General features: G+C 44.9%; 193 protein-coding genes and 2 tRNA genes (1 of these 195 cut by a window edge). 72 read left to right on the top strand and 123 right to left on the bottom strand.

Annotated elements, in window-relative coordinates; genetic code table 11:
* Both OCV20_RS03630 and OCV20_RS03625 read left to right on the top strand, forming a co-directional pair.
* On the top strand, positions 1–298 hold the 3' portion of the coding sequence (locus OCV20_RS03630) for a helix-turn-helix domain-containing protein (RefSeq protein ID WP_086774936.1). 212 nt of this gene lie to the left of the window's left edge; the window shows 298 of its 510 coding nt (coding positions 213–510); its start codon lies beyond the left edge, outside the window; the stop codon is at positions 296–298.
* On the top strand, positions 295–1137 hold the full coding sequence (locus OCV20_RS03625) for an IS3 family transposase (RefSeq protein WP_108721729.1): 843 nt from the start codon (positions 295–297) through the stop codon (positions 1135–1137). The genes OCV20_RS03630 and OCV20_RS03625 overlap by 4 nt, the downstream gene beginning before the upstream one ends.
* Positions 1138–1222: 85 nt before the next feature.
* On the opposite strand, the gene OCV20_RS03620 is transcribed toward OCV20_RS03625, so the two are convergent.
* The 8 genes from OCV20_RS03620 to pomA form a co-directional block, all read right to left on the bottom strand.
* Positions 1223–3253 (bottom strand): TonB-dependent receptor plug domain-containing protein, encoded by a 2031-nt coding sequence (locus OCV20_RS03620; RefSeq protein ID WP_086775121.1) that lies wholly within the window; start codon positions 3251–3253, stop codon positions 1223–1225.
* Between the two features lie 441 nt (positions 3254–3694).
* The gene (gene rlmM / locus OCV20_RS03615) at positions 3695–4786 is read right to left on the bottom strand and encodes a 23S rRNA (cytidine(2498)-2'-O)-methyltransferase RlmM (protein WP_050633959.1); all 1092 of its coding nucleotides are present in this window, start codon (positions 4784–4786) and stop codon (positions 3695–3697) included.
* Positions 4783–5181: a DUF423 domain-containing protein gene (locus OCV20_RS03610; RefSeq protein WP_017069500.1), complete on the bottom strand. Its 399-nt coding sequence runs from the start codon at positions 5179–5181 to the stop codon at positions 4783–4785. Before OCV20_RS03610 ends, rlmM begins: the two co-directional genes overlap by 4 nt.
* Entirely contained in the window at positions 5171–5794 is a 624-nt protein-coding gene (locus tag OCV20_RS03605) for an alpha/beta fold hydrolase (RefSeq protein ID WP_017060775.1), read from the bottom strand. The genes OCV20_RS03610 and OCV20_RS03605 overlap by 11 nt, the downstream gene beginning before the upstream one ends.
* A complete protein-coding gene (locus OCV20_RS03600) occupies positions 5787–6695 on the bottom strand; it encodes a transcriptional regulator GcvA (RefSeq protein ID WP_012604639.1) in 909 nt (302 codons plus the stop codon). The genes OCV20_RS03605 and OCV20_RS03600 overlap by 8 nt, the downstream gene beginning before the upstream one ends.
* A 671-nt stretch (positions 6696–7366) precedes the next feature.
* Positions 7367–8815: a tRNA uracil 4-sulfurtransferase ThiI gene (thiI, locus tag OCV20_RS03595; RefSeq protein WP_017060776.1), complete on the bottom strand. Its 1449-nt coding sequence runs from the start codon at positions 8813–8815 to the stop codon at positions 7367–7369.
* A 318-nt stretch (positions 8816–9133) separates the two neighbouring features.
* Positions 9134–10081, bottom strand: a complete 948-nt coding sequence (locus OCV20_RS03590) for a flagellar motor protein MotB (RefSeq protein WP_017060777.1) — start codon at positions 10079–10081, stop codon at positions 9134–9136.
* 12 nt (positions 10082–10093) lie between these two features.
* Positions 10094–10858, bottom strand: a complete 765-nt coding sequence (pomA, locus tag OCV20_RS03585; protein WP_048612245.1) for a flagellar motor protein PomA — start codon at positions 10856–10858, stop codon at positions 10094–10096.
* A gap of 298 nt (positions 10859–11156) precedes the next feature.
* On the opposite strand from pomA, the gene xseB reads away from it, so the two are divergent.
* Genes xseB through dxs form a run of 3 tightly spaced genes read left to right on the top strand, consistent with a single transcriptional unit; the run spans position 11157 to position 14209 of the window.
* Positions 11157–11399: an exodeoxyribonuclease VII small subunit gene (gene xseB, locus OCV20_RS03580; RefSeq protein WP_059020022.1), complete on the top strand. Its 243-nt coding sequence runs from the start codon at positions 11157–11159 to the stop codon at positions 11397–11399.
* Between the two features lie 20 nt (positions 11400–11419).
* Positions 11420–12304 (top strand): (2E,6E)-farnesyl diphosphate synthase, encoded by an 885-nt coding sequence (gene ispA / locus OCV20_RS03575; RefSeq protein WP_086775122.1) that lies wholly within the window; start codon positions 11420–11422, stop codon positions 12302–12304.
* 21 nt (positions 12305–12325) lie between these two features.
* On the top strand, positions 12326–14209 hold the full coding sequence (dxs, locus tag OCV20_RS03570) for a 1-deoxy-D-xylulose-5-phosphate synthase (RefSeq protein ID WP_050645778.1): 1884 nt from the start codon (positions 12326–12328) through the stop codon (positions 14207–14209).
* A 158-nt stretch (positions 14210–14367) separates the two neighbouring features.
* On the opposite strand, the gene pgpA is transcribed toward dxs, so the two are convergent.
* From pgpA to OCV20_RS03500, 14 genes are all read right to left on the bottom strand, one after another.
* The gene (gene pgpA / locus OCV20_RS03565) at positions 14368–14874 is read right to left on the bottom strand and encodes a phosphatidylglycerophosphatase A (RefSeq protein WP_017060782.1); all 507 of its coding nucleotides are present in this window, start codon (positions 14872–14874) and stop codon (positions 14368–14370) included.
* A complete protein-coding gene (thiL, locus tag OCV20_RS03560) occupies positions 14874–15848 on the bottom strand; it encodes a thiamine-phosphate kinase (protein WP_017066823.1) in 975 nt (324 codons plus the stop codon). Before thiL ends, pgpA begins: the two co-directional genes overlap by 1 nt.
* A 277-nt stretch (positions 15849–16125) precedes the next feature.
* A complete protein-coding gene (nusB, locus tag OCV20_RS03555) occupies positions 16126–16593 on the bottom strand; it encodes a transcription antitermination factor NusB (protein WP_004734399.1) in 468 nt (155 codons plus the stop codon).
* Positions 16593–17063 carry a 6,7-dimethyl-8-ribityllumazine synthase gene (gene ribH, locus OCV20_RS03550; RefSeq protein ID WP_004741508.1) on the bottom strand — a complete coding sequence of 157 codons (471 nt, stop codon included), beginning with the start codon at positions 17061–17063 and terminating at the stop codon, positions 16593–16595. Before ribH ends, nusB begins: the two co-directional genes overlap by 1 nt.
* 295 nt (positions 17064–17358) lie before the next feature.
* Positions 17359–18468: a bifunctional 3,4-dihydroxy-2-butanone-4-phosphate synthase/GTP cyclohydrolase II gene (ribBA, locus tag OCV20_RS03545; RefSeq protein ID WP_048615539.1), complete on the bottom strand. Its 1110-nt coding sequence runs from the start codon at positions 18466–18468 to the stop codon at positions 17359–17361.
* A gap of 108 nt (positions 18469–18576) precedes the next feature.
* Positions 18577–19233 (bottom strand): riboflavin synthase, encoded by a 657-nt coding sequence (locus OCV20_RS03540; RefSeq protein WP_048612249.1) that lies wholly within the window; start codon positions 19231–19233, stop codon positions 18577–18579.
* A gap of 52 nt (positions 19234–19285) precedes the next feature.
* The gene (gene ribD / locus OCV20_RS03535; RefSeq protein WP_086775123.1) at positions 19286–20383 is read right to left on the bottom strand and encodes a bifunctional diaminohydroxyphosphoribosylaminopyrimidine deaminase/5-amino-6-(5-phosphoribosylamino)uracil reductase RibD; all 1098 of its coding nucleotides are present in this window, start codon (positions 20381–20383) and stop codon (positions 19286–19288) included.
* A gap of 40 nt (positions 20384–20423) precedes the next feature.
* On the bottom strand, positions 20424–20873 hold the full coding sequence (gene nrdR / locus OCV20_RS03530) for a transcriptional regulator NrdR (protein WP_004734394.1): 450 nt from the start codon (positions 20871–20873) through the stop codon (positions 20424–20426).
* A gap of 156 nt (positions 20874–21029) precedes the next feature.
* Entirely contained in the window at positions 21030–22280 is a 1251-nt protein-coding gene (locus OCV20_RS03525; RefSeq protein ID WP_050711734.1) for a glutamate-5-semialdehyde dehydrogenase, read from the bottom strand.
* A gap of 66 nt (positions 22281–22346) precedes the next feature.
* Positions 22347–23531, bottom strand: coding sequence for a glutamate 5-kinase (gene proB, locus OCV20_RS03520; protein WP_202910146.1), 1185 nt, complete (start codon positions 23529–23531; stop codon positions 22347–22349).
* A gap of 76 nt (positions 23532–23607) precedes the next feature.
* A complete protein-coding gene (crl, locus tag OCV20_RS03515; protein WP_017060787.1) occupies positions 23608–23997 on the bottom strand; it encodes a sigma factor-binding protein Crl in 390 nt (129 codons plus the stop codon).
* Positions 23998–24141: 144 nt separating this feature from the next.
* On the bottom strand, positions 24142–25395 hold the full coding sequence (gene frsA, locus OCV20_RS03510; protein ID WP_086775125.1) for an esterase FrsA: 1254 nt from the start codon (positions 25393–25395) through the stop codon (positions 24142–24144).
* An 89-nt stretch (positions 25396–25484) separates the two neighbouring features.
* The gene (gpt, locus tag OCV20_RS03505; protein ID WP_009847475.1) at positions 25485–25949 is read right to left on the bottom strand and encodes a xanthine phosphoribosyltransferase; all 465 of its coding nucleotides are present in this window, start codon (positions 25947–25949) and stop codon (positions 25485–25487) included.
* Between the two features lie 84 nt (positions 25950–26033).
* Positions 26034–27323, bottom strand: a complete 1290-nt coding sequence (locus OCV20_RS03500; RefSeq protein WP_048605536.1) for an NCS2 family permease — start codon at positions 27321–27323, stop codon at positions 26034–26036.
* Positions 27324–28388: 1065 nt separating this feature from the next.
* On the opposite strand from OCV20_RS03500, the gene OCV20_RS03495 reads away from it, so the two are divergent.
* On the top strand, positions 28389–29861 hold the full coding sequence (locus OCV20_RS03495) for an aminoacyl-histidine dipeptidase (protein WP_086775126.1): 1473 nt from the start codon (positions 28389–28391) through the stop codon (positions 29859–29861).
* A 137-nt stretch (positions 29862–29998) separates the two neighbouring features.
* Here the strand turns inward: OCV20_RS03495 and OCV20_RS03490 are convergent, their stop codons facing one another.
* Positions 29999–30538: a DUF3332 family protein gene (locus tag OCV20_RS03490; RefSeq protein ID WP_048605541.1), complete on the bottom strand. Its 540-nt coding sequence runs from the start codon at positions 30536–30538 to the stop codon at positions 29999–30001.
* A 271-nt stretch (positions 30539–30809) separates the two neighbouring features.
* On the opposite strand from OCV20_RS03490, the gene OCV20_RS03485 reads away from it, so the two are divergent.
* Positions 30810–31856 carry a succinylglutamate desuccinylase/aspartoacylase family protein gene (locus OCV20_RS03485; protein ID WP_017060792.1) on the top strand — a complete coding sequence of 349 codons (1047 nt, stop codon included), beginning with the start codon at positions 30810–30812 and terminating at the stop codon, positions 31854–31856.
* 204 nt (positions 31857–32060) lie between these two features.
* Here the strand turns inward: OCV20_RS03485 and OCV20_RS03480 are convergent, their stop codons facing one another.
* Positions 32061–32378, bottom strand: coding sequence for a DUF3622 domain-containing protein (locus OCV20_RS03480; RefSeq protein ID WP_017056240.1), 318 nt, complete (start codon positions 32376–32378; stop codon positions 32061–32063).
* A 354-nt stretch (positions 32379–32732) separates the two neighbouring features.
* Between OCV20_RS03480 and OCV20_RS03475 the strand changes: the two genes are divergently transcribed.
* On the top strand, positions 32733–33740 hold the full coding sequence (locus tag OCV20_RS03475) for an adenosine deaminase (protein WP_086775127.1): 1008 nt from the start codon (positions 32733–32735) through the stop codon (positions 33738–33740).
* Positions 33741–33807: 67 nt separating this feature from the next.
* Here OCV20_RS03475 and OCV20_RS03470 read toward each other — a convergent pair whose 3' ends face one another.
* Positions 33808–34992 carry an NnrS family protein gene (locus OCV20_RS03470; RefSeq protein ID WP_017063328.1) on the bottom strand — a complete coding sequence of 395 codons (1185 nt, stop codon included), beginning with the start codon at positions 34990–34992 and terminating at the stop codon, positions 33808–33810.
* Positions 34993–35280: 288 nt separating this feature from the next.
* Between OCV20_RS03470 and OCV20_RS03465 the strand changes: the two genes are divergently transcribed.
* On the top strand, positions 35281–35835 hold the full coding sequence (locus tag OCV20_RS03465; protein ID WP_086775128.1) for a gamma-glutamylcyclotransferase family protein: 555 nt from the start codon (positions 35281–35283) through the stop codon (positions 35833–35835).
* A gap of 46 nt (positions 35836–35881) precedes the next feature.
* On the opposite strand, the gene OCV20_RS03460 is transcribed toward OCV20_RS03465, so the two are convergent.
* Positions 35882–36214, bottom strand: a complete 333-nt coding sequence (locus OCV20_RS03460; protein ID WP_017060796.1) for a tRNA-binding protein — start codon at positions 36212–36214, stop codon at positions 35882–35884.
* Positions 36215–36411: 197 nt separating this feature from the next.
* Between OCV20_RS03460 and OCV20_RS03455 the strand changes: the two genes are divergently transcribed.
* Positions 36412–37410: a substrate-binding domain-containing protein gene (locus tag OCV20_RS03455; RefSeq protein WP_048605550.1), complete on the top strand. Its 999-nt coding sequence runs from the start codon at positions 36412–36414 to the stop codon at positions 37408–37410.
* Between the two features lie 219 nt (positions 37411–37629).
* Here the strand turns inward: OCV20_RS03455 and galM are convergent, their stop codons facing one another.
* The 4 genes from galM to galE all read right to left on the bottom strand — a co-directional run bounded on the left by galM (position 37630) and on the right by galE (position 42507).
* Positions 37630–38709 (bottom strand): galactose-1-epimerase, encoded by a 1080-nt coding sequence (gene galM / locus OCV20_RS03450; RefSeq protein WP_086775129.1) that lies wholly within the window; start codon positions 38707–38709, stop codon positions 37630–37632.
* 111 nt (positions 38710–38820) lie between these two features.
* Positions 38821–39981 carry a galactokinase gene (galK, locus tag OCV20_RS03445; RefSeq protein ID WP_086775130.1) on the bottom strand — a complete coding sequence of 387 codons (1161 nt, stop codon included), beginning with the start codon at positions 39979–39981 and terminating at the stop codon, positions 38821–38823.
* A 231-nt stretch (positions 39982–40212) separates the two neighbouring features.
* Positions 40213–41268, bottom strand: a complete 1056-nt coding sequence (locus OCV20_RS03440) for a UDP-glucose--hexose-1-phosphate uridylyltransferase (protein ID WP_086775131.1) — start codon at positions 41266–41268, stop codon at positions 40213–40215.
* A gap of 228 nt (positions 41269–41496) precedes the next feature.
* The gene (galE, locus tag OCV20_RS03435) at positions 41497–42507 is read right to left on the bottom strand and encodes a UDP-glucose 4-epimerase GalE (RefSeq protein WP_086775132.1); all 1011 of its coding nucleotides are present in this window, start codon (positions 42505–42507) and stop codon (positions 41497–41499) included.
* A gap of 393 nt (positions 42508–42900) precedes the next feature.
* Between galE and ebgR the strand changes: the two genes are divergently transcribed.
* The 11 genes from ebgR to OCV20_RS03380 all read left to right on the top strand — a co-directional run bounded on the left by ebgR (position 42901) and on the right by OCV20_RS03380 (position 59200).
* Complete coding sequence (gene ebgR, locus OCV20_RS03430) at positions 42901–43884, top strand: transcriptional regulator EbgR (RefSeq protein ID WP_017069515.1); 984 nt, start codon at positions 42901–42903, stop codon at positions 43882–43884.
* A gap of 324 nt (positions 43885–44208) precedes the next feature.
* Entirely contained in the window at positions 44209–47331 is a 3123-nt protein-coding gene (ebgA, locus tag OCV20_RS03425; RefSeq protein ID WP_086775133.1) for a beta-galactosidase subunit alpha, read from the top strand.
* Between the two features lie 3 nt (positions 47332–47334).
* The gene (locus OCV20_RS03420; RefSeq protein ID WP_048605561.1) at positions 47335–47787 is read left to right on the top strand and encodes a beta-galactosidase subunit beta; all 453 of its coding nucleotides are present in this window, start codon (positions 47335–47337) and stop codon (positions 47785–47787) included.
* A 198-nt stretch (positions 47788–47985) separates the two neighbouring features.
* Entirely contained in the window at positions 47986–49410 is a 1425-nt protein-coding gene (locus tag OCV20_RS03415; RefSeq protein WP_048605567.1) for an amino acid permease, read from the top strand.
* A gap of 572 nt (positions 49411–49982) precedes the next feature.
* Positions 49983–51416, top strand: coding sequence for an amino acid permease (locus OCV20_RS03410; RefSeq protein WP_048615552.1), 1434 nt, complete (start codon positions 49983–49985; stop codon positions 51414–51416).
* Between the two features lie 427 nt (positions 51417–51843).
* Complete coding sequence (ygjJ, locus tag OCV20_RS03405) at positions 51844–52908, top strand: protein YgjJ (protein WP_050619976.1); 1065 nt, start codon at positions 51844–51846, stop codon at positions 52906–52908.
* Between the two features lie 15 nt (positions 52909–52923).
* Positions 52924–55317, top strand: coding sequence for an alpha-glucosidase (gene ygjK, locus OCV20_RS03400; protein ID WP_086775134.1), 2394 nt, complete (start codon positions 52924–52926; stop codon positions 55315–55317).
* A gap of 391 nt (positions 55318–55708) precedes the next feature.
* The gene (locus OCV20_RS03395; RefSeq protein ID WP_017070359.1) at positions 55709–57049 is read left to right on the top strand and encodes an MATE family efflux transporter; all 1341 of its coding nucleotides are present in this window, start codon (positions 55709–55711) and stop codon (positions 57047–57049) included.
* A 380-nt stretch (positions 57050–57429) separates the two neighbouring features.
* Positions 57430–57732 (top strand): DUF1330 domain-containing protein, encoded by a 303-nt coding sequence (locus OCV20_RS03390; RefSeq protein WP_017632557.1) that lies wholly within the window; start codon positions 57430–57432, stop codon positions 57730–57732.
* A gap of 119 nt (positions 57733–57851) precedes the next feature.
* A complete protein-coding gene (locus OCV20_RS03385) occupies positions 57852–58361 on the top strand; it encodes a helix-turn-helix domain-containing protein (protein ID WP_086774936.1) in 510 nt (169 codons plus the stop codon).
* Complete coding sequence (locus OCV20_RS03380) at positions 58358–59200, top strand: IS3 family transposase (protein WP_108721729.1); 843 nt, start codon at positions 58358–58360, stop codon at positions 59198–59200. The genes OCV20_RS03385 and OCV20_RS03380 overlap by 4 nt, the downstream gene beginning before the upstream one ends.
* Positions 59201–59348: 148 nt before the next feature.
* Here the strand turns inward: OCV20_RS03380 and OCV20_RS03375 are convergent, their stop codons facing one another.
* A complete protein-coding gene (locus OCV20_RS03375; RefSeq protein WP_086775607.1) occupies positions 59349–61046 on the bottom strand; it encodes a solute:sodium symporter family transporter in 1698 nt (565 codons plus the stop codon).
* 102 nt (positions 61047–61148) lie between these two features.
* Positions 61149–63251: an alpha-galactosidase gene (locus OCV20_RS03370; protein WP_086775608.1), complete on the bottom strand. Its 2103-nt coding sequence runs from the start codon at positions 63249–63251 to the stop codon at positions 61149–61151.
* A 250-nt stretch (positions 63252–63501) separates the two neighbouring features.
* Here OCV20_RS03370 and OCV20_RS03365 point away from each other — a divergent pair, with 250 nt between their 5' ends.
* Positions 63502–64575 (top strand): LacI family DNA-binding transcriptional regulator, encoded by a 1074-nt coding sequence (locus OCV20_RS03365; protein ID WP_086775618.1) that lies wholly within the window; start codon positions 63502–63504, stop codon positions 64573–64575.
* A 235-nt stretch (positions 64576–64810) separates the two neighbouring features.
* On the opposite strand, the gene OCV20_RS03360 is transcribed toward OCV20_RS03365, so the two are convergent.
* Positions 64811–65737 (bottom strand): LysR family transcriptional regulator, encoded by a 927-nt coding sequence (locus tag OCV20_RS03360; RefSeq protein ID WP_086775609.1) that lies wholly within the window; start codon positions 65735–65737, stop codon positions 64811–64813.
* Positions 65738–65838: 101 nt separating this feature from the next.
* Between OCV20_RS03360 and chrA the strand changes: the two genes are divergently transcribed.
* Positions 65839–66987 (top strand): chromate efflux transporter, encoded by a 1149-nt coding sequence (gene chrA / locus OCV20_RS03355; protein WP_086775610.1) that lies wholly within the window; start codon positions 65839–65841, stop codon positions 66985–66987.
* A gap of 37 nt (positions 66988–67024) precedes the next feature.
* On the opposite strand, the gene OCV20_RS03350 is transcribed toward chrA, so the two are convergent.
* The 18 genes from OCV20_RS03350 to OCV20_RS03265 are packed head-to-tail and all read right to left on the bottom strand — an operon-like array spanning position 67025 to position 83109.
* A complete protein-coding gene (locus OCV20_RS03350) occupies positions 67025–67753 on the bottom strand; it encodes a class I SAM-dependent methyltransferase (RefSeq protein WP_052878868.1) in 729 nt (242 codons plus the stop codon).
* Between the two features lie 9 nt (positions 67754–67762).
* Positions 67763–68692, bottom strand: coding sequence for a glycosyltransferase family 2 protein (locus OCV20_RS03345; protein ID WP_050652455.1), 930 nt, complete (start codon positions 68690–68692; stop codon positions 67763–67765).
* Positions 68689–70452: a hypothetical protein gene (locus OCV20_RS03340; RefSeq protein WP_086775619.1), complete on the bottom strand. Its 1764-nt coding sequence runs from the start codon at positions 70450–70452 to the stop codon at positions 68689–68691. The genes OCV20_RS03345 and OCV20_RS03340 overlap by 4 nt, the downstream gene beginning before the upstream one ends.
* 34 nt (positions 70453–70486) lie before the next feature.
* On the bottom strand, positions 70487–71491 hold the full coding sequence (locus OCV20_RS03335) for a tetratricopeptide repeat protein (RefSeq protein WP_050652456.1): 1005 nt from the start codon (positions 71489–71491) through the stop codon (positions 70487–70489).
* Positions 71488–72459 (bottom strand): type II secretion system F family protein, encoded by a 972-nt coding sequence (locus OCV20_RS03330; RefSeq protein WP_048612277.1) that lies wholly within the window; start codon positions 72457–72459, stop codon positions 71488–71490. The genes OCV20_RS03335 and OCV20_RS03330 overlap by 4 nt, the downstream gene beginning before the upstream one ends.
* Positions 72460–72462: 3 nt before the next feature.
* A complete protein-coding gene (locus tag OCV20_RS03325; protein ID WP_086775611.1) occupies positions 72463–73428 on the bottom strand; it encodes a type II secretion system F family protein in 966 nt (321 codons plus the stop codon).
* Positions 73429–73437: 9 nt separating this feature from the next.
* Positions 73438–74889, bottom strand: a complete 1452-nt coding sequence (locus OCV20_RS03320) for a TadA family conjugal transfer-associated ATPase (RefSeq protein ID WP_086775612.1) — start codon at positions 74887–74889, stop codon at positions 73438–73440.
* 33 nt (positions 74890–74922) lie between these two features.
* Entirely contained in the window at positions 74923–76143 is a 1221-nt protein-coding gene (locus OCV20_RS03315) for an AAA family ATPase (protein ID WP_048612280.1), read from the bottom strand.
* A 25-nt stretch (positions 76144–76168) separates the two neighbouring features.
* Positions 76169–76666, bottom strand: a complete 498-nt coding sequence (locus OCV20_RS03310; RefSeq protein ID WP_414503116.1) for a TadE/TadG family type IV pilus assembly protein — start codon at positions 76664–76666, stop codon at positions 76169–76171.
* A complete protein-coding gene (locus OCV20_RS03305; protein ID WP_048615566.1) occupies positions 76666–77094 on the bottom strand; it encodes a TadE/TadG family type IV pilus assembly protein in 429 nt (142 codons plus the stop codon). Before OCV20_RS03305 ends, OCV20_RS03310 begins: the two co-directional genes overlap by 1 nt.
* 2 nt (positions 77095–77096) lie before the next feature.
* A complete protein-coding gene (locus OCV20_RS03300; RefSeq protein WP_086775614.1) occupies positions 77097–78365 on the bottom strand; it encodes a TadE/TadG family type IV pilus assembly protein in 1269 nt (422 codons plus the stop codon).
* Between the two features lie 16 nt (positions 78366–78381).
* Entirely contained in the window at positions 78382–78678 is a 297-nt protein-coding gene (locus OCV20_RS03295) for a hypothetical protein (RefSeq protein ID WP_170930205.1), read from the bottom strand.
* Entirely contained in the window at positions 78641–80095 is a 1455-nt protein-coding gene (locus OCV20_RS03290; protein ID WP_048605622.1) for a type II and III secretion system protein family protein, read from the bottom strand. Before OCV20_RS03290 ends, OCV20_RS03295 begins: the two co-directional genes overlap by 38 nt.
* Positions 80096–80103: 8 nt before the next feature.
* On the bottom strand, positions 80104–80853 hold the full coding sequence (gene cpaB / locus OCV20_RS03285) for a Flp pilus assembly protein CpaB (RefSeq protein ID WP_048605624.1): 750 nt from the start codon (positions 80851–80853) through the stop codon (positions 80104–80106).
* Positions 80846–82195 carry a P-loop NTPase family protein gene (locus tag OCV20_RS03280; RefSeq protein WP_086775615.1) on the bottom strand — a complete coding sequence of 450 codons (1350 nt, stop codon included), beginning with the start codon at positions 82193–82195 and terminating at the stop codon, positions 80846–80848. Before OCV20_RS03280 ends, cpaB begins: the two co-directional genes overlap by 8 nt.
* Positions 82196–82232: 37 nt before the next feature.
* On the bottom strand, positions 82233–82763 hold the full coding sequence (locus OCV20_RS03275; RefSeq protein WP_048612288.1) for a prepilin peptidase: 531 nt from the start codon (positions 82761–82763) through the stop codon (positions 82233–82235).
* A 9-nt stretch (positions 82764–82772) separates the two neighbouring features.
* Positions 82773–82925: a hypothetical protein gene (locus OCV20_RS03270; protein WP_167542291.1), complete on the bottom strand. Its 153-nt coding sequence runs from the start codon at positions 82923–82925 to the stop codon at positions 82773–82775.
* A gap of 10 nt (positions 82926–82935) precedes the next feature.
* On the bottom strand, positions 82936–83109 hold the full coding sequence (locus OCV20_RS03265; protein ID WP_048612289.1) for a Flp family type IVb pilin: 174 nt from the start codon (positions 83107–83109) through the stop codon (positions 82936–82938).
* Positions 83110–83303: 194 nt separating this feature from the next.
* Here OCV20_RS03265 and OCV20_RS03260 point away from each other — a divergent pair, with 194 nt between their 5' ends.
* Positions 83304–84047, top strand: a complete 744-nt coding sequence (locus OCV20_RS03260; protein ID WP_086775616.1) for a helix-turn-helix domain-containing protein — start codon at positions 83304–83306, stop codon at positions 84045–84047.
* Positions 84048–84140: 93 nt separating this feature from the next.
* A complete protein-coding gene (locus OCV20_RS03255; protein ID WP_086775617.1) occupies positions 84141–85829 on the top strand; it encodes an AMP-binding protein in 1689 nt (562 codons plus the stop codon).
* 265 nt (positions 85830–86094) lie between these two features.
* Here OCV20_RS03255 and OCV20_RS03250 read toward each other — a convergent pair whose 3' ends face one another.
* A complete protein-coding gene (locus tag OCV20_RS03250; RefSeq protein ID WP_086773621.1) occupies positions 86095–87015 on the bottom strand; it encodes an IS5 family transposase in 921 nt (306 codons plus the stop codon).
* A gap of 215 nt (positions 87016–87230) precedes the next feature.
* Here OCV20_RS03250 and OCV20_RS03245 point away from each other — a divergent pair, with 215 nt between their 5' ends.
* Positions 87231–88136: a LysR substrate-binding domain-containing protein gene (locus OCV20_RS03245; RefSeq protein ID WP_086774897.1), complete on the top strand. Its 906-nt coding sequence runs from the start codon at positions 87231–87233 to the stop codon at positions 88134–88136.
* A gap of 130 nt (positions 88137–88266) precedes the next feature.
* Here OCV20_RS03245 and OCV20_RS03240 read toward each other — a convergent pair whose 3' ends face one another.
* Positions 88267–88473 carry a DUF1127 domain-containing protein gene (locus OCV20_RS03240; protein WP_086774896.1) on the bottom strand — a complete coding sequence of 69 codons (207 nt, stop codon included), beginning with the start codon at positions 88471–88473 and terminating at the stop codon, positions 88267–88269.
* A gap of 103 nt (positions 88474–88576) precedes the next feature.
* On the opposite strand from OCV20_RS03240, the gene OCV20_RS03235 reads away from it, so the two are divergent.
* The 3 genes from OCV20_RS03235 to OCV20_RS03225 all read left to right on the top strand — a co-directional run bounded on the left by OCV20_RS03235 (position 88577) and on the right by OCV20_RS03225 (position 91126).
* Positions 88577–89527, top strand: coding sequence for a LysR substrate-binding domain-containing protein (locus tag OCV20_RS03235; RefSeq protein WP_086774895.1), 951 nt, complete (start codon positions 88577–88579; stop codon positions 89525–89527).
* A gap of 45 nt (positions 89528–89572) precedes the next feature.
* The gene (locus tag OCV20_RS03230; RefSeq protein ID WP_012604684.1) at positions 89573–89785 is read left to right on the top strand and encodes a VF530 family protein; all 213 of its coding nucleotides are present in this window, start codon (positions 89573–89575) and stop codon (positions 89783–89785) included.
* Between the two features lie 169 nt (positions 89786–89954).
* Positions 89955–91126 (top strand): IS3 family transposase gene (locus OCV20_RS03225; RefSeq protein WP_108721736.1). Its coding sequence is split into 2 segments (ribosomal slippage): positions 89955–90237 and positions 90237–91126, totalling 1173 coding nucleotides; the frame shifts between segments, so codons are not numbered across the junction.
* A gap of 172 nt (positions 91127–91298) precedes the next feature.
* On the opposite strand, the gene fusA is transcribed toward OCV20_RS03225, so the two are convergent.
* Positions 91299–93386 carry an elongation factor G gene (fusA, locus tag OCV20_RS03220; protein ID WP_048612295.1) on the bottom strand — a complete coding sequence of 696 codons (2088 nt, stop codon included), beginning with the start codon at positions 93384–93386 and terminating at the stop codon, positions 91299–91301.
* A gap of 234 nt (positions 93387–93620) precedes the next feature.
* Entirely contained in the window at positions 93621–95000 is a 1380-nt protein-coding gene (gene radA / locus OCV20_RS03215) for a DNA repair protein RadA (RefSeq protein ID WP_017058826.1), read from the bottom strand.
* A gap of 161 nt (positions 95001–95161) precedes the next feature.
* On the opposite strand from radA, the gene OCV20_RS03210 reads away from it, so the two are divergent.
* Positions 95162–97507 (top strand): PilZ domain-containing protein, encoded by a 2346-nt coding sequence (locus OCV20_RS03210; protein WP_059020103.1) that lies wholly within the window; start codon positions 95162–95164, stop codon positions 97505–97507.
* Positions 97508–97629: 122 nt separating this feature from the next.
* Here OCV20_RS03210 and serB read toward each other — a convergent pair whose 3' ends face one another.
* Positions 97630–98610 carry a phosphoserine phosphatase gene (gene serB, locus OCV20_RS03205; protein ID WP_017058828.1) on the bottom strand — a complete coding sequence of 327 codons (981 nt, stop codon included), beginning with the start codon at positions 98608–98610 and terminating at the stop codon, positions 97630–97632.
* Between the two features lie 109 nt (positions 98611–98719).
* Here serB and OCV20_RS03200 point away from each other — a divergent pair, with 109 nt between their 5' ends.
* Entirely contained in the window at positions 98720–99331 is a 612-nt protein-coding gene (locus tag OCV20_RS03200) for a YtjB family periplasmic protein (protein WP_082243025.1), read from the top strand.
* A 109-nt stretch (positions 99332–99440) separates the two neighbouring features.
* Here OCV20_RS03200 and deoD read toward each other — a convergent pair whose 3' ends face one another.
* The 12 genes from deoD to ubiT form a co-directional block, all read right to left on the bottom strand.
* Positions 99441–100160 (bottom strand): purine-nucleoside phosphorylase, encoded by a 720-nt coding sequence (gene deoD, locus OCV20_RS03195; RefSeq protein ID WP_017063285.1) that lies wholly within the window; start codon positions 100158–100160, stop codon positions 99441–99443.
* A gap of 64 nt (positions 100161–100224) precedes the next feature.
* A complete protein-coding gene (locus tag OCV20_RS03190) occupies positions 100225–101445 on the bottom strand; it encodes a phosphopentomutase (protein ID WP_086775324.1) in 1221 nt (406 codons plus the stop codon).
* A 76-nt stretch (positions 101446–101521) separates the two neighbouring features.
* Positions 101522–102850 carry a thymidine phosphorylase gene (gene deoA, locus OCV20_RS03185; protein ID WP_048615578.1) on the bottom strand — a complete coding sequence of 443 codons (1329 nt, stop codon included), beginning with the start codon at positions 102848–102850 and terminating at the stop codon, positions 101522–101524.
* 110 nt (positions 102851–102960) lie between these two features.
* Positions 102961–103737, bottom strand: a complete 777-nt coding sequence (gene deoC / locus OCV20_RS03180; protein ID WP_010436196.1) for a deoxyribose-phosphate aldolase — start codon at positions 103735–103737, stop codon at positions 102961–102963.
* A 517-nt stretch (positions 103738–104254) separates the two neighbouring features.
* Entirely contained in the window at positions 104255–105517 is a 1263-nt protein-coding gene (locus tag OCV20_RS03175; RefSeq protein ID WP_017058833.1) for a NupC/NupG family nucleoside CNT transporter, read from the bottom strand.
* A gap of 204 nt (positions 105518–105721) precedes the next feature.
* A complete protein-coding gene (locus tag OCV20_RS03170) occupies positions 105722–106534 on the bottom strand; it encodes a TatD family hydrolase (RefSeq protein ID WP_086775325.1) in 813 nt (270 codons plus the stop codon).
* Positions 106515–106670: a DUF5363 family protein gene (locus tag OCV20_RS03165; RefSeq protein WP_157896357.1), complete on the bottom strand. Its 156-nt coding sequence runs from the start codon at positions 106668–106670 to the stop codon at positions 106515–106517. Before OCV20_RS03165 ends, OCV20_RS03170 begins: the two co-directional genes overlap by 20 nt.
* Before the next feature lie 105 nt (positions 106671–106775).
* A complete protein-coding gene (gene prfC, locus OCV20_RS03160; RefSeq protein ID WP_048615580.1) occupies positions 106776–108356 on the bottom strand; it encodes a peptide chain release factor 3 in 1581 nt (526 codons plus the stop codon).
* Between the two features lie 137 nt (positions 108357–108493).
* Complete coding sequence (gene rimI, locus OCV20_RS03155) at positions 108494–108949, bottom strand: ribosomal protein S18-alanine N-acetyltransferase (RefSeq protein WP_086775326.1); 456 nt, start codon at positions 108947–108949, stop codon at positions 108494–108496.
* The gene (locus OCV20_RS03150; RefSeq protein ID WP_050633587.1) at positions 108942–109340 is read right to left on the bottom strand and encodes a DNA polymerase III subunit psi; all 399 of its coding nucleotides are present in this window, start codon (positions 109338–109340) and stop codon (positions 108942–108944) included. Before OCV20_RS03150 ends, rimI begins: the two co-directional genes overlap by 8 nt.
* A gap of 136 nt (positions 109341–109476) precedes the next feature.
* Positions 109477–109980, bottom strand: a complete 504-nt coding sequence (locus tag OCV20_RS03145) for a GNAT family N-acetyltransferase (protein ID WP_050633588.1) — start codon at positions 109978–109980, stop codon at positions 109477–109479.
* On the bottom strand, positions 109964–110491 hold the full coding sequence (ubiT, locus tag OCV20_RS03140) for a ubiquinone anaerobic biosynthesis accessory factor UbiT (protein WP_032545250.1): 528 nt from the start codon (positions 110489–110491) through the stop codon (positions 109964–109966). Before ubiT ends, OCV20_RS03145 begins: the two co-directional genes overlap by 17 nt.
* A gap of 258 nt (positions 110492–110749) precedes the next feature.
* Between ubiT and OCV20_RS03135 the strand changes: the two genes are divergently transcribed.
* The 3 genes from OCV20_RS03135 (at position 110750) to OCV20_RS03125 (ending at position 114868) form a co-directional block, all read left to right on the top strand.
* Positions 110750–112789 carry a bifunctional diguanylate cyclase/phosphodiesterase gene (locus OCV20_RS03135; protein ID WP_017068226.1) on the top strand — a complete coding sequence of 680 codons (2040 nt, stop codon included), beginning with the start codon at positions 110750–110752 and terminating at the stop codon, positions 112787–112789.
* 168 nt (positions 112790–112957) lie between these two features.
* Positions 112958–113971 (top strand): ubiquinone anaerobic biosynthesis protein UbiU, encoded by a 1014-nt coding sequence (ubiU, locus tag OCV20_RS03130; protein ID WP_017059238.1) that lies wholly within the window; start codon positions 112958–112960, stop codon positions 113969–113971.
* 18 nt (positions 113972–113989) lie between these two features.
* Positions 113990–114868: a U32 family peptidase gene (locus OCV20_RS03125; RefSeq protein WP_017059237.1), complete on the top strand. Its 879-nt coding sequence runs from the start codon at positions 113990–113992 to the stop codon at positions 114866–114868.
* A gap of 85 nt (positions 114869–114953) precedes the next feature.
* Here the strand turns inward: OCV20_RS03125 and OCV20_RS03120 are convergent, their stop codons facing one another.
* The 17 genes from OCV20_RS03120 to rlmE form a co-directional block, all read right to left on the bottom strand.
* Positions 114954–116291, bottom strand: coding sequence for an MATE family efflux transporter (locus OCV20_RS03120; protein ID WP_050633591.1), 1338 nt, complete (start codon positions 116289–116291; stop codon positions 114954–114956).
* Positions 116292–116380: 89 nt separating this feature from the next.
* Positions 116381–116788, bottom strand: a complete 408-nt coding sequence (locus OCV20_RS03115; RefSeq protein WP_017056675.1) for a MarR family winged helix-turn-helix transcriptional regulator — start codon at positions 116786–116788, stop codon at positions 116381–116383.
* 153 nt (positions 116789–116941) lie between these two features.
* Positions 116942–117865, bottom strand: coding sequence for a lipoprotein NlpI (nlpI, locus tag OCV20_RS03110; protein WP_048605659.1), 924 nt, complete (start codon positions 117863–117865; stop codon positions 116942–116944).
* Positions 117866–117989: 124 nt separating this feature from the next.
* Positions 117990–120110, bottom strand: coding sequence for a polyribonucleotide nucleotidyltransferase (gene pnp / locus OCV20_RS03105; protein ID WP_019819855.1), 2121 nt, complete (start codon positions 120108–120110; stop codon positions 117990–117992).
* Positions 120111–120488: 378 nt separating this feature from the next.
* Positions 120489–120758 carry a 30S ribosomal protein S15 gene (rpsO, locus tag OCV20_RS03100; RefSeq protein ID WP_010436144.1) on the bottom strand — a complete coding sequence of 90 codons (270 nt, stop codon included), beginning with the start codon at positions 120756–120758 and terminating at the stop codon, positions 120489–120491.
* A 218-nt stretch (positions 120759–120976) separates the two neighbouring features.
* A complete protein-coding gene (truB, locus tag OCV20_RS03095; protein ID WP_017059233.1) occupies positions 120977–121930 on the bottom strand; it encodes a tRNA pseudouridine(55) synthase TruB in 954 nt (317 codons plus the stop codon).
* Positions 121930–122343, bottom strand: coding sequence for a 30S ribosome-binding factor RbfA (gene rbfA, locus OCV20_RS03090; protein ID WP_017065964.1), 414 nt, complete (start codon positions 122341–122343; stop codon positions 121930–121932). The genes truB and rbfA overlap by 1 nt, the downstream gene beginning before the upstream one ends.
* A 134-nt stretch (positions 122344–122477) precedes the next feature.
* On the bottom strand, positions 122478–125168 hold the full coding sequence (infB, locus tag OCV20_RS03085) for a translation initiation factor IF-2 (protein ID WP_048605664.1): 2691 nt from the start codon (positions 125166–125168) through the stop codon (positions 122478–122480).
* Between the two features lie 22 nt (positions 125169–125190).
* Positions 125191–126678, bottom strand: a complete 1488-nt coding sequence (nusA, locus tag OCV20_RS03080; protein ID WP_017059230.1) for a transcription termination factor NusA — start codon at positions 126676–126678, stop codon at positions 125191–125193.
* 35 nt (positions 126679–126713) lie between these two features.
* The gene (gene rimP / locus OCV20_RS03075; RefSeq protein ID WP_004738265.1) at positions 126714–127169 is read right to left on the bottom strand and encodes a ribosome maturation factor RimP; all 456 of its coding nucleotides are present in this window, start codon (positions 127167–127169) and stop codon (positions 126714–126716) included.
* Positions 127170–127403: 234 nt separating this feature from the next.
* Positions 127404–127480: transfer RNA gene (locus OCV20_RS03070), tRNA-Met, on the bottom strand.
* Positions 127481–127533: 53 nt separating this feature from the next.
* A tRNA-Leu gene (locus OCV20_RS03065) sits at positions 127534–127618 on the bottom strand.
* A gap of 16 nt (positions 127619–127634) precedes the next feature.
* A complete protein-coding gene (gene secG / locus OCV20_RS03060; protein ID WP_086775328.1) occupies positions 127635–127967 on the bottom strand; it encodes a preprotein translocase subunit SecG in 333 nt (110 codons plus the stop codon).
* A 278-nt stretch (positions 127968–128245) separates the two neighbouring features.
* Entirely contained in the window at positions 128246–129586 is a 1341-nt protein-coding gene (gene glmM, locus OCV20_RS03055; RefSeq protein ID WP_048612306.1) for a phosphoglucosamine mutase, read from the bottom strand.
* A 21-nt stretch (positions 129587–129607) separates the two neighbouring features.
* A complete protein-coding gene (gene folP, locus OCV20_RS03050; RefSeq protein WP_086775329.1) occupies positions 129608–130438 on the bottom strand; it encodes a dihydropteroate synthase in 831 nt (276 codons plus the stop codon).
* An 88-nt stretch (positions 130439–130526) separates the two neighbouring features.
* Entirely contained in the window at positions 130527–132494 is a 1968-nt protein-coding gene (gene ftsH, locus OCV20_RS03045) for an ATP-dependent zinc metalloprotease FtsH (protein WP_086775330.1), read from the bottom strand.
* A 107-nt stretch (positions 132495–132601) separates the two neighbouring features.
* A complete protein-coding gene (rlmE, locus tag OCV20_RS03040) occupies positions 132602–133231 on the bottom strand; it encodes a 23S rRNA (uridine(2552)-2'-O)-methyltransferase RlmE (protein ID WP_017059396.1) in 630 nt (209 codons plus the stop codon).
* Between the two features lie 114 nt (positions 133232–133345).
* On the opposite strand from rlmE, the gene yhbY reads away from it, so the two are divergent.
* Entirely contained in the window at positions 133346–133642 is a 297-nt protein-coding gene (yhbY, locus tag OCV20_RS03035; protein WP_004738252.1) for a ribosome assembly RNA-binding protein YhbY, read from the top strand.
* A 125-nt stretch (positions 133643–133767) separates the two neighbouring features.
* Here yhbY and greA read toward each other — a convergent pair whose 3' ends face one another.
* Positions 133768–134241, bottom strand: coding sequence for a transcription elongation factor GreA (gene greA, locus OCV20_RS03030; RefSeq protein ID WP_017059397.1), 474 nt, complete (start codon positions 134239–134241; stop codon positions 133768–133770).
* Positions 134242–134754: 513 nt separating this feature from the next.
* Here greA and OCV20_RS03025 point away from each other — a divergent pair.
* Positions 134755–135804: a porin gene (locus OCV20_RS03025; RefSeq protein ID WP_086775331.1), complete on the top strand. Its 1050-nt coding sequence runs from the start codon at positions 134755–134757 to the stop codon at positions 135802–135804.
* Between the two features lie 111 nt (positions 135805–135915).
* Complete coding sequence (dacB, locus tag OCV20_RS03020) at positions 135916–137349, top strand: serine-type D-Ala-D-Ala carboxypeptidase (protein WP_086775332.1); 1434 nt, start codon at positions 135916–135918, stop codon at positions 137347–137349.
* Positions 137350–137459: 110 nt separating this feature from the next.
* Here the strand turns inward: dacB and OCV20_RS03015 are convergent, their stop codons facing one another.
* Both OCV20_RS03015 and tyrS read right to left on the bottom strand, forming a co-directional pair.
* Positions 137460–138305, bottom strand: coding sequence for a magnesium transporter (locus OCV20_RS03015; RefSeq protein ID WP_086775333.1), 846 nt, complete (start codon positions 138303–138305; stop codon positions 137460–137462).
* Positions 138306–138686: 381 nt separating this feature from the next.
* Positions 138687–139874, bottom strand: a complete 1188-nt coding sequence (gene tyrS / locus OCV20_RS03010) for a tyrosine--tRNA ligase (RefSeq protein ID WP_050647979.1) — start codon at positions 139872–139874, stop codon at positions 138687–138689.
* A 129-nt stretch (positions 139875–140003) separates the two neighbouring features.
* Here tyrS and OCV20_RS03005 point away from each other — a divergent pair, with 129 nt between their 5' ends.
* Positions 140004–141293 (top strand): peptidoglycan DD-metalloendopeptidase family protein, encoded by a 1290-nt coding sequence (locus OCV20_RS03005; RefSeq protein ID WP_050633594.1) that lies wholly within the window; start codon positions 140004–140006, stop codon positions 141291–141293.
* 150 nt (positions 141294–141443) lie between these two features.
* Positions 141444–142757, top strand: coding sequence for an IS4 family transposase (locus tag OCV20_RS03000; RefSeq protein ID WP_086775497.1), 1314 nt, complete (start codon positions 141444–141446; stop codon positions 142755–142757).
* A 71-nt stretch (positions 142758–142828) separates the two neighbouring features.
* On the opposite strand, the gene OCV20_RS02995 is transcribed toward OCV20_RS03000, so the two are convergent.
* The 3 genes from OCV20_RS02995 to erpA all read right to left on the bottom strand — a co-directional run bounded on the left by OCV20_RS02995 (position 142829) and on the right by erpA (position 147666).
* The gene (locus OCV20_RS02995) at positions 142829–145918 is read right to left on the bottom strand and encodes an efflux RND transporter permease subunit (protein ID WP_086774153.1); all 3090 of its coding nucleotides are present in this window, start codon (positions 145916–145918) and stop codon (positions 142829–142831) included.
* A gap of 10 nt (positions 145919–145928) precedes the next feature.
* Positions 145929–147053, bottom strand: coding sequence for an efflux RND transporter periplasmic adaptor subunit (locus OCV20_RS02990; protein WP_086774154.1), 1125 nt, complete (start codon positions 147051–147053; stop codon positions 145929–145931).
* 271 nt (positions 147054–147324) lie between these two features.
* Positions 147325–147666 carry an iron-sulfur cluster insertion protein ErpA gene (erpA, locus tag OCV20_RS02985; RefSeq protein ID WP_004734539.1) on the bottom strand — a complete coding sequence of 114 codons (342 nt, stop codon included), beginning with the start codon at positions 147664–147666 and terminating at the stop codon, positions 147325–147327.
* 296 nt (positions 147667–147962) lie between these two features.
* Here erpA and hemL point away from each other — a divergent pair, with 296 nt between their 5' ends.
* Positions 147963–149258 carry a glutamate-1-semialdehyde 2,1-aminomutase gene (gene hemL / locus OCV20_RS02980; RefSeq protein WP_086774155.1) on the top strand — a complete coding sequence of 432 codons (1296 nt, stop codon included), beginning with the start codon at positions 147963–147965 and terminating at the stop codon, positions 149256–149258.
* Positions 149259–149399: 141 nt separating this feature from the next.
* Here hemL and OCV20_RS02975 read toward each other — a convergent pair whose 3' ends face one another.
* Positions 149400–149525 carry a hypothetical protein gene (locus tag OCV20_RS02975; RefSeq protein WP_004734537.1) on the bottom strand — a complete coding sequence of 42 codons (126 nt, stop codon included), beginning with the start codon at positions 149523–149525 and terminating at the stop codon, positions 149400–149402.
* A 76-nt stretch (positions 149526–149601) separates the two neighbouring features.
* Between OCV20_RS02975 and OCV20_RS02970 the strand changes: the two genes are divergently transcribed.
* The 13 genes from OCV20_RS02970 (at position 149602) to OCV20_RS02910 (ending at position 171014) form a co-directional block, all read left to right on the top strand.
* Positions 149602–150687 (top strand): AI-2E family transporter, encoded by a 1086-nt coding sequence (locus OCV20_RS02970; protein WP_048612315.1) that lies wholly within the window; start codon positions 149602–149604, stop codon positions 150685–150687.
* A 376-nt stretch (positions 150688–151063) separates the two neighbouring features.
* Entirely contained in the window at positions 151064–152086 is a 1023-nt protein-coding gene (gene rsmC / locus OCV20_RS02965; protein ID WP_048612316.1) for a 16S rRNA (guanine(1207)-N(2))-methyltransferase RsmC, read from the top strand.
* A 216-nt stretch (positions 152087–152302) separates the two neighbouring features.
* Entirely contained in the window at positions 152303–155692 is a 3390-nt protein-coding gene (locus OCV20_RS02960; RefSeq protein WP_086774156.1) for a response regulator, read from the top strand.
* Between the two features lie 700 nt (positions 155693–156392).
* Positions 156393–158075, top strand: coding sequence for an ABC transporter substrate-binding protein (locus tag OCV20_RS02955; protein WP_017056650.1), 1683 nt, complete (start codon positions 156393–156395; stop codon positions 158073–158075).
* Between the two features lie 169 nt (positions 158076–158244).
* A complete protein-coding gene (locus OCV20_RS02950; RefSeq protein ID WP_017633262.1) occupies positions 158245–159231 on the top strand; it encodes an ABC transporter permease in 987 nt (328 codons plus the stop codon).
* A 2-nt stretch (positions 159232–159233) separates the two neighbouring features.
* A complete protein-coding gene (locus tag OCV20_RS02945; protein ID WP_017056648.1) occupies positions 159234–160259 on the top strand; it encodes an ABC transporter permease in 1026 nt (341 codons plus the stop codon).
* A gap of 2 nt (positions 160260–160261) precedes the next feature.
* Positions 160262–161245 carry an ABC transporter ATP-binding protein gene (locus OCV20_RS02940; RefSeq protein WP_048605693.1) on the top strand — a complete coding sequence of 328 codons (984 nt, stop codon included), beginning with the start codon at positions 160262–160264 and terminating at the stop codon, positions 161243–161245.
* 87 nt (positions 161246–161332) lie between these two features.
* Complete coding sequence (locus OCV20_RS02935; RefSeq protein WP_048605696.1) at positions 161333–162328, top strand: ABC transporter ATP-binding protein; 996 nt, start codon at positions 161333–161335, stop codon at positions 162326–162328.
* Positions 162329–162426: 98 nt separating this feature from the next.
* The gene (locus OCV20_RS02930) at positions 162427–164148 is read left to right on the top strand and encodes a glycoside hydrolase family 9 protein (RefSeq protein WP_086774158.1); all 1722 of its coding nucleotides are present in this window, start codon (positions 162427–162429) and stop codon (positions 164146–164148) included.
* Positions 164149–164150: 2 nt separating this feature from the next.
* Complete coding sequence (locus OCV20_RS02925; protein ID WP_086774159.1) at positions 164151–165035, top strand: glucosamine kinase nucleotide-binding domain-containing protein; 885 nt, start codon at positions 164151–164153, stop codon at positions 165033–165035.
* A 12-nt stretch (positions 165036–165047) separates the two neighbouring features.
* The gene (locus OCV20_RS02920; RefSeq protein ID WP_086774160.1) at positions 165048–166994 is read left to right on the top strand and encodes a beta-N-acetylhexosaminidase; all 1947 of its coding nucleotides are present in this window, start codon (positions 165048–165050) and stop codon (positions 166992–166994) included.
* A gap of 127 nt (positions 166995–167121) precedes the next feature.
* Entirely contained in the window at positions 167122–169527 is a 2406-nt protein-coding gene (locus tag OCV20_RS02915; protein WP_050633604.1) for a glycoside hydrolase family 94 protein, read from the top strand.
* A 74-nt stretch (positions 169528–169601) separates the two neighbouring features.
* Positions 169602–171014 (top strand): phosphoglucomutase/phosphomannomutase family protein, encoded by a 1413-nt coding sequence (locus tag OCV20_RS02910; RefSeq protein ID WP_050620018.1) that lies wholly within the window; start codon positions 169602–169604, stop codon positions 171012–171014.
* 150 nt (positions 171015–171164) lie between these two features.
* Here OCV20_RS02910 and OCV20_RS02905 read toward each other — a convergent pair whose 3' ends face one another.
* From OCV20_RS02905 to hrpB, 10 genes are all read right to left on the bottom strand, one after another.
* A complete protein-coding gene (locus OCV20_RS02905; protein ID WP_017059417.1) occupies positions 171165–172193 on the bottom strand; it encodes an ABC transporter ATP-binding protein in 1029 nt (342 codons plus the stop codon).
* A complete protein-coding gene (locus OCV20_RS02900; protein ID WP_050620019.1) occupies positions 172193–173818 on the bottom strand; it encodes an ABC transporter permease in 1626 nt (541 codons plus the stop codon). Before OCV20_RS02900 ends, OCV20_RS02905 begins: the two co-directional genes overlap by 1 nt.
* Positions 173819–174062: 244 nt before the next feature.
* Positions 174063–175076: a Fe(3+) ABC transporter substrate-binding protein gene (locus OCV20_RS02895; RefSeq protein ID WP_016790767.1), complete on the bottom strand. Its 1014-nt coding sequence runs from the start codon at positions 175074–175076 to the stop codon at positions 174063–174065.
* Between the two features lie 295 nt (positions 175077–175371).
* Positions 175372–176601 (bottom strand): ammonium transporter, encoded by a 1230-nt coding sequence (locus OCV20_RS02890; protein WP_048605711.1) that lies wholly within the window; start codon positions 176599–176601, stop codon positions 175372–175374.
* Between the two features lie 27 nt (positions 176602–176628).
* Positions 176629–176967 (bottom strand): P-II family nitrogen regulator, encoded by a 339-nt coding sequence (gene glnK, locus OCV20_RS02885; RefSeq protein ID WP_004738200.1) that lies wholly within the window; start codon positions 176965–176967, stop codon positions 176629–176631.
* Positions 176968–177206: 239 nt separating this feature from the next.
* Complete coding sequence (locus OCV20_RS02880) at positions 177207–177575, bottom strand: YacL family protein (RefSeq protein WP_019824378.1); 369 nt, start codon at positions 177573–177575, stop codon at positions 177207–177209.
* Between the two features lie 298 nt (positions 177576–177873).
* The gene (gene acnB, locus OCV20_RS02875) at positions 177874–180462 is read right to left on the bottom strand and encodes a bifunctional aconitate hydratase 2/2-methylisocitrate dehydratase (protein WP_086774161.1); all 2589 of its coding nucleotides are present in this window, start codon (positions 180460–180462) and stop codon (positions 177874–177876) included.
* A 272-nt stretch (positions 180463–180734) separates the two neighbouring features.
* A complete protein-coding gene (locus OCV20_RS02870) occupies positions 180735–183068 on the bottom strand; it encodes a patatin-like phospholipase family protein (RefSeq protein WP_086774162.1) in 2334 nt (777 codons plus the stop codon).
* 38 nt (positions 183069–183106) lie between these two features.
* A complete protein-coding gene (gene mrcB, locus OCV20_RS02865; protein ID WP_086774163.1) occupies positions 183107–185506 on the bottom strand; it encodes a penicillin-binding protein 1B in 2400 nt (799 codons plus the stop codon).
* On the bottom strand, positions 185503–187941 hold the full coding sequence (hrpB, locus tag OCV20_RS02860; RefSeq protein ID WP_238382730.1) for an ATP-dependent helicase HrpB: 2439 nt from the start codon (positions 187939–187941) through the stop codon (positions 185503–185505). Before hrpB ends, mrcB begins: the two co-directional genes overlap by 4 nt.
* Before the next feature lie 94 nt (positions 187942–188035).
* On the opposite strand from hrpB, the gene sfsA reads away from it, so the two are divergent.
* The 7 genes from sfsA (at position 188036) to panC (ending at position 194174) form a co-directional block, all read left to right on the top strand.
* Positions 188036–188761 carry a DNA/RNA nuclease SfsA gene (sfsA, locus tag OCV20_RS02855; RefSeq protein ID WP_048612328.1) on the top strand — a complete coding sequence of 242 codons (726 nt, stop codon included), beginning with the start codon at positions 188036–188038 and terminating at the stop codon, positions 188759–188761.
* A 135-nt stretch (positions 188762–188896) separates the two neighbouring features.
* The gene (gene dksA / locus OCV20_RS02850) at positions 188897–189343 is read left to right on the top strand and encodes an RNA polymerase-binding protein DksA (protein ID WP_004738189.1); all 447 of its coding nucleotides are present in this window, start codon (positions 188897–188899) and stop codon (positions 189341–189343) included.
* Positions 189344–189561: 218 nt separating this feature from the next.
* Positions 189562–190437: a tRNA glutamyl-Q(34) synthetase GluQRS gene (gene gluQRS, locus OCV20_RS02845; RefSeq protein ID WP_086774165.1), complete on the top strand. Its 876-nt coding sequence runs from the start codon at positions 189562–189564 to the stop codon at positions 190435–190437.
* A gap of 183 nt (positions 190438–190620) precedes the next feature.
* Entirely contained in the window at positions 190621–191976 is a 1356-nt protein-coding gene (gene pcnB, locus OCV20_RS02840) for a polynucleotide adenylyltransferase PcnB (RefSeq protein WP_017059432.1), read from the top strand.
* Positions 191973–192458, top strand: coding sequence for a 2-amino-4-hydroxy-6-hydroxymethyldihydropteridine diphosphokinase (folK, locus tag OCV20_RS02835; RefSeq protein WP_004735459.1), 486 nt, complete (start codon positions 191973–191975; stop codon positions 192456–192458). The genes pcnB and folK overlap by 4 nt, the downstream gene beginning before the upstream one ends.
* A gap of 22 nt (positions 192459–192480) precedes the next feature.
* Complete coding sequence (gene panB / locus OCV20_RS02830) at positions 192481–193275, top strand: 3-methyl-2-oxobutanoate hydroxymethyltransferase (RefSeq protein WP_048605732.1); 795 nt, start codon at positions 192481–192483, stop codon at positions 193273–193275.
* 8 nt (positions 193276–193283) lie between these two features.
* Entirely contained in the window at positions 193284–194174 is an 891-nt protein-coding gene (gene panC, locus OCV20_RS02825) for a pantoate--beta-alanine ligase (protein ID WP_086774166.1), read from the top strand.
* Between the two features lie 105 nt (positions 194175–194279).
* On the opposite strand, the gene OCV20_RS02820 is transcribed toward panC, so the two are convergent.
* The 3 genes from OCV20_RS02820 to OCV20_RS02810 all read right to left on the bottom strand — a co-directional run bounded on the left by OCV20_RS02820 (position 194280) and on the right by OCV20_RS02810 (position 197950).
* Positions 194280–195050, bottom strand: coding sequence for an ABC transporter permease (locus OCV20_RS02820; protein ID WP_010435987.1), 771 nt, complete (start codon positions 195048–195050; stop codon positions 194280–194282).
* 1 nt (position 195051) lies between these two features.
* Positions 195052–195969, bottom strand: coding sequence for an ABC transporter ATP-binding protein (locus tag OCV20_RS02815; RefSeq protein WP_017059435.1), 918 nt, complete (start codon positions 195967–195969; stop codon positions 195052–195054).
* Positions 195970–196318: 349 nt separating this feature from the next.
* Positions 196319–197950 (bottom strand): SulP family inorganic anion transporter, encoded by a 1632-nt coding sequence (locus OCV20_RS02810; protein ID WP_202910125.1) that lies wholly within the window; start codon positions 197948–197950, stop codon positions 196319–196321.
* A 286-nt stretch (positions 197951–198236) separates the two neighbouring features.
* Here OCV20_RS02810 and can point away from each other — a divergent pair, with 286 nt between their 5' ends.
* On the top strand, positions 198237–198905 hold the full coding sequence (can, locus tag OCV20_RS02805) for a carbonate dehydratase (RefSeq protein WP_017059437.1): 669 nt from the start codon (positions 198237–198239) through the stop codon (positions 198903–198905).
* Positions 198906–198978: 73 nt separating this feature from the next.
* Here the strand turns inward: can and hpt are convergent, their stop codons facing one another.
* Positions 198979–199509, bottom strand: a complete 531-nt coding sequence (hpt, locus tag OCV20_RS02800) for a hypoxanthine phosphoribosyltransferase (RefSeq protein ID WP_017059438.1) — start codon at positions 199507–199509, stop codon at positions 198979–198981.
* A gap of 336 nt (positions 199510–199845) precedes the next feature.
* On the opposite strand from hpt, the gene OCV20_RS02795 reads away from it, so the two are divergent.
* A complete protein-coding gene (locus OCV20_RS02795) occupies positions 199846–200451 on the top strand; it encodes a LuxR/HapR/OpaR family quorum-sensing transcriptional regulator (RefSeq protein WP_019824386.1) in 606 nt (201 codons plus the stop codon).
* Between the two features lie 105 nt (positions 200452–200556).
* Here OCV20_RS02795 and OCV20_RS02790 read toward each other — a convergent pair.
* The 6 genes from OCV20_RS02790 to ampD form a co-directional block, all read right to left on the bottom strand.
* Positions 200557–201728, bottom strand: a protein-coding gene (locus OCV20_RS02790) for an IS3 family transposase (protein WP_108721736.1) whose coding sequence is annotated in 2 segments (ribosomal slippage) — positions 200557–201446 and positions 201446–201728 — 1173 coding nt in all. Because the reading frame shifts where the segments join, the coding sequence is not laid out codon by codon here.
* A 215-nt stretch (positions 201729–201943) separates the two neighbouring features.
* Positions 201944–203374: a dihydrolipoyl dehydrogenase gene (gene lpdA, locus OCV20_RS02785; protein ID WP_017059440.1), complete on the bottom strand. Its 1431-nt coding sequence runs from the start codon at positions 203372–203374 to the stop codon at positions 201944–201946.
* Positions 203375–203616: 242 nt separating this feature from the next.
* Entirely contained in the window at positions 203617–205512 is a 1896-nt protein-coding gene (gene aceF / locus OCV20_RS02780; RefSeq protein WP_086774273.1) for a pyruvate dehydrogenase complex dihydrolipoyllysine-residue acetyltransferase, read from the bottom strand.
* Between the two features lie 26 nt (positions 205513–205538).
* Positions 205539–208202 (bottom strand): pyruvate dehydrogenase (acetyl-transferring), homodimeric type, encoded by a 2664-nt coding sequence (aceE, locus tag OCV20_RS02775; RefSeq protein ID WP_017059442.1) that lies wholly within the window; start codon positions 208200–208202, stop codon positions 205539–205541.
* Between the two features lie 62 nt (positions 208203–208264).
* Positions 208265–209026 (bottom strand): pyruvate dehydrogenase complex transcriptional repressor PdhR, encoded by a 762-nt coding sequence (gene pdhR / locus OCV20_RS02770; protein ID WP_009847596.1) that lies wholly within the window; start codon positions 209024–209026, stop codon positions 208265–208267.
* Between the two features lie 483 nt (positions 209027–209509).
* On the bottom strand, positions 209510–210109 hold the full coding sequence (gene ampD / locus OCV20_RS02765) for a 1,6-anhydro-N-acetylmuramyl-L-alanine amidase AmpD (protein WP_086774274.1): 600 nt from the start codon (positions 210107–210109) through the stop codon (positions 209510–209512).
* Positions 210110–210192: 83 nt separating this feature from the next.
* Here ampD and nadC point away from each other — a divergent pair, with 83 nt between their 5' ends.
* From nadC to yacG, 8 genes are all read left to right on the top strand, one after another.
* Positions 210193–211083, top strand: a complete 891-nt coding sequence (gene nadC, locus OCV20_RS02760; RefSeq protein WP_017065901.1) for a carboxylating nicotinate-nucleotide diphosphorylase — start codon at positions 210193–210195, stop codon at positions 211081–211083.
* A gap of 252 nt (positions 211084–211335) precedes the next feature.
* A complete protein-coding gene (locus OCV20_RS02755) occupies positions 211336–211749 on the top strand; it encodes a pilin (RefSeq protein ID WP_086774275.1) in 414 nt (137 codons plus the stop codon).
* A complete protein-coding gene (gene pilB / locus OCV20_RS02750; protein ID WP_086774276.1) occupies positions 211750–213435 on the top strand; it encodes a type IV-A pilus assembly ATPase PilB in 1686 nt (561 codons plus the stop codon).
* A gap of 15 nt (positions 213436–213450) precedes the next feature.
* Complete coding sequence (locus tag OCV20_RS02745) at positions 213451–214680, top strand: type II secretion system F family protein (protein WP_086774277.1); 1230 nt, start codon at positions 213451–213453, stop codon at positions 214678–214680.
* Between the two features lie 66 nt (positions 214681–214746).
* Positions 214747–215616 (top strand): prepilin peptidase, encoded by an 870-nt coding sequence (locus OCV20_RS02740; protein WP_086774278.1) that lies wholly within the window; start codon positions 214747–214749, stop codon positions 215614–215616.
* A gap of 2 nt (positions 215617–215618) precedes the next feature.
* Positions 215619–216233: a dephospho-CoA kinase gene (gene coaE, locus OCV20_RS02735; protein ID WP_048615622.1), complete on the top strand. Its 615-nt coding sequence runs from the start codon at positions 215619–215621 to the stop codon at positions 216231–216233.
* A 26-nt stretch (positions 216234–216259) separates the two neighbouring features.
* Positions 216260–217000 carry a cell division protein ZapD gene (gene zapD, locus OCV20_RS02730; RefSeq protein WP_017063237.1) on the top strand — a complete coding sequence of 247 codons (741 nt, stop codon included), beginning with the start codon at positions 216260–216262 and terminating at the stop codon, positions 216998–217000.
* A gap of 81 nt (positions 217001–217081) precedes the next feature.
* A complete protein-coding gene (yacG, locus tag OCV20_RS02725; protein WP_010435916.1) occupies positions 217082–217279 on the top strand; it encodes a DNA gyrase inhibitor YacG in 198 nt (65 codons plus the stop codon).
* A 110-nt stretch (positions 217280–217389) separates the two neighbouring features.
* Here the strand turns inward: yacG and rplS are convergent, their stop codons facing one another.
* From rplS to ffh, 5 genes are all read right to left on the bottom strand, one after another.
* The gene (gene rplS / locus OCV20_RS02720; RefSeq protein WP_004735514.1) at positions 217390–217743 is read right to left on the bottom strand and encodes a 50S ribosomal protein L19; all 354 of its coding nucleotides are present in this window, start codon (positions 217741–217743) and stop codon (positions 217390–217392) included.
* Positions 217744–217802: 59 nt separating this feature from the next.
* A complete protein-coding gene (trmD, locus tag OCV20_RS02715; RefSeq protein ID WP_019826347.1) occupies positions 217803–218543 on the bottom strand; it encodes a tRNA (guanosine(37)-N1)-methyltransferase TrmD in 741 nt (246 codons plus the stop codon).
* A gap of 26 nt (positions 218544–218569) precedes the next feature.
* Positions 218570–219124 (bottom strand): ribosome maturation factor RimM, encoded by a 555-nt coding sequence (gene rimM, locus OCV20_RS02710; protein WP_048612338.1) that lies wholly within the window; start codon positions 219122–219124, stop codon positions 218570–218572.
* A 24-nt stretch (positions 219125–219148) separates the two neighbouring features.
* A complete protein-coding gene (rpsP, locus tag OCV20_RS02705; RefSeq protein WP_004410028.1) occupies positions 219149–219397 on the bottom strand; it encodes a 30S ribosomal protein S16 in 249 nt (82 codons plus the stop codon).
* A 212-nt stretch (positions 219398–219609) separates the two neighbouring features.
* Positions 219610–221004, bottom strand: coding sequence for a signal recognition particle protein (ffh, locus tag OCV20_RS02700; protein ID WP_010435884.1), 1395 nt, complete (start codon positions 221002–221004; stop codon positions 219610–219612).
* 200 nt (positions 221005–221204) lie between these two features.
* On the opposite strand from ffh, the gene OCV20_RS02695 reads away from it, so the two are divergent.
* Both OCV20_RS02695 and OCV20_RS02690 read left to right on the top strand, forming a co-directional pair.
* Entirely contained in the window at positions 221205–221999 is a 795-nt protein-coding gene (locus OCV20_RS02695) for a cytochrome C assembly family protein (RefSeq protein ID WP_019825854.1), read from the top strand.
* Between the two features lie 127 nt (positions 222000–222126).
* A complete protein-coding gene (locus tag OCV20_RS02690) occupies positions 222127–223398 on the top strand; it encodes an HlyC/CorC family transporter (protein WP_050620024.1) in 1272 nt (423 codons plus the stop codon).
* A gap of 97 nt (positions 223399–223495) precedes the next feature.
* On the opposite strand, the gene luxS is transcribed toward OCV20_RS02690, so the two are convergent.
* The 6 genes from luxS to OCV20_RS02660 form a co-directional block, all read right to left on the bottom strand.
* A complete protein-coding gene (gene luxS, locus OCV20_RS02685; RefSeq protein WP_017056597.1) occupies positions 223496–224014 on the bottom strand; it encodes an S-ribosylhomocysteine lyase in 519 nt (172 codons plus the stop codon).
* A gap of 24 nt (positions 224015–224038) precedes the next feature.
* Complete coding sequence (locus OCV20_RS02680) at positions 224039–224689, bottom strand: transglycosylase SLT domain-containing protein (RefSeq protein WP_017629422.1); 651 nt, start codon at positions 224687–224689, stop codon at positions 224039–224041.
* Positions 224690–224699: 10 nt separating this feature from the next.
* The gene (gshA, locus tag OCV20_RS02675) at positions 224700–226268 is read right to left on the bottom strand and encodes a glutamate--cysteine ligase (RefSeq protein ID WP_050620026.1); all 1569 of its coding nucleotides are present in this window, start codon (positions 226266–226268) and stop codon (positions 224700–224702) included.
* Positions 226269–226367: 99 nt separating this feature from the next.
* Complete coding sequence (locus tag OCV20_RS02670) at positions 226368–229226, bottom strand: M16 family metallopeptidase (RefSeq protein ID WP_086774279.1); 2859 nt, start codon at positions 229224–229226, stop codon at positions 226368–226370.
* 9 nt (positions 229227–229235) lie between these two features.
* On the bottom strand, positions 229236–229697 hold the full coding sequence (locus tag OCV20_RS02665) for a YqaA family protein (protein ID WP_017059555.1): 462 nt from the start codon (positions 229695–229697) through the stop codon (positions 229236–229238).
* Between the two features lie 6 nt (positions 229698–229703).
* Positions 229704–230657, bottom strand: a complete 954-nt coding sequence (locus OCV20_RS02660) for an NADP-dependent oxidoreductase (protein WP_086774280.1) — start codon at positions 230655–230657, stop codon at positions 229704–229706.
* Between the last annotated feature and the right edge of the window lie 29 nt (positions 230658–230686).

The raw sequence follows: 230686 nt of genomic DNA, 5'->3' as shown, positions 1-230686 counted from the left end.
GACGAATGAATGGTCTCTCACGCACACTAGCGCTGTATTAAACCTCTCATCCCCTGGAATACTCTCTGTCTGGCTTAAACGATTTAATGAGCTCGGTATCAAGGGGCTCGAAATGCGCCAGAAAGGAAGACCCTCAATGAAACAGCAACCTCAACGTACCACTAAGCCTGATAATGAAATGACACTTGAGGAGCTAAAAGAGGAGTTGGTCTACTTACGAACCGAGAATGCCGTTCTAAAAAAGTTGGAAGAGTTGGAGCAGAAAAAAAACCGTCGAACAAAGAAAAAGCGGTCATAGCTCTAACTCTTAAAGGCAAGTACCCATTAAAGCACTTACTGCACACTCTACAGTTGGCAAAAAGTGTCTTTTATTATCAGGCTCAAACGAGCAAGCGCCAAAATAGCTACGAACGTGAGCTGCGGTTGATAAAGTCAATTTATCATGAACATAAGGGGCGATACGGCTACCGCCGTATTCACTTGGAACTAAAGAATCAGGGGTTCGTGCTTAATCACAAAACGGTTCAAAGGCTTATGGCTCAGCTCAACCTTAAATCGACGGTCAGGATTAAAAAGTATCGTTCATACCGAGGAGAGTCAGGAAAAGCTGCTCCCAACGTTCTTGAAAGAGATTTTAGTGCGACTCAACCCGATGAAAAGTGGGTAACTGATGTCACGGAGTTCAAAGTCAAAGAGCAGAAAGTATACTTATCTCCCGTTGTCGACTTGTTTACTCAGGAGGTGGTTGCTTATAGAGTGGCCAAAAATGCCTGCTTGCCGCTTGTCACAGATATGCTGACGGAAGCTATATCAACGCTTAAACCCAACTCAAAGCCAATTATACATAGCGATCAAGGTTGGCAATATCGCCATCGACAGTATCAGAAAAAGGTAGCGGAGAGTGGGTTAACGCAAAGCATGTCGAGAAAAGGTAACTGCTTGGATAATGCTGTTGCTGAAAACTTTTTTGCTTTACTCAAAACCGAGATGTATCACAACCAAAGCTTTGAAGATGCAGATGCTCTGATAGAGCAGATTAAAGAATACATCGAGTACTACAATACCAAACGTATAAAAGTGAAACTAAAAGGCCTGACTCCGATAGAATATCGAACTCAGGCCTTGAAAGCCGCTTAACAGAAATGTCCAACTTTACGGGGTCACTTCACACTAAGGCTTTTTGTTATTTACGGCTGCCGCCTAAGCGGATTCAGTCGGATGATTAGAAGTTATAAGCGATAGACGCTTTGAAGTTACGACCCGCTTCGTAGCTAGTGTACTTATCTGAGCCCCAAGAGATACCAAAGCCAGTATGCTCTGCGTACTTCTTATCAAGCAGATTGTCGACGCCAAGGTTTACTTCTAGATCTTTAGCAAACGTTGGAGTGTAAGCCGCCCAAATGTTATGCGTTGCGAAACCAGCACGTTTAACCTGTTCACCATCTTCGTCCATGTAGTCATTACCCGGTACAAAGCGTGAATCCCAACCAAACACAAACTCGCTGTTTAGGCTGTAGTTAAAGCCCGCTTTGAAGTTGTGAATACCTGTTTTGCTCATGTGGCTCGTCTTGCCATTCTCTAGGTCTTTCTGGTCACCATCAGAGTATGAGTGGTTAGCGTAAACACTTAACGCATCTAGCTCATAGCTCAATACGGTTTCAACACCCCACACTTCAACATCATATTGGTTTGCTAATGTTGAGTTGTTCTTAGTTGGATGCATCTGATTATCAAGATTGTAGGTGTAAGCCGTAAAACCTAGGATAGCGTAATCAGCAGCAAGCAGACGTGTCAGCTCGTAATCAAAACCCGCTTCGTAGTTGTTACCCGTCATCGCTTTAGTATCAGACTGGTTAACATCAGGTGCAGCTTTCATCGTTAACGCTTCAGGTAATGATGCACCCTTAAACAAACGCCCATAGCCCACACGAAGTTTTAGGTTATCCGTGGTTTGGTATTCACCCTTGAACTTTGGAGACAGCTGATCAAAATCACCATCGTAAACACCACCAAGTTTATGAACGTCGTAACGCAAACCGCTCGTTAAGCGGAAATCGCTGAACTCGTACATGTCTTGTATGTAAAGACCGTAAGCTGTCACAGTGCCGCCGTCCATGCCGTACTTCTTAGTTTGACCTTGTTGCGAACCACTTTGGTACACACCATCGCCAGCGTCAATCCATTGTTCAGCCTTGTAACCATCCAGACCGTAGGTCAATTCATGCTGACCAACCCAAGAGATATTACGAATATCACCACCGATGGTCGTCACGTTGTATTCACGGTCTGGGATAGCAATCGTGCCATCTTTGATCCAGTTGCCGTTCGCGTCTTTGTCCCACGCCGTATCAACAAGCGCATCGCGCTCCATGTACTGGCGGTTGTAGTAAACATTGGTTTTCAGATGCACCAAGTCACTGCCCGCATCGTACTCATGTTGCAAAGTTACTGTATCGCGGTTTAGCGAGTGGTAGTTGTGTTCATCATCAGCATACAGTGCACCCGCCTTCTCACCAGACAGCTGACGCTTACCACCATCGTTGTAACGGTTGAAGGTCAATTTAAATTCGTTGGCATCATTCGGAATGAAAACAACCTTAGCCAAACCAGACTTAAGCTCGCCTTGCTTAGACGTTACCGCTTCTTGATCAGGAATATGCAGGTCACCATCTTCTGAGTAATTTGCAATACCCATGAACTGCAGCTTGTCGTTCACTTTTGCGTACACAGCAACGTTGGTTGCGAAACGCTCGTAAGCCGTTTGGTAGCTTGTTTTTACTCGAGCACCAACACTTTCACCCGGTTTAAGCAGATCGCTTGGGTCTTTGGTTTCGTAGCTAAATGAGCCGTTGATCGCACCAGAGCCCGATAGCGCTGAGTTACCACCCAGCTCAATTTCAGCACGCTTAAGCATCGCAGGGTCAATCGCTTGATCGCCCGAGTGGTGGAATAGCTGCCCTTCTTGACGAGCGCCATCGATCGTCACAACGGCAAATTTATCTTCCATACCACGTACATAAACTTTACGTGAGTAACGTGCGTTTCCGTCTACCGTCACACTCGGCATGGTGTTCAGAACATCTTTGATGTCTGATGCTTGTTTCTTCTCAAGGGTGTCTGAGTTGATTTCAGTCTGAACAAGTTGATCAAGAGCGGAACCGATAACCACTACGGTTTCTTGTTCGTCGGCAGCAAGTGCTGTAAATGAAGTTAAGGCAACCGTTACGGCCACTGATAGTGATTTAAGTTTCATATTCTATTTTTATATTTTATAAGTTCGAGCAAAGAAACGTGAATATTACACAATTTAAATGATAATTCTTATCATTTACATTCTTTGCTTACATACACTTACTTTTAATAAAATAGAATTTGATTAACATATTCTGGCTGTAAAACTTACTTCGTTTTGCTGCTGAATTATTGAATAAAGCCTTGTTCGTATCACCCCTGAATTAGGTAGCCGTAAGTCTCGTTCACTTACGGCTTTTTTCATCTCAGATCACGGCTAATGTAGAAAATTTAGCGATGTTCATGTCAGTTGTATTGATTATAACAACACCAATATCTGACTAATAAATGCGACTTCTGGCGACATATAGCCATAGATTCAACCCAGCGTTTACCTAACTTCAGATACAAAAAATGCCCCTTAAAGGAGCATTTTTTTATCACTGACACACTAACGTAAATATTAGTGCGGTGAGATATTTGAAAGGGTCTGAATGTGGACCGTGATCTCTTCGCGATCGTGGTAAAGGTGCTTAGCCTGCATCTTGAACTTCACTTTGTTCTCAATCAGGAACACTTTTAGGTTCTCGATATCTTGCAGTACTTCATCGTAACGGCCTTTCATAGGCAGTTTAAGGTTGAACAGTGCTTCTTTCGCCCAGCCTTTGATGATCCACTCACCCATAAGGTGTGCAACACGAGCTGGCTTCTCAACCATGTCACAGATAATCCAAGTTACGTTCTTACGGTCTGGTTCAAACTTAAAGCCATCCACCATGTGGTGCTTAATTTGACCCGTTTCCATTAGGCTGTCTGCCATCATGCCGTTATCAACACAGTGAACGAACATCGAGCGCTTAACCAATTGGTAAGTCCAACCACCTGGACACGCACCTAAATCAACACCCCACATACCTGGAGCCAGGCGCTCGTCCCACTCATCACGAGGGATGAATACGTGGAATGCTTCTTCTAGCTTCAATGTAGAGCGGCTTGGCGCATCTGATGGGAATTTCAAACGAGGGATACCCATAAAGAACTGTGAGTTGTTCGTTGGGTAAGAGTAACCAACAAAACAGTGACCCGGAGCGATGAAGCATAAATGAAGCACAGGCTTCTTAGCGTTATCTTTCGCTGTCATCAGGCCTTTACCACGCATTGCTTGACGCATCGGCACAGTAAACTTACGGCAGAACTTCAAAAGCTCTTTTGCTTCGTTAGTATCTGGTGTTTCGATACGAATATCACCACAACGAGGGAAACCTTCTTTCTCAGAAAGCGCCTCAAGAATTGGAGAAATACGGTCATCGGTTGGCAGGTCTTTAATTTCAACAGCCACTGCTAGCATTTGACGAGCAAAGATCAGTGATTGGAAATCGATCTCTTTGATCAACTTGTCTGCTTCACCTGCTTGGTAACATTCAAACAATACAAAGCCTGTATTGTTCTTTAGGCGAGGAAAACCAAACACTTCCAGTTGTGTTGCCTTGTCTTGAATTTCGCCAGCACATTCTTTTTCAAAACCAGAGCGACAATAAAGTAGTACGTGTTTCACTGAGTTACCTCTTTTATATTCAAAGCAGCGAAGGAGAAGACTCCCCAACCAATGATAAATAGTAGACCACCAAACGGAGTGATAGGGCCAAACCATTTTATTCCTGTCAGTGCCAAGCCATAAAGGCTTCCACTAAAACAAAGGATGCCGATGATAAAGCAAATTGCCGCAATGAAAAAATATTTTTGTGATTTAGCGCCAAGTTTCATCTGCAGCAGAGCACCACACGCCAATATCGCCAGAGTATGGATAAACTGGTACTGAACACCAGTCTCAAACACACCTAACAGATACTCAGGTAAAACAGCTTTCAAACCGTGAGCTGCAAAGGCGCCAAGCATCACAGCAATCGCACCAGAGATGCCAGCAAACGTGAGTAAATACTTACTTCTCATTGAGCACCTCTTTGATAAACGCTGATAGTTTCTCAACGGTTAACGCAATATTCTGCTGTTCGGTGTAACCAGAACTCTTACGCGGCTTAAAGCTGTGGTCGCCATCAGGAATAAATTCAACACGAATAGAATCAGACAGATCAAAGTCAGCAAACTCTTCACGCTTGCCAAAAGTATCGCGCTCACCTTGTAAAATGAGGCACGGCTTTGCTAACTCAGCCAGATGCTCACCTTTGTACTTCTCAGGCTTACCTGGAGGATGGAAAGGAAAGCCTAAACACGCCATGGCTGCCACCTTATCAACTTCAGACAAATGGCTCGCCATACGCCCTCCCATCGACTTACCACCAATTACAAGCTTATCGGCATCAACCTGCTCAATAATCTCTTGGTAGGCTTCAAGTAGCTTAGGTGCTCGGTCAGGTGGACGACGCTTACCATCTTCAGCACGCTTGATCATGTAAGGGAAGTTGAAACGAATCACTCGTATCCCTTTAAAGGCCAACCCTTTGGCTACCGACTGCATGAACTCATGATCCATGCCTGCGCCAGCACCATGGGCAAAGATAAAGGTGATCGGATTGTCTTCACCATCAATGATGACGTTATTCATCGAGTAAGTCCTCTTGTTCACTTTGCGCTTTCGCTAGCATCCAGTCGCGGAAGGTGGCGATACGGCCCATGTCGGCTTGTTTCTCATGACAAACAACATAGAAGGCGTTCTTACTCACCAACACTTCATCAAAAGGCGCAATCAAACGACCTGCTTCGATTTCAGGCTGCGCCAACACGTTGTTACCTAGAGCAATGCCCTGGCCGTGAGCCGCTGCCTGCAGCACCATGGTTGAGTGACTGAAGATAGGACCGTGATTAACGTTTACCCCATCGATGCCATTTTGTTTAGCAAACTGTTTCCAATCCTTTCGAGAAGTATCATGCAATAGCGTATGACATGCTAAATCACTGAGAGATTCTAATGGTTTTACTCCTAGCAGCACGGAAGGTGAGCAAAGAGGGATCAAGTACTCTTGGTAAAGCTTATCGGCTCTGAGCCCCGACCAATTACCTCGGCCATAGTAAATAGCCACGTCTACATCATCGGTCAGCGAGCCTTCATCCATATCAACGGCTTTGATTCTTACATCAATATCAGGTTCTTGCTGATTAAAGTCAGCGAGCCTTGGTACCAACCATTGAATTGCAAAGCTCGGCGGTAAACTGATGGTCAATGCGCCCTTCTCACTTCGCTCAAGCACTTTGTCTGTCGCTTCTGCCAGTGATGTGAAAATATCTTTGATATCTAAGAAGTAGCTTTGACCTTCTTCAGTCAGCAGCAAAGAGCGGTTTCTTCGGCGAAACAGCTTCAAAGATAAGAATTCTTCAAGCGCTTTGATCTGATGACTGACCGCCGCTTGAGTAACAAACAACTCTTCTGCAGCACGCGTAAAACTCAAGTGTCGAGCTGCTGCTTCAAACACTCTTAGCGAGTTTAATGGGGGTAATCGACGAGACATAGTTACTCTCTAAATAAGCATTAGTTTTTTTTATCTGAAACATTATAATTTGTCCATTGCCTAGCGGCCAGAGAAATTCTATATTTCATCCCGCAGCAGCTAGCCTGAACGGCTTGATTCTCTCTAGAATCAATTGGCTTAGCTCCTGCGATGTTGTGTTTGCAAACTCGTTCTTTTCGAGTTGGGTAGAGTTCTACCAAATGTTTTGTTGCAGTTTATACTGAAACGAGGCATGTACTTCCTGTATTTATTTTGACCTGTCTGTCAAATTTGTTTACACCGCCTTATGGGCGGTGTTTTTTTATGTGCAAAGAAATGTAACAACAAGTTTATCAATAGCTGTGCTAATTAATCTTTATTATTTTTCATCGCCAATCACAGAATCAGACACCCACTCAAATAATCAACTGAACACATACAAATAGCACCATTGAGTTGCACTAAAAAGTAACAGAATACTTCAAGATACTCACACTTCTTCGGTACTTATAAGCCCGTTTAGAGCTTACTCTTTCTATCAATCAAAAATTTCAAAGCTGAGCACGACGATAGCACGCCCAAACTCACGCCTCTGTCTGACTACTGTAAATCATTCACAATAGAAAATAAAAAAGCCGCTTACTTTTCAGTAAGCGGCTTTGCAAAATGATTAACGGTTGGTCAATACACCACTATGGGCGGTAAACCTTAACGTTATGGAAGCCTTGCTCTTGTAGGTAAAGCGCCTGTAGACGGCTCATTACACCACGGTCACAGTACAACAAGTACTCTTTCGCTTGGTCTAGGTCGCCAAACTGAGTCGAAAGCTTGAAGAATGGGATGTGTTTAATTTCAACACCCTCGATCTCTAATGGGCTTTCGTCTTCTTCTTCTGGGCTACGGATATCAAGAACGATAGCGTGCTCAGCAACAGCTTGAACTTGTTCAACTTCAGGCGCTTGCTCTTGGCTCTCTTTCTCGATGTCACGGATATCCATAACACGAGCGTTCTCGATCACTTGATCCAGCACTTCAAAGTTAAACTTAGCTTCTTCTGCTTCCAGTTTGCCTTTCTTCGCTTTCACTGTTGGTTTCTTAGAGATAACACCACAGTACTCAGGCATTACCTTAGCGAAGTCTTCAGTACCGATGATACGAGAAAGGTCAATGATGTCTTCTTTGTCCCAGTTGATAAGCGGACGAAGAATCAAAGTATCTGTCACGTTGTCGATGTGGCGAAGGTTAGTTAGCGTTTGGCTAGAAACCTGACCAAGTGCTTCACCCGTTACTAGAGCTTCAATACCGAAGCGCTCTGCAACCATACCACCAGCACGCATGAACATACGCTTAAGAACAACGCCCATTTGGCCGTCTTCTACGTTCTCAAGGATTTCAGCAACCACAGGTTCGAAGTCTACAGAAATGAACTTCACCTTTGCAGATGAGCCGTATTTATTCCATAGGTAGTGAGCTACTTGCTTAACGCCAATCTCGTGTGCTGGGCCACCAAGGTTGAAGAAACAGTAGTGAACCTTAGAGCCACGTTTGATGTGCAAGTAGCTTGAAACACCAGAATCAAAGCCGCCAGAGATCAAGCTCAGTAGATCTTCTTGAGTACCAAGAGGGAAACCACCCAGGCCTTTGTGACGAGCTAGAACTTGGTTTAGCTTATCGTTAGCCACTTCAACCTTAACGGTTACATCAGGGTTCTTAAGTCGAACTTTAGCTGACTCAACGGCTTGGTTTAGACCGCCGCCTACGTAGCGTTCAAGTTCAATAGAGGTAAAGTCATGCTTACCACGACGCTTAGCACGAACAGAGAAAGTCTTGCCTTCAATGTCAGCACGGCTGCGTTCTAGTACTTGCTCGTAAATATCGTGCAAGTCTTTGAATTCAGACTGTTGTACTTCAAGAGAGTGGTGAATACCTGGAGTGTGAGTCAGAGCCTCTAACACTTCTGCGTAGTACTGGTCACTCTCAGACGTCACTTCGATATGATCGCGACGGTTGAATACCGCAACACTTTCACAGCGACGTTGAATAACGTTACGAATGTTGCACTCTAGAATCCTTGTGAAGCGCTTACGCACCGATTCACTTTTTACAAAAATTTCCGGATGGGGCTTAACAATAAATTTCATAGTACTTTCACAACATTAATGTTCAAAATTTTGAAAACGCTCATCGCCAAGTAAATTAGAGAATTTACACAGCACTTGAAGCAAGAATAGATCATATCTAAATCTAAGGGCGCGAATTATACATGAGAAAGTGAAGCAAGGAAAAGAGTGCTTGCTGTAACACCCTCATTAAACCGCTTGTTATTAACAGTAGCAGGTTTCGAAACAACATAAATTCAGCAGAGAGCATGGTGAAAGACCAACAAACAAAAAGCCCAACCTCATTATAAGGTTGGGCTTTCGATGTTATCTGGATGCTATCGCGTGTGCACGTATCGGCTATTCATTAATAACAGGCACTTCATCACTGTAAAGCGGCTCGCCCTGCATGATGCTGATTTCAACGCGGCGGTTGAGGCTACGTTGCCATTCAGTATCGTTCGGCTCGACTGGCTCTGTATCCGCCATGCCGCGTACTCTCAAGCGTTGATGAGAGAAACCACGCACCTTTTCCATCTCTTGAGCAACAGACACTGCTCGCTGTGATGACAAGTCCCAATTAGAGCGATAAAGCTCTGAATCAAGACGTTGATTATCGGTGTGCCCTGAGATTCGAACGATACCCGGAACATCTTTCACCAACTCAGCGACCTGTCTCACCAAAGGTCGGAACTTAGGTTGTAAGAAAGCAGAACCCGATGGGAATGCACCCTTCTCACGAATTCGAATCACAATCTGTTGGCCAAGATTTTCAACTTCAATCGCGCCTTGGTCGATCTCTCGCTCCAACGCCTTCTTGATGCTTTCCATCAAGGTTTCCATCTCTTGCGATTGAGCCTCGGCTTGTTGTTGCTGTTGGTCTGACTCAGAGTTTTGATTGTCGTGAGTCGAGACCTCTGGCGACTTGCCTCCGGTCATCTTGCCTTGGTCACGCATGGTACCGCCAGCACGCTCAGATTCACCTTCATGAAACTCAAGCGTTTGCTGCGTAATATCAATCGTCTGCTGCATGATCACATCAATCGGTGTCGGCTCTGGGCGACCAGGACGGAACTCTTGTGCAATGATGCTGGTGCCTTTAGGAATGTCTTTCACTTCCAAGCGGTTTTGTACACCAAACGCGAATTTCATCGAGCCAGCGATCTGTTTGAACTTCAGTACGTCCATCTCAGAGAATGAGAGCAGCAGTACGAAGAAACACATCAGCAGTGACATCAAGTCAGCAAATGTCCCCATCCATTGAGGCAACCCCGGAGGAGGACATTTACATGGATTCTCTTCATCCATCTTCAACTCCTCTTACGCAGGTTCACCATCAATCATACGCTTACCTTCATTTAGGTAGCTCTTCAGGTAACCATCAATAACTCGTGGGTTCTGACCATCTTGAATCGCGAGTACACCATCCATAACCAGACGACGGTTAAGTGTCTCTTGGTCACGACGTAGCGCAAGCTTGTCAGCAATAGGGAAGAACACCATGTTAGAAAGAATCGCACCGTACAGGGTAGTCAAAAGAGCGACCGCCATCGCAGGACCGATCGCTTTTGGATCATCCATGTTCGAAAGCATGGCAACGAGACCAACCAAGGTACCAATCATGCCCATCGCAGGAGAAACATCACCAAATGCAGAGAACACTTTCGCGCCCTGCTCGTGACGCTCTGTGGTTAACGCGATGTCTTTTTGCAATGCCGCACGTACTACATCTCCATCATGGCCATCCACCAACAGATCGATACCCTTTTGCATGAAGCTGTTACTGATTTCCATCTCTTCCAGAGCTAAGAAACCACCTTTACGAGCCGCATCAGCCATTTCTACAATCTTAGCGATAAGATCTTCAGGCTCGTCCGCTTTAAACATAAAAGCTTTGCCTGCGATTTTAGTCGCACCAAAGAACTGTCCCATGGTGAACTTCATTAGAACAACAAAGGTTGAGCCACCAACTACGATCAAAATGGATGTCGTGTCATAGAACATCCCGAGGCTTCCACCTAGGATCATTGCCATAATTACAAAGGCAAATCCACCAATCAAACCTATTAGGGTTGCTAAATCCACTGAGCACTCCTCATGCTTTTTTGTAGCTCTATGTCGACGATAATCTTTGTATCGGCAAGACTATAAGATCTTTTAGTAAATTCTTGGCCTAAGTATCACACTTTTCGTTTTTGAATCCCAACTATTGGCTTACTTTGCTCTTATACGTAGCGCATAAACTCGATAAAGCTAAGGTTATTCAAGCAAAGTGCGTTCAAGCCCCTTAAAAACGAACTTTCTAGCAAAATTTCTTGGTTACATTTGACCATCTCAACGGCCTAGGGTAACGTTCGTTCATCTTTCCAAACGCAGATTTATTATGGCTACTAAGAAACCTGAAAATATGAGCTTTGAAGCAGCAATCGAAGAGCTTGATGGCTTGGTTGATCAACTAGAAAATGGTGATCTAGCTTTAGATGATGCGCTGAAAAAGTTCGAACGAGGCATCTCCCTCGCTCGTGCCGGTCAAAGCAAACTAAACGATGCTGAACAGCGTGTTAGCATCCTACTGCAAAATGATGAAAACGTAGAACTTAGTGACTTTAACCCACAACCAGAATAACGAATTGTATGAGATCCCCTATGATCGAGACTTTATTGTCTTATCAAGCACGTAATAACGAGCAACTGAACCTTTGGCTTGATCGCCTGCCACACCAAAATCAGAACCTGATCAACGCGATGCGTTATGGGTTACTTTTAGGCGGTAAACGCGCACGTCCATTTCTTGTCTACATTACAGGGGAAATGCTCGGCTGCACCGCTGAAGAGCTCGACACTCCAGCATCTGCAATCGAATGTATTCATGCCTATTCTCTGATTCACGACGACCTTCCAGCAATGGACGACGATGAACTGCGTCGTGGCCATCAGACTTGTCACATCAAATACGATGAAGCAACGGCAATTTTAACTGGCGATGCACTACAAACTCTCGCGTTTACTATACTTGCGGAAGGTACATTAAGTGCTGACGGTGAAAGCAATCGCGTTCAAATGATTCAACGCCTAGCTGAAGCCTCTGGTGCACAAGGTATGTGCATTGGACAAGCACTTGATATTGAAGCTGAAAACCGCTCTGTCACGCTAGAAGAGTTAGAAGAAGTTCACCGCAATAAAACGGGCGCGCTAATGAAATGTGCGATTCGTTTAGGTGCTCTCGCTGCTGGTGAAAAAGCGTTTGAAGTGATGCCTCAATTAGACAAGTACGCCGATGCCATTGGATTAGCATTCCAGGTTCAAGATGATATTTTAGATATCACTGGCGATACTGAAACTTTGGGTAAGCCACAGGGTTCTGACCAAGAATTGAACAAAAGCACCTACCCTTCTTTGCTAGGTTTAGAGGGCGCTCAAGAAAAAGCGCAAACTCTGCTACAGGAAGCGCTTCAAGCTTTGGCTGCAATCCCATACAATACCCAGTTACTCGAAGAGTTCGCCCGATACGTCATCGAGCGCAAGAACTAAGACAATAAGCGCGCATTACCTATGACTCTTGATATATCAAAGTACCCAACTCTTGCTTTGGCTGATAAGCCAGAGGATTTGCGTCTACTTCCAAAAGAGACGCTGACACAGCTTTGTGATGAATTACGTACCTATCTTCTTAACTCAGTGAGCCAGTCAAGTGGTCACTTAGCGTCAGGCTTAGGTACAGTAGAGCTGACAGTTGCTCTGCACTATGTGTACAACACGCCTTTTGACCAGTTGGTTTGGGATGTTGGCCACCAAGCATACCCGCATAAAATTCTTACTGGTCGTCGCGACCGCTTGTCGACTATCCGTCAAAAAGATGGACTGCACCCATTCCCATGGCGTCAAGAGAGCGAATACGACACTCTTTCTGTTGGTCACTCTTCAACTTCGATCAGTGCTGCACTTGGTATGGCTATCAGTGCGAAGAAAGAAGGCAAGAACCGTAAAGTCGTGAGTGTGATTGGTGATGGCGCGATTACTGCGGGTATGGCATTTGAAGCCATGAACCACGCGGGCGATATTCACAATGACATGCTGGTTATCCTGAACGATAACGAGATGTCGATCTCTGAAAACGTAGGTGCGCTAAACAACCACCTAGCTCAAGTTCTTTCTGGCAGTCTTTACACGTCAATTCGTGAGGGCGGCAAGAAAGTGCTATCAGGCGTTCCGCCGATTAAAGAGCTGGTTCGTCGTACAGAAGAACATCTAAAAGGCATGGTTGTCCCTGGCACCATGTTCGAAGAGTTAGGCTTTAACTACATTGGCCCAATTGATGGTCACGATGTCAATGAGCTGATTAAAACGCTTAAGAACATGAGAGACCTTAAAGGCCCTCAGTTCCTGCATATCATGACTAAGAAAGGCAAAGGCTACGAGCCAGCTGAGAAAGATCCAATCGGTTACCACGGCGTACCGAAATTCGATCCAGCACACTCCAGTCTGCCTAAGAGCACCAGCTCTAAACCAACTTTCTCTAAGATTTTTGGCGATTTCCTGTGTGATATGGCCGCGCAAGATCCTAAGCTGATGGCGATCACGCCTGCAATGCGTGAAGGCTCTGGCATGGTGCGTTTCTCGAAAGAGTACCCAGAACAATACTTCGACGTAGCGATTGCTGAGCAGCATGCTGTGACGCTAGCAACGGGTATGGCGATTGCGGGTGATAAGCCGATAGTCGCTATCTACTCGACGTTCCTACAACGTGGTTACGATCAACTGATCCACGATGTGGCTATCATGGACTTACCGGTCATGTTTGCTATCGACCGTGCAGGCCTTGTCGGCGCCGATGGTCAAACACACCAAGGTGCGTTCGACTTAAGCTTCATGCGTTGTATTCCAAACATGGTGATCATGGCGCCAAGCGACGAAAACGAATGTCGCCAAATGCTTTACACCGGCCACCAGCACACAGGTCCAAGTGCCGTTCGTTACCCTCGCGGTAATGGTATGGGCACTGAGATACAAAGTGAATTTACCGCGCTTGAGATTGGTAAAGGTCGTATCGTTCGCGAAAGCGAAAAAGCAAAAGATGGCTCGAAAGTCGCTATCCTAAGTTTCGGTACTTTCCTTGAGAGTGCACTTCAAGCCGCTGACGCCATCGATGCGACAGTTGCAGATATGCGCTTTGTGAAACCACTCGATGAAGCTCTGATCAAACAGCTTGCTGCTGACCACGATGTTCTGGTGACTATCGAAGAGAATGCGATTGCAGGTGGTGCCGGCGCAGGTGTAATTGAGTTCTTGATGCAAGAGAAACTACTGATGCCAGTATTGAACCTTGGCCTACCAGACAAGTTCATTGCTCAAGGTACTCAAGGCGAACTGCACGAAGAGCTTGGCTTAGATGCGAAAGGTATTGAGAAGTCTGTCTCTGACTACCTTGCTAAGTAATCTTAATACGTAAGCTCGTAAGCTCGTAAGCTCGTAAGCTCGTAAGCTCGTAAGCTCGTAAGCAATAAAACAAAAAAGGTTGGCCCTAGGGTCAACCTTTTTAGTATCAATTAGTTAGTTTGGTGTATCGACTGCGAAACCTTAGCCCTTCAGTTAACTCACACTAACCAACCAGCGAAATGTGCCACGGCATACAACGAAATAGCCGCCATAATACCCGCTACAATATCGTCAATCATGATACCCAAGCCGCCGTGAATTCGTGCATCTAGCCAACCAATCGGCCATGGTTTTACCATGTCAAAGAAGCGGAAAAGCACAAAACCAGTCAGCAGCCATTTCCAGTCATCGGCAGGGATATTCAGCATAGGCACTAAGCTCATGGTGATCCAAAAGCCCGCAAACTCATCCCAAACGATAGAACCGTGGTCATGCACGCCCATATCATCAGACGTTACTTGGCAGATCTTAATACCAATAATGCAACTTACCACCACCACGGCAACGTAAGCAGGAAACGGTAACTGAACCAACAACAGGTACAACGGAATAGACGCGAGCGTGCCCATTGTGCCGGGAATAATAGGCGATAAGCCACTGCCAAAACCCGTTGCTAAGAAATGCCAAGGGTTTTTAAGAGAAATAAGAGAAAGTGGGTTTGTCATCAATTAACCTTAAAGTGATCGTAACCAGTTAAGTTCCAGCTTAGTGGTTCACCATTATTGTGTAATTCAAAATATTCTACAGGTCTTATCTGGCCAATGCAGGTGACTTTTGTACCAGTGTGTGACAAAGCACTTTCCAACGACCCTTTATTCTCTTCTGGTACAGTAAAGCACAGTTCGTACTCTTCACCACTGGTCAGCGCATATTGCTGAGCTGAAGTGATATCAGGAGCGAACTGACGTAACTCTGGAGAGATAGGCAGCGTGCTTACATCAATACTCGCACCAACTTGAGAACGCTTAAGGATATGTTTTAAATCAGCAATAACGCCATCAGAGATATCAATCGCCGATGAAGCAAGGTTCACAAGCGCCTGACCCGCTAACACTCGTGGAGCGCTCACATAATGTCTCTCTTCAAGCTCAGCAGCATAAGGCTTCGCTCTATTCTGCTCTGGGTTAAGTAACACCTCTAGGCCAGCTTTGCTGTCACCTAGGTTACCTGTTACGTAAATCCAGTCGCCCACTTTCGCGCCATCTCTGCGCAGCGCTCGTCCTTCAGGAACAAAGCCCTGTACCGTCAGTGTCAGGCTTAGTGGGCCTTTGGTGGTGTCACCACCAATTAACTGAATACCAAAGTAGTCTGCGAGTTTAAAAAAGGAGTCACAGAAGGGAGCAAGCCATGCTTCATCGATTTCAGGCATGGTTAAAGCAAATGACACCCACGCAGGCGTCGCGCCCATTGCAGCAAGGTCACTGATATTGGAAGCCAACGCCTTGTGTGCCACCCAAGCCGGATTCGCTTCCGCTAAGAAATGGGTACCAGCCACTAAGGTGTCCGTGCTGATCGCTATCTCAACATTGCCCGGCGCTTTGACCAAAGCACAATCATCGCCAGCAGCTAGAAGAACGTCTTTACGTTGTGGTTGTCGATTTACAAAATATTTTTCAATCAGGTTAAATTCGCCAGACATCACATGCCCTATCTTTAGTCTCATAAAAATCACCGTAATTATACCAATCACAGTAAGTAAGTGATCAAAATTAGCGTAGGAAAAAGGCTTGAGAACAAGGCAGAATTTTTCGATAAGTAGTTATTCTACAATCAAAAATTCTAACGCAGTTATCGAGCGTTTTAGCAAGCTAGGGTGACCAGTTATTTACTACGATTGGTATTATTAATATTACAGAAATTTAGTTACAAAAAAGGCCAGCATAAAAGCTGACCTTTAGATTCAATATACGAACGTCTTATTTCTTACGAACGTGCGGTGCAGCTTTATCAAGCACACCGTTAACAAACTTATGGCTGTCTTCTGCTGCAAATACTTTTGCAAGCTCGATAGCTTCGTTGATAACCACTTTGTATGGTACATCTTCGCGACGAGTCATCTCGTACATAGCTAAACGTAGAAGCGCTAGTTCCATCAGATCCAGATCTTGCATAGGGCGAGATACGAATGGACGAAGCTTGCTATCAAGTTCCATGTGGCTAAGAGCAACACCAGTTAGTAGGTCGCGGAAGTATGCAACGTCTGTTTCTGGCATAGCAAGAGCAGGCTCTGCAGCATGATGCTCTTCTTCATCATACTTACCACCAGATAAGAACTGTTCTTCAACGGTAGCAATATTTTCTTTAGTAATTTGCCAAGAATAAATTGCTTGTAGAGCAAATTGACGTGCGTTACGACGTGCGGCTGGTTTCACACTGGCCCCCATTAGGAATCGATTTCAGAAAGAACGTTGATCATCTCAAGTGCGCTAAGTGCTGCTTCTGCACCCTTATTACCAGCCTTGGTTCCTGCGCGTTCAATAGCTTGATCGATCGTATCAACAGTAAGAACACCAAACGCTACTGGAAGAGAATATTCCAGAGACACTTGTGCCAAACCTTTATTACATTCACTACAAACATAGTCAAAGTGAGGTGTACCGCCACGAATTACTGTACCAAGAGATACAATCGCATCGAACTTACCTGTTTTTGCAACGCGCTGCGCTACAAGTGGAAGTTCTACTGCACCAGGGCAACGAACAACAGTGATGTTGTCTTCGCTTACTTGTCCATGACGCTTTAAAGTATCGATTGCACCAGAAAGTAAACTTTCGTTAATAAAACTGTTGAAACGAGCAATAACGATAGCAATTTTTGCATTTGGCGCTGGGAAGCCACCCTCGATCACTTTCATAAGCCTTCCTTTAACTATTTTCATCAAGTGAGAATCGCCGGATTCTAGCACAAAACTGTGAGCAATATCTAATGGTAATTTAGAAGAACAGACACCGGCAATGTAAAGATGATAATGCAGCGCTGATCCCAAGCATATAGGAACAGCGAGGAGCCAAGTTTGTGTATTGAACGCGTATTGAGTCGAACTTGGCTACTTTGCTCTTTTGGCTAGATTTATCACCAAAAGAGCCACTGAAATCATCGGTAAATTATGTCGCTACAAACGGAGAAACGTCTGCTCGCTGACACAGGATTTATTCGCAAACGTACTCAACAACGTTAAGACCAAAACCACCCAATGCGTGGTAACGCTTAGTGCTTGAAGAAAGCAGACGCATATCGTGCACGCCTAGGTCTTGAAGAATCTGAGAACCGACACCAACACGACGCGAGGTACCCTGCTTCTTCGCCATAGTTGGCTGCTCGTTCTTGTCTTGCGCTTCGAATGTCTTCACTTTGTGAATCAAAGAATCAGAAGATTCTTCGTTGCCAAGAATAACCAACACACCGCCTTCGTCGCCAATGCGCTTCATCGCTTTATCTAGCGACCAGCTGCGCTCAGTACCACGGTCTGAATGAAGCAGGTCGGTGAACGTGTCATGCAGATGAACACGTACCAAAGGAGCACCTTCAGATAGGTCGCCTTTTTGCATCGCGTAGTGGATCTGGTTATCAATTGTATCGCGGTAAGTCACAAGCTCGAAATCACCAAATTCAGTTGGCAAATGGCATTGTGCTACACGTTCAATCGTTGTTTCTGTGTTGTTGCGGTATTCAATCAAGTCTGCAATGGTGCCTAGCTTGATGTCGTGTTTTTCAGCAAACACTTCAAGATCAGGACGACGAGCCATAGTGCCGTCGTCGTTTAGGATCTCAACGATAACCGATGCTGGCTCACAGCCTGCTAGGCGTGCTAAATCACAACCTGCTTCTGTGTGTCCTGCGCGAGTCAGAACACCGCCATCTTGCGCTGTCAGTGGGAAAATATGACCAGGTTGAACAAGATCAGCCGCTTTCGCATCTTTCGCCACTGCCGCTTGAACCGTCACTGCACGGTCTGATGCAGAGATACCCGTAGTTACACCCTCAGCCGCTTCAATCGAAACCGTAAAGTTGGTGGTGTACTGTGCATTGTTGTCTTGAACCATAGGCGCTAGACCCATACGGCTTGAACGCTCTTTGGTTAGCGTCAGACAGATTAAGCCACGGCCATACATCGCCATGAAGTTAATCGCTTCTGGCGTCACATGTTCTGCTGCCATGATCAGATCGCCTTCATTCTCGCGATCTTCATCATCCATCAGGATAACCATTTTTCCTAGGCGAATGTCTTCAATAATTTCTTGAGGAGTACTAATTGGCATTGTTCTATATCCTTTGAAATGGTTCTGCTTCCTAGAACCGACACTATTTAAACCTGATGATATTGCTTCGTTTTACAAAGTCTCGCTTAACGCACTTTGTATCAACGGTTAGGCAAAACCATTCTGCTGTAAGAATTCCATCGTTAATCGAGATTCAGGCTCAGACTCTTGTTGCTGACCTTGCAGTAAACGCTCCATGTAACGTGCTAATACATCAACTTCTAGATTCACTTTACGACCGACATTGAATTGGTCGATGGTGGTTTCTGAAGAGGTGTGAGGAACGATAGTCAGCTTGAATGCGTTCTTGCGTAAATCGTTCACAGTCAGGCTAATGCCATCGACCGTTACTGAACCTTTTTGAGCCACGTATTTTGAGATTTCTGCTGGCATTTCTACCCAGAACTCAATCGCACGACCAACTTGATTACGTTCAACAATCTCACCCACGCCATCAACGTGACCAGACACGATGTGTCCACCGAAACGCGTGGTTGGTAACATTGCTTTCTCAAGGTTAACTTTATCGCCCGCTTGGTAATCGACAAAACCCGTTTTTTTCAGGGTCTCAAGCGAAAGGTCTGCACTGTAGCTGTGGTCGTTAAATTCAACCACAGTCAAACACACACCATTGGTAGCGATACTGTCGCCTAACTGAACGTCAGCCATATCAAGCTTACCAACGTTAACCGTTACGGTGATGTCTTCTCCGCGGGGAGTGATTGCACTCAATGTACCTACGGCTTCTACAATTCCTGTAAACATTTTAAAACTCTTTTTGTTGTCAACGACACGTATGCAGTTGGAGTAACTATTTCTACTGTGGTTTCGTTACTGTCGGTTGCGTTACTACCGGTTTCGCAACGATGCGAATATCCACACCAACCTGTCGAACATCTTTAATTTCTAGGTCAATAACGTCAGACATTGAAGTGAGCCCTAATGCGCCCATCAAACCTCGTCCGTCACTGCCCATAAGTTTAGGTGCTAAATAGAGGATTAGCTCATCCACCAGCTGTTCTTCAATCAAGCTTTTTGCCAATGTAGCGCCCGCTTCGACCCAAATATGGTCGATATGATTCGTAGGTAATTGACGCATCAGATCGTGCAAATCGAGCTGACCTGCATCTGTGGTTCCGACTTCAATATCAGCAGACGCTTCGGCAACTCTCAACACGGATGTTGGAGTCTGGAATAACTTGAGTTCCGGACGCAGTTGGTTTTGACGGTCAAGAATCACGCGAATCGGCTGACGCAGCTCGTCTTCAGCGTAATGATCTTTGATACTGCTTGGCAACTCTGCCCAACGAACATTCAACGACGCGTTGTCTTCAATCACCGTCTGGCTAGTTGATAGCACAGCGCCTGATTTTGCTCGGTAGTTCTGAACATCACGACGCGCTTCTGGCGATGTGATCCACTGGCTTTGACCATTTTCCAATGCCGTTTGCCCATCAAGGCTAGCGGCCATCTTTAACTGAACGAATGGCATACCCGTTTGCATACGCTTGATAAATGCAGGGTTCAAGTCAAGAGCGTCTTGCTCTAGCAAACCGATTTCAACCTCAATACCCGCATCGCGTAGCATTTTGATACCACGACCTGCGACTTTTGGGTTTGGGTCCTGCATGGCGCAAATTACTTTGGCTACTTGAGCCTTAATCAAACCTTCAGCACAAGGTGGCGTTCGACCGTAATGAGAGCAAGGCTCTAGCGTGACATAAGCCGTCGCACCTTTTGCTTTGTCGCCCGCCATTCGCATGGCATGTACTTCAGCATGAGGCTCACCGGCTTTGGCATGAAAACCTTCACCAACGATCTGACCGTCGGTTTGTACAATGACACACCCCACATTCGGGTTGGGTGCAGTAGTGTAAATGCCGCGTTTTGCTAACTGAATAGCACGCGACATCATTTGAAAATCTAGGGGAGTAAAGTTTGACATGATTGAGGAGTTAATCCTCTAATTTAGCGATTTCTTCGCCAAACTCTCGGATGTCTTCAAAGCTGCGGTAAACAGAGGCAAAACGAATGTACGCCACTTTATCCAATTCTTTCAATTGGCCCATCACAAGATTACCAATCATCTCGCTTGGTACTTCACGCTCACCAGTTGCACGGAGTTGCGACTTAATCGTACTGATCGCAAGTTCAATCGCATCAGCACTCACTGGGCGTTTTTCTAGGGCGCGCTGTACACCACCCACCATTTTATCTTCATTAAATGGTTCGCGGTTTCCATTCGACTTTATGACCTTAGGCATCACAAGTTCTGCCGATTCAAACGTAGTAAAACGTTCACTACATGCAAGGCATTGACGGCGACGACGAACCTGATGGCCATCGGCTACCAGTCTTGAATCGATTACTTTAGTGTCGTTCTCTGAACAAAAAGGACAATGCATATCACCTCCAAATAATTGAATATCAGTGTAACGGAATTGCCAAACGTTAGGAAAGAAAAAGGGCCAATTAAGGCCCTTTTGTGTGGTGATTCATTGATTATTGCTACTCGATCGCCATTTCAAAAATGAGCTGAGGAGTAAAATTAACGACCAGCGTTAACCGCGGACTAAATAGTTCGCTTTACCTACCCATTTGTAGCTTGTCAGCTCTTCTAAGCCCATTGGGCCACGAGCATGCAATTTCTGAGTAGACACGGCTACTTCAGCACCCAGACCAAACTGTGCGCCATCAGTAAAACGTGTTGATGCATTCACATAAACCGCTGCAGAACCAACAGAGTTAATGAAACGCTCTGAGCTCTCTAGGCTGTTAGTCATGATCGCATCTGAGTGACTCGCATTGTGTACACGCATGTGGTCAATCGCTTCTGCCACATCCGCAACAACTTTCACGCCTAACGTGTAGCTTAGCCATTCAGTGTCAAAGTCGCCTTCAACCGCATCACGTTGGTCTTCAAAACCCGCTAGCAGTGATTTTGCACTGGTATCTGCAACCAAGGTTACTTTGCCTGCTAAACGCTGTTTCAGCTTAATTAGGAAAGCTTCAGCAACCGCTTCATGCACTAGCAGTGTATCTAACGAGTTACACGCTGATGGGCGCTGAACTTTAGAGTTTTCGACAACATCTACCGACTTTTCAAGGTCCGCACTTTCATCAACGAAGATATGGCTGATACCAAAGCCGCCGATGATAACTGGGATGGTGCTGTTCTCTTTACACATCTTGTGCAAGCCAGCGCCGCCACGAGGAATGATCATATCCACGTAGTCATCCAGTTTAAGCAATTGAGAAACGAGTTCACGATCAGGCTTCTCGATGTACTGAACAGAAGCCGCTGGTAGCTCCGCTTTCTCTAATGCCGACTGGATAACTTTAACCAGTTCCATGTTCGAGAAGAACGTCTCTTTACCACCACGTAGAATGCTTGCGTTACCTGTCTTCAGACACAGAGCTGCAATATCGATGGTTACGTTTGGACGCGCTTCATAGATAACACCCACCACACCAAGTGGCACGCGACGACGAGACAGTGACATACCGTTTTCCAGTACCTTACTGTCGATTTCGCTGCCTACAGGGTCGTTAAGGCTAATCACGTTACGCACATCGTTAGCGATACCGGTTAAGCGCTCTTCATTAAGAAGTAGACGATCAAGCAGTGCGTCGGTTAGACCAGCTTCGCGACCTAATTCGATATCTTTCGCGTTCGCTTCTAAAATCGTTGCTGCGTTTGCTTCTAGCTCATCAGCGATGATCGCCAATGCTTTATTCTTTTGCGCCGTAGATGCGGTCGCTAGGTGGAAAGCAGCGTCTTTTGCTGCGATACCCATGTTAGTTAAATCCACGTTTAACTCTCCCTAAATTCTGTCTGTCTTTGGATGAAAAAAGGCGATTCGCCTTATCATCACGAGCTACTCTTGAATCACAACTAGGTCATCACGGTGAATGACTTCTGACCCATAATCGTATCCAAGGATGTCGCCAATATCTTTACTGTGCTTGCCTGCAATTTTTGCTAGGTCTTGGCTTGAATAACTGGCGATACCACGCGCAATTACTTTGCCTTTGCTGTCTGTGACTTGGGTAACTTCACCACGAGAGAATTCGCCTTTCACTCGAACAACCCCTTTCGCCAACAAGCTACTGCCTTTGGTGTTAACTGCGTTTACTGCGCCGTCGTCGACCACGATGTCACCTGCTGAAGCAGGGCCCGCTAAAATCCAGCGTTTACGGTTTTCAAGCGCTTCCGCTAAAGGCAAGAAACGTGTGCCTTGTGGGTTGTCACTCAGTGAGTCAAACACCACATTTTCAGCACTGCCCGCAGCAATAATCACTTCGATGCCTGCACGACGAGCAATATCAGCCGCCTGCAGTTTTGTTGCCATGCCGCCGGTACCTAATGTCGTACCACTGCCGCCTGCGATCTTGCGCAGTGTATCATCAATGGTTTTCACTTCTTTGATGAGCTCAGCATTTGGGTCTTTACGAGGGTCAGCCGTAAACAGGCCTTTTTGGTCTGTTAGTAGCAAAAGCTTATCAGCACCGCACAAAATACCCACTAAGGCCGACAAGTTATCATTGTCGCCCACTTTAATTTCGTTGGTTGCTACTGCGTCGTTTTCGTTTACTACCGGAATAATATCGTGATCAACCAGTGCGTTGATCGTGTCACGTGCATTAAGAAAACGCTCGCGATCATCGAGATCAGCACGAGTCAGTAGCATCTGGCCAATCTTAAGGTCATAGATAGCAAACAAAGACTCCCAAACTTGAATCAACTGGCTTTGCCCAACTGCCGCAAGCAACTGTTTGCTCGCCATTGAGTTGGGAAGTGCGGGGTAACCAAGGTGCTCACGTCCTGCTGCAATTGCGCCAGACGAAACCATAACCACAGAGTGGCCTTGTTTTTTTAATTCAGCACATTGACGAACCAGCTCAACCATATGAGCGCGGTCTAATGCCAATGTTCCACCAGTTAAGACACTGGTACCCAGTTTAACAACGACAGTTTTACGCTGTGTTGTTGTCCCGCTTTGATGATTTGTTGTCATGAAGTCTTTTATGGATAAAACAAATAAGAGGTGATGTTTTAGCAATCAAAAGGGGAATTCACAAGCAGAAAAGGTGCGAAATCGCACCTTTTTGCTTTATATAGAAGAGTAACCTTTAAAATTAGACGAATTCGACAGACTCTTCGTCTAATTGGATACTGATTTCAAACTTACTTTGAAGTTCATCAACCAGTTTTTTGTGGAAGGCTTCTTGAGTTCGAGAGACCTCAGCGACCGCCTTTTTAGGTAACGGCAAAGAGTCCCAGTTACCATCGATGTTGTACTTGCCGATATTGTACTTCGCCGAATATCCCTCTTCCGACTTATCCAATTCCAGCCACCAGCCCCAGAACTCGCGTTCTTCTGGTGATTTTTTATCGTTCACACATACAGACAAGCAATCAAAGATATAGTGGCCTTCTTCTGATTGCGGTTCCCTTAAGTAAGGCCCGATCGCCTTTAAAACATTCAACAAGCGGTAATGCGTAGGTTGTTGTGTCACTTCTGACATATTGAATCTCCATTTTCAATGTTAAGAATGACGTTACTCAGACTGTTATACGTAGAAACTACGCATTTAGATTTTATAAATTACCTCTGAGTATCAGGTACTTAGTTTGTACACTTTTCATGCTTAACTAATTTAGGAGAAATGTCATCTAAATAATTCATCCTCAAGCCACTTTATCGCCAATTCGAGGGATTGCTCATAACCTTGTGTAATTGACTTAGCTTTGATTTTCTTCGCTTTTCCGTAATCACTGTAAATAGCAACCAGTTGATTATCCATTGGTGGTGAAACTGGGTCGCCTTCCAGAGCCAATGCCAAGATTGGAACACTGGTTTTACTGTTTGACAGCAAACCTTGTACCTTGAGTGACCACGCCATCAACTGCCCAGAAAGGCTATTGATATCAACAGCACCTTTACCAAGACGCGAAGCCAACACATCTAGATGCATCTTAGGCATCTGTTTCAGTTTGTCGGCATGAACAAAGATGTCGTGAATTGGCGCGCCTAAAGAGATACACGCTTTAATCTTATGTTGCTCAAGGAAAGATAGTCTCACCATCGCATTGCCACCGAAGCGGAAACCAAACAAGCCGACTTTGTGGTGATCGACCCATGGGATGTTAGGCAATTCATTCAGCACCGCTTGGTGAAGACAAGATGAGTCTTCTGTTAACGGCCAATGTGCACTGTGCCCTATTGATGGCATGTCTACCGTTAACATAGCAATGTTCTTAGGTGCTAAATAATCCCTAAACAAGCGCCACATATCCGTTTGCAAGCTATCTAGACCCGCACTGACAATCACAACCGGTTGTGGTTTATCTGTCTTGGTTAGATGCAAGTTCGCTTTGATCTTCTTGTTTTGGTATGGAATATCAATCTGTTTGACGATCAACTTAGTGTGCTTGATCGCTTCAGAATACGCTGCGTTGGCCAACACTTGAGCCTGAGCCGCCAAGTTGTCGCTCTTGAGATGTGGGTAACCCGCAATACTGAAGCACAACGATGCTGAAAACAGCTCTTCAGCCATCTCTTCATCGTTCTTTTCATTAGAGCGATTCTGATGCTGCATACCCAGCTTGGTCCATTCGTATGCCCAGTTACCGCTTCGGTAACCCATGACCGTATCAAGCCACTCATCGGTTGTCCGAGAGTTATCTGATGACGCGATGCGAGCCAATACCGCTTCTTGCTCTATTGGATTAACGCCTTGCCAGACCCACTGAAGACGTCTTAGGTTTCGGTACCATGATGAGTTTTGCTGTTCACGTTTCTCATCCAATAACGCTTCAGAGCTTGGCATGTATTGTGTCAACATTGAGGTCTCTTTCGCCTGCTTGTGCTTTACAAACAAAGTTTCCGAAAGGTTCGAGCTCGTTTCTTCTGGTTCAGACATTGGGATACTTAATAAGAAATGGTTGTCACTAATAATATAAAAAAAAATGACCCTATAAAGGGTCATTTCTCAAAAAACTAAGTTTACGCTTATTTTGACTTGCGATTTACTGGCTCAACGTAGCTTAGGCTAGTATCCCAAGGTTGCTCAATCCATGTGTCTTGAGCGATATCAACAATGTACTCGTCTAGCAAATCAGCACCAGATGGTTTTGCACATACAGCGATCAGTTTCGCTTTAGGGTACATTTCGCGAAGCTTACGTGCAGTGTCACCACTATCAACCAAGTCTTCAACGATTAGGAAGCCTTCGCCGTCACCTTCAGGTGCTTTAACTACTGTCATATCACGTTGGTGATCGTGGTCGTAGCTAGAAATACAAATCGTATCTACGTGACGAATACCTAGCTCACGAGCCAAGATTGCACCAGGAACCAAACCACCACGGCTTACAGCCCAGATGCCTTTCCACTGCTCTGCTGGCATTTGCTTTTCAGCAAGTTGACGGCAGTAAGTCTGCATGTTGTCCCAAGTGATAACGAATTTGTTGCTCATAGTATAAAACCTAATAATTTTGTCATGTTATTAGAGGCTATCTCAAACATAGCCTCTTCAGCGATTAAGCAGAAATCTAGACGATTAAGCGAAAATGTATTTAAGAATAAAGATAACCGACATTACCCACACAGCAGGTGAAACGTCGCGACCTTTACCACTTAGCAGCTTAATTGCAGCGTAAGCGATGAAACCTAGTGAGATACCCTCAGCGATAGAGTACGTCAGCGGCATAAGCAGACATGTTACCACGACTGGTGCTGCTTCCGTAAGATCACGCCAATCAATGCCAACTAGGCCAGACATCATCAGAATTGCTACATAGAAAAGTGCACCTGATGTTGCGTAAGCCGGAATCATACCTGCAAGTGGCGAGAAGAAAAGAGCCAGTAGGAATAAGATACCAACAACAACAGCCGTTAGACCGGTACGACCGCCTTCAGCAACACCCGCAACACTCTCAACATAAGACGTTGTGTTTGAAGTACCTAGCAGTGCACCAATAGATGTTGCTGTAGAGTCAGCAAGCAGTGCTTTGTTCAAGCGCGGTAGTTTGCCGTCTTCTTTGATTAGGTTTGCTTTCGTTGCAACACCAACCAGAGTACCCGCTGTATCGAACAAATCGACGAACAAGAATGCGAATACCACTGAAATCATACCGATTTCAAATACAGCAGAGAAATCAAGCTGCATGAATGTAGGTGCAAGGCTTGGTGGTGTAGACATGATGCCGCCGTATTGAACGTCACCAATAACAATGCCAAGAGCTGTTATAGCTAGAATCGCAATCATTACTGCGCCTTTCACGCCACGGTGAACAAGAGCAATTGTTAGGAAGAAACCAAGTGAGCCTAGGATAGGAGCAATCGCGGTAATATCGCCCAGTGAAACTTTAGTTGCTGGGTTAGAAACAACGATGCCTGCATTGCTAAGAGCAATAAACGCTAGGAAAAGACCGATACCTGCAGAGATACCAACACGCAGAGACATAGGGATCGAGTTGATAATCCATTCACGGATCTTAAAGATACTTAAGAAGATGAAGATTACGCCTGATACGAAAACCGCTGCCAGAGCAACTTGCCACGTATAACCCATACCCATTACAACAGCGTAGGTAAAGAATGCGTTCAAACCCATGCCTGGAGCTTGAGCAATTGGGTAGTTAGCAACAAAGCCCATGATGAAACAGCCAATAGCAGCCGCTAAACAGGTTGCTACAAATACAGCGCCATGGTCCATACCAGCATCAGCTAGAATCATTGGGTTTACAAAAATGATGTAAGCCATTGTTAGGAAGGTTGTTAGACCTGCGATGATTTCAGTGCGCACATTGGTGCCATTTTCACTGAGTTTGAATAGCTTTTCGAACATTATCGAATCCTATAAGGGTAAAAAGTAAACGGTTGCGTAATCGATTGGCTGTGGATTATAAAGTTATCAAATAACAAATTCCAGATAGAATTAAGGCTCTAATCGATATTTATCAGAATGCCGTATGAAACAAAGCGATTAAAAATAAAAACATCAGCGTAAAATATCTTTTAAAAACAACAAATTAATAACAATGCATTCAGTAAAATTAGTTGGTTGTTTTTTCTACCATCGGTTATTTTTATTGAGAATCTAGCCAGTAAATTCTGAATTCAAACCCACAATAGTTATGTATTTTTCAACAGGATCAGTAATAAGGCGCAAATTGATATTTCGGCGTTTAAAAAACAACCGCGCAGAACTGCATGGAAAGTGACAAGCGAAAGCGGTTTGGGAAAAGTAGCAGGCAAAAAAAACGCCACTCAAAACTGAGTGGCGGTAGAATCTGTCAACCAAAAGGGCTGTAAAAGAATTCCAATATATAGGGGTGAACAAAACTGTTCGAGTTACATGCTTACGGTATTAGTAACCAAAGCTTGTAGGGTATGCAAAGTTGCTAGTGTAAACAGAGCTGTTAATCCAGAACATTGCAGATGGTAAACCTTTCATAACTATCACCTTAATAAATCAATAAAAAACGAATTTGATTTCTCGGTTCCTTGGAGGCGATAAAACGGACTCATCCTTTGAGCATTTACTCTTCATCTCAGAAGTTGGTTATTAATATACCCTAAAGAAAAAAGATTACAAGTATTTTTTGCTATACGTCACACTTTTTGCCATTTGCGGTTATTTTGCAAACTTATTTTCGTAATTAAATTACAGAATAGAATTAAACAAACGTTTGCTTGCGCCATTTATAAGCATCAAGGCGCTTAATTGTGATCAGGTGGACAAGATCGCTTTCAAAATTTGAGCTATTTGAGGTTTAGAACCGCTACTCGTCAAAACGCTCAAGTGGTATGCTGTTGCCATCAAAACAGACCCATATTTTAGATTTTTGTTCTAGGTTTTCACCCATACAAAACCTAAATATATGGTTATCAAATAAAAAAGGAGTCATCCGTGTCTGAATTCCATTCTGAGATCAGTAAATTATCCCCTGCCCCTATCTGGCAGTTCTTCGATAAGATTTGCTCAATCCCACACCCTTCTAAGCATGAAGAAGAGCTTGCTCAATACATTATTGCTTGGGCAACAGAGCAAGGCCTAGATGTACGTCGTGACCCAACGGGCAACGTATTCATCAAAAAGCCTGCAACGGCGGGTATGGAAAACAAAAAAGGTGTGGTGCTACAAGCTCACATCGATATGGTTCCACAAAAGAACGAAGACACAGTTCATGACTTCGCTAAAGATCCAATCCAACCATACATTGATGGTGAGTGGGTTACAGCTAAAGGCACAACGCTTGGCGCTGATAACGGCATGGGCATGGCTTCGTGCCTAGCGGTTCTTGCTTCAAACGAAATCCAACACGGCCCTATCGAAGTTCTACTAACAGTAGATGAAGAAGCAGGCATGACAGGTGCTTTCGGTCTTGAAGCGGGTTGGTTAGAAGGCGATATCCTTCTTAACACCGATTCAGAGCAAGAAGGCGAAGTGTACATGGGTTGTGCTGGCGGTATCGACGGCGCAATGACATTTGAAATTGCTCGTAACGCGATTCCAGCTGACTTCGTAACACGTAAGCTAACGCTAAAAGGCCTAAAAGGCGGTCACTCTGGTTGTGACATCCACACAGGTCGTGCAAACGCAAACAAACTGCTTGCTCGCTTCCTAGCGGGTCACGCAAAAGAGCTAGACCTTCGCATCGTCGAATTCAAAGGTGGTAGCCTTCGTAACGCGATCCCTCGTGAGGGTTTCGTAACGGTTGCTGTTCCTGCGGCAAACCAAGAAAAACTGGCTTCACTATACAACTACTACACTGAGCTGCTTTCAACAGAGCTCGGTAAAGTAGAAGACAGCATCGTGACTTTCAATGAAGAAGCTTCTGTTGAAATGGGCGCTCTAGCGGCTGCAGACCAAGCTCGCTTTATCGCGGCACTTAACGCATGTCCAAACGGCGTGATTCGTATGAGTGACGAGATTGAAGGTGTTGTGGAAACGTCTCTAAACGTAGGTGTTATCACAACAGAAGAGAACTCAATCACAGTGCTTTGCCTGATCCGCTCTCTTATCGATTCAGGTCGCTCACAAGTAGAAAGCATGCTTCACTCTGTTGCTGAACTAGCAGGCGCTAACATCGCGTTCTCTGGTGCTTACCCAGGTTGGAAACCAGACGCAGATTCAGAAATCATGCATATATTCCGCGACATGTACGAAGGTATCTACGGTCACAAGCCAAACATCATGGTTATCCATGCTGGTCTTGAGTGTGGTCTATTCAAAGAACCTTACCCGAACATGGATATGGTTTCTTTCGGCCCAACCATCAAGTTCCCGCACTCTCCTGATGAGAAAGTGAAGATCGACACCGTTGAGCTATTCTGGAACCAAATGGTTGCATTGCTTGAAGCGATCCCAGAAAAAGCTTAATTCGATAAGCTATGTTTGTTCAGTAAATGGTGTTTACAGTAAACACCGTTTATCGACACAAAATAAAACAGGTACTCAATGAGTACCTGTTTTTGTATCTAATCTTTGTAATCGACTATTTGTGACTAAAGAAGCAATTAAGCGCGTGAAGCCGCGTAGCTTTCTAGCTCATCAATTGAAGTTTGTGCCACAACTTCGCCATCGATGAAGTACGTCACCATCTCGCCATCACGAACACCGATTAACGTCGCACGCTCACCAGACTGGTAAGTAATGTCCATTTGGATCGTGTTTTCATCAATCTGCTGCATTTGACCTTTTTCGATCACATCTGCACTCGTGATAGGACCAACAGGCGCTTCCGTTAGCGACGGATCAAGTTGGTGGTTGATGTCTAGGTAAGTATCAGTCTTAGTATCAAAGATGTGCGGAGCACCTGTTAGTGGGTTGCTACCTGTCCAGAACTCTAGTGAGTTGAATACTAGGTAATCGGCAGCAACTGTTAGACCGTATGCAGGTGCAAGTAGCATGTTCAAACCACCACGAGCGTAACGGTTATCAACAGCCTTGATGTTGAACTTCATTAGGTAACCCGTTACTGCGTTGCTACCAACACAGCCAGATAAAGCAACAGATACCACTGCTAGTGCTACAACTTTTGAAATTGTTTTTTTCATTTTGATCTCAATATTTGAATTTGGCCGCCAAAAAATGGCGGTGGATAATACCAACGAACTGAATAACAAATATCAGCGCTAAATCAATGTATTGTCAGAAAATTCACAATTTAAAACACCCTTCAATTAGCCAAATAAAAAACTGAAACCAATTCAGAAGCCCCTTCATAAAAAACTTTTGTCGTCACCGTAAAGCGATTGATTCGTACTAAAAATCAACGATTGCTACATTCCGTGTTAACGAATTATCACCATGTTGAGAACAACCTAAATGGCAAGACTAAAACCTAATCAACCATTCGAATTACTTGGTTATACTGTTCAGCCAGGACAGCGAATGGAGATTGAACTGCAAGCGGCTCAGCTTTACACGCATTCTCCACTTTCGATCCCGATTGAAATTATTCACGGTCGCCAAGCAGGCCCAACACTGATGGTAAATGCGGCTATTCACGGCGATGAGCTAAACGGTGTTGAGATTGCACGACAACTGACCAATGCGATTGATCCAAAGAAATTGAAAGGGACATTAATTGTTGTGCCTATCGTTAACGTGTTTGGCTTTATCCATAAATCTCGTTACCTACCAGACCGTCGTGACCTAAACCGTTGCTTCCCTGGCAGCGAGAAAGGATCGTTAACATCACGCATCGCTTACACCTTCTTTGAGAACGTGGCAAAGCACTGTGATTACATTCTGGATCTACACACGGGCGCGATTCACCGTACCAATCTGCCACAGATTCGTGCAAACCTATCGAACCCTGAAACACTGCGCATCGCAAAAGCGTTCGCAACACCCGTGATTATTGATTCTCCACTGCGTGACGGTTCACTGCGTAGCGAAGCGGAAAAGCTGGGTATTCCTGTATTAACTTACGAAGGTGGTGAAGCACTGCGTTTTGATCACCTAGCGATTCGTGCGGGTTACCTTGGCGTGCATCAAGTGATGAAAGAAATCGGCATGCTGCGCCCTAACCGTAAGAAGTTACCAGAGCCAGTATTGAGTAAATCCACCAGCTGGATCCGCGCGGAATCAGACGGTATTTTGCGTAACATGGTAAGACTTGGCGAACAAGTTGAAGCAGGACAAACCCTTGCTTACATCAGCTCTCCATTGGGTCACCAAGAAGGCCAAGTGATCACAACCAAAGGCGGTATCGTGATTGGTCAGCAAACTCTACCTTTGGTCAACGAAGGTGATGCTGTGTTCCACATCGCTTACTTCAAGCAAGACGATGAAGAAGTCGGACAATCAGTAGAAAGCTACATTGAAGAAGTGGCAGAAGACGATTGGCTAACTGCGCTGAATAACTGATCAGACAATGCTTTACAGTTTAAGAGCTCGACGTTAAAAGCGAGAAGCCAACATAGTGCTCTTAAACACAATAAAACAGAACTCCACAAACTAAAAAGCCCCAATACACTTTTAACTAGAAAGAAAAAAGTTGTATCGGGGCTTTTTTTTTCACAAATCCCTTATCTTAAAATTAAGGGATCTATAAATTAGTCATGCACTGAATTACTCAGCGTCTTCTTGCTCTTCTGCACGAGCTTTAGCGCGCGCTTCACGTGCTTGCTCAGCTTTAAGCTCTTTAGTATGACGTAGTTCGTCACGCTCTTTACGCTGCTCTGATTTACGCTCGTTACGTTCAGCTTGGTTAGCGATGAAAGATGCTAGCTCTTTCTCTGCCCACTCTTGTGCTAGAGCTTCAGTTTCGAAACCAGACTCACGCTTAGATACTGTAGTGCTGCGAGACGTTACTTGACGAGTAATCTCTGCACACCAACCGTTGCGTTTTTCTGTAAGGCGGATATCAAATTTTTTGTTCTTAGACATGTTCTATTTTTTCCTAAGGGAGATCATTAAGGGATCGGTCAACTTTGATAACTCCATCTAAGTGAGCATCTTTTAACACCATCCCTTGGTAAGCGCGGTATTAGAGCACAAATCAATGAATATTGCTGCAAATATTTGCAGCGGATCACACTCCAATGCTGCAAATCGTTTGCGCCTGATTTCAATCGGTTCGTAACTCTCGGTTCACCATCAACTTCTGTCCTATTTTATCGACAACAATGAAATGAACTATGCTCAAACAGAGATAAATGAAAGAGATACCTGCTTGCTCAGGTTTATAGACTCTACTGTCTCACCTACTCCGCCCATAATTAAAATAGCTAAGGAGTTGCTATGGATAGCTTCATCAAAAATTTACCGAAAGTTGAGCTGCACTTACATATAGAAGGCACACTAGAGCCAGAGCTGATGTTCCAACTCGCCAAGCGTAACGCCGTGTCGATTCCCTTTGAGACCCCTGACCAAGTCCGAGACGCGTACCAGTTCCACAATCTTCAATCCTTTCTCGATATCTATTATCAAGGTGCAAACGTACTGATTCATGAACAAGATTTCTACGACCTGACGTGGGCTTATCTGTTGAAGTGCCAGCAAGATAATGTAGTTCATACTGAGATATTCTTCGACCCTCAAACTCACACTGAACGCGGCATTGACTTTGAAGTCATCGTCGGCGGGATTACTCTAGCTTTGAATCAAGCGGAGCAAGAACTTGGCATCAGCAGCCAACTGATCATGTGCTTTCTGCGCCACCTTGATGAAGACAGCGCTTTTGAAACGCTCAAACAAGCCCTTCCCTTTAAAGATAAGATCATTGCCGCTGGGTTAGATTCATCAGAACAGGGCAATCCGCCAGAGAAGTTTAAACATGTATTCCAAGAAGCGATCAACCAAGGCTTCCTGACTGTCGCGCACGCCGGAGAAGAAGGCCCAGCACAAAATATTATCGACGCAGTGAGCTTGTTAGGCATTACCCGAATTGATCATGGCGTTCGTTGTGTAGAAGATGAAGAGCTAATGGAACAGCTAATAGCAAAACGTACACCACTGACAGTCTGCCCGCTATCGAATACCAAACTCAAGGTGTTTGAGAGCATGCAAGAGCACAACATCGTCGAGTTGCTGAGAAAAGGGCTGTGCGTCACCATCAATTCCGATGATCCGGCTTACTTCGGCGGCTATATGAATGATAACTTCCTCGCGGTCGCCAATGCTCATCCACTGACGAAAAACGAATTAGCGCAGTTTAGTATTAATGCCATCGAAGCCAGTTTTATCTCGCCTCATGCCAAAGAAGATCTCATCACACAGGTACGTCAATATCTTGCTGCGAATACTTAATGAGTTATCAAGATCAAAAAGGGAAGCTCAGAGCTTCCCTTTTAGTATTAGTTGATAACCCATTGGCTTAGCCCGGATGACCATCCACTCTTGGCGTTAACAGCATCATGCCGAACTTCCAGATAAACAGCCCGAACGCTAATGTCCATAAACCGGCGCTGATGTTAACCATCTCAAATAAATACGCAGGGAAGAATGTCACACCCAAACTACGAACGAGTGCCGCAATAAAAATAGCCGAAAACGCCAAAGCCATACTTGGCCCTTTATAGATAGCACGACCAGTATGTCCCATTGTCACGCGCGTAATCATCGCCAGAATTAATCCACTCAAACCGCCAATCGCAAACAAGTGCAGCATGTTGTGGCTTGCGAACGGGTTGTCTAACAGACCACGTAACAGCAAGCTAAGAGGGATACATAGGTAAGCCGCATGCAGCGACCACACCAAAGGTTCTGATAGCGTTGTCCAAGGCTTCCAGCGGATAAAGCGCACCAACTGTGTCACACCTGCAAATACCATCAACTCATTGCCGACTTGAGCAAAGGTTAATGGGAAGAAGCTCAACACAAATAAACCAACCAAAGGTAGGTTCGCTAGCCATTCCAACCAAACCAATGGTTGTGCTTTTTCAAAATCAAAGCGACGCGCCGTGAAGAATGGGATTACTCGCCCACCCATCACTGATAACAGCAAGGTAAACCACCACAACATGGCCTGCCAAACTGCAGACGATGGAAATGGAGGCATTCCCTTTATGGTCGCGTAACTAGCAAAGTTCGCCACGATAGCCAATATAAACAGCGGCACAAAGAACAGGTTCTTCCAGCCTTTCGACTTCACGACTCGGAAACCAATTTCGTAGGCGGCGAAGATTAAGAACAGCGCCTCAACCGACGAAATCAACCATAACGGTGCGGGGGTCCAAAACAGAATACGAGGTGCGATCCATAAACCAACCAAGGCTGCCAATCGATAGTGCTTGGTGCCGTTGACACCCGTCCACGTTTGTACCGCCGTTAACACAAAACCAACCACTATCGCCATTGAGAAACCAAACAGCATTTCATGTACGTGCCACCAAAGCGCCGGTACTTTTAGCATTTCAGGCTGACCGTTTTGGAACATGATGACCCAAGCTACAATCGCGATCACGGCATAGAGACTGCCTAAAAAGAAGAAAGGTCGAAAGCCTAAACGCAGGTAGGCTGGAATCGCGTCTTCTACACTTTTATCTGTGATATTTAACAAACTCGCTCCTAATTCTCAGATAAGCGGCCAAGGTATTACCTAAACCAAATTTTGTGTGCATCAAATCCGATGCAATATGCAGATCACTTTGCATGAAACGCGCCAATTAGATAAAACCAGTAAAAACAGCGACTCACGAGATTCAATAGCCAATAAACAAGTCAAAAAAACACAACCAAAAGAGTCATAAAGACCTATAGATGTATAAATAGAAACTTACTGACTTTTGGTATCTCGCCACATATAGTAAGACTAGACTTAAATGGAACAACTCAGACAAGGAATGCGATGTATATTTTTGGTTATGGCAGTTTAATCAACTCATCTTCACGCCAGCTTACCGGTCAGACAGGGCAAGCGATCCCTGCGATTGTTCATGGCTTAATTCGCCATTGGAGCAAGATCGATGACAGCTATGTGTTATCACCTTTGATCGTCAATCTCGGCGAGGGACAAGTGAATGGTGTGTTGCTTGAGGTGGATGATATTGCACTGGCTGAGTTTGATCGCCGTGAGCGTGGCTATCACCGCATCAAATTAAAGGCCTCTCAGATAGAAAGCCAAGATGAGTTCAAACAGGATCAATCGATCTGGGTTTACATCAAAGACGAGATTGAAGCACCTTGCGAAAAAAGCCCTATCGTTCAAACCTATGTCGATACGGTATTAGCAGGATGTTTAGAGGTGTCTGAAAGCTTTGCGGCGCACTTTGTTAAACACACACAAGGTTGGCATCACCCATTAGAAAATGATCGCCACCAGCCTAAATACGGCAACCTTGCTGGGGTTTCCGACCACCATCACAGTGTGATTGATGGCTTGATACTGACCGTGCGCAGCTAGTTGATTTAGGTTGGTGAACACATTGACTCACCAACCTAAAGTGAGCTTAAACGACACGAATACCTGCAGGCATCGCACGTTCAGGTGTTAGCAATACACTTTCAGATTCATCTTCCGTTTCGGCACATAACAACATGCACTCAGAAGTGTGGCCTCTCATCTTCGCCTTCGCTAGATTGCACAAAACAACAACCTGCTTACCCATTAACTCTTCTTCTGTGTAATAAGGAACTAGGCTGGTCACCGTTTGCAGTGTCTTGTCACCAACATCCACTTGCACGATGTACAGCTTGTCTGCGTTTTCATGACGCACAACCTCAATGATCTTACCTACACGCATTTCTAACTTAGCAAAGTCACCATAAGAGACAGTATCCATTTCTCACTTCCTATATTGGTTTGTTTTCACTCATTAAATCATTTACTAAAATTAAGTAAAATGTAAATGTTTACACTAGCATTAAGCCTAATAATTACAAGCGGTAAAGATCTCATTACTGGAAGTAAAATGAGAGTTTCGTTGCCTTACTATCATTGTCGGTGTTAAATAGATGCAGCAATGTATAGAGGTTAAAAATGGCAACAATTAAAGATGTAGCAAAGGAAGCTGGTGTTTCTGTTGCAACCGTATCTCGAGTGATCAACAAGTCTCCCAAGGCGAGTGCAAGCTCGGTAGAGTCTGTAACTAAAGCGATGTCTAAACTCGGCTATCGCCCGAATGCCAATGCTCGAGCGCTGGTAAGCCAAAGCACAAACACTGTTGGTGTATTGGTCGGTGACATCTCCGATCCCTTTTTTGGCACGCTGGTTAAGGCTGTCGATAATGTCGCTCGTGAGAACGGAAAACATATCCTTGTCGGTAATGGCTCACACGATCGTGAAGAAGAGAGACAAGCGATTGAGTTGCTGATTAATAGCCGTTGTGACGCCTTAGTGATTCACTCAAAAGGCCTGACAGACGAAGAACTGATTGCCTATGCAAAAGAAGTCAAAGGCTTAGTGCTGATCAACCGTTATATTGCTGAGATTGCCAACCGTTGTATTTTCTTGGACAACAAGAAAGGCGCGTATCTTGCGACGGAATATTTGATCCGCCATGGCCATAAGAACATTGCCTGTATCGCCTCATCGCATAGTATTGAAGATGCCGATGAGCGTATCCAAGGATACTTAGCGGCACTCTCAGATTACAAAATAGCGCTCTCTGACAGCTATATTGAATACTCAGCGCCCACCAGTGACGGTGGCGAATACGCCATGACTAACCTTTTGACTAAATCACTGCCGATCACAGGCATTGTGGCGTACAACGATTATATGGCAGCTGGTGCTTTGTCTGTCCTTGATGAAAACGGTATTCAAGCGCCGGACAAAATGTCGATCATCGGCTTCGATGATGGCTTGATTGCCCGCTATGTTCATCCAAAGCTCACCACTATTCGCTACCCGATTCAGATGATGGCAGAAAAAGCGACACGACTCGCGTTGCACTTAGCCAAAGGTGAAAACACCTCTACTGAGCCAATGATGTTCTCTCCAACTCTGGTACGCCGCAATTCGGTAGAGAAAGTCTAAGTTCTGGTCGACTCATCAAGTAATAAACAAAAAAAAGCCCTAACAGAATCGCTTCTGTTAGGGCTTTCCTACCTTACTCAGATACTCAATAATCGCGCTTAATAAACCGCACTCTTGTTGAGCGCCACTTTTGCTCATCCTCCAAGAACAACGCAATAATTCACATCGTCCTATTCACAAGCAAAAGATATTGGCGTAACCGCTTTGAGCTAGAGCGTACTAGTTTGAAGAATCCCCCGAAAATTCAAACTGGTAACAGGTACTGTAGTTATATTCTTGTTCAGGCTTGAGAATACAACTGTCCTGCTTCCACTCTGGGTGGTTAGGAGAGTCAGGTAAGAACTGGGTTTCTAGCGCCAAACCAGCGTAGTCTTCATAGCTGCCACCACTTCGGTTTGGTGTGCCACCAAGCCAGTTTCCGGTGTATAGCTGCATCGCAGGTTTGGTTGAAAATACTTTTAGTGTGACGAGCGCATCCGGTGAGGTTACGGTCGCGGCGCATTGAGTGCGTTTGCAGCCATCAGCCAATAAGAAAGAGTGGTCGTAACCCTTTGCTGCTTTCTGCTGTTCATCGCCCAACAAACGTTCTGAGATCATCATAGGCTGATTGAAGTCGAAGCTAGTCGATTTCACCGACTTAAGGTTACCTAATGGAATTCCCACCGAGTTGGTCGGTAAGAACTGATTAGCATTGATACTGACAATGTGTGACAAACAGTCGTGTCCAGCTTCTGCGCCAAGTAGATTGAAGTAAGCATGATTCGTTAGGTTAACCACAGTCGGCTTGTCTGTGGTTGCAGAGTAATTAATGGAAACTCGATTGTCTTCGGTGATGTCATAACGCACCGACACATTCAAATTCCCCGGGAATCCTTGGTCGCCATCAGCAGACTCTAGAGTGAACACCACTGACGTTTCGGTTTGCTCGGCAATATTCCAACGGCGTTTATCAAATCCGTTCGGGCCACCATGTAAGGTATTGCCCGCTTGGTTGGTTTCCAGCTTGTAATTCTGACCATCAATTTTAAAGCGACCATTAGCAATGCGGTTAGCATAACGGCCAACGGTTGTGCCCATATAGCTGGCTTGTTTATTGAAGTTCTCCATTGAGTTAACACCCAACAAAACTTCTCTTTTGTTTCCTTTTACTGGCAGGATACAGCTCAACCATGTTGCACCAATATCCATGAATGTCACTTGCATGCCATGCGTATTTGATAGCGTCACTAACTGAGCGGGGTCGCCATCATAGGCTGGAGTCTGCGTCATGGATTGATGCAGGTTTTGCTCTTGTGTCATTCTAAATTCCTTCTAGTGCCAGTAAAAAGCCTCTACCTGAAGTAAAGGCTTTAGCATTTGGCCTACCATGATCTTTTTACTTGGTAAGCTCTATATTAAGTCTCGAAGCCGTTAGATTACTTCAACTAAGCCTGCTCCGTCTTTCGCTTGGCACACATAAATAGATTCTTTTAGCCCCGTCGCCGCTTGATATTTCTGTTCAACGGTTGTTTTGATTTCATCAACCAATGCAGGTGGAACCAATGCCACAATACAACCACCGAAACCACCGCCAGTCATACGCACGCCACCTTGTTCACCGATCACTTCTTTGACCATATCAACCAGCGTATCAATCTCTTTAACCGTGATTTCAAAATCATCACGCATTGATGCATGCGATTCAGCCATTAGCTCCCCCATGCGTTTCATATCATGAGTGCGCAGAGCTTGAGCCGCTTCAACGGTACGGTCATTTTCAGTAATCACGTGGCGAGCACGTTTCGCGACCATTTCATCCAATTCAGACTCTTTCGCTCTAAACTGCTCAATGGTCACATCACGAAGTGCCGGAACACCAAAGATGCGCGCCGCTTCTTCACACTGTTCACGACGTGTGTTGTATTCGCTGTCGACCAAGCCGCGTTTCTTGTTTGAGTTGATGATAACCACAGCCATATCTTCTGGCATTGAAACCGCTTGAGTCTCTAGGCTACGACAATCCAAAAGCATCGCGTGGTTTGCGCGACCTTCTGCAGAGATCATTTGGTCCATGATGCCGCAGTTACAGCCCACAAATTCGTTTTCGGCTTGCTGACCATTTAGCGCCACTTCAGCTTGGCTGATCTCTAGGTTGTAAAGCACCTTGAATGTTTGACCAATCACCACTTCCAGTGCCGCAGAAGAACTTAAACCTGCACCTTGAGGCACGTTGCCCGTTACAGAGATGTCTGCGCCTGTAAATTCAAAGCCGCGACCTTTTAAGCACTTCACCACACCACGAATGTAGTTAGCCCACATCTTGTCTTGTTGGAAGGTGATCTCTTGAGTTAAATCGAACTCATCGACTGCATTACCGTAGTCCACTGATACTACGCGAACAATGTTGTCGTCACGTTTAGCCGCGGCGACTACCGTTTGGTAGTTAATGGCACACGGTAGAACAAAACCATCGTTGTAGTCGGTATGCTCGCCGATCAGGTTCACACGACCTGGTGCTTGGATAATATGAGTAGCTTGGTAACCAAGGACTTGCTCAAAAGATGCTTTCACGTTTTGGATTAGGTCAGACATAAGTAAACTCTCTGGTTAAACTCTTTGTTCAATTGGTTATGGTCCCTTCACGGCACCACTTTAATTCTTTTAGGTTCCCTATCTCGTTCGTCTCTCACGGTAGGGAATGACAACATCAGCGACTGAACTTTTAAGCTTCTAAGCTCTTACACTTGTGGGCTTCTCACCTGTCGTCATTCCAGAATAGAGGGACGAAATATCAGGAATCTCACTCGTTATCTACGAAACAGGCTATTCCTGCTCTTTATAGTGAACGTCACTCAAATCTCGAAGACGCTGCGCGGCTTGTTCTGCGGTTAAATCACGCTGAGATTCAGCCAGCATTTCGTAGCCGACCATGAACTTACGAACCGAAGCACTGCGTAACAGTGGCGGGTAGAACAATGCATGCAACTGCCAGTGTTCGATGTCGGTGCCTTCTTCGAAGAACGGCGCATAGTGCCAGCCCATTGAGTAAGGGAATGAGCATTGGAACAAGTTGTCGTAGCGACTGGTCAGCTTCTTAATCGCAAGCGCTAAATCATCACGTTGTTCGTCAGTCAGTTCGCTCATACGGCGGATGTGTGTTTTTGGTAGCAACATGGTTTCAAATGGCCACGCCGCCCAATAAGGCACCACAGCAATCCAATGTTCAGTTTCAACCACAGTGCGAGAGCCGTCTTTCATTTCAGCTTCAACGTAATCCACTAAAAGATTCGAACCTTGTTGTTCGAAGTACTCTTTTAACAGTTTCTCTTTGCGTTCAATCTCGTTGGGTAAAAAGCTGTTTGCCCAGATCTGACCGTGCGGATGAGGCTGAGAGCAGCCCATGGTCTCGCCTTTGTTTTCAAACGCTTGAACCCATAGGTAGTCTTTACCTAGCTCTTCAATCTGTTCATTCCATGTGTCGATAACACCGCGAATCTTGTTTACTGGTAACTCTGGCAGCGTTTTGCTGTGGTCCGGAGAAAAACAGATCACGCGGCTCAACCCGCGAACACCTTGAGTCTTAAATAGAGGGTTTTCAGACTCTGGAGCGTCAGGCGAATCAGGCATCAACGCCGCGAAATCATTACTGAATACATAAGTGCCCTCGTAATCTGGGTTTTCGTCACCCGAGATACGCGTATTGGTTGGGCACAAGAAACACTCTTTCTCGTACGCAGGAAGCTGCGCGTTCGATGGTTTCTCATCTTGGCCACTCCAAGGACGTTTTGCTCGGTGCGGTGATACTAAGATCCACTGACCCGTTAATGGGTTATAACGACGATGCGGGTGGTCTACTGGGTTAAATTCAACTTTTGACATGTTTAGATTGCTCTCAAATTTTGTGTCTTGGTCAATTCACCAAGATGAATAATTCTTCTACAAGGAGACTCCCTATCACGCTCGCTTCTCGCTGTAGGGAATGGCGTGTAATCTCGTTGTGCTATTTGTGCAAAGGCAACCACTTCATAGCCTTATGCTCATCCGTCATTCCAGAATCGAGGTGCGAGATATCTGGAATCTCTATTTTTTCAATAACTTAAAAGTTATTTAGTAACCTTGTGGGTTATTCGACTGCCAATTCCACGTATCCGCCGTCATCTCCATCACGCTACGCGTCGCCTTCCAGCCAAGCTCTCTCTCGGCTTTCTCAGTGCTTGCCCAACATTCGGCAATGTCACCAGCGCGGCGTGGACAAAGTTCATAAGGAACCGATTTACCCGATGCTTGTGCGAAGGCTTCAACCATCTCGAGTACACTTGAGCCTTTGCCCGTACCTAGGTTGTAAATGTGTAAGCCCGCTTTCTCGCCAACCACTTTTAGTGCTGCGACATGGCCGTCCGCTAAATCCATTACATGAATATAGTCACGAACGCCTGTGCCATCGACTGTTGGGTAATCGTTTCCAAAAACAGCCAGTTTTTCACGGCGACCGACGGCTACTTGAGCAATAAACGGCATTAAATTATTTGGGATACCTTGTGGGTCTTCACCCATAGTGCCCGATGGATGTGCGCCAACTGGATTGAAGTAACGCAGTAAAGTGACGCTCCAATCGTTCTCCGCGTGGAACAAATCACTCAAACATTCTTCGACCATGTACTTACTGCGACCATAAGGGTTGGTTGTCGCGCCAGTTGGTGAAGTTTCAGTAATAGGCACCACTTCTGGATCGCCGTAAACGGTAGCCGAAGAACTAAATACGATGCTTTTCACGCCCGCTTTCTTCATGCTGCGAGCTAACACTAGTGAACCATTGACGTTGTTATCGTAATATTCCAAAGGCTTAGCCACCGATTCCCCTACCGCTTTCAGGCCAGCAAAGTGAATCACCGCTTGGATATCGTTTTCTGAAAACACGCTATCTAGAAAAGATTGGTCACGAATGTCGCCAAGATAAAACGTTGGTCGCTTGCCAGTTAACGACTCGATTCGTTCCAGCACTAGCTCTTTGCTGTTGCAAAGGTTATCAACAATGATCGGCTCCATACCTGCCTGTATCATTTGAATGCATGTATGACTTCCGATGTAACCCATGCCGCCCGTAACCAATACTTTCACAATCAACCTCTCTTTGTCGTCATTCGTGGGCTAACTCGAACTAATATTCAGCTCAGTAGCACCGTATGTCAGAAATAGTAGCAGCCATTTTGACTATAATTCTGTGATCAAAACCACGAAGTGTAAACGTTTACACTAACTTTCATCATTGGTACAGCTCATGACATAGAGAAAATGTATAGCCGCTAACCTCTAATTCATTGAATTTTAATAAGATAATTATAGATAGTTAGATTTGAGACATCACAGATGAGTTGAGCATTTATTTTACTAAAAGTTAATGCAATGACGTCCAGTTTGATTACAATAGGTCTGTAGAATAAAGAGGTGCATTGCTTTTTTACTAAATACCAATTTCAAAGCAGCGCAATGTTCCAATAACAGGAAGTGAGTATGGCAACGTTAAAAGATATCGCGACTGAAGCGAATGTATCATTGGCTACAGTTTCAAGGGTTCTCAATGAAGATCCAACATTAAGCGTCAAGGAAGAGACCAAAAGGCGTATCTTTGAAATTGCAGAGAAGTTGGAATACAAAACCAGCAGCTCACGAAAAACCGTTAGCAGTAAAAAACAAAACCATCACTTTCTAGCACTGTATAACTACAAGCAAGAAGCGGAAGTTAACGACCCTTACTATCTATCTATTCGCCACGGGATTGAAACCCAATGTGAAAAGATGGAAGTTAAGCTAACCAACTGTTATGAAAGTAAAATACAGATCAATTCAGCGCCAATCACCGGGGTTTTGTTGGTGGGTAGAATGACACCAGAGGTTATCGAGCAAGCTAAAAAGCTGAGCGATAATATCTGTTATGTCGATTTTACCGATCACTCAGAACCTTATGACTCTGTCGATATCGACCTGGCTTTGATCAGCAAAGAGATCACCAACTTCTTTATCAACCAAGGCTATGAGCGCATCGGCTTTATTGGTGGCCAAGACGACGTCAATACCCCTGATATTCGTGAAGTCGCTTTTGCTGAATATGGTGGCCTCAAGAACGTTGTCAGTGAGCAAGACATCTACCGTGGTGACTTCTCTAGCTCTTCAGGTTACAAGCTTGCAAAACAGATGCTCGCGACGGGCGACTACCCTAAAGCCATGTTTATTGCGTCAGATTCCATCGCAATTGGCGTTTTACGAGCAGTTCATGAGCACGGATTAAACATTCCTGAAGATATTGCGCTGATCAGTGTAAACGACATCCCAACAGCTAAATTTACCTTCCCATCTTTATCGACTGTTCGTATTCACTCTGAACTAATGGGAATTCAAGGCGTTAACCTGCTGATCGAGAAAGTACGCGACGGCCGAACCATCCCATTACGCGTCTATGTACCAAGCAAACTTAAGCTGCGCGATACAACTAAATAATCAAATATATCAAGTAGATAAATAAAGGCTGCCTTTGTTGAAGGTGGCCTTTTTTGTGTCCGTAAAATACATCAATCGACACATATCCCCCTCTTTAACCTGCTGCATAAAACAGCTAATAGCATTCTTTTAAGTGGATCACACAGCACCGTAAAAAGGCCATAAAAAACGTGATGAAGTTAAAGTAAAACGTTTTCACCAATTTCATTTAGTAAAACTTTTACTAATAATTACCTCAGTCCAAAAATACTCGTATTCACTACGACCCAATTACGCATAAGAACGTCGGTCAGCAAACTGCATTCAGACCGAGAGAGAGGCAACGTGAACAACTGGGAAAACTTCCTGAACTTACATGAGAACCGTATGGCACCGCGTGCATACTTCTTCTCGTACGCATCAGAAAAAAATGCAAAAACGTTTCAGCGTGAACTGAGCAGCCACTTCCAACTATTGAGTGGCCAATGGAATTTCAGCTATTTCACTAACCCACTATTGGTTCCTGAAGAGTTCTATTCTCAGAAAATGAGCGACTGGGGCAACATCACGGTTCCAAACATGTGGCAGATGGAAGGCCACGGCGATCTTCAATACACGGATGAAGGTTTCCCATTCCCAATTGATGTGCCTTTCGTACCATCAGACAACCCAACCGGCGCATACCAACGCTCTTTCTTCCTTGGCGAAAGCTGGGGCGAGAAACAAACCATCATCAAATTTGATGGCGTTGAAACTTACTTCGAAGTTTACGTAAACGGCGAATACGTGGGCTTCAGCAAAGGCAGCCGCCTAACCGCTGAGTTCGATATCTCTAGCCAGGTAAAAGCAGGCAACAACCTACTTTCTATTCGAGTGATGCAGTGGGCCGACTCTACCTACATTGAAGACCAAGACATGTGGTGGACGGGCGGTATCTTCCGTGACGTTTACCTAGTAGGTAAAGAACGACTGCACGTTCAAGACGTTACCGTTCGCACTGACTTCGACGACGCTTACCAAAGCGCTACCCTGTCGTGCAAAGTGGAACTAGAAAACCTAGCAGCAGCGGCAAACGCAACCCTTGAGTACGCATTGCTTGATGGCAGCCAAGTTATCTCGCAAGGCTCAGTAGATAGCTTATCTGTCCCAACTAACGGCAATACGAGTACTCAATTCTCTATTGACGTGGTGAACCCAGTTCAATGGAACGCTGAGAACCCTTACCTGTACCAACTGCTGCTTACGCTGAAAGACGATGACGGCAAGGTGTTGGAAGTGATCCCACAGCGTGTTGGTTTCCGTGACATTAAAGTTCGCGATGGTCTGTTCTACATCAACAACAAATACGTGATGCTGCACGGTGTAAACCGTCACGACAACGACCACCTAAAAGGTCGTGCGGTTGGCATGGATCGCGTAGAGAAAGACTTAGTGTTGATGAAGCAACACAACATCAACTCAGTACGCACGGCGCACTACCCGAACGACCCACGCTTCTACGAACTGTGTGATATCTACGGCCTGTTCGTGATGGGCGAAACCGATGTTGAAACACACGGCTTTGCTAACGTTGGCGACCTAAGCCGCATCACTAACGATGCTGCGTGGGAAGCGGTGTTTGTTGAACGTATCGAACGTCATATCCACGCTCAAAAGAACCACCCTTCTATCATCATGTGGTCATTGGGTAACGAGTCTGGCTACGGCTGCAACATCCGCTCTATGTACGATGCTGCAAAAGCAATTGATGACACGCGTCTGGTTCACTATGAAGAAGACCGTGATGCTGAAGTGGTCGACATCATTTCAACCATGTACTCACGCGCTCAACTGATGAATGCCTTCGGTGAATTCCCACACGAAAAACCACGCATCATCTGCGAATACGCACACGCAATGGGTAACGGCCCGGGCGGTTTAACTGAATACCAAAACGTGTTCTACAAGCATGACGCAATTCAAGGTCACTATGTTTGGGAATGGTGTGACCACGGCATTCTAGCGCGTGATGAAGCAGGCACAGAGTTCTACAAGTACGGCGGTGACTACGGTGATTACCCGAATAACTACAACTTCTGCATGGATGGTTTGATCTACCCAGACCAAACGCCAGGCCCTGGCTTGAAAGAGTACAAGCAAGTGATTGCCCCAGTGAAGCTTCGCGATTTCGATGCAGAAACCGGCACATTCACGGTAGACAACAAGCTTTGGTTCTCAAACATCGATGACTACACCATCACTGCGGAAATTCGCGCTGAGGGTGAAACCATTGCCGTACAGCACATCAAGGTTGAAGAACTGGCTGAAAACTCTAGCCGTGAACTGACGCTTAACTTGCCACAGCTTGATGAGCGTGAAGTGTTTGTGAACTTTACGGTTCGTAAGGATTCTCGCACTTCATACAGCGAAGCGAACCACGACATCGCGGTTTACCAATTCCAACTGAAAGAGAACACAGCACAACTTGAAGCCTTCACCAACAACAATGCGACAGCACTGAATGTTGAAGAATCTCGCTTAACCTACCTAATCAAAGGTCACAACTTTGCTCTGAACTTCTCGAAAGTGAACGGCAAACTGACGTCATGGTTAGTGAATGGCGAGGAACTGATTAAGTCTGAGCCTAAGCTGAACTTCTTCAAGCCAATGATCGATAACCATAAGCAAGAGCACGATGGTTACTGGGAACCTGCGCACCTACAGATCATGCAGGAACACTTCCGTAGCATTGACCTTGAGTGCGTGAATGTCGAGCAGGTAAACGGCAAGGTAGAGATCACCACCACCAGCATCATTGCTCCACCAGTATTTGATTTCGGCATGCGTTGTGAATATCGCTACCAGATCAGTGCCGAAGGTCAGCTAAACGTTGAACTGAGCGGCGAGCGTTACGGTGATTACCCACACGTGATTCCAGTCATTGGTTTCGATATGGGCATCAATGGCGACTTCGACCAAGTTCAATACTACGGCCGCGGCCCTGAAGAGAACTACCAAGACAGCAAGCAAGCCAACATGATTGATGTTTACCAATCAACGGTGGATGACATGTTCGAGAACTACCCGTTCCCACAAAATAACGGCAACCGCCAACACGTTCGCTGGGCTGCGCTTTCAAGCCGCGCGGGTAATGGTATTGCAGTAAAACCACAGCAAGAAATCAACTTCAGCGCATGGTTCTACACCAACCAAAACCTGCATCAAGCACAGCACACGATAGAGCTAAAGAAGAGTGGCTACATCACCCTAAATCTAGACCACCAAGTGATGGGTTTAGGCTCAAACTCTTGGGGCAGCGAAGTGTTGGATTCTTACCGCGTGTACATGGACGAGTTCCGCTACGGCGTAACTCTGATTCCATTCCAAGCAGGCGATTGCGACGCACAACACCTAATCAATCACAACTTTGGTGAGGAGTTCTTCACGGCGAATACGCCAACAACTCAACCACAACAGAACGAGGCATAAGCGATGATCGTTTTAGACAACCTAGAGCAATTTAAAGTCGTTTACCGCGACGGTCGTAAATGGCAACGCTGTGTAGAAGCGATTGAAAACATCGGCAACATCAAAGATGGCGTGATGTATTCCATTGGTGACTCACTGGCCTACATGATTGAAGACGGCGTGGCTCGTAACACAGAAAACTTCACCGGTAACCGCCGTTACTTTGATGTGCACTACTACTTGGAAGGTCGTGAAACGGTTGAGTTTGCAGATAAGTCTCAGCTTGAACAGACCCAAGCTTACAGCGATGAAACCGACCGTGAACACCTCATGGGTAACGGCGAGACTCGTGAGTTAGTTGAAGGCCAAGTGGCGATCTTTGATAACAGCAAAGCTTACCGCTTTCACGGTGATAACCGAGTTCGCAAAGTGGTGCTGAAAGTGACCATTGAAGACGGCTACTTCCTTAATAAGTAAGTAACGGAAGCTAAATAAGTAACCGACATTAAGCTACCGAAGCCAAACAGCCGAAAGTAGCAACCACAAGATCTATTCACAGTGTGACTGAGGCTTGCCGTTCAAGGCTCAGCCACACTGCAAACGCCTTTATGCTTCTTCCCTACAAGGAAGCCTAAAGATATAACGACTATAATTACGTGACCCTTGGAGGACACTATGTCTGAATCTGTACGCGGTAAGTTAGGCAAATTTGCCCTACTCTCCATGACATTTGCAGCGGTATTTAACGTTCGCAATATTGTAAACAACAACATCGAATTGGGATTGAGTTCAGCCCCTATCTTTTTGCTCGCTACCCTTATTTACTTCATTCCATTCGTGTTCATCATTGCTGAATTCGTATCTGCAAATAAAAATTCTGAGTCAGGCATGTATGACTGGCTTAAAAAACCGCTAGGCTCAAAAGCAGCCTACCTAGGTTCGTTCTTATACTGGTTCGTAAACCTTTTCTGGTTTGTATCCCTACTACCAAACGTAATCGCCTATGCGTCTTACGCGATGTTGGGCTATGAATACGCCTTCTCTCCAGTCGTCACATCGGCTATCTCGATTGCTCTGTTTGCAGCAGCGACACACATCTCAACCAAAGGCGCAAGCTGGCTAGGTAAGATTGCCGAGATCGTGGCCTACGGTGTATTCGCTCTATTTGCAATCTACGTTATCGGTGCACTAATGGCACTGGGCGGCAACCATGAACCAGTAGAGCCAATCACGCTTGAAGCAATGACACCGACCATCAACTGGGCAACGCTAGGTATTATGTGTTGGATCTTCCAAGCAGCCGGTGGTGCTGAAACTGCAGCCGCTTACCTAAACGATGTTAAGGGCGGTCACAAGTCTTTCATCAAGGTTATCATTGGTGCAGGTATCGCAATCGGCGCAATGTACGCCGTTGGCTCTCTGCTTGTTAACGTATTCGTTGCTCGTGATGAACTGACCTACGCTGGCGGCATGGTTGAAATCTTCACAGGTATGGCGAACTACTTCGACATCTCACAATCTCTAACGGGTCGCTTCGTCGGTATTATCCTATTCGTTGCTATGTTCGGTTCAATGATGATGTGGACAGCAGCTCCAGTAAAAATTCACTTCTCTGAAATCCCTAAAGGTGTATACGGCGAGAAGACAACAGAGCTTAACGAACACGGCGTGCCAGTACGTGCAGCTTGGTGGCAGTTCGCGTTTGTATTCGTGATGCTTGTGGTGAACGGCTTCGGCTCGGAATCAGTACAAGACATGATGAACACAGCAATCAACCTAACGGCTGGTACAGCAATGCTTCCGCCGATTTTCATCATGGTGGCGTACTTTGTATTCCGCTTGAAGCATGACGACACACCGCGTGATTTCCGCATGGGTACTCGAGTTCAAGGTATGGCTGTTGTATCTGTACTTATCGGCATCTTCGTTGTGAGTATGACGGCATCTGCATTCCCAACAGGTGTTGACCTAGTTCAAGCCTTCTTTATCAACGTATTCATGACAGCGGTATTCTCTGGTCTCGCTTGGTGGTGGATCTCTCGCTTTGAAAAAAAGCAGGCAGGTAAAGACGCAAAGCTAGAAACAGCTAAGCAATCGTAGCACTCTGCATCCCCCCAACTTTAAAAGCGCCTACTAAGGCGCTTTTTTTGTTTTAAATCAGACAATTAAAAGGAAATCCGATAAATAAAAACGGCGTTCCGTCAAGGTTTCAGCTCACGAAAAACACCAATTAATAGGTAATAAAACTCGAATAAAAACCAAGGTAAAACATTAACTAAATTTATTTACTCGAGGTCACATATTTGATCAATTTCGATTAACTTCCCGCCGCTTAATCTTTAATCTTCTTGCTGAAGAGACAAACTGATTCATATGAAAAAAGCGACACAAAGCCCCTACAAGCCTTATAAATCGTCGTTAATGAAACCAGCAATCTCTTCAATGAACTTCTTAATCTTTAACTCTTTGTTTTGGTAATAAGTTTACTGAAATACCAGAGAGAAAAAGCCCAAAGAAGTCCGATCGTAAATCTATAAAAACAACAATGAGCCAACCCTGACAAAACAAAGCGGGTGTTTGCCAAACCAACATAACAATAAAAGTGCGGCCTAGAGCTTCCCTCTCTAGGACCAAGTTATAACGATCATCAACGTGATTCACCGGAGAACATCATGTCCGAAAATAAACGCAGTACGATAGGCAAATTTGCCCTACTGTCTATGACCTTCGCGGCGGTATACAGCTTCAATAACATCATTAATAACAACATCGAGATCGGTCTTTCCTCGGCTCCGATGTTCTTTCTAGCAACCATCTTTTACTTTGTGCCATTTTGTTTGATCGTTGCAGAGTTTGTGTCACTGAATAAAGACTCTGAAGCGGGTGTTTACTCTTGGGTTAAAAGCTCTCTAGGCGGCCGCTGGGCGTTTATTTCAGCTTACACCTACTGGTTTGTTAACCTGTTCTTCTTCACCTCTTTGTTGCCTAGAATCATCGCTTACGCGTCGTATGCGTTCTTAGGTTTTGAGTACATATTCACGCCAATGACCACCGCGATTCTGAGTACCATTTTGTTTGCGGTCGCGACTCATATCTCTAACAACGGCGCGAAATTACTGGGTCCTATCACTTCACTAACATCCTCACTGATGCTGCTGCTAACGATGTCTTACATCTTGCTATCTGGCGGGGCTTTGGTAGGCGGTATCGAGCCAGCTGACCCAATCACCATCGAAGCCATGACACCAAGCTTCAACTGGGCATTCCTTGGCGTAATCACTTGGATCTTCATGGCGGCAGGCGGTGCAGAATCAGTCGCGGTTTACGTTAATGACATCAAAGGCGGTCACAAGTCTTTCGTTAAAGTGATCATCATCGCGGGTATCTTCATCGGTGCGCTTTACTCAGTAGGATCGGTATTAGCGAACGTATTTGTTTCGCGTGAAGAACTTAAATTTACAGGCGGCTCTGTTCAGGTATTTGAAGGGCTAGCAAGACACTTTGGCCTGTCTGAAATCTTGATGAACCGTTTCGTTGGTGTGGTTTCATTCACGGCGATGCTGGGCTCTCTACTAATGTGGACAGCGACGCCCGTTAAGATTTTCTTCTCTGAAATCCCTAAAGGTATCTTCGGCGAGAAAACTGTCGCACTTAACAAACAGGGCGTTCCAGAGCGCGCGGCATGGGTTCAGTTCTTCATCGTAATTCCACTGATGTTCATCCCAACGTTGGCCTCTGACACAGTGCAAGACTTGATGAGCACCATCATCAACATGACTGCAGCAGCTTCTATGCTACCGCCGCTGTTCATCATGATTGCTTACCTTCACCTACGCGTGAAACTGGATCACCTTCCTCGTGACTTCCGCATGGGTTCTCGTACGGTCGGTATTACTGCAGTATCGATTCTTATCGCTATCTTTACGGTTGGCTTCTTCGCTTCTACCTTCCCTACTGGCGCAGACATCATGACCATCATCTTCTACAACGTGGGCGGGATAGTGATCTTCCTTGGCTACGCATGGTGGAAGTACGGTCAATACGAGAAAAGCTTATCTCCAGAAGAGAAAAAACTAGAAGCAAAGCCTGAACCGGCGAACGCTTAGTTTTACCCTGTGCTCTGATTGAAAGCTCAAGGCACTCACATTTAAACTTCAGGCACTCGCATTTGGTGAGTGCCTTTTTATTTGTCGGTACATTCCCACTCAACACCTAAATTTCACCAAAGCCTTCAAGAAAGAAGGCATTCGAGTCAACAATCGAACCGCCTACAAAATGATTCATAGATTGAATAGCTACCTCCCTAGCCATGCCTCTACACATTCAACTTAAAGTCAAAATAAAAACAAAGTAAATATTTACTAAAAATAGATCACACTTTTAAACTGAATTAATTTTAAACATCAAAATTATCATTAATATCGGTTTTGCGATCGTAAGTAACCTGACCAATACGCCTTGAAGAGCACCCCATATTAGAAGTCAGAACTGCTTACGAACCTTCATTTATAACCCGACACAGAAGTGATTAAAATGAAAAGTAGTTTTACTAAAACCACTCTTATTACAAGCTGTATTCTTGCTGCCCTAAGTACCACTGCCCACGCGGAAGAGTCCGCAGCAAACCACAGTGATACTCAGCCTCCTAAAACAGAAACTGAAACCCTATTTAACTTTTATGGTGAGCTTGGCCTTGGTGGTCACGTGGCACTAGAAGGTGATGACAAAGGCCGTTATGCAGACGGTACTTACATCGAAGCAGGCTTGGCTATCGAGCACGGTAATTGGTTCGGTCTTGCTTACATGGAAGGCTGGACAGTGCAAGCCGACGACGAAGGCAACGCTTGGGCAACTGGCCACGGCTGGGGCGGCTTTGAAGGTGGTTTTAACCGCTTTTACGCTGGCTACCGCACAGACAATAAAACAGAATTCATGATTGGTCGTATGGACTCTTCACTGGATGACGTTCAATGGTGGGGGGACCCTACGGTTGAATACGGTTACGCGATCTCAAACACACGAGACGTACACCTTGGTGTGAAGATCCAAAACCTAGAAGGCAAGCTTCGCTACAGCGTTTCTTTCGCGCCAGAGTCTGACTTCTCTGAAGACGATGCTCTGGTTCACTTCGGTAAATACGACAACTTTGCAGACCAATGGAAAGATAAGAACGCCATGGTCAACGGTTACCTCCAATACGATCTGACCGACGACTTAACCCTAATGGGTGGTGGTGAAGTGCGTAACAACGATGGCGGTGAACTACTGCTATTGGGTGCTGAATACAAAAACTTTGCGACTCGTATTTGGCACGACACAGATAAAGGCAACCAAGAATCATTTGGCAGCGAATCCGGTATTCAAACCAGTGCTTGGTACGAAGCGGCTCAGGGCGTTTACCTTTCAGCAGCCTACAACTACGCAAACTTTGATGGTGACAACGGCGACAAAGAAATCACCTCTTACATCAACGCGGGCGTTTGGTACGAATACGGCAACGGCACATTTGCGACCGCTTTCGATAGCCGCTTTGGCGTAGGCAGCGACACTGAAATCGGCGACGCGCAAGTGTTCGCAATGCAATACTTCTACTGGTAATAACAGGAATTGATCATGAAACTGAATAAATCATTCGCAGCTCTCGCTATCGGTGCAGCCCTTGTCGTTACTGGTTGTGCATCAAACTCCATCTCTGGCTCAGCTTCTGACACAGAACAACTGCAAGCCAGCGAATTTAAGAACGTTATCGACCGTACTGGCTCGCCAGAATACATGCGTGACTACGACTTCGATGACCACCAACGCTTTAACCCATTCTTCGACCTAGGCGCATGGCACGGTCACCTATTGCCAGACAGTGCAAAAGGCATGGGCGGATTCCCTGGTACAGCACTGCTTACCGAAGAATACATCAACTTCATGGCTGATAACTTCGACCGCCTAAGCGTGTTCAAAGATGGCAAAAAAGTGGCTTTCACTATGGAAGCTTACAGCCTGCCGGGCGCATTGGTTCAGACACTAAAATCTGACGATGTGACAGTAGAAATGACGATGCGTTTTGCTTCAAACCGTACCTCTCTACTAGAAACTAAAATCACCACTGACTCCCCTGTCGAATTAGTATGGGATGGTGAACTACTAGAAAAGGCCCACGCCAAAGAGGGCGTGGCACAAACCGACAAAACCATTGCTGAAACGTACCCTGAGTATGACCGTCAAATCGTCGCAACTGACGATGGCCTAAAAGTAACCTTTGGTAAGGTACGCTCGACATGGGATCTACTGACTTCTGGTGAGTCTGAGTACCAAGTTCACAAGTCGATTCCAACACAAACCATAGTCGATGGTCTAGCGTTTACTTCAACGGCTAACATTGAAGCATCGACCACCATCTACACGACTTACTCGCATGTTCTAACGGCAGAAGAAGCGAAAGCTGAACAGCCTGAAATCAAAAAGATCATGGCAAACCCAACCGACTTCTTAGCAGCATCTGCAGAACGTTGGGAAGGCTACCTAGAGATGGGTTTAACCAACCCGAACGCGACACCAGAGCAAGAGCGTGTTGCGGTTAAAGCGATGGAAACCCTAAACGGTAACTGGCGTGGCGCTGCAGGTGCGATGGAGTTTGACTCTGTGACACCATCAGTAACGGCGCGTTGGTTCTCGGGCAACCAAACTTGGCCGTGGGACACCTGGAAACAAGCCTACGCAATGGCTCACTTCAACCCAGACGTAGCGAAAGACAACATCCGTGCAATGTTCGCTTACCAAATCCAAGCCGACGATGCCGTTCGCCCTTGGGATGAAGGCTACGTGCCAGACCTACTCGCTTACAACCTAAGCCCAGAACGTGGCGGCGACAGCGGTAACTGGAACGAACGTAATACCAAACCAAGCCTAGCAGCATGGGCAGTAATGGAAGTCTACAAGACCACCAGCGACGAAGCTTGGCTAGAAGAGATGTATCCAAAGCTAGTGGCATACCATGATTGGTGGCTACGCAACCGAGATAACAACGGCAACGGTGTTCCAGAATATGGCGCAGCACGTGACAAAGCACACAACACACCTGAAGGTGAAATGTACTTCACCGTAGTTCGTGGCGATAAGCACGAAACAGTTATAGGCCAAGCAGCATTAGATAAAGTTATTGCAGAAGGCAACTACGATTACATCGAAAGCCCAGCGCAAACAGCCGCGTCTTGGGAGTCAGGTCGTGACGATGCAGCCGCATTTGGCTTCATTGATAAAGATCAGCTAGACGCGTATGTCGCAAACGGCGGTAAGCGCAGCGATTGGGATGTTGAGTTCGCTCAAAACCGCGCTGAAGACGGCACATTGCTAGGCTACTCGCTACTGCAAGAATCTGTTGACCAAGCAAGCTACATGTACAGCGATAACAAATACCTAGCAGAAATGGCTGACATTCTAGGTAAAGACGCAGAAGCGAAAGAGTTCCGTGAAAAAGCAGAGCACCTATCGAACTACATCAACACTTGTATGTTCGACGAAGGCACTAACTTCTTCTACGACATTCGCATTGAAGACAAACCATTAGCCAATGGCTGTGCAGGCAAACCGATTATAGAACGTGGTAAAGGCCCTGAGGGTTGGTCACCACTGTTCAATGGCGCAGCAACGCAAGGTCACGCTGATGCTGTTGTCTCTGTGATGAAAGATACGGAAGAGTTCAATACCTACGTTCCACTAGGCACAGCAGCGCTTTCTAGCCCAGCATTCGGCCCAGATATTTACTGGCGTGGACGCGTTTGGGTAGACCAATTCTACTTCGGTCTAAAAGGCATGGACAGCTACGGCTACCGTGACGATGCGATTGAAATGGCAGGCGCGTTCTTTGACCACGCCGATGGGTTAGTTCAAGACGGTCCTATCCGTGAGAACTACAACCCATTGAACGGTGAACAGCAAGGCGCACCAAACTTCTCATGGAGTGCAGCTCACCTATACATGCTGTACAACGATTTCTTTACTGACGCAGAGTAAATCAAACCTATACCTGTCTTCTGGAATTCAATGAAAACATAACCTCATAAATTTCAGGCTTTGGCACTCAGTATCTTGCTGAGTGCCTTTTTTACACCTGAAGCCAAATAAGCGAACAAACAAGCTCTTAGACTATTTGGCCTACCATGATCCTTTTACTCAATTCGCTGTACTCCGCTAACACGGGCAAGCTGTTACTCACAAAAATATAAAGTGCTCTTGCTATGAAATTCCGCTCAAAAATTTCATCACTCTCACTGAAACATTGGGTTCTGAAGACTTATTCGAATTTTATTTATCCTTATTAGCCTTCCGGACATTAATTTGATAGTCGTTTACTAAATAATCGCTAAACTATAGTGTCGCCTCCCCCTTTTTTGAGAAAACCTAAATGCCTAATGCTGATTCCACCCTAAACAAACGTATGGGAATCGTTGCGCTCACCTGGCCAATTTTTATCGAAGTTCTTTTAAGAACCGCACTCAACACCAGTGATGTATTCATGTTATCGGGATACTCGGACAAAGCCGTGTCTGCCGTAGGTGTTATTTCTCAGATATCCTTTTTCCTGATCATTGTCTCGACCATGGTCAGCAGTGGTACGGGTATTTTAATCGCTCAGTACAACGGTGCCTCCCGCACTCAAGAGAGCGCTCACGTGGGTGTAGCAAGTATCATTCTTGCCATTATTGCCGGTGTGCTACTGAGTGTTATTGCCGTTCTTGTTGCTGAATATTTTATCCCGCTTTATCAACTCGAACCTCAAGTCGAACAGTATGCGCAAGAATACCTGTTCATCAGTGGTGCTCTCACCTTCAATGTAACCATAGGTGTGGTTCTCACCACTATTTTGCGCAGTCATGGCTATTCAAAGTCACCGATGGTGATCAACATGATTGCAGGTGTCATCAACGTATTCGGTAACTACTGTGCCTTATATCAACCTTTTGGTTTGCCTGTATACGGCGTGCAAGGGGTTGCGACCGCGACCGTCATTAGCCAAGTGATCGGGATGTTGATCTTGATTGGTGTGGTCAGAAGTAAAGGGATTGATCTACCAGTGAAGCAGTTTAAATCTGTGCCGAAAGCCATCTATCAAAAAATCATTAAGATCGGCTCGATGAACGCCGGAGAAGTGCTCTCTTATAACATGGCTCAGATCAGCATTACCTTCTTTGTCGTGCAGATGGGCACCTCTTCATTGGCTGCGTTTACTTACGCACAAAACATCGCTCGCCTCTCTTTTGCGTTTGCACTGGCGATAGGTCAAGGCAGCCAAATCCAAACAGGCTATTACATTGGTAAGGGTTGGATCGACGAGATTACCAAGCGCGTGCAACGTTACTTTGTGGTTGGCTTTATCGCCTCAACCGCGATTACCTGCATGGTATATGTGTTCCGTTTCGAAATTCTCGATCTGTTCACTCAAGATCCAGAGATCATTGCGCTAACGGCTGCACTGATTGCAGGTTCCATCATTCTTGAAGCTGGCCGAGTATTTAACCTGATCTTTATCTCTTGTCTAAAGGCTGCTGGCGACATTAAATTCCCGATCAAAATGGGTATTCTCAGCATGTGGGGCATTGGGGTTGCCATGAGCTATTTGCTTGGCGTGCATTGGGGTTATGGCGTATTGGGGGCTTGGATGGCAATCGCGATGGACGAGTGGTTCCGTGGAATCATCATGGCCTATCGCTGGCGAGCTAAGAAATGGACTCGATTCTCTTTTTAGAACTATAAATACAATAGGTTAAACAATACGCTTGGTATCTCAATTGTCATGATTGAGGTACCTTTCATCATATTCTGACTACAATGTTCTATCTAGGTTATTGCTATACAGGCTTCACTAATCACCGATAAAAACAGCCCTTCCTTAATCGTCATCCAACATCACTATTACTTTCAACAGACGTAACAATACTGACTTTCAAATATTATTATCAACGTTTTCTATATAAAGATTCTGCAATCGTAGGGATTACCAAACAGGTTCGCTCGAACTACTATTATTTCACTCGCTAGCCAACACGTTAGCAAGACAGCGACTAAAACAACCAATAACTAAAGTGCACAGACTCATTCAGAGCGCACAACGTGGAGAACATCATTATGTCTTACTATTCAGTACTAGAAGTAACACCAACAACAGATGCATGGGTTGCCGATTACATTGGCCCTGCAAATAAACTGGTTGCTCAATACGGCGGTAAATACCTAGCGCGTACTTCTAGCCACGAACGCCTTGAAGGCGACGCAGAACAGCCTGCACTTCGCATCATCATCGAGTGGCCGTCAAAACAAGCTGCGGTAGATTTCATGAATGACCCAGGTTACGTGCCACACTTAGCTGCACGCACTGCAGGTTCAGTTAGCCACCATGCGCTCATCGAAGGTAAAGACGACCTAGCGTAATCGAGAGTCCAATTTCGGTTTATATTTAGATCTCAACTGGCCTTTTCCAAACATTGAAAGCCGCACCATCATTTGAACTGACCCCCAATAGTTGGACACCAATTATTGGGGGTCTTTTTATGTCCAAATATAGCCGAGAGCTAAAATGTATCATTGCTAAGCAATACTTAGATGGCACGTCATCTCTCTACTTAGCAAAACAATATTCAATTTCTTCAAGGCAGATACGGTATTGGGCTCAAGTCTTTGCCATCCATGGTACTGATTCATTTTTACCAACTAATCATGCCGCGACTGCTCAAACAAAACGAAAAGCATTGAATTTAATGTGGACGAATGAATGGTCTCTCACGCACACTAGCGCTGTATTAAACCTCTCATCCCCTGGAATACTCTCTGTCTGGCTTAAACGATTTAATGAGCTCGGTATCAAGGGGCTCGAAATGCGCCAGAAAGGAAGACCCTCAATGAAACAGCAACCTCAACGTACCACTAAGCCTGATAATGAAATGACACTTGAGGAGCTAAAAGAGGAGTTGGTCTACTTACGAACCGAGAATGCCGTTCTAAAAAAGTTGGAAGAGTTGGAGCAGAAAAAAAACCGTCGAACAAAGAAAAAGCGGTCATAGCTCTAACTCTTAAAGGCAAGTACCCATTAAAGCACTTACTGCACACTCTACAGTTGGCAAAAAGTGTCTTTTATTATCAGGCTCAAACGAGCAAGCGCCAAAATAGCTACGAACGTGAGCTGCGGTTGATAAAGTCAATTTATCATGAACATAAGGGGCGATACGGCTACCGCCGTATTCACTTGGAACTAAAGAATCAGGGGTTCGTGCTTAATCACAAAACGGTTCAAAGGCTTATGGCTCAGCTCAACCTTAAATCGACGGTCAGGATTAAAAAGTATCGTTCATACCGAGGAGAGTCAGGAAAAGCTGCTCCCAACGTTCTTGAAAGAGATTTTAGTGCGACTCAACCCGATGAAAAGTGGGTAACTGATGTCACGGAGTTCAAAGTCAAAGAGCAGAAAGTATACTTATCTCCCGTTGTCGACTTGTTTACTCAGGAGGTGGTTGCTTATAGAGTGGCCAAAAATGCCTGCTTGCCGCTTGTCACAGATATGCTGACGGAAGCTATATCAACGCTTAAACCCAACTCAAAGCCAATTATACATAGCGATCAAGGTTGGCAATATCGCCATCGACAGTATCAGAAAAAGGTAGCGGAGAGTGGGTTAACGCAAAGCATGTCGAGAAAAGGTAACTGCTTGGATAATGCTGTTGCTGAAAACTTTTTTGCTTTACTCAAAACCGAGATGTATCACAACCAAAGCTTTGAAGATGCAGATGCTCTGATAGAGCAGATTAAAGAATACATCGAGTACTACAATACCAAACGTATAAAAGTGAAACTAAAAGGCCTGACTCCGATAGAATATCGAACTCAGGCCTTGAAAGCCGCTTAACAGAAATGTCCAACTTTACGGGGTCACTTCAATTTCATGGCGCGGCTTTTTGTTATTCGCTTTATAGTAATTAGCCTATGATGAACCCTTTACTACAAACTTACCATATTACAATTAAATCAGATGGTTAGGAAATTAAACCAAGTAGCTAAACCGCCGCTTCAACGCCCTTCTTACGCTTTGCTAATCGGCCAAAAATACCGACTAACATCACGATGCCACACACACCGTAAACCTGCATGATGGTTGGATCATCAGAGACAAAGCCCACATCAGAGAACATCACGTAAGCACCTAATACCATGTAGAGAATGATAGCCGAAGCCTCGAAACGGAACGCCCAAGGTGTCACATCAATATTCTCATTGACTGGCATCACGTACTCAGATTCACGCGGCATAAAGTGACCAATAATGAACATTAAAGCAGTACATACCACAAACAGAATCGCTAATTGATGTAGGAAGTGAATCGGTGTTTTGAACACCAACTGCATTGCTGCGTAAGAGCTAACAAACACCACCAACGCCACTTTCGCCGCTACAGCTGGTACACGTTTAGATATATAACCGACAAACACGATAGTGAAAATTGGCACACTGAAGAAGCCCGCCACCATTTGTAGATATTGGAAAAGACCTTCTGGTGCGTACATGATGAATGGTGCGATACATACCGAGATAATCGCAATCACGACACCAAAAATACGCCCTTTACCCACTAGCTCTTCGTCTGTTTTACCTTGTCCAAATAGCGGCTTATACACGTTCAATGCAAACAGAGTCGTTGAGCTGTTCAACACACCATTAAAGGTACTCAAAATCGCACCAAACATCACCGCAACGAAAAAACCCACCAGCGGCTTAGGCAAAACTTCATTAACTAATCGGGTGTACATGGTGTCTGGATTACCGGCATCAGCACCAAACATATGGAAAGCGATGATGCCTGGAATGATCAAGAACAGTGGAGAGATAACCTTAATCGCACCAGCAAGGATGACCCCTTTCTGACCTTCTTTCAGGTTCTTAGCACCTAATGCGCGTTGAATGATGGATTGGTCAGTACCCCAGTAATACAAGTTCACCAATAGTAGACCAGTAAACAATGTCGAGAACGGCAGTGGATCGCTTTCTGTACCCACAGATTGAAGCTTCTCTGGCGCGGCATAAAGCAGAATATCTAAGCCAGCACCAAAGCTACCTTCGCCCAGTACCATCAAACCAAACACAGGGATCATCATACCGCCGACAATCAAGCCTACACCATTAATGGTATCTGCAATCACAACCGCCTTTAGGCCACCATAAATCGCGTAAAAGAAGCCAAGTAGACCAATCGTCGCCGAAATAAGTGCAATTGAGCTAAACTCTGAAATATTCAGCAGAGCCTGAACATCGAAGATTTCACCCAAAACAACGGCGCCCGCGTAAAGTGTGGTTGGCAAAATATTGATCACGTATTGGCACAAGAAAAGTAACGTCACAAACTTCTTCACCGACATGTCGTAGCGGCTCTCTAAGAAGTCGGGAATGGTGGTGATGCCTTGTTTCAAATAACGAGGTACCAACATTAAAGCGATGATCACCAAGGTGACACCAGACGCCACTTCCCACCCCATGACACTCATGTTGTGGGTATAAGATTGTGCGCTCATGCCCACGAAACTGGTTGCGCTCAAGTTCGTTAAGATAAGTGAGCTAGCAATTAAGCCACCGGTTAAGCTTCTTCCGCCAAGAAAGAAGCCATCTTGTGAGGTGTTTTTGTCATTTTTTACTTTGTTGTAGGTAAACGCGACTACAAACCCAGTAAATAACAAAAATGACAGCAGAACGGTAATAGACATTTTGTTTTCCTTAAGTTGAGTTATTGCGGCAGCAATACCTCGCTGCCGATTATAATTTTTATATTTAGATTTTTATTTGTAGGGGTACTCAGAGTCAGAGATTCACATCTTTTTTAGATGCACAATCAAGGCAGACTCTGGGTCGAGAATAGGTAAGGTCAATCCAATCTCTTTGAGGTTATCGCCGCTTAAAGTCAGCGTTTTATCTAACCATTGAGGGCGTTGCTTCATGAGTTGGAAACTGGTTTGTGGCATCTCCACTAACTTCACTTGATACAGCGCACTGTCTTCCACGCAGCTAATACGAAGTGGTGATGGCAGAGCGTATTCAGGCATGGCCAACTGACACACGGTGATCAGCATTTCATCATCATTCTGCACCCCATAGATGTTCTGGTTTTTGTCCGCAGGATCCATGCGGAAGCTGCGGCCTGAGTGCAAAATATGACGGAACTGCTTGTGCAGCGAGATGTAGTGAGAGAAAGCTTGTTTCTCTTGTTGCGACTCTTTAACCGGATCAAGCTCAACGCCCATATGCCCCATCAAAGCGGTGACACCACGCATATTGATACTGTGACGACGATTGGTTGAGTGACACTCAGCAGGGCCAATGTGCGCGCCCATAACTTCTGGTGGGAAGAAGTAACTCATGCCTTTTTGAATGGCTTGGCGCTCCAATGCATCGTTACAATCGGATGCCCAGAATCGATGTGTTCTCTTAAGGATTTCAAAATCAATACGACCACCGCCTGATGAGCAAGATTCAATCTCGACCTTAGGGTGTGCTTGATTCAGTTGATCAACGAGACGATACAAGGCTTGAGTTTGACCATGTACCGCAGCACGACCTTGGTGGCCCGGCTGAACTAATTCACGGTTCATATCCCACTTTAAATAGCCGATATTATACGTAGTCAGAAGCGCATCAAGGCGAGAGAACAGATAGTCAAAGCACGCTTCATTCTGCAAGTCTAAAACATACTGCCAACGACCAGAGGGTTGATGATAACCTTGTAAACCTAGGACCCAATCAGGGTGGTTACGGTATAGGTTTGAGTCTTGGCTGACCATCTCAGGTTCAACCCACAACCCGAACTCCATCCCCTGTTGGTTAACGTGTTCAATCACAGGTTCTAAGCCATTGGGGTATTTCACTTCATCGAGATACCAATCGCCTAAGGCCGTTCGTTCACCATCGCGACCAATAAACCAACCATCATCAATAATGAATCGTTCAACACCCATCGCGCCGGCTTCGGTTGCCATTTGCATGATGTATTCCGGTTTATGGTCAAAGTAGATCCCCTCCCAAGTATTCAAGTGCACTGGGCAAGATTTATCGGTAGGGAATTGAATAATGTTGTCACGAACAAACTGCTGAAAGCGTTGAGCAATACCGTTCAAACCAGAATTGCTGTAACAGCCGTAGATCCAAGGTGTCTGGTAAGCTACCTCTGGTTCTAGAATCGATTCACCCGCTAGCAATAACTCTCCCGCTTGAACAAAACGGCGGCCATCACTGCGGACATCAGCACGCATTTGGTGGTTACCACTCCAACCTAAATGGAAGCCCCACACCAAACCGTTCTGCTCTGAGAAACCTTGCGTTCCTGCAAACATGCCAGGGAAGTTTTCATGTGAAGTACGGCCGCGACGGTTCTCTTGCATGAAGCCACCGTGTTCAAAACGCTGACGTTGCGTTTGGAACTCATGACACCAACGACCATGGAACGTCATCAATTCATTGGCATGGTTTGGCAGCGGCAACGTTGATGACAGCTTATTCAAATAGTATTTACTGTCCCCTTTGTTGGTTACTGTGACGCGCTTTTGAACCACATCAGATTCGTAATCCAGTTTAATTTCGACCGTCAATTCAAGCTTAGACACGGTGTCTTCTAGAAAAAAAGTGGCTTGCTGATTCTGAGCTTCCACTCGGACGGTGTTAAAAACGGGAGCCCAATCAAAACCATCACGATGCCCTTCTATTCCCGGCGCATTAAAATGACCGCTACCCAATTCAGGACAAAGAGAAAGCGGTACATCGACATCAAGGCGTGCTTGAGAGATCGGTCTCTCGGTTGATAATAAAAGATCTTCATCAATACTGGCGATCTTTGCGCCCCAGTGAAGAACCTCTGGAGTACGGCCCGATTTGATGATCAAACTGTGGTTTTTACTTGTTAGATGAATAAATTCGCTCATAGCCAATCTCACATTGTTTTCGTAAACATAAACTAAGATTAATAGTGAACTTGAAGACTGAATTTAGTACTAAAATGGCTAAATAACGTGATCTAAAAATACTTATTCGTTACTAAAATTTGCACAAGATCGACTGTTTTCGGAAACATATTTAATGTTTCAAATGACATTTTTTTGAAAGGGAGCAGAGTTTCATTTCGCTAAATTGGATAAGCTCATCGAACGACGGGAATATTCGATGGACGGTGTGATGAGTGTAACTTTTAAAGATGTGGCGAAGCTGGCTGGCGTATCGACTCAAACAGTATCAAGGGTGACGAACGGCTCGCAAGATGTCGCAGAATCCACTCGAAACAAAGTGAATGCTGCGATAAAGAAGCTTGGATATGTGCCAAATAAAGGTGCTCAAATGCTCAGCCGTTCCAAGTCCACCAGCATAGGGTTAGTAACTCTCGATATGGCCTTACACGGCGCCGCAATGATCGCCAATGGTGTGCGAATGCAGGCTCACGATATGGGGTATGGCACCGCTTTTTCTGTGGTATCAGAACCAAATCTCACCAACACCCGCGAAGCCATTCGTGAACTGATCGCCCAACAGGTCGACAGCATCATTCTCAATGTGCCTTTAAAGAGTGCAGACGCCGAATTGCTGGTAGAACAATATCAACACTTAAACCTCATCTTCATTGATGTCCCTTCTAACAGCCAAGTTAACTATATATGCGGCGATCATGCCGAGGGCGCAAAGCTGGCGGCTCAACATCTTATTGAAAATGGTCGCAGTAAATACTTGTTGATCAGCGGGCCTAATGAGTCCAGTGCCTCACAAATCCGTCTTCAGAGTTGGTTAGCCGCGTTATCAGATGCAAACTGTCAGGTACAGTTTCAACATCAAGGAAACTGGCAAGCAGAAAGTGGCTACCTTGGCGTTCGAGACGCCGTTGCGAAACAAATCCAATTTGATGCAGTGTTGGTTGCCAGTGATCAAATGGCATTAGGGGTTTTACGCGCACTGCAAGAATTGCAAATACCAGTACCGGACAAGGTTGCGGTCGTGGGTTTTGATGGCATAGAAGACAGCGCATTCTTCAATCCGCCTCTTACAACCATCAAACAAGATTTCACAAGAATAGGCCAGCAAGCGGTGAGACTTGCAGAGAAGCTCAACGCCAATTCGCAAGATGCCTTGTTACAACATCATATTGAAACCACACTGCTTGCGAGAGAAAGTAGCCAATCTAAGGTGACTGCCAATTATGAAAAACAAGAGATCGAAAAACTGCTGAAGAAGATTCAGAGCCTGCTACCAGAATCCAACTGAAAGAAAAAAGCGCTAGGGGGAGCTAGCGCTTTTAAGACCAACTAAGTCCGTTTAGCCTGGTAGATTTTTAAGCTATATCATGAGGATATAACCAATTTTTTTACTTGGGTAAATCAAAAAGCCTATTCTTTACGACTGCTTTGAGTCGTAAATTAAGTATAGTCGGGTTCTTATAATAAACCGTATTTTTCTAAAATTAATTCATATGAATTTGACGATTAACCGACACAATAAGCTATTCGGAAATCACAGATGAGATCGCATTAGTAATCAACTTTCTAAGTAGTTTATTTTTATCATCTAAATGCTTTGCCTTTCGATAAACAAGCTGGATATCAAAATCTGGAACATCAATTGGTGGCTTCACAGCTAGTAAGGTTTCTTCACTATCCATATCCTTGCGCGCGACTAGCTTGGGGACAATACACAATAGTTCTCTGCCACGAATGAGCCGCTTAACAGTTAAAAAGTTACTGGAAGATATCGCGACTTTCCGGCTTAAACCTAGTTCACCTAAACGAGTGTCCACTCCCGTCTTTATAGCCCCTGCCGGAGAAACGAGCGCGTGCTCGACAGCAACAAATTGTTCTAGCGACATCGGCTCCTCAATAGTTAGAACCGATTGATCAAGTAAACAAACATGTTGCTCCGTGTATAAATGCTTTGTTCGATATTGCTTTGGTACCTCACCAAAGCTGCCTATCGTCATATCAAGCTTGGCATCGTCAAAGACTTGCTGGTAGTTACTCCGGTTTACATTGAACAACGCTACTTGGGAATAAGGAGAGGATTGCTTAATCAGGTCAAACAATATTGGAGCGAACATCTGCTCGGCATAATCAGTGAGACCAATCTTCCAAGTCCCTTTATAAGTCTCTGCATCAAACGATTTAGATAACAGAACTTCAGACTGGATGGTATTCAGTAGCGCGTCCACGGTACTTGATAGTTCAATGGCTCGGTCGGTTGCCTCCATCTTGCTGCCCACACGCTCAAACAAAGGGTCATCAAACAACTTTCGTAGCCTTTGTAAGCTATGGCTCATCGCAGATTGGCTGATATAACAACGCTCAGCAGCCTTACTCACGCTATTCGTTTTATACAAAGCCTGCAGTGCAATCAACAAGTTAAGGTCGATCCCTTTCCAATTAAAATCAGCCATGCCAAACAACCCATTTCATTCATAGTTATAATTAAAACAATTAATTTGAATCATAGTTCAACTCCACCTAAATTACGCTAAACATTTATCTGGAATCGATCATGCTTTCAATTTTTAAAACCTTTTTCTGGCTTGGCTGGATTAGCTTTGGTGGACCAGCAGCACACATTGGCTACTTCCGTAAAACCTTTGTTGAAAAACTGAATTGGTTGTCCGACGAAGAGTACGGGCAGATTGTCGCTCTTAGTCAATTCCTACCGGGCCCAGGCTCAAGTCAGGTTGGCTTTGCGGTTGGCTACAAGAAAGGTGGACTAACAGGTGCTATTGCTGCATTTGTCGGCTTCACTTCCCCATCTGTGATTCTGATGCTGATATTGGCGTTAGTCAGCAACCAACTATTGGAAGCACCACTTTTCAATTCAATCATTCACGGGCTTAAGTTATTAGCGGTAGTGGTTGTGGCTGATGCTACCCTTGGTATGTACAAGAACTTTTGCCAATCGAAGATAGCAACCGCCTTATGTGTGATTACCGCGATTGTTCTGCTACTGATTCCAGGCATCTGGCCTCAAATCTTGGTACTTCTATTTGCCGCAATCATTGGCAGCAAGTTTTTGACCTCACAAGAAATCAAAACGGTTCCATCAACACATAAGATATCTATAACACCGCTCGTGATTTTTGTTGCTTTGCTGGTTGGTCTGCCTCTATTCAGTGCTTACTCTCAAGGTATTGAAGTGTTTGGCCTGTTCTACCAAGCAGGTAGCTTAGTATTCGGTGGCGGCCACGTGGTACTTCCGTTGCTACAAAATGGTATTGGTGACCAACTGTCTCAAGATGCCTTCCTAACAGGTTATGCAGCAGCGCAAGCAGTACCAGGGCCTATGTTTACACTTGCGACTTACTTAGGTTATGTGTTGATGCCATCGGCACCGATCACAGGCGCACTACTCGCAACGATTGCGGTGTTCTTACCGGGCTTCTTATTACTATTAGGTGTGTTGAAAAACTGGCAGGCAATTGCAAGCAAGCCTCTGGTAGCTGGTGCGCTTACGGGTGTAAATGCAGCGGTTGTCGGTCTATTACTTGCGGCTCTGTATCAACCGATCTTCACAAGCGCAGTAAGCAGCGGCATAGACTTCGCTTTGATCATTGTTGGCGTGTGGTTATTAAAAACCGTGAAGTTACCTATTGTAGGGCTTGTCGGATTATTCATGGTCTTTGGCGCAATGACAGGTTTAGCAGTCTAAAAGATTTATAGTAAGAAGTGGGCGAGTCGCTTGCTTCTTACTTCTTTTCAGAACTAGAATCAGGCTTAATCCCGTGAAAATTGAAGAATAAATTGCAGTCAATAAGAGGCACAAAACTCATCGGCCAAAATGATTTTTTATGTTCAGGAAGATAGTACCTTAAGAACGCAATTAGATTATTACATGGATTTACATGCTCTCTTGCCATTATATAATCGTAATTCCAACCTTTTGCCAGACCTTGCTTCCTCGTCGTACAGTACCGACCAATCTTCCATGCTATTCCAGGATCAGTAGGAATCAGAATCGAAAGAGTCCCTCCGGGCTTTAACACTCTTAACCACTCTTTGATAACTAAATGGGGCTCATACAAATGTTCCAATATATGAGTTGCAATCACTCGATCAAAGCTATTATTTTCAAAGTTTAATTGCCTAGCATTGGTCACATCGAAAGTAAGTTTATCGTAAGAGTTGATATGATTGAGCTGCTTTTGGGCCAACTCAAGCGCCGCCGCATCACCATCACTTACAATATATTCATCAAAAGTGTGCTTAACATGCAGTAAATGTTCACCCGTTCCGGATCCCACTTCTAACACTCTCGAAAAGTGTTCACTTTCACCAAATGGCTTTTCGCACGCTACATGGCCAGCTCTCATCACATAACCCGTTGTATTTCCGCTGTAAACCCGCTCATCATATTCGTCACTGAATCGAGATAAATAGTTGAGCCATTCTTTATCTTCGTCCTTGCTTATTCTCATACCTGAACCCTATTTTGATAGCTTGTGATCGTGACTTCTTAATATTGAGAGAATTCTCATCTCTCTTCTACCTCGTGACACGTTGTCGAGTATCAAGCCACAAAAGAAAGACATCACCGCAATAAGTGCAATTGAGCTAGACAGAATAGCAGTAGGTACTCTTTCAACTAACCCTGTATCGATAAAATCTAGGATAACGGGAATCCCTAATCCTAATGAAATAAAACAAAGCAACACTGACAACACACCGAAGAAAAACATCGGCTTTACGTCTCTTAATAAGAACAAAATAAAGTTAAGGATTTTAATACCATCACTCAATGTATTCAGCTTGCTAGCAGTGCCTTCAGGTCTTGAATGATACTTAGTTGGAACTTCTTTGATTGACATATTATGGTGCAACGCGTGTACGGTTAATTCCGTTTCAATTTGAAAGCCATCACTAAAAATTGGAACTGTTTTAACAAACCTACGACTCATAACTCGATAGCCCGAAAATACATCACTCAATTGAGCGCCGAACCCTCGGTTGATAAGTGTCGAGAACATCTTATTACCGAAAATATGTCCTTTGGGGTAAGCCCCTGAAGAACGCTCTCGGCTACCGATGATCATATCGAGCTGTTCAGTTACGAGCTGATCGATCAATGTGGGGCATATTGACGCATCGTAGGTATCGTCACCATCTGCCATAATGTAAATGTCAGCATCAATATCCGAAAACATCCTCCTCACAACTTCGCCTTTACCTTGACGAGATTCATGACGAACAATGGCACCAGCCTGTAACGCCTCCTTGACCGTCCCATCAGTAGAATTATTGTCGTACACATAAATAGTTGCGCTGGGTAAAGCTAATTGAAAATCAGCCACAGTTTTTCCAACAGCCCCAGCTTCGTTAAAGCACGGGAGTAACACAGCAATGGTTTGTTCTTTCATGTACTCCCCCTAACTCGAAATACTCGGTAACCGCTTTCGATGTTGTCGTGCACAACCTCCAACCAAGTCGGTGTATCTGAGCTGTATAGTTTATTGATTAGTGCCTCCTCACCAGCTGAGTCCTTTAAAATCAACAAATGTGGATCATTGCCAACAACAATAATATCTATGTTTTTAGCTATGATTTTCTTTTCAGCTAAGCTGAGATCTTCCTCTAGCATCACCTCAATAAGAAACTGATTCCCGACAATATTTCGATGGTAAGGAGCGGCAATAATACGGTTAGTCGTTTTTGCCAATACCGGAGCCCCTGTTTCTATTCCAGACAGGATAGTGTGCGAATTTATATCGTTATCTTTTAAAACCTTATAGATGCTCAAAGGCTCTTCCTCTTCATCAAGAGTAGTTGTAATTTCTTCGGTTGGCGACAAAGCGAGAATGACAAACGCTACCGCTAGTGGTGCTCCAGAAATAATAACCGTCGCTTTTATGATGGAGGAACGGATGTAATCTGCTAACTGAAGAATCACATATGCTTGCAGGGGAGCCGCTAGTACAAAACACAACCTCATGACTCTAATCTGCCAAAAGATCGCAAGGGCTAAATTGAACATAAAGATGAGATACAAAATTGTGCAGTGGTGGTTTTTACGCTTAAAAAATGGATACAAAGTGGCAGGAATCACGAGCAAAGCGTAATTCTCTATCGAGAAAAAACCATGACTTGCGACATATCTAACGACCGATTTCGCTTCTGTCACTTGGTCTAACCAATACACTTTAAGTATAGGAGGGTAATCAATTAACAACGCACTGCTGAGTGATGGATAAAGCACTGCCACTGGGATTAAAAATAAAACAGCAAGAAATACGAACAGAAAAACCTTTTGCAGCTGGCTTTTATCTTCACTCATTAATCGATGATAAACATTAACGAAAAGCCAACCACAGAAGAACAGGATGATGAGAGCAAATGATATTTCGTCGTACTTAAAAACAAAAAACTCATCGTAAGGCCGATTTAATAAAACCGCACAAACCCCAAACAGAGCAGAACTCGCATACAGCTTAGAGATATAACCAAACCACTCATGGCGAACAAGACCGTAATACACGGTGTAAATCGTGAAGAAAATCATAAATAACAATACATTGTCTAACCCTGTCCACAAAGATAAAGACAACAAGATTGCTTGAGCATAAACACGCCATGATTGGCACAATTGGTTGTGATTTAACGGCGTCGAGGCTAAAAACAAGACAGCGAAGATAAGCTGAATATTATGATGATCAATAGAACCGGGTAAAAAATGGATAATTGAAGGCGAAGAAATCGCAAACATCATGCTAATAAAGCGATACTTGGCACCAAAAAGGTGGTCAGCTAAGTAAAAGCATGACAGTGAAAAAAGCAGCAAGTAAAGCAGGGGGACAAGAGAGATGGATATTGTATAAGCAAGGTTATCATCAACGATAAACAATAGTGGAAAGGCAACAAGCGACAGAACGAGATCAGGCAAACGAGACCAATGAATAACAATGCCATCAGCGGCATTAAAATTATTCATTGGTTCTAGGTACCAATGACCAGTTGCCATCCAATCCTGAAATTGAACAAAACGCATATAGTCGTCATTGTCATTCAGATTAAGAGCTAAAACACTCTCCCACTTGTAAATAAATATCACTGCGGCACAAACTAGCCAAATTAAAGAGATGACAATAATATCTTTATTAAAACTCTCACTTTTAGGCGACATGAATATCCTTTTCATTGAGCCAAATTCTAAATGACTATTGCTCCATTTCTCTCACTTCCGCTAGTGCTCTGTTTAAGTTTTCATTCGCTATTCTGTAATACGATGGTTTCTTATCGATAGCTTGTTGAAGGTAAGGAACAGCCTGATCTGGCTTACCTTGTAATATTAGGAAATACCCAACATTATTCAATGCTTCAGGCGTATCCATATGTCGCATAAACATATTAGTGGCTTTCTTAACATCACCTGAGGCTAGATAAATGAGTGCCAGATTATTTTGGGCCTTCTCGTTATTTGGCTCTAACTCTAAAGCTGAACGCGTGTACTGATACGCTTCTTTGTAATTGCCGTACATGTAATGTGAATAGCCCATGTTCAATAGAGCCTTGAATGAGTTTTTGTCTATCTGTAATGATTTCTTAAAATACTCTTGAGCTATCTGATGTTTTCCATCAACATCTTCCAACACACCAATACCCATATACGCTGACGCTGGAGACATATTGTCAACCTTTAAGCTAGCTACTTCAGTTTGGTTCAACGCTTGGTAGTTTTTTGTCGTTTCACTACTTTTCAAGCGAACTTGGTCTGCGTTTATCGCTTTAAAAAAGTAGCTTCGACCTTCATCGGTCCGGCGCTGTTTTGTATATAAGATCCCCAACTCTTCCAATACCTCAGTATGTGCTGGGTTGAAATCCAAGGCAGCTAGGTACGCTTTCTCGGAAAGCGCATAATTACCACGAGACGAATGAATTTTTCCTATCGTAAACAAGGTTTTGTCGTGAAACTCCTGTTCAGGGAAAGACAGAGATCGGATGTACTCATAAAGCGCTAAATCTATATTATTATCTCTAAGCGCAATATCACCACGCATTATTGCTTCTTTTTCATTTAGCGGTGGATCATCGCTAGTTAATGTATCGATCGGCTTTCCAGAGTACAATTCTGCGTCAAATTGATTGGTTGGTTCATCAGAGGAAGCGCAACCAAGTAGCAAAAATGGCAATAGTAATAAAACAAATTTATTTAAAAAAATCATAAGCTTGCTCCCGGCGCACTCAATGCGTCCATTACGATAAGTAGCCCAGGGCCAAGTGCGACAATGAAAAAACAAGGCCAAATAAATATCAACATAGGAAATAACATTTTGGTCGGTATTTTTGCTGCTATCTCCTCGGCAGCTTGCTGCCGTTTATCTCGAAAATCTTCAGTATAATCACGAAGCGTTTGCGCTAAGCTACCGCCCATTCTCGATGCATGGGAAAGCAAAGAAACCAATCCTTCCAGTTCGACTAAACCGGTTCGCTCGATAAGCTGTCTAAGAGCATCAGGCATGGTTACACCTGCTTGGATTTTTGCAAATACAGTCTCGAGTTCATCGGCGAGATCAGGTTGGGAGACATAGAGTTCAGATGCAACACGTCCAAGAGCCGCATTAAAACCAAGTCCTGATTCAGTACAGACAACGAGAAGATCAAGAGCATCAGGAACACCGTTTCTAATTTTTTTCTGGCGCTCTTTTTGTAATTTACTCAGAATAATATTGGGCGTGAATGTTCCGAGGAAAACACAAGTCATGATAAGTAGATTATTGTACTCCCCACCCAACGATATGTAATAAACCATAAAAGCAGCGACGATGCCTATTAAGCTAGATAAAACCTTCAATGCATAAAAAACTGATAACGAGCTCTTCTCATGGAACCCGGCATGCATCAACTTTTCCGAGTAAGTTTCATTATCTTTTTTATTGCCTTTACTTATAAAAGGGCTTAATGATTCTAACGTATTGGAGAAATCGTATGGTTTTCGGCCAGTCGGTGCCCCGTCTTCTGATATCTGTCTCAGTTTCTTGTCCAAAGGTGAACGAGCTCCTAAAAATAGAAATCCAAGCGTTAGTGTTAACAAGACTGTTGTAAGCAAAATCATCGCATAGATAATGGCCTGAGAGCTGAATCCAAACTCTTCTAACATCTGCTTCCAGACTTCAATATTTAATAATTCCATAAGTTAAATCTCTATACTGATGATCTTTTTAATCCATAAGGCTCCGATCGCCAAAAGAACAATACCGACACTGACCATCGATAGACCGCGAGGATCTTTGTAGAGTGGCTCGATATATTCAGGACTGGCTACCTTCAAAGCAAAAAATAAACCAAAAGGGGATAAGGTTAAGATCCATGCTGATAGACGACTTTCAGCAGAGAGCGTTTTTACTTTCCTTTCTAACTTAAAGCGGGCTCTTAGTACTTCAGATACCTTTTGCAGGTTCTCTGATAGATTCCCCCCAGTCTCTTTTTGTAGCATTACTGCACTAGAAAAAGCCAACATTGATAAGGTGGGAACTCGCTCTGCCATCTGCAAAATAGCTAAACGTAAGTCATAACCGTAGTTAAGTAAGTTGTAGGTATTTTTAAACTCAGCACCGATAGGTTCAGGAAGTTCTTCGCCAACTTCATTAAATGATTGAACAAGCGGTTGCCCTGCTTGTAGTGCTCGTCGGATAATATCTAAAGCCTCTGGAAGTTGCTCTTCGAATCGAGCCATTCTATAAGCCACTCGATTTTGTACATACAGATAAGATATAACCCAAACAGAAATGAATGCTACTAAACTAATAAACCATTCTTGATTGGTCATTATTGATATCAATGTGAGCAAGACACCACAAAGAGAAACAATAAGTAAAAATCGGCTCAATGCTAATTTAAAACCAGCTAATTCCAACATTTTTTTTAAGCCAGCAAAGTATGGAATAACTATTAACTTACGGTCTATAGGAGATAATTCTTTGTTATAATGTTCTTTTAACAAAGATAGACTCTCTTCATCGATATTACGTTGCGTCTCCTTCAAACGCCGAGACAACTCTTTATGCTTCGCTTTTTTCCCTGCAGCAGGTAATAACAAAGCTTGAGAGATAAAAAGCACCGCAATGAATAACAGACCTAATGAAACGCTTACATTATCCATAACCTCTCCTTAACCGTGAGTCTCAGTAAAGAGCTCGAAAGGCAGGTCGAGTCCACGTTTGACTAACTGGTCATGATATTGAGGAACGACCCCCGTTGCTGTGTAATAGCCGATAATATTGCCATCTTCATCAATACCTTGACGTTGGAAACGGAAAATTTCCGACATCGTAATCACCTCACCTTCCATACCATTGATCTCTTGGATGCTCACCATACGACGCTTACCATCTTCTTGTCGTTCCATCTGTACGACGAGGTGGATAGCCGAAGCTATTTGAGCTCGTAAGTTTTTGGTTGATATGTTCCACCCAGCCATCGAGAACATGTTTTCGACACGACTCAAGGCATCACGGGGGGTATTAGCGTGAATAGTAGCAAGAGATCCATCATGGCCCGTGTTCATTGCAGCCAGCATATCAACCGCTTCGCTACCACGAACCTCACCAACCACGATTCGGTCGGGGCGCATACGCAGGGTATTTTTTACGAGTTCTCGCTGGCTGATTTCGCCTTTACCTTCTAGGTTTGCTGGGCGAGTTTCCAATCGAATAACATGAGGTTGTTGAAGTTGAAGCTCCGCAGAATCCTCAATGGTAATGATTCGTTGATCACGTGGAATAAAGCCAGAGAATATGTTTAACGTGGTGGTTTTTCCTGAACCTGTACCACCTGAAATCAATATATTGAGCTCGCCTTTTACTGCAGCTTCAACAAACTTAGCCATTTGGGGTGAAACTGAATTGTAGTCAATAAGGTTATCCATCGTTAAACGATCCACAGCAAAACGGCGGATAGAAACAGAAGGGCCATCAAGTGCGAGAGGAGGGATAATAGCGTTCACACGTGAGCCATCAACTAAGCGCGCATCTACCATAGGTGATGATTCATCGATGCGGCGGCCAACCTGGCTGACGATACGGTCGATAATGTTTCTTAGATGGCGATCATCAAGAAAAGTATAGGGCGTTTTTTCGAGTTTACCTCTTCGCTCCACGTAAACGCTCTTAGGGCCGTTGACCAATATATCTGACACGGTTTGATCGGCTAATAAGGGCTCTAACGGACCAAGACCAAAAACCTCATCTTCAATCTGCTTGATGACCCTTTTTCGACCTTCTGCACTTAAAGCATGGCTACCATCTTCAGCCATCAACTGTACGATAGCTTCGTGCAAATCTAACTTAGCACGCTCTTTCTCCAAACTCGAGAGTAACCCTAAGTCCAATGTCTCAAGCAACTGCTTATGAAAGAAGTGTTTGATTGATAATTCTTGCTCCAATACTTTTCGAGCCTCATCAATTGCCTTCTCTTTTTCAACGCTCGCATCTGTCTTTCTAGAGTGACTAGAAGTAGCAACACTTGATAAACGCTCGACAGGATTGGCATCTTCTGAATCATGCGGAATCTGTTCTACTTTTTTTTCAAACTCTGGATTTACATTTTTTCGTTTAAAGAACATCACAATCCCTCGTGTTTACTTTTCATCAACCCACTATGAAAACAACTTTTTTAACCAACCTTTCTCTTCTTGTTCAGGTGGTGAAAGAACGTGAGACAAGTCGATGATAGAGCGAGTAATAGAGCTTTTCTTTCTCGATTGAACTAACGGCTGTCCCAAGTTGGCACTCTCAAGCGCAACTTTAAAATCATTGGGCATAAGATGTATATCGTGATCGCCCACCGCTTGCTCAATATCTTTTAACTTAATTGAATGTCGCTTTTCATAACGATTAAGAATGACCTCTATTGAATCACTTTGTAAGCCGTATTCAAATTTCAGAGATTTAATTAAACGACTTGTGTTCTTTACTGATACTAAGCTTTGTTGCAAAACCAAAAGCACTTTAGTTGCTGGTGATATAGCGGACGCAAACACATGGTCGAGCCCTCTAGAAAGGTCAATGATCACGTAGGGATAAAAGCGACGTAATATCGGAAGCAGTCGACCTATTTTTTGAGCCTGCTCGAAATCATCAGCGTTATTTTCATGTTTAAAGCTTAGAACATGGAGGCCTGATTCGTGTTTATTAACCAAAGATCCCAGAGATATTTCATCCAGGTCATTCGAGCTATTAATCGCATCAGAAACACTATAAGTGGGTACTATGTTCAAGTAGTCTGGAATCACACCAAACTGAAGATCGATATCGAGTAAAAGAACTTCATTGGGGTGTTGAGTGGCCATCTCTATAGCGGTATTTAACGCCAAGGTAGTTGCCCCCATCCCTCCCTTGGTGTTCAAAAACAAGATAAATTCTCCATAACTGGAGTTTTCAAGCTTTTCGGAAGCCGTTTTCTTAAGCAGAGGGAGTAAGTCTGAAATAGTGACATTATGAGATAAGAAATCTGAGGCTCCTAAGCGAAGCGCAATTTTTAATGACCCATTATCACTTTCATCACCAAGCACAACTAAAGACAAGTCCTTGTCTTCCAAAGACAAATCATACCCTTGCAACTCAACCATTTTTTGCGCCCAATTCCCATTAGCTTCAACGAAAATAAGCTCTGGGACATCTGCACTTTTTAGGTATTCCTCACTCATTGCCGCAAGAGAAAAAGAGGTCACATGAACATTTCGACATTTTTTTAGTTCTTGACTCATATGCGAATGAAAGCCGTCAGTACTGTAGACTAACCAAACCTTTAGATTCGTTCTTAAACGCGTAATATCATTGTCGTTTCCATTAGGCGTTAATTGAATTGCTTCCCCCATACATTTATCTCCTTTAAACAACCGTTTATGGGCATCGATTCCATATGTTAGTGCTAGTTTCAGTTTCAGGCCTCACCACACCCAAACTTTCTGCTGGTAGTATTGTTTCAAACGCAGGGGCGGCTAGAAATCCACTATTTCCTAAAAAGCTTAGGTTATTGATTAGCTGAATGCCATAACCCGTAGCCCTAGCACGCACAAATTTAATATCACCAAAGTTCGCTTCAAAATCAGAAGCAATCTCTACCCCGCTCGCGTCTAAGTAAGCCACTTCTAAGTTCGTATTAGTAAATCCAACAAGAGGAATATCATCCACCACCATTCCCGCAATATTATCTCTATCAAGGACGTAGCATACCGTCGCTAACCTAGCAGCCTTCCTAGTCGCCTCACTGACCATTTGCAGCGAAAATATATAGGCACCCAACGCTAAAATGAGAAAGAGCAGTAGAAAAATTAATGATGAGACCAAAGTGAACTCAATAATGGCAAGCCCTTTGGTTCGTCTTTTAAGCCTTTTCATCACAATACCCTCATCACTGAAGTCACACTTAACGGAATAGAAAAACTTGTGGCGGATAAAGGAATAGACAAAAACAGCGGCACATAGTCATATGTCACGCTGACTCGCACATAGCTGTCAATAGAGGGTGGTGTTACCGTTACATCTGATGTCGTCAATGTAGATAGTACTGCCGTCCCCACGCTGCTCTGACCGTAAACCACCACATTTTGAATCTCCAATGTTGGTGCAATAGTGCCACCTTTAGTATCGTAAACCTCACTAACAGCATATCGTGCGCCATTTTGCACAGATTTAGAGATAACATTGTAGTGAATCAGAACATTGCCAAGCTCGATCACCAAACCCAAAAAAAACAGTAACACGGGGGTCGCAATGACCATCTCTACAGCAGCAAAACCACGTTGATGTTTATTAGATAGTGTCATAATTACGACTCCCCGCTATCAGGATCCTTATACAAAACAATCCTGTAAGCCCCTTCGGTTGTCGACTGATTACTACCAGAGCCACCAGTGACACTGCAAGAATGTATAAACTCACCAAAAACGGCGGGTGTACCTGCGTTACTGGTCGGTGCTTTTTGCAGCAAGAAAAAGCAGCCAATTTTATTCACTGTAAATTCCGTAGCACCGCCACTTTTACCTGAGCAATCCACCATAGGTATAGGTAAAATTCTGCGCCAAGCAACACCATTAGATGCGCACCCAGAACCGCCACTTGCTATACAAGCATTAGTATCTAACTTATATTGAGCGTAATCGTAGCTCTCATCGAAAGTTATCTCTCCGGTATTGGCGTCAATCGTTATTTCATTGGTAGGTTCTGTGGTCACATAATCAGAAGGGTAATCGGATGCTGATAAGCCACCGCCATAATCACCAAAACGAGTATTCAAACCATCACCTGTCGGGCCAACCGTGCCACCTGGTTTGGTTGTGATATCTTCACCAATTTTAACTGGCTGATCATAACTACCACCTAAGCCTTCTTTGATTGTTTTACCACCGGAACCAAAGTCCAACAGGTGGTAATTACCATTGCCCATTTCAGATAAGCTATTATCTCCCACCTTCAAGGCATGAACCGTCCCGACTTCATATCCAAATACATTAACTATCTCTTCTCCTGTCACATCGTGATAACCATCTTCAGGATCAATATCGTTATCCGAAGTGCCATCACCAATACAAACACCAATAGGTACAACGTTGTTTACAACTTCTTGCCCAGAGCTAGGCCCAGCAACGGCACTTGCCGATACTTCCTTATCAAGGCCAAACAGTTGAATGAAAAATTCATCCATCTCTAGTGCATCTACGCGAACTCGCACATAAACATCATCATTTGTACCGAACGTCGCCGTACCTGTAAAATCCTGTGGATCATTCGAATAATCAATGCTGATAGAAGCGGTCGAGAAATCAATTTCTTGGTTCCCTGTTGAAGCCGCCATGGCATTGAGTGCCGTACCGACTTCCACGTCTACAGCGTCTTTATCTTTGCTGTTGTCTAATATGGTTGCGGCAGCCAACGCTGCAGAATCAACTGCATTTTGTAAGCGCGTTTTATTCACGACCATATGGTTTATGTCTACAGCTAACGCTGAGACAGCTAGAAAAACTAACAAGGCAGCGGTAATCATCACCGCAACTAAGCCTTGTTGTTTTTTAGGGCTTTGTGATACTCGATACAACATATGAGTACCTCCAGATTTAGTTAAAATCTTCTAAGATCTGGCTACTACTTCCGGACAGATCATTTTCACCTCTGCCAACATATCTGTCGTAACCAGTCTGCATCCGCTCCCCTGTACCATCAGGTACTTCGAGTAAATTCTCTTGGGTCGCATTAGGGTTATACGTTTGCTCTGTTTTCACTAGTGCTACCGAGTGCCCTAAACGAGCATCGTTCGCACAGCCAACCAATAACATTGTGAGAAAGATCATCATTATTTTAGTCATATCTATCCCCTTATAAATCATGCCCAAATGAGCCTTCGCTACCACCATCGGTCGGTGATATATCCTGTGAAGCTTGAGATTGTTCTGAATCAGATTCAGACGGTTCAGCGATGTAAGCGCTTCGGCCTAACAAGTAATATTCCAAATCATTAGGATCAACAAAGGCATCAGTTGGTAACGTCACTTTCGTTCGGTCAATAGGTTTAGCGAGTCGAGGAGTAACAAGAATAACGAGCTCTGTTTCACCAGATACATACTCTTGGCTATTGAAAAGCTGACCTAAAATCGGCACATCGCCAAAGCCTGGCATCTTGTTACTGATGTCCCTAACATTCTCACTCAACAACCCCGCAATACCGATGGTTTGACCGTCGGCTAACTCAAGCGTCGACGATGCACTTCTTCGGGTAATAGGAGGGATAAAGTAAGTCGCATTGGTGGTACCAGGATCAATCGTTAACGAGCTACTATTGGCAATCTCACTCACATCAACCGCTAAGTTTAGGTTGATTTTTTTGTCACTGAGTACCGTCGGGATGAACTTTAAACCTACACCATATTCTTTATATTCAATGGTAATACCATCTTCATCAGGCACTGGAATTGGAAACTCACCACCAGCTAAAAACTCAGCCTTAGAACCACTTAATGCAGTTAAGTTCGGTTCAGCCAACACCTTAGCAACCCCGTTTTGTTTTGCTACGTCCAGTGCGAAAGTAAACAATGTATTACTATCAATGAAAGAACCTAAAATGCCGTAATCAGTAGAGGTTGGAATATTGAAAATAGGGGTTGCACCTAACACACCAGCAGGGACTGAAGACGCCCCCCAAGAAAAGTCAGATCCACTGGTTTGGAAGAAATGGAAGTTCGCATCAAACTTTCTTACCAAGCTTCTTTGAACCTCAGCAACCGTCACCTCTAACATCACCTGCTGAGCCCCGCCAATAGACATCAAATTAATAACACCTGTCGCTGCAGCTTGTTCACTTCCACTTTCTTTTGATGCGTCAGCAGCCTGCCCTGACGAATAGGTTTCTGCGATTCGCATCGCCACATTCATTTGTTGTTGGTTACTGACCTGACCGCTCAATAATAGACGGTTCTGCGCACTGTGCACTTCGATAGTTTCATCAGGAAGGAACTCATATAATTTAGCTTTAAGGCTATTAAGATCATGAGTAACCTCAATGTTAATAGACTCAATTAACCGACCTCGAGAGTCCCAAGCCATTAGGTTTGTCGCACCTAATTTTTTACCAATTAAAAACACTTCATTTGATTTTAAAATTACAATATCTAAAACTTCAGGATCACCAAGAGAAACCTTCGCCGCTTTTCCCGACAGCACGACATGCGTAGATTTATGATGTGGAACCGTGACTGTTTTTCCCGTTTGTAACGCCGCTACACTGGCCGTCGAAATACAAATCAGGCTCAAAACACACGCAATTAATATTCTCATATTTCACCTCAATCCTTGACGCGCACATTAGATGTTTCTGTACCTTTGATAATGGTGACACTCGGTCTAGGCACATATCGACGAACCACTTTTTTCTCAACTTCATGTGGGTTTCTCAAAGTCAGCTGAATATCGCCTTTGCTTTTAGCCGTGAGAAGCTTCTCTGCCTCTTTCGGCGTCATCTCAAGTGTTACCGCTCGTACAATAATCGGACTGTTTTCTTTCGTTTTAGCCGTTTGGTCGACAGCCAAAACCTTAATGTCTTTTAATACTGTTTGAGTCGCTGCAGAATTTTTCCCGTAAGAAACCGTATTAAGAATATCAACCTTGTTACCCGGTAATAAGAAACCCGCCACACCAATAACATCATCAACACGTATCGTTACCGCACGTTTATTTTCAGGGATAAGAGCTGCAAGCGTTGACCCTTCTCCTGGTACAGTAAATCGTAACTTGTGAAGGACCTCTCCCGCATAGACAGTATTCGCAACAACCTTGCCAATAAGCTCTGCTTTATCCGAATAGTTATTTTCATTAATCCAATCAACTTCCATCAATCTGGTGGTTAAAAACTGATCCTCGATAATAGTTCCGGCTTCAATTTCTTGTGATGCGACAACAACGGGGTGACGCTCGACCGTTTCAACTTCAACGGTTGGCTGAACTTGATCATCCATCCACTGCTTAGCAAAAAATACAGCCGCTAAGCCGAATACTACGGACAGTAAAAACAGTAGGAAAACTTGACTCTTATTCATTATTCTCTTCCTCGTGTCCATCAGAGGTAAAATAAACTTCCCATGCCATGGAAAGAATATCGAATGTGATAACAGGTGGGAGTTGCTCAAACGAAAGAATGTCTTTGCTTATACCAACGAGATCTTTCGGTAAACATGGGAAAAGTGGCACTTTTAGAAGCGTGTGCATTTGAGACAAACGCTCAAAAAACCCGTCTTGAAGCTCTACCTCTTTATCAGCAACGACACTCATCCATAAAGCTTCATAATCTCGCTGATTAAGTGGCTTGAATTCAATCTTGTAACCCAAACGACGTAAAAAGGCAGGATCGCTTATTTTCTTGGGGTTTAGATTGGTAGAAAAGGCAAGAGTTAATACAAATGGCATCGTTATCTGCTGACCATTAGGCAGCGACAAATAGTCGAATGAGTACTCCATCGGTACAATCCAACGGTTAAGAAGCGCATCCACCGGCATGGGCTGACGACCAAGGTCATCAATGATAAAGATCCCATTATTTGCCATCATTTGAACTGGGGCTAACCAGACACGACTATTCTCTGAATGATTAACTTCAAGCATATCCATAGTTAGTTCTCCCCCAACCTGAATATTAGGCCTTTCACAATTAAGCCAACGCTTGTCGTACTGATCTTTGAGGGAAATGCTTTGATCGCTGCCGTTACTATCCAACGGTTTATGATGTTGCGCCGAGAACACCTTGATAATGTTACCTAATGCATAGACTGCATAAGGAATAAATACAGAGGTGTGCAAAGCATTCACAATACGGCTCGCGACAAAGGTTTTACCAGTACCAGCGTGCCCATATAACAACAGAGCACGTCCAGAATTGATTGCAGGCCCTAATACTGAAATCATTTTATCGACACCATACACATCATCCAGAGCAGCTTCGACATGTGGCCGAGTCACTAACTCTGCTCTCAGGTCTTGCTGTTTGACTACATCACTGTATTGGTCAAGTGAAACTGGCGCGGGCCCTAAATAAGCATCACGTTTAAAGGCAAGATCAGCTTCTTCCAGTCCTTTCTCAGAAAGAGAATAACGGACATGACTATGGGAGACTGATGAAAGAGAAAGGTCTGAGGTAGGTTGAAACACCTCAATTAATGACTTCTTCCTCAAAACGGCTAGAGCACTTTCCACTATATGGGTAACAACACACAAATAATTAGAAAGCTCTAACACATCCGATTTAGGATAAGCAGACAAATGCTTGAGTACGAGGTTTTCAATAACAACTTCAGGAACACCCAACATATCAAGAGATGTCGGAACGGTAGGGGCTGAAATTTGAGGCTTCAAAGTTGTTGGAGCAGTACGCCCTATAATATCCATATATTATTCCTCTCCACAAAGCTAACCAACAACAGGTTTAAGTAAAGTAGCTATACATCGCTAATCCCATTACAACAGAGGGTGCAAAAGGCATCGTCACCTTATTTGAATACCTAGCGTGCAAGCTAGCACTTTCATTTAATACTGGTGCTACCCCACCAAGCATAATTAGCTTATTTTCAAAATAGCCTTTGATACTAAGACTGTTCGAGTTGGAAAAGTTATATAGCAGGTAGAAAGTCCCGATCACTCCAGAAGAAAGTAAGATAAAGTACGATGCATCAAGTAGTTGTCCCCACCCGAGATACATCCCCACAATACCTAATAGCTTCACATCTCCTGCCGACATAGCTCTTAAAAAGTATAAGAGTAATCCAAAACAAAAAAACACCACAAATCCAACGAAGGACATAAAAAAAACATCAAAGGTATAATTGCCGTCAAACATTGATAAAAAGTAAACAAACAAAAAGAAAATCAATATTTTGTTCGGTATACGATGTTTCTCAACATCGTATACCGAAACTGCAATTAGCAATGCCCAAAAAGCTGAAGGCTCATTAATCATATACTCTATTTATACACTCGATATAATGCTCTGAAACTTACTGAGCAAAGCCGTTGCCATTCCAGAGAAAACTAGTCCAACAGCAAGAACCAGTGAGGCTGCGCCAATCACATACTCAACCGTTGTTAACCCCGATTGTCGTTTCAGTCTATTGTTATTCATAACTCAACCACTAACCAACATTGGCAACAATAGCGTTTAATTTATTTGCTAGAGTATTCCCTAAACCAGAAAATACGGTTGTCAAACCTAATACCAATAAAGCTGCACCGATTACATACTCGATTACAGTCAACCCTTCTTCATCTTTCATGAATTCTTTACAATTATTCAAAAACTTATCCATGATAACCTCTCCTTGATTTGTGTATCAGGCTTTGTTTACCTGTAAACTAAATCTAGAGGTGAGTCACACATTCGGTTAGGATTTTCTTGCCATTTACTTGCACTTTTTTGTGGTACTTCTAATCTAATTATTATGCAGCTTAATTTATCTATTTTTAAACTCGAAGTTGAATATGAAATAGAGTTGGTATTTATATGAAAGTAGTAACACCTTTATTATCAGATAAAGACAGTGAATTTAATGCTGTTATTATCAATAAAATAAACCACTACTTCCCCATTGAAAATTATAAGCAAGATATATCTATAATCAGTAACTTAGATGTCAGACTGGTATTTTTTATCTTGAATAGACCGGATAAACTTCAACTACTTACAATGGCATTATCTATTTGTGAGAACTTGAACAAGCGAATAGTCATTATTTGCTCGGACCAGTTACCTAATATCGTTCGAAATCATAAGAATATATTTTTCATTATCGAAACAAACAGTAATCATCTGACCAGTACATTCGAAGAACTTAAGCGTAAAACACAGCATATCTTCGAACCTCACTTCGATTTCGACAGAGACATAAATAACAACAATCAACTGCCTACCACATTGTTTACTTCTGAGGTTGTTAACTATGTGATGGATAACATAAACAAAGAAATCAGAGAAACGGAGATCGCCGAGAAGTGCCATTGTTCAACAACCTACTTTTCGAAAAAGTTTCATCTACACTTTGGGGTAAGCTTTAGAGACTTTGTTTGTGATAAAAGAGTTCTACTAGCTAAAAAATTGATTGAGGCGGATACCGAGTCAAAAATTGCTGTAATTGCCTATCAATGTGGATACAAGGATGTGTCGTATTTTTCGAGAATTTTTAAGAAAAGGACAGGTGTAACCCCAGCAAGTTACAGGCGTGCCTGCACAGATAACAGAAAACGCTAATTTTACTCCCTAAAAGAAAAAATCATGGTACATTTAACATGATTTTAACAAAAATAACCAAAAATAACTTAGCGAAAAACATGGAGTTAGACAATGATTCAGCCTAACGAGTTTAGCCAAGAACAAGCAACAGCTCTCCCTACACCCAATGACATGATTTTAAAATGGGCAGAAGAACGCCCAGATGAAGTCTATTTGAAACAGATTATTAACCGCCAATTTGTCGAATTTACTTATAAAGAAGTAGCCGACAAAGCACTGAAACTGGCGTCAGCACTAGAAGGACTCGGAGCCCAACCTGGCGATCGAGTCGCTCTCGTATCGAAAAACTGTGCAGAGTGGTTCATCTGCGATCTTGCCATGATGTTAGGAGATTTTGTCAGCGTCCCAATCTTTCCAACGGCGGGGGCAGATACCATTCAGTACTGTATTGAACACAGTGAAAGTAAAATTGTGATTGCGGGTAAGCTTGACGATCCTAAAGCCACTCAAAAAGTACTTGATGACAATCCGAGCTTAGTAAGTATTTCACTGCCATACGACAGCGCAGCGAAGTGCCAACACACTTTCGAACAGCTCATTGATACACATGAACCATCAACCAAACGCCCTCAGCATCACGACGATAAGCTGATGTCACTTGTTTATACATCGGGTACATCAGGGCTACCAAAAGGCGCAATGCTCACCTACGGCGCGTTTACTTGGTCTGTTCAAAGATTGATTGACCATATTGGAATCCAACCTGGCGATCGCCTGTTTTCTTACCTACCTCTTGCTCATATTACAGAACGCGTTTACATCTTTGGTTCTTCAGTTATGGGGGGCGTGGTTACGGCTTTCCCTGAATCTTTAGACACCTTTATTGATGATGTGAAAATGCATCGTCCTACTCTGTTCATTTCAGTTCCTCGCTTATGGACTCTGTTCCAGCAGCGAATCCAAGACAAGTTGCCACAGAAGAAACTGAATTTCTTATTGAAGATTCCGTTTATCAACAACATCATTAAGAAGAAGCTTGCTGATGGTTTAGGGTTAGACCAAGCTCGTGTTCTCGGCTGTGGTTCTGCACCTGTATCACCCGCTCTACTCGCATGGTATGAGAGTGTTGGCCTACACATTACCGAGGCATGGGGCATGACAGAGTCTTTCGCCTACAGCACGCTCAACTACCCATTCAGAGCCGATAAAATTGGTACGGTTGGTAATGCAGGTCCAGGGATCGAACTCAAAATAGCTGAAGATGAAGAGATTCTAGTTCGAGGCAAAGGCTTATTCTCTGGTTACTACAAGAATGATATTGCAACCCAAGAGTCTTTTAACTCGGATGGTTGGCTTCATACCGGTGATATCGGTGATATCGATAGTGAAGGTTACCTAACGATTCGTGGACGTAAGAAAGATACCTTTAAAACCGCTAAAGGTAAGTTTGTTGCCCCTGTACCAATCGAAAACAAACTGTTTGAGTACAGCCGCGTAGAAATGATGTGTTTGATAGGGCTTGGCCTACCAGGTCCAATCCTACTTGTGGTACCGCATGACTTCCCTAATTTCGATAGAGCTCGCTATGAGAAAACGACAAAGCGCGTTATCGAGAAAATGAACGAGCAGCTCGGTTCACACGAGAAGATCAAAGGTGTATTGATGATTAAGGAACCATGGAGCATTGAGAATGGCGTGTTAACCCCTACTCTCAAAATCAAGCGACATATCCTAGAGCAGAAATATCATGAAGTTGGTCATAACTGGCCGAAAGATAAATTGGTGGTTTGGGAAGAATAATCAAAATCGAGAGGGAGCCATTATGGCTCCTTTTTTGTAAGCTCACATTATAAGTACTTAGTATAATCCGCAGCATCACTACTCTCGCAATCTAAGCCGATATCATTTCTCATTCGATGACTTAACGATTCCGAACAGATAACTTGTCTCGATTTAGTCGCCTTCCTCACCTTAGTATTATCATTGATTTTAAGTGCCTGAGTAACAAACCGGCTTTGTTGCGTAATTAAATTTAGAGATAGAGCCAACCCGTTTCGCTTGTTTCTTAGTCAATACGACAAGTTTCAGGCATACCTAACCCAGTAAGCTTGTTCAACGCTTTTATCATCGCGTAAGTTTCACCCACCTGGGCATTGTAATTTCTTAAGCTCAGTTTCCCTCCTAGCAACTGTTTAACTCGATACATCGCTGTTTCTGAGAGTGAACGTTTGTGGTATCCATACCGCTCTTTCCAATACTTATTTGAGTCGTATAATTTCTGGCAACCCACGGCGAAATTTCGAGGGTGACCACGCTCCCAGAAGGCAGCCCCTTCTCTTGGGGGAATAAGCGCAATAGCTCCCTTAATCTTAATAGCAGCGTGACACGCTCTCGTGTCGTAAGCGCCATCACCAGACACCTCAAGGATACTTCGGCGTGTTTGTTTCAGTAAGTTCGGGAGTACTTCTCCATCTGTAACCGTCGATAAACTTAGCTCGGCGGCAATGATCTCATGAGTGTTGGTATCGACTGCAATATGCAGCTTTCGCCAGACTCTACGCTTGCCATCCGTCCCATGTTTTTTGACTTTCCATTCACCTTCGCCATAAACCTTAAGGCCAGTAGCATCAATGGCTAGGTGCTGTATCGCTCCTCTCGTTTTAGTCTTAAATGAAACCTCAACTTGCTTGGCTCTACGACTGATGCAGGTGTAATGCGGACAACTTAACGGTACATGGGCTAACCTAAATATCGAGTCGATAAATCCTTGCAGCGCTCTCAATGGCATAGAAAAAACTCGTTTGACCATGAGTGCTGTCGTGATAGCTAAATCACTGAACCGACGCGGCCTACCGCGCTTATTCTGTTTGCTTTGCGCCCATCCGCTTATTGCTTCTTCATCAATCCAAAAAGTCAGAGAACCACGGTTAATGAGTGATCGGTTGTATTGCTTCCAGTTGGTTGTTTTATAACGAGGCTTAGGCATAGGACTACGAGATAGAGTGGAGGTAGCTGATCAGATCGTAGGTTCTTGATTTAGTTCCATTGAATTACGCAACAAAGCCTAACAAACCTTCCGGCCCAACAGGTTATTGCTTTCATGTTCTCTCTCTTGTATTCCCTGTTTATTTATCGCTATTATGAAAACAACCTGTTCGATAATCGAACAACCATTATTAACAAGAACTATAAGCTGAGATTATGGACAATAGACTGCGTCACCTTTCAGGCCTCCGTTACTTTGAAGTTGCAGCACGCTTGAGCAATTACAGCAAAGCGGCTGAAGAGCTGTTCGTCACTCAAGCAGCCGTCAGCCAGAAGATTCGACAGTTAGAAGAACAGGTTGGATGTAAGCTCTTTATTCGTAAGGGGCGTGCAATGATTTTGACGCATGAAGGGCACACACTTTTTAGACATGTCTCTGATGGATTTCAAGAGGTTCTGCTGGGGTTAAACAAGATCCAATCAGAACCTATTCAAGGGCTGCTTGTTGTTAGAAGTCCCCCTTCTTTTGCTTCTCGTTGGTTACTGCCTAGGCTGTGGAAGTTCTCGGTAAAGCACCCAGAGATCCCAATTAAGATACTAACAGGGTGTGATACCCCAAATTTAAAACATGGCGAAATTGATGTGGCTATTCGACAAGGTGAAGATCTATGCGTTGAAGAAGGCTTGACTCTTGAGATGCTAATCAACGAACCGGTTTACCCTTTTTATTCCCCTGAACTCGCAAACTCTTTGAACTTCACATCACCTGAACAGCTCCTCAAATGTTGGCTGATTCAGTTTGATGGCGGTTGTTTCCCGTGGGAGGAATGGTTTAGGCAAGCAAACATATCGACTCAAAGCAGCACCATTCAGTGGATGGAAGTCGGTACTTTTGATATGGGGTTAACCACGGTCATGGCGGGACATGGGGTTTGCTTGGCAACAGACAGCTTGGCTGGTGACTTCATCGAACGCGGCTTGCTAGTGAAGCCCTTTGATATAGGCATGACACCTGGGGTTCAAGTCAACCTATGCTTTGACCCTAACTCCCCGAGAAAAGAGCGTATTACTGCGTTCACCAATTGGTTGCACGAAGAAGTAAACGAGCTATTGGAGAGTTAAATCTCATCTCCCACTTCTTTATATAAACCATAAACCTAACTCAACATAGTACGGTAACGTAAACCTCTCGACACCGACAAAACTATGTTGAGTTAAAGCAACATCGAGTTAAAAGCTACGTTGCCTTGAATCACTCCCAAAATGACTTCTTCAGTTCTTTCTCGACTTGTTCCGACGTAATCCCGATATCTCTCAGTAAATAATCGGGTAGCTCAGACAGCTGCCTTCTGGTTCTACGATTTTGAAAGTACAGGCCTAATTTAGAATAGAATTTCTTAATTGATAATGATGACAAAAATGAATGGTTGGCATTTGCTGTTGCTGTGATCGTATTCATAGCCTTTCTCCTGTTGATCTTTTGCTTTGTTATGGTCAATAATCGACCAACAGTGCAACATCGACAAACGATAGATACTGGCATTCAGTTAAGGAAAACTAATGTGAGAGAACGAACCCCACCATTTCAAGGGATCTATTACTTTTACACGGCGGCAGAAACAGGCAGTTTTAAACTCGCAGCAGAAAAGCTATTTGTCACGGCAGCGGCAGTCAGTCAACAAATTCGCCAACTTGAAGAGTGGTTAGGTGCAGATCTGTTTATTCGCCAACACCGAAAAATAGTATTGACCCATGAAGGCGAAGTACTGTACCAGCAAGCGAAGAAAGGCTTTGCCCATATTCAAGATGGGGTGAGACGCATCAATCAAGATCCTAACCCTACTCAGCTGTCGATCTCTACCGTGCCTTCCTTTGCTCAGCATTGGCTCGTACCAAGAATTGGCGACTTTCGTGATCGCCACCCTGATCTATCCATGTTAATTGAGCCGACCAACAAGCTAGTCACATTTGAAGATTCTAATGTCGATATCTGCGTTAGATATGGTCATGGAGATTACCCTAACATCGAATCACGCTGGTTGATGGACGAGGTCATTTACCCGGTTTGCCACCCTATCTACCAAGAGAAACACGGTATCTATGACATCGACGATCTGCATAAAGCGGAACTGATTGAAGACCGTTGGCCTGATATGGATTGGAATCTCTGGTTACAAGTCGCAGGGGTAAAAGCTGGCCGCACATCATTGCAATTTGATGGCTCTCATTTTGTGTTAGAAGGTGCACTATCCGTTCAAGGTGTCGCGCTTGTTAAGCACAGCTTGGTATACCGCTATTTACAAGAAAAGAAATTGGTGCGAATCGGAAACATCGCGCTGAAGCCTAAATACAATTACTTTTTGTGTGCGCCTCCGGGTTACTTTCGTAGAGAAAAGATAAAACGTTTCGAAGAATGGATGCAGGCTCAGGTTAAATTATTTGGTGATACAGGTAGAGAAGAGCTTTCGATTATCCACACCGATTACGAACTCAAATGGTCGGATAATTCATAAAGCGAAACTGGTATACTTAACTCAAATAAATGGCGAGAACATCTCATGACACAAGACAATAATCCACTTCACGGTATCACGCTACAGAAGCTACTGACTGAATTGGTTGAACATTACGGTTGGGAAGAGTTGAGTTACATGGTGAACATCAACTGCTTTAAAAAAGACCCGAGCATTAAATCGAGCTTAAAATTTTTGCGTAAAACAGATTGGGCACGTACCAAGGTAGAGCAGATTTACATCGACTTAAAGCGTTAGTCTCTCCCTACTTTATCTGTCCCGTGTTGATTAAATGCGGGACAACCCCTGTGTCTATTTTTTAGGGGCCATATCTATCTCGCATCTCGCATCTCGCATCTCGCATCTCGCATCTCGCATCTGATGTGACCCCATAAAAGTAGACACTTAATACAGAGCATTGAGTGTCATGAAAGTAAAATCACAAAGACAATATACAGACGAATTTAAACGAGAAGCTGTTCAGCGATCTCTCGATTCTTCTGATACCGTTAAGTCAGTAGCACTATCCTTAGGAATATCGCCGGTGCTACTTTCTAAATGGAGATGCCAAATGACATCGAAAAAGACTAACTCCCTCCCAATACCTAACCACGGCCCCGAAAAATCCTTTGCACAACTGGAGAAAGAGATCCGTCAATTGAAAAAGAAGCTTGAGATGGCAGAGCTGGAGAATGATTTCTTAAAGGAAGCGAAGGCTTTCTTCGACAGCCAAAAAGAATAAGGTTCGAGTATATCCTTAAGAAGGCCAGTGTGAAGCTTCCTGTCATACGACTATGCCAATGGTTGGGTGTTTCTAAAGCGGGTTATTACAAGTGGCTAACAAGGAAACCATCGAAGCGAGAGACAGACAATGAGTCTTTAAGTCACTACTTGAGGAGAGAAAGCAAAGCTCAGTATTGTATTCCAGGCTATCGAAAGCTTTGGGAAGCAGCGGTCGCTAACGGCTTTATTTGTAATAAAAAGCGAGTACAGAGGCTTCTGCAGAATATGGGCTATCGCTCTTGCGCGAGCAAGAAGCGATATGGACGAGCACCAAGACAAAATACGCTTATACCTGCCTATAACATTCTTGCCCGTCAATTTAAGGTGGATAAACCCGATCGAGTTTGGGTGTCAGATATAACTCAGGTGCGCTGTACTGATGGTTGGCAATACCTGTGCGTCGTCTTAGATTTGTTTTCACGCAAAGTGATTGGTTGGTCGACAAGTCGCATTAATAACGCAAAGTTAGTGCTAAGAAGCCTGAATAAGGCTTGGAAACAAAGGCAGCCCTTAGGTCACGAGCTTTTGTTTCACTCCGATCAAGGTATACAGTATCGAGCGTTGGAGACGATCCGTTGGCACCGTAAACGAAAGATTAAAGTCAGCATGTCGAGAAAAGGAAACTGTTGGGACAACGCTTGTTCCGAAAGCTTCTTTGCGCAATATAAGAAAGAGTGGATGAACAACTTAGATCAGCTTTCACGACAAGAAATGACGATGCAGAGTCGAATTTATATCGATACCTATTATAATCCAGTAAGAAGACATGGGACTCTAGGTGGAGTGAGTCCCATGGACTTTGAACTAATCAACTAAACCCCTGTGTCTACTTTTTAGGGGCCATATCACATCTCGCATCTCGCATCTCGCATCTCGCATCTCGCATCTCGCATCTCGCATCTCGCATCTCGCAGTATGTTACAAACAATAAAAAGCCCCGCAAGCTTTCACTTGCGGGGCTTTTTTAGCTAATTGAGAAAAGGGCTAATTACTTACCAGCTTCTTTTTCTGCTTTAACTTTTGCAATCACTTCGTCAGCAACGTTAGTTGGACATGGTGCGTATTGTGCGAATTCCATAGAGAATTGGCCACGACCAGAAGTGATAGTACGTAGGTGACCGATGTAGCCGAACATCTCAGAAAGAGGTACGTCAGCTTTAATACGAACACCAGTAACGCCAGCTTGTTGATCTTTGATCATGCCACGACGACGGTTAAGGTCACCGATAACATCACCAACGTGATCGTCTGGAGTGAACACGTCAACGTTCATGATAGGCTCAAGAAGTTGCGCGCCAGCTTTAGGCATAGATTGACGGAATGCGCCTTTCGCTGCGATTTCAAATGCGATTGCAGATGAATCGACTGCGTGGAAACCACCATCGAAAAGTTCAACTTCAACGTCTAGAGTTGGGAAGCCAGCTAGTACGCCGTTTTCCATCATAGATGCGAAGCCTTTCTCAACTGCAGGCCAGAATTCTTTAGGAACGTTACCGCCCACAACTACAGAGTTGAACTTGAAGCCAGAACCTGCTTCGCCTGGTTTGATACGGTAATCGATCTTACCGAATTGACCAGAACCACCAGATTGCTTCTTGTGCGTGTAGCTATCTTCAATTGCTTGAGTGATAGTTTCACGGTAAGCAACTTGAGGAGCACCTACAGTTAGGTCAACGCCGTATGTACGCTTAAGGATATCTACCTTGATGTCTAGGTGAAGTTCACCCATACCTTTCAGGATAGTTTCGCCAGTCTCTTCGTCAGTCTCAACTTGGAAAGATGGATCTTCTGCAACCATTTTACCGATCGCGATACCCATTTTCTCAGAACCGCCTTTATCTTTTGGAGATACAGCGATTGAGATTACTGGAGTTGGGAATACCATTGGCTCAAGCGTTACTTGGTGCTTAGGATCACATAGAGTGTGACCAGTTTGCACGTTCTTCATACCAACGATCGCAATGATGTCACCAGCTTGTGCGCTAGTTAGTTCGTTACGGTCATCAGCTTGCATCTCAACCATACGGCCAACACGTTCTGTTTTGCCAGTGAATGAGTTAAGAATCGTGTCACCTTTGTTCAGTTTACCAGAGTAAATACGAACGAAAGTTAGAGCACCAAAACGGTCATCCATGATTTTGAATGCAAGCGCTTTGAAAGTTTCATCTGTAGAAACGATAGCGTGTTCGCCAGTTTCTTCGCCGTTCTCGTCCATTAGAGGTTGAGGATCAACTTCAGTTGGAGAAGGTAGGTAATCTACAACAGCGTCAAGAACGATTTGTACGCCCTTGTTCTTGAATGCAGAACCACAGAAAGTTGGGAAGAACGCTAGGTCACGAGTACCTTTACGGATACAACGCTTGATATCTTCGATAGAAGGCTCTTCACCTTCCATGTAAGCTTCCATTAGGTCATCGTCTTGCTCTACAGCAGTTTCGATTAGCTCTTCACGGTATTGCTCTACGTCATCTACCATGTCCGCAGGAACATCTAGAATTTCGTAGTTTTCAGGAAGACCAGTGTCATCCCAAACGTATGCTTTACGGCTTAGAAGGTCTACAACACCCACGAATTCATCTTCGCGGCCGATTGGTAGAACCATAACTAGAGGAGTAGCACCTAGAACGTTTTTAACTTGGTCAACAACGTTGTAGAAATCTGCACCCATACGGTCTAGTTTGTTAACGAAGATCAGACGAGATACTTCTGATTCGTTAGCGTAGCGCCAGTTAGTTTCTGATTGAGGTTCAACACCACCAGAACCACAGAATACACCGATACCGCCATCAAGTACTTTAAGAGAACGGTATACTTCAACTGTGAAGTCAACGTGTCCAGGAGTATCGATAACGTTTAGACGGTGACCGTTCCAGAAACAGCTTACAGCTGCTGATTGGATAGTAATACCGCGCTCAGCTTCCTGTTCCATGAAGTCAGTAGTTGATTCGCCATCATGTACTTCACCAGTCTTGTGGATTTGACCAGTTAGCTTAAGGATACGCTCAGTGGTAGTTGTTTTACCCGCATCAACGTGCGCGAAAATACCAATGTTTCTGTATTTCGATAAATCTGCCATTGTCTTACTCTGTTAATAGGATATAAAATGCGCGCAGAGTATATCACAATCTGTGAAGACTGATAGCTTTGCATGCATTTGGGACTAAAAAACTTTGCCTTTTTCTAACATATAGAAAAAGGCAATCTGTAGAAACAATCTAAATGATTGTTTAGTTTAGTGCTAATCTAAAGCGCAATTGGCGTTTAAGTTAGACTGAATTTCTGCTGTATAGAGTAGCTGAAGTGAGCTCAATTACAACTCATCAAAAGCATTAATTGCTTCTGATAATTTTTTCACACCATGGATCTGCATTCCAGGAATACCTCCCTTAGGCATGTTAGCCGCCGGTACAATCGCTTTCTTGAAGCCGTGTTTAAATGCCTCATTAAGACGCTCTTGCCCACTTGGTACCGGTCGAATCTCACCCGCTAGGCCTACTTCTCCAAATACCACCACATCTTTTGGCAATGCGCGATCTCTGAAACTTGAAAGTAGAGCCATCACCAACGCAAGATCAGCACTGGTTTCGGTTACTTTAACACCACCGACGACATTCACAAACACATCTTGGTCAGCCATTTGTAAGCCGCCGTGTTTATGCAGCACAGCTAATAACAACGAAAGCCTGTTTTGCTCTAGGCCGACAGCGACACGACGCGGGTTAGCCAGCTGGGAATAATCCACCAGCGCTTGAATTTCAACAAGTAATGGACGAGTACCTTCCCAAACCACCATCACCGAACTGCCCGAGGTTTCTTCTTCGCCACGAGACAAGAAGATCGCCGATGGGTTGCTGACTTCTTTTAGTCCTTGGCCTGTCATGGCAAACACGCCAAGCTCATTGACCGCACCAAAACGGTTTTTGTGGCTGCGCAGTGTTCTAAAGCGGCTATCGGTTCCGCCATCCAATAGAACAGAACAGTCAATAATGTGCTCAAGTACTTTTGGCCCCGCTAAGGTGCCGTCTTTAGTTACGTGTCCAACTAAGAACACAGCAACGTTATTCTGTTTTGCGTAGCGCGTTAATGCAGTTGCCGATTCACGAACCTGAGCAACACTGCCCGGTGAAGATTGAACATCAGCAACGTGCATAACTTGGATGGAGTCGATAACCATGATCTTTGGCTGTTCTTTTTCGGCAACCTGACAGATCTTATCTACGTTGGTTTCAGAGAGCATCTTTAGGTGCTCTTTTGGTAATCCAAGTCGAGAGGCGCGCATTGCAACCTGCTGTAAGGATTCCTCACCTGTTACATAAAGAGTCGGCAGTTGAGAAGATAGCTGACACATGGTCTGCAATAGTAATGTTGATTTACCCGCGCCTGGGTTACCACCAATCAGGATCGCAGCACCAGGGACAACACCACCACCGAGTACGCGGTCGAGCTCTTTGAAGCCACTACTAAAGCGTGGCACTTCTTGTAGATTAATTTCAGATAATGTCTGAACGCTCGATTCTGTTACTGCACCTGCATAACCAGATAATCTTTCATTGCGCGCTACTTGAGGTGAAGCGGCTAACCTAACTTCTGTAATCGTGTTCCAAGCACCACATGCGTTGCACTGCCCCTGCCAACGTGGAAAGTCAGCACCACAGTCATTACACACATAAGCTCGTTTTGCCTTAGCCATAAAACCTCAATAATTTACTCAGTTACACAATGATGTTGTCAATTTGTGACTTATTTGACCGTACGGGTGAAAATAAACGTTGCAGTCATACCACTTATACTTAAAGATCGATTTAAACTAGTCGATAACATAAATGCACCGTCCATTCTAACAAGAAAAGTATGCAGCAATCTGAAATTCTATCTGTAGCAGAACGTCTTATCCCGGCCTACCACGCCGAAGATTTCGAATTCCTTCTTTCTCAAATGACAGAAGGCGAATCTCCGTCTCTAAAACTGCTGGTTAAAATGGAACTGAATCGTATCATGGCTCCGTGTACAAAGAGCATTGATTTACGTGGGCGCATTGATAATGAATGTCGTCAGTTCACGTTAGACGGCCGTAAGCACTGGCTCGATGACATCGCTTTAAACGCGTATCAACGTGGTACGAAAAAGTTTAAAGGTTACACAGAAGGCGCATGGGAGTTAGTAATGACTCCGCGAACTCAGCCTCTGAGCGTTGTTAAAACATCTTCTCAAGGTAACCACGACATTACTAGCGCCAATAGCCCGTATGAAGCGGAAGCTATTAACCTAGGTTACGACTTAAAGCGCCAAGAGAACAGACTCAAGATTAGCTCGCAGGTAGAGATCACCACATCGAAAGGTCAAAGCCTACATGGTGTAACGGTTGATATATCCCCGTCAGGTGCAAAGTTCAAGGTGCCGAGCGCCTTTCGATACAACCTCGGCGAGATCATCAGCGTTAAGTTCTCAGAGCTTATCGAAAAGTCCCAAGAAAACGATGTTAACCAAGCGGTTGAATTTCGTGTTTTGGGTATCGACGAATCTTATGAGAACAACGCGGTCAAATTTCTAAGAACCATCAAGGTAAGCGACAACAATATTGTGGCTCGCTTACTCGATGAGTCTTTAAATAGCACCAGTAAGAAAACCAGCCATGAAAATCAAGATAGGGTCATTCGAACTCGTACTCGAGGAATCGAACACACCTATTTAAAGCACACTTGTAACCTTCCCCTGTTTTTCAGCGGCAGCGAACTAAAGCTTGCCCTACTGACGGATAACAACCATCCGTTATGGCAATACTGGCACGACGAGCGAAATCAACAAGCGCTGGGCACCCTGTTCAACGAGCAACGTATGAACCTGCTGGCGAAACCAGGAGTGAAGGGAACCAGTAACGTTATCTATTCGTTTACCCATGAACACCAAAACAAGACCTTGTTCTATTCAATGATGCTGCCTGAAGCCTCTCGTGAACAAAGACAGCTGTTCTGGCACATCGGTGGCAAACGTAAAAGTTGGAAGGCGTTCAAGTTCTCGGTTTTCGAACTATCAGACACCGAACGACAAGCATTAGCTAAACACTCGGACACGCTGGCTCAAAGCTCAGCTCAACTGACGCATTGCGGAATCTTGCAAGAGATCGGCGATCACGAAAGTGCAGCTGATTATCTTCTGAGTGAAAAACCACGCATTCCAAGCAGTGAATTGAACCGCTTCCGTCACCCGCGTACTGTCGTCGGCAATATTCAAAGCATCTACTTTGACTCTCAGACTCGTCGTAAAGAGCCGAGATACCAATTTAAGTCACCGTTGCAACTCACATCACAAGATGGCGCAGCGGCGAACGGACACACCTTAGATATCTCGAAGCGTGGACTGAGCATTAGCCTTGAACACCCAATGGTACTCAAGATTAATGATCCGGTATTAGTGAACTTCAATGAACTGCAGCTCTATGACAAGAACCTGCCACTAAGCACCGTGCCTTACCACGTAATTCGAGTGAGTCCGAATGGCCGCAACGTGCAGTTGGTTATTGCCGAGAACGCCAAGACAATGCGTACTATCGCCTTCCTTAATGGGCTTATCGATCAAAACCAAAGTAAGCTGATTAAGAAGCAAGAGATACTGCCAACGCATTCACTACTCGAATCACTGCACAACATTTTGTTGAGCAAGATGGTCAGTAACCCAATATTCATTGATAAGCCAAGTTCAACGCTGCGCTGTAAGATCATTGGTGTGAATTTTCCACTGAATAAGCATCTAACGTTACTCGCTAAACTTGGTCACAACCAAAAGTTCTCACTGGAGCCAATCTTTAAGGGTCACACCAACTCGCTGTTGGCTGAACCACTGAAAAGAATTGAAGGTGCAGAACCGAAGCATCATGACGTGTACATTGCCGCAGTGAAGTTTGGCGACAAGATCCAATCGGTACACACCAAATTGGTTAAAGACTTCGCCTCAGCAAAAGAACGCATCTTATTCATTAAAAAAGCGCAGCACTTAGGTGACGTGTATGTATTGCGAGTCACCACGGCACCTATCTTTAATCCGCTAACGAGTTTATTCCAGTCTGATTTAGAAGAGCTTTCACGCATCAGTATGCATCAAGCTAAGAAACTAGAGAATGAAGTGACGGCGTTTATCGGTTATGGCGAGATAGAAGATATTACCGATGAAGTGCTGATTCGATTGGAGCTAACACGCTAACTTCGAGTGGCGCCTTAACTTAAGCATGAAAATAGAAAAAGCAGGCTGATAGCCTGCTTTTTTTGTGTCTGAGCCACTATTGCTAAATAAGATACATAGCTAATAGCACTTAGGTAGAACTCCTAAGGTTTTGCTTGCCAGCTGATCTTCTGCTGCTTAGCCAATACACCCGACAAGATGCACAGCACCCCGCCTAAACCTGCGTAACGCACAGCAGTTTGAGCTTGCTGCTCTACTTTTGGTTTTGCGTGGTAGGCAATGCCTAAACCTGCAGAGCCCATCATCACCAAGTCATTGGCTCCATCACCAACGGCAACGGTATTGTGCAGTTCCAATTCGTACTCTTCAGCCAACTCTACCAAGATATCCGCTTTGGTCTGCGCCGAAACAACATCACCTAACACTTCACCTGTTAACTTACCGTTGACGATCTCAAGCGTGTTTGATTGAGCATGGTCAAGATCAAGGGTATCTTTCAGATAATCAGAGAAGTAAGTAAACCCACCTGATGCAATTGCTGTTTTCCAGCCAAGCTTATTCAGAGTATTCACCAGCCCGACCAAGTCTGGCATGAATGGCAATGACTGACGCACTTGCTCTAATATCGACTCATCCGCACCTTTCAGTGCTCCTACTCGTTGGCGCAGGCTCTGTTCAAAGTCGAGCTCGCCTTGCATCGCTCGTTCTGTGATTTCAGAGACTAACTCTCCCACTCCAGCTAGCTTAGCAATCTCATCAATGCATTCAATTTGAATCGCTGTAGAATCCATATCCATCACGATCAAACCTGGCTTAGATAAGTCTGGGACCTCGCTAAGGCAAGCATAATCAAGCTTTAGCGCTTGGAGGATTTCTTCGTGTGCTGGCGTTAGATTGCCTGACATCAAAGCCACTTCATAATGCCCAACCTTCCACGTATCGAGGATGGTGTTGTAAGTGCCAGTGAAAAAGTCGATGTCATCGAAAGATTGTGGAGATAAGTACTCACCAAACACAATCCAATTGGCCTTGGATTTAGCGAGTTGAGAAGCGAAACGAGTCTCGGGGAGTCGAGTTAATAATGTGGTATGCCTTTTTATCGGCAGATATTTCTGAGCGTCCATGTGTATGATTCCTAATTAACTATGCTAAACGTTAACCTATTGCAATTTGAAAACGCAAGTCTCAATATGTCTTAATCATAACATTTGTTTATTTCAGGCTTCGTGAAACATGAATGAATCATTGTTCTCAATACGTAACGCTTTACGAATGCTAGCCCTCATTTTGTTGGCTACCATGTTCGTTGTAACGATTAAAAATACGGTCGTGATCAGTAAAGGTAACGAGAAGATCCAAGCAAAACAGTTGGAAACTCTTACCAAGCTGCTTATCTCTCAGGCATCACTTTCAGCCAGCAAGATGATCACGCAACAAGACCAAGAGCGATTGCTTGACCTAAGTAATCAGCTGTCTCAAGACCGACTGGTGTTCGATACCACCATCTATGATGCAGAGGGGATTCGACTGGCTTCGAGTGAAAAAGCCCTCTCGGTACGCGAGGTTCTAGGCTTAGATACGCCACTTTCAACAGCAAGTATCGGCAGACAACAATTAGTTGAACCTATTTATTCACCAGAGAAGACGATCATCGGCTTTATTCGAGTGACTTTTGAAACCGGTAAGATGACGGCGATTTCTGATCACCACTACCGAAAAAGTGATCGCTACATGATCGGTATGGTGTTGATGGGGTTTGTGAGTGGCGTGTTGTTCATCATGCTGATTCGCAGAAGACCAACTAAGTCTGGTGAGAACTTACTGTTGAAGAATGTAAGCTCATAAACACACTAGACTGAGAAAAAATATCGCAATCCAATAAAAAGCCCCGACGCTCAGGCAGCAACGGGGCTTTTTGTTATCTGTTAACTTATCAAGCTAAGACAAATCAAAATTATTCTTGGTCGCCAAGCAACACAGAGTCCAGTGCGATAACCATCATGTCGTTGAAAGTCGTTTGACGTTCATCTGATGTCGTTTGCTCACCAGTCTTGATGTGGTCAGAAACAGTACAAATCGTTAGAGCTTTTGCGCCGTATTCAGCACATACACCATAGATGCCAGCTGCTTCCATCTCTACGCCAACAATGCCGTATTTGTCCATTACTTCGAACATCTCTGGATCTGGCGTGTAGAACAGCTCAGCCGAGAACAGGTTACCGACTTTTACGCCGACACCGAGAGCTTTGGCTGCATCTTCTGCCGCGCGCACCATTTTGTAATCCGCAATAGCCGCAAAGTCATGATCTTTAAAACGAATACGGTTCACTTTAGAGTCAGTACATGCGCCCATGCCGATCACCACATCACGCACTTTGATATCTTCGCTCACTGCACCACAACTACCCACACGAATGATCTTCTTCACACCAAAGTCTTTGATCAGCTCAGTCGCGTAAATAGAACAAGATGGAATGCCCATACCGTGTCCCATTACCGAAACCTTACGACCTTTGTAAGTACCGGTGTAACCAAACATGTTGCGAACGTCGCACACTTGAACCACTTCTTCTAAGAAGGTTTCAGCGATGTATTTAGCACGTAGCGGGTCGCCTGGCATTAAAACTACGTCAGCGAAATCACCCATTTCAGCATTAATATGTGGAGTAGCCATTGAAAATATCCTTAATCTCAAAACAAAAAAGAAGAGAGAGGTTTCCCTCTCTCTTCGTTAACTATTATAGAAAGCTTGTACCGTGTCCCATTGGCGATGTACCAAAGTATGACGCTAAGCTTTGACCGATATCAGCGAACGTATCGCGACGGCCTAAAGAACCAGCTGAAACCTTCTGACCGTATACAATCACAGGGATGTGCTCACGAGTATGGTCTGTACCTGGCCATGTCGGATCACAGCCGTGGTCAGCGGTTAGGATAAGTACATCATCTTCTTTCATCATATCGATGATTTCATTGATGCGACCATCGAAGTACTCAAGTGCCGCTGCGTAACCAGCAACATCACGGCGGTGGCCGTAAGCTGAGTCGAAATCAACGAAGTTAGTGAACACGATAGTGTTGTCGCCCGCTTCATTGATCGCTTCTTTGGTTGCTTCAAATAGCGCAGGGATACCTGTTGCTTTGGTTTTCTGAGTGATGCCACAACCCGCGTAGATATCAGAGATCTTACCGATTGAGTGAACGTTACCGCCCTTCTCATCAACCAACTTCTGAAGAATGGTAGCTGCAGGTGGCTCAACAGAAAGGTCACGACGGTTACCAGTACGTTCGAATTGACCTTTGCCCGGACCAATGAACGGACGAGCGATAACACGACCAATGTTGTAGTCTTCTAGCTCTTCACGAGCAATCTGACAAAGGTCTAATAGGTTTTGCAGGCCGAATGTCTCTTCGTGACAAGCGATCTGGAAAACAGAATCTGCAGAAGTATAGAAGATAGGCAAGCCAGTCTTCATATGCTCTTCACCTAGGTTATCTAGGATTTCCGTGCCAGATGAGTGGCAGTTACCTAAGAAACCAGATAGGCCTGCACGCTCAAGGATGCGGTCAGTCAGTTCTTTTGGAAAGCTGTTCTCTTTGTCGGTGAAGTAGCCCCAGTCAAACAGTACAGGAACACCTGCGATTTCCCAGTGACCTGATGGCGTGTCTTTACCAGAAGACAGCTCAGCAGCGTGACCGTATGCGCCAATGATCTCAGCGTCTGCATCCATACCAGGAGCAAAACGACCTGTAGACTCTTTGTGAGCCATCGCTAGACCTAGCTTAGACAGGTTTGGCAGTGTCAGTGAACCTTTACGATCTGCATTGTCTGCAAGACCTTGATCACAATGATCTGCGATGTGGCCCATAGTGTCAGAACCTACATCACCAAATTTGTCCGCATCCGCTGTTTCACCGATACCGAATGAATCTAAAACTAAAATAAATGCTCTTTTCATTTTCTTCACCAACTTATTGCTCTTTGCACCAGAACTCTGTTTATCGGCATACACTAGGCATGCCGATATCTGTTATTTACACGTCTTCAGAACGAATCTGACGGTAAACGTCTGGCGTTGCTGTATATTCTCCGCCCACAGTGATTGCATTTTGTAATGCTGTTGCAGCTTCTTGCCACTGTTGTTCGTTGCGAGCATGAATCATTGCTAATGGCTTATCTTCACTTGCAACTTCACCTAGGCGAATGAAGTGATCAAAACCGACTGCGTAATCAATGCTGTCAGTTGCTACGCGACGACCGCCGCCCATACCAACCACAGCCATACCAATGGCACGAGTATCCATTGCTGATACCACACCGCTTTCTAGCGCGTACACTGGCTTAATAATGTCTGCTTTTTCTAGGTAGTTATCGTAGTTCGTTACGAAATCAGCTGGACCACCAAGGCCCGCTACCATCTTACCAAAGCACTCTGCTGCTTTACCGTTATCCAGTACTGCCATCAGTTTTTCGCGCGCTTCGTCTGAATCTTTAGCTAGGTTACCCAGCACCAACATTTCAGCACACGATGCTAGAGTGATCTCTAACAAGCGTGGGTTACGGTATTCACCCGTTAGGAACTGAACCGCTTCACGAACTTCTACTGCGTTCCCCGCTGAAGAAGCCAGCACTTGGTTCATGTCCGTTAGGATTGCAGTTGTTTTCGTGCCCGCACCGTTTGCTACTGCAACGATAGATTTCGCTAGCTCTTCAGATGCTTCGTAAGTCGGCATGAATGCGCCTGAACCTACTTTTACATCCATCACTAGAGAATCGAGGCCAGCGGCCAGTTTCTTAGATAGGATTGAAGCCGTAATTAGCGAGATGTTATCGACTGTTGCTGTGATATCACGAGTTGCGTAAACACGCTTGTCAGCAGGAGCTAGATCACCTGTTTGACCGATGATAGCCACGCCAGCATCTTTCGTTACTTCACCGAACACATCATTGGTTGGTGTAATGTTGTAACCCGGAATAGATTCCAGCTTGTCTAGCGTACCGCCAGTGTGGCCTAAACCACGACCAGAGATCATTGGAACGAAACCGCCACATGCTGCCACCATAGGGCCAAGCATCAGAGAAGTAACGTCACCAACACCACCAGTAGAGTGTTTATCAACGATTGGGCCATCAAAATTCATGTGGCTCCAGTCAATCACCATGCCTGAATCACGCATTGCACACGTTAGTGCGATACGTTCTGGCATAGTCATTTCATTAAAAAAGATAGCCATTGCGAATGCTGCAATTTGGCCTTCAGAAACCGTGTTTTTAGCCACACCTTGAATAAAGAAGTTAATTTCTTCAGCTGTTAGGACTTCACCATCACGTTTTCTGCGAATAATTTCTTGAGGTAGATACATTAGTGCCTCCCAAACTCTAGTGAGTATGGTATGTAGGGAAAGAGGTAATGTGGAGTGACTTAACGCCACTCCATCAAACAGACTAAATCTTGTTACACCCGATTGGGATATTAGTATGCTGCTGGATCAGCAGTTTGGTCTGTCACTTCTAATGTATTAAGAAGGTTAGTTAGTAGGCTTGAAGCACCAAAACGGTAGTGCATGTTGTCTGCCCACTCAGCGCCTAGTAGCTCATCAGCCATTGCTAGGTATAGTGCTGCATCTTCAGCAGTACGTACGCCACCTGCTGGTTTGAAACCAACTGTTTTAGCAACGCCCATGTCACGAATAACTTCAAGCATCATGCGCGCGTACTCTGGAGTCGCGTTTACTGGCACTTTACCTGTTGAAGTTTTGATGAAGTCTGCACCTGCTTCGATACAGATTTGAGAAGCTTTCTTGATCAGTGCTTCTTCTTTCAGTTCACCTGTTTCGATGATCACTTTAAGCGTGATGTCACCACACGCTGCTTTACACTGTTTAACTAGCTCAAAGCCAACTTCTTCGTTGCCAGCAATAAGAGCACGGTATGGGAATACTACGTCAACTTCGTCTGCGCCGTACGCTACCGCTGCTTTTGTTTCTGCAACAGCAATTTCGATGTCGTCATTACCATGAGGGAAGTTAGTTACAGTCGCAATGCGTACTTCTGGAGTACCTTGCTCACGCAACGCTTTCTTAGCTGCTGGGATAAAGCGAGGGTAAATACAGATTGCAGCGGTGTTGCCTACTGCAGTCTTCGCGTCATGACAAAGCGCCACTACTTTTTCTGTAGTGTCATCGTCATTTAGCGTAGTTAGGTCCATAAGTTTAAGTGCACGTAGAGCTGCTGCTTTTAAATCGCTCATTTCTATCTCCGATCAATATATTCAAATAGTTAACTACTTCGCCCTCCATCCAGTATAGATGGATATTTTAGTAATGCTCAGTAGCCACAAATGAACGGACTTGGTTCCCTGAAGACTTGATAACTTTCGCTACCAATTGCAATCCTTGTCACCGCACAGTACCAGTTTGGTCTATGGCACAACAAATCAGTCATGTTGTGTCTAACATCTATAGCGTATCGCTAATTTTGGCTTAATCCCAGAAGAATAACGTTCGAGTTGATTTCGAGGTTACTTTCTTGCCAACAGAGACATCCTATCCCTTTAGCTTATACATTATAGGTATCCATCAATAAATTGTAGTGCTCCTTAGAACGCAAACGGTTTGTATCTCAAAAAAACATTCTAGACCCATTAGTCGACTTCAAGCTGATGCTTATGCCAAAGAATCACTAGGCCTAAAAACAAAAAAGCCCCGCAGCAATTTCTTGCTACGGGGCGATATTATTATGGCGTCTATATATCGATTTCTAACTAATTAGAAAGACAGGAAGAAGCCAGCAATTGTTGCTGCCATCAGGTTAGATAGAGTACCAGCAATTACCGCTTTAACACCCATACGTGCGATGTCGTGGCGACGGCTTGGTGCAATACCACCTAGACCACCTAGAAGAATCGCAATTGAAGAAAGGTTTGCGAAACCACATAGTGCGAATGCGATGATAGCTTGAGTCTTCTCAGACATCACTTGACCAGTTGCTGCAACAACTTGAGCGTTTTCACCAACGTATGGTACGAAGTTTAGGTATGCAACGAATTCGTTAACAACTGTCTTCTGACCAATGAAAGAACCAGCGATAGTTGCTTCTTCCCATGGAACACCAATGATGAATGCTAGCGGTGCGAAGATCCAACCTAGAAGAAGTTCTAGAGTTAGGTTTTCCATACCGAACCAACCACCGATGCCACCTAGGATACCGTTGATTAGAGCAATTAGACCGATGAATGCTAGTAGCATTGCACCAACGTTAAGTGCTAGTTGTAGACCAACTGATGCGCCACCTGCTGCTGCGTCAATAACGTTAGCTGGTTTGTCATCGCCACCGTCCATTTCGTCAGCGATGTTGTCGTCTGGCGTATCTGTTTCAGGCTTGATGATTTTAGCGAATAGTAGACCACCAGGTGCTGCCATGAATGACGCTGCAACTAGGTACTCTAGAGGTACACCCATAGATGCGTAACCTGCTAGTACACCACCAGCTACAGAAGCCAAACCACCACACATTACTGCGAATAGTTCAGAGTTAGTCATTTTAGGAACAAATGGACGAACAACTAGAGGTGCTTCAGTTTGACCAACGAAGATGTTTGCTGCTGCAGACATAGACTCGGCGCGAGAAGTACCTAGAGCTTTCTGAAGACCACCACCAAGAACTTTGATTACAATTTGCATAACACCAATGTAGTAAAGTACAGAGATAAGTGCAGAGAAGAAAATCAGAGTTGGTAGTACTTGGAAAGCAAAGATGAAACCGATACCGTCAACTGAGAAGTTAACTAGGCTGCCGAATAGGAAACCAGTACCGTCTTTACCGTAGTCGATCACGTTTGCTACACCAGCAGAGAAACCTGCAAGTAGATCACGACCCCAAGGGATGTAAAGTACGAATGCACCAAGTGCGAATTGGATAGCGAAAGCGCCACCCACTGTTCTTAGATTAATAGCTTTGCGGTTGTCAGATAGTAGTACTGCGATTGCGATCAGTGCAACCATTCCGACTAGGCTCATAAACAGGCTCATAGTTTATGACTTCCTTATTAGTTATTTATTGGCGTGTTACAAAATGGGGCTATAAAGCGGAGGCAATTATACTCATGCGACCACTAATAAAGTAATGCCGTCCTCACACTTTCGTAGAAGATTCATGTACCATTCACACGCAAATGTGACCCAAATCACAAGCTCGGTGCAATTTACGCAAACGATAAACAAAAACCTTCGATTTTATTCACATATACCGAATGCGCGATGGCTATTTTGCCAAATTTGCGCTGCAATCGATTGCTTTGGCTCTTTTCTAAGCAAAAAAAGTTCATTTAAGATCGTAACTAAATGTTTGGAATGATTAACATTTCCTTGGTTTCCATACATGGGCATGTCCGGAGCATCCGTTTCCAATACCAGACATTCAAGGGGCAATTTTGCGATGGTTGTGCGTGTTTTTTGCGCTCTGGGGTAAGTTATCGTTCCACCGACGCCAATATAGAAACCGAGCTTGATCCACGCTAAAGCTTGCTGTTCACTCCCTGAAAAGCCGTGAATCACCCCTCCAAAAGTAAACTTGTGTTGCTTTAACAACTCAATAAGTCGGTTATAAGACTTCCTCTCATGGATGATTAAAGGCAGCTCAAACGCCTTGGCAAGTTCCATTTGTTGGATGAAAAAGCGCTCTTGTTTCTCTCGTTCAACGTCCACAAAAAAGTCGAGCCCGCACTCACCTATCGCGACACATTGGCTGTTTTTTGAAGAGAGTAATTGGCGAAGTTCCGAAAATTGTTCGTCATTGGCCTGCTCTAAAAAGTAAGGATGGAAGCCTAATGCATAGTAAACATTGGGGTGAGATTGAGCGATTTCATCGAGCTTCCTCCAGTTACTTTGGCCAATAGAAGGGATGATTAACTTCTCGACTTGCGCTTGTTTCGCATCTTTGAGGTAGAGATCAATACTTTGTTCAGGTGTAAAACCTTGCTCAAACGCCTCAAAATCCGCATGGCAATGAGTATCAAACAGCGGAAAGTCACTTATTTGCTGTGTCATCTTCCCTGCTCTCCGTTTGTTTCCCTTGAGGATCACGACGATGAGGCACACAGCTACGCTTATTCTCAGGCGTTAAGCCAAGCTCTTCACACCACTTATCGTATTTTCTAACCCAAGCTTTTATCCAACCCAACATAACTGCCTCTAACCTCAGCCTTTAAACCTCAAATAAAACGCATTAAAAAACGCCTATTGCAGAACAATAGACGTTTTTGTTTAACTCGAATAGATCGCGGAGAAATTAGTGCTCGCGCGTCGCTCTGAATTGAACTTCAGGGAAGCGTTCAGAAGCTAGGTTCAAGTTCACCATAGTTGGTGCGATGTAAGACAGGTTGTCACCGCCATCTAGCGCAAGGTTAGATTGATTCTTACGTTTGAATTCTTCTAGTTTCTTAGCGTCATCACATTCAACCCAACGAGCTGTTGCAACGTTAACACCTTCGTAGATAGCTTCTACGTTGTATTCCGCTTTCAAGCGCGCTACAACCACGTCGAACTGAAGCACACCAACCGCACCAACGATCAGGTCGTTGTTTTGCATAGGACGGAATACTTGTACTGCGCCCTCTTCTGAAAGCTGAACTAAGCCTTTTAGAAGTTGCTTCTGCTTAAGTGGATCGCGCAGGCGAATACGACGGAATAGCTCAGGTGCGAAGTTAGGAATACCAGCGAACTTAAGGCTCTCACCTTGAGTAAAGGTATCACCAATCTGGATAGTACCGTGGTTATGTAGACCGATAATATCACCTGCGTATGCTTTCTCAGCACGAGCACGGTCACCGGCCATGAAGGTTACTGCATCAGAGATACTTACACTTTTACCAGTACGAACATGGTTCATCTTCATACCTTGGTTGTAAGTACCCGAAACGATACGCATGAATGCGATACGGTCACGGTGTTTAGGGTCCATGTTTGCTTGGATCTTAAATACGAAACCAGAGAACTTCTCTTCTGTCGCTTCAACATCACGCTCGTTCGCTTGACGCGTTTGAGGTGCTGGAGCCCATTTCGTTAGACCATCAAGCATGTGGTCAACACCAAAGTTACCTAATGCAGTACCGAAGTAAACCGGCGTTAGTTCACCCGCAAGGAACAACTCTAGGTCAAACTCAGGGCAAGCACCGATAACAAGCTCTAGCTCTTCACGTACGCTTTCCGCAAGATCTGCACCTACCGCTTCATCTAACTCTGGGTTATCTAGACCTTTGATGATACGAACTTCTTGGATCTCGTGGCCGTGGCCAGATTCATACAAGATCGTTTCATCACGGTGAATGTGGTAAACACCTTTAAACTCTTTACCACAACCAATAGGCCATGAGATTGGAGCACAAGCCATACCTAGCTCGCTCTCTACTTCATCAAGCACTTCCATTGGGTCACGAACGTCACGGTCAAGTTTGTTCATAAACGTTACGATTGGCGTATCACGTAGACGCGTTACTTCCATTAGTTTACGAGTACGATCCTCGACACCTTTCGCAGCATCGATAACCATCAAACATGAGTCAACCGCTGTTAGCGTACGGTACGTATCTTCCGAGAAATCTTCGTGTCCTGGAGTATCTAGTAGGTTTACTAGGCAATCATTGTATGGGAATTGCATTACCGACGTAGTTACCGAGATACCACGTTCTTTTTCCATCTCCATCCAGTCAGATTTAGCGTGCTGGTTAGAGCCACGGCCTTTTACGGTACCCGCTTTTTGAATCGCGTTTCCGAATAAAAGAACTTTTTCAGTAATCGTGGTTTTACCCGCATCCGGGTGAGAGATAATCGCAAACGTTCTACGTTTGCTCACTTCTTGTTGGAAAGACATAGTCGCCCTTTGCTGATCTAAAGCGTAAAAAGGGCAAGTAGATAATACTTGCCCTTGAATTCTGTGTGCGGATTATACAGAAAGCGTGTCACTTTCTAAAGGGTCAGTTTACACCCTATTTTTCGCGTACTCTCTGCTTAGCTAAAAGACAGAAAAAGATAGCTCATAATGATGGCGTCTTCGTTGCCTTGCTTGGTTGGATAATAGTTACGACGGCGATCAACTTCATTGAAACCGGCCTTTTCGTAAAGATTAAACGCATTCACATTACTTTCGCGAACTTCTAGCCAAGCACTTTCCGCGTCAGCTTGCTCACACATATCAAGGAAGTGTTCAGTTAACGCTTTCCCATACCCTTTGCCTTGCTGGCTTGGGTCTACCGCAATATTAAGCAGCGTGACTTCACCAACGATGTTTTGCGCGAAGAAGTATCCGACCACTTGCCCATCGACTTCAAGCACATGATGACAAGCACCTCTATTCTCAAGATCTCGGATCATATTTTCAGACCATGGATGAGAATGCGCGGCCTGTTCTATCTGCCAAATGGCGTCTAGGTGTTGTTGTGAAGTCGGTAAAAATTGATTAGTCATAAGCACAAATTTGTTGCCATAAGTCGCGGCGGTGTTGGTTGTTACCGTTAATGTCAGACAGTAATGGCGATTGAAGTGTTTTAGCCTTCAGCTCTTGAGGCGACTCGCAACCAGCAAACCATACCCACTCAACCGAACCTAAATCCACAGTAGACAAGTGTTGTGGCTGAAGGTGTAAAGCCTGAGATAAGTCGAGCTTGATACTTTTAAGTACTCGCTCAAACATCACGGCGAGATCTTCCTGAGGTTTTTCAGGCGAAACCAACAGTAACTTGCAATCGTTCGAGAGCGGAGTCAATTCAGATTCATAACCCGCTAAACGCTCTGGGTGACTTAGCTCCCATTGGCTAATGCCCATCTCTTGTAGGTATTGCGCGTGTGTTTGTGACATATCTAGCGGTAGTAACCTTTAGTTGATTAGAGCCGAAGCTTATTAGAACTGGGCTGATACTAACAAAAAATAAAGGAGCATCAAGCTCCTTTATTTAGACTAAAACAGTTTGTATCTTATTGCGTGATAAATCAGCTTATAAGTCGTTGAACTCTGGGCTGTAAGCAATCTCACCAGCATGTCCAGCAAACGCACCGTCTACCAACTCAATCGCTTGGAAAGCGCCTTCAGGCACATCCCAAACACAACTCAGACCAAACTCGCTCGCAGCCTTGAAACCAAAGCGGCTGTAATAAGCAGGATCACCAAGCACAACGCAAGCTGGGTAACCAAAATCAACCAAAGTGGAAAACGCATCTTCAACTAGAGATTTGGCAATGCCTTGGTTGCGGAACTCTTCTTTCACAGCGAGAGGCGCAAGCCCTTGCCAGTTATGATCGTCGCCATCAAGAGTGATAGGGCTAAACATCAAGTGACCAACCACCTCGCCTTCATCAGAACAAGCCACCAGCGATAGCGTTAAGTGGCTATTCTCACGCAAGCTCATAACCAAGTTAGCTTCTGCATCTGTTTCAAAAACAGATTTCAATAAACGATCAATGACAAGTATATCTGCCGGTGCTTCAGTTCGAATAAGCATTCATTACCTCACTTTGTGTATCTGGGGATTGTACTCCCTTCTGCACAAAATCAGCTAATTGATTTAACAAAGTTTTCATAGGAGTCGGCAATAAGTCCAAATCTACGCTATCCATCAAGTTTTTGACTTCTAAACCGAGCTCGGTATCGCCTTCAATAGACAGTCTACGCTGGAAGAAAAGCGTATCTGGGTCTTCTTTACGTCCCGCAATCAACACAAGATCGTTAAGGTTGCCGCTAAAGCTTACATCTTCAGCCACCTCTTTATCAGCTACAACCAGTTGCTCATTTTTGTAGCTAATACACCAACTTAACCCCATGTCTTTTATTGAGACTTTCAACCATTTGTCTTCTAAAAACTCAAAGTCACCGTCCTCTAAAGCTTCCTTGAAGACATTCTTAAGCGCCTCCAATAAGGCTCTTTTTTGTACTGTTTTAGGCAATAACTGGACTGGAGATCGCAAAATTGATGCGGCATTTTGAACTAGTTGAGTGCGAATCTTGTTTATCACGTGACTTATCCGTAACTTTGTCAATAATATGGAATGCATCATAGATGATGTTGAGATCTCAGTTACTGTTATGTATCAAATTAACTTCTGTTTGATACTCGACCTTTAATATCCTGAAAATCACAGTTATAGTAACTCAGGTAATGAGAATTACAGCGGATCGCTGCACTCACAGGTAAATATCGATAGCCACACAGAAAGTAATAAATATTTATCGATAGTGAATATTCAAGCTCTTGGAGAATTGGTAGTACTTTGATGCCTCCCCAGCAACTACAACATTGGTTTACCCAGCTAACTGCAAATAGTCCGTTCTTTTTTGCAGTACTTGATGCTCAACATAACTATTTTATGGTGAATGAGCGTTACTGTGATATTGCTGGTTTGAGTCAAACAGAGCTTGCAGGCATGAATGACCGCCAAACATTGGGCGAACAGTTCTACCAACATCTCAAACCTTACTATGAGCGTGCATTCAGTGGCGAAACGATTGAGGCCGAAGTCACCCTCAACGAAACTGACCTCGATACCAGCCTTCATTTCAGCCTATCTCCACTTACCAATGGCAACAAAACCGACTACATCGTCTTTCACGCCTTCGACACATCAGAAAACCAAGTACTTGTCCGTTCTTTAGAAGAGTCCGAAGCCAAATTCCACAAGCTATCTCAACTACTCCCAGATGGATTACTGCTCGTTGAGAGTGACTACATCTTGTCATCTAACCCAGCAGCAGCGCGCTTGCTTGGCTTTAACTCAACCACAGAGTTAATTGGTGAAGAGTTGGGACGCCTATTTATCGATGAACAAACCAAAACAGTCTTCAATAATAACCTCAGCTCTATTATTTCTGAGTCTGGTTTGGTTTGCTTAACGGGTGCCCGATGCGGCTTTGAACGTAAGGTTCAACTCAACATCGACTCCACCACCGTTCTTGGAAGCAACACTCAGTTGGTGCTTATCCAAGACGCACAAGAAACCGCAAAACAATACACACCGGCAAACAGTGAAGATGCCTACATAGATGCACTGACCAAGCTCTACAACCGAGTTGGGTTTACTAAGCGTCTTGAGCAGTTCATTCACAACGATACGCCGGTGGTGATGCTCTACTTAGACATTGATAACTTCAAGAATATCAATGATTCACTTGGTCATCACATCGGTGACAAGGTGATAAAAGAGGTCGCTTCGCGCCTTAAACGCCTACTGCCTCGTAAGGCCGTGATTGGGCATTTAGGCGGGGATGAGTTTGGCATTATCCTGCCAGAACCTGAACATCAGCGAACACCTGAAATGCTCGCTGAAAAGATCATCTCCCTGATCAATCAACCCTTCGATCTTCACCACTTTAGCAAGCGCTTAGCCTGCTCGATTGGTAGCGTGAGCTTTCCTCAAGATGGTACTGATGCTCGTATCTTGCTGCAAAATGCAGACACAGCAATGTATGAAGCGAAAGATCGTGGTCGTAACCGCCTAATCAAGTTCAATGAACAGATGAACAAAGAAGCGCGCATGCGACTGTGGCTTGAAATAGAGCTACAAAAAGCGCTGCAACAGAATGGACTTGAGGTTTGGTATCAACCTAAGGTCAATGCGCGTGATTTCACCATCAACGGCGCTGAAGCTCTGGTACGTTGGAAGCACCCTGTCGAAGGGTATATTAGTCCTGCCGCATTTATCCCTGTGGCAGAACGAGCTGGCCTTATTGAACAACTTGGCCGAGTGGTAATGCGTGAAGTATTTGCTACGGTTAAGCGCTGGAAGATGCAAGGTATCCTTCCAGGTCGTGTCGCGATCAACCTATCTCCAGAACAGTTTGGTAATCCAAAGCTGATTGATTACATGGAAAAGCTGCTGCGTTCGACCGAGCTTGATCCAAGTGCGATTACGTTTGAGCTAACGGAAAGCGCGGTAATGAGTGATAGTGAACACACACTTCAAATGCTTAACGCCATCAAGAAACTTGGCTTTGCTCTATCCATTGATGATTTTGGTACCGGCTACTCTTCACTGTCTTACCTTGCTCGCTTCCCAATTGATGAGCTTAAAATAGACCGTGCTTTCATCTCTGATATCGATACCCTACCAAAGCAAATCACCGTAATTGAAAACATCATCAACCTAGGTAAATCTCTCGATTTGACCGTGGTTGCAGAAGGTGTCGAAACCAGTGAACAAGCAACTCTGCTGTCTAATCTCAACTGTAGTTCGATTCAAGGCTTCCACTTCTATCGTCCGCAACCAAAACAAGATGTCGAAGAGTTGTTTGCCCAAAACCGCCGTCATAAGAACTAATCAAGTACCTCAAATTTAAAGCAAGCCAACATGTAAAACGGTCACTCGTCAGTACCTCAAACGGAGTAAAAGCAGATTTATCCATCTAAACCTGCCTTACATCAATTCCGTCATTCACAATTCTTCATAAAATGCTCGCTTCAACTTAATTCTACTGGTAGTGAGCAAATGGAACTCTTATGCCCAGCGGGTAACTTACCTGCTTTGAAAACCGCTATTGATTGTGGTGCGGATGCTGTCTATATCGGATTCAAAGACGATACCAATGCCCGACACTTTGCAGGCCTAAACTTTGCGGGTAAAAAGCTCGATCGTGCTGTGCAGTATGTGCATGACCACAACAAGAAAATTCATGTTGCCCTAAACACGTTTGCTCACCCAAATGGCTTCGACCGTTGGACCAATGCCGTAGACAACGCCGCTGCACTGGGTGTTGATGCGCTGATCATCGCAGACATCGCGGTGCTTGAGTACGCAGCAAATAAGTATCCAGATCTAGAACTGCACCTATCAGTGCAAGCATCTGCGACCAATGCGGCGGCTATCGATTTCTACCATAAAAACTTCAACGTTAAGCGTGTCGTACTGCCGCGTGTGTTGTCGATTCATCAGGTCAAACAGCTTTCTCGTAACATCACTTCTGACGTTGACCTTGAAGTATTCGCTTTTGGTAGCTTGTGTATCATGGCAGAAGGCCGTTGCTACCTCTCTTCATACATGACAGGCGAATCACCAAATACTGTTGGTGCTTGTTCTCCGGCGAAATACGTTCGCTGGCAAGAAACAGAAACTGGCCTCGAGTCTCGCTTGAACGAAATCCTTATCGATAAGTATGAAGCAGGTGAGAACGCAGGTTACCCAACGCTGTGTAAAGGCCGCTTTGAAGCCGATATCGATGGTGAACGTAAGCGCTATCACGCACTTGAAGAGCCAACCAGCCTCAACACGCTATCCATGCTGCCTGAGCTTTTCGCGGCGAATGTTGCCTCAGTGAAGATTGAAGGTCGCCAACGCAGCCCTGCTTATGTTGAACAAGTCACTCGCACTTGGCGCGCTGCTATCGATCGCTACTTAGCGAACCCAGAACAATACCAAGTGGAACAAGCTTGGAATGCGACACTGGCGAATGTATCGGAAGGTACACAAACCACGCTTGGCGCTTATCACCGTAAATGGCAATAGAGCCAAATGGAGAACTCAATGAAATACGCATTAGGCCCTCTACTTTATTTTTGGCCAAAACAAGACGTTGAAAGCTTCTATGAGCAAGCGAAATCAAGCTCTGCTGACATCATCTATCTAGGTGAAGCTGTGTGTTCAAAACGTCGTGAGATGAAAGCGAAACACTGGATGGACATTGCCAAAGAGCTGTCTGCTTCAGGTAAGCAAGTAGTCCTCTCGACCATGGCTTTGCTCGAAGCGCCAAGCGAAGTCAACATCATGAAGAAGTACATTGATAACGGTGACTTTGCTATCGAAGCCAATGATGTGTCTGCAATTCAACTGGCCAGCGAAAGCAAAGTACCTTTCGTGGTTGGCCCAGCAGTGAACACCTACAACGCGCGCACCCTGAACCTGTTCTTGAAACAAGGTATGACGCGTTGGTGTATGCCGGTTGAGCTTTCTCGCGAATGGCTAAGCAACGTAATGACCCAGTGTGAAGAACTGAACATCCGTAATAAGTTCGAAGTAGAAGTGTTTAGCCACGGCTACCTGCCGCTTGCTTACTCAGCACGCTGCTTTACCGCTCGCGCGGAAAACAAAGCTAAAGACGATTGCGAAACCTGCTGTATCAAGTACCCAACAGGGCTACAAGTAGAAAGCCAAGAAGGCCAATCAGTCTTCAACCTTAACGGTATCCAGACGCAATCAGGCTACTGCTACAACCTAGTCAATGATTTGCCAAACATGCACGACCTGGTTGATGTGGTTCGTTTAAGCCCACTCGGTATCGATACCTTCTCTGAAATCAATAACTTCAGAGCAAACGAGCAAGGTCAAAAACCGATGAAGATTGAAAGCCGCCAATGTAATGGTTACTGGCATCAGCTTGCAGGTTTAGACGTTAAGAACATCTAGTTCCTCGCATTGGACTAACCAGCAACAGGTATAAAAAAGGTCTAGCATTCGCTAGACCTTTTTTATTCGACTTAAGAAACGCGACCTATGCCGTAGCTGTTTCCATCGGTGAGGCATCGAGCTTCTTTAAGTCTTTGTAGAGCATTACCATCACCACCACACTTAGCGCGATGTTAGACAGTGGGTACGCAATCCAGATCCCCGGTACACCGTACAGCTTGGGCATAATGTACAAGAAAGGTAACTGGATCAGCATATTGCCTATCGTTACAAACATCGCCTTACTGCCCTTGTTCACTGCCTGATAGTAAGCACCTGCTACTACTAAGAAGCCATCCAGCGCCAGTGCAAACATGTGAAGTCGAATACCCAACACTGTGTACTCAACTAACTGAGGTTCGTCTGAGTTAAATACTGACACAAACTCACGTGGGAACGCGTTCAGAAGCAGCACGAACGCCACACCAATCAATACCGAACTCATCATCGCTATCTTAAGTAACTTACGGATGTTCGCTTGGTTACGCGCACCATGGTTGTAGCTCACCAATGGTTGCATACCGTTGGCGATACCTTCAGCCGTGAGGTAGTAAACCGTCACGATGTAGCCCAAAATCGCGTACGCACCAATCATCAACTGGTCGCCATATTGAGAGAACAACGCATTGTGCAACGCCACCATCATCGAACCATAAGCGTACATAAAGAAGCTTGATGTACCAATCGCGAAGATTTGTGGAATCACATCCAGTTTCAATCTCAACTCATTCCAACGTAAACGTAGGTTTGCTCGACGTGAGAAGAAGTAAGCCAAGCCGAGAGCCGTTACTACAAACTGGGCAATTGCTGTTGCTAATGCTGCGCCCATCAACTCCCAACCATACAGCGCGATAAACAGGTAATCGAGTACGATATTAATCACCGCACCAACGATCATCAGTATCGTCGCTAAGTTCGGGCTGTCATCGTTACGCAGTAGAAACGGCATCGCGATCGAACCTAGCGTGAAGACGCTGGCACCAATCAGAATATGTAAGTACTGCAGGCCAAGTTCATACACTCGCCCTTCAGCGCCCTGCCAAAGCAAGAAGTTATCAGCAAACAAGAACAGCAATGCAGAGACAATAGGCGTTATCGCTAACAACAAGGTTAAGCCCGTTGCTAAGATCTGTTTAGCGCCTTGAGTATCTTTTTCACCTTGGCGAATCGAGACAAGTGCACCTGTACCCACACCCACCAACATACCAATACCAAGAATCGAACCAATCACAGGCCACGCAACATTGATACCTGCAAGTCCATCAGCCCCCACATAGCGGCCAATGAAGATGCCATCCACCACTTGGTACAGGCCATTAACCAACATGGCCGCCACGGTAGGGATTGTGTATCGCCAAAACTGGCGACTAATTGAGTTACTCATTTCTTACTCTACTTTCATTTGTGAGTCGCATATCAACAAGATATGACTCGAAAAATTAGTTAACAAGGCTAACTAAATATCTAAATTAGTTACTTCAAAGCTTTATTTAATAATAGGTTTAGCTGCTGAGATTCTTGCTCAGACAAACGACTTTCCAGTATCTGTGCCATGACCTGATAGATCTTACTTTCTTCTTCCAAACCCACTTCTGCTTTACTGGTCAATACGACCAACTTAGACCTCGCATCTTCGAGCGAAGCTTTACGCTCAACAAGTCCCTTTCTCTCTAACCTTTGAACCATAGTGGTTGCTGAAGGCTTGGTTACTTGCATTTCAATCGCCAGATCAGTCAATCGGATCGGTTCAGGAGAGGCTTGGATGACCTTCAAATAGTCGTACTCATTGAAGCTCAATTGGCAAATAGGATCTTCATTTACCTGAGTGCGCCATATCTTAGAGGCGAAGCGCTCAATCTTTTCTAAATTCTGGTTCAGCATACTCACCTAATCAAAGAATAGCATTTAGTTAGCAAGGCTAACTATTTTAATGTTGTTTAAATAAAAAGCAATCAAAACGAGATAAAGATCATAAAAAAGGCGCATAAAAAAACCGCTGACAGGCAGCGGCTTTTCGGAGTCAAAATGTGTTGCTTACTTAGCGTTAGCTTCTTCTTCGGCCTCAGCCAGCTTAACTTGCGCTAAGTGCTCAGCTTTAAGCGTGGTGAAGATACGGCTTAACTCTAAGAAAGAGTAACGGTGTTCTACGTATTCATACACGTTAAAAGAAACCGCTAACTTGTACAAAGAGATCGCATTCGCGTAGTCACCATTCATGTGGTAACGCTTAGCAAGGTAGAAGTACGTCTCTGTTAGGCGCTGCGCAAGTAACGTGTTGTCACGAGTACCGGTTAAGATCGCCTTGAAAGCCTGCTCTTCAGTGATGTCATCAAGCATAATCGCGACTAATACCCAACCCCACTGCTCATCACGGCTCTCGTAACGTTTTTGTAAATCAAGCTTAGCTTGCTCTGGCGTTAGCTCATGCTGAATGATATACAACCAAAGAGCTCGAAACGGATCGCTAGGATCGTCGGCATAGTGCTTCATCATCTCTTCATTGGCTAAGTCGTAACGTTCGCCATAGTAAAGCGCGATAGAGCGGTTTCTTTCTGCGTAAGAGTTTGCAGGATCAAGCTCTAACGTAGAATCAAAAGATTCATAAGCCGCATCAAACTCCCCTACCTGCGTAAAGTAAACACCCAAAAGATTGAAGATATCAGGTTGAGCAGGGTTCAATGAAAGAGACTGGTTGAAGTCAAGACGCGCGAGATCACGCAGGCCAACACTGTCGTAGTAGTTACCACGTTCAAACAGCATCTTAGCTCGAACTTCATCGTTCAAATCTGGGCGCTGTAATAACTGACTAAGACGTGCAATTTGAACTTCTTGCTGAACGCTTGGTTGCAGTGGCACAGCCATCGGTGGATAAACCCAACGTGAGGTGTTATCTGATGTTGTCGCACAACCTGTTAGTACAAGCAGTAAACACATACTCGCGGTTTGAAACCATTTCACAAATAATTACTCCTGTTATGACCGCAATAAAAAAGGGGAGCGATATGCTCCCCTTTATAACATGCTTTGTTGACGATAGGTTAGAAATCACTAAAAAGCGATATCACCATCGACACACTGAGAATTACTCAGCAGCAGGTGCTTCGCCTTCAGCTGGCGTTTCAACTGCTTCTTTCATGCTTAGACGTACACGGCCTTGACGGTCAATTTCAAGAACCTTAACAGGAACTTCTTGACCTTCAGTTAGGTAGTCAGACACTTTCTCAACGCGCTTGTCAGCGATTTGAGAGATGTGTACTAGACCATCTTTACCTGGAAGGATAGTAACGAATGCACCGAAGTCAGCTAGACGAGCAACTTTACCTTGGTAAATGCGGCCAACTTCAACTTCAGCTGTGATCTCTTCGATACGACGGATAGCTTCTTTAGCAGCTGCGCCTTCAGTAGCAGCAATCTTGATTGTGCCATCGTCTTCGATTTCGATTGTAGTACCCGTTTCTTCACAAAGAGCACGGATAACTGCGCCACCTTTACCGATAACATCTTTGATCTTATCAGAGCTGATTTTCATTGTGTGGATACGTGGAGCGAATTCAGAGATATCTTCACGAGCACCAGAGATAGCTTCATCCATTACAGAAAGGATGTGCTTACGTGCACCTTGCGCTTGGTTAAGTGCAATTTGCATGATCTCTTTAGTGATACCTTCGATCTTGATGTCCATTTGAAGTGCAGTGATACCAGCGTTAGTACCTGCTACTTTAAAGTCCATATCACCTAGGTGATCTTCGTCGCCAAGGATGTCAGAAAGAACAACGAAATCGTCGCCTTCTTTAACAAGACCCATTGCGATACCCGCAACAGAAGCTTTGATTGGAACACCAGCATCCATAAGAGCTAGAGATGTACCACATACAGAAGCCATTGAAGAAGAACCGTTAGATTCTGTGATTTCCGATACAACACGAACTGTGTATGGGAATTCTTCAACAGAAGGCATTACTGCTTGGATACCACGTTTAGCAAGCTTACCGTGACCAATTTCACGACGCTTAGGAGAACCAACGAAACCAGTTTCACCTACACAGTATGGAGGGAAGTTGTAGTGTAGAAGGAAGTTGTCTTTCTTCTCACCCATTAGGCTGTCGATGATTTGAGCATCACGTTGTGTGCCAAGCGTTGCAGTAACAAGTGCTTGAGTTTCACCACGAGTGAATAGAGAAGAACCGTGTGTACGTGGAAGAACACCAGTACGTACGTCTAGCGCACGAACCATGTCTTTTTCACGGCCATCGATACGTGGGTTGCCAGCGATGATGCGGCTACGTACTACGTTTTTCTCTAGAGAACCAAGCATGCCGCGGATTTCGCGCTCATCTAGGTTTTCGTCTTGTGCAATTAGAGCTTCAACAACGTCGTTCTTGATTGCGCCAACTTGCTCGTAACGAGCCATTTTCTCAGTGATCTGGTACGCGTCAGATAGACGAGTTTCAGCAAGTTCAGCAACTTGAGCTTTAAGCTCAGTGTTAACTGCTGGTGCTTCCCAGTTCCAAGATGGAGTTGCAACTTCAGCAGCAAACTCGTTGATTGCTTTGATTACAACTTGTTGTTGGTCGTGACCGTAAACAACAGCTGAAAGCATTTCTTCTTCAGATAGGTTATCTGCTTCAGATTCAACCATAAGTACTGCGCCTTCTGTACCAGACACAACTAGGTCTAGTTTAGAGTTTTCAAGCTCAGTATTTGATGGGTTAAGAACTAATTCGCCGTCGATGTGACCAACACGTGCAGCACCGATAGGACCATTGAATGGAGCACCAGAGATAGCAAGTGCAGCAGACGTTGCGATCATAGTGATCATGTCTGGGTTTACGTCAGGGTTGATAGAAACAACCGTAGCGATAACTTGAACTTCGTTTTTAAACGCACTTGGGAAAAGTGGACGAATTGGACGGTCAATCAGACGAGCTGTTAGTGTTTCGCCTTCAGATGGACGACCTTCACGCTTGAAGAAACCACCAGGGATTTTACCCGCAGCGTATGTACGCTCTTGGTAGTTTACTGTTAGTGGGAAGAAGTCTTGACCTGCAACTGCTTCTTTCTTAGCAACAACAGAAACGAATACTGATGTATCGTCCATAGTCGCCATTACAGCAGCAGTAGCTTGACGTGCAATTACGCCCGTTTCTAGAGTAACGGTGTGGTTACCGTACTGGAACGATTTTACAACTGGTTTTTCAAACATTGTATATCCTTAGCTCTAAAGTCAGACTTTAGATTAAGTGAATAATGACTCAAGACATTACCAATCGCGACTAGTGAAAAGGGACTTAGGATGGTGACTCTTTGTATGTGTTCATACGCCGAATTAAGACCAAATCCGCCTTTGAATAGTCGCGACCTATTGGCCGACATCTGTGACTGTAATCTCTTGAGAGGTTGATTGCCAAACGCTGAAAACGCTATAGGCGGGCGTAGTATAAACTATTTTTATTAGGAGATATATTTCCTATCAGAAAAAGCCAGATGATATTCTGAGCATCCAGCCTAGCATTTTCTTACAGGCACAAAAAAAGGAGCATAAATGCTCCTTTTCTTCAAACTGTCTTTGCAGACATCGCTATTAGCGACGTAGGCCTAGACGCTTGATTAGGTCTTGGTAACGAGCAAGGTTTTTGCCTTTCAGGTAATCAAGAAGCTTACGACGGCTAGAAACCATACGTAGTAGACCACGACGGCTGTGGTGATCGTGTTTGTGCGCTTTGAAGTGACCTTGTAGGTGGTTGATAGAAGCAGTAAGTAGTGCTACTTGTACTTCTGGTGAACCTGTGTCGCCTTCAGATTGTGCGTATTCTGCAACGATTGCTGCTTTAGTTTCTGCATTCAGAGACATAATTCTCTCCTGATAAGAGTAAGTTTATATTTGTAGCAGCCAATCTCTGATTCAGCCGCTACGCGAGCCGAGGATTATAGGGAAGTTTGTCAGTTGGTGCAATAACAATCGAACCCATTAAAAACGAAAAAAGCGAACCACCTAAATTAGGCGCTCGCTTTCTGTCTTATTTGCTCGCTTTTCACGACTCAGCGCTAAGATCCGATTCGATATAAGCGCTACGCTTGTGGTTCTTCATCTCTGAAAACAACCAAACGCTTCGGTGCAACTCGGCCATCTTCAGCAATCTGAGCTACGCCGACAAACAGCTTCTCTTCGCCACTTGTCATACGAACCGTGCCTTCAGTTGGCGCACCAGCAACCTGAACTGGCATACCGTGCTGAACTAGGTCAGTCAGTTCCGCGTTCAGGTTTACTTCTGGTAAGTCTTCAACGGCAGTGTCCATTGGCATCAGCAGAGGATCAAGCAGCTCTTTCGGGGCAATTTCTTGCGCCTGTGCTTGCTCTAGGATCTCATTTAACTGCTCCAAAGTCACCATACGCTCGTATGGGTACTTCGCGACACCTGTACGACGAAGCATAGTCACGTGAGCACCACAACCTAGCATCTCACCAAGATCGTCGGTAATTGTGCGGATGTATGTGCCTTTCGAACAATGCACTTCCATTTCAACTTCATCGCCTTCAAAGCGAAGCAGTTCAATAGAGTACACGGTGATCTTACGAGACTCACGAGGAACCTCGATACCTGCACGTGCGTATTCGTACAAAGGCTTACCTTGATACTTCAATGCAGAAAACATTGATGGTATCTGATCGGTTTCACCCTTGAAGCTCGCAATGCAACGCTCAAGCTGTTCTTGAGTCACGTTAACATCACGTGTCTCTACCACTTCACCATCAGAGTCAGAGGTATTGGTACGCTCACCAAGCTTAGCGATAACAACGTAGCGCTTATCAGAATCTAGAAGAAACTGAGAGAACTTCGTCGCTTCACCAAGACAAATTGGCAGCATGCCAGTCGCAAGAGGATCCAGAGCACCGGTGTGCCCTGCCTTCTCTGCAAAGTAAATACGCTTTACTTTTTGCAGTGCATCATTAGACGAAATGCCAGTCGGCTTATCTAATAGAATTACCCCGTTGATAGGGCGACCTTTACGACGGCGAGCCATTACTCTTCGCCCTTAGACTGAGTTTCGTCAGTGCGGCCAGCTTCTTCTTGCTTACGTTTGTCGTCGTTCAGAACTTCACTTACTAGGTTAGACATACGCATGCCTTCTACTAGTGTGTTGTCGTAAGTAAAACGAACTTCAGGCGTTAGACGGTGGCGAATACGCTTACCAAGAGCCATACGAACTGGCACTTCATGCTCTTTAAGAGCTTTAAGGCATGATTCAGGAGTTTGCTCACCAACACACAGGAAAGTCACGAACACTTTTGCGTAAGCAAGGTCACGAGACACTTCTACGTCTGAGATAGTTACCATACCAATACGTGAGTCACGAACTTCACGTTGTAGGATAAGAGCAAGCTCTTTTTGAAGCTGCTGAGACACACGTTGTGTGCGGCTAAATTCTTTTGACATTTTCTTTTCTCACTTAGAAAGATGGGGGGCTTGGTAATTACCAGCCCCCCATGGTGTATTCAACAACCGATTACTTATTACCTTTACTAGTAATGTTAGTAACCTTAGTCAATATGTCGAGTCGTACAGACTGATTAGTCTAGAGTACGTTTAACCTCAACGATTTCGAATACTTCGATCTGGTCACCAACGCGAACGTCGTTGTAGTTCTTAACGCCGACACCACACTCGTAACCGTTCTTAACTTCTTGTACGTCATCTTTAAAGCGACGAAGTGACTCTAGTTCACCTTCGTAGATAACAACGTTTTCACGAAGTACACGGATTGGGTTGCTACGCTTAATCGTACCTTCAGTAACGATACAACCAGCGATTGCACCAAGTTTAGGCGACTTAAATACGTCACGAACTTGTGCAAGACCAATGATCTCTTGACGGAATTCAGGAGCAAGCATACCGCCCATCGCCTGTTTAACTTCGTCAATCAGTTGGTAAATGATTGAGTAGTAACGTAGATCTAGGTTTTCGTTCTGAACCGTGTTACGCGCAGTTGCGTCAGCACGAACGTTGAAACCAAGGATGATAGCGTTAGAAGCTGCAGCAAGAGTTGCATCAGTTTCAGTAATACCACCAACACCAGAACCTACGATGTTCACTTTAACTTCGTCAGTAGACAGTTTCAGTAGAGAGTCAGCAATCGCTTCTACAGAACCTTGAACGTCAGCTTTAAGTACAACGTTAAGCTCAGCAACTTCGCCAGCCGTCATGTTCGCGAACATGTTCTCTAGTTTCGCTTTTTGTTGGCGAGCTAGTTTAACATCACGGAATTTACCTTGACGGTAGTTCGCAACTTCACGTGCTTTACGCTCATCACGTACAACAGTCGCTTCGTCACCTGATGCAGGTACGCCAGAAAGACCTAGAATTTCTACAGGGATAGATGGACCTGCAGTTTCGATGTCTCTGCCGTTCTCATCGCGCATTGCACGAACACGGCCGTACTCTTGACCACAAAGAACGATGTCGCCTTTGTTTAGAGTACCAGACTGTACTAGTACTGTTGCAACTGGACCGCGACCTTTATCAAGACGAGATTCAACAACAACACCAGACGCCATGCCTTCTTTAACCGCTGTAAGCTCAAGAACTTCAGACTGAAGAAGGATTGCTTCTAGAAGACCATCGATGTTTGTACCCTGTTTAGCAGAGATGTGAACGAAGATGTTCTCACCGCCCCATTCTTCAGGGATAACGTCGTATTGAGCTAGCTCATTCTTAACGTTGTCTGGGTTTGCACCCTCTTTATCGATCTTGTTCACAGCAACAATCAGAGGAACGCCTGCCGCTTTCGCGTGCTGGATTGCTTCGATTGTTTGTGGCATTACGCCATCGTCTGCTGCAACTACAAGTACAACGATATCTGTCGCTTGAGCACCACGAGCACGCATAGCTGTAAACGCCGCGTGTCCAGGAGTATCAAGGAAAGTGATCATGCCGTTGTCAGTATCTACGTGGTAAGCACCAATGTGCTGCGTGATACCGCCAGCTTCGCCAGAAGCAACGTGTGCTTTACGAATGTAATCAAGTGTTGAAGTTTTACCGTGGTCAACGTGACCCATGATAGTAACAACAGGAGCACGACCTTCAGCGATAGCATCGCTATCACGGTCAGCTAGTACTGCTTCTTCAAGTTCGTTTTCTTTACGTAGGATTACCTTGTGACCCATTTCTTCAGCAACAAGTTGTGCTGTTTCTTGGTCGATCACTTGGTTGATAGTCGCCATAGCGCCCATCTTCATCATTACTTTGATAACTTCAGTTGCTTTAACTGACATTTTGCTAGCCAGTTCAGAAACAACGATAGTTTCGCCGATAGCAACGTCAGATTTAGCAACAGTTGCTGACTTATCGAAGCCTTGCTGCATTGAAGTTGGTTTAGCAAGCTTACCTTTACCGCCACGACCACGTTGGTTACGACCACCACGGTTGTTTGCAGGTTGGTTAGCAGGAGCTGCTTTCTTCTTGCGACGACGAGGTGCTTTCTCATCTTTCTTATCTGCCGCATCTTCAGCTTCACGAGCGTAAGTAGAAGTCGTCACATGGTAATCCGCAGATTTCTCTTGCTCTTTCTTCTTCTTCTCTTCTTCAGACCAACGTTCTTGGTTCTCTTCTGCTAACTTACGAGCTTCTTCAACAAGCTTAGCTGCTTCAGCTTCTGCTTTACGAGTTGCTTCTAGCTCTTGACGAGCTTTAAGTTCATCCGCTTCTTTTTTCGCTTGTGCGTTAGCGTCTGCATTTTTTGAATTCATGTCTTTTTTAGCCTTTTCAGCTTGTGCGCGTTGAGCCTTCTCTTCAGCTTCACGTTTTGCATCCGCTTCACGTGTTACTTTTTCTTCGGCTTCGCGCTGTGCTTTCTCTGCAGCATCACGTTTCGCTTGCTCTTCAGCATCGCGTTGTGCTTTCTCTTCCGCTTCACGATTAGCTACTTCCTCAGCTTCACGTTTCGCTTCATCTTCAATAGTGCTGCGCTTCACGTAAGTACGCTTTTTACGTACCTCTACTTGAACATCCTTACTCTTACCGCCTCCAGCGGCAACACTTAGCGTGCTGCGGGTCTTGCGTTGAAGAGTTAAACGAGTCGGTTCTGTTTCGCCTGAAGTATCGCCGTGCTCCTTTTTAAGGTGCGTTAGCAATGTTTGCTTCTCTGAATCAGTCACTTGATCCGACCCTGCTTTCTTCATGCCTGCATCAGCAAGTTGTTCAATTAAGCGGTCAACTGGCGTACCAATCTCTTCACTCAGTGCTTTAACTGTTAATTGTGTCATACCGCTTTCTCTCCTTGCTGAATTATTCTTCGTCGCCGAACCAACAGATGTTACGCGCAGCCATAATTAGCTCGCCTGCACGTTCTGCAGTTAGGTCTTCGATGCCTTCTAGTTCATCAACGCCTTGGTCAGCTAGGTCTTCCAATGTCGCAACGCCTTTTGCTGCTAGCTTGTAAGCCATTTCACGCTCAAGACCTTCAAGTGCAAGTAAGTCTTCAGCAGGCTCAACACCGTCGAAAGTTTCTTCTTTCGCTAGCGCTAGAGTAGTCAGTGCGTCTTTTGCGCGGTTACGTAGTTCTTCAACGATACCTTCGTCTAGACCGTCTACTTCAAGAAGCTCGTTCACAGGAACGTATGCTACTTCTTCAAGCGTAGAGAAGCCTTCTTCAACAAGCATTTGAGCAAAGTCTTCTTCAATGTCTAGGTGCTTCATGAAGTTTTCAATAGAAGCAACTGCTTCTTCTTGGTGCTTCTTCTCAAGATCAGCAACAGTCATTACGTTCAGTTCCCAACCAGTCAGTTGAGAAGCTAGACGTACGTTTTGACCGCTACGGCCAATCGCTTGTGCTAGGTTATCCGCTTCAACAGCGATATCCATAGAGTGTGCGTCTTCATCAACGATGATTGAAGCAACATCAGCAGGAGCCATTGCGTTGATTACGAATTGAGCCGGGTTATCATCCCAAAGAACGATATCAATACGCTCACCACCAAGATCGTTAGAAACAGCTTGTACACGTGCGCCACGCATACCAACACACGCACCAACTGGGTCAATACGTTTGTCGTTTGTTTTCACAGCGATTTTAGCACGAGAACCAGCGTCACGTGCAGCACCTTTAAGTTCAATTAGCTCTTCACCAATCTCAGGCACTTCAACACGGAATAGTTCAGCTAGCATTTCTGGCTTCGAACGAGTAACGAAAAGCTGGAAACCACGAGCTTCTGGTTTAACTGCGTAAAGAAGACCACGAACACGGTCACCTGGACGGAAGTTTTCACGAGGAAGTTGGTCATCACGAAGGATTACCGCTTCAGCGTTGTTACCTAGGTCTAGGATAATAGTGTCACGGTTAACTTTCTTAACTGCGCCAGTTACTAGCTCGCCTTCGTTATCGATGAACTGCTCAACGATTTGAGCGCGTTCAGCTTCACGTACTTTCTGTACGATAACTTGCTTAGCCGTTTGAGTCGTAATACGGTCAAACGTTACTGATTCGATATCATCTTCAATGAAACCGCCAAGTTCGATCTCTGGGTCATCGTACTTTGCAGCTTCAATAGAGATTTCTTTTGTTGGGAATTCAACTTCCTCAACAGCTTCCCAACGACGGAAAGTTTCGAAATCACCCGTTTTACGGTCAATTTCAACACGAACTTCGATTTCTAGTTCGCTTTTCTTTTTTGTTGCCGTTGCAAGCGCGATTTCAAGCGCTTCAAAAATACGCTCACGAGGAACTGCTTTCTCATTTGAAACAGCTTCTACTACCGCCAAAATTTCTTTGTTCATTAATCTAGCCTCTTAAGCTCTTCTCTCTAGGAGAACTAAAATTTAGGGATCAGGTTAGCTTTCGCAATATTGCTCAGGACGAATTCTTCTTCTTGTCCTTCAACCAATACTTTCACTGTCTCGCCTTCGATAGATTGGATATCACCTTTCCATTTACGACGGTTGCCGACAGCCATTTTCAAAACGATGCTTACCTCGTGACCAATAAATTGTTGGTAATGCTCTGCTTTGAACAGTGGTCTCTCTAAACCTGGTGAAGACACTTCAAGGTTATAAGCCACTGAAATTGGATCTTCAACGTCCATTACGGCACTTACTTGGTGACTAACTTCAGCGCAATCATCTACATTGATACCGTTTGGTGAATCGATGTAAATACGTAGCGTTGAGTGCTCACCAGCACGAATAAATTCTAATCCAACTAACTCATAACCTGATGCTGCTACTGGAGCGTCAAGCATTTCAGTAAGTTGTCTTTCTAAACCAGTCATTTAACCACTCCAGAAACAAAAAAAGGGCTCAAAGCCCAATTTAAATTCCAAGCAAACATTATCTAAATACATTTACAAATGCTTAGATAACAAAAAACCCCGTATAAGCCGGGGTTTTTGTTGCTGGACCCTTATATGTTAAGTGCCATCACATTCGATATCACACTTAACTCACAGTGAGGTTCACACTGTGCAAACTTGCTACCAATACAAGCTATATAATAGCATTGAAATTGGTTGCGGGAGCCGGATTTGAACCGACGACCTTCGGGTTATGAGCCCGACGAGCTACCAAACTGCTCCATCCCGCGTCCGACTTGCGAGCATTATACGCCCAACAAGATGTTTTACAAGTTTGTAAACATGGTGCCGAGAGAGGGACTCGAACCCTCACACCCTAAGGCACTAGCACCTCATGCTAGCGTGTCTACCAATTTCACCATCTCGGCATCAAATCTTTACAGATTATTGTGGAATTTCGTCGCCTTGCGCCGAAACTTCACTCACTGCATCATCAGCTTGTTGAATTACCTGACCTTGGGTCGGGTCAATCCATTGTGACTCAGTTTTATGTGTAGACATATTACCAAGCACTAAGCTAAGGATAAAAAATGTAGTTGCAAAAATTGCAGTCATTCGGGTAAGGAAATTTCCTGAGCCACCAGCACCAAACACAGTGTTTGAAGCGCCAGCACCGAAAGAGGCTCCCATATCTGCGCCTTTACCTTGTTGAATCAACACTAGGCCAATTACACCAAGCGCTGCCAACAGGTAAATCACAAGTAGAACTGTAAACATTTTTCCACCTATGTTCCTAATTGTTGAGCCAGCGCCGTTCAAAAAACTATTTTTAAGAACAAGGCTAGCGACCTCCTAACTGAAGGCCGAGCAATACTAGCGAATGCGACGATGGCTGACAAGGAGAATTTGCTAAAAAATAAGCCTTTACCAAGTGAATGGTCAAAAAAAGGTCAAAAGCGACACAAAACTCATTTACGTCTCTTTTGACCGTGATATAACTCAACCACTTCTAATCACAAGCGCTATTCGTTACGCCGGCTAAGTAAAAGGTTAAATTAGCAGTTTGCTTTTACTGCATCTGCAATCTTAAGCGCAGACGCTTGAACAAGCTCTGCATCTTCGCCTTCAACCATGACACGCAGTAGTGGCTCGGTACCAGACTTGCGTAATAGCACACGACCTTTCTCGCCAAGCTCTGCTTCTACTTCAACAACCGCTGCTTTTACCGCTTCGGCTTCCAATGGGTTTGAATCTCCGCTGAAACGAACGTTTTCTAGAACTTGAGGGTACAACGTCATGCCTTGAGACAGCTCATTCAGTGTCATTTCGCTATCAACAACTGAAGCCAACACTTGCAGAGCAGCAACGATAGCATCACCCGTCGTCACTTTATCCAGTAGGATAACGTGCCCCGAGTTTTCAGCACCGATCTTCCAGCCTTTAGCAAGAAGCTGCTCCATCACGTAACGGTCACCAACAGCAGCACGAACAAACGGAATACCTAACTGCTTAAGGCCGTTTTCCATACCAAGGTTGGTCATTAGTGTACCAACAACGCCGCCTTTCAACTCACCGCGACGCAGTGCATCACGAGCAATGATGTAAGCAATTTGGTCACCATCAATTTTGTTACCTAGCTCGTCAACCATGATGATACGGTCACCATCACCATCAAAGCCAAGACCTAGTGCCGCTTTCTCTTCAAGCACTTTTGCTTGCAGAGCACGTACATCCGTCGCACCTACTTCGTGGTTAATGTTAGTACCGTTTGGCTCAACACCAATCGCAATAACTTCTGCACCCAGCTCTTTAAATACAGCAGGAGCAATATGGTAAGTCGCACCATGTGCACAATCGACAACAATCTTCATTCCTGCAAGCGTCATATGATTTGGGAATGTGCTCTTACAGAATTCAATGTAACGGCCAGCCGCATCGTTCAAACGTACCGCTTTACCAAGTTCGAATGAGTCAACACATTCGATGTCTTTATCCAATTCAGCTTCAATCGCCAACTCGATATCGTCCGGCAGTTTTGTTCCCTCAGAAGAGAAGAACTTGATACCGTTATCGTAGTAAGGGTTGTGCGATGCAGAGATAACAATACCCGCTTCAGCGCGGAAGGTTTGAGTTAGGTAAGCAACAGCAGGTGTTGGCATTGGGCCAGTAAACGTAGCCTGAAGACCAGCAGCAGCAAGGCCAGCTTCTAGCGCAGACTCCAACATGTAGCCAGAGATACGAGTATCTTTACCAATGATGACTTTCTTTGTGCCTTGCTTCGCAAGAACACGACCCGCAGCCCAGCCAAGCTTCAGAACAAAATCAGGTGTAATCGGGTACTGGCCAACTTTGCCACGTACACCATCTGTGCCGAAGTAACGTCTCTTATCAGACATATTGATTTTCCTTAATTATGATTAGTGATTGTTATTCATCACTTCGATTATCTTCATCGCTTCCAATGTATCTTCAACATCGTGAACGCGAATAATTTGTGCACCTTTGATTGCAGCGATGGTAGCGCAAGTGACGCTAGCGACCATGCAATCTGCTGGAGCTTTGTCTAGTAGCTTAAAGATCATCGATTTTCTCGACATCCCCGCTAAGACGGGCAACCCAAGCGTGTGAAATTTTTCAAGGTGCGCTAATAGGTGGTAATTATGCTCAATGGTTTTACCAAAGCCAAAACCAGGATCCAGAATCAGCTGCTCTTTTGATATGCCAACAGCCTCACAAGCCTCCACCCTTTCTTTTAAGAACGCTTCAACATCCGTTAGGACATCATCGTAATTTGGGTTGGCTTGCATGGTTCTTGGCTGACCTTTCATGTGCATCAGGCAAACTGGCACATTAGCATCGGCGGCCGCATCTAGAGCTCCGGGCTCTTGCAGTGCGCGCACATCATTGATCAAATCAGCCCCCGCTTCAACGGCTTGGCGCATCACTTCAGCTTTACTGGTATCAATAGAGATCCACACATCAAACTTGGCGCGAATTGCTTTAATGGCAGGAATAACGCGAGCGAGCTCTTCTTCTAAAGATACGTCAGGTGCTCCCGGACGAGTTGACTCACCACCAATGTCAATAATGCTAACACCAGCTTGAATCATTCGCTCTGCTTGCAGTAAAGCATTATCTAATGAATTGAATTTTCCTCCATCAGAGAAAGAGTCAGGCGTGACATTGAGGATACCCATCACATGCGGGCGGTCTAAAACGAGCGTTTTATTATGTGCTTTTAATATCATGGAAGGCGGGTCTTAAAGGTAAAAACATCTTAGGCTAGAAACAGAAAAACCCTGAGTGTACTCAGGGTTTTAATTTAAAGCTTAGCAATTAAGAATCTTTGTTTTGAGCATCATCTGTTTCAGATTTAACTTCTTCAACTTTCGACTCTTCAGCTTTTGGTTCGGCTGTTGCTTCTTCTGATTTCGCTTCAGGTTTAGCTTCTTCCTTTGTAGGTTCTGCTTTCGCCTGATCACCCCAACCAGCTGGCTCACGAATGTCGTCTTTACGTTCCATCAAGTCATCAATCTGACCTGCATCAATCGTTTCAAACTTCATTAGCGCGTCTTTCATCGAGTGCATGATATCCATGTTCTCTTCAAGAATTTGCTTCGCACGAGCATAGTTGCGGTCGATTAGAATACGAATTTCTTCATCGATCAGCTTAGTCGTATCGTCAGAAACATGTTTCGCTTGGCTCATACCGCGACCTAGGAAAACTTCGCCTTCTTCTTCAGCATATAGAAGAGGACCCAGTTTTTCAGAGAAGCCCCACTGCGTTACCATCTTACGAGCAATATCAGTTGCACGTTCGATATCGTTAGACGCACCAGTCGAAACTTTGTCTTTACCGTAGATAAGTTCTTCAGCAAGACGACCACCGTACAAGCTAGAGATCATTGATTCTAGATGTTGGCGAGACATGCTTACGCGATCTTGCTCTGGAAGGTACATAGTTACACCAAGCGCACGACCACGTGGAATGATTGACACCTTGTACACTGGATCGTGTTCAGGCACCAAACGACCAACAATTGCGTGACCCGCTTCGTGGTAAGCCGTTGACTCTTTCACTTCTTCAGACATAACCATTGAACGGCGCTCTGCACCCATCATAATTTTGTCTTTCGCAAGTTCAAACTCAACCATAGATACGTTGCGCTTGTTACCACGAGCAGCAAATAGCGCCGCTTCGTTCACAAGGTTCGCAAGATCTGCACCAGAGAAGCCTGGAGTACCACGAGCAATCAGAGATGGTTCAACATCACCAGATAGTGGAACTTTACGCATGTGTACTTTAAGAATCTGTTCACGACCACGTACATCCGGTAGACCAACCACAACTTGACGGTCAAAACGACCAGGACGAAGTAATGCAGGGTCTAGTACGTCTGGACGGTTAGTCGCAGCGATAACGATAATACCTTCGTTACCTTCGAAACCATCCATCTCAACCAGCATCTGGTTCAGTGTTTGTTCACGTTCATCGTGACCACCACCAACACCAGCGCCACGTTGACGACCTACAGCATCGATTTCATCGATAAAGATGATACAAGGTGCCGCTTTCTTCGCTTGTTCGAACATGTCACGTACACGAGACGCACCAACACCAACAAACATTTCAACGAAGTCAGAACCAGAGATAGTAAAGAACGGTACTTTCGCTTCACCGGCAATCGCTTTTGCAAGCAATGTTTTACCCGTACCAGGAGGACCAACCAACAGGATACCTGTCGGGATCTTACCACCTAGCTTTTGGAAGCGACTTGGGTCACGAAGGTAATCCACAAGCTCTTTCACGTCTTCTTTTGCTTCGTCACAACCAGCAACATCAGCAAACATCGTTTTGATTTGTTCTTCGCTCATCATTCGAGCTTTACTCTTACCGAAAGACATCGCGCCTTTACCGCCGCCGCCGCCTTGCATTTGACGCATGAAGAAAATCCATACACCAATCAGTAAGATCATTGGGAACCATGAGATGAAGATAGTGCCAAGCAGGCTCTGCTCTTCAGGTGGTGTACCCTGAACTTTTACGTTTTGATTAATTAAGTCATCAAGTAGCTTTTGATCATAAACAGGCATGTAAGTTACATACTTAGAACCACCACCACGACGTGTGAAAGTGATTTCGCTGTTATTGAACTGTGCGTCTTGAATCTGGCCTTGGCCAACTTCCTGTACAAACGTGGTGTAATCTACTGCTCTGCCGTTACTTTCCCCAGGGCCGAAGCTCTGGAATACCGACATCAACACTACCGCGATAACAAGCCACAGAATTAAATTTTTTGCCATGTCACTCAAGGTGTAAGCCTCTCGATAACTAATTGTAATTAAAGGTAGGGTACTACAGTTTGTAACCTGTAGCCATGTTGTTAACTCTCACTCTTGGAAGAGAATCGTTAACCTTTGTAACCAGTGGCTACGATAAACACTTCACGAGATCGAGCTCGAGAAGAGTCGGGTTTTCTAACTTTTACTGTTTTAAACATCTCGCGGACGTCCTTAACGTATTGGTCAAACCCTTCGCCTTGGAATACTTTTACAACAAAACTACCATTGGTAGCTAGAACTTGTCGACACATATCCAAAGCTAATTCAACTAAATACATAGCTCTTGGCTGATCCACAGAATTGTTGCCGGCTATATTAGGTGCCATATCTGACATCACGACATCAACCATGTTTGGTTGTATACGTTCCAACAAGGCATCTAGCACAGCTTCTTCGCGGAAATCGCCTTGTAAAAAGCTAACACCAGCAATCGGATCCATTGGTAACAAGTCACACGCAATGATTTGTCCGTTGTCTCCAACAATCTTAGCAGCATATTGAGACCAACCGCCAGGTGCTGCACCCAAATCCACAATGGTCATCCCAGGAGACAGCAATTTATCTTTCGTTTGAATCTCTTCCATTTTGAAATAAGCACGTGAACGATAGCCTTTCTTTCTTGCTTCATTTGCGTACTTGTCGTCGAAGTGTTCCTTCAACCAACGGCCTGAACTGGCCGAGTGTTTCTGTTTGCTCATTGGATACCTAAATTGGAGGAAAGTACTAATTGCTGAATAAATTATAGTCTTCAGCTTTAGATGGCGTTAAAATAGGTTTTTTCAACCCTAATAGTAAAGAAAATTGGCCGCGTAATGAACCTAAGTACCAAACAAAAGCAGCATCTAAAGGGCCTAGCTCACAGTTTAAAACCTGTTGTGCTAATGGGCGCAAATGGACTTACTGAAGCTGTTCTAGCGGAAATCGAATTAGCTCTAGACCACCACGAACTGATCAAGATTAAAGTTGCATCAGAAGACCGTGAGACTAAGCAACTGATTATCGATGCAATTGTACGTGAAACTAAAGCTGAGAAAGTACAGACTATCGGTAAAGTTCTAGTACTGTTCCGTCAGTCAGAAGCACGTAAAATCGAGATTCCACGTAAATAAGCGAGCTTAATATAAGCTAACTTCACTAATAGGAAGCCACAGCGCTTATCTTTTAGTGTAGCGTGAGAAACGAAAAAGGTCGCATTTAGCGACCTTTTTACTTATCAGAAACAAAGAAAATTCAATTAGATATATTCTACTTTGTCGATTTCGAAGTCTTTGTCACCACCAGGGGTAGAGATCATGACTTCGTCGCCTTCCATTTTACCGATAAGACCGCGAGCAATTGGCGATTTCACAGAAATGCGACCCGTTTTGATGTCTGCTTCGTCTTCTGAAACGATTTGGTAGCGGAACTCATCATCGGTATCCACATCAATCAGTGTCACTGTCGTACCAAAGATAATCTTGCCCGTATTATCCATTTGCGTTACATCGATGATCTGAGCCAGTGATAGCTTATATTCAATATCACGGATCTGAGCTTCACAAATACCCTGCTCTTCACGAGCGGCGTGGTATTCAGCATTCTCTTTCAGGTCACCTAGTTCACGTGCTTCACCAATAGCTGCTGAGATAACAGGGCGTAGCTTAAGTAGGCGATCTAATTCGTCACGTAGCTGCTGAGCGCCACGTACTGTCATTGGAACCTTTTCCATTTTTTACCTCTATGCCAAAGCTTTCTTTGGCCAACATAAATACACCCAACGCATTTATTGGGTGATAGAAACAAAACGATTTGGCTTAGTGTAAACAAACTTTATGGCTAAATCACCTTTATTCCACTTTGCGTTATAAAAGCTTTATCTAGGTCTAAATTACAGACATCACAAAAATGAATAATAACTCTCCCATCAATAAGTAGAGAGTCAAATACCTAAAAAAACAAAAAACAAACAAAATAAACACAGATCACACTTTTATAAAAATTAATTTAAAACAACCACTTAAACAACAAGAGATATAATAAAACAGTGTTCATTTTTTAGTTTTATATCATTTTACTAACTGACTATGGAACTTTAGAGGTAAAAAGTAACCCATGGATTGCACTGGCATTTTTCAGACTTCTGTTCTAATCATGATTATGAAGCCTGATTAATACAGGCAATACACAAAAGGGTTCAAATCCTTGATAAAACTTCTATGGACAGTAATTAGGAAATAATAACATGAACAAGACTATGATCGCGCTTGCTGTATCTGCTGCAGCTCTTGCTACTAACGCAGTGGCAGCGGACGGTAAACAAGCTGGTGGTATTGACGGTACTTCTGTATACAGCTCAAACGGCACTTCTCTAGAGATCGGTGGTCGTGCGGAAGCTCGTCTATCAGTTAAAGATGGCAAAGCACAAGACAACTCTCGTGTACGTCTTAACTTCCTAGGTAAAGTTGAAATCCAAGACGGCCTATACGGTGTTGGTTTTTACGAAGGTGAGTTCACAACTTCTGACTACGATGCAAACGGCAACAATGTTAGCGGCGACAACACTATCGACAACCGTTACACATACGCAGGTATCGGCGGTGACTTCGGTGAAGTAACTTACGGTAAAAACGATGGTGCGCTAGGCGTTATCACAGACTTTACTGATATCATGTCTTACCACGGTAACTCTGCTGCATACAAAATTGGTGTAGCTGACCGTACTGACAACATGGTTTCGTACAAAGGTCAATTCCAAGACCTAGGCGTTAAAGCAAGCTACCGTTTTGCGGATCGTACAGATTCAACAACTGACACTGGCTACGATGACAACAACGCAGATGGTTACTCTCTATCTGGTATCTACGCAATCGGCGACTCTGGCTTTAAGCTAGGTGCTGGTTACGCAGACCAAGCTGACCAAAACGAGTACATGCTAGCGGCATCTTTCCGCACTGAAGCTCTATACTTCGCTGGTACATTCACTGACGGTGAACTGTCAAAAGACAACGGCGACTACACAGGTTACGAATTCGCAACAGCATACACGCTAGATAAAGCGGCATTCACGCTAACGTACAACAACGCAGAAACAGATGGTGATACATCTGCAGACAACGTTGCTGTAGATGCAACGTACTACTTTAAGCCAAACTTCCGTACTTACATCTCGTACAACTTCAACCTTATCTCTGAAGGCGACAAGTTCGGTACAGCTGATACTCTAGTTAACCGCGGCGCTACTAAAGCACAAGCTGAAGACGAACTAGCTATCGGTCTACGTTACGACTTCTAATTCTGATTACCTAATTGATTAATTAGTTAATTGAGAATCAAAACGCCCGCTATCTAGCGGGCGTTTTTTATATCTGTATACTGAAAACATCAGCCATCCAAGAAATCTTCTATGCGCCTTCTATCCACACTACTTGTATGTAGTTTTTCCATTAGCGCTTTCTCAGTTAACGCTTTCGCTTACCCCCCTCTAGATAAACTGCCTGATGGCAGTAGCACCAGTGTGATTTTGGAATCCCTGAAAGGCGATTCAAACAAAATGAATTCCAACAGTGATGGCTTCTATCCCCCCGCTAGTACTTTAAAGCTGGTGACAGCGTTGGCGGCTAAGTTGGAGTTAGGGGATGACTTTCACTACACGACCAGCATTGTTCGTTCTGGTAATGACTCAATCATTTTATTTAGTGGCGACCCAACGCTGCAACGAGAACAGCTTAAAAGCCTTTTAGCTCAATACGCTAAGTCTCAATCCAGAACTATCAAAGGCAACTTATACCTAGATAACTCGACTTTTACGGGCTATCAGCGAGCCGTTGGTTGGCCTTGGGACATTCTAGGCGTTTGTTACAGCGCGCCTTCTAGTGCAATGACCTTGGACAGCAACTGCGCACAAGCCTCTATTTATACAAAAGATAATGGCAGCACTCGCGTTTATATTCCCGCTCACTATCCGATAGACGTGACGACCACCGCAACCACGGTAACTCGCTCTGGGCAGAAGGCAACACAATGCGACTTGGAACTCATCACCACACCAGATAACGCTTATAAGCTCTCTGGCTGCTTAGTTGAGCGCAAAAAACCACTGCCACTCAAGTTCGCGATTCAAAACCCAGAACTTTACACCTATCAAGTCGTTACATCGCTTCTCAAAGAACTGAAAATAGAAGTAAAAGGTGATGTGATTATTGGTAAAAAAGCGAAAGCAGACAAAACCACGTTAGTCGCTAGTCACAACTCAGAAAAGCTTCCTGAACTGCTCGATATCATGCTCAAGAAGTCGGATAACCTTATCGCAGATAATCTAACTAAAACGCTAGGAGCGACATTTTATGTTCAACCGGGTAGCTTCAATAACGGCACTGAAGCGATAAAGCAGATATTGCTGACTAAGGCAAACATCGACCTCAGCAAGGCGCAGCTCGTCGACGGTTCAGGGCTATCCAGAAATAACCGAATGAGGTCGCAGACCATGGCTCAAGTGCTTCGTTATATCTGGGAAAACGATCAACAGCTCAACCTGATTGAGGCTATGCCTACATCTGGTATAAATGGAACGCTTAAGTACCGTCAGAGCATGAGAAAAGCACCGATTCAAGGCAACATTATCGCCAAGAGTGGTTCTCTATACGGCAGTTACAACATGGCGGGATATGGATTAGATAAGGCGGGGAAAACAAACTCTCTGTTTGTGCAATTTGTCCGTGATTACTTCCCTGAAGAACAAGATCCAGACAAACCAGTAGAAGCACCTATCACCCAGTTTGAGCGTGCTTTCTACAAAGATGTGGTCGAGTTCAGTCAAACACAAAGCAAATCTAAGTAATGCTTAGCTCTGTGTAAACTTCTACTTTAATAACAAAAATGGCGCTGAAGACCTTCAATCTTCAGCGCCATTTTTATTTCTCAGATGTATTTAGCTATTTTTATCAGCTTTTAAGCGATTCCTAGAAATGAATTCACAACAGTGAAGTAGATCCACATGCCTGAGGTATCCACTATCGATGCAAGTACTGGGCTCACTAACACCGCTGGATCAAGCTTAAATAGCCTAGCGACTATCGGTAACCCGCCGCCGAGTACAGTTGATATGGTCACCTGAATAAACAGCGCTACCGCAATCGCTAACGCAATCATGTTGATGTCATAACCACCTGTCGATTGGTTTTCACTGAATAGCAGAATACGCCCAATCATCACTACGGCAATCGCTAGAGCTAAACAAATAGCAACTCTAAACTCTTTCCACAGAACGTTAGCCCATTGGCGTTTTTTCAACTCACCTGTGGCTAAGGCTCGGATCACCAAAGTCGCGGCTTGTGTTCCGGTGTTACCACCAGCAGCAGCAATTACCGGCATGTAGATTGCCAAAAGTACCAACTGACTGAGAATGTCTTCATACTGAGCAATGATAAGCCCTGAGACGATTCCCAATAGTGCTAACGCAATAATCCAACCGATACGCTGCCTAACATGGCTCATGACTCCAGTAGAAAGATAACCCTGCTGAGGTTCTACCTCTGAGTAAATCAGCCCTAGTTGGTGAGCTAGATGTCGAGAGCGCTTCTCAAAGCCCTGCTCTTCTAGCTCACTAAGTAAAGTCTGAATCGTACTCAAAGAGCATTGTCCCAGCACTAGCACCGCATCTTCGAGCGGCATTCGGTTCAAAAGGTTAATTTGTTGTTCACGTCCGTACTGTTGAAATGCATTCGATACAGCTTGGATGTCTTGCTCTGAGTACAGAGCTTCAATAGATAAAAAAGTGTTGTTCATTACCGTCATGGCGAATCTCCCGATTGGCAAAGGTAACGACCATCAAAACAAATAGCCTATAGCTAATACACCAAGAGCGTACAGCTAAGCGCACCAAGAGCTGAAAGCTACTGATGTGTCTACTTGTTAGAATCTAGTGTGTGGAAAAGAATACGGGGGAAAACAAAGATACCCTACCTGAACGGCAGGACAATAGATCAATACCGAGACAGGTTATTCTTCTCCATTCAAACTAGGAGGATGGTCGGTATTGTTCATAAAAATCTCCAGAATTACTGTCAATTTGACAGCGCGCATAGTGTAGCAATAGGCGTTTCAAAGTTTCGTCAACTTTCGGTCAATAAAAAAGGCATCCGTGGATGCCTTTGGTTCAATTATTGATGTGCATTATTACTTAATAGTAATACGAGCAAACTTACGCTTACCTACTTGGTAAACGGCAGTACCTGCTTGAGGTACGAATTTGCTGTCTTCAATCTTCTCGCCTTCAAGCTTAGCCGCACCTTGCTTGATCATACGCATCGCATCAGAAGTCGAGTTTACAAGACCTGCTTCTTTTAGAACGTTCGCAATTGGCAGACCAGCTTCGAATTCAAATTCCGGCATTTCATCAGGAACTTGGTTCTTAGCAAAACGGTTAACGAACTCTTGCTCAGCGGCTTCAGCATCTGCTTCACTATGGAAACGAGCGATGATCTCTTTAGCAAGAAGTACTTTAACGTCACGCGGGTTCTTACCTGCATCAACGCCAGCTTTCAGTTCCGCAACTTCTTCAAGAGGACGGAAAGACAGTAGCTCGTAGTAGCTCCACATTAGATCGTCAGAGATAGACATGATCTTACCAAACATCTCGCTTGGTGCTTCGCTGATACCGATGTAGTTGTGCGCAGACTTAGACATCTTCTTAACGCCGTCTAGACCAACAAGTAGTGGCATCATCAGTACCGCTTGTGGTTTTTGACCTGCTGCTTTTTGCAGTTCACGCCCCATTAGAAGGTTAAACTTCTGGTCAGTACCGCCAAGCTCAACGTCGCTCTCTAGTGCAACAGAGTCGTGACCTTGTAGAAGTGGGTACATAAATTCGTGGATTGCGATCGGTTGACCACCAGCGTAACGCTTTTTGAAGTCATCACGCTCAAGCATACGAGCAACAGTTTGGTTAGAAGCAAGACGAATCATACCTTCAGCACCAAGCTCAGATAGCCATTCAGAGTTGAAACGAATTTGCGTTTTCGCAGGATCTAGAATCTTGAATACTTGCTCTTTGTAAGTTTCAGCATTCTTCAATACGTCTTCACGGCTTAGCGGTGGACGTGTTGAGTTTTTACCTGATGGGTCACCAACCATTGCAGTGAAATCACCGATAAGGAATGTCACTTCATGACCAAGCTCTTGGAAAGCACGAAGCTTGTTAAAGATAACCGTATGGCCTAGGTGGATATCTGGAGCTGTTGGATCGGCACCCAGCTTAATGCGTAAAGGACGACCTTCTTTTAGTTTTGCAATCAGTTCGTCTTCTGGAATCAGTTCTTCTACGCCACGTTTGATCTCGGCTAGTGCAGCTTCAATACTCGCCATTCTTGTTCACTCCCACAGATTTGGCAAAAATACATTAATTAGACATCTTACTTGAATAGCGATGTATTTTGAAACCAGTTACACTATTCCGTCGTCGATTTTCATAATATTTACAGAACGAACCGGAACATGTTGTCTATTTTTGCACGCCTTCCTATTTTGCACCGGGCTTTTATCGCATTTTTTAGTGCCATAATTTTCGTCGCGATTTTCTTACTCCCCGACGTCAACAGTTTGCGTGACGATTCGGGCGCTTTAGTTGTGGGAAAACATTACCCACTGACTATCAATGCCTCTGCGCTTATTAGCTCAAGTGACGCTCCACCGACGGCAGTGCTCAATTGGGAGAAATACACCGTTCGCTCTGGCGAAAGCACCTCTGTTTTATTTGAACGTATTGGCCTGTCATACCGCCTGCTGATCACGCTACTCAATACCAATGATGATATTAAGAAGCAGCTGTCTAATTTAAGACCTGGTGATGTCTTGCAGTTCGGCTTTGATGAAAACAACGACCTTATTCAGTTAAAACGACAACTTAGTGCGTTTGAAAGCTTCAAGATCACTAAGTCTGGCGATTCTTTCTCATCAAGTTTCGACAAAAAAGAAGTGGCCTACCAATACAATTATGCCGAAGCCAACATCACCTCTAACTTCTGGAACGCTGGCGTCAGCGCAGGTTTAACCGCAAACCAAATTATGGAACTGGCGGGCATCTTCGGTTGGGATATCGACTTTGCGTTAGATATTCGTAAGAACGACAGCTTCAAAATCTTATACCAAGAGAAAGTGGTTGAAGGTGAAGTGGTTGGTCGCGGTAAGATCATGGCAGCCGTATTCAAAAACCAAGGCGACTCATTTACCGCGGTATTGGATGATAAGAGCGGAAACTACTTCGATGAAAATGGTCGAGCAATGAAGAAAGCGTTCTTGCGCTCACCAATTGATTTTCGTCGCGTAACATCGAACTTTAATCCTACCAGGAGACACCCAGTAACCGGTAAGGTTCGCGCTCACCGCGGTACTGACTACGCAGCTCCTGTTGGCACGCCTATCTGGGCAGCCGGTGACGGTATTGTTCAGAAGTCGGGTTACAACCAATTCAATGGTAACTACGTGTTTATCCGCCATAGCAACACCTACATAACCAAGTACCTGCACATGAAGCGACGTATGGTGAAAACTGGTCAGCGCGTAAAACAAGGCCAAACCATTGGTACTTTGGGCGGTACAGGCCGTGTGACAGGCCCGCACTTACATTATGAATTCTTGGTTAATGGCGTACATAAAAATGCGCGTACCGTGAAATTGCCTCAATCTAAATCGTTAACGGGCAAAGCAAAAGCAACCTTTATTGCCAACTCAGAGATTCGACTGAATAACCTTGAGCGATACGGCCAGTTGCTAGCGACTAATTAAGCTACTAGCGACCAATTAGGTTAATAGCCATATAAACCAACGAAAAGAGCGCCCGTCAAGGTAATGCCGATCAGTTAAGTAAAAAAGACTGGTTGAACGATCCTCCAAGGATGTCAAAATCCGAGTGTTTCTTTAACACTCGGATTTTTTATGTTTCTTAGACAAGCCCTTAATCAAGTCCATAACTTCTCTCCAGAACAGCTCTCAGGGTTATCAGACCTGCTGTCCCCGGAACTCGTCGAACAGTGCCTCCAAGAATCTGGGGTTGCGACTATTCGAAAGCGCAGGTTACCAATGGAAATGATGGTTTGGAGTGTTTTAGGGATGTCCCTTTACCGTCATTTATCGATGGATAAAGTAGTCTCGCAACTTGATATTCTCCTACCGGGTAAGAAGCCATTCGTCGCACCTAGCGCTGTCATACAGGCACGTCACCGACTTGGTTCCGACGTTATGGAAGCCGTGTTCAATCACACTCAACGACTTTGGCACCGCAAGACTCCTCATCCCGATTGGCATGGGTTAACACTTCATGCTGTAGATGGTGTTGTGTGGAGAACACCAGACACTAAAAGTAATGATGAGCATTTTAGTAGAACAGGCAATAAAACAACGATATCTGACTACCCTCAAGTGAGAATGGTCTGCCATATGGAGCTGACCAGTCATTTACTCAACAGCGCTTCATTCGACTCAGTATCTAAAAGTGAAGTCGACCTTACGATCCCGCTTATTGAACAATCTCCCTCAAACAGCTTAACTATTTTTGACCGCGGATTTTACGCCTTGGGCTTACTGCATAAATGGCAAACCAGTGGCGATGAAAAACATTGGCTGCTCCCATTAAGAAAAGGGGCTCAATACACTGTGTTATCGAAGGTAGGCCGAGGACAAGAGCTCGTTGAGCTCAAGCTATCACCTCAAGCTCAAAAGAAGTGGGTTGATGCCCCCAAAACTCTCCAAGCTCGTTTAATCACAAAGACGATTAAAGGAAAAGAAGTCCGACTATTAACGTCAATGATAGACACGATGAAATATCCTGGTGCTGATATCGCCGAACTATATAGCCATCGTTGGGAAATAGAGTTGGGGTATCGTGAGATGAAGCAATACATGCTTCAGAACCAACTTACGTTAAGAAGCAAAAAGCCAGAGTTAGTGAATCAAGAGCTTTGGGGAATGCTGGTTGCTTACAATCTACTGCGGTTCATGATGTGTCAAATGGCCTATCATCAGAAGTCAGTGATGCCTTATCAAATCGGCTTTAAACAGGCTTCATTATTCCTTGTTGGACAGCTTCAATTATTACCAGCGGTCGCACCGGGACGAATCCCAGAAGTAATAAACTACATACTGGATATGTCAGAAAGCTTTGTTTTACCTGAGAGGCGAGAACGAAGTTACCCAAGAGCAGTAAAAAAGAGGCCTTGTCGCTATGCGACAAGGCCTCCAAGAAGACGCTAAACGATGCTTAACTTACAAGCATTACGCCCGTCAAGGTGCTCTTTTTTATGTTCATCGAACCACTACATCTACTATTTTTCAGGCTTCTTGTCTCGGCCTAGCATTAACAGACATGGTGTCAGTACCAAGGTTAGTACTGTCGCAAAAGCTAAGCCCCCGGCAATTGCCGTAGCGAGTTGTGACCACCACTGCGTACTCGGAGCGCCGAATTCTATCTTTTGATTAATCAGGTCGATGTTCATCTCTAACACCATCGGCATTAAGCCTAAAATGGTGGTGACCGTAGTCAGCATTACAGGTCTTAAACGTTGAACACCGGTTCTTAGAATCGCATCTCGCTTATCCAAGCCTCTTTTGATTAGCTGGTTATAGGTGTCGATCAGCACGATATTGTTGTTCACCACGATACCTGCCAGTGCAATCACTCCAATACCAGACATCACGATGCCAAACGGGCGCTGGAAGATTAGCAGACCAACAAACACACCAACCGTTGAGAACAACACCGCACTCAAAATGAGGAATGCTTGATAGAAACTATTAAACTGAGTAATCAGAATCAAAGCCATTACCGCCAAAGCAACCAAGAAAGCACTTTGTAAGAAGGCGGAAGAGTTTTCTTGTTCTTCATTTTGCCCACGGATACGAAATTCGACACTACTCGGTAGCCCCAATTCACTCAACGCTTGCTCAATCTTTGGTAGCTCGAGTGCAAGGTTATAACCCTCTTCCATATCCGCCATGATGTTCACCACACGCTTACCATCAAGGCGTTTAATCGTATCTTGCTTATGGTCGGGAACAATCTGAGCAAAGTTGGTGATCGGCACCAAGCCTGCAGGTGTTTTGACTCTCAGCTGGTCGAAGCGTCCAATATCCCTTTTATCATTCGGGTAACGCACCAATATATCGACCTCTTCTGAAGAGTCATCGGGCAGATAATCACCAATCTTGAGACCATTCGTCACGAATTGAACGGTATTCCCCACTAAGGTCGCATCAGCTGCAAAGCGCGCGGCATCGTCGCGGCGAATATCCACCTTCCAATCGATGCCGTCTTTACTCGCGGTATCACTGATATTGGTCAGTGCCTGATTGCCATCTGCCCAACCTCTAACGATTTTTGCAGCCTGATTAAGTTGCTCTGGCGTTCTTGCCGACAGCTCAATCACTAAGTCATTTTCAACCGGAGGCCCAGCATCAGGAAACTTATATTCAATCTCAACACCAGCGTATTGATCGGTTTGTACCTTCAACTCATCAATGATCGCTTTAACGCTGCGGCGGTATTGCCAATCCACAGGGGTGATCGATATCAAACCAATTTGGTCGTCACCACCCGTTCGAGTGTAAACGGTATCGAACTCATCATGGTTGAGCATCATCAGCTCAATATCGCGCATAATGTCGTCTTTTTCTTGGATAGACAGATCACCATGAGAACGAACTTTGACATTAAAGAATGGCGGATCAACCTCAGGAAAGAACTCTGCTCCAAGACCCGCTTTGGAGTAAGTAAACCCAACAGCAACCGCGAGCAGTATCGCACTACAAAGAATCTTAAAGGGGTGTTTAATTGCAATCGACAGTGTGTGGTAATACGCCTTGGTTAAGCCTGTCGCTTGTGAAAAGTCACCATTATGCAGTGCGACCATTCGAGCTTGGCTTTTAGACGATACGTATTGAGGTTTACCAATCAAACCGCCTAATACAGGGACAAACAACAGCGCCATAATCAATGAAGCAGTTAATGTCGCGATCAGAGTTAGTGGTAAGAACTTCATGAATTCACCCGTCACATCCGGCCAAAACAACAACGGAGCAAATGCGGCCAAGGTTGTGGCTGTGGATGCGGTTATCGGCCACGCCATCCGTTTCGCTGCATCTCGGTAAGCGGCTTTGCGCCCTTCACCCTCTTGCATTCGCCTGTCTGCAAATTCGGTCACCACAATCGCACCGTCAACCAACATACCCACAGCCATGATCAGAGAGAACAACACCACGATGTTGACGGTTAAGCCAAACACCGAAAGAACCAATAACCCAGTTAGAAATGAGCCAGGGATTGAAATACCCACTAACAAAGCGGTACGCACACCAAGAATCGCGATGATAACGATCACCACTAAAATGATGGCGGATAGAATATTGTTTTGCAGATCATTAAGCATGATCTTCACATCTTTAGATTCATCCCAGGTGTATTTGACCAACAGGTTATTGGGCCATTCCGCTTGCTGCTGAGCGCCTGCCATTACTGCTTTGACTAGCTCAACGGTTTCGATGATGTTCTCACCTGCACGCTTCTTGATATCCAACACCACCGCGGATTTGCCATCTAAACGAGCAAAGCTTTCAGGATCTCGAAACGCTCGACGAACCGTGGCGACATCGCCAAAAGTGACCACCTGCTTGCCATCCACTTTAATAGGTAACTCAAGCACGTCTTTTAAGGAATTAAACACTGAAGGGACTTTGACAGAAAAACGTCCATAGCCAGTATCAACAAAACCAGCGGCAACCACTCGATTGTTCAGAGCGATCAAGTTATAGATATCTGCTTGATCTAAGCTGTAGCTCTCCATCAATAACGGATCGACAATGATCTCGACGATGTCATCGCGATCGCCCGCAATATCGACTTCAAGGATTTGGCGATAGCTTTCTAATTTATCTCCGAGTTCTCGGGCAATTTGCACTATGGTGCGCTCAGGAACGGTACCGAATAGCACAACAGACAAAACAGGTTGCTCAGAAGCCAGCGTCACCTCATTTACGGTCGGCTCGTCACTGTCTTCTGGCAGTTTTGGTTTAGCCAGATCAACCGCGTCACGCACATCGGCCATCGCTTTAGTGAGATCAACGCCGACATTAAACTCCAACACAACAGAGGCATGGCCTTCTGCTGCGGTTGCTGTCATCTCTTTTACGCCCTCAATCGACCTCAGCTCTTGCTCTATCGGCCTAACCAATAAGCGTTCGGCATCGGTTGGCGAAATACCTTGGTGCCCAACAGAGACATAGATAATCGGGATAGTAATGTCTGGGCTCGATTCTTTGGGGATCGTGATATAGGTGACGACACCAGCTACGAGGATTAACGCCAAAAGGGAGAGCATTGTTCGAGCACGAGACAAGGCTGCATCAATAATTGAATACATCGGCAATCTCCTACTCTGCGGTTACATTTAAGAGTTCAGCACCTTGCTCAACAGCAATCACAGAATCACCATCACGCACAAAGCCTTGACCTACGGTGATGATGTCGACGCGTTGACCCAGCCCAGTGAGCCACACTCCATCTTGTTCTGCCTTTACAAGCTGAATACCTACAAACTTCACCGTTGGTGAGTCACTAGCAGAGAGCAAGGTTTTGACCCCTAGGTTACCCGCCTCATCCAATGCCAGCATCGCCGGTGTTATCTTGATTGCGTCTCTTGTTTCTAGGTTGAGTTTTACTTCGGCACTGACACCTGCAGGTAATAGACCCTTGGAATTATCGATTTCAATCTCGATTGGAAAAGTATTGGTAGAAGCAGAAGAGATTCGAGAAACATAACGTAAGCGGCCTTCCGCTTCTTCTCTTCCCAGCAAGCGAACCAAGGCGGACTGATTAACTAACAAATGCTGGATATGACGTTCACTGACATCGGCTTCGATGACCAGAGGATCGAGATCAATCACGCCCGCAACCGGATCGCCAACCCCAACAAAGTCACCAAGCTCAACCATTAAGTCTTGAACCACACCCGAAAAAGGCGAAGTAATGACAGTATTCTTTAAAGCCAATTCCGCATTGCGCATCATGGCTTTTGCTTCTGTTAATGAAGCCTCTGCTGTGGTGTAGGCGATTTCGCCTTGCAGCCCTCTTTTCTTCAGTGACTGCGCCGCTTTAAACTCTTTCTGCTTCAAGCGATATAAAGCCGAGGCTCGCTCTAGTTGAATCTCTAAATCACCCTTATCTATCTGGGCAATGGCTTGTCCAGCTTTAACCATATCCCCCTTAACAACGTTCAATCTGACAATCTTGCCCGCGACTTCTGCACCTAGACGAGCATGCCGATCGGGCGCCGTTCTTCCATAGAGATCAATCGTTTTAAAGGTCGGTGATGAGGTGAATGTTTGAAAGGAAACCTTAGCCAACGGAATTTCTGTCGCCTTTTTTTCAGGTGACTCTTCTGCTTGCCCTACGCCTAAACCAAGCCAGATCGACAACAACACGACTAGAGTCAGAGAAACCAGCCACGGCTGCTTCAATTTCTGAAAAAGTGGTGAGTTAGAAAATAGAGTGGGCATAACAAATCCTTTTGTCCGATGTAATTCAGGCGCGCTAGTTGGCTTAATAGCGTGATGTGCAACTTCCTTATGCACAAAGATAACCTTAACAGACCAATCCTCAACGAAGTTGGACGCTATCGACAGTTTAAAAAATATGCCGTGTACTAAAAATGAGAGGAATGCCTTGAAAAGTAATAAGTTACTAAGTAAAAACAAAAACGCCGAACATAAGTTCGGCGTTTGAAATATTTCTAATGCAGCTTTGAGCTCAAGCTATTTTCAACTCATGCTATACGCTGAATGATGCACCACAACCACATGTTGTTGTCGCGTTCGGGTTGTTCACAAAGAAACGAGCGCCTTCTAGGCCTTCTGTGTAATCAACCATGCCGCCCATTAAGTACTGTAGGCTCATTGGATCAACAACCAGCGTTACACCGCTGTTTACAATCGTAGTGTCGCCATCATTTACTTTTTCATCAAATGTGAAGCCGTATTGGAAACCGCTACAACCACCACCTGTAATGTACACACGTAGTTTTAGTTCTGGATTTTCTTCTTCAGCAATTAGCGTTTGTACGCGGGTAGCTGCTGCATCAGAAAAAGACAATGGGATATTTACTTCGCTCACGACAACCTCTCTTACCTGTGTCAAAAACAACATGATACAAATCTAATTCGAGACCATAGTTGTTGAGTATTTTCTTATATTCCGGTGATTATCTAATACCTGACTGAAACGTTCAAGTATTCACCACAGGATCGGTCCTTTTACTGCTGTAAACTCACCAATATCTAACAATTAAAACGTGTAACCACACAAAACAACCAGATTCGGGTGATTATCTGGGCGAAAGCATTCCTAGTTGGATTAGGGATAGGTACAATGCGTGCCAATTGGTCCGACAGTCAAAAGAGGATATATCAATGACCAAATCAGCAGAGCTGTACGAAAAAGCACAGCAAACTATTCCTGGTGGCGTAAACTCTCCAGTTCGTGCATTCAATGGCGTAGGTGGTTCTCCAATCTTCGTTGAACGCGCTGATGGCCCACTTATTTTTGATGCTGATGGTAAAGCGTATATCGATTACGTTGGCTCTTGGGGTCCAATGATCCTTGGTCACAACCACGCGGTTATTCGTGACGCTGTTATTGCAGCAGCTCAACGCGGCCTTAGCTTCGGTGCTCCAACCGAAACTGAAATCAAAATGGCTGAACTTGTCTCTGAGATGGTTCCATCAATGGAACAGCTACGTATGGTGAGCTCAGGTACAGAAGCAACAATGAGTGCGATTCGTCTAGCTCGTGGCTTCACTGGTCGTGACAAAATTCTTAAGTTTGAAGGCTGTTACCACGGCCACGCAGACAGCCTACTGGTAAAAGCAGGTTCTGGCGCACTGACTTTAGGTCAACCAAGCTCTCCTGGCGTACCGGCTGACTTTGCTAAGCTGACGTTAACGGCAACATTCAACAACCTAGATTCTGTACGTGAAATCTTCGCGGCAAACAAAGGCGAGATCGCTTGTATCATCGTCGAGCCAGTCGCGGGTAACATGAACTGTATCCCTCCTGTAGAAGGCTTCCACGAAGGTCTACGTGAAATCTGTGACCAAGAAGGTGCATTGCTAATCTTTGATGAAGTAATGACAGGTTTCCGCGTTGCTGAAGGTTGTGCTCAGGCTTACTACAACATCAAGCCAGACCTAACGTGTCTTGGTAAAGTGATCGGCGGCGGCATGCCTGTGGGTGCTTTCGGTGGTCGTAAAGACGTGATGCAATACATCGCACCAACTGGCCCTGTTTACCAAGCGGGTACGCTTTCAGGTAACCCTGTTGCAATGGCTGCTGGCTACGCATGTTTGAACCTTCTGCGAGAAGAAGGCAACGAAAAACGTCTAGCTTCAAAAACTAAGCAGTTGGCAAAAGGCTTCAAGCAACTTGCTGACAAGCACGGCATCCCGATGCTAATTCATCAAGTTGGCGGTATGTTTGGTTTCTTCTTCACTGACCAAGAAACTGTGACGTGCTACGAAGATGTAACTAAGTGTGATGTAGAACGCTTCAAGCGCTTCTTCCACCTAATGTTAGATCACGGTGTTTACCTTGCACCTTCAGCATTCGAAGCAAGCTTTACTTCTCTTGCTCATGGTTCAAAAGAACTTGATGCGACACTAGAAGCTGCTGACCGCTCTCTTGCGATCATTGCTGCTGAAAGCAAATAATCGAAAGCACTTTATAAGTTGCTAACCGATTGAATTTAGGGCTGCATTAAATGCAGCCCTTTTTTATATATCGCGTTCATTAGCCACAAATATGACTGCTTATTTAGCCGTCGATTAAGGCTAAAACTGAACCAAAAGCGATTAACGTTCCCAGAAAAGAAAAACCAACAGCATCAAGGTACCAAGGAACATTCTGAACCAAGGGATCTCTTTTTTTGTTTGCTGTTCTTCGTCTTGGCATTTCTTATCTTTATTACAGCATCCCATTATCAAAACTCCTCATTGCTAACTCTCTGTTTTGCAGCCATTATAAACTCAGAACGCAAATATAGAGACCATTACCGTGTCAGAAAAACTCAAAATCAATTCCAGCCACTGGGTGATCATCATTGCCCTACTCGCGGCGGCTTATGCTTGTTACCTGCTTATCGAGCCATACGTTAACTCTATCGTGATGGCCTTTATCATTTCACTATTGATGTTCCCAATCCATGAGTGGCTTGAAAAAAAGATCCCGAATAAAGAAAACATCGTCTCTCTGCTGTCTTGTATCATACTGACCTTCATTATTGTTATCCCTTTATTGGCAGTATTCGCAGCAATTGTTCAGCAAGGTTCTCTGTTCTCTCAGAATACTTACCAATGGGTGACTCACGGTGGCATTCAGACTCTGTTTGCTCACCCGTTAGTGGTCAAAGCGCTGTCATTTGTGAATAACTACCTGCCTTTCGACAACATTGAGCCCCAAGCCATCGCACAAAAAGTCGGTGAGTTTGCGACCAGCTTTGGTTCTAAGCTAGTTGGTATCAGTGCGAAAATCTTAGGTGACGCGACCAATTTCTTAATGGACTTCTTCTTGATGCTATTCGTTTTGTTCTTCTTATTAAGAGATCATGACAAAATCATCAGTGTGGTTCGTCATATTCTGCCGCTGTCTCGTAGCCAAGAAGACAAACTTCTAACAGAGATAGAGCAAGTATCTAAATCAGCAGTCATGGGCTCATTCTTAACCGCAATCGCGCAAGGTTTTGCCGGCGGTTTAGGTATGTGGATTGCCGGTTTCCCAGGTCTATTCTGGGGTACCATGATGGGCTTTGCCTCTTTCATCCCAGTTGTGGGTACCGCATTAATCTGGATTCCTGCAGCAACTTACTTGTTCCTAACTGGTGATACCACGTGGGCGATTTTCCTAACGGTTTACTGTGTAGCGATTGTTGGTTCAATTGATAACTTACTACGTCCGCTGCTAATGCAAGGCAGTGCAGGCATGAATACCCTAATGATCTTCTTCTCACTATTGGGCGGTATTCAACTGTTTGGCCTAATTGGTCTTATCTACGGCCCACTGATTTTTGCGATTACCATTGTCCTATTCAACATCTACGATGAAGAGTTTAAGGACTTTTTAAACCAGCAAGACAAGAGTTAATCAACTCATTAGGGTCTGTTGAACTTTCCAGGTGATTTTTGCAGCACTTTGTGGGAAATGTCTACAAGGCAGAGGGTTTGATGTGTAGCTAGCCTACATAAGAAACCGATAACGCAGTAGAAATGAACCACAAAGGCTGCCCGAAGGGTTCGGTTAGAATCGTTTTATGCTTTGTTAAGAAGTATTTACTTAGAATCACTAAGCTACATACTTCTTGCCGCGCCTAAAACGATTCCACCTCGAACAAAATTTAACCGCGAAAGATCAACAGACCCTAGTAACTTGGTTGCCGAACGAGTATTAAACACTTCAAGCTTTGGGCGGATTATGCGAAAATCCGCCCTCATTTTTTGCTAACGATTCAACAGAGTGTCCTATGTCAGCTTATATTGCCCCAAGCCAGATTGCTCAACGCCAGCTCGCCTACTTTGAAGGAAAACATGTTTTAGTTGCCGGTGAGGCAGAAGACTTGTTCCCTGTTGAGTTAGCCAAGCACTGTGAATCTGTCTCTGTGTTTACTTCTAATTACAGCTACTACCGTCAACTGGAGGGTTGCAACACCATCCAACGTTTTTACGGGGCTGAGTTTACCGAAGAGACCAAAGCCGACTTAGTGATGCTGTACTGGCCAAAAGCCAAAGCAGAAGCGGAATTTCTATTGGCGATGCTATTTGCCAAGCTAGGCAAAGATACCGAAATCGTCGTGGTTGGTGAGAACCGCTCAGGCGTGAAAAGCATCGAGAAGATGTTTGCTCCTTACGGCAAAGTTGTTAAATACGATTCAGCGCGTCGTTGCTCTTTCTACTGGGGTCAATGCTTCGAGCAACCACAAGCGTTCAACCTACAAGACTGGTTTAAGACCTACACGGTTAACATTGATGAACAACCTTTGACGGTAAAAAGCCTTCCTGGCGTCTTCAGTCACGGTCAATTCGATGTCGGTAGCCAACTTCTGCTGGATACTCTGCCAAAACTAAAAGGCAAGGTACTGGACTTTGGCTGTGGTGCAGGCGTATTGGGCGCGGTAATGGCATCTCGTAACCCAGATATCGAGCTAGAAATGTGCGACATCAGTGCATTTGCCGTGGCATCAAGCCAAGCAACGCTAGAAGCGAATGGTTTAACGGGTAAAGTCTTCGCGTCCGATGTCTATTCTGATACTGCACAAGACTACCAGTTCATCATCAGTAACCCACCATTCCATTCAGGCTTAGACACTAGCTACAGCGCGACTGAGACCTTACTTGCTCAGGCTCCTAAGCATTTGAAGCGTTCTGGAGAGATGATTATTGTTGCGAATAGTTTCTTAAAATACATTCCAATTATTGAACAAGCATTTGGAAAATGCGCGACTCTAAATAAGACCACTAAATTCGCGATCTATCACGCAAACAAATAACCTATCTAGCACAGCGCAGGGTCATTATCTGCGCTGTCTGTTCATATTTTTGTCAAAACTCTATAAAAATGAGCTTTTGCACACGCTTTAAATACCACTTACTTGTCAAAGTAAAAAAACTCGTTAATTTCGTTAAATTGGAACCCGTTAATTCTATTCTCTGTACTTGTTTTCGCCCCTTTTAGCAGTACATCAAAGGAAAGTAGTACCCAATTTATGTTTAGATTCTATCGTAAGCAGAAGTTTAAGCGCCTTCAAAATACCCTAATGCTGGCATTTCTTGTCCTCAGTATTACCCCAGTGACACTTATCGCGATATTTTTCCTCCAATCGCACAGTCAGGATCTCCAGGAACAAAGCACCTCACACCTTGTTTCGGTTCGTGATACTAAGCAGCAGCAAATTGTCGATTACCTACAAGCTCAAGAATCCCAAGTGATGGGCTTTGTTCGCTCAGAATTGGCCAATGCCAGTGGCGGGCGATTTTATGGTTTGATCAATGCATTCCAACGATTGGGGTTAGATATTGACGAGGCTCGCGGTAATGCACAGCAGCGCTACATTCAAGGCTCTGGCGATCAAATCAAAACGTCGATTCTTCCAGAATCTAGTAGCTTTATTGGCAGCGAGCGTTATCGCTTACTGCACAAGCGCTACCATAATGCTTACCTAGAACTGCTTAAACGCTCTGATTTTGACGATATTCTCTTGGTTGATATCAACGGTAATGTCGCTTATTCCGTCTTTAAAAATGACGATTACGGCACCAATCTGCTGACAGGAAAATACAAGGATTCCAACCTAGGTATTACCTTTCAACGACTAGCCAAAGACGTAACCGACCGACGCAAATCTAACGAAGATTACACGCCGGTTATCGTTTCTGACTTTAAAGACGAGAATGGCAAACAGACTGCATGGTTAGGCGCACCTATTGTTCAACAAGGCTACCTGCACAGCTACGCGATGTTTAGGCTGCCAATCAACGGCATTACTAAGCTGATTGCGGATCTCAACAAGAGTTCGAATATTCAAACGCTGCTTGTAGGTGATGATCACCTGCCGCGTAGCCTTGCCCATTCACAAGAATCTATCAACTTGAGCCTAGACGTTGTTGATAAAGCATTGGCTGGCGAAACGGCGGTTGGCACCTTCGACAACACCCTAGATCAAGCGATTATCGCAGCATATACACCAATTGAGCTGAAATACGCAACATGGGCTCTTGTCGTAGAGCTGCCAGAAAAAGAGGCGTTTGCTCGTATTCATCAGTTAGAAAAGATCTTCGTGATCGTGATGCTAACGGCGATCATTCTCGTCGTTGTTGCATCGCACTATCTGTCTAACTTCATCACCTCCCCACTACTTAAACTGACCTGGGCTGCCGAGAAAGTATCGGCGGGTGATCTCGATGAAACCATGATCAATACCGAGCGCAAAGATGAGATCGGCCGACTCGCGGTGAGCTTCGAAAGAATGCAGCGCTCGATTCGTGAAAAAATGCAGCTCATCAAAAGTCAAAATGATGAGCTTGAGGACAACCTTAAGACCATTCAAAAGCAAAACGAAGAGTTGCAACTGGCCAACAAACTTAAAGATGAGTTCTTAGCGACCACTTCACACGAATTGAGAACACCACTGCATGGCATGGTGGGTATCGCTGAAGCCTTGATATCTGGAGCGAACGGCCCTATTCCTGCCAATCAGAAGTATCAGTTGGATATCATCATCAATAGTGGTCAGAGATTGGCGACCTTGGTTGATGATCTGCTTGATTATCACAAGATGCGCTATGGCAGCTTAGACATAAAGAAATCAGCCGTTGATTTATCTGCAGCCACCAGCTTGGTCCTAGAGTTGTCTCATCACCTATTGGGCAATAAGCCAATCCGTATTATTAACCAAGTCCCAAGTGATTTAGGGCTGGTTTCATCGGATCCTCAACGACTTGAGCAAGTGATGTATAACTTGGTCGGCAATGCCATCAAGTACACCTCAGAAGGTAAGATTGTTATCTCTGCCAGCGTTATCGATGACAACATTCGTGTACAAGTTGTCGATACTGGCCAAGGTATTCCGGCCGAGTATCTTGAGCACATCTTTGAGCCATTGATTCAAGCAGGCCAAGATGCGAGTAACTACCGCCAAGGTGCAGGGCTTGGATTATCGATCAGTCGTCAGCTGATCGAGTTAATGGGCGGTTCACTGTACGTAAGTAGTCAACCAATGCTTGGCACTACGTTTAGCTTTACCCTGCCCCTAGCGACTCAAGATGAGCTGGACAGTTACAACGAATCCGGTCACTACTCGCACTTCCAAGCGCCGGATTTAATTGATAACGGCCAACAAGAAAACAGCGTTATCAGTGAGAACCCAGATGGCCCGTTACTGGTTATCGCCGATGATGAGCCGGTTAACCTGCGAGTATTAGACAGCTTCTTGAAATTAGAAGGTTATCGAGTACGTACTGCATGTGATGGCCCGGAAACCATTGAACTGATTGAAAAAGAGAAGCCAGAGCTGCTTCTACTCGACATCATGATGCCAGGAATGAGCGGCTATCAGGTTTGTGAAGCACTGAGAAAGCAATACGATCATGCTCAATTGCCAATCATCATGCTAACAGCCCTCAACCAAGCAGAAGACCGTGTTCGAGGTTTCGAAGCTGGCGCCAATGACTACTTGTCTAAACCGTTCAACAAACAAGAATTAGCGGCTCGAATAACAGCGCATCTATCAGCAAGTAAAGCTGAACAGAGACGCCTTGAAAACGACCAGCTGCAACTCGAGCTCAAACATAGAGCGATGGTTGAAGCTAACTTGCTAGAAACTCAAGGCCGCTTATTAGAGCAACTAGAATCGGCACCTGAAGCCATCATCTGTATTCGTGATGACCAACGTATTCGCTTTGCTAACGAAGCGGCGGCAAAACTATTCAGACGCGGGCAGGAGCAACTTAAACGCTCAATGGCCGACGAGATCATTGCGCCTAAATACCTTAAAGTGGAACAAGCCCACTACTGCGGTGACATTGATATCTATATAGACGACACACGTCAGCGCATACCAAGTGACATCCTTAAGCTACCTGAAGGTTCAGGGCTCGACACCATGTATATCTTTAATGTAGGTGGTGGAGTTAACTCAAACCGAATCAATAACCTTGAAACGGCGGTTGAGGCTCTCTCTAGTTATGCCTTTGAAGGCGACAAAGATAAGTTGCAGCAACTGAAAGAGCTTGGAGGAGAATTTACTCGTCTTGCTGACAAGGCAACCGGTGAAGGTAAAAACAAGCAAGAGTTGATGCGTGAAGTACTGGTCGATGCGATGACGAATGCCATCATCTACTGGGAGTCGGTGACTGGTGAAACCAAGTTCGCTTTCGCCGAGAAGAGTGGCTTGTGGCGCGTCTACTTAGACCGCAGTACGCTGCAAACTCGAACGCTAGACAAATACCTACGCGTCGAAACCCTACCGAAAACGCCTCGCTGGCGAACGGTACTGAGCTCAATCGAATTCATACTGGAACACTGCAAAGAACAGACGCCAGAAAGAACCCATATTGAGATGCTAAGAGATAAATTGCAGAAACTACTGACCAGCTAAACCCTGAACCAACATCACTAAATTAGCCCACCTAGCGTGGGCTTTTTTGTACGCCTCATAAACACAAAAAGTAGAATCCCAACGCTTACAACGCACTTTTTTCACGTCTTTAAACAAGGAAGAATTCACGCCAATTACGCACAGTACGTGCTGGTAACCGTCAGTACTTTTCGTTCTATTCTCAATCATATCTGACCGTTATCTGACTCTTTGTTGCAGTTTGAGAAGCGAGTCACAACAGAACGGCAGATTTAATTTTCTAGGGAAATTTAACGTAAAACTGGCAAGTGACCGAGATCTACAATTATACCAACGTAGGGTAAAGCATTATAATAAAAAGCCTTTGAAGTTAGTGACCACTTACAACCTGCAAGAACCACAAAACCAAATGCGAGTCACATCACCTTAACAATTGCGCACAAAAAACCACCAAAGCAACCTATTTTGACGTTAATGACGTGAGGTTGTGTGTTTTTAACGTTTTTGACGGGAAACGAGTTTGATTAATTCATCGATAAGGTGTTTTCTTACTCCTGCCAAAGGCCTACAGGCCACTCTTACCACTTCTCAGAATCAACGATGAATCTGGAGCAACGAAGAAGAGGTGGGCCTTTAACCAGAGTGTGTATCTACTAAACAATTTAGCGACAGATAACATTCAATCCATTAGTGAAATGAAAGCAAATAGTAAGGAACAGCTATGCTTGCCAATATAAAAAAAACAGCAATAGCAACAGCAATTATTGCAACTGCTACAACAGGTTTTGCATCAGTAGCAACCGCTGCAGAACGCAGTGAACTGACCGTTCACCCGAAAGAGTACACTACATTCGTACGTAACTTTAACCCGTACCTTGGTGCTACTAACCTACATACTACAACTGACTTCATGTATGAGCCGCTAGTAGTATTTAACGAAATGCACGGTAACACTCCAGTGTTCCGTCTAGCTGAAAACTTCAAGATGTCAGATGATCTGATGAGCGTTGTTTTCGACATTCGTAAGGGTGTTAAATGGTCAGACGGAGAAACTTTCTCTGCTGATGATGTTGTTTTTTCTTTCAACCTTGTAAAAGAGAAACCAGAGCTTGACCAATCTGGTATCAACTCTTGGGTAACTTCTGTAGAAAAACTGAACGACAACCAAGTTAAGTTCACACTAACAGAAGCAAACTCAAACGTACCTTACGAGATTGCTAAAGTACCTGTAGTACCTAAGCACATCTGGAAAGACGTTAAAGATCCATCAACGTTTACCAATGAGAACCCGGTAGGTTCTGGTCCATTTACAGAAATCGATACGTTTACAGCACAACTATACATCCAGTGTGCAAACCCGAACTACTGGGATGCAGACAACCTAGATGTTGACTGTCTACGTGTTCCACAAATTGCGAACAACGACCAATTCCTAGGTAAAGTTGTAAACAGTGAAATGGACTGGACGTCTTCTTTTGTTCCAGATATCGATCGTACATACGCAGCAGCTAGCCCTAAACACCACTACTGGTACCCGCCAGCAGGTACACAGGCATTCATCGTTAACTTCAAGCACCCTGATGCTGCGAAGCATGAAGCATTGAGCAACGTTGACTTCCGTCGTGCTTTCTCTATGGCTCTTGACCGTCAAACTATCATCGACATCGCATTCTACGGTGGCGGTACTGTGAACGATTTCGCATCGGGTCTTGGCTACGCGTTTGAAGCTTGGTCTGATGAAAAAACTCACGACAAGTACAAAGGCTTCAACACTTACAACGCTGAAGGCGCGAAGAAGCTTCTTGCTGACGCTGGCTTCAAAGATGTAAACAAAGATGGTTTTGTTGACACTCCATCAGGCAAGTCTTTCGAACTAATGATTCAATCGCCAAACGGCTGGACTGACTTCAACAACACAGTTCAACTAGCGGTAGAACAGCTGAACGAAATCGGTATTAAAGCGAAAGCTCGTACACCTGACTTCTCTGTTTACAACCAAGCAATGCTTGAAGGTACATACGACGTAGCATACACAAACTATTTCCACGGTGCGGATCCATACACGTACTGGAACAGTGCTTACAACTCATCACTACAATCTGGTGATGGTATGCCTCGTTTCGCAATGCACTTCTACAAAAACGACAAGCTAGATGGTCTTCTAAACAGCTTCTACAAAACAGCTGATAAGAACGAGCAGCTAGACATTGCACACGGTATCCAGCAAATCATCGCTGCAGACCAAGTGACAATCCCTGTGATGTCTGGTGCTTACATGTACCAATACAACACAACTCGCTTCACTGGTTGGTGGAACGAAGAAAATCCAAAAGGCCGTCCAAACATTTGGGCTGGTATTCCAGAGCGTCTACTTCATGTACTGGACCTAAAACCAGTTAAATAAGTAATCGTTCAATCCTTGCGGCGTAACCTCTTACGCCGCTTATAAAAATCCCCACACTATCAATTGAAAGTATGGCGCTAGTCGTCAGGGGATTTTTCGTTCCAAATTTCGCTAGGAGCGACCTGAATCCAGAAACAGGGAAACAATCTGGGTGAGTAAGGTGTGAGTTATGGGTTATTTTTTAAGACGTTTGTCATTTTATTTTGTCGCGCTATTAGTTGCTGCGACGTTAAACTTTATTATTCCAAGAGCAATGCCTGGTGACCCAGTTACCATGATGTTTGCGAACGCTTCTGTACAAGTTACTCCAGAGCGTATTGCTGCAATGAAAGAACTATTAGGCTTCGTTGATGGCGGTCTACTGGTTCAATACGTAGCGTACATGAAGAACATTCTTAGCTGGGAACTTGGTACATCAATTCAATTCTACCCACTTTCTGTAAACACACTGTTGGGTGGAGCATTCGGTTGGTCGCTTTTCTTAGCCGGCACCGCAGTTATTCTTTCTTTCTCGATTGGTTCAATCCTAGGTATTTTCGCAGCGTGGAAACGCGGCAGTAAGTACGATGCCTTCGTAACTCCAGGGATGCTGATTCTACAAGCCGTTCCTCAAGTTGTTATCGCAATGATTGCACTATTTACCTTTGCAATTGGCTTGAAGTGGTTCCCAACCGGTTATGCCTACACCGCAGGTACTATGCCTGACTGGACAAGCTGGGCATTCATTAAAGATGTCGCTTACCACGCCTTCTTACCACTGTTCTGTGCTTCTGTTGTTCAAATTGGTGGCTTCCTAGTAAACATGCGTAACAACATGATCAACCTACTAGCCGAAGACTACATCACCATGGCGAAAGGCAAAGGCCTGAGCGAAAACCGAGTGGTATTCAACTACGCAGCTCGTAACGCGATGCTACCTAGTGTGACAGCCCTGTCAATGTCGCTAGGTATGGCAATCGGTGGTCAGTTAATTATCGAAATCATCTTTAACTACCCAGGTCTTGGCAGCGTACTTTTCAACGCAATTAACGCTCGTGACTACCAAGTACTGCAAGGTCAGCTGCTTATCATGACGCTATTCATGCTGTTCTTTAACCTAGTTGCAGACATGCTTTACGTTGTTCTTGACCCTCGTCTTCGTAAGGGTGGTAAATAATCATGAAAGACTTTCTAAAACTCATTTGGCGTAACCCGATGGCCCTAACAGGCGTCATCATCCTAAGTATCTTTATTCTTGGCGCGATTGCAGCTCCATTGATCACTAAACATGTACCAGACAAGCGTACAGGCAACCCACATGAATACCCTGGTTTCGTAGTGAAGTCTGCACAAACTAACCCTGATGGCTGGGTTGCTCAAAACTTAGCAGACGATCGTCGTACATTGATCATGTCTAAAAAGGCGGACCACGTACTAGGTACAACTCGCATGGGTCGTGACGTTTGGTCTCAAGTAGTATACGGCGCACGCGTATCTCTTGCTGTAGGTTTTGGTGCGGGTCTAACCGTATGTTTACTGGCAACTGTTATTGGTGTTTCTGCAGGTTACTTCGGTGGTCGTGTCGATGACGTTCTAACAGCCGCAATGAACATCATGCTGGTAATCCCTCAATACCCATTACTGTTCGTAGTAGCAGCCTTTATCGGTGAGGCAGGGCCACTCACCATAACCTTGGTTATCGGCTTTATGTCCTGGGCTTGGGGTGCCCGTGTTGTTCGCTCCCAAACCTTAGCACTGCGTGAAAAAGAGTTTGTAAAAGCCGCTGAGGTTTTGGGTGAATCTTCATTCCGCATCATCTTCGTAGAGATTCTGCCAAACCTTATCTCTATCGTTGGCGCAAGCTTCATCGGTTCGGTGATGTACGCAATCATGATGGAAGCAACCATCTCGTTCCTAGGTCTTGGTGACCCGAACACAATCAGCTGGGGCATCATGCTTTACAACGTTCAAACCTCTTCATCAATGCTGATTGGCGCTTGGTGGGAGCTGTTGGCTCCTTGTATCGCACTGACACTACTTGTAACTGGCCTTGCTCTACTTAACTTCGCTGTCGATGAAATTGCTAACCCGCAACTGCGTTCTCACAAGGGTATGAAGCGTTGGAAAAAACTAGCAGCTCAAGACAAAGAAGAACGTGAACCAGAACTACCACCACAAAATGCACTTTGGAGCGGAGATAAATAATCATGTCTGAACCACTAATTTCTATCCGCAACTTATGCGTGGATTACATCACAGAGTCTGGCGATGTTCGTGCGTGTAACAACGTAAGTTTCGACATCGCTCCAGGTGAAGTCTTCGGCCTAGCTGGTGAATCTGGCTGTGGTAAATCAACCGTCGCTTTCTCTCTTATGCGTCTTCATAAGCCGCCCGCTTACATCAGTGGTGGTGAGGTTATCTTCAACGGTGAGAACATCCTTGAATACAGCGATGACCGTATGCAGTCGTTCCGTTGGAGCGAGATGTCGATGGTATTCCAGAGCGCGATGAACGCACTCAACCCAGTACTACCGATGGAAGAGCAGTTCTGTGACGTAATCATGCGTCACACCAACATGACTCGCGAGCAAGCTAAGCAACGCGCTGAAGGTCTACTTGAAATCGTCGATATTCACCCGAGCCGATTGAGTGATTACCCTCACCAATTCTCTGGCGGCATGCGTCAGCGCTTGGTTATTGCTATCGCGTTAGCACTGAATCCAAAGCTGATCATTATGGATGAGCCGACAACCGCACTTGATGTGGTTGTGCAACGCGAAATCCTACAAAAGATCTATGCACTGAAAGAAGAGTTTGGCTTCTCGATTCTGTTCATCACCCATGACTTGTCATTAATGGTCGAGTTCTCTGACCGCATCGGCATCATGTACTCAGGTGAGCTAATCGAAGTTGCTAACTCTCAAGATATTCTAGAAAACCCTTACCACCCTTACACCAAAGGGCTGGGAAGTTCTTTCCCTCCACTGACAGGGCCAAAGACAAAACTAGCAGGTATCCCAGGTAACCCTCTGAACCTGTTAGAGATCCCTGAAGGGTGTCGTTTCCAAGCTCGTTGTGACCGTGTACATGAAACGTGTACCAAGGTGCCAACCAAGCTGCGTTCTATCGACCCGGGACATTTGTCTAACTGTCACCTGTACGGTGACCCAATAGTACAAAGGAAGCTATAGCTTGCACGCTGACTCAGCGTGAATAACGAACAAGGCGGCTCGACCGCCTAAAAACAAGCAAAGCGAATAAGGATTCTGGAGACAATTATGAGCAAAGATTTCGGTCAATTATTGGTAGAAGGCAAGAATGTTGTAAAAGACTTCCCAATAAGCAGTACCACCATTCAAACCCCAATGATGCGTGCAATCAACGACGTGTCATTCAAGATGTACAAAAGCCGCGGCCTAGCAGTGGTTGGTGAGTCTGGTTCAGGCAAATCAACAACCGCAAAAATGATCGCAAAAATGTACGCACCTTCGGGCGGCACGATCGAATACAAAGGTCGTGATATTCAAGAGATCTCAAGCAGAAAAGATCTTATGCACTACCGTGAAGGCGTGCAGATGGTATGGCAAGACCCGTTTGGTTCATTAAACCCAACGCACAATATCTTCCACCACATTGCTCGACCACTGTTGATCCACAAGAAAGTATCTCCGGGCAACAAGAGAGAACTAGAAGAACGTGTTTACGATCTTTTAGAGCAAGTTGGTCTCATTCCGCCAAAAGAGACGGCGAAAAAGTACCCTCACCAACTGTCTGGTGGTCAGCGTCAACGTGTCAACCTAGCCCGCAACATCGCGGTAGGTGCAGAAGTTGTATTAGCCGATGAGCCAACGTCAATGCTTGATGTATCGATTCGTGCCGGTGTTTTGAACCTGATGGAAGAGATGAAGTTCGAGAAGCAAATGTCTCTGCTTTACATCACTCACGATATCGCAACCGCTCGTTACATCGCTGAAGATCTTTCAGTGATGTACGTGGGACACATGGTTGAATGGGGCGATACCGATGACGTAATTGCTAACCCTCAGCACCCATACACGCAATTGCTTGTTTCTGCTGTTCCAGATCCTAAGAAGTCGATCCACGAGCAACTTGCTGGCAACAAAGGGGAGATTCCTCTGTGGACACCAGTATCAGCAGGCTGCCCATTTGCAGGTCGTTGTACTCATGCAATGGACAAGTGTAAAGAGCAGCTACCAGGGGTTACACAGCTCGCTGATAACCACTTTGTGCGCTGTTACCTACACGAAAGCTAAGCAATAAAACCCAAGTTAGGGTCTGCGGGCCCTAACTATTTATATCCAAAACATTCAAGTACCTAGCCAATAGAAACTAGGACTGTCGGAGAATATTGATGCTGTTATTGACCAACCATATTGGCTATGAGTCCACAGGCCCCAAGCAAGCTATCCTACAAACTAAGAAAGCTCGCCTCTCTAGCACAACGGCTCTACTCGTTTGTGCAGATAACCATATGACTGTCGGAAGTTTTGATGTGGTTAAACAAGGTCGCGTAGCAAATTGGCATCAAGGGCAATTCTTCACTATCGATTTCAGTTCAGTCACTGAATCTGGTCGCTACTACCTGCGCTTTGACAACCTGCGCTCTGAAGTATTTGAGATTGGTAGCAACCTATTAATGAACCACACATTTTCTGATGTGCTTCATTACTTTAAGTCACAACGCTGTGGCGGTATTTTCGACAAAAAGGATCGACAAGCACAAATTCTAGATACCGACCGATACGTTGATGTCCACGGTGGATGGTATGACGCATCAGGTGATGTCAGTAAGTATTTTAGCCACTTGTCTTATGGTAACTACCTCAATCCACAACAAATTCCAATGGTCGTTTGGAACATGCTAAAAAGCGTACGCTTGACTAGCCATAACCCAGACTTCCCAAAATTCTCCATGACTCGTCTAACGGAAGAGGCTCTGTTCGGTGCCGACTTCTTAGTACGTATGCAAGACGCTGATGGATACTTCTATATGACGGTATTCGATAAATGGAGCAAAGATATCAACCAGCGCGATATCTGTGCTTATGCGACTCAAGAAGGTCATAAATCAACGGACTTACAAGCGGGCTACCGACAAGGTGCAGGTGTTGCTATCGCAGCATTAGCCGCAGCTTCTGAGCTTGAAATCTCTGGCAGCTACTCGAGCCACACATACCTTGAAACGGCTGTTAAGGGTTACTGGCACCTAAAAGAGTACAACCTCCAGTATCTAAACGATGGTGAAGAGAACATCATCGATGAGTATTGCGCCCTACTCGCAGCCAATGAGCTGTATCGCGTAACTCAAGATCAGCAATACTTAACAGAAGCCCGAACTTGGGCGACTCGTTTAATCTCTCGTCAGCAATCCGATGATTCATTTGAGCACTTCTGGTCTGCAAACTCTGATGGCTCTCGCCCATATTTTCATGCAGCAGAAGCCGGCCTTCCGGTGATTACACTATGCGAATACATCGACAACGAAAGCGATGCTGAATTAAAAGAACAGGCTCGCACAGTTGTTGAACAAGCTTGTCAGTTCGAAATCAACATCACCGACAAAGTCACCAACCCATTCGGCTACCCAAGACAGTACGTTAAATCTGTCGATGGTGATAAACGTGATGCCTTCTTCGTCGCTCAACAGAACGAAACTGGTTATTGGTGGCAAGGCGAGAACGCACGCCTTGGCTCACTCGCAACCATGGCTTACCTAGTTCAACCGCACATTAACGATAGCGAACTTCAAGAGCGCTTAATCCAGCTTTCACAAAATAGCCTTGATTGGATCTTGGGCCTCAACCCATACCACATGTGCATGCTCGATGGTCATGGCCATAACAACCCAGACTACCTGCCTCAGCTTGGTTTCTTCAATGCGAAAGGCGGTATTTGTAATGGCATCACGGCTGGTTTTGAAGATGAACAAGACATTGCGTTCAACCCTCCAGCACAAAAAGATGACATGCTTCAAAACTGGCGCTGGGGCGAACAATGGATCCCTCACGGCGCTTGGTTCCTATTAGCCACAGCGGCACAGTTCAGCTTCCTAGCTCAGCGTAAGGAGCAATAATAATGACTCTTTACTACGTCGGCATTGATGGTGGTGGTACTTCTTGTCGTGCTCGTATTCGTGACGACCAAGGCAAATTGATTGGTGAAGCGAAAAGTGGCAGTGCCAACATCCTTTTGGGTGTTGATGTTGCGATGAGCTCAATTATTGATGCCATCACAAAAGCGGCACAACAAGGGCAACTTAACTCTAACGATTTTTCAAATATGCATGTTGGCCTAGCACTGGCTGGTGCTGAGCAAAAATCAGCATGGTTCGACTTCATGTCACAACCGCACCCTTTCGCAAGCATGACACTAAATACCGACGCTTATGGCGCTTGCATTGGTGCTCACAATGGCCAAAACGGCGCAATCATGATTGGTGGTACGGGTTCTTGCGGTATCTACCTAAAAGACGGCGAGCAACATGTGGTTGGCGGTCGTGAATTTCCGATTTCAGATCAAGGCGGAGGCGCAGTGATGGGCCTTCGTTTGATTCAACAAGTCTTGCTTGCAGAAGACGGTATTCGCAGCAAAACCCCACTGACTCTACATGTGATGAATCACTTTAATAATGATGTGGATGCCATTGTCGAATGGTCAAAAGGCGCGATTCCAAAGGATTACGGTCAATTCTCACCAGTGATTTTTCAACTCGCTAACGAAGGTGACGAACTGGCTATCGATATGCTCAAGCAAACCGCGGCTGATATCGAAATGTTTGTCTTAGCACTGCATCGAAAAGGCGCTGACAAGGTGTGCTTAATGGGAAGTATCGCTGAGCGTATTCTCAACTGGCTATCACCACCAGTACAACAATGGATCGTAAAACCTCAATTCGACGCTATTGAAGGCGCATTGATGTTTGCCGGAAAACCACAACACAACTTGTATCAACAGGCTTAGCAGGGAAGTTATATGAATTATCGCATCGACTTAGCTGTTCTTTCTGAACAAAAAAATAACTGCCGATTTGGCCTTACGGTACATAACTTAAGTGACCTCGACGTAAAAGATTGGTCTCTGCACTTTGCATTTGATCGTTTCATCCTTCCAGAGAGTTTATCGCAAGGAGAGCTGACTCAAGTTGGCAGCTTTTGCTCGTTCACACCAAGTTCGTCAGTGTTAAAGGCCAACAACCATTACTACCTTGAATTCAGTATTCAAAGCGCACCATTCCGCTTCTATTCTGATGGTCTAAACGATGCCTTTATCCAGTCACATCATGATGGAGAAACATCGGTACTGCCTGTCGCGATATCACCCATTGTACTGGCTTCGCCATACCGTGAACGCAACCAGATACCTGAAGTGAATGCAGCTGAGATTGCATTGATTCCTCAGCCGAACCAGATCGAATTTCAGCAAGGTAGTTTCCCGCTAAGTAGCGAATGCGGAATTGAGGTTCAATCTCATCTTGCTGATAAGGCAGTATCTTGGTTCCAGCAAGAATTGCTCTCGACCTTTGAGTTGTCTCTTTCGAACGCGCTTTCAGCTGAACTTTCAAAAAACGAAAGCGGCGACATTCTATTTCGCAGCAACCCGACTTTAGACGAAGCCGAATACAAGCTGACCATCACTGCACAACAGATTATTGCTGAATCAGGCAGCCAGTCGGGCTTTACACACGCTGTGGCAAGCTTGATTCAACTAGTTCAACAACTGGACGCAGAGAACTTCTCTCTACCATGTTGCAAGATAGCCGACCAACCGCGCTTTAAGTACCGCGGCATGATGTTGGATTGCGCTCGTCACTTCCACTCAGTGGATCAAGTGAAGCGGTTAATCAACCAATTGGCGCAGTACAAATTCAACGTTTTTCACTGGCACCTCACCGATGATGAAGGCTGGAGAATTGAGATAAAGAGCCTGCCACAGCTAACAGAAATTGGCGCTTGGCGTGGTCCTGATCATGCACTAGAACCGCAATACACCCACATTGCGGACAACTATGGCGGCTTCTACACACAACAACAGATTCGTGAAGTCATTGAATACGCTGAGCAACGCAGCATCACGGTGATCCCAGAGATCGATATTCCGGGACACTGTCGTGCCGCAATCAAATCACTGCCTGAGATGCTGGTAGAGCAAGCGGATACCACTCAATACAAGAGCATTCAGCACTACAACGACAACGTCCTAAACCCAGGCTTGCCCGGCACTTACCAATTCTTAGACGCGGTTATTGAAGAAGTCGCAGAGCTGTTCCCGAGCGAATTGATTCACATGGGTGCAGACGAAGTGCCACCGGGCGTGTGGACCAACAGCCCTGCTGCTCAAGCATTGATGAAAGAACACCAGTACCAAGACAGCAAAGACCTACAAGGCCACCTATTCCGCTATGCCGAGAACAAGCTTAAGCAACTCGGCAAACGCATGGTCGGCTGGGAAGAAGCACAGCACGGCGACAAAGTGAGCAAAGAGACCATCATCTACTCATGGCTCAGTGAAGAAGCGGCTGTCAATTGCGCTCGCCAAGGCTTTGATGTGGTGTTGCAACCTGCACAGTTTACTTATCTCGACATGACCCAAGATTATGCACCGGAAGAACCGGGCGTAGATTGGGCTGCCGTTATCCCATTAGAACAAGCTTATACCTACGAAGCACTTGCTGAGATATCCGACACCGACCCAATTCGTAAGCGGATCCGCGGAATTCAGTGTGCTCTATGGTGTGAGATCGTCACCAACCAAAAGCGTATGGATTACATGGTATTCCCAAGAATTAGCGCTTTAGCTGAAGGATGTTGGACACATAAAAACAACCGAAACTGGCTAGATTACCTATCTCGCCTAAAGGGGCATCTGCCATTACTCGACAGACTCAATGTTGATTATCGCAACCCTTGGAAAGCTCAATGAAACAAACCAAAGCGACACTCACATCGAGTGGTTGCTGACTCAAATTAAGGTGCTCAGTTAGATACGACTCAGCATCACTATTTAAAAATTAGCTGCATAAATGCAGTTTGTTAAAAAGGAAATGACAATGAAATACGGCTATTTCGATAACGACAATCGCGAATACGTCATCACACGCCCTGATGTACCAGCACCTTGGACAAACTACCTAGGTACTGAAAAGTTTTGTACCGTGATTTCGCACAATGCGGGCGGTTACTCGTTCTACAATTCTCCGGAATACAACCGTGTTACTAAGTTCCGTCCAAACGGCACATTCGACCGCCCAGGACACTATGTTTACCTGCGTGATGATGAGACGGGTGATTACTGGTCTATCTCTTGGCAACCAGTGGCAAAGAGCCTAGATGAAGCGAACTACGAAGTTCGTCACGGCCTGTCATACTCAAAATTCAAATGTGAATACAGCGGCATTACCGCAACCAAGACGCTATTCGTACCTAAGGGTGAAGATGCAGAAGTTTGGGACGTTGTATTAAAGAACAACACTGACAAGCCAAGAACCATCAGCACTTTCTCGTTTGTTGAGTTCTCTTTCAGCCATATTCAATCAGACAATCAAAACCATCAGATGTCTTTGTACTCTGCGGGCACGTCTTACCAAGAAGGTGTTCTGGAATACGACCTGTACTACAACACTAACGACTTTGAAGGCTTCTATTACCTAGCTTCAACTTTCTCACCAGACAGTTACGATGGCCAACGTGACAACTTCCTTGGCATGTACCGTGATGAAGCAAATCCAATTGCGGTTGAAAACGGTAAGTGTTCTAACAGCGCTCAAACTTGTTACAACCACTGTGGTTCTCTGCACAAGCAATTTACGATTCAACCAGGTGAAGAAGTTCGCTTTGCGTATGTACTCGGTATCGGTAAAGGCAACGGTGAACGCCTACGTGAGAAGTACCAAGACACAGCAAACGTAGACGCCGCTTTCCAAGGCATCAAAGATCACTGGGACGAGCGTTGCAACAAATTCCAAGTTAAGTCGCCAAACGAAGGCTTAGACACAATGATCAACACGTGGACGCTATACCAAGCCGAAACCTGTGTGGTTTGGTCTCGCTTTGCATCATTCATCGAAGTTGGCGGTCGTACTGGTCTTGGTTACCGTGATACTGCGCAAGATGCTATTTCAGTACCTCATGCCAACCCACAAATGACCAAGAAGCGCATTATCGACCTGCTTCGCGGCCAAGTGAAAGCGGGCTACGGTCTACACTTGTTCGATCCAGACTGGTTCGATCCAGAGAAAGCCGACGTTGAGCCATCAAAATCACCAACGGTTGTTCCAACACCGTCAGATGACGACAAGATCCACGGCATTGAAGACACATGTTCTGATGACCACCTATGGATCGTTCCGACCATCATCAAGTACGTGATGGAAACCGGTGAGCACGACTTCTTCGATGAAGTGATTCCATACGCAGACGGTGGTGACGCGACAGTTTACGAACACATGAAAGCGGCACTGAACTTCTCTGCTGAATACGTGGGTCAAACGGGTATCTGTAAAGGTCTTCGAGCTGACTGGAATGACTGTTTGAACCTAGGTGGCGGTGAATCTTCAATGGTTTCATTCCTACACTTCTGGGCGCTACAAGAATTCCTAGATCTTGCTAAGTTCCGTAATAACGATGCTGACGTTGCGAAATACACAGAAATGGCTGCTAACGTTCGCGAAGCATGTGAAACGCATCTTTGGGATGACGAGGGTGGTTGGTACATCCGTGGTCTGACTAAAAATGGCGACAAGATCGGTACCGCTCAACAAGCTGAAGGTCGTGTACACCTTGAGTCAAACACGCTAGCCGTTCTATCTGGCGCGGTATCTCAAGAACGCGGTGAGAAAGCGATGGACGCTGTTGATGAAAACCTTTTCTCTGAATACGGCCTACACCTAAACTCTCCATCATTCGCAACACCAAACGATGACATCGGCTTCGTAACTCGCGTTTACCAAGGCGTAAAAGAGAACGGCGCAATCTTCTCTCACCCTAACCCATGGGCTTGGGTAGCAGAAGCGAAACTAGGTCGTGGTGACCGTGCTATGAAGTTCTACGACGCACTGAACCCGTACAACCAAAACGACATGATTGAAACACGTTACGCAGAACCATACTCGTACGTGCAGTTCATCATGGGTAAAGATCACCAAGACCACGGCCGTGCAAACCACCCTTGGTTAACGGGTACGTCGGGTTGGGCTTACTTCGCGGTAACCAACTTCATTCTTGGTGTTCGTACAGGCTTTGAAGGCTTAACGGTTGATCCTTGTATCCCGACTGATTGGCCAGAGTTCGAGGTTACTCGTCAATGGCGTGGCGCGACTTACAACATCACAGTGCAAAACCCGAATGCAGTAAGCAAAGGCGTTGCCTCTATCACTATCAATGGTGAATCAGTTGAAGGCGCAATCCCAGTACAAGCAGAAGGCAGCGTGAACGATGTTGTCGTTGTTCTAGGCTAGTCACGCAATTTAACGAACAGCTCTTGTCTCAAGTCTTTACGGGCTTGAGACAATGAGACTAAAAGGATTTTCTAATGATTAAATTTGGTACAGGTGGCTGGCGCGCTTTCATTGGTGAGGAATTCACTAGAGAAAACGTCCGTTTGGTAGCACAAGCGCTCGCTAACATCATCAACAACGAAGATGCAGCCAAGAATGGGTTTGTGATCGGCTATGACCGCCGCTTCCTTTCAGATAAAGCCGCATGTTGGTTTGCAGAAGTACTTGCGGCGAACAACATCAAAGTAAGCTTCATTGATAAGTTCGTTCCAACACCTATCGTGATGTTCCAAGCGAAAGAGATGGGATGCACCTACTCGGCGTGTATTACCGCCTCTCACAACCCAGCAGACTACAATGGCATCAAGGTGTTCATTGAAGGCGGCCGCGATGCCGATGAGATCATCACAGAGAAGATCGAACAGCAAATCGCAACACTGACTAACGAAGATGTTATCCGAGTCGATTTCGAACAAGCATTAAACGACAAAGAAATCGAGATCATCAACCCGATGAACGACTTTGTTGATTCAATCATCAACTTCATCGATATCGATTCGATCAAGAAAGCTAACCTACGTGTACTGATTGATCCAATGTTTGGCGTGGCAAAAAATGCTCTGCAAACCGTGCTGATTAACGGTCGCTGTGATGTCGACGTTATCAACGATGGCAAAAACCCAGATTTTGGTGGCTTGATGCCATCACCAAATGCTGCAACGCTCTATCGCTTGAAGCACTTAGTTGCTGCAGAAGGCTATGACATTGGTATTGGTACTGATGGCGATGCCGACCGTTTGGGAATCATCGATGAGAAAGGTCACTTCATTCACCCTAACGAAGTGCTACTCCTGCTTTACTACTACTTGCTGGAATACAAAGGCTGGAAGGGCTCTGTCGTTCGTAACATCGCAACCACGCATCTACTGGATAAAGTGGCGGCAGATCATGGTGAGAAGAGCTTTGAGGTTCCTGTAGGCTTTAAGCATATCAGCTCGCAAATGGAAGCTGATGATTCTCTGATTGGCGGCGAAAGTTCGGGTGGTTTAACCATTCGTGGTCACATCAAAGGTAAGGATGGCGTATTTGCTTCAAGCTTACTGGTTGAGATGATCAGTGTAACAGGCAAGAAGCTGTCTGAATTACTTGATGAGATTTACTCTAAATATGGCTATGCCTACACCGCAGAAGGCGATTGTAAGTTTAAACCTTCAGAGAAAGAAGCGCTCTACACTAAGATCTACGTCGAGAAGCAACTGCCTGAATTTGAATACGAAATTGAAAAAGTCAGCTATGAAGATGGTGCCAAGGTGTACTTCAAAAATGGCGGCTGGGTCATTGCTCGCTTCTCAGGAACAGAGCCGTTACTACGAATCTTCGCAGAAATGGAAGATAAAGACACTGCAGAACGTGTTCTTCAAAAAGTGAAAGACTTCCTCTCTCTATAGGCTTATAGAGTGCAGCAGTTTTGTATGGGACTTAACAAATCACTGCCTTGTTAAAGCCTATAAGTGAAGAACTCTTGCCCAGTACTTTGATTAAAGTGCTGGGCTTTTTTATCGCGATTATTTTAACGATTAGTATCGCGTTATATCTCTTTAAAAAGCCAATACGCCTTTGGTATCGACTTTTACGTTGACCGGCATACCCACTTCAAGTGCTTCTGACGAGGTTGCTAATAACTTCTGACCATGCGCTTCGATTACATAACGACAGTGATCGCCCATAAATTGCTGTTCTAGCACCGAAATAGCACTATCTTGCTCGTAACTTGCTTGGATATGCTGGGGCCTTAGCAGAAGCTCACATGTATTGCCGAACTCAATCTCCGTTTGCGGTTTAGCTTCAACCATACCCAAACTGGTTTCAAATTCATGCTCTGAAATACGTTGTGCATTAAGGTAGCTACCGCCGCCCAAAAAGTCTGCAACGAACTTACTCGAAGGATGGAAATACAACTCAGAGGCCGAACCATACTGCTCAATCACACCATGGTTCATTACTGCCATTTTATCTGCAAACGCGAACGCTTCTTCACGGCTGTGAGTTACGAAGATAGCTGTAACACCCTGCTTCTTAAAGATCTTACGAATCTGAGAAATCAGCTCATGACGAACCTGAGTATCGATGTTTGAGAATGGTTCATCTAACAGTAGTAAGTCAGGCTTGTACGCCAAAGAACGAGCAATCGCGACACGCTGTTGTTGACCACCTGAAAGTTGGTGTGGGTAGCGGTCACCGTACTCATCTAAGTGAACCAGCTCCAACATCTCTTGAACCTTGTCTTTCTTTTGCTGCTCAGAAAGGTCTTTCAAACCAAAGCCGACATTCTGGTTTACCGTCAGGTGCGGAAACAGGGCGTAATCTTGGAAAATCATACCAATGTTACGCTGCTCTGGTGGCAACCAATTCTCGCCATCATCAATGGTTTGACAGTTCAAACTCATCACACCGCTACTTAATGGAAGTAAGCCCGCAATCGCCTTCAGTAAGGTCGTTTTACCGCAGCCACTCGCACCAAGAAGACAAACAATTTCACCATGCTCAACTTCTAACGAGAGCGCTTCCAAAATGGTTTGCGACTCATACTTACAAGTCAGGTCTTTAATTGATAATGCACAACTCATTAGTTTTTCTGCTCCAAGGAACGGTTTACGATGATCAGAGGAATTAAACCCACCAACACCAATAATACAGCAGGCATCGCCGCCAATTCTAGGTGCTCATCTGAGGCATAGTTATAAACATAAGTCGCCAAAGTTTCGAAGTTGAAAGGACGCAGCAGCAATGCCGCATTCAACTCTTTCATTGATTCGATAAACACCAGTAAACCAGCGATCAATGCGCCACGTTTAATCAAAGGTAAATGAACACGGCGTAACATCTGATTGGTATTGCAACCCATGGTTTTAGAGGCCATATCCAATGAAGGGGATACTTTACTCAAGCTACTTTCAATACTGCCTATTGCCACTGCCGAAAAACGCACGACCATGGCAAAAATTAGCGCGAACATAGAACCAGAGAAGATCAAACCAGGTCGCCCCCACTCCATCACTTTCGCAATGTCATTGACTAAGTGATCCATGAACAAAACAGGTACCATCACACCAATCGCTAACACGGTGCCTGGAACGGCATAGCCCATCGAAGCGAGACGCATATAAGCCTGATTTTTCTTACTCGGACTAACGCGTTGGTTAAAGTTCACAATCATCGCGATAATCACGCCAATAATCGCAGCAGCTACCGAAACGTAAAGACTGTTGATGGCATATTCTCTGAATTCAGGGGTCCAGCTTTGAGCAAAATATTTGTAGGCGTAAATAATGAGCTGGCCAAGAGGGAACAGGAATGCAACGCAAACTAATCCCCAGCACCAGAATAGTGCCAGCCATTTTTTCCAACCAGAAAGGTCGTAACGAAAATCTTCGCGGCTACTGAACTGATTCTGGAATAGCTTCTGCTTACGGCGACTGTATCGCTCTGAGCTCAATAGTAGGATCACGATAACCAGCATGATTGCCGATATTTTCGCAGCTGCCGTTAAGCTTGAGTAGCCTAGCCAAGTATCATAAACCGCAGTCGTTAAAGTATTTACCGCAAAGTAACTCACGGTACCAAAGTCACCGATGGTTTCCATAGCAACAAGCGATAAACCGACCGCCATTGATGGACGAACAAGTGGTAAGGAGATACGACGGAAGCTTTCCCAAGGTGAGCATTTTAGCAAACGAGCGGATTGCAATAAGGAGACGTTTTGCTCCATAAATGCCGCGCGGCACAGCAAATAAACATAAGGATAGAGAACGAGAGATAGAACAATAATAGCGCCAGATAAGGTTCTAATATCCGGGAACCAATACTCACCGGGTCCCCACCCAGTAAGATCTCGCAGTAGAACCTGAACAGGGCCAGCAAAGTCGAACCAATCAGTAAAGATATAGCCAACGATATAACCTGGCATTGCTAATGGCAGGACAAGTGCCCACTGCAAAACACGCTCTCCCGGAACACGGCACATTGCCATAACCCAAGCCGACGGAATACCAAAAACTAAAGACAGGAACATGGTTCCTATGACTAAAACCACCGTATTGTAGGCATAGGTAGGCATCACTGTGGACATCAGATGAGAAAATAGCTCATCCGTTTCTCCAACAGCCGTCGTAAAAATCGCTAAGATCGGTAAAACCAGTAATACAGCAATAATGCTGCTACTGGTGTTCCATAAATAATTCTTTTCTTTCATCGCCTAACTACAACGAGGCTTAATGAAACACAAATGCATTTGCAAATACATCTCATATCCTTTTAATGGTGGGGTTATTTATACCCATATACTCTAATGACTTCAAGGTGAGATGCTAATAACTCAAGGGATCAACGGGGTGCTTTGTATCAAAAAGTGATTTTCCAATAACAAACAACCCCAAGTAGCCAAAATGGCGACTTGAGGTTGTCATTTTACTTAGGCCGAAGCCTACCGTAATAAATTATAGATCGAACTTAACTTCGTCTAATAGCTTGATTGCAGCCGCGTGGTGGTTTGCAATTTCATCTAGAGAAATAGTATCCGCTTTGAACTCGCCCCATGAAGCAACAAGCTCAGAAGGTTTAACGTCTGCTTTCACTGGGTATTCGTAGTTCACTTCTGCGTACATGCTTTGTGCTGTGTTACCAGATAGGAATTCCATCAGCTTAACGGCATTCTCTTCATTTGGAGAGTATTTAGCCATTGCCATACCAGAGATGTTTACGTGAGTACCCGTTGTTTCTTGGTTAGGGAAGTTAATGTAAACAGAGTCAGCCCAAGCTTTTTGCTCTTTATCATTAACCATCTTACCTAGGTAGTAGCTGTTACCAAGAGCAACATCACATAGACCTTCTTTAATCGCTTTAACTTGCGCGCGGTCGTTACCTTGAGGCTTACGTGCTAGGTTTGCTTTTACGCCTTCTAGCCATTCTTTCGTTTCAGCTTCACCTTTGTGAGCAATCATCGAAGATACTAGAGAAACATTGTATGGGTGCTTACCGCTACGAGTACAGATTTTGCCTTTAAATTCAGGCTTAGTTAGATCTTCGTAAGTGAACTCTTCACCTAGACGACCAACACGGTCACGTGAAGAATAAACGCTACGTGTACGAGTTGTTAGAGCGAACCATTCGTTATCTGTATCTTGGTATTGAGCAGGGATGTTCTTTTCAAGTACATCGCTCTCTACAGATTGAACTAGACCTTGTTTAGTTAGTTCAGATAGACGGCTGATATCTACAGTTAAGACAACGTCAGCTGGGCTGTATTCACCCTCTTGAGCTAACTTCTCTGCTAAACCTTTTTTAGCAAACTTAACGTTTACTTTAATGCCAGTCTCTTTTGTGAACTCTTTGAACATTGGCTCAACAAGGAAAGGTTGACGGTAAGAGTATACGTTTACTTCTTCCGCAGCCATTGCTGTCGGGGCAATTACACCACACGCTAGAGCTGAAAGTGTTAGCAGTTTCTTCATTGTAAAATCCTTTATATCGAAATGATAATGTCTATCAGTTGCGTTATTATATTCATCATTAACATAATTACAATGACGACCAACAAAAAATCCGTCTACTCAGACCATTTAAACTCTCACTTTTGTAACAAACCATTTCAACTTTGTGTCTTGTCATCCCCCTTAAACAATGAGCCCAACTTCAACGCTCGTGTTTATATATTGTGCAACCGTAAATACAACAAAGCCCCGCAACAAGAGTTACGGGGCTTTCTTTGTCCAACCTAACCCATTCAGATTAGGCGACGACTGTTGATTATTTTACTGATACAAACTCAGGGTAAGCGCCGACACCACAATCGTGCATGTCCATACCTTCAAGTTCTTCATCTTCCGTTACTCGGATACCGATTGTTGCTTTAAGCACTGCCCATACCGCTAAGCTAGCACCGAATACCCATGCAAAGATTACTGCTGCACCTAATAGTTGAGCACCAAACGTTGCATCAGCGTTGCTTAGTGGCACAGCCATTAGACCGAAGAAACCACATACACCGTGTACAGAGATAGCACCTACTGGATCATCAATCTTAGCTTTGTCTAGAGCGATGATGCTGAATACAACCAATGCACCAGATACCGAACCAATCGCTACAGCAAATAGAGGTGATGGTGATAGAGGGTCTGCAGTGATTGCTACTAGGCCTGCTAACGCGCCGTTAAGAATCATTGTTAGGTCTGCTTTACCCCAAGTTGTTTTACATACTAGTAGTGCTGCAATTGCGCCTGCTGCTGCTGCTGCGTTGGTGTTAAGGAAGATTTGACCTACTGCTGTTGCGTTCTCAAAATCCGAAACCATCAGTTGAGAACCGCCGTTGAAACCGAACCAACCAAACCAAAGGATAAATGTACCTAGCGTTGCAAGTGGCATGTTTGAACCAGGAATCGGGTAGATTTCACCGTTCTTACCGTATTTACCTTTACGAGCACCGAGTAGTAGAACACCAGCCAACGCTGCTGCTGCACCAGCCATGTGTACGATACCTGAACCTGCGAAGTCACTGAAACCCGCTTCTGATAGGAAACCGCCACCCCAAGTCCAGTAACCTTCAACTGGGTAAATGAACGCTGTTAGTACTACTGAGAAGATTAGGAATGACCAAAGCTTCATACGCTCAGCAACCGCACCAGATACTACAGACATTGCTGTTGCAACGAATACTACCTGGAAGAAGAAGTCTGATTCAAGAGAGTGGTCTGCGCCTTCACCTTGCGTACCAATTAGAGTACCAAACGATGGCAACCAACCGCCTTCACCGTTGTCGACATACATGATGTTGTAACCAACCACTAAGAAAGCTGTACAAGCAATTGCGTACAAACAGATGTTCTTAGTTAAAATTTCTGTGGTGTTCTTTGAACGAACTAGGCCAGCTTCTAACATCGCGAAGCCTGCTGCCATCCACATTACCAACGCACCTGAAATGAGGAAGAAAAAAGTGTCTAGTGCGTAACGTAGTTCCGTTACTGTTGTTGTAAGTTCCATATTAAAGTCTCCAGTCCTTGTAATTCTTTAAAGTGCTTCAGCATCCATTTCACCAGTACGAATTCGTACGGCTTGGCTTAGGTCATACACAAAAATTTTGCCGTCGCCGATTTTTCCGGTGTGTGCCGCTTGGCTAATCGCTTCAACAACTCGGTCAACATTCTCAGCTTGGGTAGCAATCTCTAGCTTCACCTTTGGTAGGAAATCCACTTGGTACTCTGCACCACGATACAATTCAGTGTGTCCCTTCTGACGACCAAAGCCTTTCACTTCAGAAACAGTCATACCTTCAATACCCACATCAGAGAGCGCTTCGCGTACATCGTCTAATTTGAATGGCTTAACAATGGCATTTATTAATTTCATATTCGTTCCTTAAATTCTTACTTAATCCGTTAATTCTCTTATTACAATCCAAGTAGCGTGCCAAAAAGTTAAGTAATTGATTTTAAATGAGATGAAGATAATAAGGTCGTAATAACGAAAAAGGCCGCACCAATATGGTGCGGCCTTTTCACTATCTTAATGCGTGATGCTCTTATTGCTCCAGTTTTGGGCAACGGAGCCTTCAAAGCTCTGAGTGACTAACAAATAGGTATTAGAGACTAGTAACCTAAAAAATCCATCCAGCGTTCGATGAGCAGTTCGAAATCATCGATTCCGCAGCTTGCTTGGCTTTCACAGTTATAGAAGTCGAACTCACTGCCCTCTTCCATCTCTTGCTCATGCGCTAACACGTTTTCTTGAATCGTTACTTCATCTTCATTGATCGCAAGGCTAATCTCTTTGCCAAGCAACGTCACTTCATTGCTCAAATCCTGTCGAGATTGCTCAATCAACGCCATCACATGATCTAATTTCTGCTTATCTTTACCGATCTCTTCTTGAAGCCAACGGCCAACAATCTCATGGCCCATGCTGCATTTGACATAGTATTCGCCCATTAGAGTGTTTCTAGTAAATTCGAATTCCATAAGGCTCCAAAGCTCTAATAAAAAGAGACTCAATAAAAGGGTTGTGGCAAAAATGAGGCGAGAGTATATAGCGAAGTCATCAAGAGATCGAGTCGCTCGTCGTCCAGTATTCAGACATAAAAAAACGCCTACCGAAGTAGACGTTCTATCATTTGGGTTCCTCTAAATAGTTGGAGTTGCAGTTAGGCGACAAGTACGTTCATCCCTATGAGCATAGAAGCTCTATGTAATTAGGGCGGCCGGCGCTCCGGTGAACGTACGCAGTCAACAACGCTGCAGCTACAAATATAACGAGGAACTAAGCTGGTTCTTGGAAGATAACCGTGTCTGCTTTGTCCGTGTACTGACCCATTTTATGGAAGTTCAGGTAACGGTATGTATCAGCAGCCGTTGCATTAATCTTCTCAGCGTACTCTAAGTACTCTTCTTTCGTTGGGATGCGACCTAGAATCGCGCCAACAGCAGAAAGCTCAGCAGAAGCCAGATAAACGTTCGCACCATTACCTAAGCGGTTCGGGAAGTTGCGCGTTGACGTCGACATAACCGTCGAAGCATCAGCAACACGAGCTTGGTTACCCATACATAGTGAACAGCCAGGAGTTTCGATACGTACCCCAGCACGACCGAAGATGCCGTAGTAGCCTTCTTCTGTCAGTTGGTCTTTATCCATCTTCGTTGGCGGAGCCACCCATAGGCGAGTATTTAGCGAGCCGTTAAACTCTTCTAGCATCTTACCTGCAGCACGGAAGTGACCGATGTTGGTCATACAAGAACCGATAAACACTTCTTGAATCTCAGTGCCTTGAACGTCAGAAAGAAGACGAGCATCATCTGGATCGTTTGGTGCACATAGGATAGGTTGATCGATGTCAGCAAGATCAATCTCGATAACATGCGCGTATTCCGCATCTGAATCAGCAGATAGCAACTCAGGGTTCGCTAACCACTCTTCCATTGCTGTGATACGGCGCTCAATCGTACGAACATCACCGTAACCTTCAGCAATCATCCACTTAAGCATAACGATATTCGAGTTCAGGTACTCATCGATAGACTCTTGAGATAGCTTAACCGTACAACCTGCAGCAGAACGCTCAGCAGATGCATCAGAAAGCTCAAATGCTTGCTCAACAGATAGGTGCTCAACGCCTTCAATTTCTAGTACACGACCAGAGAATTCATTGATCTTACCGGCTTTCTCTACCGTTAGTAGACCTTGCTTGATACCGTAAAGAGGAATGGCATGCACTAGGTCACGTAGCGTGATACCCGGTTGCATTTCACCTTTAAATCGAACCAAGATAGATTCAGGCATATCAAGAGGCATAACGCCTGTTGCCGCAGCAAATGCTACCAAGCCAGAACCCGCAGGGAATGAAATACCTAGAGGGAAACGAGTATGCGAGTCACCACCTGTACCTACAGTATCAGGAAGAAGCATACGGTTTAGCCATGAGTGGATAACGCCATCACCCGGACGAAGTGAAACACCCGCACGGTTCATGATGAAATCAGGTAGCGTATGGTGAGTGTTTACATCGACTGGTTTAGGGTATGCCGATGTATGACAGAAAGACTGCATTACAAGGTCTGCAGAGAAACCAAGACACGCCAGATCTTTAAGCTCATCACGAGTCATAGGACCGGTCGTATCTTGAGAACCGACTGTCGTCATTTTAGGTTCACAGTACTGACCAGCACGTACACCTTCAACGCCGCATGCTTTACCAACCATTTTCTGAGCTAGCGTGTAGCCTTTATCAGATGCAGATGGATCGATTGGTTTAGCAAACAGATCCGTTTCAGCTAGACCTAGAGCGTCACGAGCACGACCCGTTAGACCACGACCGATGATCAGTGGAATACGGCCACCAGCACGCACTTCATCAAGAAGTACTTTGCTTAGCTCAAAGTTTGAAATCACAGAACCGTTCTTGTGAACAACACCTTCGTACGGGTAGATATCAATGATATCGCCCATGTTCATATCTTGTACGTTCAGTTCAATGGGTAGTGCGCCTGAATCTTCCATTGTGTTGTAGAAGATTGGTGCAATTTTACCACCAAGACAAACACCGCCAGTACGCTTGTTTGGTACGAATGGGATATCCTCACCCATGAACCAAAGTACTGAGTTTGTTGCCGATTTACGTGAAGAACCTGTACCAACAACATCACCAACGTAAGCCAGTGGAATGCCATCTTTTTGCATTTCTTCAATTTGATTGATTGGACCAACGCTACCCTGTTCATCAGGAGTAATGCCATCACGTTCCATCTTCAGCATCGCTTTCGCGTGCACTGGGATATCAGGACGTGACCATGCATCAGGCGCTGGAGATAAGTCATCAGTGTTCGTTTCACCGGTAACTTTAAATACTTTAACGGTGATTTTTTCCGCTACTTTGTTTTTCGCTGTAAACCATTCAGCATCAGCCCAAGATTGAAGTACTTGTTGTGCAGATGCATTGCCAGCTTTCGCTTTCTCTTCTACGTCATAGAACGCATCGAACATCAGTAGAGTATGAGATAGCGCTTTAACAGCGATTGGAGCAAGCTCAGCATCCTCTAGTAGAGATACTAGAGATTCGATGTTGTAACCGCCTTGCATAGTACCAAGCAGTTCTGCAGCTTTTGCTTTGCTTACTAGTGGAGAAGCTACTTCACCTTTAGTGATAGCCGTAAGAAAGCCAGCTTTTACGTAAGCAGCTTCATCTACACCCGGTGGAATGCGATTTTCTAGTAGGTCAAGAATGATTTCTTCTTCACCTTGAGGTGGATTCTTCAGAAGTTCAACTAGGCCAGCTACCTGCTCAGCATCTAGTGGTTTTGGAACAACTCCTTCGGCAGCACGTTCTTCGACGTGTTTACGGTAGGCTTCAAGCACGACTTTTTTCCTCTCATTGCGGTTCACTTCTTCCCTTCATAATTGTTAGTAAAATAAAGAAGTGAACATCCTTGGAAACTTGGCTCTCCATTGCCATTTTTGTCATTCAATTTGTATTGATGAGCGGCGTCATAGAGGCCAAACTGTGGGCGGTAGAATAGCAAATTTAACGTTAAATTAAAATCTTATCATTTTGACCAACATAGCAAGTTAAGACGAAAGTCCCACTATTTTTGCCTAATTACGCACTTAAATGGCGACTCTGCGCATGATTATTTGTAGGAAGTACCTACAATCAGATACACCGAATCGAAGTTATCTTCAGTTCGGCCATAAGCTAAAATGATCGGCCCGATTGGTGAATCGACACCCGCAAAAACAGAACCCGCGGTGTACATTGGCGCTTCATCAATACTCAAATCATTGTTCGACCAAACACCACCATGCTCAATGGATGCCCCCACGTAGAATGGTGATTTAAAAAGGCCGAAGTCATTTTCAAACCACTTATAACGATAGATAAGGCTGGTGTAGGCCAAGTTCTGGCCAATCATACTGTTCCTTGGAATACCTGACAGGTTTAAGAAGCCACCAAGCTCTTTAGGATCAATAGGGAAAATCGAATTTTTGCTCTCTACAATACCGTAGTCGAGCTTTGCGACTAAAGTATGCTTCTCGATACTCTTTGCAGCCATTAAATTAGCCGAAAACTCATAAACCGTATCGCTCTCAGACGTCAACTCTGTTTCGTTAATCGAGGTATCATTCTGAAAGTCATCATGAGAAACAAGGTATTCTAAATCAACAAAATAACCTTCAGTTGGTAAGCTGAAGTTATCCAAAGTATCCAATCGATAATTGATAAACCCACCAATACGCGTGTAACCACCATTACCCAACGAAGGTAAAGAAGCCACCTCAACATCCCCATCAGTATAACGAGCACCAAATTTCAGTTCTTGCCACAAAGTAGGTTGATAGCCTAATGCTAATTCACCGACATACTCGCTATAAGTCATTGGAAAGTAGTCTTTCGTTACGTCCAGTGTCGGCTCTTCAATATCGTCAATATCTACCGGTAGGTTTCTGTTTTCCTTGCTATAAGCAATCGATGCAGAAGTGAACAATTTTTGACTCGAAAAAAATGGCGAGTAAAGTTCAGCCTCAATTCGTTTATCCGTTCCCATCTCGATATTGGTTCTTAGCTCTGCACCGTGCGAGTTGATATCGGTAAAGTTGGCTGAAACACCAATCGAGTACTGACTGGTAGTGGAGAAATCATCTTCAAGAAAGAATCGAAAGTTGAGGTAGTTTGGTCCCCAAGATTTTTCGTTCACATCGACCTGCAATTGCTCCTCGCCATCCACGGTGTCAAATTCATACGTCACCAACTCGAATCTATCTAGCGCATAGAGGTCTTGTACTTTAGATTCAATTTCACTGGTCTTCAGAACCTTACCTGAATCAAGGTTTAAACGGTTTTCGATCAGCTTATCGGAATAGTGGGTGTTGTTATTGATCACAACTCGGTCAACGACGGTCTGATCGCCGTGTTTCAGCTGTCTGCGCGCTTTTTGTTTGTCCTCGATATAATGCTGATAATCGGCATTTGAGAGCGATAGCTTAGAAAGTTCATCAGTATGTTGCTTAGCGGCTTCATAGCCCGCAAGGAAAGCCGATGGCATTTTATCAAATTCTGTCGTCTCCATTTCCCCAACATCTGGGCGCAGGAACACATCATCGTCTGTTAGAGTTTCAGCTTGCTCTTGGGTGCTGCGTTGAACAAGATAATTAGAGAGTTGGTCAGCTGCAGCTAGAAAATTCGTGAAATCATCTTTACCTTTGTAGTTGGTACTGATATCCACCGCAATGACGATGTCTGCACCCATCGCTCTGGCAACGTCGACGGGCATGTTATTGGTGACACCACCATCAACCAGCATTCGACCATCGAGTTCATAAGGAGGAAGAGCGCCGGGAACTGACATACTGGCCATCATGGCATCAACAAGGTGACCATGGTCGATAACCACCTCTTCAAGTTCGATAATGTCGGTTGCGACGGAACGGTATGGAATCGCAAGATGGTCGAAAGAATCGAATGAAGATAGATTACCTGTGGTCTCACGCAGAATACGCAACATATTCTGGCCTTGCACCACCCCTTTCCTTGCTTTGATTTCGCCCCAACCTAAGCCGAGATCGGTGTTCAGTTGGTAGCGATCTTCATATTCTTTGTCACGTACCCGGCGATCACTACGGTTAACGCGATCACGATAACCGCGATTCCAATCGACCGTATAAATAAAGCTCTCGATCTCGTCTGCGCTCATCCCTGTCGCATAAAGACCACCAACGTATGAGCCCATACTGGTACCGGTAATGTAATCAACCGGGATTTGCATCTCTTCTAGTGCTTTAAGCACACCAATGTGAGCTGCACCTTTTGCCCCACCACCAGCAAGAACGACAGCAACGGTTGGCCTTTTATGAGCTTGTTCAGCCTGCTGAGATTGAGCAACCTGTGTCGCGGTGGATGCAAACAGCTGAAAACTGATCACAGTACCGACAATGCCTAAGCCACTCACTAACCAACGAGAAATCATTATTTTAACTGTCCTTGTCATTCTTTCCTGTTACGACTTTACCACTGAAAAAGCTTCTTTAGCCACTGTTTTGGTTGACTTTCACAGCCCTTTTTAATGTTTCCATCCTCATCCCAAACTGGCAGTTTGACGGCACCATCACAATCAAACTCTAAAGCCCCTTCAGAAGTTCGAGTAAAGTTGGCCGTGACAATGCCTGTCGGCCAAGGCAGCAATAACTGCTCGGGTGTTCTCTGTTTGAGATAATCAGCATAAACACGTAACGCACCACTCGAACCAGTAAGCTTAGTCGGCTTGTTGTCATCACGCCCTAACCAGATGGTCGTCACTTCACGGCCATCAACGCCCACGAACCAACTGTCTCGGCTGTCATTACTGGTACCGGTTTTACCCGCTAATCCTGCCCATGCAAACTGGCCTTGTAGGAAACGGCCTGTACCTTCCGATACACCACGCTTCATCGCATAGGTTGTTAACCAAGCGGCTTGCTGGTCGACGCTTTGTGATACGCGAGGAATCGACTGATACAAAACCTCACCATCGTTATCAACCACAGAGCGAAGTGCAGACAAAGGTGCAATACGCCCAGAATTAGTAATGGTTTGGTACATCTGCGCGACTTGGAACGGAGTCAGTGAAAACGAACCCAAAAACATCGACGGCACTGGGCGAATCTCATTTTTATCGACACCCAGCTTTCCAATCGTATCCGAGACACTATCAATGCCTAACTGCATGCCTAAACGAACGGTAGGTACGTTGTAAGACTTAGAAAGCGCCACATACAAAGGCACATCGCCACGGAACTTGCGATCGAAGTTTCTCGGGCTCCACACGCTGCCTTTACTGCCTTTCAAGCTCAGTGGCGTGTCCTTCAATGTTGTCGCCAACGTGTACTTCTGAGGCTGCTCTAGTGCGGTTAAGTAAATTGCAGGCTTGACCAAAGAACCAATAGGGCGACTCGCGTTCAAGGCACGGTTAAAGCCATCGTAGCCAGTACGCTTACCACCGACCATCGCTCGGATTTCACCGGTATTTCTATCCACGGTAATAGCTGCTGCTTCCAGCTTGTTACCTGCGGTTTTCGATAAATCAGGCACCTTACGAGCAATCGACTTCTCTAACTTGTCTTGGGAAACTGGATCCAAAGAGGTAAAGACTCGAATCCCTTTTTTCGCCTCAAATCGGTCGCCGACATACTTCTTAAGCTCAATATTGACTTGTTGGAAGTAAGCGGGCTGACGGCTAGCAATACGTGGGTTGTCTTGAATATCCAAATCACGACTCGCTGCTTCTTCGTATTGTCGCGGAGTTAATATGTCTTGCTGCATCAATAAGCGAAGAACAAGATCTCGTCGAGTCTTAGCACGCTCAGGATAACGAACCGGATTGTAATACGACGGTCCTTTCACCATACCCACCAGCAGTGCTAGTTGATCGATGCGCAGCTCTTGAATGGGCTGACCGAAGTACAAGCGAGACGCTAAACCGAAGCCATGGATCGCTTGCCCACCATTTTGACCAAGGTAAACCTCATTTAAGTAAGCCTCTAGGATTCGGTCTTTGCTGTAACGATGGTCCAAGATAAGTGCAATGTAGGCCTCACGAACCTTACGCCACAAAGTACGTTCACTGGACAGGAACAGGTTTTTTGCCAGCTGTTGTGTCAGCGTACTACCACCTTGGACCGTTCGCCCAGCTTTGACATTAACGACCATTGCACGAGCGATGGCCAGTGGCGACACGCCATCGTGTTGATAGAAATTTCGGTCTTCGGTTGCTAATAAGGCATCAACCATCACTTCTGGGAACTGATTACGCTTTAAGAACAGGCGCTGCTCATCGTTACTTTTCTCAAGCATGCCAAGCATTTTCGGTTCAACACGCAGGTAGCCCATGTCGCCTTTCTTCTCTAGCGACTGAATACGAGTTAACTCGTTACCATTGAAATGCAGCATCACATGACGATCCGCTTCCGGTCCATCGACAAACTCGAACGGACGACGAATCATTTCAATCTTGGTTGAAGAAGATGAGTATTCGCCCGGGTGACGAGGCGCGTTCACCTTACGGTAATTAAGTACATCGAGCTCATTCTTAACCTGAACCAAACTCACCGGAGTTCCCGGAGACAGGTCTAGCACTCGCGCATAAACCACGGTTGGCAAATCAAACAGCTGACCTTCAAAGCGCTGTTTGACCACAGAATCAAGATAAATACCGACGAACAACAGCAATGCCGCAAGCGCTAAGCCCGCTTTCCATGAAATGCCCCATAGGATCTTCAACCAACCTCTTTTGCCAGATTTCTTAGCCTTAGATTTGGTCTTTTTCGCAGCCGCTCTTGGTTTTCTAGGCTTGGCTTTGGTCGCTGGTGACTTCTTTGCTGGCGCTTTTTTAGGTGGTGCCTTTTTTGGCGTTAACATTTTGGTCATCATCGATTCAACTGTCGTTTGGTTTTAGTGGTTGCTACATGGTTAGCAGGGTCATCCGGCCAAGGATGTTTTGGGTAACGGCCTTTCATCTCTTTTTGTACTTCTTTGTACGCGCCAGCCCAAAAGCCGGCTAAATCTTGAGTAATTTGCAGTGGTCGCTGTGCTGGAGAAAGGAGCTCAAGCACTACTTTTTTACGCCCTTGTGCGATCAATGGCGAGTCTTGTTCACCAAAGACTTCCTGCATTCGCACTGAGATCACTGGTTCAGATTGATATTGATAACGAATGGCCTTCTTGCTGCCTGTTGGCATCAGATAGTGCGTTGGCAGCCATTGGTCGATTTCTTGATTCAAAGGCCAACCAAGATAAGCCGACAATGCCTGTTCAATCGAAACACTAGCCAGCCCTTTTGCCGACTTAATGCCATTCAGATAGGGTGATAGCCACTCATCAAGGTGTTCAACCAAACTCGCCTCGTCCATCGTTGGCCAATCATGCTCAGGCATCCAAAGTGCTGCACAGCGCACACGCTCAACCAACTGCTTAGCCGAAGCTGTCCAATTTAAGCGATCCAACCCACATCGAGCGACATAATTGAGCAGCGCTTGGCTCGCCTGATTCGCATCGGGATCAGGTAAAGCTTTGGTGCTGATAATCAATTTGCCCAGAGATACACGCTGCTCGGCAACTAAACGGCCACGTTTCTCATCCCAATCGGCGTAATCGGAACGCACAAACAGCTTTGGAAATTCAGCTTCTAGCTGCGCGATATCAACCGCGGTGGCTAAGAAAATTTGACTGGCTCGCCCTGTGCTGCGCATCAAATCAATCACTACGATATAGTCATTGTTCGCCAATGGGTCATCGTCACGAACCTCAGCGCCGTGACCATTCGCCAAAAGGAAAGCACTGCTGGTCGCGCTTCTCACTTGTGCAATCCGGTCAGGGAATGCAAAACAAAGCACTAATGGTAGCAATGATTCGTCAACTTGTGACAAATCTAAGTGATGATTGAGTTTGCTCGCGAGACTTTTCGCTCGCTGCATCACCACGCTATTTTTGGAATGTTTTCTTTGCTTAAGTCGATGCAAAGAGTGTTGAATATCAGTCACATTGCGTTCCGGCTCTTCCAGCAAAGCAGCGGCAACAATCGCGACATTCAACAAAGCAGGACTACCTTGCTGCGCTTTAACCAACATGCTGGCAATACGAGGCTCTAAACCTAAACGTTGGGCCTGTTTTCCTAATGCCGTAAATTGACCATTATCGTCTAATAATTCAAGAGTCTGTAAGAGTTGCTTGGCTTGCCCAATAGAAGCCTTTGGTGGAACGTCTAACCAATGCAGTTCATCGGCACTCGCAGCGCCCCATTGAGTCAATTCAGACACTAACGAAGACAAATCAGAATGAAGAATTTCAGGTTCTGGTACAGCCGGTTGCTGAATAAGTTGCGTTTCGCTGTACAAACGGACGCACAAGCCCTCTTCAATTCGTCCCGCACGCCCCGCCCGTTGTTCAGCTGAAGATTGCGAGATTTTCACTTGCTCAAGCTTAGTAATACCAGTTTTCAGATCGAACTTCGCCACACGTTCAAGCCCGGAATCAACCACCAATCGAATGCCTTCAATCGTCAAAGAAGTCTCAGCAATATTGGTCGCTAACACCACCTTTCGACGCCCTTTCTCTGATGGCGCGATCGCTTTCTGCTGTTGAGGAAAGCTGAGTTGCCCATACAAAGGACACACATCGATATCACTGGCAAGTTGCTCTAGTTGAGATTCCACCTGCTTAATCGCAGAAACGCCCGGCAAAAAGGCCAGAAGTGAGCCTGACTCTTTATCCATCAAAGAGCGAATCACGTTGGCCATTTTAGGGGCTAGATATTCATTTGCACTAAGAGGCTGATAACGGAAGTCGACAGGGAAAGTTCGGCCTTGCGATTCAACATACTTGGCATCAGGTAACAAAGATTGCAGCGCTTGTTGATCTAAGGTTGCCGACATCACCACCACTTTTAGATCATCACGCAGTGCTTCTTGGATCTCCAAACTAAAGGCCAGCGCGGTATCTGCGTGAATACTACGCTCGTGAAACTCATCAAAGATCACCATATCAACCCCAGTCAATTCAGGGTCGGTTTGGATCATTCTCGTCATGATCCCTTCGGTGACGATTTCCAAGCGAGTTGCATTGCTGATTTTAGATTCACCACGAACTCTAAAGCCAATGCTCTCCCCCACCTTTTCTCCCAATTGGCTCGCTAAGTAAGTGGCAATATTCCTTGCAGCTAAACGCCTCGGTTCAAGCATGATGATTTTGCCTTGAACGGCGTTGGTCTTAACTAACTGTAAAGGGAAGAATGTTGACTTACCCGCACCGGGAGCGGCCTTTAGAATAAGTTGAGTGTGTGTTTCTACGCCAGCGAGCAGATCTGGCATCACAGCTTCTATGGGCAGTTGTGGCAATGGGAGAACCTTGTGGTGTAATGTTGGCAACATTGTACATAAAAACCTTCCTGTCTAAATAAGTAATATGCACTTCAATCCGCCATTAGAGCCAGCGACTCTTATTAAACGCTATAAACGTTTCCTCACTGACATCCAACTTCCAGACGGTAGCGAGCGTACTATTCACTGCGCTAACACTGGAGCGATGACAGGATGTGCGACTCCTGGCAATACGGTGTGGTACTCAACCTCCGATAATGCAAAAAGAAAGTACCCAAACAGCTGGGAGATCTCAGAAACAGACAAAGGTCATCGTATTTGTGTAAATACTGCGCGGGCAAACCAGCTAGCAGTGGAAGCAATTGAAAATGGGACTATAGTTGAACTCTTAGGTTATAACGCGTTACGAACCGAAGTGAAATATGGCAGTGAGAATAGTCGCATTGATATTCTGCTTGAAGATAACGAAAAGCCGCCTTGTTATATCGAAGTGAAAAGCGTCACTTTGCTCGACGAGCTAGAAACGTCAACTAAAGGGCAAGGTTTTTTCCCTGATGCGGTCACAACCAGAGGCCAAAAACATCTGCGTGAACTCACAGAAATGGTCGAATCTGGAAATAGAGCCGTACTTTTATTCACTGTTTTACATTCAGGTATTGAAAAAGTGTCTGCGGCACACCATATAGACGCCAAATATTCGTTATTACTAAAACAAGCACAAGACGCTGGAGTTGAAGTGCTTTGCTATAAAGCAGAGCTCAGCAGTACTCAAATACAACTAAAACAAGCTGTTGAATTTATCAATAGCTAAGCAAAGATGCTGAACTAATCACATTGATTGCAAGTTTGAATAAGAGTATTTGCCACCATTCGTTCTTTCTGCTATAGATACCCGCCTTAAAATTAGCTGCTTTGCAGTTGACTAGGTGTAAATAGGAGATGCTGTATGCCAGAATCTAAGAAAAAAGCGCTAGGCATCCTAGCCATCGCAGGTGTTGAACCGTACCAAGAGAAGCCAGGTGAAGAGTACATGTCACCTGAGCAAACGGAACATTTTACAAAAATTTTAGCAGCTTGGCGCAACCAGCTCAGGGAAGAAGTTGATCGTACTGTGCACCACATGCAGGACGAAGCAGCGAATTTCCCAGACCCAGTTGACCGTGCTTCTCAAGAAGAAGAATTCAGCCTAGAGTTACGTAACCGTGACCGTGAGCGTCGTCTTATCAAAAAAATTGAGAAGACATTAGACAAGATCGAAGAAGACGATTTCGGCTTCTGTGATTCTTGCGGTATCGAGATTGGCATTCGTCGCCTTGAAGCTCGTCCAACTGCTGATCTTTGTATTGACTGTAAAACACTTGCAGAGATCAAAGAGAAACAGATGCAAGGTTAATTCTTGCAGATGTAAAGAAAGGGAGCCTTGGCTCCCTTTTTTGTTTGTTATCCGAGCGAAGTATTTCACACGCTTGATAGTAAATAGCAGCTTTAAGCCTTAGTTCTATACATCAAACCTTTTTCTATAGATTGAAGCTTAGTTCTACGCATTAAAGCTCTTGTTAAACGTCTTAAGAATCGGCTACTGCGGTACCATTTAGATTAGGTTGTTCACTCATGAATTATATCGGGCGCTTTGCACCATCACCGTCAGGTCCTCTTCATTTTGGCTCACTTGTTGCTGCTCTTGGTAGCTACTTTCAAGCGAAATCTAACCAAGGAAAATGGTTAGTTCGTATGGAAGATCTCGACCCTCCAAGAGAAATGGCCGGCGCTGCAGACCTCATTCTTAAGACGCTTGAGGCTTACCATCTATTTTGGGATGGTGAAGTCGTCTATCAAAGCCAGCGTCATGGCTTGTATCAAGCTCAAATCGATCAATGGGTCGCTGACAATCAAGCCTACTACTGCCAATGCACCCGCAAGCAGATAAAGGCTTTGGGAGGCTTTTACAATGGTCACTGTCGAGATTTAGGCCTAATCGATTCAGGTGAACAGGCGGTGCGCTTGTGCATGGACTTTCCAGTAGAGTCCTTTGATGATGTTCGCCACGGCACCATTCAAATCCCTAAAGCATTAGCTGCAGAAGATTTTATTATTAAACGCAGAGATGGATTGTTTGCCTATAACTTGGCCGTTGTCCTTGATGACATCGACCAAGGAGTGACAGAAGTCGTAAGAGGCGCAGACCTGATAGAACCAACAGGTCGACAAATCAGTTTGTATAAGACGCTCAAGCAAAAAACAGTGAGCTACTTGCACTTACCATTGGCAACCGATGGCTTGGGGAATAAACTGTCAAAGCAGAACCATGCCACCGCGATAGATCTCGATAACCCAAAACCAACGTTACTCAACGCGATGCGATTCTTAGGTTTTGATATCCCGACGGCTCTTTGTGAGGCTTCAATGGATGAGATTTTATTGTGGGGCTGCCAACAATGGAACGTCAGTCAGTTACCTGATAGTTTACAAAAAGAGCACTGTAATTAGCTCGAAACTCACGGCAAATAGCAAAAACGACACATAAAAATGCCATAACCAACCACTGTGGTTAAGCAGACGATGTTCTCAAATGGCTCGCGCTAAGCTATTATTAGCCGCAATTAAACTCTGCACTACCACTTTGGACTAAGAGAAAAACAAAGTTGGCGATACCTACTTTGTTCTAAACTAATGAATACAAACGACAATACCCCAAGCGAACAACGCGGATTCCACGAATTAGCTCTGAATATTTATACTCGTCAAGAGCACAATATTTCACGCAAGCAGATCAGCGACAACGCACTAAAAGTGCTATATCGCCTGAATGGTGCGGGTTTTGACGCATTTCTAGTCGGTGGTGGTGTGCGCGATATCTTATTAGGCTCTCAGCCAAAAGATTTTGATATTGCGACCAACGCAACGCCAGAGCAAATCAAACACCTCTTCAGAAACTGTCGCCTTATCGGTCGCCGTTTCCGCTTGGCACATATCATGTTTGGTCGCGACATTATTGAAGTGGCAACTTTCCGTGGTCACCACCAAGAACCATCGAAGAACGTTTCTGCACAATCGAAAGAAGGCATGCTACTGCGCGATAACGTGTACGGCAGTGTTGATGAAGATGCAGAACGTCGTGATTTCACAATCAACGCGATGTACTACAACATTGCAGACTACAGCATCCACGATTACGCGGGTGGTGTAGAAGATTTAGAAGATAAGCTGATCCGCCTGATTGGCGATCCAGAAACGCGTTACCGCGAAGACCCTGTACGTATGCTACGTGCAATGCGCTTCGCCGCTAAACTGGATTTCGACATCGAAGAAGACACGGCTGACCCGATTGAAGAGTTAGCTCACCTTCTAAGAGACATCCCAGCAGCGCGCCTTTACGAAGAGTCTCTAAAATTACTGCAATCAGGCCACGGTTTAGAAACCTACCACCTGATGCGCGAGTACAACCTGTTCCAACAGATGTTCCCAGCGGTGGCTGAACACTTCACAGAAGATTACGACTCTCACACAGAGCAGATGCTTGATTTGGTTCTCGATTCAACCGACCTTCGCATCGAAGATGGTAAGCGAGTAAACCCAGCATTCATGTTCGCAGCGATGCTTTGGTACCCAATGAACAAGCTGGCAGACAAACTTGTCGCTGAACAGGGTATGGCACACTACGATGCGATCATGGAAGCGAGTAACATCATTCTAGATCAGCAAGTAAAGTCTATTGCTATTCCTCGCCGTCACACCGCAACCATTCGCGAAGTTTGGCAACTGCAACTTCGATTGCCTCGCCGCAACGGTAAACGCGCTGTTCGTCTAATGGAGCTCAACAAGTTCCGTGCAGGCTACGATTTCTTAGAAATGCGTGGTGAGATTGAAGGTGGCGAAACCAAAGAGTTAGCAAAATGGTGGGAGCGTTATCAGACTGCGGGTCGCAACATGCGTCAAGCAATGGCTAATGACGTTGCAGCACCATCAAAGTCAGGCCATCGTCGCCGTAAGACTTATCGAAACAAAAAGAGTAAGCAATCAGAATGATAACTGCTTACATTGCGGTCGGCAGCAACCTTGCCGACCCAGTTAGCCAAGCAAATTTGGCTATCGAAACGCTAAAAAGCCTACCGCGATCAACGTTTATTGCGACCTCTCAGCTATATAGTAGCACTCCAATGGGACCGCAAAATCAACCAGACTACATCAACGCGGTAGTCGCTATCCAAACCGAATTAACGCCAATTGAACTACTTGATTGCACTCAAAAGATCGAACTAGAGCAAGGGCGCGTCCGTAAAGACGAACGTTGGGGACCAAGAACCTTGGATCTCGACATTGTGCTATACGGCAATGAGGTGATCGATTCAGAGCGCTTAATCGTTCCTCATTATGGAATGAAAGAACGAGAGTTTGTACTCTACCCGCTTGCTGAAATCGCACCAAGTTTACAACTCCCTGATGGGACTGAGCTGACAGAACTGCTGAAAATAGTAGATAAGAACGGGCTCAATGTTTGGCAACAATAGCCAAGCGCATTAAGGAAAACCAATGAAAAAAGTAACCATTAACGACCTGATCAAATGCAAACGTGAAGGCCGTAAATTCGCGACTTCGACAGCTTATGATGCGAGCTTTGCTCAATTATTCGAAAGCCAAGAAATGCCAGTTCTGCTTGTCGGTGATTCACTGGGTATGGTTTTACAAGGCCATAACGATACATTACCAGTAACCGTTGAAGACATTGCTTACCATACTCGCTCAGTGCGTGCTGGTAGCCCAAATTGTCTGCTTATGGCTGACTTGCCTTTCATGAGCTACGCAACGCCTGAGCAAGCTTGTGAGAGCTCAGCGACTTTGATGCGTGCTGGTGCGAACATGGTAAAAATCGAAGGCGGAAGCTGGTTGGTTGATACTGTGAAGATGCTAACAGAACGTGCAGTACCAGTATGTGCACACTTAGGCTTAACGCCCCAGTCTGTGAACATTTTTGGTGGTTACAAGATTCAAGGTCGTGACGACGAGCAAGCCGATAAAATGGTTGCTGACGCGTTAGCACTGCAAAACGCAGGCGCTCAAATCGTTCTACTTGAATGTGTGCCAGCTTCATTGGCAAAACGAATTACAGAAGCTTGTGACGTACCGGTTATCGGTATCGGTGCAGGTAATGTTACCGATGGTCAGATCTTGGTTATGCATGACATGTTCGGTATTTCTGCGAACTACATGCCGAAGTTCTCTAAGAATTTCCTAGCAGAGACAGGTGATATGCGTAAGGCAGTAGCTCTATACAAAGAAGAAGTAGAGAGCGCGCGCTTCCCTGATGAAGCTCATACAATCGCTTAGGAGTAAGTATGCAAACTTTTGCTGAAATAGCGGCTCTTCGTGAGCAGATTAAACAGTTTAAGCGTGATGGACGTACGGTTGCTTTTGTACCGACTATGGGAAACCTGCATGAAGGCCACCTAACTCTGGTAAAGAAAGCTCGTGAACTGGCCGACATCGTTGTGGTAAGCATCTTTGTAAACCCAATGCAGTTTGACCGTGCCGACGACCTAAACAACTACCCTCGCACGTTAGAAGCAGATTTAAGCAAGCTAACAGGTGAAGGTGTTGAGCTAGTATTTACACCAACGCCAGAGGTGATGTACCCAGATGGATTAGACAAGCAGACGTTTGTTGAGGTCCCTGGCATATCTCACATGCTTGAAGGTGCCTCTCGTCCAGGTCACTTCCGTGGTGTATCAACCATTGTCACTAAACTGTTTAATATCGTTCAGCCAGACTTTGCATGCTTCGGCGAGAAAGACTTTCAGCAACTTGCTGTTATTCGCCAGATGACCACTGATTTAGCGTTAGACATTGAAGTTGTCGGCGTTGCAACCGTTCGTGAAATGGATGGTTTGGCAATGAGCTCTCGTAATAGCAACCTCACCATTGACGAGCGCCAACGAGCGCCCGTTCTAGCGCGCACTATGCGCTGGATCAGCAGTGCTATTCGTGGTGGTCGTGATGATTACGCATCAGTGATTGAAGATGCAACTGACCAGCTGCGCGCTGCAGATCTTCAACCAGATGAGATCTTCATTTGTGATGCTAAGACTCTGCAAGCAATCACTTCAGAATCAACTCAAGCAGTGATTCTAATGTCGGCTTTCCTAGGTAAGACCCGTCTTATCGATAACCAAGTTCTCGATTTGGTAACGGAAACCAAAGAAGAAGTGAAAGAAGAAGTGACTGAATAGTCGGCTTCTGCTCTTAACGCAAACAAAAACACCAAACGCAAAACATAAAAAAGGTCGATGTTATATCGACCTTTTTCTTTACCTGTTACTTAGATGAACCAAAGGTTAGCTACGTAAGCCGATACCCTTTGTCACTAAGTAGTGTGCAATGCCATACAACAGCACGATAAACACGCCTAGTACGCCAAACGACGTCACGATACCCACATCAGACACACCCAAGAAGCCATATCTGAACGCGTTAACCATGTACACGATAGGGTTCAACTTCGATACACCTTGCCAGAATTCAGGCAATAGACTGATCGAGTAGAACACACCACCAAGGTACGTCAGCGGCGTTAAGATAAAGGTTGGGATAATAGATATATCATCAAAGGTGCGTGCGAATACCGCGTTAATCAAGCCACCCAAAGCGAACACAACTGATGTTAAAAATACCGTCGCAATGATCACGCCCCAATGGTCAACTTGTAAGTCGACAAAGAACAACGACACGAAGGTTACTATGGTGCCCACTAACAAGCCACGAACCACACCACCCATTACGAAGCCGGCGATAATCACGTAGTTAGGAACCGGAGCTACAAGCAACTCTTCAATGTTCTTCTGGAACTTAGCACTAAAAAATGACGAGGCCACATTCGAATATGAGTTGGTGATCACCGACATCATGATCAGGCCAGGAACAATGTATTCCATATAACTGAAGCCGTTCATTTCACCAATACGAGCACCAATCAGGTTACCGAAGATGATGAAGTAAAGCGTCATGGTAATCGCTGGCGGCACCAGAGTTTGCACCCAGATACGAGTAAAGCGATTGATCTCTTTGGTCAACAAACTGCAAAAAGCTGTCCAATATAGGCTGTACATATTATTTACTCCCCTCACGGACGATACTCACAAATAGCTCTTCTAGACGGTTTGCTTTGTTACGCATAGAGAGGACTTTAACCTGTTGCTCGCTCAATTGAGCAAAGATGGTATTCAAACCTAGGTTCTTGTCGATTTCGATTTCTAGCGAACCATTGACCATCACTTGGCTATTCACGCCTTCAAGCTTAGGTTCAGTCGTACCCTCTTCCAGATCCAAAATAAAGGTCTCAGCACTCAATTTACCCAACAGCGCTTTCATTGTTGTGTTCTCAATCAGCTCACCGCGATTGATGATACCAATGTTGCGACACAGCATTTCTGCTTCTTCTAGGTAGTGCGTGGTCAAGATAATGGTAATGCCCTGCTTCTCATTGATCTCTTTTAGGAATTCCCACATTGAACGACGCAGTTCAATATCAACGCCTGCCGTTGGTTCATCAAGGATCAACAAATGAGGTTCATGCATCAATGCACGCGCGATCATCAAACGACGCTTCATACCACCAGACAAGTTACGCGCACGTTCGCCACGCTTTTCCCACAAATCGAGTTGAGATAGGTACTTTTTCGCTCGCTCTTTCGCCAAAGCTTTTGGCACGCCGTAATAACCCGCTTGTTGCAGCACGATCTGTTCAACGGTCTCAAACGGGTTAAAGTTAAACTCTTGAGGTACAAGGCCTAAGTTCTGCTTCGCCAACTCCAGATCGGTATCAATGTCGTAGCCGAACACTTTAACCTTGCCCGACGTTTTATTTACCAGTGAAGAGATAACACCAATAGTGGTTGATTTACCCGCACCATTTGGACCAAGTAGTGCGTAAAAGTCGCCTTTTTCTACTTGTAAACTAACGCCCTTCAGAGCCTCGAAGCCCCCAGCATAAGTTTTTCTTAATTGCTCAATTTCTAATGCATACATAGAGATAGACTGCCATTTGCTATAGATAAGATGTAGACGACCGAGCTTGAGGAAGAGAGTAATGCTTAAAACGAGCTAGCAGAAAACTAACCCAAACTTGTTTACTCGGCCATTTTGCAAACAAGTTTATCGTTGATTGACGATTAATACAAATATCGTGTGAGAGTTTCTTTCGAAAACAAATAAACGTCTTGGCTACGTGAAGACTAAATCAACGTTCAATAAATATAAAAATGCCGCTAAGTTATTCACTTAACGGCATTAATGATCAGTCTTGAAGTGAGCGTCTATAGCTTATTCATATTAGATTATTCATATCAGCTCATTCATGTTCGCTTGTTACTGAAAATTAAACTGACTCAAATTGATGCTCATCTCTGTCGACATAGCTTGTTGCTGCCGTCAGGGCTTCATATCTGAATCGATAAGTGTTGGATTCCGGCACTAGGTCAATCACGTGGAACTTCTCTAGTTGCTGACGAGTATTCTCATTAGGACACAGCAGGTACACCTCACACTGCGCATCCAATGCATCTTTAATCGCATTCTCTAGCGCAAGACCAACAGTGACATCAATCATAGGGACATCTGTCAGGTCTAGAATCATCGCTTCATAGTCAGAAATACTTGAGTGCTGGCGTGAAATTGCCTTTGAAACGCTGAATATCATCGGCCCAGAAAGATAGAAGAACAGCACCTTACCATTGGCACTATCGAGTAACTGACGTTCGCTATCGGTCAATGGGATATCGTCTTCATCATCACCATCACTGATCGCCTTAACTTGTCTGGCTTGCTCTCGGCTCAATCTTTCAATAATCAGAATGTTCGAGATAAACACGCCCAGTCCAACGGCAATAATCAAGTCGACAAACACAGTCAGTAGCATCACGCCGTACATCACGCCCATGCCGGCATAGCTGACCTTGTGCGCGCGCTGGATAAAACTCCAATCTAGGATATTGAAACCAACATACATCGCGATACCAGCCAGCACTGCCATAGGAATCGGTTCTGTTAAGCCACCCGCAACCAATACCACTAGCGCAAGTACTAAGGCTCGAATAACACCTGAAAGCGGAGAACGCGCTCCCACCTGAATATTCGTTACGGTACCCATAGTGGCGCCCGCACCAGGTAGCGCACCAAACAGGCCAGAGATCATATTGGCAATGCCTTGGCCACGAAGCTCTTTGTCTGAGTCATGCTCTTTACGAGTCAGTGAATCTCCGATAACCGCGGTCAAAAGCGTATCAATACAACCTAATGTACCAAGCACCAAGGCATCGATAACCATGGTCGTGAACTGTTCTGCGCTGATCGTAGGAATAACGAGAGAAGGCAAACCAGCTGGGATTTCACCAATACGGCGAATAGAGTCGGTATCAAAAATAATGACGGACAAGAGCGTCACAGCCACTAACGCGACAAGTTGTGCGGGTACATACTTACGATACTTAGCGGGGAAGCCAAAAAGAATACCGAGCGTCAATGCACCTAAAAACAGTTCACTCACTTTTAAGTTTGCTAGCGTATCAGGAAGTGCAGATAGCGTACCTATTACCCCACCAGAAGGTGCGGCGTGTCCTAATAAAGGGGATAGCTGCAAAATAATTAGAATAACGCCAATACCCGACATAAATCCGGAGATCACGCTATATGGCATCAAAGTAACGTATTTTCCGAGCTTTAACGTGCCAAGCAATATCTGAAATGCACCTGCCATCATCACGACTGTGAAGGTCATTGCCATGCCAGTTTCAGGGTATTTCGCGACCATACTGGTCATTACGGCTGTCATGATCACCGTCATCGGGCCGGTCGGTTCAGAGATCAGGCTGCTCGAGCCACCAAACAATGCAGCAAATAGGCCAACCATGATGGCGCCCCAAAGGCCAGCTTCCGCGCCCGCACCAGAAGCAACACCAAATGCCAATGCTAAAGGTAATGAAATGATGGCTGTAGTAACACCACCAAACATGTCCCCTTTGAGATTGATATCCGTAAAACGACTTCCAAACAAAACACACCTTCCTGATGATGAAATGACAAACCTTATCACTTTAACAAATGTATCAAGTGTTCAGAAAGTGTTAATTCAATCACATCATTAATGTCTTATAACCAGATCATAGCTTCTACGCTAAGTTAATGATTTTAACGACGAGTACACGTCAGATGAGTACTATTTGACACAGTTTTTACGAGATTGAATTTGTAACATTGTGTATAGTTGAGATTCTTAATTAAGGGATGTAAGACGCAAAATGCCAGAGATTAAACAGCTTTTTGAAAACAACTCTAAATGGTCAGAAGAAATTCGATCTCAACGACCTGAGTATTTTACAACGCTTGAAGAGGGTCAAAGCCCTGGTTTTCTATGGATTGGCTGCTCAGATAGCCGTGTTCCGGCCGAGCGTCTCACTGGTTTGTATTCTGGCGAACTGTTTGTTCACCGAAATGTGGCGAACCAAGTGGTTCATACCGACCTAAACTGCCTCTCAGTGGTACAGTACGCCGTCGATGTACTCAAAGTTAAACACATCATTGTCTGCGGTCACTATGGCTGTGGCGGTGTTAACGCGGCGATTGATAACCCTAAACTTGGTCTTATCAACAACTGGTTACTTCACATCCGTGACAATTACCTAAAATACCGTAAGCAAATCGAGGGGCTTCCTCGTGAGCAATGGGGTGACAAGTTGTGCGAAATTAACGTCGCAGAACAGGTTTATAACCTAGGCAACTCAACCATTATGCAGAATGCGTGGGAGCGTGGCCAAGACGTTGAAATCCACGGTGTGGTTTATGGTATTGGCGATGGCAAGCTGCAGGACCTTGGCGTACGTTGCTCAAGTAACGATACTCTAGAGAACAGTCACTTAGATGCATTAAACAAGATCTTAACGACGCCTCTTCTTAGTCAACAAAGCTAACCCGTTCCGTCATATATACAAAAAGCCCGCTGATGCGGGCTTTTTAATGACTTCTAAACCACAAGCGTAATGATTACTCTTGAGGTACTACCTTACCGATGTACGGTAGGTGACGATATTTTTGTGCGTAGTCGATACCAACACCAACAACAAACTCGTCTGGGATTTCAAAACCAATCCATTTTGTATCTACTGTCACTTCACGGCGAGAAGGCTTGTCTAGTAGCGTACAAATTTCGATAGACTTAGGACCACGTAGGCTCAGAATCTCTTTTACTTTAGTCAGCGTGTTACCTGTATCGATAATATCTTCTACAAGTAGAACGTCTTTACCTTGGATATCATCATCAAGGTCTTTCAAAATACGAACATCACGTGAGCTTTCCATGCCGTTGCCGTAGCTAGACGCGGTCATGAAATCAACTTGGTGAGTTAAATCGATAGCACGAGCAAGATCTGCCATAAAGACAAAAGATCCACGCAATAAGCCAACTAAAACTAGATCTTCACTACCGTTGTAGTGTTCCGTGATCTGTTTGCCTAGTTCGTTCACTCGATCCTGAACTTCTTGCTCAGAGATCATGACTTCAACTGTATGCTTCATACTGCTCTCATTCTATTTGGTGATTGCGACGAATGTTGACAGTTTCGTCAGTTGTGTCGCTCAATTTTGTGCGTAAGTCTAGCACTGCTCAAATACCCACACCACCTTATGGTTCGAATTTACTGTCAGATTCTCAACGAAATGTGCGCTGGTGCCTTATCCAATACTCGTCTCCTTTCACATCAATGCTGATCACGCTTTATGTATCAAGTTTGATGTAACTGTCTATAAAACAAGCTGAAAGGATTGACCATTCGCATATGCACCATTACACTCATCTTGCTTAAATAATAATAAAATCATTAATATAAAAATTTCGTTGGCAAGGAAAATAAAATGGACTCAATATCTAAGAGACCTAGAACTAGGCTTTCACCTTTAAAAAGAAAACTTCAATTGATGGAAATCGCTCTTGAGGTATTCTCTCGCCGCGGTATCGGTCGTGGTGGACACGCTGATATTGCAGACATCGCTCAGGTGTCTGTCGCAACGGTATTTAACTACTTCCCTACCCGTGAAGATCTGGTTGATGAAGTGCTTAATCATGTTGTACGCCAATTCTCTAACTTCCTTTCAGACAATATCGATCTGGATATTCACGCAAAACAAAACCTACATAATATTGCGACTGAAATGGTGACGTTAGTGGCTCAAGATAGCCATTGGTTAAACGTATGGTTCGAATGGAGCGCTTCGACTCGTGATGAAGTATGGCCGCTATTCGTAACCACCAACCGCACTAACCAAATGTTAGTACAAAACATGTTTAGCAAAGCGATTGAACGCGGCGAAGTTTGCGACGATCACGATCCTAAACATCTAGCGAACCTATTCCACGGCATTTGCTACTCGCTATTCATCCAAGCGAAACGTGTAGAAACGCCAGAAGAGCTTTCAAGCTTAACGGATAGCTACTTGAACATGCTGTGCATTTATAAGTAGATTCGAGATTCGAGATTCGAGATTCGAGATTCGAGATTCGAGATTCGAGATTCGAGATTCGAGATTCGAGTAATGATATGGCCCCTAAAAAGTAGACACAGGGGTTTAGTTGATTAGTTCAAAGTCCATGGGACTCACTCCACCTAGAGTCCCATGTCTTCTTACTGGATTATAATAGGTATCGATATAAATTCGACTCTGCATCGTCATTTCTTGTCGTGAAAGCTGATCTAAGTTGTTCATCCACTCTTTCTTATATTGCGCAAAGAAGCTTTCGGAACAAGCGTTGTCCCAACAGTTTCCTTTTCTCGACATGCTGACTTTAATCTTTCGTTTACGGTGCCAACGGATCGTCTCCAACGCTCGATACTGTATACCTTGATCGGAGTGAAACAAAAGCTCGTGACCTAAGGGCTGCCTTTGTTTCCAAGCCTTATTCAGGCTTCTTAGCACTAACTTTGCGTTATTAATGCGACTTGTCGACCAACCAATCACTTTGCGTGAAAACAAATCTAAGACGACGCACAGGTATTGCCAACCATCAGTACAGCGCACCTGAGTTATATCTGACACCCAAACTCGATCGGGTTTATCCACCTTAAATTGACGGGCAAGAATGTTATAGGCAGGTATAAGCGTATTTTGTCTTGGTGCTCGTCCATATCGCTTCTTGCTCGCGCAAGAGCGATAGCCCATATTCTGCAGAAGCCTCTGTACTCGCTTTTTATTACAAATAAAGCCGTTAGCGACCGCTGCTTCCCAAAGCTTTCGATAGCCTGGAATACAATACTGAGCTTTGCTTTCTCTCCTCAAGTAGTGACTTAAAGACTCATTGTCTGTCTCTCGCTTCGATGGTTTCCTTGTTAGCCACTTGTAATAACCCGCTTTAGAAACACCCAACCATTGGCATAGTCGTATGACAGGAAGCTTCACACTGGCCTTCTTAAGGATATACTCGAACCTTATTCTTTTTGGCTGTCGAAGAAAGCCTTCGCTTCCTTTAAGAAATCATTCTCCAGCTCTGCCATCTCAAGCTTCTTTTTCAATTGACGGATCTCTTTCTCCAGTTGTGCAAAGGATTTTTCGGGGCCGTGGTTAGGTATTGGGAGGGAGTTAGTCTTTTTCGATGTCATTTGGCATCTCCATTTAGAAAGTAGCACCGGCGATATTCCTAAGGATAGTGCTACTGACTTAACGGTATCAGAAGAATCGAGAGATCGCTGAACAGCTTCTCGTTTAAATTCGTCTGTATATTGTCTTTGTGATTTTACTTTCATGACACTCAATGCTCTGTATTAAGTGTCTACTTTTATGGGGTCACATCAGGCCTAATGGGTCAACCCTTTTTTGTAGAATGGAATATCTCTTCGCATCCCGAAGCGCAGCGTACTGGCATCTCGGAGTGAAACGTTACTACTCTTTTCTTCAGACATAAAAAAGCCGCTGACGAATCAGCGGCTTTTAAAAACATTAGCGAGTGGCTAAGAAAGAATTACTTCTTCTTTTTCACTGCTTTCTTATTTGGAAGGTCAGTGATTGAACCTTCGAATACTTCCGCAGCTAGACCAACAGACTCGTGTAGAGTTGGGTGAGCGTGGATAGTAAGTGCGATATCTTCTGCATCACAACCCATTTCGATTGCTAGGCCGATTTCGCCAAGAAGTTCACCACCGTTAGTACCAACAACAGCACCACCGATTACGCGATGAGTATCTTTATCGAAGATCATCTTAGTAACGCCGTCTGCACAGTCAGAAGCGATTGCACGACCAGAAGCAGCCCAAGGGAAAGTAGCAACTTCGTAGTTGATGCCTTCAGCTTTCGCTTCTTTCTCAGTCTTACCTACCCAAGCAACTTCTGGCTCAGTGTACGCAATTGATGGGATTACTTTAGGGTCGAAGTAGTGCTTCTTACCAGAGATAACTTCAGCAGCTACGTGACCTTCATGCACACCTTTGTGAGCAAGCATTGGTTGACCAACAACGTCACCGATCGCGTGGATGTGAGGAACGTTCGTACGCATTTGCTTATCAACATTGATGAAGCCACGCTCATCAACTTCGATACCCGCTTTTTCAGCGTCGATAAGTGCACCGTTTGGAACACGACCGATAGCAACAAGAACAGCATCGTAGCGCTCAGCTTCAGCTGGTGCTTTTTTGCCTTCCATTGAAACGTAGATACCGTCTTCTTTCGCTTCAACAGCAGTCACTTTAGTTTCAAGCATTAGCTTGAACTTGTTCTTAATGCGCTTAGTGAAAACTTTAACGATGTCTTTATCCGCAGCAGGGATAACTTGATCGAACATCTCTACAACTTCAACTTTAGAACCTAGAGAGTGGTAAACCGTACCCATCTCTAGACCGATGATACCGCCGCCCATGATAAGCAGTTTTTCAGGTACTTCGTTTAGTTCTAGTGCATCCGTAGAATCCCAAATACGTGGGTCTTCATGTGGGATGAAAGGAAGTTTGATTGGGCGAGAACCCGCAGCAATGATTGCGTTGTCGAAGTTAACAGTTGTTGCTTCGCCTTCGCCTTCAACAAGAATGCTGTTAGGACCAGTGAACTTACCGAAACCGTTAACAACAGTAACGTTACGCATCTTAGCCATACCGCCAAGACCGCCAGTTAGTTGATCAACTACTTTTTCTTTCCAAATACGGATCTTGTTGATGTCCGTTTGTGGCTCGCCGAATACAACGCCGTGCTCTGCCATCGCTTTAGCTTCTTCGATTACTTTAGAAACGTGAAGAAGTGCTTTTGATGGAATACAACCAACGTTTAGACATACACCACCAAGAGTGCTGTAACGTTCAACTAGTACTGTTTCTAGACCTAAATCCGCACAACGGAATGCCGCTGAGTAACCAGCAGGACCTGAACCAAGTACAACAACTTGGGCTTTAATTTCTTTGCTCATTGTGACCTCTTGTAGTCATTATCCCTAACAGGCTGAGTAGATGTTCTTAAAATTATTGGGCTTTCAAACAGGAAACATTTTACAGAGATGTTAACAGTGTGAAAGTAGCTTTAAGTTAGCCTGTGAGCTAGACAACAATTCCCCATCAGATTATGAGAAATGCAGGAAACTGTTCTCTAAAAATAGTCTTTATATAAAGAATTAAGGTGACCCGAAAGTCACCTTAATAATTACTTTCTCAATTACAGTACTAAACGACGAATGTCAGATAGTGCGCTGTTTAGGAAAGTAATGAAGCGTGCACCTTCAGCACCATCGATCACACGGTGGTCGTATGATAGAGACAGTGGAAGCTGTAGACGTGGTTGGAACTCTTTACCATTCCAAACTGGCTTAATTTCAGACTTAGATACACCTAGGATACCTACTTCTGGAGCATTTACGATTGGAGTAAATGCAGTACCGCCAATACCACCAAGGCTAGAGATTGTGAAACAACCGCCTTGCATGTCTGCCGCTGTTAGTTTACCAGAACGTGCCTTCTTAGAAACAGCCATTAGCTCTTCAGATAGCTCGTAAATGCCTTTCTTGTTCACGTCTTTGAAGACAGGAACAACTAGACCGTTTGGTGTATCAACAGCGATACCCACGTTTACGTACTTCTTAAGAATGATGCTTTCGCCATCTTCAGAAAGAGAAGAGTTAAACGCTGGGAATGCTTCTAGCGCTTTAGCAACAGCTTTCATGATGAACACAAGTGGAGTGATCTTCATGCCAGTGTCTTTCTTCGCTTCGATTGCGTTCTGTTCTTTACGGAATGCTTCTAGCTCAGTGATGTCTGCGTTGTCCCACTGTGTAACGTGAGGGATCATTACCCAGTTACGGTGCAGGTTAGCGCCAGAGATCTTCTTAATCTTAGAAAGCTTCTGAACTTCAGTTTCGCCGAACTTGCTGAAGTCAACTTTTGGCCATGGTAGTAGACCAAGAGCAGAACCGTCGCCGCCTTTGCCAGATGCAGCTGCACCAGACTCAAGACGCTTAAGTGCATCTTTAACGTAAGACTGAACGTCTTCTTTAAGGATACGGCTCTTACGACCAGTACCTTTAACCTTAGAAAGGTTAACGCCAAACTCACGAGCTAGACGACGAACAACTGGAGAAGCGTGCGCGTAGTCACCGTTCTCTTGGAAGTCGCCAGCTGCTGCTGGAGCCTCTGCAGGTGCTTCTGCTTTAGGAGCAGGTGCCGCCGCTGGAGCTGCTGCTTGTGCAGGTGCTGCAACAGGAGCAGGCGCTGCGCCTTCAACTACGAACGTCATGATTAGAGAGCCAGTTGACACTTTGTCGCCAGCTGCAATCTTGATCTCTTTTACTGTACCAGCGAATGGTGCAGGAACTTCCATTGAAGCTTTGTCGCCTTCAACAGTAATTAGAGATTGCTCTTCTTCTACTGTATCGCCAACCGCTACCATGATTTCAGTAACTTCTACTTCGTCACCACCGATATCAGGAACGTTTACTTCTTTTTCAGCTGATGCTGCTGGAGCCGCTGCAACTGGTGCCGCCGCTGGAGCAGGAGCTGCTGCAACTGGAGCGCCAGAGCCCGCTACTTCAAATACCATTACTAGAGAACCAGTCGATACTGAATCACCAGAAGCGATCTTGATTTCTTTAACGATACCAGCGAATGGTGCAGGAACTTCCATTGAAGCCTTGTCACCTTCAACAGTAAGAAGAGATTGCTCTTCTTCTACTGCGTCACCGATAGCAACCATGATTTCAGTTACTTCAACTTCATCACCGCCGATGTCAGGAACGTGAACTTCTTTAAGCTCAGCTGCCGCTGCAGGAGCAGCTGCAACTGGTGCCGCCGCTTCAACTGCTGGAGCAGCCGGTACTGCTGCAGCACCTTCCGCTTCGAAGATCATGATAAGAGAACCAGTAGAAACAGAATCGCCTTCCGCTACTTTGATTTCTTTAACGATACCCGCTTGAGACGCAGGAACTTCCATTGAAGCTTTGTCGCCTTCAACAGTGATCAGTGACTGCTCTTCTTCAACCTTGTCGCCAACGTTTACAAGAATCTCAGTTACTTCAACCTCGTCAGCACCGATGTCTGGTACATTAATTTCGATTGTCATTGTATTTACCTACCTTAATGCCAGTCTTATGCGTATTGCGGGTTAGTTTTTTCAGTGTCGATATCGAATTTAGCAATTGCTTCAACAACTACAGATTTCTCGATGTCACCACGTTTAGCCAGTTCAGTTAGAGCTGCAACTACGATGTAGCCAGCGTTAACTTCGAAGTGACGACGTAGGTTTGCACGGCTGTCAGAACGGCCGAAACCATCTGTACCAAGTACTTTGTAAGACTCAGTTGGCATGTACGCACGTACTTGCTCAGCGTAGTTCTTCATGTAGTCAGTCACTGCGATTGCAGGTTCTTTACCAAGAACAGTCGTGATGTACGGTACTTTCTCTTCAGCTTCTGGGTGAAGCATGTTGTCACGCTCTACCGCTTGGCCGTCACGAGTTAGTTCGTTGAACGACGTTACAGAGAATACGTCAGATGCTACGCCGTACTCTTCGCTTAGAATTTCAGCTGCTTTACGCGCTTCGTTCATGATAGTACCAGAGCTCATTAGTTGAACTTTGCCCTTAGCACCAGCGTGAGATTCAAGCTTGTAGATACCTTTACGGATGCCTTCTTCAGCGCCTTCTGGCATTGCTGGCATTGCGTAGTTCTCGTTCATTACTGTTAGGTAGTAGTAAACGTTCTCTTGCTCAGGACCGTACATGCGACGGATACCGTCTTGCATGATTACCGCTAGCTCGTAAGCAAACGTTGGGTCGTAAGAGATACAGTTCGGGATAGTGTTCGCTTGGATGTGCGAGTGACCATCTTCGTGCTGTAGACCTTCACCGTTCAGTGTTGTACGACCTGCAGTAGCACCTAGTAGGAAGCCACGAGCTTGTTGGTCGCCTGCTAGCCATGCCATGTCACCAATACGTTGGAAACCGAACATTGAGTAGTAGATGTAGAACGGGATCATCGGTAGATCGTTTGTGCTGTATGAAGTTGCAGCAGCAACCCATGAAGCCATAGAACCTAGTTCGTTGATACCTTCTTGAAGAACTTGACCAGACGTTGCTTCTTTGTAGTAAGAAACGATGCCTTTATCTTCAGGTGTGTATTCTTGACCGTGTGGGTTGTAGATACCAACCTGACGGAATAGACCTTCCATACCGAATGTACGAGCTTCATCACAGATGATAGGAACGATGTTCTTACCAATGTTCTTATCTTTAAGAAGGATGTTTAGCGTACGTACATAAGCCATAGTTGTAGAGATATCACGCTTCTGTTCACCTAGTAGAGGTGCGAATGCGTCTAGCTCAGGAACCTTGAACTCTTGAGTAAACTTAGGAAGACGTGCAGGTGTGTAACCGTGTAGAGCGTTACGACGAGCGTGCATGTATTCGTACTCAGGCGTACCTTCTTCCAATTTCAGGTAAGGAAGTTCAGCGATCTTCTCATCTGAAAGGATGTCTTCTAGGCCTAGGCGATCACGTAGGTGTTGAACATGAGTCATGTCCATTTTCTTAACACCGTGTGCAATGTTCTTACCTTCAGCTGCATCACCCATGCCGTAACCTTTAACAGTCTTAGCTAGGATTACAGTTGGCTTACCGTTTGTCTCTTTAGCATTGTTGAATGCAGCAAACAGTTTAGAAGAATCGTGACCACCACGCTTAAGAGCGAAGATTTCGTCATCAGTCATGTCTGCAACTAGTGCAGCTGTTTCTGGGTACTTACCAAAGAAGTGCTCACGTACGTATGCGCCATCTTTAGATTTGAATGTTTGGTAGTCACCATCGATAGTTTCGTTCATTAGTTGAAGAAGCTTACCAGTAGTGTCTTTAGCTAGTAGAGAATCCCAGTTGCTACCCCAGATAACTTTAACAACGTTCCAACCTGCGCCTTTGAATAGGCCTTCAAGTTCTTGGATGATGCTACCGTTACCCATTACAGGGCCGTCTAGACGCTGTAGGTTACAGTTGATTAGGAAACATAGGTTGTCTAGCTTCTCACGCGCAGCGAAAGAGATAGCACCACGTGATTCTGGCTCATCCATCTCACCGTCACCTAGGAACGCGTATACGCGTTGCGCTGAAGTTTCTTTCAGGCCACGGCCGTCAAGGTACTTAAGGAAGCGCGCTTGGTAGATAGCAGAGATAGGGCCAAGACCCATAGATACTGTCGGGAACTGCCAGAACTCAGGCATCAGTTTCGGGTGCGGGTAAGAAGGGATACCTTTACCATCAACTTCTTGACGGAAGTTATCTAGCTGTTCTTCAGTTAGACGACCTTCAACGAATGCACGAGAGTAGATACCAGGAGAGATGTGACCTTGGTAGTAAACTAGATCGCCACCGTCTGTCTCGTTTGGAGCACGGAAGAAGTGGTTGAAACATACTTCGTAGAACGCTGCTGCTGACTGGTAAGAAGCCATGTGACCACCAAGGTCTAGGTCTTTCTTAGAAGCACGCAATACGATCATGATTGCGTTCCAGCGAATAATCGAACGAATACGACGCTCAAGAGTTACGTCACCAGGGTAAGCTGGCTCTTGTGCTGCTGGAATTGTGTTGATGTAGTTTGTGTTGATGCCTGTAGCCATATCAACACCATCTAAACGCGCTTTATCTAGAACTTGTTCTAGTAAAAACTGTGCACGTTCTACACCTTCTTCACGTACTACTGACTCAAGAGCTTCTAACCAATCTTGAGTTTCCAGAGCATCAACGTCATGCTTCATGTCAGACATGGCGATCTATCCTTTTTGTTAGTTGGATTCTACTAAACACGTAAATAGCCGAAGTATTACGGCTATTTACCCTGTTGAATTCGACGTAAAGAACGTTCGCGGCGCGACTCTTCTTTGGTCAAATCCATCAATGTTTCTTCGATGTAAGCTAAATGAGAGTGTGACATTTCACGTGCCTGTTCTGGCTGTCCTGAAACGATCGCATCCACAATGTTAGCTCGATGTATACTCACTTTCTCCACAACGTCTTTACGACGATGCAACAGCTTTAAATTTTCTAAGACGTTTTGTTCGAGTAACGGAGCCAAGCTACGAACAATGTGCAATAACACCACATTGTGCGCTGCCTCTGTTAAAGCAATAAGAAAAGCCATCACCGCTGCAGATTCGGCTTCAATATCACCCTTATCTTGCGCACCGCGAATTTTTTCTTGGCATGCTTGAATTCGAGCAAAGTCTTCATCAGTGCCACGCAATGCCGCGAAGTAAGCCGAAATCCCTTCCATCGCATGACGCGATTCCAACAAGTCTAGCTGGGTTTCAGAATGGGACGACAACAAATTAAGCAAAGGATCTGAAAAGCTTTTCCAGATATTTTCGCTAACAAACGTACCTCCACCTTGACGGCGAGTAAGCAAGCGTTTTGCTTCTAAACGTTGTATCGCTTCTCGGATTGAAGGACGAGACACATCGAACTGTTTCGCCAGTTCGCGCTCAGGCGGCAGCTGCTGCCCTGGAGCCAGTGTTCCTTCCACTATCAACCTTTCTAACTCTTGTTCGATAACATCGGAGAGTTTTGGCTGACGAATCCTTTGATAAGCCATAGTTTGTTGTTCTTCTTTTTCTTCGCTGACAATTGGTAATACCAATTTTAAGTTGGGCAGAAATTAACATAATTAAAACGCCACTGTCCAGCCTAAAATTGACCTGCATCATAGAATACAGCGTGAATTAACCATGATTTAACAAATGAAATTTAAAACAGCAACCAAATTGGTCTTACCATTTACAGGGGCAATACTTTTGGGGAGTGTTCGTGCTAGAAAGTTTCAGGATAAAAATGAATTGTTTCAGAAAGATTAGCGTCACTTGTTTAAAAATCGAACCAAGCGCACATTTAGGGTGGAAATTCTGTTCATAAGTTTTAATAAATGAGTGTTTGATAAGTTCGTCACACTCTCAATTTATTGATGCGCTTCTCTCCACCACTTTCTTTACATCGCAACAACAAAAATTCACAAGTCATTATGCTAGGCGTTGACTATTCAACGCCCAACGGCGGTAAGGCCATCATCAAAAACGAAGGCTTAAACTTTGAGATTTTTTTTAAACTTTTGCCAATCGAACACCAAGCCAGGGTCAGTTTTACGCAGAGGCGCTATGTATTGATGGCCAGTGATACGTTCGCTGGTGATTTGAGGGAACGTCGATACGATCGTTTCTGTTAGTTGGGTAAGCGCTTGATACTGCTGCTTGGTGTAAGCTACAAAGTCACTGCCCTCCAGTTCAATACCAATCGAATAGTCATTACACCTTTCACGCCCTGCAAAGCTCGACTGGCCAGCATGCCAAGCTCGGTCTAAGAAAGAAACGAACTGCACCACTTCCCCATCGCGACGAATCAAACAGTGCGCCGATACGCCCATTGGGTGAATCACCTTAAAAAACGGGTGTTCCGACGGGTCGAGTTTGCCCGTAAAAAACTGTTCGATATAAGGCCCACCAAATTGACCCGGAGGCAAACTAATGTTGTGAACCACCAGCAAAGAAATATCGTCGGCACTCGGTCGAGCATCAAAATACGGAGAAGGAACATGCCGAGCGTTGTCGTACCATCCGTTGGAGCTGATCGTCATCTTGGTCTCACTTTCTTTTCTGCTAGCACAATAAGATGTGACCTTGCCCATAGAGCAGTCGCGCTAGCCTCTTTAATTTGAAGTTAAGCAAGAGTATCATTCCATTCCCACTCCCTTTCAAGATTAGATTTGCGATGAAAAACACACATAACAGCCACCAACGCCTTGACTACTTAAAAGAGCAACTGCCTCTAGAGATCACTCGTGCAGTCGCTGAGACCATCAAAGAAGATCTAGGTGGAACGTTAGATCCAGCGGCTGATATTACGGCAAGTCTAATCCCTGCAGACGCAATCAACAGTGCAACCATCATTACCCGTGAGCACGGCGTGTTCTGCGGTAAAGCTTGGGCTGATGAAGTGTTTAAGCAACTGGGCGGTGAAGTGACTATCGAGTGGAACGTAGAAGATGGTGACAAGGTTGAACCAAACCAAACACTTTGTACCTTAACAGGTCCAGCACGCGCGCTATTAACGGGTGAGCGTAACGCAATGAACTTCATTCAAACGCTATCTGGTTGTGCGACTACTACAGCTATCTACGCAGACAAAATCAAGCATACTGAATGCCGCCTGTTAGACACTCGTAAAACCATCCCTGGCTTACGCAGCGCACTGAAATACGCGGTGGCTTGTGGTGGCGGTTTCAACCACCGTATTGGTGTGTTCGATGCTTACCTAATCAAAGAAAACCACATCATCGCTTGTGGTGGCATTGAGAAGGCTATCTCTACTGCAAAAGAGCTGAACCCAGGTAAACCAGTAGAAGTAGAAACCGAAAGCCTAGAAGAGCTAGAGCAAGCGATCAGCGCTGGCGCAGACATCATCATGTTAGACAACTTCACTACAGACATGATGCGTGAAGCCGTTAAAATCAACGCAGGACGCGCAGCACTAGAAAACTCTGGTAACGTGACTCTAGATACCATTGCTGAGTTCGCTGAAACAGGCGTTGATTACATCTCGGTAGGCGCACTAACTAAGCACCTAAAAGCAATGGATCTATCAATGAGATTCAAAGCGTAATTAACTGAATAGTAAATAATTTCTGTAAAGGCACTGTTGATAACGGTGCCTTTTTATTGCCTGAATTATCAGTATTTCAAGCAGTTATTTAAGCTGATCGCATAAATTTGCGCGCTATATGAAACACTACACCAATAAATACCAAACCACTCGCGACCGCACCTGAACACCATTCCACTACCCCATCTCAACTTCTATTCTTTCCATCAACCAGTGCCTGCACTGAAACAAACTAAAGAATGGAATTAGACAATGAATAACAAGAACAAAAGAACGAACCAGAAAGGCTTCACGCTGATTGAATTGATGATCGTGGTGGCGATTATTGGCGTGTTGTCTGCGATTGCAGTGCCAGCATATAAAAACTACGTGACCAAGAGTGAACTCTCTTCAGGTCTAGCGACTATGCGATCTCTAATCACACCAGCTGAACTCATATTTCAAGAAAAAGGGTCAATCTCATCAGCTACTGCTATAACTGATCTAGGGACAGTTTCTTCAGCCAGTTCTTTAGGAACTATCTCAATAGATACAGAAAACGAAATCAAGTTTACATTTAATGACACAAGTTCAGTAAATGCTGCCACCCTAAAGTTTAGTCGTGGTACTAACGGTTGGACATGCGAAAATAGTAAAGATTCTGATGTTTCATTAGATGGTTGCTAAATGCTAACCAACCTCCCAACCGTGCTTCGTCAGGCTGACTTACTTAGCCTGACTCAAGAACAAGCCGTTGCGGAACATATACAAGCTTCGGGTATTTCGACACCTGAAGCTTTGCTCGTTCTGGAGTTCTTCAGCGGCGATTCCTTAGCAAACAACATTAAAACCATCTTCGGCTTGCCGTTAGTACAACTTGCCAATACTGACTATGAGACCTTATGTGACCAATTAGGACTTCGAGAACTGATTACCAAGTATCGTGCGATACCGATTTCAGTCTCTAGCTCGACTCTCACACTCGCCTCAGCCGACCCGACCGATTTACAAGCTGAAGATGATTTCCGCTTTGCGACCGGATTACAGATTGAATTGGTTGTCGCCAACTACTCAGAACTAGAAGGCGCAATACGAAAGCTGTATGGCCGTTCGATTTCCGGGCAAGACTCTAAACGCAAAGAGATCACCCAAGATGAACTCGCTAATCTTGTTGAAGTGTCTGACGATGAGGTAGCGTCGATAGAAGATCTCAGTCAAGACGATTCCCCTGTCAGCCGATTTATCAATCAGATATTGGTCGATGCGGTACGCAAAGGCGCATCAGATATCCACTTCGAACCTTATGAAGAGCACTACCGAGTACGACTGCGTTGTGATGGTATCCTTGTTGAAATACAACAACCCGCTTCCCATTTAAGTCGTCGTTTATCAGCCCGTTTAAAGATCCTCGCGAAGCTGGATATCGCTGAACGTCGCTTGCCTCAAGATGGTCGTATTAAGTTACGCTTAAACGACGATCTGGCGATTGATATGCGTGTATCGACTCTGCCGACCTTGTGGGGTGAAAAGATCGTTCTTCGACTGCTTGATAGCAGCGCTGCTAATTTAGATATCGATAAGTTAGGTTATAGCGAAGATCAAAAAGCACTCTACCTCAATGCGCTAAAACGCCCGCAAGGGATGATCTTAATGACAGGTCCGACTGGCAGCGGAAAAACCGTCTCCCTTTATACTGGCCTTCGAGTGCTCAACACAACTGAACGGAACATCTCAACAGCTGAAGACCCAGTGGAGATTAACCTATGTGGTATCAATCAGGTACAAGTGACACCTAAGATCGGCTTTGGGTTTGCTGAGGCACTACGATCATTTTTACGACAAGACCCTGATGTGGTGATGGTTGGAGAGATCCGAGACTTGGAAACCGCAGAGATCGCGATCAAAGCCTCGCAAACCGGTCACTTGGTGCTTTCGACACTGCACACTAATTCCGCCGCAGAAACCGTCACTCGGCTCGCTCATATGGGGATAGAACCCTTTAACCTAGCTTCATCACTAAGTTTGATTATCGCCCAACGACTGGCAAGGCGGTTGTGTAACCATTGTAAAGAAAGTGACGACTCTCCGGATATATTTCTGCGTCACTCGATTCCTAACAGCCAAACCATCTATAAAGCCAATCCACAAGGGTGTAATGAGTGTAACCAGGGATACTCTGGGCGAGTGGGTATCTATGAAGTTATGCCATTTAGTGACCAACTAAAAGGCAGCCTGATAGACAAACCGAACGCGTTAGCCATTGAAAACTTGGCTCGCCGAGAAGGCATGAGAACTCTGCAAGAGTCGGGGCTAGATAAATTGCTTGAAGGCACCACCAGCTATCAAGAGCTGCAACGTGTTCTGTACATATAACCCAATGGAGCACCAATGAGTAGCAAGTCCAAACAATCACAATTAAAAAGCTATCACTGGAAAGGCATTAACAGCTCAGGCAAGAAAGTGTCTGGACAAACCTTAGCGCTCACTGAATTGGAAGTACGAGAAAAGCTCAAAGAGCAGCATATTCAGATTAAGAAAATCAAAAAGAAAAGTATTTCAGCCGTCACTCGTTTAACCCATAGAGTCAAAGCCAAAGACATCACTATTTTAACTCGGCAACTGGCTACTATGTTGGCTACTGGTGTACCCATCGTGCAGGCTATCAAGTTGGTGTCAGACAATCACCGCAAAGCTGAAATGAAATCGATTCTATCGCATATCTGCAAAGGTGTAGAAGCCGGAACGCCAATCTCAAAAGCGATGCGAACCGCAAGTCGTCACTTTGATGACCTCTATACTGATTTGGTTGCGACAGGCGAGCTCTCCGGTAACCTCGCCCAAGTATTCGAACGCTTAGCGACCTATAGAGAAAAGAGCGAGCAGCTAAAGTCCAAAGTCGTCAAAGCACTGATCTACCCCGCTATGGTCGTCACCGTTGCACTGACCGTTTCTTATTTAATGCTGACCATGGTGATTCCCGAGTTTGAGTCGATGTTTTCAGGCTTTGGCGCCGACCTGCCTTGGTTCACCCAACAAGTACTCTACCTTTCCCATTGGATGCAGGCTTACAGTTTTTATACGGCTGTAGGCATCGGGCTTGTTGTCCTGATTATTTATCAACTGTGTCAGCGTTCCCACTCGATCAGACTATCTGTTAGTCGGCTAGGATTACGCTTTCCTGTTCTCGGCGGCGTATTAGCCAAAGCCTCCATTGCCAAATTCAGCCGAACCTTATCGACCAGCTTTAGTTCTGGCATTCCGATTTTAATGAGCCTCAAAACCACAACCAAAACCGCAGGCAACCTGCATTATGAGTCGGCCATCATTGAAGTTCACCGAGAAACAGCTGCTGGCATGCCAATGTATATCGCAATGCGCAATACCAATGCCTTCCCTGAAATGGTGTTACAGATGGTGATGATCGGTGAAGAGTCAGGCAACCTTGATGATATGCTCAATAAAGTAGCCTCGATTTACGAGTTTGAAGTAGACAACACCGTCGACAATTTGGGCAAAATTCTAGAGCCGCTGATCATCGTGTTTTTAGGTACTGTCGTTGGTGGGCTTGTGGTTGCGATGTACTTACCGATCTTTAATCTTATGAGTGTGTTAGGATAGTTAAAAGCAACTAAACACCCATGAGCAGCAATCTCTGCTCACCTTGATTAAGTGGTAAAGGACACTATGGAAGTATTTCACTACTATCCTTGGCTATTCCCCGTATTAGCTTTCATTTTTAGCCTTCTTATCGGCAGCTTCCTCAACGTAGTCATACACCGTTTGCCGATTATGATGGAACGCGAATGGCAACAAGAGTGCTCGGAGTATTTCTCTCAATATAAAATTCCAGCGCCAGAGGGAAAGTTCAATCTCAGCATTCCTCGTTCAACCTGCCCGAAATGCAAAACTCAATTAAGAATCGTCGACAATATCCCAGTGTTAAGCTGGTTATTCTTAAAGGGTAAGTGCCATAGCTGCGCTAATCCAATCAGCGCTCGCTACCCTTTAGTCGAGTTGCTTACCGCAATACTTTGCACAATGGTTGCTAGCCACTTTGGTTTCAGCTACTACGCCATTGCTTTGATTTTTTTCACCTTCGCCCTGATTACCGCGACCTTTATCGATCTCGATACCATGCTACTGCCCGATCAAATCACCTTGCCTTTGGTATGGTCCGGTATCGCTTTAGCACTGTTTAATATCAGCCCAGTATCGCTGCAAGATTCTGTGGTTGGCGCAATGTCTGGCTACCTAGCTCTGTGGTCGGTGTATTGGTTGTTCAAACTACTCACAGGTAAAGAAGGCATGGGTTACGGTGACTTCAAACTCCTGGCTGCACTTGGTGCATGGCTTGGTTGGCAACACCTACCGATGATCATCCTTTTATCTTCGCTCGTAGGCCTTGTGTTTGGTTTGATTCAACTTCGCCTGAAACAGCAAGGCATCGATAAAGCCTTTCCATTTGGCCCTTACCTTGCAATTGCGGGTTGGGTAAGCTTGATGTGGGGTAACGACATCATGGGTTGGTATTTCACTTCTGTACTAGGAATTTAACCATGGCAATTATTATCGGATTAAGCGGTGGTATCGCCAGTGGCAAAACCACGGTCGCTAACCTGTTCAATGAGCATTTTAATATTGATATTGTTGATGCTGATATCGTGGCACGTGAAGTGGTTGCGTTGGGCAGTGACGGCTTAAAACAAATTACAGAACACTTTGGTAAATCTATCTTGCTTGACGATGGAACACTCAACCGAAGTAGGCTACGTGAGCTAATCTTCTCTGAACCTAAAGAGAAGCAGTGGCTCAATGATCTTCTTCATCCCATGATCCGTGACAAAATTGACAGTGACCTGTCTAAAATCACATCCCCGTATGGTTTATTAGTTGCACCGCTATTGGTGGAAAACCAAATGCAAGGTATGGCTGATCGCGTATTAATTGTTGATGTGCCAGCAGAAGTGCAAATAGAACGTACGATGAGTCGTGATAATGTTTCTAGGGAACAAGTTGCATCAATTTTAAAATCACAGGCTTCAAGAGAACAGCGCTTAGCAGTTGCAGATGACGTGATTAAAAACCATACTAAAAACCAAGAACTTTTGCCTCAAATCACAGATTTACATCAAAAGTATCTGGCAATCAGTGCTGTAGATGGGTCAGAATAGAACAATGTTGAATGAAGGTTTGCTCGATGATCACCCATAAATTTGAACATCCTCTAAATGAGAAAACACGCATCTACTTAAGAGTCGAATCACTCTTGAGGCAGCTACACTTGTCTTCTACATTTTCCGATGCTCAACAGTATCAACTCTTTTTCCGTTCCATCTTTGATCTGATTGAAATCTTCGAACAGATCCAACTCAAGAGCGAACTCGCAAAAGATATTGAGAAGCAACGTGTAACCTACAAAAGTTGGTTGGATGTTGAAGGTGTCGATCAAGAGATGCTGACATCACTGCTTAATGACATTGGTAACATCTATCGTGATCTGATGCAGGCAGAGCGTTTTGGCCAATCACTTAAAGAAGACCGCTTCCTAAGTGCAATTCGCCAACGCTTTAATCTTCCAGGTGGCTCATGCTGCTTTGATTTACCGGCACTGCATTATTGGCTGCACCTTCCTCTTGATAAGAGAATGAGAGATGCTAAAGCTTGGATGGATAGCTTACAGCCTCTGTATGAAGCGCTAACACTATGGTTGAAGCTCACCAGAGAGACTGGTCACTTTAAAGAGCAAATCGCTCGTGCTGGCTTCTTCCAGAGCGATGCCGATGAAGCAAATATCCTCCGTCTTTCTATTCCGATGCAATACGGTGCCTACCCGATGATCTCAGGTCACAAGAACCGCTTTGCAGTTAAATTCATGAGCTTTGAAACTGGGCAAGCCTGTACTCAAGACATCGAATTTGAATTGGCGATCTGCACCTAATTAATTTTCTTTTTTAGTTTGGCTTGAGTCCTCACTCGAGCCTAAACTCACTATTATTACCCCCTCAAATTAAGAATCACTATGTCGAAGAAAATCACCATCGTTAAATGCCCTCAATGTAATGCCGACGTTGAATGGGGTGAACAAAGCCCGCACCGCCCGTTTTGCAGCAAGCAATGTCAGATGATTGATTTCGGTGAATGGGCAGACGAAGAGAACAGCATCGCAGGCGCACCAGACATGTCAGATAGCGATGGTTGGTCGGAAGATCCGTACTAAGCGAGTAGCGAGTAGCGAGTAGTGATATTGATCACTGCTCAACTCTAAATAGCAGACACAAAAAAGCGGAGCCAAATGGCTCCGCTTTTATCGATAGAATGCAAAAAGAATTACTTCTTAGTAAGCTTCTCTTTAATACGAGCTGACTTACCAGAACGCTCACGTAGGTAGTACAACTTGGCACGACGTACTGCACCACGGCGTTTAACTTCGATGCTATCAACCATTGGAGAGTGAGTTTGGAACGCACGCTCTACGCCTTCACCGTTCGAGATCTTACGAACTGTGAATGCAGAGTGTAGACCACGGTTACGAATAGCGATTACAACGCCTTCGAAAGCCTGTAGACGCTCACGGTCACCTTCTTTTACCTTAACCTGAACTACAACAGTGTCACCTGGTGCGAATTTAGGAAGGTCTGATTTTAGTTGCTCTTCTTCAAGAGCCTTGATGATGTTGCTCATTTGTATAAATTCCTAGAATAAACTGATACTAAATTTAATAGGTTACTGCTTGCTTTTCGTTAAGAGCGTTGCTCTTTAATGAATTCAGCCAGTAATTGTTCCTGTTCGTCAGTCAGAGCTAGGTTTTCCAGGAGTTCTGGTCTTCTTAGCCAAGTTCGGCCCAACGATTGTTTTAATCGCCAGCGACGAATGTCCTTATGGTTTCCAGACTTGAGTACCGATGGCACATCTTTATCGTCTAGCACCTCAGGGCGCGTATAATGGGGACAATCTAGCAAACCATTTGCAAAAGAATCTTCTTCTGCTGAAGCGAAATCTCCAAGTACACCCGGAACAAACCGAGATACTGAATCAATCAACGTCATGGCTGGCAGTTCGCCACCCGTCATCACAAAATCTCCAATCGACCATTCTTCGTCAACTTCAGATTGAATGATGCGCTCATCTACCCCTTCGTAGCGACCACAAATAAGAAGTAAATTCTCGTTTGTTGCCAGCTCTTCAACACCTTTCTGGTCGAGTTTACGACCTTGAGGTGAAAGATAGATAACTTTCGTCTTTCCCGGTGCTGCCTGCTTGGCCGTTTTGATAGCGTCGCGCAAAGGCTGAACCATCATTAACATGCCAGGACCACCACCGTAAGGTCTGTCATCAACAGTGCGATGTTTATCATGAGTGAAATCACGAGGATTCCATGTCTCAATAGATAAAAGACCTTTTTTAACCGCTTGACCTGTTACTCCAAAATCAGTAACAGAACGGAACATTTCAGGAAAAAGGCTAATAATGCCAACCCACATGTGTTCTCTCGCTCTGTAATTTGGAGTTAGAATCCAGGATCCCAGTCAACTTCGATCCGGCGAGCTTCGCGATCAACTTTCTTGATCACTTGCTCTTCAAGGTACGGTACTAACCGTTCCTTTTGGCCAAAAGCATCTTTAAGATTTGCTTTGATTACTAGAACATCGTTCGAGCCAGTTTCTAATAGGTCAGTGACCTTACCAAGGTCGTAACCTTTAGTAGTAAAAACTTGCATACCGAACAATTCGCGCCAGTAGAATTCATCTTCTGACAATTCAGGTAACGAAGCAGGGTCAATAGCAATTTCAAAGTTAGTCATCAGTTGCGCGTCTTCACGAACATCTAATCCCGCTAGCTTACATACATAACCTTGGCCATGACGTTTCCAGCTCTCAACTTTGTACTCAACCCACTTACCCTTTAGGTTTAAATACCAAGGGCTGTAATCAAATATGCTTTCAGCATTGTCTGTGTAGGAGAACACTTTAAGCCAGCCACGAATACCATAGGTAGACCCAAGTTTACCCATGACAATTCTATTGTTTTGCTCGCTCATAGTTTCTTTACCCTTCATCGACATAAGCTATTTCTCTTTAAAAAAGAATTAAGCCGCTTTTTGAGCGTCTTTAACTAGCTTAGCTACACGATCAGATAGAGATGCGCCTTGACCAACCCAGTGGTTAACACGATCTAGGTCTAGACGTAGACCTTCTTCTTGACCTTGAGCAGTAGGGTTAAAGAAACCTACTTTCTCGATGAAACGGCCAGTTGCAGCGTTACGGCTATCCGCAACTACGATTTGATAAAATGGGCGCTTCTTTGCACCGTGACGTGCCAAACGAATGGTTACCATGTCGTCCTCTTTGCTTTCTTAATAAAATAATTAACCCCAAGTATAAGTAAATAGCTTGGGGTCTCGTGCCAAATTAAAGCCCCGGAATTTTACTCTTATTCCGGTGCAATGCAAGGGCTTTAGCTATTTTTTCACCAACATAGCTGCCGTATACTTTCTGTGACACGGCTAACACTATGAAAAGTAACGTAGCTAAAGCTTACATTTGTAGATTATCGGCCAAACGGGTTAAAGCCACCACCCATTCCGCCCATACCTCCACCGCCGCCCATCATGCCTTGCATGTTGCGCATCATCCCTTTCATGCCACCTTTCTGCATCTTCTTCATCATCTTCTGCATTTGGGTGAACTGCTTAAGCATACGGTTTACATCTTGTACCTGTGTACCAGAACCAGCGGCAATACGCTTTTTGCGCGAGCCTTTGATTAGGTCAGGGCGTTGACGCTCTTTCATGGTCATAGAGTTGATGATCGCTTCCATCTGCTTGAACATCTTGTCATCAACTTTATCTTTAACGTTATCTGGTAGCTGAGACATGCCTGGAAGCTTATCCATCATGCCCATCATGCCGCCCATGTTTTGCATCTGACCTAGCTGTTCACGGAAGTCTTCAAGGTCAAAGCCTTTCTTCTCTTTGAACTTCTTAGCCAGTTTCTCTGCTTTCTCGGTATCAACGTTTTTCTGTAGGTCTTCAATAAGAGACAGTACGTCGCCCATACCTAAGATACGAGAAGCAACACGATCAGGGTGGAACGGTTCTAGTGCGTCAGTCTTTTCACCAACACCCAAGAATTTAATCGGTTTGCCTGTGATATGACGAACAGACAGAGCAGCACCACCACGCGCATCACCATCAACTTTCGTCAAGATAACACCGGTTAGTGGTAGCGCATCACCAAAGGCTTTTGCAGTGTTCGCAGCATCTTGACCTGTCATTGCATCAACAACGAACAGTGTCTCTACTGGTTTAATTGCAGTATGAAGCTCTTTGATCTCGCCCATCATCTCTTCATCGATAGCCAAACGACCCGCAGTATCGACAAGTAGTACGTCGTAGAATTTCTTCTTCGCGTGGTCGATTGCAGCGTTTGCAATATCAAGAGGTTTTTGATCAGCTGAAGATGGGAAGAAGTCTACGCCAACATCGCTCGCTAACGTTTCAAGCTGTTTGATCGCCGCTGGACGGTAAACGTCGGCAGATACAACCAAGACTTTCTTCTTGTCACGCTCAGTTAGAAGCTTAGATAGCTTACCTACCGATGTGGTTTTACCCGCACCTTGTAGACCCGCCATTAAGATAACGGCTGGCGGCTGTGCGGCTAGGTTAAGAGCCTCGTTAGACTCACCCATCACCGCTTCAAGTTCAGCTTGAACGATCTTAATGAATTCTTGACCAGGCGTTAGAGATTTAGAAACCTCAACACCCACAGCGCCTTCTTTTACGCGCTTAACAAAATCGCGGACAACGGGCAGTGCAACGTCGGCTTCAAGTAGCGCCATACGTACTTCACGCAGCGTCTCTTTAATATTGTCTTCGGTCAGACGACCTTTACCGCTGATGTTCTTCAGCGTTTTGGATAGACGATCCGTTAAATTATCAAACATAGTTTTCTCTTCGCTCAAAACTGCGACTATTACTGTGAGTATACATTAGCGCGGATTAGAGTCATACCCGTTGTAGAGCGTTAATCATCCGTGCTTGTGATGTGAGACATTATTCACTTGGAATTGAATGAGGTTCGCCATAGCCCCAAAGAGCGATGCGAGGTATAATTCGCCAATTAGTAATCATTAAAATGGATACCATGGACAGTCTTATTGCGATCGCAGCAGCCTTTCTTTATACAATGGCGATTTCCACGATCATTCCAGGTCTCGTGCACCAAACAGGAATCCGTGTAAAAACGGTGTTTATCAGCGCATTACTTGCTCTAGCTTTCCATGCTTGGTTGCTTGGCGATTTGATTTTTAATGCCAGTGGCCAAAACCTCAGTATCTTGAACGTTGCTTCATTAATCAGTTTAATCATATCTGTGGTAATGAGCGGTGCAATGCTCAAAACCCGTCTGTGGTTTATCTTACCCGTCGTTTATAGCTTCGCTGCGCTGAACTTGATGGCTGCCACTTTTCTTCCAAGCACCTTCATCAAACATCTAGAGAATGACCCAAAACTGCTCGTGCACATATCTTTGGCTCTATTCTCATACGCAACGTTAACAATCGGCGCGCTATACGCCCTGCAACTTGCGTGGCTAGATCACAAACTTAAAAAGAAAAAAGCCTTAGTGATAAACCCTAACCTACCTCCTTTAATGATGGTGGAAAGACAGCTTTTCAAGATCATTTTGATTGGTAATGGCTTATTAACGGGTACTTTGTTGACGGGTCTCATCTTCGTACAAGATATGTTTGCTCAAGGAAAAGCACACAAGGCTGTGTTGTCTTTTATCGCTTGGGTTATCTACTCCATTCTTCTATGGGGTCACTATCAGAAAGGTTGGCGTGGACAGAAAGTCACTTGGTTCGCACTGGCCGGCGCCAGCATGCTCACATTAGCCTACTTCGGTAGCCGCTTCGTCCAGGAAATCATCCTGAACTAGTCTGTAAAATAAAGGCAAGGTCTCACATACCTTGCCTTTAAAATATTGAGTGCAATACATTCAATTGACATCTCGACCATGTTCGGTCATAAATTAATCAAGATACACAAATAGGAAAAGAATAGTTTTGGACGACATATCAACGGGTATCTTATTTGCGCTACTCGCGTGTCTCATTGTAATTTCTGGTTATTTCTCTGGTTCCGAAACGGGTATGATGTCCCTGAACCGCTACCGTTTAAAGCACTTGGCCAATACGGGTCATAAAGGTGCCAAACGCGTAGAAAAACTTCTGAATCGCCCAGACAGATTGATTGGCCTCATTCTCATCGGCAACAATCTCGTCAACATTCTTGCATCTGCGATCGCTACTATTCTTGGTATGCGCATCTACGGGGATATCGGTGTGGCTATCGCTACTGGTACCCTGACTCTCGTGATCCTCGTATTCGCCGAGGTAACACCAAAAACCATCGCTTCTCTATTTCCTGAACGTGTCTCTTACGCGAGTAGTATCCTTTTAATGATACTGATGAAGGTACTGTCACCATTGGTGATCTTAGTGAACTTCATTACCAACGGCTTCATTCGTATCTTAGGCGTTAAAGCCAGCCATGATGCAACCGACCACTTGAGCTCAGAAGAACTTAGAACCGTGGTAAATGAAGCAGGTAGCCTGATCCCTCAACGCCACCAAGATATGTTGGTGTCTATTCTGGATTTAGAGCATGTCACCGTGAACGACATCATGGTGCCGCGTAATGAGATTACTGGTATCGACATCAATGACGACTGGAAATCTATTGTTCGTCAATTGACCCACTCGCCTCATGGCCGTGTGGTTCTCTATCGTGACCAAATAGATGAAGTGGTTGGTATGCTAAGGCTGCGTGAAGCTTACCGCCTGATGCTTGAAAAGAACGAATTCAATAAAGAGACCCTGTTGCGTGCAGCGGATGAGATCTACTTTATTCCTGAAGCGACACCACTCAATATTCAACTGCTTAAGTTTCAACGCAATAAGCAGCGCATCGGCTTGATTGTTGATGAGTATGGCGATATCAACGGCTTGGTTACATTAGAAGATATTCTTGAAGAGATCGTAGGTGAGTTTACCACCTCAATCGCCCCAAGCTTATCTGAAGAAATTACTCCGCAAAGCGATGGCAGCTTCTTGATTGAAGGCAGCGCCAATATCCGAGACATCAACAAAGGCTTACAGTGGGCACTGCCTACCGATGGCCCAAGAACTCTGAATGGTTTGATACTGGAACACCTTGAAGATATTCCAGAGAGTCACCTCAGTGTTCAGGTAGCCAGGCACCCAATGGAAATTGTTGAACTCGAAGAGAACCGTATCAAACTAGTGCGCGTGTTCCCACAGATCGTGAACGGCTAACTGAGTTATCATTGAAGCTCACATAAACAAAAGACCCGGTTCATTGAACCGGGTCTTTTAGTATCTAACTCGCCCTATCTAGGGTGGCTATCAATGACTAGTCGATCTTAAGCTCTTGCAGCATAGACTCTGGCAGTGCCAGTTCATCATTCTTGTTTACAGAGATGCCTGCAGCGATGATCGCATTCGCGATCTCTTTCGCTTCATCCAAAGAGTGCATTGCTGCCGTACCACATTGGTATTCGTTCAGCTCAGGGATCTTATTCTGGTTCTCAACTTTCAGTACGTCTTGCATCGCTGCCAACCAACCGTCAGCCACTTGTTGCTCTGTAGGCGTACCAATCAGGCTCATGTAGAAACCCGTGCGACAGCCCATCGGTGAGATATCGATGATCTCTACATCTGAGCCGTTCAATTGATTACGCATGAAACCAGCGTATAGGTGCTCTAGAGTATGGATACCTTTCTCAGATAGGATGTCTTTGTTTGGCGCAGTAAAACGCAGGTCAAACACAGTGATGGTATCCCCTTTTGGGGTTTGCATTGTTTTAGCAACACGAACTGCAGGTGCGTTCATGCGTGTGTGATCAACAGTGAAACTATCTAATAAAGGCATTGCTCTTCTCCATGACGGCTGGCTTTAGAAAAACCAGCTTCGATTGTCTTCTAGTTCTTTGCGGCACTGTTTCAGCTGCCATCCATAATCTTTTGCTTGCTGTTCGACTTTGCGCGCCACCTTAATCAGCGATGGCTTGCTGTTGTATGACTTGCGCTTATAACCACCACGACCTTCATGATAAGCCAGATATTGGTTATATGGGTCCCATAGTGAGATGCCCAATTGACGACGCGTCTCGCTGGTATACCAACCGATGAACATCAATGCATCATCAAAGTTGGTTCTTGAGCCACCGTTATTGGTCGCCTTTTGGAAATCTTCCCAAGCAGGATCTTGAGCTTGTGCATAACCGTAGGCACTGCTTACACGCCCCCACGGTATAAAGCCAAGAATGTAATCTTTAGGTGGGCGCGCATCATGACGATAGCTACTCTCTTGTTTCACAAAAGCCATCGCAACGTTAATCGGCGTTCCCCACTCTTCTTGCATATCCAAGGCATCTTCATACCATGAAGGGTGCTCTCGAAAGATGCTACACAAATTATCTTGCTGCTTTGGCGGTGGCGTTGCACACCCAACCAACAGGCTAGAGACAACACCAACAGTCACTACAGGTAACCATTTACTACTCACTCGAGTAGGCTGACCTAATAAGGCTTGCTTCCTTTCCACCAAAGTCTCGCTATGCTTTTAAATACGAAAAATAATCCGCTAAGAAGCTATCAAAATCTTGAGTGCTTGCTTCTTCACTTTGTTGCTGAGCAATCACAGAGCGTTGAACTTCTGCTTCCATCAGCTCAGCTGAATATACTTTGTATTGGTGCGCTTTGTGTTGCTGAGCGTACGTTTTACCTAACGCGCAACCCACTTTACCTAAGCCACCTAACTTCTTAGTCTCTTCTAGCAACTGGCCAGAAATGGTCAGCTCTGGGTTATCAATCCAAGCTTCAAGCGTATCGCACGTTTCTTGGTATGCACGACCACCTTGTTCAGCGTCCATCATCTCGGCAATAGAGCGTAGGTCTTTGAAGACACGCTTCGCCCAATCTTGCAGAGACAATCGCTCGCCATGACAACCGATTTGCAGCTCTAGACCAACCTGACGACCTTCTAGGATCACCTTGTTCCAGTTATCGCGCCAGCATTCAAGCTCGCAGTTATCCATCTCTGCTGAGTCCGTTAGCACACTCCACGTTAGGAATAAGTCTAAGAAGCGAACTTGCTGCTCATTGATACCAATTGAGCTGAATGGGTTTACATCTAAAGAGCGAACCTCAATGTACTCAACACCACCGCGTGCCAATGCTTCAGATGGTTTCTCACCACTCTTCGCTACACGCTTAGGACGGATTGGAGCGTAAAGCTCATTCTCAATTTGCAGTACGTTGCTATTCAATTGACGGTATTCACCATCAACCTTAGTGCCAATCTCGGCGAATTCTTCTGATGGTGTACGAATCGCTTGATTCAAACCTTCAAGGTATTGGTCTAGGCTGTTGAAACCAATCTTCAATACGCTTTGCGCACTGTTGGTGTAGCCAAGATCGCTCAGGCGCAGTGCCGTTGCTTTTGGCAGATACAGTGTCTCGCCAATCTTTTCAAAAGGCAGGTTTGTCTCTCTTCCTTTGATGAAAGAAGAACATAGCGCAGGTGAAGCACCGAAGAAGTATGGGATTAACCAACCAAAGCGGTAGTAGTTACGAATCAAACCGAAGTAAGCATCTGACTTAGATTCACAACGCGCTTCTTCAGTTTGCTCTCCAAACAGGCTATCCCAAAAGCTTTCTGGGAAAGAGAAGTTGAAGTGAACACCAGAGATAATCTGCATCAGGCTACCGTAACGACGTTTTAGGCCTTCACGATATAGGGTCTTCATCTTACCGTTGTTAGAGGTGCCGTATTGCGCTAGCTGAATGTAATCTTCACTGCCAACGTAACAAGGCATAGAAAGCGGCCATAGTTTTTCGCCGTCTAACTTGGTTTGCGTGAAGTGATGGATATCAGACAACTGATTCAAAAGCGTCGGAACGTCGTTAGAAACAGGCGTGATAAATTCCAGTAGCGACTCAGAGAAATCGGTCGTTACCCATTCGTTCATCAACGCAGATCCCAAAGCCTCAGGGTGCGGCCCAGTAGCAAGGTGCCCATCTTCCGTGTAGCGTAATGTTTCCCTTTCAACACCACGACCAAATTGAGAGAAGGTCTTAGGGTTGGTTGCAACTTGCTTTAGTCGCGCAGCAAAATCAGTCAAAATTCAGTTCACTTATCTTATATTGTTCTGATTAGAACTATCATAAATTAGGTTGGAGGAGAAAAGTAGAGTCTCTTCCCTCCCCCTTTAATGTGTACTCTAACGAATGATTTCAAGCTCTTCTATTGGAATATCTAACTTTTCTAATTGCGGGCGAAGCGAAGTCGCGTCACCAACAACGATTATTTGATAATCATTCGGGTCAAACCATTTCTTAGATAGCTCGTTTAAGGTCTCTTTTGAAACCGTTTCAACTATCTGATTACGCTGTTGTAGGTAATCTTCATCAAGGCTCAATGCGACAATATTACTCAACAACCCAGCCTTTTGACTTGGCGTTTCGTATTTGAGCGCATCTTGTTGACCGACGGCAAGGCGCATAAATTTCACCTCTTCGTCAGTTAATCCACTCTGACTAAACTCGTTCAGCTCATTAATAAACTCTTGAATCGATGGAACCGTCGCATTCGCTCTTACCTGCGCGCTAAATACCACAGCACCAGTTTCTCGAGTACTTGCGAAGTAGCCGCTTGCACCGTAAGTGTAAGCTTTGTCTTCACGTAGGTTCTGGTTGATACGGCTATTGAAGTTACCCGCTAAGTTAAAGTTAGCTAGCTGACTCAAATACAATTCACCCGTCGCATCAAACGGCAGGCCTTTACGAACCAAGCGAACAATGCTTTGCGGCGCACCCGGTTTATCAACTAAGTACAGGTGCTGACCAGAAAGCTCTTTGACGATCTGCGGACGCGTTAATGGTGCCGCATCGCCTTGCCACTCTTCAAAGAATTGTAGCTGTTTCCCTACCTCTTTCTTCGAGATGTCTCCCACAACAACAATATTGGCACCTTCTGGTGTGTAATGTTGCGCATAGAATTTTTTCACATCGTCTAAGGTCAATTTCGATAGAGATTCCTTAGTGCCATCACTTGCGCGAGCAAAAATACTGTCACCAAACAGCACTTCACGGGTTGCTTGAGAAGCCATCCAGCTTGGCTGCTGATGCTGATACACAACGCCTTCTAGCATCTGTTTCTTAACGCGCTCAAAGTCTTGCTCATCGAACTTAGGCTCAAATAGAACCTCTTGCACAATCGCTAAGGTTTGAGGCAAGTTTTTCTCTAGCGCCGAGACTGAAATATCTGTGGTGTAGCTGCCCGCACTAATGCTCACACTGCTACCAAGTTTATCTAAGGTCGCTTGTAACTCTTCAACGGTTCGTTTGGTTGAGCCTTCTTCCATCATCGAAGCGGTTAGGTTCGCTAGGCCTTCTCGCCCTTTGCGAACATAACGCTCGCCAGCTGGAAGTTGAATCTGTAGCTGTACTGTCGGTGTTTCGCTGGTCACGGTACCAATCAAGTCAGTGCCGTTCGCAAAGTGCATGCGGTACAACTCAGGCATGGTCGCCTCAACACCAAAGTTCACTTCCGGCATTACACTGCGATCAAAGGTATTCGGTGCCTTTCTGAAATCCAATTGGTCTTCCGTCACCTTGCTGTATTCCGGCAACGTACGTGGTGGCGTGGTAAAGGTCGCTTCACGAACCGCTAAATCGAGCTTTTTCTTAGGAACCACACTCAAGGTAACCTTGTGCTTACCTTCGATGAAATATTGGTATGCCTTACTTACGCTCTCAGGCGTCACCGCTCGGATTTGATCGAGTTGTGATTCAATCCGATCAGGCTGACCATAGAAGGTTTGGTTCGACGCGAGTTGCGACACCTTACCTTTAACACTTTGCAATGCAAAAACAGCATTCGCTTCTGCCATGCCAGTGATCTGGTCTAAACGCTCTTGCTCAACGCCCTCTTTCGAGAATTGCTCTAGGGTATCCATCAGCTCTTTATTAAGAACCGTCAAATCGCCTTTTTCACCTGAGTTGCCCATTGCATACACGTACATGGTACAAGCAAGCTCAGCACAATCATGGAAAGAACCAGCGCTGACGGCCTTCTGCGTTTTTACGAGGTTTTGATATAGGTAACTGTTGGTACCTGAACCTAACACGTTAGACAATGCATTCAGGGAAGCTTGCGTCTCTTCACCGCGATACGTTGTTGGCCAACCCACAAGCACCATCGGCTGACGAATATTGTCTTCTAAGGTGATGTACTTATCTTCAGTCAGAACAGCAGGTTGCTTCTCTGCTGCCTTCACTTCAGGACCTTGAGGGATTGGGCCAAAGTACTTGTTCACCCACTCTAGCGTGTCATCAACGTCGATATCACCACCAATCGTTAACACGGCATTGTTTGGGCCATACCAACGCAGGAAGAACGCTTTAAGATCATTCACGTCAACACGATCAAGATCTTCAACATAGCCGATTGGTTGCCAAGAGTAAGGGTGACCTTCTGGGTAAAGCGCTTCGCCCATTCGTTCCCACATTAAGCCGTAAGGACGATTTTCGTAGCTCTGCGCTCGCTCGTTCTTGACCGTGCCTCTTTGAACCTTAAATTTCTTCTGAGAAACTGCATCTAACAAGAAGCCCATTCGGTCTGATTCTAACCACAACATTTTTTCAAGTTGGTTAGAAGGAACAGTTTCAAAGTAGTTGGTGCGGTCACGATTGGTCGTGCCGTTTAACGAACCACCCGCTTCGGTAATGATCTTAAAGTGCTGTTGGTCACCAACGTTCTCAGAACCCTGGAACATCATGTGCTCAAAGAAGTGAGCAAAGCCCGACTTACCAATCTCTTCACGTGCTGAGCCGACGTGATAAGTGACATCAACATGCACCAACGGATCGGAATCATCAGGGGAAAGAATAACTGTCAGGCCGTTTTCAAGCTGATACTTGGTGTAAGGAATCACCACTTTATCTTTAGAAGGCTTAACCTCTTCTAACAGAGTGACACCTTCAGGTAACGAGGAAAAGAAGGGCGTTGAGCTAGGTACATTGTAAGAACAGCCAGCAATGGCGATAAGAGAAAATGTACCAAGTAAAACCTTTTTCATAGGTTCTCCTTAGAAAAAACCGAAGTAGATAGCAGCAAGTAAGCTATAGCGAGCGGCTTTGCCAATCGCGATCAAAATAACGCTAGGGATGAATTTCATTCTTAGCCAACCCGCTGCTAGACACAAAGGGTCACCAATGATCGGTAACCAACTAAATAACAGTGTCCAGTAGCCATAACGACTCAGCCAAGCCATAGCCTTATGACCATGCTTTTCAGATTGAGTTCGATTAGGCAACCACAAACCAATCCAATAGTTAGTCAGGCCGCCTAAGGTATTGCCTAATGTCGCCACTAGAATGATCGAAGAGGTTGAAAACTGATCTAAGCTCAATGCAGCCACAAGGCTAGCTTCTGAACCACCGGGTAGTAACGTGGCACTCAAGAAGCCACTAATGAACAGTACCCACAGCGCCGAGTCCGAGAACCACAGCGCGATATTTTCAAAAAGGGAGTTAAAAAATTCTAACACTGCCTATCAACTTTCTTGCATTTTAAGTAGCACCTTGCCTCTGGTGTGTCCGGTTTCAACCTGCAGGTGCGCCGACTGCGCCTCATCTAACTGGTAGATACCTTGAATTTCTGTTTTGAGCAATCCGACACTGACCATGTAAAGCATAGCGTCCATTTGCTCAGGGTTTGGTTCAACCAGCATGCCTGATGCAGTAAAACCTAATAGTGTTGCTTTTTCGCAGATCAGTTCTGCAGATAGAGTCGGCACAGTCACGACTCGCGCGCCATCTTTTAGGCACTTCAATGCATCAAGCGCGGTATCGCCGCCGACCAAGTCAATCAACACATCGACATCAGATACTCTTTCTGATGCTGGCGCAAACTTATAGTTAATCGCGTGAGCACCTAGCGTCGCAAGATAATCGAGGTTGGCTTCGCTGCAGGTGGTGTAAACCTCAGCTTTTGCTGCCACTGCAATTTGAACCGCAAGGTGACCAACGCCGCCCGCGCCCGCTAAAATAAGCACGCGGTCGCCTTCTTTCACTTCGGCTTTGTTGAGCGCTTGTGCCGCGGTTTGACTCGCGAGTGGTAATGCCGCTGCCGCTTCTAGAGTGACAGAATCAGGAACCATACTTAATGCAGCTTCTGGAACACACACATATTGGCTGTAACCGCCACCTTGCAGTGGAAAACCAATAAAGCCAGCCACGTTATCACCAACAGTAAAGCGTTCAGCCTGTTCGCCTAGCGAGACAATTTGCCCTGAAATGTCGTAGCCAGGTACCCAAGGTAGGTTATCTTTGTTTTGTGCTGCCGCCCAACCAAGGCCCGCTCGGGTTTTGACATCAATCGGATTAATGCCTGAAAAGGAAACTTTAACCACCACTTCTCCAGCCTTAGGCTCAGGGATCGCACTGGTTTGAATACTTAGGTTTTCGACGTCGCCGAATTGAGTAATCGCAATCTGTTTATTTTCCATTTCCACATTTCCTTGATTGATAAAAGCCC

It is taken from the genome of Vibrio coralliirubri, assembly GCF_024347375.1.
Classification (GTDB): Bacteria; Pseudomonadota; Gammaproteobacteria; order Enterobacterales; family Vibrionaceae; genus Vibrio; species Vibrio coralliirubri.
This window is presented reverse-complemented; position numbering and strand designations above follow the sequence as displayed.

Excerpts from the sequence above, each read along its gene's own strand:
- OCV20_RS03620 (WP_086775121.1), bottom strand. The coding sequence starts at position 3,253 with ATGAAACTTAAATCACTATCAGTGGCCGTAACGGTTGCCTTAACTTCA.
- OCV20_RS03610 (WP_017069500.1), bottom strand. The coding sequence starts at position 5,181 with ATGAGAAGTAAGTATTTACTCACGTTTGCTGGCATCTCTGGTGCGATT.
- OCV20_RS03605 (WP_017060775.1), bottom strand. The coding sequence starts at position 5,794 with ATGAATAACGTCATCATTGATGGTGAAGACAATCCGATCACCTTTATC.
- OCV20_RS03600 (WP_012604639.1), bottom strand. The coding sequence starts at position 6,695 with ATGTCTCGTCGATTACCCCCATTAAACTCGCTAAGAGTGTTTGAAGCA.
- thiI (WP_017060776.1), bottom strand. The coding sequence starts at position 8,815 with ATGAAATTTATTGTTAAGCCCCATCCGGAAATTTTTGTAAAAAGTGAA.
- OCV20_RS03590 (WP_017060777.1), bottom strand. The coding sequence starts at position 10,081 with ATGGATGAAGAGAATCCATGTAAATGTCCTCCTCCGGGGTTGCCTCAA.
- xseB (WP_059020022.1), top strand. The coding sequence starts at position 11,157 with ATGGCTACTAAGAAACCTGAAAATATGAGCTTTGAAGCAGCAATCGAA.
- ispA (WP_086775122.1), top strand. The coding sequence starts at position 11,420 with ATGATCGAGACTTTATTGTCTTATCAAGCACGTAATAACGAGCAACTG.
- dxs (WP_050645778.1), top strand. The coding sequence starts at position 12,326 with ATGACTCTTGATATATCAAAGTACCCAACTCTTGCTTTGGCTGATAAG.
- pgpA (WP_017060782.1), bottom strand. The coding sequence starts at position 14,874 with ATGACAAACCCACTTTCTCTTATTTCTCTTAAAAACCCTTGGCATTTC.
- thiL (WP_017066823.1), bottom strand. The coding sequence starts at position 15,848 with ATGTCTGGCGAATTTAACCTGATTGAAAAATATTTTGTAAATCGACAA.
- nusB (WP_004734399.1), bottom strand. The coding sequence starts at position 16,593 with ATGGGGGCCAGTGTGAAACCAGCCGCACGTCGTAACGCACGTCAATTT.
- ribH (WP_004741508.1), bottom strand. The coding sequence starts at position 17,063 with ATGAAAGTGATCGAGGGTGGCTTCCCAGCGCCAAATGCAAAAATTGCT.
- ribBA (WP_048615539.1), bottom strand. The coding sequence starts at position 18,468 with ATGCCAATTAGTACTCCTCAAGAAATTATTGAAGACATTCGCCTAGGA.
- OCV20_RS03540 (WP_048612249.1), bottom strand. The coding sequence starts at position 19,233 with ATGTTTACAGGAATTGTAGAAGCCGTAGGTACATTGAGTGCAATCACT.
- ribD (WP_086775123.1), bottom strand. The coding sequence starts at position 20,383 with ATGATGTCGCGTGCTATTCAGTTAGCAAAACGCGGCATTTACACTACT.
- nrdR (WP_004734394.1), bottom strand. The coding sequence starts at position 20,873 with ATGCATTGTCCTTTTTGTTCAGAGAACGACACTAAAGTAATCGATTCA.
- crl (WP_017060787.1), bottom strand. The coding sequence starts at position 23,997 with ATGTCAGAAGTGACACAACAACCTACGCATTACCGCTTGTTGAATGTT.
- frsA (WP_086775125.1), bottom strand. The coding sequence starts at position 25,395 with ATGTCTGAACCAGAAGAAACGAGCTCGAACCTTTCGGAAACTTTGTTT.
- gpt (WP_009847475.1), bottom strand. The coding sequence starts at position 25,949 with ATGAGCAACAAATTCGTTATCACTTGGGACAACATGCAGACTTACTGC.
- OCV20_RS03500 (WP_048605536.1), bottom strand. The coding sequence starts at position 27,323 with ATGTTCGAAAAGCTATTCAAACTCAGTGAAAATGGCACCAATGTGCGC.
- OCV20_RS03490 (WP_048605541.1), bottom strand. The coding sequence starts at position 30,538 with ATGAAAAAAACAATTTCAAAAGTTGTAGCACTAGCAGTGGTATCTGTT.
- OCV20_RS03485 (WP_017060792.1), top strand. The coding sequence starts at position 30,810 with ATGGCAAGACTAAAACCTAATCAACCATTCGAATTACTTGGTTATACT.
- OCV20_RS03480 (WP_017056240.1), bottom strand. The coding sequence starts at position 32,378 with ATGTCTAAGAACAAAAAATTTGATATCCGCCTTACAGAAAAACGCAAC.
- OCV20_RS03475 (WP_086775127.1), top strand. The coding sequence starts at position 32,733 with ATGGATAGCTTCATCAAAAATTTACCGAAAGTTGAGCTGCACTTACAT.
- OCV20_RS03465 (WP_086775128.1), top strand. The coding sequence starts at position 35,281 with ATGTATATTTTTGGTTATGGCAGTTTAATCAACTCATCTTCACGCCAG.
- OCV20_RS03460 (WP_017060796.1), bottom strand. The coding sequence starts at position 36,214 with ATGGATACTGTCTCTTATGGTGACTTTGCTAAGTTAGAAATGCGTGTA.
- OCV20_RS03455 (WP_048605550.1), top strand. The coding sequence starts at position 36,412 with ATGGCAACAATTAAAGATGTAGCAAAGGAAGCTGGTGTTTCTGTTGCA.
- galM (WP_086775129.1), bottom strand. The coding sequence starts at position 38,709 with ATGACACAAGAGCAAAACCTGCATCAATCCATGACGCAGACTCCAGCC.
- galK (WP_086775130.1), bottom strand. The coding sequence starts at position 39,981 with ATGTCTGACCTAATCCAAAACGTGAAAGCATCTTTTGAGCAAGTCCTT.
- OCV20_RS03440 (WP_086775131.1), bottom strand. The coding sequence starts at position 41,268 with ATGTCAAAAGTTGAATTTAACCCAGTAGACCACCCGCATCGTCGTTAT.
- ebgR (WP_017069515.1), top strand. The coding sequence starts at position 42,901 with ATGGCAACGTTAAAAGATATCGCGACTGAAGCGAATGTATCATTGGCT.
- OCV20_RS03420 (WP_048605561.1), top strand. The coding sequence starts at position 47,335 with ATGATCGTTTTAGACAACCTAGAGCAATTTAAAGTCGTTTACCGCGAC.
- OCV20_RS03415 (WP_048605567.1), top strand. The coding sequence starts at position 47,986 with ATGTCTGAATCTGTACGCGGTAAGTTAGGCAAATTTGCCCTACTCTCC.
- OCV20_RS03410 (WP_048615552.1), top strand. The coding sequence starts at position 49,983 with ATGTCCGAAAATAAACGCAGTACGATAGGCAAATTTGCCCTACTGTCT.
- ygjJ (WP_050619976.1), top strand. The coding sequence starts at position 51,844 with ATGAAAAGTAGTTTTACTAAAACCACTCTTATTACAAGCTGTATTCTT.
- ygjK (WP_086775134.1), top strand. The coding sequence starts at position 52,924 with ATGAAACTGAATAAATCATTCGCAGCTCTCGCTATCGGTGCAGCCCTT.
- OCV20_RS03395 (WP_017070359.1), top strand. The coding sequence starts at position 55,709 with ATGCCTAATGCTGATTCCACCCTAAACAAACGTATGGGAATCGTTGCG.
- OCV20_RS03390 (WP_017632557.1), top strand. The coding sequence starts at position 57,430 with ATGTCTTACTATTCAGTACTAGAAGTAACACCAACAACAGATGCATGG.
- OCV20_RS03385 (WP_086774936.1), top strand. The coding sequence starts at position 57,852 with ATGTCCAAATATAGCCGAGAGCTAAAATGTATCATTGCTAAGCAATAC.
- OCV20_RS03375 (WP_086775607.1), bottom strand. The coding sequence starts at position 61,046 with ATGTCTATTACCGTTCTGCTGTCATTTTTGTTATTTACTGGGTTTGTA.
- OCV20_RS03370 (WP_086775608.1), bottom strand. The coding sequence starts at position 63,251 with ATGAGCGAATTTATTCATCTAACAAGTAAAAACCACAGTTTGATCATC.
- OCV20_RS03365 (WP_086775618.1), top strand. The coding sequence starts at position 63,502 with ATGAGTGTAACTTTTAAAGATGTGGCGAAGCTGGCTGGCGTATCGACT.
- OCV20_RS03360 (WP_086775609.1), bottom strand. The coding sequence starts at position 65,737 with ATGGCTGATTTTAATTGGAAAGGGATCGACCTTAACTTGTTGATTGCA.
- chrA (WP_086775610.1), top strand. The coding sequence starts at position 65,839 with ATGCTTTCAATTTTTAAAACCTTTTTCTGGCTTGGCTGGATTAGCTTT.
- OCV20_RS03350 (WP_052878868.1), bottom strand. The coding sequence starts at position 67,753 with ATGAGAATAAGCAAGGACGAAGATAAAGAATGGCTCAACTATTTATCT.
- OCV20_RS03345 (WP_050652455.1), bottom strand. The coding sequence starts at position 68,692 with ATGAAAGAACAAACCATTGCTGTGTTACTCCCGTGCTTTAACGAAGCT.
- OCV20_RS03340 (WP_086775619.1), bottom strand. The coding sequence starts at position 70,452 with ATGTCGCCTAAAAGTGAGAGTTTTAATAAAGATATTATTGTCATCTCT.
- OCV20_RS03335 (WP_050652456.1), bottom strand. The coding sequence starts at position 71,491 with ATGATTTTTTTAAATAAATTTGTTTTATTACTATTGCCATTTTTGCTA.
- OCV20_RS03330 (WP_048612277.1), bottom strand. The coding sequence starts at position 72,459 with ATGGAATTATTAAATATTGAAGTCTGGAAGCAGATGTTAGAAGAGTTT.
- OCV20_RS03325 (WP_086775611.1), bottom strand. The coding sequence starts at position 73,428 with ATGGATAATGTAAGCGTTTCATTAGGTCTGTTATTCATTGCGGTGCTT.
- OCV20_RS03320 (WP_086775612.1), bottom strand. The coding sequence starts at position 74,889 with ATGTTCTTTAAACGAAAAAATGTAAATCCAGAGTTTGAAAAAAAAGTA.
- OCV20_RS03315 (WP_048612280.1), bottom strand. The coding sequence starts at position 76,143 with ATGGGGGAAGCAATTCAATTAACGCCTAATGGAAACGACAATGATATT.
- OCV20_RS03310 (WP_414503116.1), bottom strand. The coding sequence starts at position 76,666 with ATGAAAAGGCTTAAAAGACGAACCAAAGGGCTTGCCATTATTGAGTTC.
- OCV20_RS03305 (WP_048615566.1), bottom strand. The coding sequence starts at position 77,094 with ATGACACTATCTAATAAACATCAACGTGGTTTTGCTGCTGTAGAGATG.
- OCV20_RS03300 (WP_086775614.1), bottom strand. The coding sequence starts at position 78,365 with ATGTTGTATCGAGTATCACAAAGCCCTAAAAAACAACAAGGCTTAGTT.
- OCV20_RS03295 (WP_170930205.1), bottom strand. The coding sequence starts at position 78,678 with ATGGTGGTAGCGAAGGCTCATTTGGGCATGATTTATAAGGGGATAGAT.
- OCV20_RS03290 (WP_048605622.1), bottom strand. The coding sequence starts at position 80,095 with ATGAGAATATTAATTGCGTGTGTTTTGAGCCTGATTTGTATTTCGACG.
- cpaB (WP_048605624.1), bottom strand. The coding sequence starts at position 80,853 with ATGAATAAGAGTCAAGTTTTCCTACTGTTTTTACTGTCCGTAGTATTC.
- OCV20_RS03280 (WP_086775615.1), bottom strand. The coding sequence starts at position 82,195 with ATGGATATTATAGGGCGTACTGCTCCAACAACTTTGAAGCCTCAAATT.
- OCV20_RS03275 (WP_048612288.1), bottom strand. The coding sequence starts at position 82,763 with ATGATTAATGAGCCTTCAGCTTTTTGGGCATTGCTAATTGCAGTTTCG.
- OCV20_RS03270 (WP_167542291.1), bottom strand. The coding sequence starts at position 82,925 with ATGAATAACAATAGACTGAAACGACAATCGGGGTTAACAACGGTTGAG.
- OCV20_RS03265 (WP_048612289.1), bottom strand. The coding sequence starts at position 83,109 with ATGGATAAGTTTTTGAATAATTGTAAAGAATTCATGAAAGATGAAGAA.
- OCV20_RS03260 (WP_086775616.1), top strand. The coding sequence starts at position 83,304 with ATGAAAGTAGTAACACCTTTATTATCAGATAAAGACAGTGAATTTAAT.
- OCV20_RS03255 (WP_086775617.1), top strand. The coding sequence starts at position 84,141 with ATGATTCAGCCTAACGAGTTTAGCCAAGAACAAGCAACAGCTCTCCCT.
- OCV20_RS03250 (WP_086773621.1), bottom strand. The coding sequence starts at position 87,015 with ATGCCTAAGCCTCGTTATAAAACAACCAACTGGAAGCAATACAACCGA.
- OCV20_RS03245 (WP_086774897.1), top strand. The coding sequence starts at position 87,231 with ATGGACAATAGACTGCGTCACCTTTCAGGCCTCCGTTACTTTGAAGTT.
- OCV20_RS03240 (WP_086774896.1), bottom strand. The coding sequence starts at position 88,473 with ATGAATACGATCACAGCAACAGCAAATGCCAACCATTCATTTTTGTCA.
- OCV20_RS03230 (WP_012604684.1), top strand. The coding sequence starts at position 89,573 with ATGACACAAGACAATAATCCACTTCACGGTATCACGCTACAGAAGCTA.
- fusA (WP_048612295.1), bottom strand. The coding sequence starts at position 93,386 with ATGGCAGATTTATCGAAATACAGAAACATTGGTATTTTCGCGCACGTT.
- radA (WP_017058826.1), bottom strand. The coding sequence starts at position 95,000 with ATGGCTAAGGCAAAACGAGCTTATGTGTGTAATGACTGTGGTGCTGAC.
- OCV20_RS03210 (WP_059020103.1), top strand. The coding sequence starts at position 95,162 with ATGCAGCAATCTGAAATTCTATCTGTAGCAGAACGTCTTATCCCGGCC.
- serB (WP_017058828.1), bottom strand. The coding sequence starts at position 98,610 with ATGGACGCTCAGAAATATCTGCCGATAAAAAGGCATACCACATTATTA.
- OCV20_RS03200 (WP_082243025.1), top strand. The coding sequence starts at position 98,720 with ATGAATGAATCATTGTTCTCAATACGTAACGCTTTACGAATGCTAGCC.
- deoD (WP_017063285.1), bottom strand. The coding sequence starts at position 100,160 with ATGGCTACTCCACATATTAATGCTGAAATGGGTGATTTCGCTGACGTA.
- OCV20_RS03190 (WP_086775324.1), bottom strand. The coding sequence starts at position 101,445 with ATGAAAAGAGCATTTATTTTAGTTTTAGATTCATTCGGTATCGGTGAA.
- deoA (WP_048615578.1), bottom strand. The coding sequence starts at position 102,850 with ATGTATCTACCTCAAGAAATTATTCGCAGAAAACGTGATGGTGAAGTC.
- deoC (WP_010436196.1), bottom strand. The coding sequence starts at position 103,737 with ATGAGCGATTTAAAAGCAGCAGCTCTACGTGCACTTAAACTTATGGAC.
- OCV20_RS03175 (WP_017058833.1), bottom strand. The coding sequence starts at position 105,517 with ATGAGCCTGTTTATGAGCCTAGTCGGAATGGTTGCACTGATCGCAATC.
- OCV20_RS03170 (WP_086775325.1), bottom strand. The coding sequence starts at position 106,534 with ATGACACAGCAAATAAGTGACTTTCCGCTGTTTGATACTCATTGCCAT.
- OCV20_RS03165 (WP_157896357.1), bottom strand. The coding sequence starts at position 106,670 with ATGTTGGGTTGGATAAAAGCTTGGGTTAGAAAATACGATAAGTGGTGT.
- prfC (WP_048615580.1), bottom strand. The coding sequence starts at position 108,356 with ATGTCTTTCCAACAAGAAGTGAGCAAACGTAGAACGTTTGCGATTATC.
- rimI (WP_086775326.1), bottom strand. The coding sequence starts at position 108,949 with ATGACTAATCAATTTTTACCGACTTCACAACAACACCTAGACGCCATT.
- OCV20_RS03150 (WP_050633587.1), bottom strand. The coding sequence starts at position 109,340 with ATGTCACAAACACACGCGCAATACCTACAAGAGATGGGCATTAGCCAA.
- OCV20_RS03145 (WP_050633588.1), bottom strand. The coding sequence starts at position 109,980 with ATGCTTATTCGAACTGAAGCACCGGCAGATATACTTGTCATTGATCGT.
- OCV20_RS03135 (WP_017068226.1), top strand. The coding sequence starts at position 110,750 with ATGCCTCCCCAGCAACTACAACATTGGTTTACCCAGCTAACTGCAAAT.
- ubiU (WP_017059238.1), top strand. The coding sequence starts at position 112,958 with ATGGAACTCTTATGCCCAGCGGGTAACTTACCTGCTTTGAAAACCGCT.
- OCV20_RS03125 (WP_017059237.1), top strand. The coding sequence starts at position 113,990 with ATGAAATACGCATTAGGCCCTCTACTTTATTTTTGGCCAAAACAAGAC.
- OCV20_RS03120 (WP_050633591.1), bottom strand. The coding sequence starts at position 116,291 with ATGAGTAACTCAATTAGTCGCCAGTTTTGGCGATACACAATCCCTACC.
- OCV20_RS03115 (WP_017056675.1), bottom strand. The coding sequence starts at position 116,788 with ATGCTGAACCAGAATTTAGAAAAGATTGAGCGCTTCGCCTCTAAGATA.
- pnp (WP_019819855.1), bottom strand. The coding sequence starts at position 120,110 with ATGTTTGAAAAACCAGTTGTAAAATCGTTCCAGTACGGTAACCACACC.
- rpsO (WP_010436144.1), bottom strand. The coding sequence starts at position 120,758 with ATGTCTCTGAATGCAGAAACTAAAGCAGCAATCGTTGCAGAATACGCA.
- truB (WP_017059233.1), bottom strand. The coding sequence starts at position 121,930 with ATGGCTCGCCGTCGTAAAGGTCGCCCTATCAACGGGGTAATTCTATTA.
- rbfA (WP_017065964.1), bottom strand. The coding sequence starts at position 122,343 with ATGTCAAAAGAATTTAGCCGCACACAACGTGTGTCTCAGCAGCTTCAA.
- infB (WP_048605664.1), bottom strand. The coding sequence starts at position 125,168 with ATGACACAATTAACAGTTAAAGCACTGAGTGAAGAGATTGGTACGCCA.
- nusA (WP_017059230.1), bottom strand. The coding sequence starts at position 126,678 with ATGAACAAAGAAATTTTGGCGGTAGTAGAAGCTGTTTCAAATGAGAAA.
- rimP (WP_004738265.1), bottom strand. The coding sequence starts at position 127,169 with ATGACTGGTTTAGAAAGACAACTTACTGAAATGCTTGACGCTCCAGTA.
- secG (WP_086775328.1), bottom strand. The coding sequence starts at position 127,967 with ATGTTTACAGTTCTACTTGTGATTTACCTGTTGGCAGCGCTTGGTGTA.
- glmM (WP_048612306.1), bottom strand. The coding sequence starts at position 129,586 with ATGTCTGATAAGAGACGTTACTTCGGCACAGATGGTGTACGTGGCAAA.
- folP (WP_086775329.1), bottom strand. The coding sequence starts at position 130,438 with ATGATATTAAAAGCACATAATAAAACGCTCGTTTTAGACCGCCCGCAT.
- ftsH (WP_086775330.1), bottom strand. The coding sequence starts at position 132,494 with ATGGCAAAAAATTTAATTCTGTGGCTTGTTATCGCGGTAGTGTTGATG.
- rlmE (WP_017059396.1), bottom strand. The coding sequence starts at position 133,231 with ATGAGCAAACAGAAACACTCGGCCAGTTCAGGCCGTTGGTTGAAGGAA.
- yhbY (WP_004738252.1), top strand. The coding sequence starts at position 133,346 with ATGAACCTAAGTACCAAACAAAAGCAGCATCTAAAGGGCCTAGCTCAC.
- greA (WP_017059397.1), bottom strand. The coding sequence starts at position 134,241 with ATGGAAAAGGTTCCAATGACAGTACGTGGCGCTCAGCAGCTACGTGAC.
- OCV20_RS03025 (WP_086775331.1), top strand. The coding sequence starts at position 134,755 with ATGAACAAGACTATGATCGCGCTTGCTGTATCTGCTGCAGCTCTTGCT.
- dacB (WP_086775332.1), top strand. The coding sequence starts at position 135,916 with ATGCGCCTTCTATCCACACTACTTGTATGTAGTTTTTCCATTAGCGCT.
- OCV20_RS03015 (WP_086775333.1), bottom strand. The coding sequence starts at position 138,305 with ATGACGGTAATGAACAACACTTTTTTATCTATTGAAGCTCTGTACTCA.
- tyrS (WP_050647979.1), bottom strand. The coding sequence starts at position 139,874 with ATGGCGAGTATTGAAGCTGCACTAGCCGAGATCAAACGTGGCGTAGAA.
- OCV20_RS03005 (WP_050633594.1), top strand. The coding sequence starts at position 140,004 with ATGTTGTCTATTTTTGCACGCCTTCCTATTTTGCACCGGGCTTTTATC.
- OCV20_RS03000 (WP_086775497.1), top strand. The coding sequence starts at position 141,444 with ATGTTTCTTAGACAAGCCCTTAATCAAGTCCATAACTTCTCTCCAGAA.
- OCV20_RS02995 (WP_086774153.1), bottom strand. The coding sequence starts at position 145,918 with ATGTATTCAATTATTGATGCAGCCTTGTCTCGTGCTCGAACAATGCTC.
- OCV20_RS02990 (WP_086774154.1), bottom strand. The coding sequence starts at position 147,053 with ATGCCCACTCTATTTTCTAACTCACCACTTTTTCAGAAATTGAAGCAG.
- hemL (WP_086774155.1), top strand. The coding sequence starts at position 147,963 with ATGACCAAATCAGCAGAGCTGTACGAAAAAGCACAGCAAACTATTCCT.
- OCV20_RS02975 (WP_004734537.1), bottom strand. The coding sequence starts at position 149,525 with ATGGGATGCTGTAATAAAGATAAGAAATGCCAAGACGAAGAACAGCAA.
- rsmC (WP_048612316.1), top strand. The coding sequence starts at position 151,064 with ATGTCAGCTTATATTGCCCCAAGCCAGATTGCTCAACGCCAGCTCGCC.
- OCV20_RS02960 (WP_086774156.1), top strand. The coding sequence starts at position 152,303 with ATGTTTAGATTCTATCGTAAGCAGAAGTTTAAGCGCCTTCAAAATACC.
- OCV20_RS02955 (WP_017056650.1), top strand. The coding sequence starts at position 156,393 with ATGCTTGCCAATATAAAAAAAACAGCAATAGCAACAGCAATTATTGCA.
- OCV20_RS02950 (WP_017633262.1), top strand. The coding sequence starts at position 158,245 with ATGGGTTATTTTTTAAGACGTTTGTCATTTTATTTTGTCGCGCTATTA.
- OCV20_RS02945 (WP_017056648.1), top strand. The coding sequence starts at position 159,234 with ATGAAAGACTTTCTAAAACTCATTTGGCGTAACCCGATGGCCCTAACA.
- OCV20_RS02940 (WP_048605693.1), top strand. The coding sequence starts at position 160,262 with ATGTCTGAACCACTAATTTCTATCCGCAACTTATGCGTGGATTACATC.
- OCV20_RS02935 (WP_048605696.1), top strand. The coding sequence starts at position 161,333 with ATGAGCAAAGATTTCGGTCAATTATTGGTAGAAGGCAAGAATGTTGTA.
- OCV20_RS02930 (WP_086774158.1), top strand. The coding sequence starts at position 162,427 with ATGCTGTTATTGACCAACCATATTGGCTATGAGTCCACAGGCCCCAAG.
- OCV20_RS02925 (WP_086774159.1), top strand. The coding sequence starts at position 164,151 with ATGACTCTTTACTACGTCGGCATTGATGGTGGTGGTACTTCTTGTCGT.
- OCV20_RS02920 (WP_086774160.1), top strand. The coding sequence starts at position 165,048 with ATGAATTATCGCATCGACTTAGCTGTTCTTTCTGAACAAAAAAATAAC.
- OCV20_RS02915 (WP_050633604.1), top strand. The coding sequence starts at position 167,122 with ATGAAATACGGCTATTTCGATAACGACAATCGCGAATACGTCATCACA.
- OCV20_RS02910 (WP_050620018.1), top strand. The coding sequence starts at position 169,602 with ATGATTAAATTTGGTACAGGTGGCTGGCGCGCTTTCATTGGTGAGGAA.
- OCV20_RS02905 (WP_017059417.1), bottom strand. The coding sequence starts at position 172,193 with ATGAGTTGTGCATTATCAATTAAAGACCTGACTTGTAAGTATGAGTCG.
- OCV20_RS02900 (WP_050620019.1), bottom strand. The coding sequence starts at position 173,818 with ATGAAAGAAAAGAATTATTTATGGAACACCAGTAGCAGCATTATTGCT.
- OCV20_RS02895 (WP_016790767.1), bottom strand. The coding sequence starts at position 175,076 with ATGAAGAAACTGCTAACACTTTCAGCTCTAGCGTGTGGTGTAATTGCC.
- OCV20_RS02890 (WP_048605711.1), bottom strand. The coding sequence starts at position 176,601 with ATGGAACTTACAACAACAGTAACGGAACTACGTTACGCACTAGACACT.
- glnK (WP_004738200.1), bottom strand. The coding sequence starts at position 176,967 with ATGAAATTAATAAATGCCATTGTTAAGCCATTCAAATTAGACGATGTA.
- OCV20_RS02880 (WP_019824378.1), bottom strand. The coding sequence starts at position 177,575 with ATGGAATTCGAATTTACTAGAAACACTCTAATGGGCGAATACTATGTC.
- OCV20_RS02870 (WP_086774162.1), bottom strand. The coding sequence starts at position 183,068 with ATGATTTCTCGTTGGTTAGTGAGTGGCTTAGGCATTGTCGGTACTGTG.
- mrcB (WP_086774163.1), bottom strand. The coding sequence starts at position 185,506 with ATGATGACCAAAATGTTAACGCCAAAAAAGGCACCACCTAAAAAAGCG.
- hrpB (WP_238382730.1), bottom strand. The coding sequence starts at position 187,941 with ATGCCAGATCTGCTCGCTGGCGTAGAAACACACACTCAACTTATTCTA.
- sfsA (WP_048612328.1), top strand. The coding sequence starts at position 188,036 with ATGCACTTCAATCCGCCATTAGAGCCAGCGACTCTTATTAAACGCTAT.
- dksA (WP_004738189.1), top strand. The coding sequence starts at position 188,897 with ATGCCAGAATCTAAGAAAAAAGCGCTAGGCATCCTAGCCATCGCAGGT.
- gluQRS (WP_086774165.1), top strand. The coding sequence starts at position 189,562 with ATGAATTATATCGGGCGCTTTGCACCATCACCGTCAGGTCCTCTTCAT.
- pcnB (WP_017059432.1), top strand. The coding sequence starts at position 190,621 with ATGAATACAAACGACAATACCCCAAGCGAACAACGCGGATTCCACGAA.
- folK (WP_004735459.1), top strand. The coding sequence starts at position 191,973 with ATGATAACTGCTTACATTGCGGTCGGCAGCAACCTTGCCGACCCAGTT.
- panB (WP_048605732.1), top strand. The coding sequence starts at position 192,481 with ATGAAAAAAGTAACCATTAACGACCTGATCAAATGCAAACGTGAAGGC.
- panC (WP_086774166.1), top strand. The coding sequence starts at position 193,284 with ATGCAAACTTTTGCTGAAATAGCGGCTCTTCGTGAGCAGATTAAACAG.
- OCV20_RS02820 (WP_010435987.1), bottom strand. The coding sequence starts at position 195,050 with ATGTACAGCCTATATTGGACAGCTTTTTGCAGTTTGTTGACCAAAGAG.
- OCV20_RS02815 (WP_017059435.1), bottom strand. The coding sequence starts at position 195,969 with ATGTATGCATTAGAAATTGAGCAATTAAGAAAAACTTATGCTGGGGGC.
- OCV20_RS02810 (WP_202910125.1), bottom strand. The coding sequence starts at position 197,950 with ATGTTTGGTGGTGTTACTACAGCCATCATTTCATTACCTTTAGCATTG.
- can (WP_017059437.1), top strand. The coding sequence starts at position 198,237 with ATGCCAGAGATTAAACAGCTTTTTGAAAACAACTCTAAATGGTCAGAA.
- hpt (WP_017059438.1), bottom strand. The coding sequence starts at position 199,509 with ATGAAGCATACAGTTGAAGTCATGATCTCTGAGCAAGAAGTTCAGGAT.
- OCV20_RS02795 (WP_019824386.1), top strand. The coding sequence starts at position 199,846 with ATGGACTCAATATCTAAGAGACCTAGAACTAGGCTTTCACCTTTAAAA.
- lpdA (WP_017059440.1), bottom strand. The coding sequence starts at position 203,374 with ATGAGCAAAGAAATTAAAGCCCAAGTTGTTGTACTTGGTTCAGGTCCT.
- aceF (WP_086774273.1), bottom strand. The coding sequence starts at position 205,512 with ATGACAATCGAAATTAATGTACCAGACATCGGTGCTGACGAGGTTGAA.
- aceE (WP_017059442.1), bottom strand. The coding sequence starts at position 208,202 with ATGTCTGACATGAAGCATGACGTTGATGCTCTGGAAACTCAAGATTGG.
- pdhR (WP_009847596.1), bottom strand. The coding sequence starts at position 209,026 with ATGGCTTATCAAAGGATTCGTCAGCCAAAACTCTCCGATGTTATCGAA.
- ampD (WP_086774274.1), bottom strand. The coding sequence starts at position 210,109 with ATGGGCAAGGTCACATCTTATTGTGCTAGCAGAAAAGAAAGTGAGACC.
- nadC (WP_017065901.1), top strand. The coding sequence starts at position 210,193 with ATGAAAAACACACATAACAGCCACCAACGCCTTGACTACTTAAAAGAG.
- OCV20_RS02755 (WP_086774275.1), top strand. The coding sequence starts at position 211,336 with ATGAATAACAAGAACAAAAGAACGAACCAGAAAGGCTTCACGCTGATT.
- pilB (WP_086774276.1), top strand. The coding sequence starts at position 211,750 with ATGCTAACCAACCTCCCAACCGTGCTTCGTCAGGCTGACTTACTTAGC.
- OCV20_RS02745 (WP_086774277.1), top strand. The coding sequence starts at position 213,451 with ATGAGTAGCAAGTCCAAACAATCACAATTAAAAAGCTATCACTGGAAA.
- OCV20_RS02740 (WP_086774278.1), top strand. The coding sequence starts at position 214,747 with ATGGAAGTATTTCACTACTATCCTTGGCTATTCCCCGTATTAGCTTTC.
- coaE (WP_048615622.1), top strand. The coding sequence starts at position 215,619 with ATGGCAATTATTATCGGATTAAGCGGTGGTATCGCCAGTGGCAAAACC.
- zapD (WP_017063237.1), top strand. The coding sequence starts at position 216,260 with ATGATCACCCATAAATTTGAACATCCTCTAAATGAGAAAACACGCATC.
- yacG (WP_010435916.1), top strand. The coding sequence starts at position 217,082 with ATGTCGAAGAAAATCACCATCGTTAAATGCCCTCAATGTAATGCCGAC.
- rplS (WP_004735514.1), bottom strand. The coding sequence starts at position 217,743 with ATGAGCAACATCATCAAGGCTCTTGAAGAAGAGCAACTAAAATCAGAC.
- trmD (WP_019826347.1), bottom strand. The coding sequence starts at position 218,543 with ATGTGGGTTGGCATTATTAGCCTTTTTCCTGAAATGTTCCGTTCTGTT.
- rimM (WP_048612338.1), bottom strand. The coding sequence starts at position 219,124 with ATGTCGATGAAGGGTAAAGAAACTATGAGCGAGCAAAACAATAGAATT.
- rpsP (WP_004410028.1), bottom strand. The coding sequence starts at position 219,397 with ATGGTAACCATTCGTTTGGCACGTCACGGTGCAAAGAAGCGCCCATTT.
- ffh (WP_010435884.1), bottom strand. The coding sequence starts at position 221,004 with ATGTTTGATAATTTAACGGATCGTCTATCCAAAACGCTGAAGAACATC.
- OCV20_RS02695 (WP_019825854.1), top strand. The coding sequence starts at position 221,205 with ATGGACAGTCTTATTGCGATCGCAGCAGCCTTTCTTTATACAATGGCG.
- luxS (WP_017056597.1), bottom strand. The coding sequence starts at position 224,014 with ATGCCTTTATTAGATAGTTTCACTGTTGATCACACACGCATGAACGCA.
- OCV20_RS02670 (WP_086774279.1), bottom strand. The coding sequence starts at position 229,226 with ATGAAAAAGGTTTTACTTGGTACATTTTCTCTTATCGCCATTGCTGGC.
- OCV20_RS02660 (WP_086774280.1), bottom strand. The coding sequence starts at position 230,657 with ATGGAAAATAAACAGATTGCGATTACTCAATTCGGCGACGTCGAAAAC.